Source organism: Pseudonocardia adelaidensis, from assembly GCF_039543345.1.
Taxonomy (GTDB): domain Bacteria; phylum Actinomycetota; class Actinomycetes; order Mycobacteriales; family Pseudonocardiaceae; genus Pseudonocardia; species Pseudonocardia adelaidensis.
This window is the reverse complement of record NZ_BAABJO010000006.1, coordinates 112,695-312,179: the sequence shown is the minus strand read 5'-3', so window position 1 is coordinate 312,179 and position 199,485 is coordinate 112,695. Positions and strand designations below refer to the sequence as shown.

The following is a 199,485-nucleotide window of genomic DNA, read 5'->3' as shown; positions in this document are numbered from 1 at the left end:
CGCCGAGTCGAGCAGCGCCGAGTCGAGCAGCGCCGAGTCGAGCAGCGCCGAGTCGAGCAGCGCCGAGTCGAGCAGCGCCGAGTCGAGCAGCGCCGAGTCGAGCAGCGCCGAGTCGAACAGCGCCGAGTCGAACAGCGCCGAGTCGAACAGCGCCGACACCGATGCGGGTTCCGGCGCGCGTAACGGCGGGCCCGGCCCCGGCGAGTCCGGTGAGGTCGACGCCTCCGAGACAACAGATCACCGGCCCGGGATCGACCCGGAGACCGGCCGCCCCCGCAAGTTCGCCTACCCGCCGAACCTGCTGGTGGTCGACGGTGGGCAGCCGCAGGTCGAGGCGGCAGCAGACGTGCTCGCCGGGCTGGGGGTCACCGACGTCGCGGTGTGCGGACTCGCCAAGCGGCTGGAGGAGGTCTGGTTGCCCGCCGAACCCGACCCGGTGATCCTCTCGCGCACCAGCGAAGGTCTCTACCTGCTGCAACGCGTCCGCGACGAGGCGCACCGGTTCGCCATCACCTACCACCGGCAGCGCCGTTCGCGCAGCATGGTCGCCTCGGAGCTGGACGCCGTGCCGGGGTTGGGCCCGGCCCGCCGCGCCGCGCTGCTGAAGCACTTCGGCTCGCTGCGCAAGATCAAGGCGGCCGGGGTGGACGAGATCGCCGCCCTGCCGGGCTTCGGCCCGCGCACCGCGGCGGCGGTGCTGTCCGCGCTGAACGGCCGCTCCGGCGCGGAGCCGGCATCGGCCGGGCAGGGGACGCAGTGACCGGAGGAGCGGTGACGGGGGGCGCGATGTCCGGGGGCGCGATGACCGGGGGCGCGGTGGATCAGACAGCAGAAGGCGACAGCACGGCGAGCAGGGGCGCACGCGGGGGAGTGATCGCGGGGTCCGAGCCGCCGGGCATCGAGGTCACGCTGGTCAGCGGGCTGTCCGGGGCGGGCCGCAGCACCGCGGCGAAGGTCCTCGAGGACCTCGGCTGGTTCGTCGTCGACAACCTCCCCCCGGAGCTGATCGCCACGATGGTCGACCTCGGCGCCCGGGCCCGTGGCGAGATCACGCGGATCGCCGTCGTCATGGACGTCCGCAGCCGGGCCTTCACCGCCGATCTCGGCGCGGTCATCAAGGACCTCGACGCCCGCGGCTACAAACCGCGGCTGCTGTTCCTCGAGGCGTCCGACGCCGTGCTGGTGCGCCGCTTCGAGCAGGTGCGCCGCAGCCACCCCCTGCAGGGGGACGGCAGGCTCGTCGACGGGATCGCGGCGGAGCGGGAGCTGCTCAGGCCATTGCGGGAGAACGCCGACCTCGTCGTCGACACATCCACGGTGCCCGTGCCGCAGCTGCGCGCCACCCTGGAGCGCGCGTTCGGCACCGAGACCGCGCAGGTCACCCGCATCACGCTGGTGTCGTTCGGCTACAAGTACGGGCTGCCGATGGACTCCGACCTGGTCGTGGACGTCCGGTTCCTGCCCAACCCGTACTGGATCCCGGAGCTGCGCGACTTCACCGGCCGCGACGAGACCGTGCGCGACTACGTCCTGTCCCAGGACGGCGCGGAGGAGTTCATCGGCCGCTACCTGGAGCTGCTGCGGCTGGTCGGCGCGGGCTACCGGCGCGAGGGCAAGCGCTACCTGACGGTGGCCGTCGGGTGCACCGGCGGCAAGCACCGCAGCGTCGCGATCAGCGAGGAGATGGCCCGCAGGCTCGCAGGCTCCGAGGGGGTCACCGTGAACGTCACCCACCGTGACCTGGGGCGCGAGTGATCGCGCAGCGACCTGGGGCGCGGATGAGATCGGCCGTCGCGCTCGGTGGCGGCCACGGTCTGCACGCCACGCTGTCGGCGCTGCGGCGGCTCACCCACGACGTCACGGCCGTCGTCACGGTCGCCGACGACGGCGGCTCGTCGGGGCGGCTGCGCCGGGAGCTCGGCCTGCTCCCGCCCGGCGACCTGCGGATGGCGCTCGCCGCGCTCGCCGCCGACGACGACTCGGGGCGGCGGTGGGGCGAGCTCGTGCAGCACCGCTTCGGCGGCACCGGGGCGCTCGCCGGGCACGCGGTGGGCAACCTGCTGCTCGCCGGGCTGATGGAGGTGCTCGGCGACCCGGTCGCCGCGCTCGACGAGGTCGCCGCGCTGCTCGGGCTGCGCGGGCGCGTGTTGCCGATGAGCTGCGACCCCCTCGACATCGAGGCCGAGGTCACCGGGCTCGGTTCCCCGGACGGCGCGCTCATCCGCGGGCAGGTCGCGGTGGCGTCCACTCCCGGGCGGGTGCAGCGCGTGTGGCTGCGCCCGGACCGCCCGCGGGCGTGCCCGGAGGCACTCGATGCGGTGAAAGCTGCCGACGTCCTGCTGCTCGGTCCGGGGTCGTGGTTCACGAGCGTGATCCCCCACGTGCTGGTGCCCGAACTGAGAGAAGCGCTGATCACGTCCCCTGCGCGCCGCGTCGTGGTGCTCAACCTGGCGCCCGAGCCGGGGGAGACCGCCGGGTTCTCACCCGAGCAGCACCTCGCCGTACTCTCGCAACACGCCCCGGAACTGCAGGTCGACGCGGTCATCGCCGACGTCGCCGCCGTCCCGGTGCCCGAGCGGCTGCACGGCACCGCGGCCGCGATGCTCGCCCCCGGAGGCCGGGTCCACCTGGCGCCGGTCGCCGCGGCCGACCCCGCGGCACCGCGCCACGACCCGGCCGCGCTCGCCGACGCCCTCGGCGTCGTGCTCGCGGAACTGGATATGCACACCGGGCCCGGCCCGCTCGCCGGGCCGGTTCAGACGAGGGCGGAGCCGCACGGGTCTGCACCCGGGGGGCAGGAAACGAGGAGGTCGAACGGATGGCGATGACCGCGGCGGTCAAGGACGAGCTCTCCAGGCTCGTCGTCACCAAGCCGTGCTGCCGCCGGGCCGAGGTCGCGGCGCTGCTGCGGTTCGCGGGCGGGCTGCACATCGTCGGCGGCCGCGTCGTGGTGGAGGCCGAGGTCGACACCGGGTCGGTGGCGCGGCGGCTGCGGCGCGAGATCCACGACCTGTACGGGCACACCTGCGAGGCCCACGTGATCAGCGCGGGCGGGCTGCGCCGCGGCGCGCGCTACGTGCTGCGGGTGGTGCGCGACGGCGAGGGCCTCGCCCGCCAGACCGGCCTGCTCGACGTTCGCGGTCGCCCGGTGCGCGGCCTGCCGCCGCCCGTCGTGTCCGGCGGGGTGTGCGACGCGGAGGCGGCGTGGCGGGGCGCGTTCCTCGCGCACGGCTCGCTCACCGAGCCCGGCCGCAGCTCCGCCCTCGAGGTCACCTGCCCCGGGCAGGAGGCGGCGATGGCGCTGGTGGGGGCCGCGCGCCGGCTCGGCGTCACCGCGAAGTGGCGGGAGGTGCGCGGCGCCGACCGGGTGGTCGTGCGCGACGGCGATGCGATCGGCGCGCTGCTCACGCGCATGGGCGGGCACGAGAGCGTGCTGGCGTGGGAGGAGCGGCGGATGCGGCGCGAGGTGCGCGCCACCGCCAACCGGCTCGCCAACTTCGACGACGCCAACCTGCGCCGCTCGGCCCGCGCGGCCGTCGCCGCCGCGGCCCGCGTGCAGCGGGCCCTGGAGATCCTCGGCGACGACGTCCCGGGCCACCTCCTCGCCGCGGGCAGGCTGCGCGTCGAGCACACCCAGGCCTCGCTGGAGGAGCTGGGCCAGCTCGCCGACCCGCCCATGACGAAGGACGCGGTCGCAGGCCGGATCCGCAGGCTGTTGCACATGGCGGACAAGCGCGCCGCCGACCTCGGCATCCCGGACACCGACTCCGCCGTCACCCCGGAGATGCTGGAAGAGGCCTGACGGGCTTGCTCGCGAGGAAGACGTAGCGGTTCAGGCTGAAGAAGGCGGCGTCACCCAGCGACGTGACGTCGTCGATCCAGTCCCGGACGTCGGCATCGTCGATGCCGGCCCGGCCCGTGACGAACGCGCCGATCGTCGACGCGTTCATGGCGCTGAAGGTGTTCGGGTCGTACCCGACGTTCAGCAGCGGGAGGACATGGGTCCGCACCTGCGTGAACCCCGCCGCGCGCAACGTGGGGGCGAGGGTCCGCGGCAGGTGCGGGTCCGCGAGGTGCTCGTCCCACGCGGCCAGGATGCGCGCGGTGCGGGCGGCGTCGCGGGAGTGCCAGACGATCGAGTCCCAGTCGGTGTCGAGCACGAGCAGCCGCCCGCCCGGCCGCAGCACGCGGCGGACCTCGGCCAGCGCGCCGGGCACATCGGCAACGTACTCGAGGACCTGCGTGGAGACGGCGGCGTCGACGCTCGCATCCGGCAGGGGGAGCGCGTCCGCCGACCCCGCCATGATCTCCACGGGGGCGATCTCCACGGGGGCGATCTCCACGGGGGCGGTCTCCGGGGTGGCGGCGGGCGCCCGTGTTCGCGCGGCCGCGAGGGCGCGCATGCTCTCGCTCGGCTCGACGGCGTGCACGCGGCCGGCCGGGCCCACCTCGGCGGCCATCTCGGCGGCCAGCAGGCCGGGGCCAGCGCCGACGTCCACGACGTGCTCCCCGGGCCGCAGGCCGAGGATCCGCCGCACCTCGCGGCGTTGCCCGACCACGTCCGGGGTGGTGTAGACGGCTTCGAGCCGGCGGGCGCCGGCCTCGTCGAACTGCAGCATCCCGGACACGATGACCCTCCTAGAACGCGACCCACTCGACGCGGTTGGGGTCCCAGGATGGCGGCGACGGGATCGCCTGTCGATCTCCCCTCCGAATGAGGTTAGGCTCACCTCATGCGCCGGAGACCGCCCCTTCCCCATTCGGTCGTCGAGGTGCTGCGGACCCGCCGGGTCACACCCCGCATGCAGCGCATCACCTTCGGAGGGCCCGACGTCGCCCGCTTCGCCCCGGTCGGCCCCGACCAGCACGTGAAGCTGTTCTTCCCGCGCCGTCCCGGCGGCCCGATCGACGTCCCGGCCATGCCCGACGACGGCGACGTGGGGCGTTGGTACGGCGCCTACCTGCGGATGCCCGACGAGGACCGGCCCTGGATGCGCAGCTACACGATCCGGGCGCACGACCCGGTGCGTGCCGAGATCGACGTGGACTTCGTGCTCCACGGCGGTGCCGATGCCGATGCCGACGGCGGGGACGGGCACGCCGGCCCGGCCGCCGCGTGGGCGGCGACCGCGGCTCCGGGTGAGCGCCTCGGCATGCTCGGCCCGCAGATCACCCGCCTGCGCGAGCCCGGCCCGCACGCCTGGAAGCTGATCGCGGGCGACGAGTCGGTGCTCCCGGCGATCGGCGCGCTCGTGGAGAGCCTCGGCGCGCACGAGCGCGCGGTGGTGTTCGTGGAGGTCCGGGACGCGGCGGAGGAGCAGGAGCTCACGAGCCCCGGCCGGGTGGACCTGCGCTGGCTGCACCGGGGCGACCTCGCCCCGGGCGCCTCCACCGCGCTCGTCGACGCCGTGCGCGCCGCCGAGCTCCCCGAGGGACCGGCGTTCGCCTGGCTCGCGGGCGAGGCGTCGGTCGTGCGTGCGCTCCGCCGGCACCTGGTCGCCGAGCGCGGGATCGCGCGCCGCGCGGTGTCGTTCACCGGGTACTGGCGACTCCACCGCACCCAGGACGACGCCCCGAGCGAGGAGGAGATCGCCGAGCAGGCCGAGGTGCTGGCCGACGCGGCCGACTCCCCAGCTACCGGCGCACGCGGTACCGCAGGTGCGTGACCCCGCGGCCCTGGAGCACCCGGACCGGTTCCAGCTCGACGTGGCCGATCGCGTCGAACAGCCGCCGTCCCCCGCCGAGCAGGACCGGCACGAGGTGGATCTCCATCTCGTCGAGCTCGCCCGCGCGCAGCAGGGCCTGCGCCGCGCCCGCCCCGTGCACGAGTACGGCACCGTCGCCCGCCGCCGCGCGGGCCCGCTCGGCGCACTCCCCGACGTCGGTGACGAACCGCGCGCTGCCCGGCGGGACGTCGCCGTCGTCGACGTGGTGGGTGAGGACGAAGATCGGGACGCCGTCGTGGTGGTCGCCCTGCCAGCGCCCGGCCAGCTCGAAGGTGTGACGGCCGGAGACGACGGCGCGGGTCGCCATGGCCTCCCGGTACACCTGCCCGTTCGGGCCGTCGCCCATCCGGTCGTCCAGCCAGTCGAACAGGCGGAAGCCGCCCTGGCCGAGCTCCTGACCCTTGCGGTCATCGGGTCCGGCGATGAACCCGTCGAGGGACATGGACATGTACAGGACGAGTCGGGACACCGGAGGAGGCTCTCAGGAGAAGTCGAACGAGGTCCAGCGCGTGGGCCGGAGGGTGAACACCACCAGTTGCGACCCCGGATGGGCGAGCTCGCCGTCGACCATCCCCGCCGCGGTGTCCGGCGGGAGGTAGCGCTCGACGATCCGCAGCATCTGATCGCGCTTCGGCGGCTGGTCGTCCCCGACCAGCTCGCACTCCACGGAGACGTACTTCCACGGCGGGTCGTGCTTCTGCACGGTCATGGTCACCACGCCGGCGTCCCGGATGAGCCCGACCTTGCGGGCGCGGACGCCCTTCGCGCCGGTGAAGATGCTCAGGTCGCCGCCGGGCGCGTAGTGGTACCAGGTGGGGACGGCGAGTGGCGGGCGGGCGCCGCGCGCGTCCGGGCCTGCGGCGACGCTCACCACCGCGATGTGCGGCTGCACGAGGAACTGCTCGCGCTCGTTGGGGGTCAGGGGGCCGGGCATGGTTCCTCCAGGGTCGGGGACAGGACGGTGTCCGGGTCGGCTGCGGCGCGGATCCGGCGCAGCCGCTCGTGGTTGTCGCCGTGGTATGCCGCGGCGGGCAGCGCGCGGTCGGGGTCGGGGAAGTTCGGGTAGACCCGGCCGGTGCCGAAGGGGGCGACCGCCGACCAGGAGCGTTCCAGCCGGGCGGGGGCCCCGGCCACCCCGTCGCTCGCGACGAGGCCGACCTCGAGCAGGAAGGCCTCTCCGCGGTGCGCGAACGCCGTGGCGTCGGGCGGCACGCGGTTGTAGGCGCCGCCCCACGCGTTGAGGTCGACCTCGTGGGCGTGGCCCGGCACCCGGTCGTCCACGACGGCGCGCGCGAGCGCCGCCGCCGCGCCGGCCGGCAACGGGCGGCGGAAGAACTCCGAGCGGCCGTACCGGGTGCCCGGCAGCTCCGCGCCGCTCCCGCCGAGCCCGGCCAGTGCGCGCTTCGCCTCCCGGAACGACCCGGGCGTCACCGTCCCGGTCGCGGGTTCCGCGCCCGCGAGCCGGACGAGATCGTCGAGCAGCGGTGCCGGGTCACCCTCGAGCACGGTCCCGACCAGCTGCACCGTGGCCGGCTCGGCGGGGTCGGCCGGGGCGGCCAGCCGCAGCGTGGAGGTGAGTTCGTCCGGGGCGCCGGGGGCCCAGCGGGGCCACGCCTCGACGAGCGCCGCGGCGTGGTCGGCGTGCCACGCCAGGCGGAACACCGAGGTGGGCGGCGCCGGGACGGGAACGAATCGCAGCGAGGTGACGACCCACCCGCCGCCGCCCCCGCCGCCTCGCAGCGCCCAGAACAGGTCCGCCTCGCGGTGCGCGTCGCAGTCGACGACCCGGCCGTCCCCGCGGACGACCCGGGCGCCGACGAGCCGGTCGCAGGTGAGCCCGTGCATGCGGCCGAGCGGCCCGAACCCGCCGCCGAGCGTGAGCCCGGCGACTCCGACGGTCGGGCCGCACCCCGCGGGCAGGGTGAGACCGTGCTCGTCGAGGGCGTCGTAGAGCGCCCCGAGCCGGGTGCCCGCCCCGACGACGGCGACCCCGTCCCGGAGCGCGACGGTGTCCATCGGGGAGACGTCGAGGACGATCCCGGTGGTCGAGGAGCGGCCCGCGAAGCAGTGTCCGCCGCTCCTGACCGCGACGGGCTCGCGCAGCAGGCGGGCGACGGCGAGGGTCTCGACGACGTCCTGCTCGCCCGCGCACCGCACGACCGCGCGCGGGCGGACGTGGTGGAAGCGGGCGATCGCGGGCCGGCGGGCGGTGTCGTAGCCGGGCGACCCGGGCAGCACGACCTCGCCCGCGATCGCGGCCCGCAGGGCGGTGAGCTCGCGGTCGGTCGGGGTCACGCGGGAGACGCTAGGACGCCTCCGCCCGGGCGTTCTTGAACGAACCGGCCGTGAACGAACCGGCCGTGAACGACCCGGCCAGGAACGGGCCGTAGGAGGCCGCGTGGTCGTGCCCGCAGGCGCACGCGTCCACGGTCTCGGCGAGGAACGCGCGCGGGGTGACCCCGGTCAGCCGGACGCACTCGCGGGTGAGGTGGGCCTGGTCGGCGTACCCGGCGCGGACGGCGAGGTCCGCGAGCGCGCCCGGCCGGCGGCCGGCACCGAGTGCCTCCTGCGCGCGGGCGAGGAACCCCTGGAAGCGCAGCGTGCGGTGCAGCGCCTTGGGTCCGAGGCCGACGGCGGCCTGGCAGCGCCGCCGGAGATGGCGTTCCGAGACGGCCAGCAGGGTGGGGAGCCCGGCGACGTCGGTGGCCCGCCCGGGCATCAGCCTCCGGACGGCCTCGGCCACGAGCGCGTCCGGCTCCGGGCCCGCGACCCGCCGGGCGAGCATGCCGCGCTGCAGGGCGGCGAGCGCTCCGGCGGCCGATCCGGCGGCGGCGACGCCCTCGCCGAGCGCGGCGGCGGCCCGGCCCCAGAGCGCGTCGGCCGGGACCGCCAGATCCACCAGCTCGGACGGTGGCAGCCCGAGGAGCGCGCCCGCGGCGCCCGGACGCAACCGCAAGCCGACCACGGTGGTGCCAGGGGTGAGCAACTCGACGTGCGGGCCGGTCCGCGGGCCCGCCACCTGCGGGGTCGCGCCGACCGTGCAGACGATCTCGGTGCCGCCGTGCGGCAGGTTGCGCTGCGGGTAGGCGGGCGCGTCCGCCGCGATCTGCTGGACCCACACCGTCGAGACGACGTCGGCGAGCGCTGCGACCGGCGGCCGCTCCACGTAGCTCTGGGCTGCGGGGCCGGCGGGAGGCATGAGCGCATCCTGCACCGGTGCCGCCGATCGGAGAAGTCCGGTGCCGGTCTCTGGCACGATCACCGCGTGGACGACGCGGTTCGGATGGTGATCGACCGGGTGGCCGACGCGGCGGCCCGGCACGACGTCGCGCAGGAGGACAGGCTCGACCGGTGGCGGGTCCTCGAGCCGGACGCAGGCCGGTTCCTCTGGTTCCTGGTGCAGGCCGTCGAGGCCCGGAACATCGTGGAGGTCGGCACGTCGCGCGGCGTCTCCACGCTCTGGCTGGCGGATGCGGCCCGGGCCACCGGCGGCCGCGTGACCAGCTTCGACACGGATCCGGCCGCGCAGCGCGACGCCGCGGCGAGCCTCGCCGACGCCGGTCTCGCCGGGCACGTCGACCTGCGGCCGGATGACGGCGGCCGGGGCCTCGCCGCTCTCGGTGCCGGCGAGGTCGACCTGCTCTTCCTCGACGCGGAGCGCACCGAGTACCCGTCGTGGTGGCCGCACCCGGTGCGCGTCCTGCGGCCGGGCGGGGTGCTCGTCGCCGACAACGCGCTGTCGCATCCCGACGAGATCGCGCCGTTGGAGGAACTGCTCCGGAGGGACCTCGCCGCCGTCACGACGATCCCGGTCGGCAAGGGGGAGCTGGTGGCCCGCCGCGCATAGGGCCGGAATCGATTAAGGGCCTCGTGGCACCGCGCCTGCCACCGGCGACTAGGGTTGATGCCGGTTCGAGACACGCAGACGGTGACAGGAGGCGCGCACATGACCGTACGGGTGGGCGTGAACGGGTTCGGCCGCATCGGCCGCAACTTCTGGCGGGCGGTCGACGCCCAGCGGGCGGCCGGCACCAGCGACATCGAGATCGTCGCGGTGAACGACATCACCGACAACGCCACGCTGGCGGGCCTGCTCAAGTACGACTCGATCCTGGGCAGGCTGCCGTACGAGGTGACCCACACCGACGACGAGATCGTCGTCGACGGCAAGGGTTTCAAGGGCCTCGCCGTGCGCGACCCCGCCGAGCTGCCGTGGAAGGACCTGGGCGTGGACGTCGTCGTGGAGTCCACCGGCATCTTCACCAAGCGCGAGGCGGCCGCCAAGCACCTGGACGCAGGCGCGAAGAAGGTGGTCATCTCCGCCCCCGCGACGGAGCCCGATCTCACCGTCGTCATGGGCGTGAACGACGACGCCTACGACGGCTCGCAGACCATCATCTCCAACGCGTCCTGCACCACCAACTGCCTCGCGCCGCTGGCGAAGGTGATCGACGACGCGTTCGGGATCGAGAAGGGTCTGATGACCACGATCCACGCCTACACGCAGGACCAGAACCTGCAGGACGGCCCGCACAAGGACAAGCGCCGCGCCCGCGCCGCCGCCCTGAACGTGGTGCCCACCTCCACCGGCGCCGCCAAGGCGATCGGCCTGGTGCTGCCCCACCTCAACGGCAAGCTCGACGGCTACTCGCTGCGCGTCCCGGTGCCCACCGGCTCGATCACCGACCTCACCGTCGACCTCCGCAAGGAGGTCTCGGTCGACGAGGTCAACGCGGCGTACAAGGCGGCGGCGGAGAGCGGGCCGCTGAAGGGCTACCTGCGCTACAGCGAGGACCCGATCGTGTCGTCCGACATCGTCACCGACCCGGCGTCCTGCATCTACGACGCGCCGCTCACCAAGGTGATCGGCAACCAGGTCAAGGTCTTCGGCTGGTACGACAACGAGTGGGGCTACTCGAACCGCCTCGTCGACATCACCGACCTGGTGGCGTCCAAGCTGTGAAGACGCTCGACGACCTGATCGCCGAGGGCGTGTCCGGGCGGACCGTGCTGGTCCGCTCGGACCTCAACGTCCCGCTCGAGAACTCCGACGGGGGCCCGACGATCACCGACGACGGCCGGATCCGCGCCTCCGTCCCCACGCTGCAGAAGCTGCGCGAGGCGGGGGCGCGGGTGGTCGTCACCGCGCACCTGGGCCGGCCCAAGGGCGGGCCCGACCCGGAACACTCCCTCGCCCCGGTCGCCGGGCGGCTCGGTGAGCTGCTCGGCGCCGAGGTCACCCTCGCCGACCACGGCGAGGAGGCGCGGGCCGCCGTCGGTGCGCTGGCCGACGGTGGGGTGGTACTGCTGGAGAACATCCGGTTCGACCCGCGGGAGACGTCTAAGAACGACGACGAGCGCGCGGCGCTCGCCCACGAGCTCGCGGCGCTCACCGGCGCGAACGGCGCGTTCGTCTCCGACGGGTTCGGCGTGGTGCACCGCAAGCAGGCCTCGGTCTACGACGTGGCGCAGGACCTGCCCGCCTACGCGGGCGGGCTGGTGCTCACCGAGGTGGAGGTGCTGCGCAGGCTCACGCGGTCGCCGCAGCGGCCCTACTCGGTGGTGCTCGGCGGCTCGAAGGTCTCCGACAAGCTGGCGGTGATCGAGGCCCTGCTGCCGAAGGTCGACGCGCTGCTCGTCGGCGGGGGGATGTGCTTCACGTTCCTCGCCGCGCAGGGGTACGGCGTCGGCGACTCGCTGCTGGAGCGCGACCAGGTCGACAACTGCCGGAAGCTGCTGGAGACCGGGAAGATCGTGCTGCCGTCCGATGTGGTGGTGGCGGACGACTTCTCGGCCGAGGCGAAGACGCAGACGGTCGGTGCCGACGCCATCCCGGACGGGTGGAAGGGGCTCGACATCGGTCCCGCCTCGGTGGCGGCGTTCGCCGAGGTGCTCGCCGGTGCGGCCACCGTGTTCTGGAACGGGCCGATGGGCGTGTTCGAGCTGGCCCCGTTCGCCGACGGCACCCGCGGGGTGGCGCAGGCGATCGTGGACAGCACCGCGTCCGGTGCCTACAGCGTGGTCGGCGGCGGTGACTCGGCTGCGGCGGTGCGGGCGCTCGGGCTTCCCGAGGACGGGTTCTCGCACATCTCGACCGGTGGCGGCGCGTCGCTGGAGTACCTGGAGGGCAAGTCCCTCCCCGGCCTCGCCGTCCTGGAGAAGAGCTGATGGCCGTACGGAAGCCGCTCATCGCCGGCAACTGGAAGATGAACTGCAACCACCTCGAGGCCATCGGGCTGGTGCAGAAGATCGCGTTCGCGCTGCCGGAGAAGTACTTCGACAAGGTCGAGGTGGCGGTCCTGCCGCCGTTCACCGACATCCGGTCGGTGCAGACCCTCATCGACGGCGACCAGCTGCGGCTCGTGCACGGCGCGCAGGACCTCTCGCCGTACGACTCCGGCGCCTACACCGGGGACGTCTCCGGCGCGATGCTGGCGAAGCTCGGCTGCCGCTACGTCGTCGTCGGGCACTCCGAGCGCCGCGAGATCCACGGCGAGGACGACGCACTGGTCAACCGCAAGGTGCACGCGGCGATCAAGCACGGGATCGTGCCGATCCTCTGCGTGGGCGAGAACCTCGCGGTGCGGGAGTCCGGCGAGCACGTCGCCCACACCACCCGCCAGGTCACCGCGGCGCTGGCGAAGGTGCAGAGCCAGCACGTGCAGACACTGGTGATCGCCTACGAACCGGTGTGGGCGATCGGCACCGGGCGCGTGGCGAGCGCGGCCGACGCGCAGGAGGTGTGCGCGGCGATCCGCGAGGCCGTATCGGCCGCGTACGGCGAGGCCGTCGCCACGACCGTCCGCGTGCTGTACGGCGGCTCGGTGAAGGCGAAGAACGTCGGGGAGATCGTGGCCGAGAAGGACGTCGACGGGGCGCTCGTCGGCGGCGCCAGCCTGGACGCCGACGAGTTCGCGCAGCTCTGCGCGATCGCCGCCGGCGGCCCCCTGCCGTAACCCTGCCGTGAGTGGATACGAGTGCCCAGACGCTCGTATCCGCTCACGACCCCCGGCGGGGGCGCAGCGCCGCCACGGTACCCTCGACATCCCGGCACAGCTGTCGGAGCGCGCGGGCAACACGGAAAGAGGATCGATGGAACTGGCCCTGCAGATCGTGCTGATCATCTCCAGCGTGCTGCTCGTGCTGCTGATCCTGCTCCACCGCGGTCGTGGTGGTGGCCTCTCCAGCCTCTTCGGCGGGGGGGTCCAGTCGAGCCTGTCGGGGTCGAGCGTGGTCGAGAAGAACCTCGACCGGCTCACGCTGTTCGTCGCCGCGATCTGGGTGATCGCGATCATCGGCACCGGACTGCTGGTCCGGGTCGGGTCCTGAGGGAGGCAAGGGGATGTCTGGCGGCAACGCGATCCGCGGCACCCGCGTGGGGGCCGGTCCGATGGGGGAGTCCGAGCGGGGCGAGACCGCGCCGCGCTCGCGCATCCCCTACTTCTGCGCGAACGGCCACGTCACCACCCCGTCGTTCGCCAACGAGGCCGACATCCCCGAGTCGTGGGACTGCCCGCGTTGCGGCCTTCCCGCCGGCCGGGACGGGGAGAACCCGCCCGCGCCGCCGCGCACGGAGCCGTACAAGACGCACCTCGCGTACGTGAAGGAGCGCCGCAGCGACTCCGACGGCGCGGCGATCCTCGAGGAGGCGCTCAACCGCCTCCGCGCCTCGCGCGAGCTGTAGGCGGTCCCGGCGCCCCGAATGCCAGCATGGTGGCTCTACTGGCGTAACGCGCCAGTATGGCCACCATGCTGACGTTGGGTCGGCACCCTAGCGGCTCAGCGCCGTCACCTGCTGGTCGAAGGCCACCACCAGCTGGGCGGCGGTGGTGCCCGTGGGCACGGCGGAGGCCGCGAGCGTCACCAGGTGACCGTCGTGAGTCACGGCGGCGAAGACGTTGCCGCCCTGGTAGCGGCACACGAAGCCGGTGGTGCCCACCGGTGCGCGCGAGCCGTCCTCGCAGAGCTCCGCCACGGTGTCGAGCGTGGGGGCCGGGTCCCGCGTGACGTCCACGGACAGGAACGCCGGGCCATCGGCCGGGCGCGGGGTGCCGGACGGGTCGTAGACGCACCGGGTGTCGCTCGCCGTGCTCGGGTCGGGTGCCCAGGTCAGGCCGGTGGTCGCCGTCAGGGCGCCCGTGTCGAGCAGGCACGCGGCGGGCGGCGCAGGCGGAGGCGGAGCGACCGGGGCCGGGGCTTCGGCCACCGAGCACCCGCCGAGGGCCGCCATCAGGACCACCGCGCCCACCAACCGCCTCACGGGTCCCACTCTCCCACGGGGCCGGGGCACACTGTGGAGCCGTACCGCTGGACCGTTCCTGGTGGGTGGAGGTCGTCGATGACCCGATGGACGTTGTCGCCGGAGAAGATCCCCAGCGCGTGGTTCAACGTCGTGCCGCACCTGGCCAAGCCGCTCGACCCGCCGCTGCACCCGGTCACGCGCGAGCCGGTCGGCCCGGACGACCTGGCCCCGCTCTTCCCGATGGCGCTGATCGGGCAGGAGGTCTCCACCAAGCCGTGGATCGACGTTCCGGGTGAGGTCCTCGACATCCTCCGGCTCTGGCGGCCCACCCCGCTGGTGCGGGCCGTGCGGCTGGAGCGCGCGCTGGGCACGCCTGCGCGCATCTACTTCAAGGACGAGTCGGTGTCGCCCGCCGGCAGCCACAAGCCCAACACGGCGGTTGCCCAGGCCTTCTTCAACGCCCAGGAGGGCATCAGCCGGCTCTCCACCGAGACCGGGGCCGGGCAGTGGGGCACCGCCCTCGCGTTCGCCTGCGCGCAGTTCGGCCTCGACCTGCAGGTCTACATGGTGCGCGCGTCGTACGAGCAGAAGCCGTACCGCCGGGTCGCCATGGAGACGTGGGGCGGCTCGGTGGTCCCCTCGCCGGTGGACGTCCCGCAGCACCCGGGGTCGCTGGGCGCCGCGATCTCGGATGCCGTGCGGGACTGCGTCTCCCGCGACGACACCCACTACGCGCTCGGCTCCGTGCTCAACCACGTGTTGCTGCACCAGACCGTGATCGGGCTGGAGGCGAGGGAGCAGCTGGAGCTCGCGGGCGAGCGGCTCCCGGACGTCGTGATCGCGCCGTGCGGCGGCGGCTCGAACCTCGGTGGCCTCGCCTTCCCGTTCGTGCCCGACGCCGGGGTGCGGCTGCTCGCCGTCGAGCCGGCCTCGTGCCCGACGCTGACGCGGGGCCGCTTCGACTACGACTTCGGCGACACCGCGGGCCTCACCCCGCTGCTGCCGATGTACACGCTCGGCCACGACTTCGTGCCCCCGCCGATCCACGCGGGCGGCCTGCGTTACCACGGCGACTCGCCGCTGGTCTCGGCGCTCGTGCGGGACGGCCGGATGGAGGCGGTCGCGTACCCGCAGGGCACGGTGTTCGAGGCGGCCGTGCAGTTCGCCCGCGTCGAGGGGAAGATCGCGGCGCCGGAGGCGGCCCACGCGATCCGGGCCACGATCGACGAGGCACTGGCCGCGAAGGAGACCGGAGAGGAACGGGTGATCCTCTTCAACTACTGCGGCCACGGCTTCCTCGACCTGTCGGCCTACGACGACCACCTCCACGGGCGGCTCCCGGACGAGCAGGGCTGAGCGAATCGGGGCGGGTCAGCAACCGCACGGCGTGGTGAGGGGGTCCGGGTCCGGGTGCGTGAGGCCCGCGTCGGTCTCCACCGGGAAGCCCTCGCGGGCCCAGTACTCGATGCCGCCCAGCATCTCGCGCACCACGTGACCGAGGCGCGCCAGGGCGAGTGCGGCGCGGGTGGCGCCGTTGCACCCCGGGCCCCAGCAGTAGGTGACGACCGGCAGGCCCTTCCCGAGCGCGCGGGCCGCGCGCTCGGGGATCTCGGCGGTCGGCAGGTGCACCGCGCCGGGGATGCGGCCCTGCTCCCACGCGGGGCGGCTGCGCGAGTCGACCAGCACGAAGTCCGGATCGCCGCTCGCGACGGCGGCGTGGACGTCGGCGACGTCGGTCTGGAAGGCCAGGCGCGAGGAGAAGAAGGCGACGGCGTCGGGGCTCACCGAAAGGGTCATGATCCGACGGTAGGAGCGCGTCCTCGGGCGAGGAAGGCGCAATCCACGGTAGTTTCGCGCTGTGGCCGTGGATTCCCTGGACGACCTGGACTGGCGCCTGCTGGAAGCACTGCAGCTCGACGGGCGAGCGAGCTACGCCGACCTCGGGCGGCTCGTGGGGCTGTCGCCCAGCGCCGTCACGGAGCGGGTGCGCAGGCTCGAGCAGGGCGGCGTGATCACGGGCTACCACTGCGAGGTCGACCCGGAGAAGCTGGGCCTGCCGATACTGGCGCTCGTCCGCCTGCGCTACCCGCACGGCAACTACAAGCCCTTCCGCGACCTGCTGGCCACCACGCCCGAGGTCACCGAGGCCCACCACGTCACGGGGGAGGACTGCTTCGTGCTCAGCGTGCGTGCCCGCGGCATGCGTCACCTGGAGGAGGTCACGGGCCGGATCGCGGGCCTGGGCGCGGTGACGACGAGCGTCGTCTACAGCACCCCGCTGCCGAGACGGTCAGCGGTGACGAGCGCGGTGGGAGCCAGCGGAAAGGCGGCGAGCGCGAGCACCCGCCGCGCGTGACCAACCCGATCAGGGTGGGGGGAGGGCGTTCAGCAACGTGCCCGGGCCCACCGTCGCCGACCCGCTCGCGCGCACCCGGTCCCTGAGGGCGCGGTCGGCCGTCACCACCAGGACCGGCTCGGCCGCCAGCTCGGCGGCCAGGGCCGCGATCGTCGAGTCGCCGTCGGCCGTCGCGTGGACGACGGCCAGCCGCGGGTGCCTGGGGAGGTCCTCCACCCGCGCGGCGGCGCCCTCCAGCACCAGGTGCACCTGCAGGTCGGCGTCGGGGTGCCCGAGGTGTTCGGCGAGCCGGGCCGGGTCGACCGTGAGGGCGGCCACGATCCGGCCGGCCAGCCGGCGGGCCGCACCGGGACGGTCGCGCCACCAGCCGTCGGGGCGCGCGCCCACCACGTTCGCGGCGTCGACGACCACGTGGAGCATCAGCCGATGCGGGGCACCAGGTGGCGGGGCAGCTTGGCCGCGGCGGCCCGGTCCAGCAGCCACCGGGTGCGCCTGCGGCCCTGCGCCCCCGCCACCGGGATCGCCACCTCGCCCGCCCCGCCCAGTGCCATCGCCACGGCCGCCGCCTTCTCGTCGCCGGTGGTCATGATCCAGACCTCGGCGGCGCGGCGGATCGCCGGGAGCGTGAGCGACACCCGGGTGGGCGGGGGCTTCGGGCAGCCGTGGACGGCCACGACCGTGCGTTCGGTCTCGTAGACCGCGGGGGAGTGCGGGAAGACCGACGCCGTGTGGCCCTCGCCGCCCATGCCGAGCATGAGCACGTCGAACGACGGGACCGGGCCGTGGTCCTCCGGGCGGGCGGACCGCCGGAGGACCTCCGCGTACGCCTCCGCGGCGGCCTCCGCGCCCGCCGGGCCGGTGCCGGTGTCGGCGCCCATCGGGAACACCTTCGCCTCGTCCACCGGGACGTGATCGAGCAGCGCCTCGCGGGCCTGCTTGTCGTTGCGCTCGGGGTCGTCGGGCGCGACGAACCGCTCGTCGCCCCAGTAGAACTCGACCTTGCCCCAGTCGACGGCGTCGCGGGCCACGGACGCGCGCAGCTGCTGCAGTACCGCGATGCCGGTGCCGCCGCCCGTGAGCACGATCTTCGGCGTCGTGCCGGCCGCCTGCAGGTCGACGAGCTTGGTGACCAGCCGGGCGGCCACCGCAGCGGCGAGCACGTCCGGGTTCGCGTGGACCGCGATGTCCGGGGTGGGCATCAGGCGCCGGCCAGCGCGGGGATCTTGACCGGCGTGCGGCCGCGGGCGACGCGGCCGACACCCGCGAGCGCGGCCCCGTAGATCTCGTCCGTGTCGAGCCTGCGCAGCTCCTCCGCGAGGCAGTCGCGCACCTCGCGGCGGGCGAGCGCGACCAGCCGGTCCGGTTGCCCTGGCTGGCGCAGCGTGCCCACCTTCCCGTCCGGGCGCACGAGCTCGACCGGCCCCGAGCGGCGCTCCATCCGCACCGACACCACACCCGGGCCCGACGCCGCGGGCGAGCGCTTGACCTTGCAGTCCAGCCGCACGGCGAGCCAGCCGGCGAGCAGCTCCGTGGACGGGGACACGGCCTCGCCCGCCACGACCGCGTTGGTGACCGGCTCGTACGGAGGGGCGTCGAGCGCCGTGGCGAGCAGCGCCCGCCACGGGGTGAGCCGGGTCCACGTGAGGTCGGTGTCGCCCTCGACGTAGTGCGCGCGGCGCTGCTCGAACGCCTTCATCGGGTTCTTCGCCGACAGCGCGTCGGTGATCCGGCGCGTCGCCAGCTTGCCCACCGGGTCCTCGGACGGGACGGCCGGGGCGTCGTTCGGCCACCAGGCCACGACGGGCGCGTCGGGCAGCAGCAGCGGCACCGCCATTCCGGCGCCGGCCTCGTCCCCGGCGAGCGCGCCGTAGCCGCGCAGCACGATCACCTCGCTCGCGCCGGCGTCGCCGCCGACGCGGATCTGGGCGTCCATCCGCGGCGCCGCCTTCCGCAGCCCCCGCGCCAGCACGATGATCCGGCACGGGTGCTCGTGGCTGGCCGCGTTCGCGGCGGCGATCGAGTCCTCGATCTCCCCGCCGTCCTCGGTGACGATCACGAGCGTGAGCACGCGGCTCGTCGTCAGCGCGCCGCCGCTGGCCCGCATCTCGACCAGCTTGCGGTTGACGGCCGACGCGGTGCTCGACGGAAGATCGACGATCATCGCAGGCTCCTCGGGTTCACGGCCGCCGCCACGTGCGGCCGGTGCGGGCGAGCATGGCGTTGGCCGAGCCCGGCCCCCAGCTGCCCGCCGGGTAGGGGTCCGGGCCGGTCGGCTGCCGCGCCCAGTGCTCGATCACCGGGTCGAGAATCTCCCAGGACCGCTCGACCTCCGCGTTCACCGGGAACAGCGACGGCTCCCCGAGCAGCACGTCCAGGATCAGCCGCTCGTACGCCTCGGGGGACGCCTCGGTGAACGCCGAGCCGTACCCGAAGTCCATGTTGACGTCCCGGACCTCCATCTGGCTGCCCGGCACCTTCGAGCCGAACCGCATGGTGACGCCCTCGTCCGGCTGGACGCGCACGACCAGGGCGTTCTGCCCGAGCTCCTCGGTCATCGTGGCGTCGAACGGCAGGTGCGGGGCCCGCTTGAAGATCACGGCGACCTCGGTGACGCGCCTGCCGAGCCGCTTGCCGGTGCGCAGGTAGAACGGCACGCCCGCCCAGCGCCGGGTGTCCACCTCGCAGGTGATGGCCGCGAACGTCTCGGTGCGCGAGTTGGGGTCGAAGCCCTCCTCCTCGGTGAGGCCCTTGACCAGCTCGCCGCCCTGCCAGCCGCCGGTGTACTGCCCGCGCGCCGTGGTCTCGTCGAGCGGCCCGACGAGCTTCGTCGCGTTGAGGATCTTGATCTTCTCGATGCGCAGCTCGTCGGACGAGAACGAGACCGGCTCCTCCATCGCGATGAACGCCAGCAGCTGCAGCAGGTGGTTCTGGATGACGTCGCGGGCGGCGCCTATCCCGTCGTAGTAACCCGCGCGCCCGCCCAGGCCGATGTCCTCGGCCATGGTGATCTGCACGCTGTCGACGTAGTGGCTGTTCCAGATCGGCTCGAACAGCTGGTTGGCGAAGCGCAGCGCCAGGATGTTCTGCACCGTCTCCTTGCCGAGGTAGTGGTCGATCCGGAAGACCGAGTCCTCGGGGAAGACGTCGTTGACGATCTCGTTGAGCTCGATGGCCGAGTGCAGGTCGTGCCCGAACGGCTTCTCGATGACCACCCGGCGCCAGCCGTCGCCGTCCTGGCGGGCCAGCCCGGACCGGGCGAGCTGCTTGAGCACCACCGGGAACGCCCCGGGCGGGATGGACAGGTAGAACGCGTGGTTGCCCGCTGTGCCGCGCTCCCGGTCGAGCGCCTGGACGGTCTGCTCGAGCCGGTCGAACGCGTCGTCGTCGTCGAAGGTGCCGGACACGAACCGGAACCCCTCGGCGAGCCGGTCCCACACGGTCTGGCGGAAGGGGGTGCGGGAGTGCTCCTTCACCGCGTTGTAGACGACCTGGCCGAAGTCCTGGTCGGCCCAGTCGCGGCGGGCGAACCCGGTGAGCGCGAAGCCCGGCGGGAGCAGGCCGCGGTTGGCGAGGTCGTAGATGGCCGGCATGAGCTTCTTGCGCGACAGGTCGCCGGTGACGCCGAAGATGACCAGGCTGCACGGCCCCGCGATCCGCGGGAGCCGCTTGTCCCGCGCATCGCGCAGCGGGTTGGTCCACCCCGCTGCCGCGGACGTTGCGGCGCTCATCTGTCTCCTCGCTGTTCGGCTTGCGGGGATCATTCCAGGTCTCCTACAGCTGTTGCACGGCGCGCGCCACGGTGACCAGGCCCGCCACCCGGTCGGTGAAGTGGAGGCGGAGCACCGGCCTGCCGCGCGCGGTGAGGGCGGCGGCGTCGGCGCCCGCGAGCTCCTCCTGCACGGCGGCGAGCGCGTCGGCCGCCTCGGGGCGCAGGCCGGGGTCGTCGGGGTCGGCGGTGAGCTGGCACACCCGCACGGCGGGCGGGCCGCCCTTGGCGTGCTGGCCGCTGCCGGGCAGGCAGCGCGGCGCCCACCCGAACGTCGTGGGCAGGCCGGTGCGGCGGGCCAGCTCGGCGCGCAGCACGGCGGCGGAGGCGTCCTCGATCCGGTCCAGGTAGGCGTGCACGGCCAGGTGGTGCACCACCCCGGCACCGTCGATGTCGCCGTCGTCCGGACCCACGAGCGCACGCAGCGCGTCGGCGACGGTGGCCGTCCCGTCCGGCAACCAGTCGCCCGCGTGGACCTCCACACCCCCCTCGGTGAAGGCGGGCCCACCGCGGGCGGCGGCTGCGGCGTCGTGCGCGTCCGGCCGGTCGGTGGGGTCGACACCGAGCACGTGCGCGGCCGCGGCGACGGCGTGCTGCCAGGTGGCCATCTGCTCGGCCACCGAACCGCGGGTGGTCAGCGCGGCGCCCGGCACGTCCCCGATCCCCACGGCGGGCAGGTCCACCCACTCGGGGGCGCCGGGTCCCTCCACCACCACGGGGAGGGGGCCGTGGCCGTCCTTGCCGAGGCCGCCCGCCACGAGCTGCGCGGCCCACTCGGCGAGCGCGGGCTCGTCCGGTGCCGCGAGCGCGAGAGCCGGTGCGGACGCGAGCAGCGCCCCGAGCGCGAGCGCCGCGTGGTCGCCCCCGGCGTCGCCCGTGCCGGCGCCCAGCTCGGCCCGGACCGCGGCCGCTTCTTCGAGCACGCCCCCGACGTCGACGCCGGCGAGCCCGGCCGGGACGAGCGCGTAGGCCGTGAACGCCGCCCACGGGCCGTCGACGTCGTCGGGCCCGAGCACCACGACGGGTCCGTCCGGGCTCGCACCGGCCGGCAGCAGCGGCCCGTCCGGCGGCGTGACCACGACGGTGTGCGCCTCCGGGGGCACGCCCTCGGCGCGGAAGGCGGCGTGGACGGTGTCGAGCAGCAGCCGCACCGGCTGCGGGTCCTCGCCGGGGGGCACCGACACGACGAGCACCGTCTCGGCGAGCTCGCCGGCCAGCGCGTCCGCCACCTGGGGTGGGTCGGTGGTGTCGAGGACGACGAGGCGGGGGTCGGACCCGGCGAGCGCCTCGGCGGCGACGCCGGCACCCCCGGCGGTGGCGAGCAGGACCCTGACCTGCCCGGCCACCCGGCGCTGCTCGGCCAGCGCCGCGATCTCGCCGACCAGCGGGCGCGCCGCGCGCACCGCGCCCGTCCATCCCGGCCGGGCGACGCGGGGCCACAGGGCGAGGTCGCCGCCTGCGACGCGTGCGGCGACGCCGCCTTCGACGAGGCGCGCGAGCACCTCGTCCTCGGACGGCACCGGTCGCGCGGTCACCGCGTGCGCTCCCCTCCGGCTCGCTGCGGCTAGCGGGCCTGCTCGAGCTGCTCGGTGACGGTGTCACCGAGCTCGGTCCAGGACTTCGAGAACTTGTCGACGCCCTCGTCCTCGAGCACGCGGAACACGTCGGGCAGGTCGACGCCGACCCGCTCCAGCGCGTCGAACACCTCCTGCGCTTCGGCGCCGGTGCCGGTGACGCGGTCGCCGTGCACCTCGCCGTGGTCGCCGAAGGCCAGCAGCGACTTCTCCGGCATCGTGTTCACGGTGTCGGCGACGACGAGCTCGGTGATGTAGAGGGTGTCGGGGTAGTCCGGGTTCTTGACCCCGGTGGACGCCCACAGCGGCCGCTGCGGCCGGGCACCCTTCGCCGCGAGCGCCTTCCACCGCTCGGAGGAGAAGACCTCCTGGAACGCGGCGTAGGCCAGGCGGGAGTTGGCGACGGCGGCCTTCCCGCGCAGGGAGAGTGCCTCGTCGGAGCCGATCGCCTCCAGCCGCTTGTCGATCTCGGTGTCGACGCGGGAGACGAAGAAGCTCGCCACCGATGCGATGCCCGCGAGCTGGTGCCCGTTGGCCGCGGCCTGCTCGAGGCCGTCCAGGAAGGCGCCCATCACGGCCCGGTAGCGCTCGACGGAGAAGATCAGCGTGACGTTGATGCTCACGCCCTCGGCGAGCGCGCGGGTGATCGCGGGCAGGCCCTGCTCGGTGGCCGGGATCTTGACCAGCAGGTTGGGCCGGTCGACGGCCTTCCACAGGTCGAGCGCCTGGGCCACCGTGGCCTCGGTGTCGCGCGCGAGGCCCGGGTCGACCTCGAGCGAGACCCGCCCGTCGACGCCGTTCGTGGTCTCCCACGTGCCGCTGAACACGTCGCAGGCCTGCTGGACGTCGGACACGGTGATCTCGCGGACCGCGTCCTCGACCGACGCCCCGCGCGCGGCGAGCTCGCGGACCTGCGCGTCGTAGGCCTCGCCCTTCGACAGTGCGGACGCGAAGATCGTGGGGTTGGTGGTGACGCCGACGACGTGCTTGTCGGTGATCAGCTCCTGCAGGCTGCCGCTGGTCAGCCGCTCGCGCGACAGGTCGTCCAGCCAGATGGACACCCCGGCCGCGGCGAGCTGCCCGAGTCGATCGTTGCTCATGGTTGTTCCTCCTCAGGAAGCCTTCTCGAGGCTGCGCTTCGCGGCGGCGACGACGTTCTCGGTGGTGAAGCCGAACTCGCGGAACAGCGTCTGGTAGTCGGCGCTCGCGCCGAAGTGCTCGATGGAGACGTTCTCGCCCGCGTCGCCGGTGAAGCGGATCCAGGGCTGGGCGATGCCGGCCTCGACGCTCACCCGCGCGCGGACGGCCGCGGGGAGCACCGACTCGCGGTAGGCATCGTCCTGCTCGTCGAACCACTCGACGCACGGCATGGACACCACCCTCGTGGCAACGCCCTCGGCCTCGAGGACCTTCCGGGCCTCGGCCGCGATCTGCAGCTCCGACCCGGTGGCGATGAGGATCACCTGCGGGGCGCCGGAGGACGCGTCCGCGAGCACGTACCCGCCGCGGGCGACGCCCTCGGCCGAGGTGCCCTCCAGCACCGGCAGGTTCTGCCGCGTGAGCGCCAGCCCCTTGGGGCCCTCCGGGCGCTCCAGCGTGGCGCGCCACGCGTGGGCGGTCTCGTTGGCGTCGCCGGGCCGTACGACGGCGAGGCCGGGGATGGCCCGCAGCGCGGCAAGGTGCTCGATCGGCTGGTGGGTCGGGCCGTCCTCGCCGAGCCCGATCGAGTCGTGCGTCCAGACGTAGACGACGCTCGACTGCATGAGCGCCGCGAGGCGCACCGCCGGGCGCATGTAGTCGCTGAACACCAGGAACGTGCCGCCGTACGGCCGGGTGGGCCCGTGCAGCGCGATGCCGTTGAGGATGGCGCCCATCGCGTGTTCGCGGACCCCGAAGTGCAGGGTGCGGCCGTAGGGGTGGGCGTCCCACATCTTCGTGGCCGTGGAGGTGGGGCCGAACGAGTCGGCGCCCTCCATCGTGGTGTTGTTGCTCTCGGCGAGGTCGGCCGAGCCGCCCCACAGCTCCGGCAGCACGTCGGCGACGGACTTGAGCACCTCGCCGGACGCCTTGCGGGTGGCCAGGCCCTTGGCGTCGGGCTCCCACACCGGAAGTGACTTCTCCCAGCCCACCGGCAGGTCCCGGCCGAGCACCCGCTCGAGGAGCTCCTTGCGCTCCGGCTCCCGGGCGGCCCAGTCCTCGTAGGTCTTCATCCAGGCCTGATGGGCCTCGCGGCCGCGGTCGACCACCTTGCGGGCGTGGGCGAGCACCTCGTCGGCGACCTCGAAGGACTGCTCCGGGTCGAACCCGAGGATCTTCTTGACCTCGGCCACCTCGTCTGCGCCCAGCGCCGACCCGTGGGCCTTGCCGGTGTTCATCTTGTTCGGCGCCGGGAAGCCGATCACCGTGCGCAGCTGGATGAACGACGGGCGCGTGGTCTCGGCCCGCGCGTTCTCCAGGGCATCGAGGATGGCGGTGACGTTCTCCCCGCCGTCGACGACCTGCACGTGCCAGCCGTAGGCCTCGTAGCGCTTCGCGGTGTCCTCCGACAGCGCGATCGTGGTGTCGTCCTCGATGGAGATCTTGTTGTCGTCGTAGATCACCGTGAGGTTGCCGAGCTGCTGGTGCCCGGCCAGCGACGACGCCTCGGAGGTGACGCCCTCCTCGATGTCGCCGTCGGAGGCGATCACGTAGATGTGGTGGTCGAACGGACTCTCGCCGGCCGGGGCGTCGGGGTCGAACAGTCCGCGCTCGCGGCGGGCGGCCATCGCCATGCCCACCGCGTTGGCGAGGCCCTGGCCGAGCGGGCCGGTGGTGGTCTCGACGCCGGGCGTGTGCCGGTGCTCCGGGTGGCCGGGGGTGCGCGAGCCCCAGGTGCGCAGCGCCTTCAGGTCGTCGAGCTCGAGCCCGTAGCCGGACAGGTACAGCTGGATGTAGAGCGTGAGGCTGGAGTGGCCGGCCGACAGCACGAACCGGTCGCGGCCGATCCAGTCGGGGTCGTTCGGGTCGTGACGCAGGACGCGCTGGAAGAGCGCGTAGGCGAGTGGCGCGAGGCTCATGGCGGTGCCGGGGTGGCCGTTGCCCACCTTCTGAACGGCGTCGGCGGCCAGCACCCGGATCGTGTCGACGGTCCGCCGGTCCAGGTCGGTCCAGTCGTCCGGGACGCTGGCGCGGGTGAGGGTCTCGATGTCGATATCGGCCACAGCTCTTCCCTTGATTCGAATGGGATATGCAGGCGGTACGCCTCGACGCGACCGCTCAACGCTGACTCGCTCCACGGCCAGCCTAGTCGCGTTGGGCGACCGTGTGTGATCACGTGCCGCCCGCTCGGGAAGGGTCTACCCGGCCGAGGGGGCCGGCATGCCCCGGGCTACCATCGACAAGCCGTAGAACTCGGGGTCGCCCGGGTTCCCCACCACGCGGATCGAGGTTGTGCCGGTGACTCTGCCCGTGTCCCGCTCGGGCCACCCTGCCCAGGGCGCCCCGGGCGCCTGGCGGGTCGGCTGGGGACGCCTGCGGGACACCGTGCGCGCCTACCTCGGGCTCACGAAGACCCGGATCATCGAGCAGCTGCTCGTGGTCACGGTCCCGGCCATGTTCCTCGCCGAGCGCGGCGTGCCGTCGGTGTGGCTGATCGTCGCCACCCTGCTGGGTGGCGCGATGGCCGCCGCCAGCGCGCACGCGCTGAACTGCGTCGTCGACGCCGACATCGACGCCGTCATGAAGCGCACCAGCCGCAGGCCGCTGGCCAAGGGGCAGGTGCCCACCCGGCACGCGCTGGTGTTCGGGCTGGTGCTGGGCGCGCTCTCCGCGGTGTGGCTGGGGCTCACCACCAACTGGCTCGCCGCCGGGCTCTCGGTGGCGGCCATCGCGTTCTACGTGCTCGTCTACACCCTCCTGCTGAAGCGGCGCACCTCGCAGAACATCGTGTGGGGCGGAGCGGCGGGCTGCATGCCGGTGGTGATCGGCTGGGCCGCGGTCACCGGGTCGGTCGACTGGCCCGCGTTCGTGATGTTCGGTGTGATCTTCTTCTGGACGCCGCCGCACTTCTGGGCGCTCGCCATGCGCTACCGGGACGACTACGCCGCCGCGAAGGTCCCGATGCTGCCGGTCGTGGTCCCGCCGGAGGAGGTGTCGCGGCGCATCGTCATCTACTCGTGGGTGATGGCGGCCTGGTCGCTGCTGCTGCTCCCGAGCACCTCGTGGATCTACGCCGCCGTCGCCGCGCTGGGCGGCACCTGGTTCGTCCTGCAGGCCCACCGCCTGCACCGCGGAGTGCTGGCCGGGGTCGAGACGCGCCCGATGCGGCTGTTCCACCTGTCGAACATCTACCTCTGCTGCCTCTTCGCGGCGATCGCGGTGGACGCGGCGATCGGCCTCCCGGTCCTGTCGCTCTAGGCCCCGCGTCGTGCCCCGAGGGCCGGGGCGAGCTCGGAACCGCGCGTATCAGGGAGCGGGCGGCGCGCTCTTGGGGGCATGTCGAACCCCCGCCACGTCCTCGTGATCGGGGCCGGGATGAGCGGCCTGTGCGCCGCGATGCTCCTGGCCAGGGACGGGCACCGCGTCACCGTCGTGGAGCGCGACCCCGCCGCGCCGCCGCCGCCCGAGGCCGCGTGGCAGCACTGGAACCGGCGCGGGTGCGCCCAGTTCCGGATGCCGCACTACATGCTCCCGAGGTTCCGGCAGCTGCTCGAGGCGGAGCTGCCCGACGTCGCCGCCGCGCTCGTCGCGGCGGGCGCCGCGCGCTACGACGTACTGGCGCAGCTCCCGGATGCAATGCTCGGCGGCCGGCGCGTGGACGACGACCGGTTCGAGGCGCTGACCGCCCGCCGCCCCGTGCTCGAGGCCGTGGTCGCCGGGATCGCGGCGGCCGAGCCGGGGGTGCGCGTCCGCCGGGGCACGGCGGTGCGGGGCCTCCTGACCGGGCAGGCCGATCGCGCGGGTGTGCCGCACGTCGCGGGCGTCGTCACTGGGGAGGGGGAAGAGCTCTCGGCTGACCTCGTCGTCGACGCGGGCGGCCGGCGATCCGCGCTGCCGGGCCTGCTCGCCACGGCCGGGATCAGTGGCGTCGTGGAGGAGCGCGAGGACAGCGGATTCGTGTACTTCGGACGGCACTTCCACAGCCCGGACGGGCTGCCACCCCTGCGCGGTCCGCTGAACCAGCAGTACGACTCGATCGGGCTGCTGACGCTTCCCGCCGACCGCAACACGTGGTCGGTGACGCTGATCGTGAGCTCCCACGACCGGGAACTGCGCGTGCTGCGCGACCCGGACGCCTGGTACGCGGCGGCGCGCAGCTACCCGCTCGGCGCGCACTGGGTCGACGCCGAGCCGATCGACGCCGGGGTCGCCGTCATGGCGGGCATCGAGGACCGCATCCGGTCCTACGTCGCGCCCGGTGGCGGGCCCGTCGTCACCGGGCTGGTGGCGGTCGGCGACGCATGGGCGTGCACGAATCCGACGCTCGGGCGCGGCACGTCGATGGGCCTGTGGCAGGCCGTGCTCCTGCGCGACCTGTTGCGCAGCAGTAGCGGCGGCGCCCCCGCCGACCTCGCCGCGCAGTGGTGGCGATGCACGGCCGACCTGCTCCGACCCTGGTACCGGGCCACCGTCGCGGCCGACCGCGCACGGCTCGCCGAGATCGAGCGCGACCGCGCCGGCCGCCCCGGCCCGCCCGACGACCGGGCCGGCACGCTGGGGAAGGCCCTCGCCGCGGGCGCCGGCCGCGACCCCGACGTGCTGCGCGACCTGCTCGAGATCGCCTCGATGCTCACGCTGCCGTCGGACGTGCTCGGGCGGCCGGGCGCGGTGCAGCGGGCGCTGGCAGCGGGCGCGGGTGCGTCGCAGTACCCGCTGCCCGGCCCCGACCGCGGCGCGCTCCTCGCGAGGGTGGAGCGCGCCGTCGCAGCCTGAGCCGCCTACGCCGCCGGGATCATCCCGTGCGGGTCGAGCACGTACTTGCGCGCGGCGCCCTGGTCGAACTCCTGGTAGCCGCGTGGGGCGTCGTCGAGCGGGATGACGGTGGCGTTGACCGCCTTCGCGATCCGGGCCTTGTCGTGCAGGATGCTCATCATCAGCCCGCGGTTGTACCTGAGCACCGGGCACTGGCCGGTGGTGAAGGCGTGGCTCTTCGCCCAGCCCAGCCCGAGGCGGACCTTGAGCGTGCCCTCCTTGGCATCGGCGTCGGGGGCACCCGGGTCGCCGGTCACGTAGAGGCCCGGGATGCCGAGGCGCCCACCGGCCCGCGTGAGCGACATGATCGAGTTGAGCACGGCGGCCGGCTGCTCGCCCGCCCCCGCCCCGTGCCCGGACGCCTCGAACCCCACGGCGTCGACCGCGCAGTCGACCTCGTTGATGCCGAGGATCTCCGCGATCTGGTCCTCCAGGGTGGCGTCCTGGGTGATGTCCACGGTCTCGCAGCCGAACGAGCGGGCCTGCTCGAGGCGTTGCGGGTTGCGGTCCCCGACGATGACGACGGCGGCGCCGAGCAGCTGCGCCGAGTGGGCCGCGGCGAGCCCGACCGGCCCCGCGCCGGCGACGTAGACGGTGGAGCCGGTGGTGACGCCCGCCGTGTGGGCGCCGTGGTAGCCGGTGGGGAAGATGTCCGACAGCATCGTCAGGTCGAGGATCTTCTCCAGCGCCTGGGCGCGGTCCGGGAACTTCAGGCAGTTGAAGTCGGCGAACGGGACCATCACGTACTCGGCCTGCCCGCCCTCCCAGCCGCCCATGTCGACGTACCCGTACGCCGAACCGGCCCGGCCCGGGTTGACGTTGAGGCAGACGCCCGTCTGCCCCTCCCGGCAGTTGCGACACCGCCCGCACGCGATGTTGAACGGCACCGAGACGATGTCGCCGACGTCGAGGAACTGGACGTCATCGCCCTTCTCGACGATCTCCCCCGTGATCTCGTGGCCGAGGGTCTGCCCGGCGGGCGCGGTGGTCCGGCCGCGCACCATGTGCTGGTCGGAGCCGCAGATGTTCGTGGCGACGTTGCGCAGGATCACCCCGTGCACCGCCTTCTGGGTGAGGCCCTTGGACTTCGAGACGTCGGCGGGCACCTCCAGCTTCGGTGGGTCGTGGTCCTCGACGACGACCCGGCCGGGCTCCTTGTAGACGACGATCTTGTTTCCACTCATGGTGATCCACCTCACTTGTGGTCCGTGTCGGTCCTACCCCCGGCCGGGCGTGTCCACAAGACGGCCATCAGGCCCATCGCGACGACCGGGCCGTGGATGCACGGCCGCCGAATACGCTGTCGAGGCGGTCGGTGGGAACCAGGAGGAGCGGAGGCCGTCGTGGCGGCTGGCAGACCTGTCCGCCGGCGCTCGCCGCGGGCCCGGTGGGTGCGGCGGGCGGCGGCCAGGCTCGTTGCTGCCCTGTCGCTCGCGGCGGCGGGCGGGGCCGTGGCACGCGAGCTCACGCGGCGGGAGCTGCGCGGCTACGCCGCGGAGCAGGCGGCGTTGCGCCGGGTGGCCACGGTGGTGGCGCGGGCGGCGGCGCCCGAGGAGGTGTTCGCGGCGGTGGTCGCGGAGGTCGGGCGGTTGCTCCCCGCCGAGCAGACGCTGCTGAACCGCTACGACACGAGCGGCACCGCAACGGGGGTCGTCGGTGCGTGGGCGCGGCCGGGCGTCATCCTGCCGTTCCCGGTCGGGACGCACTGGCACCTCGGCGGCCGCAACGTCAGCACGCTCGTGATGCAGACCGGGCTGGCCGCCCGGATCGACGACTACCGCGAGGCGGCGGGGGAGGCGGAGGGCGAGGCGGCCACGCTCGCGCGGCGGCGGGGCATCCGGTCGTCGGTCGGGGTCCCGGTCCTCGTCGAGGGCCGGATGTGGGGTCACCTGAGCGTGGTGTCGATGCGCGAGAAGTCGCTCCCGGCGGGTACCGAGGCGCGCCTCGCCGGCTTCAGCGCCCTCGTCGCCACCGCCATCGCCAACGCCCAGGCGCGGCTCGAGCTGCGCGGGTACGCCGCGGAACAGGCGGCGTTGCGCCGCGTGGCCACCCTGGTGGCCGGCGCGGCGGCGCCGCACGAGGTGTTCGCCGCGGTGACCGCGGAGGTCGGGCTCCTGCTCGACGCCGACTACACGGCCATGGAGCGCTACCACCCCGAGGGCGGGGTCACGGTGCTCGGTGCGTGGGCCCGCGAGGGCGAGGTGCCCACGCCGGTCGGGAGCCGGATCGAGATCGGGGACCGCAACGTGACCACCCTGGTGTTCGAGACCGGCAGGCCCGCGCACGTCGACCTGTACGGCGCCGATGCCGGCCGGCTGTCCGAGTCCGCGCTCGTCGCGGGCGTGCGGTCGGCGGTCGGCGCGCCGATCAGCGTGCAGGGCCGGTTGTGGGGGGCGATCGTCGTGGGGTCGCGCCGGCGTGAGCCGCTGCCCGCCGACGCGGAGGCGCGGCTGGCCGGCTTCACCGAGCTCGTCGCGAGCGCGATCGCCAACGCCGAGAGCCAGGAGCAGCTGACGGCCTCGCGGGCCCGGATCGTGGCCGCCGCGGACGAGACCCGGCGTCGCATCGAGCGCGACCTGCACGACGGAGCCCAGCAACGGCTCGTCACGATCGCCATGGAGCTGCGGGCCGCCCAGGCCGCGGTGGCGCCGGGGGCCGCCCCGTTGCGGGCGCAGCTCGACGAGCTGGCCGTCCAGGCGGCCTCCGCCGTGGACGAGCTGCGCGAGCTGGCCAGGGGGATCCACCCCGCCGTGCTCGCCGAAGGCGGCCTGCGGCCTGCGCTCGGTGCGCTCGCCCGTCGGTCGGCCGTGCCGGTCCGGCTCGACGTGCAGGGGGTCGACCGGCTCCCGGAGCAGATCGAGATCGCCGCCTACTACGTGGTCTCCGAGGCGTTGACGAACGCCGCGAAGCACGCCGGTGCGTCCGGCGTCGACGTGTCGGTCGAGCTCGTGGCCGGTGCGCCCGGCACCGCCGTCCGCGTGCGGGTCTGCGACGACGGGCGGGGCGGGGCCGACCTCGCGGGCGGGTCCGGGCTCGTGGGGCTCAAGGACCGCGTCGAGGCGCTGGCCGGGCGGTTCGCGGTGCGGACCGGCCGCGGTTCCGGCACCTGCGTGGAGGTCGAGCTCCCGCTGCAGGTGGCCTAAGGGATCAGGAGGAGCTTCCCGGTGGTGCGCCTGCCCTGCAGGTCCTCGTGGGCGGTGCGCGCCTGGTCGAGCGGGTAGCGGTGACCGATCCGCACGTCGAGCGTGCCGTCGGCCACGGCCGAGTAGACGGCCGCGGCACGGGCGGTGAGCTCCTCGCGGGTGGCGACGAAGTCGAACAGCTTGGGACGCGTGAGGTACACCGAGCCCGCCGCGTTGAGGCGCTGCGGGTCGAGCGGGGGCACGGGCCCGCTGCTGGCGCCGCAGAGCACCAGCAGCCCGCGCCTGCGCAACGCGGCGAGGCTCGCGTCGAAGGTGCTGGCCCCGACGCTGTCGTACGCGACGTGCACCCCGGCCCCGCCGGTGACCTCCCGCACCGCCGCCGCGACGTCGTCCACCTCGGTGTAGCGGATCACCTCGGCGGCCCCCGCACCGCGCGCGAGCTCCTCCTTCTCCGGGGTGGACACCGTGCCGATCACGCGCCCGCCGCGCGCGGTGGCGAGCTGGGTGAGCATCAGGCCGAGGCCGCCCGCGGCCGCGTGCACGAGCACGTCCTCGCCGGGCTGCACCGCGTGGCAGTCGGTGACCAGGCAGTGCGCCGTCATGCCCTGCAGCAGCGCAGCGGCCGCCACCTCGTCGGACAGGGCGTCGGGCACGGGCACGGCCTTGTCGGCGGAGACGGCCGCGAGCTGGGCGTAGCTGCCCAGGTTCTCCGACCACGCCACCCGGTCGCCCACCGCGAACCCGGTGACGGCCTCGCCCACGGCCCGCACCCGGCCCGCTCCCTCCAGCCCGGGGACGTAGGGGAGGGACATCGGGTAGATGCCTTCGCGCTGGTAGGTGTCGATGAAGTTGACGCCGGCCGCCGCCACCTCCACGAGCAGCGTGCCGGGCCCGGCCACCGGGTCGGCCAGCTCCGTCGGTGTCAGGACGTCGGGGCCACCTGCCGAGCTGATCTGGATCGCGCGCACGGCCCGATCATGCCCCCCGGTCGGCGAGCGCGGGCGCGCGGGCCGGGGTGGGCGCCGGGAGGCCCGGCCGCTCGGTGAGGGCGGCCCACAGCGCGGCCGCGGCGACCGTGACGAGCGCGGCGCCGAGCACGTGCAGCGAGACGAGCGCCTCGGGCACGCCGAGCGCGTACTGGACACCGCCCAGGAGCCCCTGCGCGACGACGACTCCCACCAGCACGGCGTAGCGCCGCAGCACCCGGGACGGCGCGGCCACGGCGCGCAGCGCGAAGCCGAGCCCGACGAGCAGCCCGAGGTAGCCGAACAGGAGCTCGGCGTGCAGCTGCGCCACGGTCTCGACGCTCACCTGCAGCCGGGGCGTCTTCGCGTCGCCCGCGTGCGGGCCCGCCGCGGTGACGAACGAGCCCGCGGCCAGCACCGCGGCGAGCACGGCCGTGCTCGTGGCCACCAGCCAGCGGACGGGGCGGGGCACCGGCCTGCGCGGCGGGCCTGCCCCGTCGGATGCGGCCGCCACCAGCTGGACGGCGAGCCAGACGAGGATCAGCGACACGAACAGGTGCACGCTGACGCTCCACCAGACGAGCCCGAGCAGCACCACCCCGCCGCCGATCACCGCCTGGGCGACCACGCCGAGTGGCTGGACGAGCGCGAGCCGGGTGAGCCGGGAGCGGCGCGGCCGGGTGGCGAGCGCCGCGAGCAGGCACGCGCCGGCGACCAGGACGACGACGCCGGTGAGCAGCCGGTTGCCGAACTCGATCCACTGGGTGATCGGCTCCACCTCGGGGTGCGGGGTGGGCACCAGGCTGCCCGGCACGCACTCCGGCCAGGTCGGGCAGCCCAGCCCGGAGCCGGTGACGCGCACGACCGACCCGGTGACCGCGATGCCCGCCTGCGCCACGACTGCAGCGATCGCGAGTGCTCGCATCACCGGCGGCGGGACGGCCGGGAGGCGGTCGAGCAGGGCGGAGCGGGTCATCGACACATCGTAGAAGACCGCGTCGCGGGAGGTTGGGGCGCTCCCGGGCCGGGCACCCGTCGATCGGGGGGCTGACAGGCCGCTCGCAGGGTCCTACCGTCGTTCATGCAGCCCAAGTCAGGGAGGCGCTGATGACCGCCGTCGAGCCGAAACCGATCGCGCCGCAATATCCAGCGCGCCGAACGCCGAAGGGCTCGACGTTCGTCAAGATGCTGCGGACGACGGACCCGAAGGACATCGCGATCCTCTACCTGGTCACGTCGTTCGTGTTCTTCATGGCCGGTGGCGCGATGGCGCTGCTCATGCGGGGCGAGCTGGCCGTGCCGGGACTGCAGTTCCTGTCCACCGAGCAGTACAACCAGCTGTTCACCATGCACGGCACGATCATGCTGCTGCTGTACGCCACGCCGATCCTGTTCGGCTTCGCGAACTACATCGTGCCGCTGCAGATCGGCTCGCCCGACGTCGCCTTCCCGCGGCTGAACGCCTTCTCGTACTGGCTCTTCCTGTTCGGCGGGCTCATTGTCATGTCCGGGTTCCTCACCCCGGGCGGCGCCGCCGACTTCGGCTGGTTCGCCTACGCGCCCCTGCACAGCGCCGAGTACTCGCCGGGGGCCGGCGGCGACCTGTGGATCACCGGCCTGATCCTCGCGGGTCTCGGCACGATCCTCGGCGGCGTCAACTTCACCACCACGATCGTCTGCCTGCGCGCCCCCGGCATGACGATGTTCCGGATGCCGATCTTCTGCTGGAACATCCTGGCGACGGTCATCCTCATTCTGATCGCCTTCCCGGTGCTCACGGCGGGCCTGTTCGGGATGCTGGCCGACCGGCACCTGGGCACCCACGTGTTCGACCCCGCGAACGGCGGCGCGATCCTCTGGCAGCACATCTTCTGGTACTTCGGCCACCCCGAGGTCTACATCGTGGCGCTGCCGTTCTTCGGGATCGTCACCGAGGTGATCCCGGTGTTCAGCCGCAAACCGCTGTTCGGCTACAACGGCATGGTCTTCGCGACGATCACGATCGCCGGGCTGTCCTCGGTGGTCTGGGCGCACCACATGTTCGCCACGGGTGCGGTGCTGCTGGCCTTCTTCTCGCTCACCACCTTCGCGATCGCCGTGCCGACGGGGATCAAGTTCGTGAACTGGATCGGCACGATGTGGCGCGGCCGGATCACCTTCGAGACGCCGATGCTGTTCAGCGTCGGCTTCCTCGCCACGTTCGTGTTCGGCGGCCTCACCGGCATCCTGCTGGCCTCGCCGCCGCTGGACTTCCACGTGTCCGACACGTACTTCGTGGTGGCGCACTTCCACTACGTGCTGTTCGGGACGATCGTGTTCGCCACCTACGCCGGCATCTACTTCTGGTTCCCGAAGATGACCGGCCGGATGATGGACGAGACCCTCGGCAAGGTCCACTTCTGGCTGACCTTCGTCGGGTTCCACCTGACGTTCCTGGTGCAGCACTGGCTGGGCAACGAGGGCATGCCCCGCCGCTACGCCGACTACCTGCCCACCGACGGGTTCACGGTGCTGAACTCGATCTCCTCGATCGGGGCGTTCGTGCTCGGCGCCTCGGTGCTGCCGTTCGTCTGGAACGTCTTCCGCAGCTACCGCTACGGCCGGGTGGTCACGGTGGACGACCCGTGGGGCTTCGGCAACTCCCTCGAATGGGCCACGTCCTGCCCGCCGCCGCGGCACAACTTCACCGAGCTGCCCCGGATCCGGTCGGAGCGCCCGGCGTTCGAGCTGCACTACCCGCACCTGGTGGAGCGCTTCCGGGGGGAGGCGCACATCGGCAGGCGGCATCCGGCGCCGTCCGAACAGCTCGCCCACGGCGTGGGCAGGGAGTCGCACCCCGACGACGACCCCGGGTCCCGCTGACGCCGACGCACTGACGCCGATGGGGCGGGGTCAGCCGCGCAGCGGGTCGAACGGGGCGAGCTCCGGCACCGGCTCCGCGGTCATCACCGCGCGGGCGAGGAGCTTGCCCGTCACCGGCCCGAGCGTGACGCCCCACATGCCGTGCCCGCCCGCCACGTGCACGCCCGGCATCCGGGTGGGCCCGATGAGCGGGAGTCCGTCGGGCGTGAGCGGGCGGGGGCCCACCCACGGGTCGCGGACGTCGGCCAGGTCGACCCCCCGCAGGTACGGCGCCACCGAACGGACGACCGCGGCAACGCGCCTGCCGTCGAACGGGGCGTCGCGGTCCGCGATCTCCATCGTCCCGGCGACGCGGACGCGGTCCGCGAGCGGGGTCAGCGCCACCCGCGCCGCCGGCAGGTAGACCGGCTGGGGCAACGGCCGGTCCAGGCCCGCGCTGAACGAGTAGCCGCGACCGGCCTGCACCGGTAGCCGCACGCCCGCCGTGCGGGCGAGCTCGGGCAGCCACGCCCCGACGGCGAGGACGACCGCGTCGGCGGACTCCGGCGGGTGCGCCCACGTCTCCACCTGCAGCCCGCCGGGGCCGAACCGCACCGCGCGCACCCGCGCGCCCGCCACGATCCGCCCGCCGCGGGCCCGGACGGAGCCGGCCAGCGCGGCGAGGAACCGGCCGGGGTCGACGTGGCGCTGGCCCTCGAGGCGCAGGACCGCCCGGATCCGGTCGGAGAACGGCGGGCCGACGTCGGCCAGTGCGGTCAGGCGGACGTCCTGGCCTGCCGCCCGCACGGCATCGAGCTCGTGGCGAACGCCCGCGTCGTCGCCCTGCTGCGAGAACCCGATGAGGACGGGCGCGTCGTGCGTCGACGCGGCCACGCCGCCGGCCGCGAGCTCGTCGAACGCGGCGAGCGCGCCGCGGTCGAGCGGAGTGAGCGCGGCGAGCCCGCGCCGCCACGCACGCGGCGTGGAGCGGGCCGCGAACCGGAGGAGGAACGCGACCGTCGCGGGGCGCAGCCGGGGGGACAGGTGCAGCGGCGAATCCGGGTCGAGCAGCCCGCGCAGCCCTTCGCGCAGCAGCGCGGGCTCGGGCAGCGGTACCGCCATGGCGGGCGCGAGGTAGCCGGCGTTGCCCCAGGAGGCGCCTGCTCCCACGTCCGAGCGGTCGAGCACCGTCACCTCGGCCCCGTGCTCCTGGAGGAACCACGCCGTCGCGAGGCCGACCATGCCGGCGCCTGCGACCACGACGCGGCGCGGTGGGCGGGGTGACGGGTGCATCTCACTCCTCGTGGGGGTCGTCGGGTGGGGGCTCCGCCGTGGTCGCCGTGAGGCGCAGCTGCAGCCCGACGGCGAGGCGGGCGTCGGGGTCGTCGAGGTCGAGGCCGGTGAGCTCGCGGATCCGGCGGAGCCGGTAGCGCAGGGTGTTCGGGTGGACGTGCAGCCGCGTCGCCGCGCCGACCACGTCGCCGAACGACTCGAGGTACGTGCGCAGGGACTCCAGCAGCGGCGTGTGGTGCTCGGCGTCGTAGCGGGCGACCTCGGCGAGCGGGCCGGTGCGGAAGTAGTCCCGCAGCCGCGCGGGGACCGGGACCTGCGCGAGGACCACCTGGGCCCACACGTCGGTCACGTCGGCGACGCGCCCGCGGTCGGGCGGGACGGCGAGCACGGCGTCGGCGTCGGCCCGGGCGACGGCGAGCCGAGCCGGCCGCCCCACCGGCCGGCTCACCCCGATCGCGATCGGTGGGTCGCGGCGGTCGGCGAGGCGGTGGAGCGTCCGCCGCACGGCTCCGGGGACCCGGAGCGTGCCCGGCGGCAGCGCCAGCACCGCGTAGGCGGTGTCGTCCAGGACGGTCGTCACGGCGCCTGGGCTCACCGTCGCCAGGTGCATCCCGAGCGCGTCCGCCGTGCGCTGCAGGCCCGCCTGCCGGTCGGCCGCGAGGTCCGGGCCGCCGTCGAGCCGGGCCGCCGCCACCACGAAGGGGCCCTCCGGCAGGCCGAGCCGGCGAGCCGTGTCCGCCGCCGTTTCCGCCGCCGGGTCACCCGGCTCCCCGTCGAGCAGGCGGGCGGTCAGCTCGGCCCGCCTCCGGCGGCCCGCGGACTCCACGGCGCGCTCCTCGAGGATGTGCAACGCGGCGGTGCGCGCGGCCGAGACGAGCGTGCGGCTCCGGTCGGCGTCGAGCGGGCCGTCCGTGGTGGCCCAGATGGACCCGAGGATCTCCTCGCCCGCGCGCACGGCCACGGCGGCGCGCGGGTGCAGGCCGGGCACGGGCAGCACGACGTCGATGGGCTCGCCGGAGGAGTAGAGCCGGTCGAACACGCCCGCCGCGGTGAGGCGGTCCCGCCACTCGGCGGGCACCTGGCGGCCCAGGACGGTGGCGACCCGCGCGGCGTCGGCCACGGCCTGGTTGCCGGAGAAGGCGAGCACGCGGGAGGCGCGGTCCTCGATGGTGACGGCCCCGCCGAGCGCGGCGGCGACGGTGTTGGAGAGCGCGAAGAGGTCACCGAGCGGGCGGCCGGGCGGCCGGGCCCCCGCCCGCGCCGGGTCGATCACCGCCCGCAGCAGCAGGACCAGCTGTGACCAGGGCACCGCGGCCGCGACGAGCACCGGCACCCCGGAGGCCGCCACGGCGTCGTCCAGCCCGGCCGGCACCTGGGCCCGCAGCACGAGCCCGGCGGCGCCCGCGCGGCCGAGCGCGGCGAGGAGGGCGGTCGCCTGCTCGGCGTCCGCGACGCCGACGCCGAGCACGAGGGCACCGGGTGGGTGGGCGGCGCTCCCGGGTTCGGCGGGGTCGTGGATGGCGATACCCGTGACGAGGGGGTCGTGTGCGCTGCTGCCCGCGAACGTCAGCAGCGTGCTCCCGACCTCGTCGAGCAGGTGGGAGAGCGGCACGCCGGGAAGTGCTGTCATCCGTCCCTCCTGGCTCGCCCGCCCCGATCGTGGCGGGTGCGGGCGCGCATCGTGGTTGCCGGATCCTCCAGATCCGGGTGCGGTGATTCTCACGGACGGACAAAGCGGTGGGGGGTGGCGCCGCCCGGACAATCGCCGGACACCCCGACCGACCGCGGGAGGAACCGCCGGTGAACCGAGAGATCGACGACGCTGCCGTTCTCCGCACCTCGACGATCACGATCGCGCTCCTCATGGGCGTGTACGTGATCGACTACATCGACCGCGTCATGATCGGGGTGGCGCTGCCGTTCCTCGGCGCGGATCTCGGCCTCGACAAGACCCAGCAGGGCCTGGTCGTATCGGCGTTCGCGATCGCCTACATGGTGTTCCAGGTGCCCGGCGGGCTGCTGGCGGACCGGTTCGGCGCGCGCCCGCTCCTCGTGACCTCGCTCGTGGCCTGGTCGGTGTTCACGGCCGCCACCGGCCTCGCCGGCGGGCTGGTCGCGCTCCTCGCCGTCCGCGCCCTCTTCGGCGTGGCGCAGGCGCTGTTCCCGGGCGCGTCGTTCAAGGCGCTGGCGGAACGGACGCCGCCGGGCATCCGCAACCGCAGCGCCGGGCTCATGCTGGCGTCCAACTCCCTCGGCGCGGGCATCGCGCCGCTGCTGGTGGCGCCGATCATCGTGGCGATCGGCTGGCGGCACGCGTTCTGGGTCGTCGCGCTCGGCGGGGTGGTGCTCGGCCTGCTGATGTGGCGGCTGCTGCCGCCGCCGCTGCCCCGGGAGGTCACCGAGCTCGACGCGGCCGCGGCGGGGGCGGCACCCCGCGTGGGGCCGGGGCAGGTGCTGCGCAGCGGCGCGGTGTGGCGGTACGCGGCGCTCTTCGCGTGCTTCAACATGCTCAACTACGGCATGATCACGTGGGTCCCGAGCTACCTGTACGAGGCGCGGGGCCTCTCGCTCGTGGCGGCCGGGCTGTCGTCCGCGGTGCCCCTGCTGATCACGGCGGTGAGCGCCGTCGTGGGCGGCTGGTTGATGAGCCGCTGGTTCGACGACCGGGCCCGCCTGCTCGTCGTCCCGGTGCTCGCCGTGTCGGCCGTGTTGCTGGTCCTCATGCTGCGGGCGGAGAGCACCACCGCGTTCACCGTCTTCCAGTCGCTCGCCATGGCGTTCAGCGGGCTCGCGACGATCGGCATCCTCGGCATGCCGATCCGGGCCCTTCCCCGGGAGCTGATCGGGTCGGGCATGGGGCTGGTGAACACCGGCGGACAGGTCGCCGGGGTGCTCGCGCCGCTGGTGATGGGCTGGCTCGCCGAGGAGTTCGACTTCGGCGCGGCGTTCGGGTTCCTCGTCGCCACCACGGTGGCGGCAGCCCTGATCGCGCTCGTGACCTCGTCGCGCCCCGCCGACCTGCGGCTGGGCACCCCTACCGCGGAGGTGGCCTCGTGATGACCCACGACCTGGTGCTGCGTGGCGGCCGGGTGATCGACCCGGAGTCGGGCACGGACGCCGTGCGCGACGTGGCGATCGACCGGACGGCCGACGGCGCCACCGTCGCCGCCGTGAGCGCCGACGAGCTGGACGGGCGGGAGGTCCTCGACGTCCGCGGGCTGGTCGTCGCGCCGGGGTTCATCGACCTGCACAGCCATTGCGACGACATCCCCGGCCAGCGCCTGCAGGTGCTCGACGGGGTGACCACCGCCTTCGAGCTGGAGGCGGGCGTGCACCCGGTCGGGGCCGCGTACGCCCGCGCAGCCGCCGAGGGCCGCCCGATCAACTACGGGTTCTCCACCTGCTGGGCCGCCGCCCGCCTGAACGTGCTCGCCGGCGTACCGACCACCGGCTCGGCGCACGACGTGATCGGGAACATGGGCGTGCCGGAGTGGCAGCGGGAGGCGAGCCGGGAGCAGGTCGAGCGGATGCTGGCGCTGCTGGAAGCGGACCTCGCCGAGGGCGCGCTCGGCATCGGGATCCTCGTCGGGTACGCGCCGCGGGTGGCGCCCGACGAGTACGTCGCCGTCGCGGGCCTCGCCGCCCGGCACGGGATGCCGACCTACACGCATGCCCGCGAGCTCGTGGAGCAGGACCCGGACACGCCGATCGACGGCGCCGAGGAGATCGTGCGCGCGGCGGGGGAGACCGGCGCCCACATGCACTACTGCCACGTCAACAGCACGTCGCTGCGGCACGTCGACCGCGTGCACGCGCTGGTGGAGCGCGCCAGGGCGAACGGGGCGACGATCACGACGGAGGCCTACCCGTACGGCACCGGCATGACGGGCATCGGCGCGGCGTTCCTCGCGCCCGAGCTGCTGCACCGGCGCGACATCGGCCCGTCGGCGATCCAGCACCTCGCCACCGGGCGGCGCATGGCCGACGAGGCCGAGCTGCGGCGCATGCGCAGCACGAACGAGGGCGACTGGGTGCTGGTGCACCTGCTCGACGAGTCCGACCCGTCGGCCCGTGCGGTGCTGCAGCGCGCACTCGTCTTCCCGGACACCGCCGTGGCCAGCGACGCCGCATCGCCGATCTGGCGCACCACCCCGTTCGACCCGATGCGCTGGCCGCTGCCCCCGGACGCCGTGACCCACCCCCGCACGGCCGGGACGTTCGCGCGCACGCTGCGCGTGCTCGTGCGGGAGACCGGTGCGCTGAGCCTGCCGGAGGCGGTGCGCCGCGCGAGCCTGGTGCCGGCGCAGATCGTGGCGGCCGTCGCGCCCGCGATGGCCCGCAAGGGCCGGCTCCGCCCCGGGGCCGACGCCGACGTCGTGGTGTTCGACCCGGACACGGTGGCCGACCAGGCCACCTACACCGACACCACCCGCCCGAGCACCGGGTTCCGGCACGTCCTGGTCAACGGGCGGACGGTCGTGCGGGACGGCGAGCTCGACGTGACGGCCCTACCGGGCCGCCCGGTGCGGGGTGGAGGTTCCTGAACCCACCGGTGCGCCCTCGGGCCGGCCTCGCCCGTGTTCGAGCCGAAGCAACGATCATGACGGCGACGACTCGTACCCCTCGACGTCCGGCCTCTGGTCGTTCTGCAATGCCGATCAAGGGCAGATGGTCGCTCCCGGAGATCGGCCAACCACCATTTCCCCTTGATCGGCGATCCGCTGCGCCTACGGCAGCCCGCACAGCGACCGGAGGCCCCACCGGGACCCCCACGATGCGCGCCGGGCCTACCGGAGGCGGACGAAGCGGATCGCCAGGGCGCTGCCCAGCGCCGTCCACGCCAGCAGCACGAGTACCACACCGGCGGACGGTGGCGCGCCGGTGGCGAGGGTGTCGCGGAGGCCCTCGGCCAGCGCGCCGGAGGGCAGGGCCGCGGCCACCGCGGCGAGCGGGCCGGGCAGCCGGCCCACCGGGATCACGATGCCGCCCGCGAACAGCAGCACGAACCACACGAGGTTGGCCACGGCGAGGGTGATCTCGGCGCGCAGCGACCCGCCGAGCAGCATGCCGAGCGCGGCGAACGCGGCGCAGCCCAGCAGCACGAGCGGCACCGCCCAGCCGACGCCTGCGGGTTCGGGCCGCCAGCCCAGCACGGCGGCGATGGCGCCGAGCACGACGACCTGCACGGCGACGACCCCCAGCACGGCGGCGAGCCGCCCGGCCACGAGCAGCCAGCGGGGCAGTGCGGTTGCCGCGAGCCTGCGGACCACGCCGTAGCGGCGGTCGAACCCGAGGGCGATCGCCTGCCCGGTGAACGCGGTGGACATCACGGCGAGCGCGAGCACCCCCGGCGCGACGGTGGCGACCCGCGGCTCCGGCAGCGGCACCACGGTGAGCAGGGTGAGACCCACCAGCAGCACGATCGGGACCAGCACCGTGAGCAGCACCTGCTCGCCGTGGCGCAGCGCGAGCCGCAGCTCGGTGGCCGACTGGGCGGCGAGCATCCGCAGGGGCGAGCCGGGGCCGGGCCGGGGTGTGAAGGTACCGGCGGGGAAGTCGGGCGAGGTCACGACCGCAGCTCCCGCCCGGTGAGCTCCAGGAACACGTCCTCGAGGCTGCGGCGGGCGACCTGGACGTCGTCGGCGAGGGCGCCGTTGGCGGCGCACCACGACGTGATCGTGGAGAGCACCGCGGGATCGATGCGGCCCTGCACCACGTAGCGTCCGGCGACCGGCTCGTCCGCGCAGTACCCGGCGGGGAGCGCCGCGGCGAGCCCGGCGACGTCCATGCCGGGCCGGGCGCGGAAGCGCAGCTCCTGCTGGCCGCCGGTGGCGGTGAGCGCGGTGGGGGAGCCCTGGGCCACGACCCGACCGCCGTCGACGATCACGACGTGGTCGGCCAGCGCCTCCGCCTCCTCCATCAGGTGCGTGGTGAGCAGCACGGAGACGCCGTCGCGGCGCAGCGCGCGGATCAGGTCCCAGACGAGCCTGCGGCCCTGCGGGTCCATCCCGGCGGTGGGCTCGTCGAGGAACACCAGCTCGGGCCGGCCGACGATGGCGCACGCGAGCGCGAGCCGCTGCTGCTGGCCGCCGGACAGCCGCTTGTAGGGGGTGCGCGCGCAGCCGTCGAGGCCGAGCACGGAGGCGAGCCAGCCGACGTCGAGCGGGTGGGCGGAGCAGGCGGCGACCAGCCGCAGCATCTCGGCGGCGTGCACGCCCGGGTACGCCCCGCCGCCCTGCGGCATGACCCCGACGCGGGCGCGGAGTGCGTCCGGGGCGCCGGTGGGGTCGACGCCGAGGACCCGCACCTCGCCCGCGTCGGCGCGCAGGAAGCCCTCACAGACCTCCACGGTGGTGGTCTTGCCTGCGCCGTTGGGTCCGAGCAGCGCGAGGACGGACCCGGTGCGCAGCTCGAGGTCGAGCCGGTCGACCGCGGTGGTGCGGCCGTAGCGCTTCACGAGGCCGCGAATCGAGACGGCGGGCGCCGGGGACGGCGCCTCGTCGGGCGGCCCGCTCCTCGACCGGGCGGTACTCACGGTGGTCGAGCTTAAGGCGACGGGTCTAGACACGGGTCTCGGGCACGGGGACGGGGGTGCGGCCGGGCAGCACATCGATGTCGAAGCCGCTCTGGCCGGCGAGGTGGCGGCGCAGCACGAGCAGGAAGACCAGCAGGATCCCGAGCCCCGCGATGATCGACAGTGGCAGCTGGAACGCGCGGAACTGGAAGTCGGCCCCGGTGGGGGGCACGAGGAGCGCGAGGACGGCCGATGCGGCGAGCGCGGCGCGGCGGTAGCGGGGCAGGCCGCGGGTCGCGGCGAGCGGGATGGCGGCCCACAGCAGGTACCAGGGGTGCACGACGGGGCCGAGCAGCACCACCGCGCCGAGTCCGGTGCCCATGCCGGTGATGGGTTCGACGCGGCCCCGCAGCACGGCGAGGAGCAGCATCACGACGAGCACGGCCGACGCGGCCAGCCCGATGTTGCGGGACACGGCCAGCACGGCGTCGGTGTGGTCGCCGAGCCTCGCGAGGATGCCGAGCTGGCCGCCGACCATGCCGAGGTCGGTGGTGACCGACATCCAGCTCCGGATGAGCTGCGGGATGTCGAGGGTCTTCAACCACCCGATCCCGACGCCGGTGCCCACGGACATCGGGACGTAGCAGGCCAGTGCGAGCAGGGTGAACAGCCCGGCGACCGGGGCGACGTTCGTGATCCGCCCGCCCCGGCGGCGGGCCCACTCCATGCCGAGGAAGCCAAGGGCGAGGATGGCGGGCAGCTTGATCGCCGAGGCGGCGATGATGAGCAGCGCGCCTGCCAGCAGGTTGCGGTCGAGCAGCCGCTCGCCGGTGCGCAGCCCGACCTCGAACCCGGCGAGCATGAGGCCGACCATGAGCGCCTCGTTGTGGATGCCGCTCACGAGGTGGAACAGGACGAGGGGGTTGGCGGCGCCGAGCCACATCGCGAGGCCGGTGTCGAGCCCGCACCGGCGGGCGAGCTTCGGCAGCGCCCACAGGATCAGGCCGAGGCCGGCGAGCGCGAGCAGCCGGTACTCGAAGATGCCGAGCACGACGTCGTTGCCGGACAGGGCCGTGATGCCGCGGCCCAGTATCAGGAAGAGCGGGCCGTAGGGGGCGGGCGTGTCGCGCCAGATCGTGGGGATGCTGCGGGTGAGCGGGTCGTCGACGCCGAGCGCCTCGGCGGGCCCGAGCACGTACGGGTCGAGCCCGCGGGCGAGGGTGGCGCTCTGCGCGAGGTAGCTGTAGACGTCGCGGGAGAAGAGCGGCGGGGCCAGCGCGAGCGGCACGGCCCACATCACGGCGGTGCGGGCGAGCTGCGCCGGGGTGGGCGCGGGGGCCACGGCGCCGCGGGAGCGCAGCATCTTGCCGACCCACAGCCACGCGAGCACGAGCAGGCAGATGCCGGTGTAGGTGACGGCGATGGCGATGGTGGTGTTGCGGCTCGGCAGGCCGAGCAGCCGCAGCCCGAACAGCGGGTTGGGCACCGGGAGGGCGCCTGCGCCGAGCCCGCCCACCGCCATGAGGAGGGTGCCGGTGAGCCCCACGAGCCGGGCCCTCCGGCTGGGGTCGCGCACGGGCCGCGGCACGGGTGTGGCCGCGGTCTCTGCGGCGTCGAGCTCCCGGGCGACCATGGGATGCAGCGTATCCAGTGCCGCACGCCGGGAGGTCACCCGTGTCCGGTCGGCCGGTCGCCCCCACCCGGACGTGAGCGTGCTCACCTCCGGCCGGGGCGGTTTTGCCCCCGCGCGGGATATACGCAAGACTGGTGTTGTGAAAAGCGCCCGGCCAGCCGTGCCGGTCGACGCCCGCCCGCAAGAGGGCGCGTCGACCGGTGAGGGCGGCACGCGCGAGGCGGTGGCCCGGCTGCTCATGGAGCAGGGCCCGATCACCGCGGCCGCGGTCGCCGCCGAGCTGGAGCTGTCCGCTGCGGCCGTCCGGCGCCACCTCGACGCGTTGCTGGCCGACGGGGAGGCCGAGGCGAGGGAGGCGCCCCGGCGGGGTCCCCGCGGGCGGGGCCGCCCGGCCAGGGAGTACCTGCTCACCGACGCGGGCCGGGCCCGCTTCGGGCACGGCTACGACGAGCTGGCGGTGGCCGCGCTGCAGTACCTCGCGGAGCACGGCGGCGAGTCGGCGGTGCGCGGGTTCGCCCGCAGCCGGGTGGACGCGCTGCTCGCCGCGGGGGCGCAGCAGGTCGCGGCGGCGCACCGGCCGGACGAGCGGGCCGAGGCGCTCGCCGCGCTCCTCACCGCCCACGGCTACGCGGCGCAGGCGCGCGAGTCGCGCAGCGGCGTGCAGCTGTGCCAGCACCACTGCCCGGTGGCGCACGTCGCGGCGGCGTTCCCCGAGCTGTGCGAGGCCGAGACCCAGGCGTTCGCGGCCCTGCTCGGCACGCACGTGCAGCGGCTCGCCACGATCGCGCGCGGCGACTCCGCGTGCACGACGCACGTCCCGTTGGACGCTCCCGACATCCAGCGGTCGCACGAACCCACCACCACCGTCCCCGCAGGGAGGCAGTCCGAATGACCACCACTCCTGAGGCACTCACCCAGGAGGAGACGCTCGCGACGCTCGGCCGCTACGACTTCGGCTGGGCCGATCCCGACGTCGCAGGCGCCTCCGCCCGCCGTGGGCTGTCGGCGGACGTCGTCGCCGACATCTCCCGGATGAAGGACGAGCCGAAGTGGATGCTCGACTTCCGGCTCAAGGCGCTCGACCTGTTCGAGCGCAAGCCGATGCCGCGCTGGGGCGCCGACCTGTCGGACATCGACTTCGACAACATCAAGTACTTCGTGCGGTCCACGGAGAAGCAGGCCACCTCGTGGGAGGAGCTGCCCGAGGACATCAAGAACACCTACGACAAGCTGGGCATCCCGGAGGCGGAGAAGGCCCGGCTGGTCGCGGGCGTCGCGGCGCAGTACGAGTCCGAGGTCGTCTACCACCAGATCCGCGAGGACCTGGAGGCCCAGGGCGTCATCTTCCTGGACACCGACACCGGTCTGCGTGAGCACCCGGAGCTGTTCAAGGAGTACTTCGGCTCGGTCATCCCGGCCGGTGACAACAAGTTCTCCGCGCTCAACTCGGCGGTGTGGTCGGGCGGGTCGTTCATCTACGTGCCGCCGGGCGTGCACGTCGACATCCCGCTGCAGGCCTACTTCCGGATCAACACCGAGAACATGGGCCAGTTCGAGCGCACGCTGATCATCGTCGACGAGGGTGCCTACGTGCACTACGTCGAGGGCTGCACCGCGCCGATCTACAAGACCGACTCGCTGCACTCTGCGGTCGTCGAGATCATCGTGAAGAAGGGCGGCCGCTGCCGCTACACGACCATCCAGAACTGGTCGAACAACGTCTACAACCTGGTGACCAAGCGGGCGAAGGCCGAAGAGGGCGCCACCATGGAGTGGGTCGACGGCAACCTGGGCTCCAAGGTCACCATGAAGTACCCGGCCGTGTGGCTGATGGGCGAGCACGCCAAGGGCGAGGTCCTGTCCATCGCGTTCGCCGGCGAGGGCCAGCACCAGGACGCAGGCGCGAAGATGGTGCACCTGGCGCCGTACACGTCCTCGACGATCATCTCGAAGTCGGTGGCGCGCGGCGGCGGCCGCACCTCCTACCGCGGCCTCGTGCAGGTCAACCCGCGCGCGCACCACTCGCGGTCCACGGTGAAGTGCGACGCGCTGCTGGTGGACACGATCAGCAGGTCGGACACCTACCCGTACAACGACATCCGCAACGACGACGTGTCGATGGGCCACGAGGCCACGGTCTCCAAGGTGAGCGACGACCAGCTCTTCTACCTGATGAGCCGCGGACTCACCGAGGACGAGGCCATGGCCATGGTCGTGCGCGGGTTCGTCGAGCCCATCGCGCGCGAGCTGCCCATGGAGTACGCGCTGGAGCTGAACCGGCTGATCGAGCTGCAGATGGAGGGCGCTGTCGGATGACCGCTCCGGAAGTTGCCGGCCTCGCCCCCGAGCTGAAGGGCGCGAAGAAGGGCCAGGGCGAGTCACCGATCGCGTCGGCGAGCGAGCGCTTCACGTCCTACGACGTCGAGGCGTTCGAGGTACCCGGCGGGCGCGAGGAGAACTGGCGGTTCACGCCGCTGCGGCGGCTGCGCGGCCTGCACGACGGCACGGCGTCGCTGGACACGGCCACCAAGGTCGACGTGTCGGGTGCGGACGGCGTCACCGTCGAGACCGTCGGCCGGGACGACCCGCGGCTCGGCGAGGGCGGTGTCCCCGCCGACCGCGTTGCCGCAGCCGCGTGGTCGGCGTTCGGCGAGGCCACGATCGTCACCGTCGACGGCACGCCGGGCCCGATCACGATCCGGGTCACCGGGCCGGGCGAGGGGCGCACCGCCACGGGGCACCTGCAGCTGCGCACGACCCGGCACGCCGAGGCCACGGTCGTGGTCGAGCACCGGGGGTCGGGCACGGTCGCCGACAACCTCGAGGTCGTGCTCGCCGACGGCTCGCGCCTGGAGCTCGTGGTCACGGAGGAGTGGGCCGACGACGCCGTGCACGTGGGCGCGCGCCACTACTCGGTGGGCCGCGACGCCACCCTGCGCTCCACCTCGGTGTCGCTCGGCGGCGACCTGATGCGCGTCAGCGAGACGGTCGGTTACGCCGGCCCCGGTGGTGACGCCGAGCTGCGCGGGCTGGGCTACGCCGACGCCGGGCAGCACCTGGAGCAGCGCCTGCTCGTCGACCACTCGGTGCCGCACTGCCGCTCCGACGTGATGTACAAGAACGCGCTGCAGGGCGACGGGGCGCACACCGTCTGGATCGGTGACGTCGTGATCCGGGCCGCGGCCGAGGCCACCGAGACGTTCGAGTTCAACCGCAACCTCGTGCTCACCGAGCGCGCCCGCGCCGACTCCGTGCCCAACCTGGAGATCGAGACCGGCGAGATCACCGGTGCCGGCCACGCCAGCGCCACCGGCCGGTTCGACGACGAGCAGCTGTTCTACCTGCAGAGCCGCGGCATCCCCGAGGACGTCGCGCGCCGCCTCGTCGTCCGCGGCTTCTTCGGCGAGATCCTGTCCAAGATCACCCTGCCCGAGCTGCGCGAGCGCCTCGAAGCGGCCGTCGAGGCCGAGCTCGCAGTGACCGGCGTCTGAACCCACCACACGGAGCATCCACAGAACATGTCCACCCTGGAGATCAAGGACCTGCGCGTCTCGGTCGCGACCGACGACGGCGCCAAGGAGATCCTGAAGGGCGTCGACCTCACGGTCCGCACCGGCGAGACGCACGCGATCATGGGCCCCAACGGGTCCGGCAAGTCCACCCTCGCCTACGCGGTCGCGGGCCACCCGAAGTACCAGATCACCGGCGGCAGCGTCACGCTCGACGGTGAGGACCTCCTTTCGCGCACCGTCGACGAGCGCGCCCGTGCGGGCCTCTTCCTCGCCATGCAGTACCCGGTCGAGGTGCCCGGCGTGTCGATGGCCAACTTCCTGCGGTCGGCGGCCACCGCGGTCCGCGGCGAGGCGCCGAAGCTGCGCACCTGGGTCAAGGAGGTCAAGGGCGCGATGAGCGACCTCGACATCGACCCGGACTTCGCCGAGCGCTCGGTCAACGAGGGCTTCTCCGGCGGCGAGAAGAAGCGCCACGAGGTGCTGCAGCTCGCGCTGCTCAAGCCGAAGTTCGCCATCCTCGACGAGACCGACTCCGGCCTCGACGTCGACGCGCTGCGCGTCGTGTCCGAGGGCGTCAACCGCTACCGCGAGGGCGCCGACACCGGGGTGCTGCTGATCACCCACTACACCCGGATCCTGCAGCACATCCGCCCCGACGCGGTGCACGTGTTCGCCGGCGGGCGGGTCGTCGAGTCCGGCGGCCCCGAGCTCGCCGACGAGCTGGAGCGCAGCGGGTACGTGCGGTTCACGGGCGGGAAGGCCGAGGCGGCGGTCTGATGACCGCGCTCGAGGTTCCCGAACTCACGGGCCTGGACATCGAGAAGATCCGCGCGGACTTCCCGATCCTCACCCGCACCGTGCGCAACGGGCTGCCCCTGGTCTACCTCGACTCGGGGGCCACCTCCCAGCGGCCGCGCCAGGTGCTCGACGCCGAACGGGAGTTCGTCGAGCAGCACAACGCGGCCGTGCACCGCGGCGCGCACCTGCTCGCCGAGGAGGCCACCGACGCCTACGAGTCGGCCAGGGCCCGGATCGCCACCTTCATCGGCGCCGACCCGGGCGAGGTGGTGTACACGAAGAACGCCACCGAGGCGATCAACCTCGTCGCCTACGCGATGGGCAACTCGTCGGTGCGCACCGGCCTCGGCCCGGAGTCGAAGCGGTTCGCGCTCGGCCCCGGTGACGAGATCGTGATCACCGAGCTCGAGCACCACGCCAACCTGGTGCCCTGGCAGGAGCTCGCCCGCCGCACCGGCGCCACGCTGCGCTGGTACGCGGTGGACGACGGGGGCAGGCTCGACCTCGACTCGATCGAGCTGTCCGAGCGCACGAAGCTGGTGGCGTTCGCCCACCAGTCCAACGTGCTCGGCACGGTGCTGCCGGTGGCGGAGCTGGTGAACAGGGCGCGTGCCGTCGGGGCGCTCACCCTGCTCGACGCGTGCCAGTCCGTGCCGCACATGCCCGTGCACCTGGCGCACCTCGGCGTCGACTTCGCGGCGTTCTCCGGGCACAAGATGCTCGGCCCGTCCGGCGTCGGCGTGCTGTACGGCCGTGCGGAGCTACTGGCCGCGATGCCGCCGTTCCTCACGGGCGGGTCGATGATCGAGCTGGTGCGGATGGAGGGATCCACCTACGCGCCGCCCCCGCAGCGGTTCGAGGCCGGCGTGCCGATGACCTCGCAGGCGATCGGCCTGGGCGCCGCGGTGGACTACCTGTCCGGCATCGGCATGGACCGCGTGCACGCCCACGAGCTGGAGCTCGCCCGCGCCGCGCTCGACGGCCTGGCCGAGGTGCCCGGCGTGCGGATCATCGGTCCGCGCACGCTGGAACAGCGGGGCGGCACCGTGGCGTTCGTGGTGGACGGGGTGCACGCCCACGACGTCGGGCAGGTGCTCGACGACCGCGGGGTCGCCGTTCGGGTGGGACACCACTGCGCATGGCCGTTGCACCGCCGGTTCGGCGTGGCGGCCACCGTCCGGGCATCGTTCGCGGTGTACAACACCCCGGAGGAGGTCGGCGCGTTGATCGAGGGCGTGCGCGCGGCCCGCGAGTTCTTCGGGGTGAGCTGAGCAGACATGCAGCTGGAGCAGATGTACCAGGAGATCATCCTGGACCACTACCGGTCGCCGCACGGCGCAGGCCTGCGCGAGCCGTTCGACGCCGAGTCGTTCCAGATCAACCCGACCTGCGGCGACGAGATCACGCTGCGGGTCAAGCTGGACGGCGAGAAGATCACCGACGTCTCGTACGAGACGCTCGGCTGCTCGATCAGCCAGGCCTCGGCCTCGGTGCTCACCGACCTCGTGGTCGGCCGGTCGGTCGAGGAGTCCCGCGAGGTGCTCACCGCGTTCCAGGAGATGGCGCAGGGCCGCGGTCAGGTCGAGCCCGACGAGGACGTGCTGGGTGACGGCGTCGCGTTCGCCGGGGTGGCCCGCTACCCGGCGCGCGTCAAGTGCGCACTGCTCGGGTGGATGGCGTTCAAGGACGCCGTCGCCCGTGCCGAGAACGGTGCCGGGAATGGCACGGCGGGTACCGTCGAGGCCGAGGAGGCAACCACATGACCGAGCACATGACCGAGCACAAGACCGACACCGAAGAGGTCGTGCGCGGTGCTGCCGGTATGCCCGAGCCGCCCGCGCCCGCCGGCGGGGTCTCGATCGACGACCTCGAGGAGGCCATGCGCGACGTGGTCGACCCCGAGCTCGGCATCAACGTCGTCGACCTCGGCCTCGTGTACGGCATCCAGGCCGAGAACGGCGTCGCCACCATCGACATGACGCTCACGTCGGCGGCCTGCCCGCTCACCGACGTCATCGAGGAGCAGGCCAGAGGGGCGCTGGTCGGGCCCGGCCTGGTGGACGACCTGAAGATCAACTGGGTCTGGATGCCCCCATGGGGCCCCGACAAGATCACCGACGAGGGCCGCGAACAGCTCCGAGCCCTGGGCTTCCGCGTCTGACGACCTCACGGCCCGGTGAGGGCCAGGTCGGCCGCGGCACGGGCGTGGGTGCGGGCCGTCGCGATCAGGGGCACCTCGGCCTCGGTGAGCGCCAGCTCCAGCTCGGTGCACGCCAGCGCCACCGCGTCGGCGCCGTTCGCGGCGAGCGAATCGGCGGTTGCCCGCAGGGTGGCCTGGGACTCCGGTCGCACCTCGCCCACGGTCAGCTCACCGAAGATGATCTCCTCGAGCCGGGCGCGGGCCGGTGCGCCGGGCACCACCACGTCGACGCCTTGGCGGGCGAGCCGCTCGGCGTAGAAGCCGTCCTCCAGCACCGGGCGGGTGCCGAGCAGGCCGATCCGCCGCGCGCCCAGCCGGGTCGCCTCGTGGCCGACCGCGTCCGCGATGTGCAGGAACGGAGCCGGGACCGCATCCTCGATGGCGCCCGCCGCCTTGTGCATGAGGTTCGTCGCGAGCACGACCAGCTCGGCGCCCGCGCCGACGAGCCCGGCGGCGCTCGCCGCCATGATCTTCCCCGCCCGCTCCCAGTCGCCGTCGATCTGGCACTGCCGGATCTCGTCGAAGTCGAGCGAGTGCACCAGCAGGTCGGCGCTGTGGTGCCCGCCCAGCCGCTCCTGCACCCGCTCGTTGATCACCCGGTAGTACTCGGCCGTCGAGTACCAGCTCATCCCGCCGATGACACCGATCCGCTTCATGCGACCCATCGTGCGGCCGGCCGGGAGCCATAGGAAGTCGTGTTCTCCTTGCAGGATCCATCGCGGATACTTATGGCCATGGATCCGAGGCGGCTGCTCACCTTCCGCGCGGTCGTGCGCGCGGGCTCGATCAGCGCAGGCGCCCGCGAGCTGGGCTGGACGCAGCCCGCGGTGAGCCAGCAGCTCGCCGGGCTGGAGCGCGAGGCGCGCACCCCGCTCCTGGTCCGCGGGCCGACCGGGGTCGTCCCGACGGAGGCGGGGGCGGCGCTGCTCCGGCACGCGGACGCCGTCGACGCGGCGCTGCGTTCCGCGCGGGAGGAGCTCGACGAGCTGGCGGGGCTGGGCCGGGGGACCGTCCGGATGGCGGCGTTCCCATCCGCCGGGGCCGTCGTCGTGCCGGCGGTCGCCGCGCGGCTGGCCGAACGCGCGCCCGGCGTGCAGCTGCGGATGGAGGAGGCCGAGCCGCCCGAGGCCGCCGCGCTCGTGCGATCCAACGCGGTGCACCTCGCGCTGGCCTTCCGCTACCCGGGGCAGGGGGCCGAACCCGATCTGACGTGGCGGCCGCTCGGCGCGGACCCGGTGCGGATCGTGCTCCCCGCCGCGCACCCGCGCGTCGACGGCCTCGCCGCGCTGCGCGACGAGTCATGGGTGGCCGGGTGCGAGCGCTGCCGCGCCAACCTCGTCTCCGCGTGCGAGACGGCCGGCTTCACCCCGGACGTCCGGCACGTCACCGACGACTACGTCGCGGTGCAGGCGCTCGTCGCCCGGGGCGTCGCGGTGTCGGTGCTGCCGGAGATGGCGCTGCGCGCCGCCGCCGTGGCAGGCGTGCGCGCCGACCCCGATCCCGCGCTCGCTCCGCGGACCGTGGGGGTGCTCCACCGCCCGGGGGTCGAGCGGGTGCCTGCGGTCGCTGCGGTGCTGGCCGTTCTCGGGTCTATGACCGACCTTCAGCGCTGATTCTCGCTCCGCAAGCGCCGCTCAGCCCTTGACCGCACCCCCGAACGCGAAGGCGCCGCCGAGGCGGCGCGAGAGCACGAGGTAGAGCAGCAGTGCCGGCAGCGAGTAGATCAACGAGTACGCGGCGAGCTGCCCGTAGATGACCGAGCCGTACTGGCTGAAGAACGTGAAGATGCTGACCGAGGCGGGCAGGTTCTCGTTCGAGAGCAGCAGCACGAAGGGGATGAAGAAGTTCCCCCACAGGTTGATGAAGGTGTAGATCGCCACCACCGACAGCCCCGGCCACATCAGCGGCATCACGATCGTGCGCAGCGCCTGCATCGGGGAGGCGCCGTCGGTCCATGCGGCCTCCTCCAGCTCGATCGGCACGGCGTCCATGAAGTTCTTCGTGAGCCAGATGGAGATCGGCAGCGCCGTCGTCGCCATGAACAGGATCGTGCCGGTGTAGGTGTCGATGAGGTTGAGCTGCACGAACAGGCCGTAGACCGGCACCATGATCGCGGTGATCGGCAGCCCGGTCGTGAAGAGCACGGTGAGCATGAAGGGCCGCTTGAACCGCGACTGGTACCGCGAGAGCGGGTAGGCGGCCAGCACCGAGGCCACCAGGGTGACGAGCGTGGCGCCCCCGCACAGGATGAACCCGTTGAGCATCGGCCGGTAGGTGGTGTCCTCGTCGAGGACGGCGCGGAAGTTCCCCAGCGACCAGGGTTGCGGCCAGGACACGGAGAGCCCTGCCGACTCGTTGAACGCTCCGAGCACCAGCCACAGCATCGGCACCACGAAGCAGGCCCCGATCAGCGCCAGCACGAGGTTGACGGCGGCCTTGCCGGCGAGCCGTGCCGGGCGCATGCCGCCGCGGCGCCGCCCGCCGTGCGGTGGCCCGGACGGGGAGGGGGCCGGGTGCGTGGGGACGGTTGTCTCGGTGGTCACGAGATGGCCTCCCCCAGTCGGAGCGCGCGCAGGTAGACGAGCGAGAAGATCCCGCCGATGAGCAGCAGCACCAGCGCCAGTGCCGTGCCGTAGCCGAGCTGGGAGAACTGGAAGGCCTGCTGGTAGGCGAAGATCGGCAGCGTCGTGCTCTGGTTGTTCGGCCCACCCCGGGTCATGGTCCAGATCAGGCCGAAGATCGACAGCGTCTGGAGCGTGATGAGCATGAGGTTGGTCGCGATCGAGCGGCGCACCATGGGCAGCGTGACGAGGAACAGCCGCCGCCACGTGCCCGCCCCGTCGACGGTGGCGGCCTCCTCGATCTCCCTCGGCACCTCGGACAGGGCCGCCGCGTAGACGAGCATCGAGAACGCCGTGCCGCGCCAGATGTTGGCGATCGACACCGCCAGGATCGGCGTGCTGAAGAGCCAGTTCTGCTCCGGCACGTGCAGCCAGCCGAGTATGGCGTTGAACGACCCCTCCTGGCCGAGGAAGGCGTACCAGAGGTAGCCGGCGACCACCTCGGGCAGGACCCACGCGCCGATCACGATCGCGCTGACGACCGTGCGCACCACCCGGTGCCCGGCGCGCATGAGCAGCGCGAGCGTCATCCCCAGCACGTTCTGGCCGATGATCGCCGACACCAGGGTGAAGACCACGGTGAGGAGCACGGCCAGGTGGAAGTCGGCGCTCCCGAAGGCCTGCCGGAAGTTGTCCAGGCCGACGAAGTCGGCGCCGGACGCGCCGGTCAGCGCCATGTCGGTGAACGCCGACCAGATGCAGTACGCCACCGGCCCGGCGAGGAACACCACGAGCAGGACGACCGCCGGTGCCAGCGGCATGCCGCGCAGGAGGGCCGCCGGCGCCGGGGCGCGGCGCTGCCCCGGGCCGGCCGTGGCCGTGCTCATGAGCCGGGCGCCGCGACCACCGCGTCGCCGGCGAGGGACCGCACCTGGTCGTCGTAGTTCCGGGCCGCGGCCGCGGCGTCCCCGCCGGTGATCACGGACTCCGTGGCGACCTGGATCTCGTTGGAGACCCGGGGGTAGAGCGAGTACGCCGGCCGGTAGCTCGTGGTCGGCACGAGCGAGGAGAAGAAGTCGTTCGACGGGTTGGCCCCGGTGTAGGACGGGTCGTCCGCGACGTCCTTGCGGACCGGGATCTGCACGTTCTCGATCGCCCACTCCAGCTGGTTCTCGCGGTTCGACACCAGCTTGATGAACTCCCACGCCATGTCGGGGTTGTCGGCGTTCTGCGGGATGGCCCACGTCCAGCCGCCGGACATGCTGACCTTGCCGGGGGCCTGGCCCTCCTGCGTCGGCATGGCGGTCCACCCCATCACCGAGCTCCACTGGGGCCACGGGTGCGGGCCGGTCTCCAGCCAGTCCTGCGAGATCCACGAGCCTTCCATGCTGATCGCGATCTGGCCCTCGGGGATCAGCTGCTCTGTGGTGGTGTTGGTCCAGTTCGGGTCCAGCGCCTGCTGCGGGGTCGGCCCGAGCCCCTCGGAGTAGACGGTCCGGAGGAACTGCAGCGCGTCGCCGAAGCCCTTGCTGCCCACCACCCACTTCTGCTGGGCCTGGTCGTAGAGCGTGTCGCCGGTGCCGTAGAGCAGCATCTCGAAGCCCTGCATCGACGCCGCCTCGCCCACGCCCTTGCCGGCGTAGACGTTGAACGGGATGACGCCGGGCACCGCGGCCTTGATCGTCCGGGCCGCGCTGAGCAGGTCGTCCCACGTCTTCGGCTGCCAGTCGGCGGGCAGGCCGGCCCGGGCGAAGATCTCCTTGTTGAACCAGACGCCCCGGGTGTCGGTGCCGTCTGGCACCCCGTAGGTCTTCCCGTCGAGGGCCCGGCCCGCGCCCTTGGCCGTGTCCTCGAACTGGCTCCACTCCGGCCACTGCGCCAGCCGGTCGTCCAGCGGGCGCAGGTAGCCGGCCTCGATGTCCGAGTTGATCAGGAAGGTGTCCTCGTAGACCGCGTCCGGCGAGGTGCGCGGCGTGCGCATCTGCAGCTGCAGCTTGGTGAAGTACTCGTTCTCCGACGCCTGGATGGGCTGCAGGTCGATCGTGACGCCGGGGTGGGCCTGCTCGAACTGGGCCTTGACCTCGGTGAGGTAGTTCTCCTGCACCCGGGTGCCGCCGAACTGCCGGTAGGAGACGGTCACCGTGGAGTCGCCGCCGCCGTCACCGCCCCCGCAGGCGGTGAGGGTCACGGCCATGAGGCCGGCCGCGGCGAACGCACCCGCCCTTCGCCATCTCTGCCCTGCACTCGTAGCCAGCACTGAAGCTACCTCCGTCTTCCCGCCATTGGTGACGTCCGGGCGTCATCGCCGTGCATCCGGGGACTGCTCGCCGAGCCGGCGCTTCCATCGGTTGGAGGAGGAACCTAGATTCAACGCTTTAATGCGTCAATACTGTCCGTCGCTGTTGGGGTCGTTATCGTCACCGGCGACGAGGAGGACGTGCGAGGGATGGCACCTGGGACGAGCGGTCCGCCTTCGGGCGTCGCGTTGTTCGCGTGGGTCAAGCAGGAGCTGCTGGACTCCATCGGACGCGGCGAGTTCTCCCCCGACGAGCCGTTCATCACCCAGCGGGAGATCGTCGAACGCTTCGGGGTGTCGACGACCACCGCCATCCGGGCGCTGAACGAGCTGGTCGCGGACGGGGTCGTCGTCCGCCGCCGCGGGCGGGGCACCTTCGTCGCGCAGCGACCCGCGGCGCGCGGGCCGGCGGCGCCGGGGCCGTCGCGGGTGGCCTACGTCAGCCCGGACCGGCGGGCCGGCATGCACGACTCCGAGCTGCTCGCGGCGCTCTCGGTCGAGGCCGCCGCCCTGGGGTACGAGCTGACGGTCGCGCACACGCGGAGCGCGTCGCACGAGGCGGAGGTCCTGCGCACGGTGTCGGCAGGCGGTGCGCGGGCGGTGGTGTTCTTCGCGCACGACCGGTCGGGCGCCGCCGGGGTGATCGAGGAGCTGCGGCGGGAGGGGCTGGTCGTGGTCCTCGTCGACCGGTACCTCCCCGGCCTCCCCACCGACGCGGTGCTCTTCGACGACTTCGCGGTGGGCCACGACGTCACCGTCGCGATGCTCGACCGGGGGCACCGCTCCACGGGCGTGCTGTGGAGCGAGATCGACGTGACGAGCGTGCGGGACCGGCTCGCGGGCCACCGCCGGGCGTTGCGCGAGCGCGGGCTGGCCGAGCTTCCGGAACGGTCGGCCCTGCGGCCGTTCGCGTACCTCGAGGCCCCGGCCCGGCAGCGCAGGCTGCGCGCACTGCTGGAGTCGGACGACCCGCCCACCGCGCTCCTGTTCGGCAACGCCCCCACGCTCGCGGTGGCCGTGTCGGACCTGCTGGCCATGGACGTCGACCTCCCGGGCTCGATGGAGCTGGCGAGCATGGACCAGTCCGTCCCGGAGGTCGTCTCCCCGCTGTCGGTCGTGTCGGCCCGGCTGCCGACCCGGGAGCTGGGCAGGCAGGCGGCCCGGCTGGTGGACGAGCGCCTGCGCGGCGCGGGCGGGCCGGCCCGGCACGTGGTGCTGTGCGCCGAGGTCCAGGTCGCCGCGCCCGGACGGAACACCCTCGTGGTCAGCGGGTCGGACGACGCGGGCCACCGGGTGCGCGCGTCATCCGGCACCGGCGGCGCGACCGAGGCGTCCGGCCAGCGCGCGTAGGTGCTCGCGCAGCTCCGGCGGCTCGTGCACCTCGAACTCGCAGCCGAGCCGCAGCAGCGCGAACGCCAGCCACTCGAGGGTGTCGGTGTGGCTGCGCAGGCGGCAGCTGCCCGCGTCGATCGGCTCCAGGTCGGCGGACCCGTCCCCGATGCGGCCGCGCACCTGCTCGACCGGGGCGTGCAGCGTGGCCACCGCGGTGTGGACGGCGACGCCCGAGTACAGCGCGTCGGTGACGTACGCGGCGGCGTCGGGCGCGGGCAGCTCCCGGACCGTCGCCCGCGCGCCGGTCGGCTGTGGGGCGTCGACGCGGTCGACCCGGAAGATCCGCCAGTCGTCGCGGTCGAGGTCGTAGGCGACGAGGTACCAGCGCCGGCCTGCGGGGACGAGGCGGTGCGGCTCCACGTGCCGCCCCGACCCGGTGCCGTCGGCCGCGGTGTAGCGCAGCCGCACCCGCTCGCGGTTCGTGATCGCGGCTGCGAGCGCGGTGAGGTGCGCGGGGTCGACGGGGGAGGCGTAGGCGTCCGGCGCGGGCAGGGTGGCGGCGCCGAGCGCGCTCACCCGGTAGCGCAGCCGCGACGGCAGCACCTGCTCCAGCTTGGCGAGCGCGCGGACGGCGGCCTCGTCGATGCCGGTGACGGCCTGCCCGGCCGCCGTCCGGAGCCCGACGGCGATGGCGACCGCCTCCTCGTCGTCGAGCAGCAGCGGCGGCATGGCGGTACCCGCGACGAGGCGGTAGCCGCCGAGCGCGCCCATCGTCGCCTCGACCGGGTATCCGAGGTCGCGCAGCCGGTCGACGTCGCGCCGCACCGTCCGCAGGCTCACCCCGAGCCTGCGGGCGAGCTCGCTGCCCGGCCACTCCCGGGGCGTCTGCAGCAGGGACAGCAGCGTGAGGAGGCGGGCCGGGGTGTCGGTCACGGGGAGAAGAATGCCAGCGAAGTGTGCCAGCAACTGGCCTACACGGCGCGCCGCAGTTCGTGGCGGCGATGGAGTACATGCAGAGCGGCGAGCTGGTCGTTCCCGATCGGTAGCCGCCGATCGGTGGTCGCCGTTCAGGCCGCGCGTTCCAGCAACCACGGGTGGAGATGGCGGTACCCGCGCACGGCGACCGACCGCAGTGGCCGCAGCGTGAAGCGGGGGTCGCCGGTCAGGGCGTCGGCCAGCCCGCGGTCGGCGAGCACGCTGCCGGGGCGGGCGTGGGAGGTCAGCCGCGCGGCGATGTTGACGACCTCGCCGTAGACGTCGCCGTAGCGCACCAGCACCGGGCCCGCGGCCAGTCCGATGCGCAGCTCGGGGAGGGCGGGCTCGGCCCGCACGCGGTCCTGCAGGGCGAGCGCGATGCCCGCGCCGTCGGCGGCGTCGTCGGCGACGAACATCACCTCGTCCCCGACCGTCTTGACGATCCGCCCGTGCCCGTCCGCGATCACCTCGGTGGTGGTGGAGCCGAAGCGTTCGATCATCTCGGAGAGCTCAGCGGTGGAGCGGCGGCGGGTGGTGCGCGTGAACCCGACCATGTCGGCGAACCCGACGACGAGCGGCCAGGTGCCGGGCCCCTGCCCGGCGCCACCGGCCGTCACGACCATCCGCCGGACGGCCGCCGCGAGGTGCCGCCGCCAGACGTAGGTCTGCAGCTCCTCCAGCACGGGCAGGACGGCGGCCGCGATCTCCCGGGACCCGCGCGGCGTGACGTCGCCGCCCTGCCCCTCGATCACCCGGATGAGCATCCCGACCTGCCACTCCGCGAGCCGCGACAGCGACTGCGCCATCGACCGCGCCACCGCCTCGCGCACGTCGGGGTCGAGCACGCCGGCCTCGGTGAGGTGGGTCATCAGGCGCACGGCCTCGAGGTCGCGCTCGGTGAAGAGCACCTCGTCGTCGCCCGCCTCCGCGAACCCGAGCGCCCGCCACAGGCGCCTCCCGGTCTCGAGGTCGAGCCCGGCGGCCTCGGTGACCTGCTGCCGCGTGTAGCGGCGCGGCGCGCCGAGGATGAGCTCCTCGAGGGCGTCCTCCGGTGCGGGATCGGTCACGTCACGTCGTGTGGACGATCAGCACGTCGATGCCGGCGCGGCGCGCCACGTCCGACGGCACCGAGCCGAGCAGCCGCCCGCTGAGCGTGTTGAGGCCCCGGTTGCCGACGACGAGCAGGTCGGCGCCCGTGTCGCGCACCGCCTTGCGCAGCACGTCCACGGGCGGGCCGTCGGCGGCGAGCGTCCGGATCGAGCGCGCGCCTGCCGCGGCGGCGCGCTCCTCGGCGGCGCGCAGGGTCTCCTCGGCAGGCGTCCAGCCGACCACGAGGTAGGCCTCGTCCTTCAGTGCGTCCTCCGCCTCGGCCGTGTCCTCCCGGGACGGGGGCGTGAAGGCGCAGACGATGACGAGCTGGGCGTCGCTGTCGGCGGCGACGGCGGCGGCGCGGTCGACGGCGTTGAACGACGTGGCGGAGCCGTCGGTACCGACGACGATCGTGCGGTAGGCGGGCATGGGGGAGCCTCCGGCATCGGGGAACGGGCCTCAGGTTACCGCCGGTAGTGAGGGACGCGTGCAGACCGCCATGCCCCGGTCGGGGGAAGCAGGGCGGGGCCGATCAGCCGGGCGCGCATGCGCCAGCCGGAACGGCCGTACAGGGCGCGCATGGTGGCGGCGGTGCCCCGCACGTCGGCGCGGCCCACCAGGTAGCACCAGCGGTGGCGCGGCGGCAGCGCGAAGAACGTCTCGAAGAAGGCAGGCACCTCGGCGGGCGGCATCCGCAGCAGCGCCTCGAGGCCGATCCGCCGGAACCGGTGCACGGCCCGCGCCCCGGGCGGCCAGACGACGGCGCGCGCGGCTGCGAGTGCAGCGGCGGGCCCGGCCGTCAGGCGCGTGGCGATCGCGTCGGCGACGGCCGGTGCGAGCCGCAGCGACGTGGCCACGGAGAACCCGCTCGCCGGGTGTACGAGCGGGGCCGCGGCGCCGAAGGCGAGCACGCCGGGGGCGCGGTGACGGGGGGTGTCGACCGGGAACCGGACGGACTCGGTGGCGGCGCCGGCGGGCACGACGACGCCGCGCCGGGCGAGCCGGGCGTGCAGCCGCCCGCGCAGCGCCGGGAGCGGCAGGCCGGGCCTGCGGGCGAGCGAGGTCTCCTCCAGCAGCACGGCGCCGCCGCCGAGCGGGACGCCGTACAGGAAGGTGGGCCAGCCGTCCTCACCGTGGTCCGGGCGCCAGTCCATGAACAGGGCCTCGCCGGGCGCCACCAATGGCGCGGCCGCGTCCTCGTCGACGACGACGCCCGCGGCCGTCTGCTCGGCGGCGGGCCTGCGCAGGCGCGGTCCGGCGTGCAGGGGCCTGCGGTGCCCGCCCGCGTCGACGACGACCTCGGCCCGCAGCTCCCCGCCGTCGGCCAGCCGGACGGCGCCGGACGCGAACCCGGCCGCGCGACCCCGGCGGACCTGCGCGTCGTGCCGGGCCAGCTCGCCGTCCAGGTGGGCGCGCAGGGCGGGGACGTCCAGCACCGCGTACTCCCAGCCCGTGCGGTGCTCGGAGAGCGCAACCGCTCGCCCCGCGGCCCGGGCCGCGATCACCGACGGCGGGAGTCCGGGCGGCAGCTCGTCGGCCCAGCAGCCGTAGGTGGCCCGCCACGGGGCTTCCGGTGCCGGGTCGACCAGCACCGTCCGCAGCCCGCGTCCGGCGGTGGCCGCGGCCAGCGCCCGGCCGGCCGGCCCGCCGCCGACGACGAGCACGTCCGGGTCGCGGTCCACCCCCGCATCCTGCCGGGTCCGGGGCCGCCCATCCGGCGCAGGTGGATAGCCTGCGGTCCGTGGCGGATCACTCGCGCGCGGCGCGGCGCTCGGGGGTGGGGGAGACCGGGGCAGGCCTGGCCGCCAGCCCGTTCCGGGTCGACCGGGACCGGATCGCGGCGTCGCCGTACTTCGCGCGCCTCGCCGGCGTGACGCAGGTGGTGAGCCCGACCGGTGGCGGGCTGCTGCTGCACAACCGGCTCACGCACAGCCTGCAGGTGGCGCAGGTGGCGCGGGCCATCGCGGAGCGGCTGACCACCGACACCGGACCGCTGCTCGACTCGCTCGGCGGCCTCGACCCGGACGTCGTCGAGGCCGCCGCACTGGCCCACGACCTGGGCCACCCGCCGTTCGGGCACCTCGGCGAGCAGGTACTGGACCGCGTGGGCCGTGAACGGCTGGGCCTGCCGGACGGCTTCGAGGGCAACGCGCAGAGCTTCCGGGTGGTCACGACGATCGACCTGCACGGCCCGGGCGGCGCCGGGCTCGACCTCACCGCGGCGGTGCGGGCGGCCGTGCTCAAGTACCCGTGGGCGCGCCGCGGCCACCCGGACCCGCACCCGAGCGCCGCCCCGACCCCGCCGCGCGGCGCAGGCCCGCTGCCGGGCGCCGCGGACGCGGGCTCGGCGAAGTTCTCCTGCTACCTCACCGAGCTCGACGACCTGGTCGACAGCCGGGATGCCGTCGCGGGGGCGGTCGGGCCCTGGCAGCAGACGGTCGAGGCCGCGGTGATGGACACCGCCGATGACGTCGCCTACGCGATCCACGACCTCGAGGACTTCCACCGGGTGGGCGTGCTCGCCCAGCCGGGCGTCGCCGCCGAGCTGGGCGGCTGGCTGCGCGACCGCGGAGGGCTGGCCGCCGCCGACCCGTCGGCGCTCGGGGCGCTGCGCCCGGGCGCCGACCTGGAGCGGCTGCGCAGGCGGCTGCACGCCAAGGACGCCTGGGCGTTCGACGACGACGCGTTCGCCGCCGCCGTCGCGGTGGTGCGCGAGGAGCTCGTGGACGGTCTGCTGGCCGTGCCGTTCGACGGGTCGATGGCCGCGGAGCGGGCCGTCGCGGAGTTCTCGGCGCGGTGGACGGCCCGCCTCGTCGCCGGTGTGCGGGTGCTGCCCGACCCGCCCGTGCGCGCCGCCCCCGTCACGCTCGCGACGGCGCCGTGGCACGAGGTGGCGGTGCTCAAGTTCGTGCACCACCGGTTCGTGCTGCAGCGGGCCGACCTCGCGTCCCACCAGCGGGGCCAGGCGACGGTGCTCACCGGCCTGGTCGGCGCACTGGCCGACTGGCTCACCGGTGACGACGAGGTCCGCCTCCCACCTCGCCTGCACGACCTCGTGGCGCTGGCCCACGACGAGTACCGCGGGCTAGCCGCGGACGGCCGGCTGGGTCCGGACCCGGATGTCGATGCGCTCGCGTGCGGGCGGGCGGTGGTCGACTACGTCGCCTCGCTCACCGACGGGCAGGCCGGCGCGCTGCTCGACGTGCTCACCGGCCGCTCGGCGAGGCTGTGGGTCGACGCCGTGGCCCTCTGACCCGATCAGGCCGAACCGAGGGAGCCGGTCGCGAGGATCCCGCCGTCCACCCGGACCGTCTCGCCCGTGATCCAGGACGCCGCGTCCGAGACGAGGAACCCGACCAGCCGGGCGACGTCCTCCGGCGTGCCGAGCCGTTTCATCGGATAGGCCGCGCTCACCTTCTCCTCGCCCTCGGCGTAGAGGGCGGTGGCGAACCTCGTCTTCACGATCGCGGGCGCGACGGCGTTGACGCGGATGGACGGGCCGAGCTGCCAGGCCAGCTCCTCGGTGAGCCGGATGAGCGCGGCCTTCGACGCCCCGTACGCGGCGATCACGCCCGAGGAGCGGAGGCCGGCCACCGAGGCGAGGTTCACGATCGCGCCGCCGTGCTCGCCCATCCACGCCTTGTAGGCGAGCTGCACGAACCCGAGCGCCGCGACGACGTTGGTGTCGAACGTCTTGCGGACGGCGTCGAGGTCGGCGTCCATCAGGAAGCCGTAGGTGGGGTTGATGCCGGTGTTGTTGACCAGGATCGCGAGGTTGCCGAACCGTTCCACGGTGCGGCCGACGGCCTCCTCCCGCGCCTCGGCGATCCCCGCGTTGCCGGCGATCGCGAGCACGCGGGACGGATCCGCGCCCGCAGCCAGCTGCTCGGCCGCCGCGGCCAGCTCGTCCGGTTTGCGGGCGGTGATCGTGACCGACGCGCCCCTGCCGAGCAGCTCGCGCGCGATGGCGAACCCGATGCCGCGGCTCGCCCCGGTGACGAGTGCGGCACGTCCGGCGAGGCCGTCGGGGCCACTGGCATCGGCACTGTCGGCGGTGACGTCGGTCATGCCCGCGACCCTACTGCCCGAATCCGCTCGACCCGGCCGGTACTCTGGAAGGCGTGATCATGGTGCGGATCGAGTAGCGGGGCTCCACGCCGCCCTTTTCCGCTCGTACTGGAGTCCTTCACGTGATCACTGCTTCCGACCTCGAACTGCGCGCCGGGTCCCGGATCCTGCTGTCCGGTGCCACGCTGCGCGTGCAACCCGGCGACCGCATCGGCCTCGTCGGCCGCAACGGCGCCGGCAAGACCACCTCGATGCGGGTGCTCGCGGGCGAGGGCGAGCCGTACGGCGGCGCCGTCACCTCCACCGGCCCCGTCGGCTACCTGCCGCAGGACCCGCGCGAGGGCGACCTGTCCGTCACGGCCAACGACCGCGTGCTCTCCGCCCGCGGGCTCGACGTGCTGCTGCGCAAGATGGAGAAGGCGCAGACAGCGATGGCCGAGCTCGTCGACGGCGCCGAGAACGCCAAGGCGGTGCGCGAGTACGGGCGTCTCGAGGAGCGGTTCTCGGCGCTGGGCGGGTACGCGGCCGAGAGCGACGCCGCGCGGATCTGCACCCACCTCGGGCTGCCCGAGCGCGTGCTCGGCCAGCCGATGGCCACCCTGTCGGGCGGTCAGCGCCGCCGGGTCGAGCTCGCCCGCATCCTCTTCGCCGCCTCCGACGGCGGCAGCCAGAGCGCCACCACGCTGCTGCTGGACGAGCCCACCAACCACCTCGACGCGGACTCGATCACGTGGCTGCGCTCGTTCCTGTCCTCCCACGAGGGTGGCCTCGTCGTGATCAGCCACGACACCGAGCTGCTTGCCGACGTCGTCAACAAGGTGTGGTTCCTCGACGCCACGCGCGGTGAGGTCGACGTCTACAACATGGACTGGCGCCGGTACCAGGAGGCGCGGGCCACCGATGAGAAGCGCCGCCGCCGCGAGCGCGCCAATGCCGAGAAGAAGGCCGCCGCGCTGCACATGCAGGCGGCGAAGATGGGCGCGAAGGCCACCAAGGCGGTGGCGGCGAAGAACATGGCCCGCCGCGCCGACCAGCTGCTCGCGGGGCTGGAGCCCGAGCGGCAGGCCGACCGCGTCGCGAAGATCCGCTTCCCCGACCCGGCGCCGTGCGGGCGCACCCCGCTCACCGCCGAGGGCCTGTCGAAGTCGTTCGGGTCGCTCGAGGTGTTCACCGGCGTCGACCTCGCCGTCGACCGGGGCACGAAGGTCGTGGTGCTGGGCCTCAACGGTGCCGGCAAGACCACGCTCCTGCGGCTGCTCGCCGGCACCGAGACCGCCGACTCGGGCAAGGTCGTGCCCGGCCACGGCCTGCGCACCGGCTACTTCGCGCAGGAACACGACACGCTCGACATGGAGGCCTCGGTCTGGGAGAACGTCCGGCACGCCTCGCCGGACACCCCGGAGCAGCAGCTGCGCACGCTGCTCGGGGCGTTCATGTTCTCCGGGGAGCAGCTGTCGCAGCCGGCCGGCACCCTGTCCGGCGGCGAGCGCACCCGGCTCGCACTCGCCGGGCTGGTCTCCAGCGCGGCCAACGTGCTGCTGCTCGACGAGCCGACCAACAACCTCGACCCGGCCAGCCGCGAGCAGGTGTTGGACGCGCTCCGTCGCTTCTCCGGGGCGGTCGTGCTCGTCACGCACGACCCCGGCGCGGTGGAGGCGCTGGCCCCGGACAAGGTCATCGTGCTGCCCGACGGCACGGAGGACCACTGGTCGGCGGACTACCTGGAGCTCGTGCAGTTGGCCTGATCGGGCGATTTATCCCGGCCTGCGCGGCCCCCGCCCCGCCACCCGATCGGGGTGCGGCCGGGCCGGGGTCTGCGGGGGCGGCGGGCTTCCGCGGACCCCGCGCTCCCCTTCCGGAGTGACGTTCAGGTGGCGACGGGGTGACATCCGGACGTTCGGCAGGCGACAATGATCACCCGTACGCGTGATCCATTCGGCCCAACCGTTCGCCGATCATTGAGTGGATCTCCTGGCACCGGGTACTTCCGTGGACGATCATTGCCGCACCGGGGGGAGCCGGAAACGATCTGCCTGCAGTCGCAGGTGGGTGAAGGAGATCAGGTGTCATGGCCGACCTGAAGAAGGGTGCTCGTATCACCGGCACCCAGCGCGACAAGCTCGCCACCGACCTGAAGAAGAAGTACGAGAAGGGCGCCAGCATCCGCGCGCTCGCCGAGCAGACCGGCAGGTCCTACGGCTTCGTCCACCGCGTGCTGTCGGAGACGGGCGTCACCCTGCGGGGCCGCGGTGGGGCCACGCGCACCAAGAAGAAGTAGGCGCGAGCCGCCTCCTACCCCGGGGTAACCTGCCGCCATGACTACGGCGGCGATCGACCCGGAGCTCCTTCAGCGCGGCGGGCTCACGCTCGACGTCGACGGTCCGCGGGCCACGATCACGCTCGCGCGCCCCGGCGTGTTGAACGCGCAGACCCCGTACACGTGGGAGGCGCTCCGGGCGATCGGGGAGTCGCTTCCCGACGATGTCCGTGCCGTGGTGGTGCGCGGCGAGGGCCGCGCGTTCTCCGCGGGCCTGGACCGGAAGTTCTTCACCGCCACCGAGGTCGACGGGCAGCCGGGCCTCGCGGGCATCGCCGGCCTGGCGGACGAGGAGGCCGACACCACGATCGCCGCCTTCCAGGCGGGCTTCTCGTGGCTGCGCGACCCCACCCGCGTCACCATCGCGGCGGTGCAGGGGCATGCCATCGGCGCGGGCTTCCAGCTGGCGCTCGCGTGCGACCTGCGCGTGGTCGCGGACGACGTGCAGTTCTGCATGGCCGAGACCACCCTGGGCATCGTCCCGGACCTCGGCGGCACCTACCCGCTCGTGCACGCCGTCGGTTACTCGCGCGCCGTCGAGATCTGCCTGTCGGGCCGTCGGGTCGGCGCCGACGAGGCGGTCGCCATCGGCCTCGCGCTGCGCGCCGTGCCCCGCGCGGAGCTCGACGCCGCCGTCGACGCGGGCGTCGCCTCCCTGCTCGGCGCGCCGCCGAAGGCCGCGGCGGAGACCCTCGCCCTGCTCTGCGGCGTGGCCGAGGGAGCCGACCCGGCCCGGGCCCTCGCCGCCGAGCGGGCGGCCCAGCTGCGCCGGGTCCGCTCGCTGGCGGCGGGCGAGGGCTAGTCACGCCCCTGTTCAGCGGAACGGCATTCCGCTCGGTCGGCCACGGGCTGATGTCGCCGTTGGAGATCGACTCGCGATCCGTGACCGGCGAGCCGCTGCGGCCCTCCCGTGCAGGTCGGCCTGCCCGGGTGGGTGCGCGGCGCAACCGGAGGCCGGTCTCGCGGCATGATCGATGGTTCGGTGCGAGAACGGGCGGATCCGACCCGTTGTCCGGGCTGCCGCACGCGCACCGAACCGGCGATCACGGGGACATGGTGGTCAAACGATCACCGGGAGCGACCGTGTGCCCTTGGTCGCCCCGCAGAACGACCATTCGCCCTTGATCACCGCCACGGCGGCGGGTCGGGCCGCCGTCCGCCGGGTCAGGAACTGGCCTCGGCCAGTCGCGGGGGCGCCGGGAATCCGCCGACCGCCTGCTCGAACGTGTGGGCGACGCGGAGCACCGTCGCGTCGGCGAAGTGCTTCCCGATGATCATCATCCCGACCGGCAGGCCACCCGCGACGCCTGCGGGCACCGAGCAGGCCGGGTGGCCCGTGACGTCGGTGACGCAGGTGTTGGCGATCATCTCCAGCCCCCGCGGGATCACCTCCTCACGCGGTGCGCCGGGCGCAGGCCGCACGGTGGCGCGCAGCGGGAGCGTGGGCATGACGAGCACGTCGTAGCGGTCGAGCGCCTCGTCGTAGGCGGCGCGGAGCCGGGGTGCGAGGTTGCGGGCCATGGCGTAGTACCGGCCGTGCCCGCGCTCGACGGCGTAGCCGCCGGTCAGCAGCACGAGCTGCACGGTCTCGGAGAACTCGCTGCCGTCGGCGCGCCACCGGCGGCCGTAGTGCTCGATCACCTCGGGGTCGTAGAGACCCTCCCAGTTCATGCCGTACCCGTTGCCGTCGACCATCTGGTTCATCGCGCCCTCGGTGGCGATGACGTCCCAGATGCGCGCGCCGTGCGCGTGCCACGGGATCGAGATCTCCTCCGCGGTGAGGCCCGCGCTGCGCAGGACGTCGACGCCCGCGCGCACCGCGTCGTCCACCTCGGGCTCGGAGTTCGGGTGGCCGAAGCCTTCGGCGACCACCCCGATCCGCAGGCCGTCGGCGCCGCGGGCGAGGGCGCCCACGTAGTCGTCGGGCACGACGTCGCGGGGCTGGCGGGGGTCGAGGCCGTCGGGGCCCGCGATGACCGACAGCACGAGCGCCGCGTCGGCCACGGTGCGGGTGATCGGCCCGACGTGGTCGATGGTCTGCTCGATCGGGAAGGCCCCGGTGTAGGGGACCAGGCCGTACGTGGGCTTGTGACCGACGGTGCCGCTGTAGGCGGACGGGATGCGCACCGAGCCGCCCTGGTCGCCGCCGGTGGCGAGGTCCACGACGCCGCCCGCGACCAGCGCGGCGCTGCCCGAGGACGAGCCGCCCGCCGAGCGGGCCTCGTCCCACGGGTTGCGCACCGGCCCGGGGCGGGAGGTGTGGGAGCCGCCGGAGAAGCAGAGGTCCTCGCAGACCGCCTTGCCGGCGATGGTGGCGCCCGCGGCGAGCAACCGCGTGACGACGGTGGCATCGCGCAGCGGGACGTAGCCCTCCAGGTACGGCGAGCCGTTCATCATCGGCACGCCCGCCACGGCGGTGTTGTCCTTGACCGCGACGGTGCGGCCCGCGAGCGGGCCCTGGCCGCCCTCGGTGATGTCGGTGGTGACGTACCAGGCGCCGTAGGGGTTCTCGGCGTCGGCCGGGCGCTGCCACGTGCGCTCGGGCGCCACCGGCGCCGATGCCGCGTACAGCTGCTCGACGACGTCCCACGACGACAGCAGCCCGTGGACGAACGGGCCGAACGAGGCGATGTCGTCGTCGGAGAGCCCGAGGCCGTAGCGCTTGGCTGCGGCGTGGAGTGCGGCGCGGTCGGGCGGGTCAAGGGGCATGGCCGGGCCTCCTCGGGAGCGGGGTGTGTCGTGACCGTAGTACGGGCGGGGAGTACTGGAGGGCCTCGTCGTGTTGGAACGGTGGTTGCAACGGTGTAAGTGAGGGGGGCCGCGATGGACCGGCCGATGGGGATGCTGCGCGGGGTCGTGCGCGCCGCGGACGCGCCCGCATCGATCAAGAAGGGCACGATCCCGCGGATCTGGGCGTTCGCGCGCCCCCACCGCGCCCGGTTGTTCGCGTACCTGCTGCTCACGGTCGTGTCGGCCACCGTGGGCGTGCTCACGCCCGTGCTCGCCGGGCGGGTGGTGGACGCGATCGTCGGGGGCGGCGCGGTGTCGGTCGCGGCGGCCACGGTGGTCGGGCTGGCCGCGGGGATCGCGGCGCTCGCGATCGTGGAGGCCGTCGTCGGGCTGGTCTCGCGCTGGTTCTCCTCCCGCATCGGGGAGAGCGTGATCGTGGACCTGCGCCGCGCCGTGTTCGAGCACGTGCAGCGGATGCCGGTGGCGTTCTTCACCCGCACCCGCACCGGTGCGCTGGTGAGCAGGCTGAACAACGACGTGATCGGTGCGCAGTCGGCGATCACCTCGACGCTGGCCTCCGTGCTGAGCAACGCCATCCAGCTCGCGCTCGCGCTCGGCGTGATGATCTCGCTCGCGTGGCAGGTCACGCTGCTCGCGCTCGTGCTGCTGCCGATCTTCGTGATCCCCGCGCGCCGCTTCGGGCGCCGCATCGCCGACCTGCGCCGGGAGGCCGCCGACCTGAACGCGGGCATGGGGAACCAGATGACCGAGCGGTTCTCCGCGCCCGGCGCCACGCTCGTGAAACTGTTCGGCCGGCCGGACGAGGAGGCGCGCGAGTTCGGCGAGCGGGCCGAACGCGTCCGCGACATCGGCGTGCGCACCGCGATGGTCTCGCGGGTGTTCGTCACGGCGCTGTCGCTGGTGTCGGCGCTCGCGCAGGCGCTCGTCTACGGGCTGGGCGGCTGGCTCGCCGTCACCGGCCGGATCGAAGCGGGCACCGTCGTCACGCTCGCGCTGCTGCTCACCCGCCTGTACACGCCGATGACCGCGCTCGCGAACGCGCGCGTGGACGTGATGACCGCGCTCGTGTCGTTCGAGCGCGTCTTCGAGGTCCTCGACCTGAAGCCGATGATCACCGAGCGGCCCGGCGCCGTCGCCCTGCCCGACGGCCCCGTCGACGTGCGCCTCTCCGGCGTGCGGTTCGCCTACCCGAGCGCCGAGCAGGTGTCGCTCGCGTCCCTCGAGGAGGTCGCCGTGCTCGACACCCGCGGCGGCGAGGAGGTGCTGCACGGCATCGACCTCGAGGTGGGCGCGGGGCAGCTGGTGGCGCTCGTGGGGTCCTCCGGTGCCGGCAAGTCGACGCTCGCCTCGCTCGTCCCCCGGCTCTACGACGTGGACGCCGGCTCGGTGCGGCTGTCCGGCATCGACGTGCGGGACCTGACGTTCGCGTCGCTGCGCGGGGCCGTCGGCGTCGTCACGCAGGACGGGCACCTGTTCCACGACACGATCCGCGCCAACCTGCGCTACGCCGCGCCGGGGGCGACCGACGCCGAGATCGCCGACGCGCTGCGCCGGGCCCGCCTCGGCGACCTCCTCGACACCCTGCCCGACGGCCTCGACACCGTGGTGGGGGAGCGCGGCTACCGGCTCTCCGGTGGGGAGCGCCAGCGCCTGACGATCGCCCGGCTGCTGCTCGCCAGACCCCGCGTGGTGATCCTCGACGAGGCCACCGCCCACCTCGACTCGGAGTCCGAGGCGGCCGTTCAGGAGGCCCTCGCCGAGGCCCTCGACGGCCGCACCGCGATCGTCATCGCGCACCGCCTCTCCACGGTGCGCGCCGCCGACCGGATCGCGGTGCTGGAACACGGCCGGATCGTCGAGAGCGGCACCCACGACGAGCTGCTGGCCCTCGACGGGCGTTACGCCGCGCTGCACCGCACGCAGTTCGCGCTCGAACCCGGGCCGGAGGGCGTCGAGTGCGGGATCCCCGGATGCACCGCCCGGCACCGGGAGGAGCACCTGGTGGGCTGACCCGGCGGAACACCCGCTCGCACACCAACTATGGCGCCCGCACACGAACTGCAGTTGCTGTGCCGGCACCAGGCTTGGTGTACGAGCGCCGGTTCACCTCCGCCGGACCGAGCCCTCCACCACGTCGAGGACCCGCTCCAGGTGGTCGGCGCGCAGGCCCATCGCCAGCTGCGACACCAGGCCCTCGAGCACCAGCTCCAGGTAGCGCGCCAGCACGGGGACGGGGACGTCGTCCCGCAGGATGCCGGCGGCGGCCTGGCGGGCGAGGCGCTGCTCGGTGGCCGCGGTGAGCGCCTCGGCGTGCGCGCGCCAGCGGGCGCGGAAGCCGGGGTCGGTGCGACCGCGGCGGGCGACCTCGAGGAAGGTGCCGGTCCAGCCGGTGTCGAGGGGTTGCGGCGACGACAGCAGCTCGCGCATCACCTGGACGAGGCCCTGCTCGGCCACGACGTCGGCCATCCGCTCGGCGTCCTGTTCGGCGAGGGCCAGGAACAGGGCTTCCTTGTCGCGGTAGTGGTGGAAGATGGCACCCCGCGACAGGCCCGTGGCCTGTTCCAGCCGCCGGACGGTGGCGCCTTCGTAGCCGTGGCGGGCGAAGCAGCTGCGGGCGCCGTCGAGGATCTGCTGCCGCCGTGCTGCGAGCTGGTCGGTGCTGACCCTGGGCACCCCGACCACGATACCGGCCTCCCCGACCGTACGTACGGCTTGGGAGGGACGTCGGCGCCGGAGGTCGCGTCCGAGGTCGCGTCGGACGTCATCGTCTCGTCACCCGAAAATGTCAGGGCCCGAGGGTAGCGTCGCGGGCATGTCGGAAAAGGCCGGGATGATCACCGGCACGGTGGCGGTGCCGCACCAGAGCCCGGGTCCGGAGGCGGGTCGCCCCGATCCGGGGCCATCGGTGCTGCGCGACTGCGCCGATGCCGAGACCCACGTCGGGTCGGTGTGCTTCAAGCACGGGCCACCGCGGCTGCTCGGTGTCGAGCTGGAGTGGCTCCTGCACCGCCCGCCCGAGCAGCGCTCGGTGCCGGAGGCCGCGGAGCTCGCCACCGCGCTCGGCCCGCACGCCCCGCCCAGCATCCACCCGTCGTCCCCCGCTCAGCCGCTTCCCTCCGGTTCCACCGTCACGGTCGAACCCGGCGGTCAGGTCGAACTGGCCAGCCCCCCGAGCCCCGACCTCACCGCCCTCCTGCAGACCGTCATCGCCGACGCGGCCGTCCTGCACGAGCGCCTCGCCGCCGCCGGGCTCCGCCCCTCGCCCCGCGCCACCGACGCGATCCGCCCGCCCCGCCGCATCCTGCAGCTGCCGCGCTACGCGGCCATGGAGGAGTCCTTCGACCGCCGCGGGCCGTTCGGCCGCAGCGCGATGTGCTCCACCGCGGCCGTGCAGGTCAGCCTCGACGCGGGAGAGGCGACCGATGTCGGTGCCCGGTGGGCCGCGCTGCACGCACTGGGCCCGGTGCTGCTCGCCGCGTTCGCGAACTCGCCCACGCTGCACGGCAGGCGCACCGGCTGGAAGTCCTCGCGCTGGGCGTGCTGGCAGAGTGCCGACCCGGCCCGCACCGCGCCGCCGCCCGCGGCCGCCGTGAGCGGTGCCGACCCGAGAGCGGCGTGGGCGCGCCGGGTGCTCGACACGCCCGTGCTGGCCGTGCGCAGGCCCGGCGCGTGGACGGTGCCGCGCGGCGTCACCTTCGCCGACTGGGTCCGCGGCGCCCTGCCGGAGCCCCCCACCACGGCCGATCTCGACTACCACGTCACCACCCTCTTCCCGCCGGTGCGCCCGCACGGTCACCTCGAGGTGCGCTACGTCGACGCCCAGCCGGGCCGGCGCTGGGCGTTGCCGGTCGCGGTGCTGGTGGGGCTGCTGTCCGACCCCGCCACGATCGACCAGGTGCGTGCGGAATGCGCCCCGGCGGTCGGCCGGTGGACCTCGGGCGCCCGCCACGGTCTGGCCGACCGCGTGCTCGCCCGCGCCGCGTCGAGGGTGTTCGAGCTGGCGATCCGCCGGCTGCCCGCCGTCGGCGCCCCCCGGTGGGTGGCCGACGAGCTCACCGCCATGCACGAGCACCAGGTACTCCGCGGGCGATGTCCCGCCGACGATCCGGATGTCCCGGAGGGAGCGATCCCATGACCACCAGCCCCGCCACCGCACTCACACCGGAGGACCTGCGCACCCGCGTCGCCGACCTGCTCGCCGAGTCGCGGGCGCGCAGCACCGCCCTCACCGACGCCGTCGACGAGTCCGACCTCGTGGCCCAGCACTCACCGCTGATGTCGCCGCTGGTCTGGGACCTCGCCCACGTCGGCAGCCAGGAGGAGCTGTGGCTGGTGCGCGACGTCGGCGGCCGCGAGCCGCTGCGCCCCGAGATCGACGGGCTCTACGACGCGTTCCAGCACAACCGCGCGAGCCGGGTCGACCTGCCGCTGCTCACGCCGGCCGAGACCCGCACCTACGTCGCGGAGGTCCGCGACAAGGCGCTCGACGCGCTGGAGCGCAGCCCGCTCACCGGGCGCAGGCTCGTCGAGCACGGGTTCGCGTTCGGCATGATCGTGCAGCACGAGCAGCAGCACGACGAGACGATGCTCGCCACCCACCAGCTACGCGCCGGGGCGCCGGTCCTGCACACGCCGCCGCCGCCCCCGGGGCGCCCGCCCGCGGTCCGTGAGGTGCTGGTGCCGGGCGGCCCGTTCACGATGGGCACGTCAACCGAGCCGTGGGCGCTGGACAACGAGCGGCCGGCCCACCCCGTCGACGTGCCGGCGTTCGTGATCGACACCGCGGCCGTCACGAACGGCGAGTACATGGCGTTCGTCGAGGCCGGCGGCTACGACGACCCGCGGTGGTGGACCGAGGAGGGCTGGGCCCACCGGGTGTCGGCAGGCCTGGTCGCGCCGCAGTTCTGGCAGCGCGACTCCGGATCGAAGGGGGCGGGCACCTGGTACCGGCGCCGGTTCGGGGTGGTGGAGCCGGTGCCGGCCGACGAGCCGGTCGTGCACGTCTGCTTCCACGAGGCGCAGGCGTACGCGCGCTGGCTGGGCAAGCGGCTGCCCACCGAGGCGGAGTGGGAGAAGGCCGCCCGGTACGACCCGGCCACCGGGCGTTCGCGGCGCTTCCCGTGGGGCGACGAGGACCCCACGCCCGCCCACGCCAACCTCGGGCAGCGCCACCTGCAGCCCGCCGCGGCGGGTGCCCACCCGCTCGGTGCCTCCGCGCTGGGTGTGCAGCAGCTGATCGGCGACGTCTGGGAGTGGACGAGCTCGGGCTGGCACCCGTACCCGGGCTTCGAGGTCTTCCCGTACCCGGAGTACTCGCAGGTGTTCTTCGGGGGCGACTACCGGGTGTTGCGGGGCGGCTCGTTCGGCACCGCGCCCGCCGCGATCCGCGGCACGTTCCGCAACTGGGACCACCCGATCCGCCGGCAGATCTTCTCCGGCTTCCGGTGCGCGCGCGACGCCCGGCCCGATGACGGGGTCGCCTAGTGTGCCGCCACCTGGCGTACGTCGGGCCGCCGGTGACGCCGGCGTCCCTGGTGCTCCAGGTGCCGCACTCGCTGCTGCACCAGAGCTACGCCCCCGCCGACATGCGCGGCGGGGGCACGATCAACGCCGACGGCTTCGGTGCGGGCTGGTACCCCGACCCCGGTGGCCCGGCGGCGCGTTACCGCAGCGCCCTGCCGATCTGGTCCGACGCCTCGTTCGCCTCGGTCGCCGCGGCCACCCGCTCCGGCGGGGTGCTGGCTGCGGTCCGGTCGGCCACGGTGGGCATGCCGGTCACCGAGGCCGCCGCTGCGCCGTTCGGGGAGGGGCGGTGGTTGTTCAGCCACAACGGCGTGGTCCAGGGATGGCCGCAGTCGATGGCGGGGCTCGCCGGCGTGCTGCCCGTCACCGACCTGCTCACCCTCGACGCCCCCACCGACGCCGCGCTGCTCTGGGCGCTGGTGCGCCACCGCCTGCGCGCGGGCACCGAGCCGGGTGACGCGCTGGCCGGCGTCGTCGCCGACGTCGTGGCCGTGGCGCCCGGGTCCCGGCTGAACCTGTTGCTCACCGACGGCACCGGGATCTGGGCCACGGCCTGGTACCACGCCCTCTCCGTCCGCACCGACGACGGGAGCGCCCTGGTCGCCTCCGAGCCGCTCGACGGCGATCCGGGCTGGTGCCCGGTTCCCGACCGCCACCTCGTCACGGCCGGGCCCGGCGGCCACTGCTGCGTTCCGCTGGTGGGCACACCCGCGCCGACGATCCAAGGAGTGCGATGACCGCCCCGCTCGACGTCCACCTCACGGGCGCCGACGCCGACACCGCCCTGCGCGCCGACGCGCGCGCAGGCCTCACGGCCCGGCCCAAACACCTGCCGCCGAAGTGGTTCTACGACGCGCGCGGCAGCGCGCTCTTCGAGAAGATCACGGAGCTGCCCGAGTACTTCCCCACGCGCACGGAGCGCGCGCTGCTGGAGCGCACCGCCGACGCCATCGCGGTCACGTCGGGCGCCGACACGATCGTCGAGCTCGGTTCCGGTTCCTCGGCCAAGACCCGCTTGCTGCTCGACGCGTTCCGCCGCACCGGGTCGCTGCGCCGGTACGTGCCGCAGGACGTGAGCGCGTCCGCGCTGCGTGATGCGATGTCGGAGCTGGCGGCCGACTACCCCGGCCTGGAGCTGCACGGCGTGGTCGGCGACTTCACCGCGCACCTGGACCGGCTGCCTCCGGAGGGCCACCGCATGGTCGCCTTCCTCGGCGGCACGATCGGCAACCTGCTGCCGCCGGAGCGGGCGGGGTTCCTGCGGGCGCTGCGGGCGGCGCTGCGGCCGGGGGAGCAGTTCCTGCTCGGCACCGGTCTCGTCGCCGACCCGGCAGTGCTCGTGCCCGCCTACGACGACGCGGCCGGCGTCACCGCCGAGTTCAACCGCAACGTGCTGCACGTGCTCAACCGGGAGCTGGGTGCCGACTTCGACGTCGACGCGTTCGACCACGAGGCCGTGTGGGACGCGGAGAACGAGTGGATCGAGATGCACCTCGTCGCACGGCGGGCGATGACGGTCACCGTGGCGGCGCTCGACCTCACGGTCGAGTTCGCCGCGGGGGAGGAGATGTGCACGGAGGTGTCGGCCAAGTTCCGGTTGCCGGGGCTGCGCGCGATGCTGGCCGACGCCGGGTTCACCGTCGTCGGCAGCTGGGCCGACCAGCAGGAGCGGATGGCCCTCACCCTCGCCGCCGCCGACTGAGCCGCCGGCGGGCCGCCGGTCTGCCAGGATCGGGCGGGTGAGTCCCGACTGGCGTTCCGAGGGGGTCCGCGTCGTCCCGGGCGACGCGCTCGACACGAACACCCCGCAGACACCCGGCATGCACCGCGCGGCGGCGATCACCGCCGCCCGCACGGGGGCGCAGAAGCTGTGGGCGGGCACGGTCACGATCCACCCGGGTGCGCGCACCGGGGCCCACCACCACGGTGAGCTGGAGAGCGTGATCTACGTGGTGCGCGGCCGGGCGCGGATGCGGTGGGGCGAGCGGTTGGAGTTCACCGCGGAGGCCGGGCCCGGCGGGTTCATCTTCGTACCGCCGTTCGTGCCGCACCAGGAGATCAACGCGCTCGACGACGAGCCGCTCGAGTGCGTGCTCACGCGCAGCGGGCAGGAGCCGGTCGTGGTGAACCTCGACATCGAGGGCGTGCCGGAGCCCGAGCACGTGCCGTGGGTCGATCCCGCCCACCCCGCGTGAGGGCGGGCGGATACCGGCATTCGGTTGTCGAATGATCCTCGTCGTGCCACTCCATTGACGCGCGGGACGTGGTCCGGCGAAGGTCGGACCACACGGAGATCGTCCCGCGGGTATCCGCCGCCGGGACGCCCACCGGGCCCCGTACCGGTGGTGGACGCGCCGCGGCAGGTCGCTGCGGCGCAGGAGGTGAGAAGACCCCATGGTGGAGACACCCGACATCGTCCGGCCCGACCCCGAGCTCGTGGCCGGGTTGGAGCGCATCGGGAGTGCGACGGCCAGCAGCGAGCTCTCCAAGCAGTTCGGCATCCGCAGCGCCCACATCGCCGGCCCGGTCTGCCGGACGCCCGGCACCCGCGTGGCCGGTCCGGCGCTCACCCTGCAGTGCCTGCCGAAGCGGGAGGACCTCTACCCGGTCGACGAGTACAGCCAGCCGGAGCGGCAGCTGCACCGGCACGTCCTCTACCACACCCAGCCGGGCGACATCGTGGTCGTCGACGCCCGCGGGGACATGACCAGCGGGATCTTCGGCGAGATGATGCTCACCTACTTCGCCGGCAAGGGCGGCAAGGGGATCGTCGTCGACGGCTGCATCCGCGACTTCGGTGACGCGTCCCGGCTCGGCATCGGGATGTGGCTGCGCGGCACCACGCCCAACTTCCACACCCAGACCGGCATCGTGCCGACCGCGGTGAACGTGCCGGTCGCGTGCGGCGGCACCGTCGTGGTGCCGGGCGACATCATCGTCGCCGACGACGACGGTGCCGTGGTCGTGCCGATCGCGCTGGCCCCGAAGCTGCTCGAGGTGGCGGGCGAGCACGCCGAGTGGGAGGAGTTCTCCCGGATCAAGCTCGCGGAGGGGGGCGACCTGCAGCGGTACTACCCGCTGTCGGACGCCGCACGCCCGGAGTACGAGGAGTGGCGGCGGGCCCAGGCAGAGCGCTGACCGGGGCGGACGGCCATCCGCCCGCGTGAACGGGTGGCCGTCGCCCGGACGTCGTGCATCGGCGCCACCGCCGTCAATGTTTCATTGACGCCGCCCGATCGGCAACCGATCGTTGACCCGGGGGTAGTGCGAACCCGCAATCACTGCGTCGAGCTGCTCATCGAACACGGGTGGCGCCGGGGTCAGGACCTGCCGCGCACGGCCTTGCGGATCTGCTCGATCGGCGCCTTCGGCTCCCGCTCGGCCGTCAGCAGGCCGTTGGTCTCCTGCATCGTGTCGGTGAGCTGGGTGTAGCAGGAGCCGGCGAGGTACGTGCTGGCCCGGATGCCGTCGTAGAGGGCGGTGATGCGGGCGATCCAGTTCTCCGCGTCGGTCGCGGCGGTGTATCCCCACCCGTCGGCACACCGCTCGCCCGGTTGGAAGGCGATGCCGCCGAACTCGGTGAGCATCACCGGCTGGCTGCGGTCCGCCGCCACGTCGAGGAGGATTCGGCGTCCGGCCGGGCCCATCCCGGAGAGCAGGCGGGCCCGCGCCGCCGCGTCGGCGTAGGTCCGGGCGAGCACCGCGCCGTCGCCCTCGTAGTCGTGCACGGTGAGGATGTCCGAGTTCTGCTGCTCCCACCCGTCGTTGGAGATCACGGGCCGGGTGGGGGCGAGACCGCGGGTGAGGTCGGTGAGCGCCCGCCAGGGCCGAGCCTCTGAGGAAGGATCGGCGGCCGATGGTGTGCGAGCTCACGCGCCGTCTCCTCCGACCGACATCCAGGTGCGCCGCAATTCACAGCGCTACAAGGTCGAGGGTCAAGGAGGGGTGGAGTCGCCGCCGGCGGCGGTTCCCGTGGTCCCCGCGGCCTCAGCCGAGGGCGACGTGTCCGAGCAGCGCCAGCGCGCCCACGCCCGCCATGGCGAGCACGGCGGGACGGGTCCAGCCGTGGTCCAGGAGGCGCCGCACCGGGCCGGACAGCAGGAAACCCGCGATCAGGAACGGCACCATGACGGCGGCCGCCCCCACTGCGTCGGCGCTGAACTGGCCGCCCACGAACAGCCCGGTGAGGGACAGCAATGACCCGGCCACGAAGTAGGCCGCGAGCGTGGCACGCACCCGGGCGCCGGGCGCGTGCTGGTAGAGCAGCGCGACGGGCGGCCCGCCGATCGCGGACGCGGTGCCTGCCGCGCCGGACACGACCCCGGCCAGCAGCAGCGCCGGCACGGTGGGGCGCGGGCGCCACCGCACCACCGACAGGGCCACGCAGGCCAGCACGACGACGGCCACCGCCAGGCCGAACCAGCGGGGTGGCAGCACCGCCACGGCGAGGACGCCGATCACGATTCCCGGGAGGCGGCCGAGCAGTGCCCATCCGACGCCGGTCCAGTCGGCGTCGCGGTACTCGCGGCGCAGCGTGAGCATCGCGTGCGTGGTGGCGAGCAGCAGCATCGGGACGGGCACGAGCCGCGGGTCGATGATCGCCAGCAGCGGCGCGGACACGAGCGCGATGCCGAACCCGACCGACCCCTGCACCAGCGCTCCGAGCGCGACGGCGAGCCCGGCGAGCGCGATGGTCACGGGCTCGACAATAGTCCGTACATTGTCAACGAATCATTGACGCCAGCGGATCGACAACGGATCGTTGACGCCGCGGAGCGGGGGAGACGGCGGCCGCGGCGGCCGCCGCCACGGCCCGGATTGCAGCAAAGCCACTTTCCTGCAACGTCGCTGCAGGAAAGTGGCTTTGCTGCAACAGGGGAGGCCGCGCGTCAGCCCCGTCGCAGCCGCACCTCCAGGCTCAGCCCCTCGGCCCCAACCTCGCAGCTGCCGAACGCGCTCGCCGCGGCGGCCGCGCGGAAGTGGTCGGCCGCGTAGGCGCGGCGGCGCAGGCCGGAGAGCGTCACGCGGGTGAACGCGGCGTTGACGAGGCCGAGCCCCATGCCGTCCACCTCGCGGCGGATGTCCGCGGCCGTGGCGTCGCGGTTCATGTCGCCGATCACGGCGGTGCCGCCCGGACGGAGCACGCGGTGCATCTCGTCGAGCGCGGCGACCGGGCGTCCGAAGTTCTTGAACGCGGCCTGGCAGACGACGAGGTCGACCGAGGTGTCGGGCAGCGGGAGGCCGGCGGCGTCGCCGTGCAGGAAGCGGGCGTCGACGCCTGCGCGGCGGGCCGCGTCGGTGGCGAGCCGGACGAACGTGGCGCTGAGGTCGACGCCGGTGACGTCGAACCCGAGGCGGGCCAGCTCCACGGCCAGGTAGCCGGGGCCGGGAGCGACCTCGAGGATGCGTGCGCCCTCGGGGAGGGCGGCCGTCAGCTGGGCGGCCTGCGTCCGCACGGCGGCGAGCTGCACGGCGGTGCCGCGGATGCGGGCGTACCAGCGGGCGATCGGGCCTTCCATGCTGAGCGCCTGCGGTCGGAAGGGGCGGATGTCGGGCATGACTGCTCCGTTTTCTCGGGACGGGTGAATGCCCGAACGGCGGAGAAGCCCGGATATCCTGCTGGTGCTGCCTCGTGGCCGGTGCCGTTCCGCGGTTCGGTGCGGGGTACTGGCCCCGGCGCGGTGTTGCCGCACCCGCCGGGGCCGCTCTCTCAGCTGCTCGTCTCCGGCGTCCCCCTCTCCATCGCGGCGTGCCGGTCGCGCCACTGCTGCAGGTCGGGGAAGGCGCCGCGATCGAGCTCGTCGAGCAGGCCGCGGGTGAACGCGGCGTCGGCCTCGCGGAGCGCGAGGTCGTACTCGGCCTCCACGAGGAACATCCGCGGGACCTCCTCCCGGTGCCGCTCGAGGGCCGCGCGCTGGGCGGCGTTCTCCTCCTCGAGCCGGGCCAGTCGCTCCCGCAGCAGCGCAGGGACCTCGTCGGGGCCCAGGACCGCCCAGACGGACAGGCCCGCCTCGAAGCGGGGCGGCTCGTGGACGGGCACGGCGATCAGCTCGCGCACCCAGTCCCGCAGCTCGCGGCGGCCGTCATCGGTGATCCGGTAGACCGTGCGCTCGGGGCGCGCGCCGTGGCGGGCGTTCTCGGCGACCTCGATGAAGCCGTGTCGGTGCAGGTTGCGCACGACCGTGTAGAGCGAGCCCCACTTGAGGCCCATGTCCCGGTCCTTGCCGCGCTCGCGGATCACCGTGGCGATCTCGTAGGGGTGCATCGGCCGCTCGACGACCGTGGCGAGCACGGCGAGGCCGAGCAGGTTGCGCACCTTCCGAGCCATCCGGCCTCCTTACTCGTGCACGAGTATACGCACACGAGTATTGCCGTGGCACGAAGGAACCCCCGCCCTCGGACGGGCGGGGGCTCCTCTCCGCCGTCAGCTGCGCAGCATGCCGCGCAGGACGTACTGCATGATCCCGCCGTTGCGGTAGTAGTCCGCCTCGCCGGGGGTGTCGATGCGCACCGTCGCGTCGAACTCGATCTTCTCGCCGGACTCCTTCGTGGCCGTGACGTGCACGGTGCGCGGCGTGGAGCCCTCGTTGAGGGCCGTGACGCCGCTGACGTCGAACGTCTCGGTGCCGTCGAGGCCCAGGGACGTGGCCGACTCGCCCTGCGGGAACTGCAGCGGCAACACGCCCATGCCGATCAGGTTGGAGCGGTGGATGCGCTCGTAGCTCTCCACGATCACGGCCTTGACGCCCAGCAGCGCCGTGCCCTTGGCCGCCCAGTCGCGGGACGAGCCCGAGCCGTACTCCTTGCCGCCGAGGACGACGAGCGGCGTGCCCTGCGCCGCGTAGTTCTGCGCGGCGTCGTAGATGAACGCCTGCGGCCCGCCCTCCTGGGTGAAGTCGCGCGTGTAGCCGCCGCTCACGCCGTCCAGCAGCAGGTTCCGCAGCCGGATGTTGGCGAACGTGCCGCGGATCATCACCTCGTGGTTGCCGCGGCGGGAGCCGTAGGAGTTGAAGTCCCGCTTCTCCACGCCGTGCTCGCGCAGGTACTGCCCGGCGGGGGTGTCCTCCTTGATCGAGCCGGCGGGGGAGATGTGGTCGGTCGTGACCGAGTCACCGAGCAGCGCGAGCACCCGCGCGCCGGCGATGTCCTGCACCGGCGACGGCTCCAGCTGCATGCCCTCGAAGTACGGGGGCTTGCGGACGTAGGTGGAGTCGGGGGCCCACTCGAAGGTGTCGCCCTCGGGCGTGGGCAGCGAGCGCCACCGCTCGTCGCCCGTGAAGACGTCGGCGTAGCGCCCGGTGTACATCTCCTGGCTGATCGCGCTGTCGATCGTGGCCTGCACGTCCTGCGGCGACGGCCAGATGTCGCGCAGGAACACGTCGTTCCCCTCCGGGTCCTGGCCGAGCGGCTGGGTCTCGAAGTCGAAGTCCATCGTGCCGGCCAGCCCGTACGCGATGACCAGGGGCGGCGAGGCCAGGTAGTTCATCTTGACGTCGGGGTTGATGCGGCCCTCGAAGTTGCGGTTGCCCGACAGCACGGACACGACCGCGAGGTCGGCATCGTTGACCGCCGCGGAGATCTCGTCGGGCAACGGGCCGGAGTTGCCGATGCAGGTGGTGCAGCCGTAGCCGACGAGGTGGTAGCCGAGCTTCTCGAGGTACGGCCACAGCCCCGAACGCTCGTAGTAGTCGGTGACGACCTTCGAGCCCGGTGCCATCGTCGTCTTCACCCACGGCTTGACCGCGAGCCCCTTGTCGACCGCGTTCTTCGCCAGCAGCGCGGCGCCCAGCATCACGGAAGGGTTCGACGTGTTGGTGCACGAGGTGATCGCGGAGATCACGACGGCGCCGTGGTCGAGCTCGAACGTCGTGCCGTCCGCCATGGTGACCTGCGTCGGCTTGCTCGCCCGCCCGCCCGCGCCTGCGGCCGCGGAGATGGGCGTGCGGGGCGCGCCGTTGCCGGTGGCGCTCCCGACGGCGGCCGGGTCGCTCGCGGGGAAGCTCTCCTCGACGGCCTCGTCGAGCGCCGAGTGCGGCGCCGGGGTGCCGTCGGCGTAGTCGACGAGCGCGGAGCGGAAGGAGTTTTTCGCCTCGGTCAGCGCGATGCGGTCCTGCGGCCGCTTCGGCCCGGCGATCGAGGGGACGACGGTGGACAGGTCCAGCTCGAGGGTCTCGGAGTAGACGGGCTCCCGCGACGGGTCGTGCCAGAGCCCCTGCTCCTTGGCGTACGCCTCGACGAGCTCGACCTGCGCGTCCGGCCGGCCCGTGAACTTCAGGTAGCGGATCGTCTCGTCGTCGATCGGGAAGATCGCGGCGGTGGAGCCGAACTCGGGGCTCATGTTGCCGATCGTCGCCCGGTTGGCCAGCGGCACGGCGCCGACGCCCTCGCCGTAGAACTCGACGAACTTGCCGACCACGCCGTGCTTGCGCAGCATCTCGGTGATCGTCAGCACGACGTCGGTGGCGGTGGCGCCCGCCGGGATCTCGCCGGTGAGCTTGAAGCCGACCACGCGCGGGATGAGCATCGAGACGGGCTGGCCGAGCATGGCCGCCTCGGCCTCGATGCCGCCGACGCCCCACCCGAGCACACCCAGGCCGTTGACCATGGTGGTGTGCGAGTCGGTGCCGACGAGGGTGTCGGGGTAGGCCTGGCCGCCCCGGGTCATCACGACCCGCGCGAGGTACTCGATGTTGACCTGGTGCACGATGCCGGTGCCCGGCGGCACCACCTTGAACTCGCTGAAGGCGCCCTGCCCCCAGCGCAGGAACTGGTAGCGCTCGCGGTTGCGCTGGTACTCGAGGTCGACGTTGCGCTCGAAGGCGTCCGGCCGGCCGAAGAGGTCCGCGATCACCGAGTGGTCGATCACGAGCTCTGCGGGCGCGAGCGGGTTGACCTTCGCCGGGTCGCCGCCCAGCTCCGTGACGGCCTCGCGCATGGTGGCGAGGTCGACCACGCACGGAACGCCGGTGAAGTCCTGCATGACGACGCGGCCCGGCGTGAACTGGATCTCTGTGTCCGGCTCTGCCTTCGGGTCCCAGCCGGCGAGCGCGCGGATGTGGTCGGCGGTGACGTTCGCCCCGTCCTCGGTGCGCAGGAGGTTCTCGAGCAGCACCTTGAGGCTGAACGGCAGGCGCTCGGCCCCCTCGACGGCCGACAGCCGGAAGATCTCGTGCTCCGACCCGCCGGCCTGGATGGTCCCTTTCGCTCCGAAGCTGTCGGTGCTCGTCACGTGCTGTCCTCCTGGCGTGGTGGGCGCTCTCGATCGGGTTGCCCGGAGTCTCGCGCACCGACACGTCCGCGGTACGACAGGCCCGGCACCCCAAACAGTACGCTTGTCCTGCTAGCGGGTCGAGCCCGCCCCCGCTCCACCGAAGTGGTGGAAGTTGCCCCCGTTACGGGTGTGGCGACGGGTACATGTGCGCTGGAAGTGGCACAGTGCGATCGCTCGCGGAGATCGTTCGCAACACGGTCATCGCAACCCGGTCATCCACGCGACGGGAGGTCGGTCTCGTGCGGCTCGTGGGGAGTCGACGCACGTTCGTGCTGGCACTGCTCGTGGCGTCGTTGGGCGGAGCGTTGCTGACCGGGACGGGCACCGCGCTCGCCCAGGAACCGGCGCCGCCGCCCAACCCGAGCGACGACGACCTGCGGCAGAGCCGCGAGACCGTCGACGCGCGCGCCGGGGACGTGGCGCGGTTGACCTCCACGCTCGCGGAGCTGGACAGCAGGACCGACGACCTGCAGGCGGCGCTGGCGGCGCAGCGCGAGACCGCGGAGGCGGCGCTCGTGGACCTGCAGTCCGCGCAGGACGCCGCCACGGCGGCGCGGAAGCGGGCCGAGGCGGCGCGGATCGAGACGCAGGCGGCCACCGTCGCGATCGACGAGGCGCGGGCCCGGCTCGACGAGATCGTGTCCACCACGTACCTGCAGGGCCTCGACACCGGCCCGCTCGGGCTGCTCACCGAGGCCACGAGCCCGGACGACCTGCTCGCGCGCGCCGAGTACACCGACCTGATCGCGCGCACCCAGCTCCAGGCCCAGGAGGGCCTGGAGCGCGCGCGGGTGGAGAAGGCCAACGCCGACTCCTCCGCCCGCGCGGCGCTCGAGGAGGCGAAGAAGGCCGAGGCCGAGGCCGCGACCGCCAAGGCGGCGGCCGACGACGCGGTCGCCGCCGCACAGGCGGCCGCCCGCGCCCAGGCCGCGAAGCTGGCCGAGGTGGCGGCCCAGCGGGCCGACGTGCAGCGGCAGCTCGACGCCGCGGAGTCGGCCGATGCCGGCCTGCGCGCGCAGCGCAGCCGCTTCGACGACTGGCAGCGCCGGATGGCCGAGGAGCGTGCGGCGCGGGAGCGTGCGGAGCGGGATGCGGCGGCCGCGCGGGTGGCCTCGGCCGGGTCCGCGGCCGTGCGCGGCGGCGCGGCGGTCCGGCGAGTGATCGACCGGGCGATGTCGCAGATCGGGGTGCAGTACGTGTGGGGTGGCGGGAACGGCCGCGGCCCGAGCACGGGCATCCCGGACGCCTTCGGGTCGTCGCTGAACCGCGTCGGCTTCGACTGCTCGGGGCTGATGCAGTACGCGTTCAGCGGGGCCGGGGTGTCGCTGCCCCGGGTGAGCCGCAATCAGTTCCACGCGGGCGAGCAGGTGCCGGTCTCCGCCATCCGCCCGGGGGACATGGTCTTCTACCAGAACCCGGGCGCCCCGATCCACCACGTGGCGATGTACGTCGGCGACGGCAAGATGATCGAGGCCCCGTACACGGGTGGGAACGTGCGTGTGGTGCCGATGCGCACGAAGGGCCTGCTGCCCGAGGCGACGCGGGTCCTCTGACCCCCCGCCACCCGTGAGTGGACAAGAGTGCTGGAGCACTCGTATCCACTCACGGCTCTTCTGTCAATGAATCATTGACGCCTTCCGATCGTCCACCTTTCGTTGACCGTCCGCCGCTGCCGCGGCGACGGTCGACGACGGCGCAAGCCCCGGTTCACCGGCGTCTCACGGGCCGCACGGTGGGATGGGGGACGTGAGCGTGCAGGAGTCCGTCCCGAGCCCGGCGAACGAAGGGGAGCGCCTGGAGCGCGTCGTCTTCGAGATCAAGCGCGTGATCGTCGGTCAGGACCGGCTGGTCGAGCGGATGCTCGTCGGCCTCCTGGCCCGCGGCCACCTGCTCCTCGAGGGTGTGCCCGGCGTGGCGAAGACCCTCGCGGTCGAGACGGTGGCGAAGGTGGTGGGCGGCAGCTTCGCGCGCCTGCAGTTCACGCCGGACCTGGTGCCCGCCGACATCCTCGGCACCCGCATCTACCGGCAGGGGCGCGAGGAGTTCGACGTCGAGCTCGGGCCCGTCGTCTCCAACTTCGTGCTCGCCGACGAGATCAACCGCGCGCCGGCGAAGGTGCAGTCGGCGATGCTCGAGGTGATGGCCGAGCGGCACCTGTCGATCGGCGGCCGCACCTACCCGATGCCCGATCCGTTCCTCGTGCTCGCCACGCAGAACCCGATCGAGAACGAGGGCGTGTACCCGCTGCCGGAGGCACAGCGCGACCGGTTCCTCTTCAAGATCATCGTCGAGTACCCGGGGGTGGAGGAGGAGCGGGAGATCGTCTACCGGATGGGCGCCGAGCCGCCCGTCGCGCAACAGGTGATCGACCCCACCGAGCTCATCCGCCTGCAGCAGGTGGCCACCCGGGTGTTCGTGCACCACGCACTGGTCGACTACGTGGTGCGCCTGGTGGTCGCCACCCGCACCCCCGCCGAGCACGGGCTCTCCGACATCGCGGGCTGGGTCTCCTACGGCGCCTCGCCGCGCGCCACGCTGGGCATCGTGTCGTCCGCCCGTGCGCTCGCGCTCATCCGCGGCCGCGACTACGTGCTGCCGCAGGACGTGCTCGACGTGGCCCCCGACGTGCTGCGCCACCGGCTCGTGCTGTCCTACGATGCGGTCGCCGACCAGGTGCCGATGGACCACATCATCTCCCGGGTGCTCGCCACGGTGCCGCTGCCGCAGGTGAGCGCGCGGCCGCAGGGCGGGCCGACCCCGTACCCGGCGGGCAGCTCGGCGTGAGCCGTCCCGACGTCCGCGAGAACGGCCCGCCCGGGGCCGACGGCACGGACGGCAGCGCCGCCGCTCCGCGACGCAGGCACACGCCGACCACGCCGCCCTCGTTCCGGGAGGCGGGGATGGAGGCCGCGCTGCGCACGCTGGAGCTCACCGTGCGCGGGCGGCTGGACGGGCTCCTGCAGGGCAACCACCTCGGGCTCGTGCCCGGGCCGGGCAGCGAGCCCGGCGAGTCGCGGCTCTACGTGCCGGGCGACGACGTGCGGCACATGGACTGGGCCGCCACCGCCCGCACCACCGCGCCCCACGTGCGCGAGACGATGGCCGACCGGGAGCTGGAGACCTGGGTCGTCATGGACCTGTCGGCCAGCCTCGACTTCGGCACCGCCGACTGCGAGAAGCGCGACCTCGCCATCGCCGCGCTCGCCGCCGTCACCCACCTCACCCGCGGCGGGGGCAACCGGATCGGCGTGCTGGTGGCCACGGGGGAGAAGCTCGTGCGGATCCCCGCACGCGGCGGGCTCGCCCACGCACAGGGGATGCTGCGCCGGGTCGCGAGCACCCCGCGCCCGGCCGAGGGCACCCGGGGCGACCTCGCCGCGGCGGTCGAGCAGCTGCGGCGCCCGCCGCGCAGGCGCGGCCTCGCGGTCGTGATCTCCGATTTCCTCGGCGAGCCGGAGTGGGAGCGCGCCCTGCGGGCGCTGTCGGCCCGCCACGAGCTGCTCGCCGTCGAGGTGCTCGACCCGCGCGAGCTCGAGCTCCCCGACGTCGGCACCGTCGTGCTGGCCGACCCGGAGAGCGGCCGGCAGCGCGAGGTGACGATCACCCCGCTCCTCGCCCGCGAGTTCTCCGCGGCCGCCGCCGAGCACCGCGAGCAGGTGGCCGCCGCGCTGCGCCGCTGCGGGGCGGCGCACCTCACGCTGCGCACGGACTCGGACTGGATCGCCGACGTCGTGCGGTTCGTCCTCGCCCGCAAGCGCGCCTGGTCCGGAGGGCGGTAGATGTTCGAGCACCCGTGGTGGCTGCTGCTGCTCGTCGTCGTGGCGGCGCTGGTGGCCGGCTACGTGCTGTTGCTGCGCAGGCGCCGGCGCGACACGATCCGTTTCACCAACCTGGAGCTGCTCGACCGCGTCGCCCCGAAGCGCCACGGCTGGTACCGGCACCTGCCTGCGGCGGCGCTCATCGTCGCGCTCACGGTGCTCACGATCGCGCTGGCCGGCCCGCAGGCGGAGGCGCGGGTGCCGCGCAACCGCGCCACCGTCGTGCTGGTGGTGGACGTGTCGCTGTCGATGCAGGCCACCGACGTCGAGCCGAACCGGCTGGCCGCGGCGCAGGTGGCGGCGAAGGCGTTCGCCGAGCAGCTCACCCCCGGCATCAACCTCGGTCTCGTGTCGTTCGCCGGCACGGCGGCGGTGCTCGTGTCGCCCACGGTCGACCGGGAGCCGATCAAGCGGGCGGTCGACGGGCTGAAGCTGTCCGAGTCCACCGCCACCGGTGAGGCGATCTTCGCGGCGATCCAGTCCGTGGAGACGTTCTCGCAGGCCATCGCGGGCGCGGGGGAGGGACCGCCGCCTGCCCGGATCGTGCTGATGAGCGACGGCAAGCAGACCGTGCCCGGCGGCGTGATGCCGGAGGAGGAGCCGCGCGGGGCGTTCACCGCGGCGCGGGCGGCCGCCGAGGCCGGGATCCCGGTCTCCACGATCTCGTTCGGCACCGACTACGGCACGATCGAGATCAACCCCGGTGAACGCACGCCCGTCGCGGTCGACGACGCGTCGATGCGCCAGATCGCCGACCTCTCCGGCGGCCAGTTCTTCACGGCCGCGAGCGAGAGCGAGCTGCGGCAGGTCTACGCCGATCTGTCCGACCAGATCGGCTACGAGGTCCGCCGGGTCGACGTCAGCAGACCGTGGCTGGCAGGCGGCGCGCTGCTACTGGTGGTGGGCCTCGGCGCGGGCATCGCACTGGGCCGCAGGCTGCCCTGAGGGCGGTGGGACACGCGCCGCGCGTCCATGGTTCACTGGTGACAGGTCGTTCGGTTTCGGTGTTCGTGTCCAGTGCACGCCGCAGGATCTGACTCGGGGCCACGGGGCCCGGCATCACAAGGATGTCGGCTCGTCGCCGCCGGGCCCGGCCGGGCTCCGCAAGCAGCGGAGCCCCACAACCTGCGAGGAGCAGAGCAATGGCACAGGGAACCGTGAAGTGGTTCAACGGCGAGAAGGGTTTCGGCTTCATCGCCACCGACGGCGGCGGGGCTGACGTCTTCGTGCACTACTCCGAGATCGACGCCGGCGGCTTCCGCAGCCTCGAGGAGGGGCAGCGCGTGGAGTTCCAGGTGGGCCAGGGTGCCAAGGGCCCGCAGGCCACCGGCGTGCGCGTCATCTGACGCGACCCCGCTCGCACCGGAGCCCGTCCCCTCGCCGGGGGCGGGCTCCGGTCGTTTCAGGTCCGGGAGTCCAGCTGGCGGCGCAGCCCGCCGATCACCACGTCGAGCCCCTCCTCGAGTTCCTCGAGCCCGTCGTAGGCGGCCAGCTCGGCGGCGAGCGAGCGGATCCGGGGGAACTCACGTGCGGGGAGCCGGTGCAGTCCGAGGCGGAGCAGGTCGTCGGTCTCGTCGGGGTCGTGCACGCGCTCCTGCAGCTCGTTGAGCACGTGTCCCTGGAGGAATCCCAGGTAGAGCCGGTAGGCGTGCAGCGCGCCGCGCGCGTCGAAGCCCGCGTCGATGAACAGCTCGAGCAGGCGCTCGAGCGGGCGCAGGGTGCCGAGCGGGCGCAGCGCCAGCGGCGTGGCGAGCGGCCGGGTCACCAGCAGCGGCACGACGTGGGGGTGGGTCAGTGCGATGTCCCGGAAGCTGTGCGCCGTGTGGCGCAGCACCTCCTCCCAGCTCGCGCCGGCGGCCGGGATGCGCAGCTCGGCGAGGACGAGCTCGACGACGCCGTCGAGCAGCTCCTCCTTGCCCGACGCGAACCGGTAGAGGCGCATCGGGTCGCGATCGAGCGCCTTGCCGATACGACGCATCGACAGCGCCTCCACCCCGTCCGCGTCGATGAGACGCAACGCGGTGGTGAGCACCTCGTGACGGGTCAGCGCGGGCCGGCGACGGACGCGCCCCTGCGTGTCGGCCGTCATCACACCTCCGGGACGTTGAGGAAGCGATCGCTACAGCGTAGCGTCAGCGGTGTAGCGCTACGGCGCCCGCACGTCCGCATGCCGACCGGTGCGCGCATCGGAGCCGCCAGCACTCCGCGTCGCGGGTGCCCGACCGCGACATCGCCACAGCAGGGAGACGCGCGTGGAGCTTCCCGAGGACGTCGTCGAGTCCTTCGCCTCGCTCGACCGCGCCCGGCTCAGCCGGATGAGCGACGATGCACGCGCGAAGCAGTTGGAGGCCAGGCAGGCGCTGCTGGAGTACGCCGAGGCGCTCTGGCAGGACGTGCGGCGGGCCGGTGAACAGCCCGATGTCGGCGAGAAGTACGAAGCCCTCGCGATCGTCCGGGAGGTGGCGCGCTCGTTGACCGCGGTCGCGTTCGACACGGTCTACAACCGGCAGGCGCCGTGACCACCGCCCTGCCCGGTAGGCCCACGGAGTCCCAGCGCGCCGTCGACCCGGTCCGCGCCTACCTGCAGCAGATCGGCAAGGTGGGCCTGCTGACCGCCGCGGAGGAGGTCGAGCTCGCGAAGCGCATCGAGGTCGGCGTCTTCGCCACCCGGCTGCTCGACGATCCGGACGGTGACCTCCCGAGCGCCGCGGCCTCGCGTCGGGACCTGCGGTGGCTCGCCCGCGACGGTGACGAGGCCAGGACGCGGCTGGTCGAGGCGAACCTGCGGCTGGTGGCGTCGGTGGCCAAGCGCTACTCCGGCCGCGGCATGGCCTTCCTCGACCTCGTCCAGGAGGGCAACATCGGTCTGATCCGCGCCGTCGAGAAGTTCGACTACGCCAAGGGCTACAAGTTCTCCACCTACGCCACGTGGTGGATCCGCCAGGCGATCAGCCGCGCCATGGCCGACAAGCGGCGCACCATCCGCCTCCCGGCGCACGTCGCCGAGTCCGTGTCCAAGCTCGAACGGCAACGCCGCGTGCTCGTCGTGCAGCTGGGGCGCGAGCCCACCGCGGCCGACCTGGCCGTGGAGCTGGGGATCACGGCGGAGCAGGTCGTGGAGACCCAGCGGCTCGCGCGGGAACCGGTCTCCCTCGACGACACCATCGGATCCGAGGGAAGCACCTCGGTCGGCGATCTGATCGAGGACACCGCGGCGGTCGTCGCCGCCGACGCCGCGATCGCGGTCCTGCTCCGGGCCGAGATCGGGGCCGTGCTCGCAACGCTGACCGAGCGGGAGGCCACGATCCTCCGCCTCCGCTTCGGGTTCACGGGCGGACGGCCCCACACCCTGGACGAGATCAGCCACGTCTACGGCGTCACGCGCGAGCGGATCCGGCAGATCGAGGCCAGGACGATGACGAAGCTGCGCCATCCGTCCCGGACGCGCAGCCTCCGCGACTACCTGACCTGACCGGCGAGCCGGGGTCGCTCGGGTGCAGGCGGGCCCCATAGGGTGGGCGCGTGGGACGCAGCGTGCTGGTGACCGGAGGCAACCGCGGGATCGGGCTGGCGATCGCGACGGCGTTCGCGGCGCAGGGGGACCAGGTTGCGGTCACCCACCGCAGCGGCGCCGAGGGGCTACCGGGGGAGCTGCTGCCGGTGCAGTGCGACGTCACCGACGCCGCCGCCATCGACGCGGCGTTCACGGAGGTGGAGGAGAAGCACGGGCCCGTGCAGGTCCTGGTCTCCAACGCGGGCATGAACGACGACACGCTGCTCATGCGCATGACCGAGGACTCCTTCACCCGCGTCATCGACGCCAACCTCACCGCCGCCTACCGCGTCGCCAAGCGCGCCTCGCGCGGAATGCTGAGGGCCAAGTCCGGGCGGATGATCTTCATCTCCAGCGTGGTCGGGCTCAGCGGCTCCGCGGGCCAGGTGAACTACGCGGCGTCGAAGTCCGGCCTGGTGGGGCTCGCCCGCTCGATCGCCCGGGAACTGGGCTCGCGCGGCATCACGGCGAACGTCGTGGCCCCCGGCTTCGTCGACACCGACATGACCCGCGCGCTGCCCGACGCCCGGCGCGCGGAGATCCTCACGCAGGTGCCGCTGGGCCGGTACGCGAGCACCGAGGAGATCGCCTCCGCGGTCACGTGGCTGGGTTCGGACGGCGCCGGGTACGTCACGGGGGCGGTCATCCCCGTCGACGGCGGACTCGGCATGGGCCACTGACCTCCACCACCCCCTTCACGAGAGGCTTCCATGGGACTGCTCGACGGCAAGCGCCTGCTCATCACCGGTGTGATCACCGATGCCTCGCTGGGCTTCCACGTCGCGAAGGTGGCGCAGGAGCAGGGCGCCCAGGTGGTGCTGACGGGGTTCGGCCGGCTGCGGCTGGTGGAGCGGATCGCGCAGCGCCTGCCGCAGCCCGCGCCCGTCGTCGAGCTGGACGTGGCCGACCAGGAGCAGCTGGACAGCCTCGTCGAGCGCGTCTCGCCGCACCTCGGCGAGAACCCCGGGCTGGACGGGGTGCTGCACTCGATCGGTTTCGCGCCGGCGTCGTGCCTCGGCGATGGCGCCTTCATGGGGGCGCCGTGGGAGGACGTGGCGCGGACGATCCAGGTGAGCGCCTACTCGTTCAAGTCGCTGTCCACCGCGCTGCTGCCGCTGCTCGGGCCGGGCAGCTCGATCGTCGGCATGGACTTCGACAACCGGCAGGCCTGGCCTGCGTACGACTGGATGGGCGTGGCGAAGTCGACCCTGGAGTCGGTCACCCGCTACCTGGCGCGTGACCTCGGGCCCAAGGGCATCCGCGTCAACCTCTGCGCCGCGGGACCGGTGCGGACGATGGCCGCGAAGTCGATCCCCGGCTTCTCCGCGTTCGAGGACGCATGGGACGGCCGCGCGCCGCTCGGCTGGGACGTCAACGACCCCGTGCCGGTGGCGAAGACGGTGTGCGCGCTGCTGTCGGACTGGATGCCGGCCACCACGGGCTCGATGGTGTGGGCCGACGGCGGCTTCCACGCCGTGGGTGTCTAATGCGTCCGTGAGTCAGTTCGACGCCCTGCTGGTGCTGTCGTTCGGCGGCCCGGAGGGTCCCGCCGACGTGCGGCCCTTCCTCGAGAACGTCGTCCGCGGACGCGGTGTGCCACCCGAGCGGCTGGACGCCGTCGAGGAGCACTACCGGCACTTCGGTGGCGTGAGCCCGCTGAACGCTCGGAACCGGGAGATCATCACGGCGGTCCGGGAGCGCATCGAGCTGCCGGTGTACTTCGGCAACCGCAACTGGCACCCGATGGTGGAGGACACCGTCGCGGAGATGACCCGCGACGGCGTGCGCCGCGGGCTGGTGTTCGCCACCAGCGCCTACGGCGGCTACTCGGCCTGCCGCCAGTACCAGGAGGACATCGCGCGCGCCCGCAAGGCCGTGGGCGAGAGCGCCCCGGAGCTGGTGAAGATCCGCCACTTCTTCGACCACCCGCTGTTCGTCGCGGCGAACGCCGACGCCGTGCGCGCGGCCCGTTCCACGTTGCCCGCGGGCCTGCGGGACGCGGCGCGGATCGTGTTCACCGCCCACTCGGTGCCCGTCGCCGCAGACGCCGCGGCCGGGCCACCCGGGGAGGGGGGCCACCGGTACTCCCGGCAGGTCGCCGAGGCGTCCCGGCTGGTGGCCGCGGCGCTGGGAGTGGCGGAGTACGACGTGGTGTGGCAGTCGCGCTCGGGTCCGCCGCAGGTCCCGTGGCTGGAGCCGGACATCGTCGACCACATCGACGCCCTGCACGGCCGCGGCGTGCCCGCCGTGGTGGTGGCGCCGATCGGGTTCGTGTCCGACCACGTCGAGGTGATCTGGGACCTCGACACCGAGGCCCGTGAACGCGCCGAGGAACTGGGCATGGGGTTCGCCCGGGCCGCGACGGCGGGGCCGGACCCGCGGTTCGCCGACATGGTCGCCGAACTCGTGGCCGAGCACCTGCACGACGCCGCGCCGCGCTCGCTCGGCGACGTCCCGGGCGGCGGCTCCACCGTGAACGGCGCCCCGTGCGCCGTCGACTGCTGCCTCTCCGCGCGGCGCCCGGTCCGTCCGGAGTAGTGCTCGGGACACCCGCACCGCACTATCCTCGCCGTTCTGCTGCGCGAGTCGGGCTGGGGGAGCGATGGGTGAGTACCTCGACATCGGTGGGCACCCCACCTGGGTCGACCAGCGCGGAAGCGGAGCGGAGACGGTTCTCCTCCTGCACGGCGGGATGTCGAACAGCGACCTGCTGCTCGACGCCGTCGGCGCTCCGCTGGCCGAGCGGCACCGCCTCGTCGCCTTCGACCGCCGCGGCCACGGCTACACGGCCGACACCCCGGCACCGTTCCACTACGAGGACATGGCGGCCGAGACGATCGGCGTGCTCGAGGCGGTCGTCGGCCAGCGGGCCCACCTCGTCGGCTGGAGCGACGGCGGCATCATCTGCCTGCTCGTCGCCCTGCGCCGGCCCGACCTCGTCGACCGCATGGTGTTGATCGGGGCGAACTTCCACTTCGACGGTGTCGTCGGCGGCTTCGATCTGCCGGAGGACTCACCGTTCGCCAGCGCGATCCTCGAGGCGTACGCCGAGCGCTCGCCGGACGGCGGGGAGCACTTCGGCGAGATCTTCGGGAAGTTCATGGCGATGGTGACCACCGAGCCGACATTGAGCACCGACGACCTCGGCCGGATCACCGCGCCCACGTTGGTGATGGCCGGCGATGACGACGCCGTCCTGCTCCCGCACACGTGCGAGATGTACGAGGCGCTGCCTGCCGGTCAGCTGTCGATCGTCCCCGGCGCGTCGCACGCGCTCCCGATCGAACGTCCCGACGTGACGGCGCGGACCGTGCTCGACTTCCTCGGGGCGGAGGTGCCGCCGGCGACGTTGATACCGGTGCGCCGCGCAGGGGCGATCGCCTGATCACGGACCGAGGTCACCGCGGCGCGAGGGCGGTGAGGGTGCGTTCCCCGCCCGGGTCGCCTGCCGTGGCGGGGACGAGCACCACCTCGTCCAGGCCGGCGGCGGCGTAGGCGTCGAGCCGGTCGCGCACGGCGGCGAGGTCGCCGACCAGCCCGATCCGGTCCGCGGCCTCCGCGGGTATCGCGGCGAGCAGCTCGTCGCGGCCGGCGCCGGCGTGCGCCATCTCCACCGCCGCGCCGAGACCGGCGTCGACGAACATCTCGCCGTACCCCGCGACCTCGAGGTAGCCGACCAGGCTCTGCAGCACCTGCGCGCGGGCCTCCGGCGTCGGGTCGACCGCGGCGGGGATCCACGCGGCGAGCCGCGGCGCCGGGCGGCCCAGCCGGCGCGCCGCCGCATCGAGCTTCTCGCGGTACCCCGTGGCCAGCTCGGGGGAGACGAGGTCGAGCACCATGCGGTCGGCGTGCTCCGCCGCAACGCCGATCGCCCGGTCCCCGAAGGCGGCGAGCGTGATCGGCCCGCCGGGCGGGTCGAGCCGCAGCCGGTACCCGTGGGTGGACACCATCTCGCCCGCGTGGTCGGCGACCTCACCGCGGAACAGCGCCCGCAGCGCCTGCGCGCTCTCGGCCATCGTGGTCACCGCGCGCCGGCGGGACCGCCCGTGCATGCGCTCGACCACCCGCACGCTCGACGTCCCCAGCGCCACCCCGACCGGCCGGCCGACGAGCGCGGCGGTCGACGCGGCCGCCCTGGCGATCGAGGCCGGGTCCCGGACGGACACCGGGATCGGGCCGACCGTGAGCGCGATCTGCTCCGTCGCGAGGCCGGCGGCGGTGGCCAGCGCGAACGCGTCCCACACGAACCCCTCACCCACCCAGAGATCCCGGTAGCCGAGCCGGTCGGCCACCACGGCCGTGCGCATCTCCTCCTCGGGCGGGACGTCGGGCCGGGACGCGATGACCACGGTGGTCTCCATGGCGACGCCCAACGTCACGCGGACGGCGTGTTGTTCCGCCCGCTCACTCCCGGAGGCCGAACTCGTTGCCCTCGGGGTCGAGGAACGACGCGAACCCGCCCCACGCCATCTCGGTGAGCGGCTGGGCGAACGAGACCCCCGCCTCGGCGAGGCGGGAGCAGGTCGCCTCGATGTCCTCGACCTCGAACACCACGCTGGGTCGCCGCGTCTCCCAGTCGGGCATCATCGCCTTCGGGTAGAGGACCAGCGCGGACGCGGCGCCGGGCGGGGCGACCTCGAGCCACCGGGCGTCGCCCATGGGGCGTTCGGCGCGCAGCTCGAAGCCGACCTTCTCCGTCCAGAACCGGAGACCTTCGTCCTGGTCGGCCACGTACACGGCCACGGTCGAGACGTGCCTGATCATCCGCCCGACGGTACGCACCTGGGGCTGATCAGGCTTGAACCGGCGCGACACCGGCCTCCGCGATCTCCCGGAGCAGCTCCCGGAACTCGCGCGGGCTGAGGCCGAAGCGATCCCGGAACGTGCGCGTGAGGTGCGCGTGGTCGGCGTAGCCGGTCGCGGCGGCGAGCTCGGCGAGGCCGGCCCGGCTGTCGCGGACGAGCAGTTCGCGGGCCCGGTCGAACCGGATGATCCGGGCGAGGGTGCCCGGGGACATCCCGGCCGACCGGTCGAAGCGCCGCTGCAGCGTCCGGACCGTCGTACCGGCCGCGCGTGCGAGTCCGGCGACCGACGCCCGGCCGCCCCGCTCTTCGAGGATTCGGGTCGCGGTCGCCACCACCGGGTCGGGCGTCGCTCCGCGGAGGGCGCGGGCGAGCCGGTCGCCCAGCTCGCCGAGGGAGGCCGCCGCGGTGGCGACGCCGACGTCCGCCGCGTCCGCCACCACGTCGACGACGTCGCCCGCCGGGCACGCCAGGAGGCCTACGGCACCGCCCACCTCGAATCGCGCCGCCACCAGGTCGACCGGCCCGTCGGCGACCAGGGTGAGCGGCCGGGTGCGCGGACCCATGAACACGACACCCCGCAGCGTGCGACCGCACTCGTAGTGCCCCTCCCGCAGGACGAGCAGCTCGGCGTACGGCGTGGCCCACAGCCGCTCCCGGGAGTAGGTCGAGCCGCCGTAGTCGTGTTCGAGCTCCCACAGGCAGCGGACGAACGGCCGCAGTGCCGGTGGTGGCGGGTGCTCCCGGTAGCGCACGGTCGAACTGTGGCATCGCGCCGCCCCGCTCACACACCAAGTGGGGTGCTCACACAATGTGGTGTGACGAGCCGCGGACCGTCGCAGACGGACGTCGGCGTTCGCACACCAACTGCAGTTGGTGTGCGACGCACGATGTTGGTGTGTGAGCGTCCGCGGCTCAGGGTTGGTCGAACTCGCCGGCCCGGACTGCGGCCAGGAACTCCGACCAGCTCGCCGCCGCGTAGCGGTGCGGGGCGAGTGCGCGGTCCTTCGTGTCGCGTACCGCGATCCCGTCGGGCAGGAACGCCACTTCGACGCAGCTGGCTCCGTTGCCCCCGCTGAAGCTGCTGGTGAACCAGCGGAGCTCGTCGTCGCGCACGGCCTTCTCCTTCGGACGGGCTCACGACCTGGCCAGGCGTCGGACGAGCGCCAGGGATTCGGCCGGGTCGAGCGCGTCGGACAGCACGCGCTCGAACGTCAGCCTAGCCCGCGCGACGTCGCCGTCCTTGTCCAAACTCAGGGCGCCGAGGGTGTGCTCGACGTAGGCCATGTCCGGCTCGCCGAGGTCTCCGAAGCTGAGGATCAAGAACCCTGAAGGCGGTGCGGCGTGCGCGCCCACGGAGATCGGCAGAACGTGCAGTGTCACCGCGTCCAGTTCCGCGAGGGCGGCGATGTGCCCGAGTTGGCCCCGCCGCACATCGGGGCCACCCACCAGGCGGTGCAGGGCCGACTCGTCGATCACTGTCACGAACTCGAGCGGGTTCTCGGTGGAGGTCAACCGCTGCTGGCGGTACATCCGCGCCGCGACCTCGCCCTCCATCTGCTCGGCGGTTCGCCGCAGCGGGACCGGCCGCATCAGTGCCCGGGCGTAGTCGGCGGTCTGCAGCAGACCGGGAACGTAGGTGACACTCAGCTCGTGGACCCGGCTCGCCTCGGTCTCGAAGGCGATGTAGCTGTTGTTGCCCAGCCCGTACGCCCGCCACCACCCCGGCTGGTTGGCTTCCCGAGCGAGATCGACCAGCTCGGTCCACCGCGCCCCGCCCACGTCGTAGACGTCGAGCATGCTCTTCACCCAGTGCACGTCGATGAGGACCTGGGCGTTCTCGATCCGGGACAGCTTGCTCACCGAGAAGTCCAGCTTCGGTGCCGCCTGCTCCAGGGTGAGGCCGGACTGCTCGCGCAGCAGTTTCAGCTGGCGGGCCAGCACCCGCCGCCGGATCATCGACCCCTCGTGCCGCGTCACGTGACCCCCCGCTCCGACTCGATCACGGATCGTGGCACACGAGAACCCGGGAGCGGGAATCCCGCATCCGCCGTTCCCGCGCCGGCGATCTCGATCTCGCGGCGGGGTCCGGACCCTCGTCGCCATGGCTGCCGCGGCGCGACGACGCCCCGAGACCCCTGCCCAGCGCAACTTCCGCCTCATCGGCGAGGCGGCCGAGATCATCACCGGCTGGACGCTGGTGCGCGAGCGGTTGCGCGCCGCGCACGTTCCCGACGGGGAGGGCCGCTGCCGGGGGTGCACGAGCCAGATGCGGTCGGCGCCGCTCTGGCCGTGCGCGCTGGCCCTGGTCGCCCACGCGGAGGCCCCCGACTCCGCACATCGGGTACGGACTTCGCACAAGGCCGGCCCTGTGTGAAGCCGGCACGGGGTGTGCGAAGTGGCCCTACTGTGGGTCGGGAGCTGCGGCGATCGCTGCGGCCACCAGGTCGGCGGCCGTGCTCTCGCGCGTGCGGCGGCCCCGGTCGTAGTGCTGGGTCGTGGCGATCGTGGCGTGGCCGACGTCGGCCTGGACGTGCTGGATGCGGGCGTCCTGCTCCAGCGCGATGGTGACGTAGGCGTGGCGCAGGGCGTGCGGGTGCACGCGGTCGGCGACGCCGTCGAGGGCCGGGCCGGCGTGGGTGGCGATGCGCCGCAGCAACGTGTAGAGGTCCACGCGGGAACAGCGGCCGCCGTCCCGGGTGGCGATCATCGGGCTGGTGCCCGCGGTGGTGCGGCCCCGGCGGGCGGGGACGGCGGCGCCGGCGAGGCGATCGCGTTCCGCGAGGTAGGCCGTGAGGGCCTCCCGGACGAGGTCGGTGACGTACACCTCGCGGTGCAGCCCGCCCTTGCCGAGCACGCGCAGGACGTCGTCGCCGCCGGTGCGGTAGAGGTCGTCGCGGTCGAGGCCGACGAGCTCGGAGATGCGCAGGCCCGAGGTCAGGAGTGAGACGACGGCCACCGCGCGCAGGGCGTAGAGCCGCGCCAGCCGGGGACTGCGCGAGTACGGCAGCCGGGCCGCGGCCATGAGGAGCGCCTTGAGCTGCTCGGCGGTGAGGCGCACGGTCGGGGAGGCGTCCCGGGCGCCGGACGAGAGCCCCAGGCGGGCCCGGTTGAGCGCCGCCGGGTTCGCCGCGACGACGCCGGTCTCGGCGAGGTGGCCGTAGAGCGCGGAGAGCGTCGAGAGCATCCGCTGCCGGGTGCGGCGCTGCGCGCCGGCCGCGTCGAGCGCGTGCAGCCAGGCCTTGACGTGCCCGGCCGTCGCGTCCCGCGGGTCCAGGGCGCGGCGGGCGCACCAGCGGAACCACGCCAGGTCGTGCAGCGGCCCCGGTGCGGCGGCGGGCGGGCCGGGGCGGCGCGGGGTGTCCACCGGGTCGACCCATGCGATCGGGAGGCCCAGCGCGTAGGCGTAGGTGCGGCGGGTGCCGGCGTTCGCGTACTGGGAGAGCCAGTCGAGCAGCTGGGCCTGCAACACCTCGGGGTCGGGGACGCCGGGCCAGGCCGACCCGCCGGGGCCGGCGTCCATGGCGACGGTGCGGAGGGCGGGGGAGCGGTCGCGAACGGCTTCGAGCACGACGAGCGGGTCCAGCTCCATCCGCAGGACCGTACGGCACCACCGGCCCGCGGCCGATCATGACTCGGGGTCGAGGTTGATCCGGATGGTGAGCATCCGGTTGCCGTCGGCCAGCGCGCGCAGGAGCACGCCGTCGAGCCGGTACGCGGGCCGGCCGCGCCCGAGGGCGCGGTGGCGGGCGTCGGCGTCGTCGCCGGGCAGCGGGTGCGCGGTGCCGGTCCGCCAACGGCTGCGCCACCCGTCGCGCAGCCGGGGCGGGCGCGCCTTGATCCGCACCCGCGGATCGGCCCGCAGGTTGCGCACGTACGCGCTCCGCTCGCCGAGCGCCGCGAACAGCCAGAAGGTGTCGCCGTCGAGGCCGTTGGCCACCGGGACCCGCCGGACCCGGCCGGTGCGCCGTCCGACGGTCTCGAGCACGGCGTACGTCGGCGGCTCGAGCCCGCGTGCGATCAGGCCCGCGACGAGCGGGTTGATCAGCTTGTTCTGCAGCGGGAGGATGCTGCCCTTCAGGCCGTGGTGGGACACGGTTGCTCCTCGGGTTCGTCGGCGGGGTGCCGCCCCGAGGACGGAACGGGGCCCGGCGGCGTGACAGCACCGCACGGCTCCGCGGCGGCGAGCCAGCGTCTCGCCGTGCGGATGGGGTGCTCGGGCTCGTGGGCGATCGCGGTGGCGAGCAGCAGCCTGGCCTGCCAGGGGCTGAGACCGCTCGCCATCAGGGCACCCGCGTCGGCGAGGCTGGCGCCGGCGCCGCGGTAGTGGCCGTGGACGGGGCCGGCGGCGACCCGGCTGGCCACGGCGACGGGCATGCCGCGGCGAAGCAGGGCGACCGTGCGCCGGGTCAGCTCGGGCGTGGTGTTGCCGTCGCCGAACGCGGCGATGACGAGGCCGTCGGCGCGGGCCCGGAGCGCCGCGTCGAGGGCGGTCGTGTCGGCACCGAGGTACTGGGCGATGACGTCGACCCGGGGCAGGTGGCCGGGCAGGGGCAACGGGGGAATGGCCGGGGCCGGGCGGTGCTCGACGAGGCCGTCGGGTCCGGTGGTCGCGACGGGGCCCGTTCCCGGCACGGCGAAGGCACGCCGGGCGGTCGTGTGCAGCTTGCGGACCCCGATCGCGGGCCAGATCTGCCCGTCGAAGGCCACCGTGACCCCGGGCCGACGGCGGCCGGCCCATTCCAGTGCGGTGGCGAGGTTCGCCGGCCCGTCCGTCTCGGGGTGGTCGAGGGGGAGCTGGGCGCCGGTGACGACCACCGGGGCGTCGTGGTGGTGGACCAGTGCGAGCAGGAAGGCGGTCTCCTCGAGGGTGTCCGTGCCGTGGGTGACCACGACGGCGTCATGGCCCGCCGCGTGGGCGGCGACGGCTCGGGCCAGGTCGAGCAGGTCGTCGGTGCTGGTGGCCGACGAGAGCCGGGCGGCGAGGTCGATGGGCGTGACGACCGTGCCCGTGGGGGACCGGCTCGCCTCCAGCAGGTCGGTCGCGGTGGCGGCGACCGCGCGCCCCGCGCGGTGCGTGCGGGAGGCGATCGTGCCACCGGTGGCGAGCAGGGCGATCCGCGCACTCATCCCGGGACGTCGGCGGTCGCGGTGAGGTCCTGGGGCCGGATCGGCACCCGGTGGATGGCGGCGCCGGTGGCCCGCCGGACGGCGGCGGCGACGGCGGCGGGGACCGACAGCATGGGTGGTTCACCGACCCCGGTCAGGCCGTAGGGGGAGTCGGGCCGCAGGTGTTCGAGGATGTCGAGGTGGTGGGCGCCGACGTCGGCGGCGGTGGGGATGAGGTAGTCGGTGAAGCCGGGGTTGAGGATGCGGCCGTCGCGGACCTGGATCTCCTCCATGATCGCGAGGCCGAGGCCCTGCACGATGCCGCCGTGCATCTGTCCGGCCACCCCGAGGGGGTTGATGGCCTTTCCGACGTCCTGGGCGCACGCGACCTCGACGACCTCTACGGTGCCGAGCTCGGCGTCGACGTCCACCGTGACGCGGTGGGCCGCGAAGGCGTAGGCGACGTGGGCGTCGCCCTGCCCCTCCTCGTCGAGCGGTGACGTGGTGCGGTGGCGGAAGACGGCGGTCTCGTCGACGGCGTCGTCGATGAGCTCGGCCAGTGGGATCGCCCCGGTCGGCGTGTGCACGGCACCGTCCTGCAGGCGCAGGTCGTCGCGGGGGTGCCCGGTGCGGGTGGCGGCGCGGGTGAGCAGTTCGTCGCGCACCCGGTGGCAGGCCTGCTGGACGGCGCCGCCCGACATCCAGGTCTGACGGGACGCCGACGCGGTCCCGGCGTCGCCGACGGTCGTGTCGGTCGGGAGGAAGCCGACGTCGGCGACGCCGAGCTCGGTCCGGACGATCTGCTGTTGAACGGTGACCAGACCCTGGCCGACCTCGCTGGCGGCGGTCTGGACCTGCACGGCGGGCCGGCCGTCGGGGCGCAGGAACAGGCGCACGCGGGCGGTGCCGTAGTCGTCGACCCCGGCGGACTTGCAGATGTTCTTGATCGAGAGGCCGTAGCCGACGCCGCGGACGGTCGGGGCGCCGTCGGTGCGCGGTGGGGCCGGGGGACGGGCGGCGACGCGCTCGAGCAGTTCGGCGACCGGAGCGGGCCCGTCGACGGTCTGCCCGGTGGCTATCGTGGAGCCGGTGGTGACGGCGTTGCGCAGGCGCAGCTCGACCGGGTCCATGCCGAGGACGCGGGCGAGCTCGTCCATCTGCGACTCGTAGGCGAAGCACACCTGGATGGCGCCGAAGCCGCGCATCGCCCCGCACGGGGGGTTGTTGGTGTAGACCACGCGGGCGTCGACGTGGACGGACGGCACCGCGTAGGGACCGGCGGCGAAGCACCCGGCGTTGCCGACCACCGCGGGCGAGGTCGAGGCGTAGGCGCCGCCGTCGAGCAGGATGTCGGCCTCGACGGCGAGCAGGCGCCCGTCGCGGGTGGCGGTGTGGGTGTAGCGCATGCGTGCGGGGTGGCGGTGCACGTGCCCGACGAAGGACTCCCGCCGCGGATAGCTCATGGCAACCGGCCGCCCGGTGCGCAGGGCCAGCAGGGCGGCGTGGGCCTGGACGCTGAGGTCTTCGCGGCCGCCGAAGGCGCCCCCGACCCCGGCGAGGGTGAGGTGCAGCTGCTCGGGCGGCAGCCCCAGCGCGGCGGCGAGCTGGTCGCGGTCGATGTGCAGCCACTGGGTGGAACACCGCAGGTGGATGCCGCCGCCGGCGGTGGGCTCGGCCAGGCAGGACTCCGGCCCCAGGAAGGCCTGGTCCTGCATGCCCACGTGGTACTCGCCGCTGACCCGGACCAGGCCCGGGTCGTCGGGGACGGGGTCGCCGTGGCGCAGCCGGAGGTGGCGCACGAGGTTGCCGCCGGGGTGCAGCTCGGCGGTCCCCGGTGCGGTGGCGGTCTCGGCATCGGTGATCGCGTCGAGGACCTCGAAGTCGACGACGACCGCCTCGGCGGCGCGGCGGGCGGTCGCGGGGCTCGTCGCGGCGACCACGGCGACCGGTTCCCCGACGTAGCGGACGAGCCCGTCGGCCAGGACGGGCTGGTCGCGGCGTTCGAGCCCGAAGCGGTTCGTGCCGGCGACGTCGTCCGCGGTCACCACGGTGAGGACCCCGCGGATCGCCAGCGCGCGGGAGGTGTCGATGCCGCGGATGCGCGCGTGCGGGTGCGGGCTGCGCACGGTGGCGCCGTGCAGCATGCCGGGCACGTGCAGGTCGGAGGAGAACTCGAACTCGCCGCGGACCTTCGCGGGCCCGTCGGGGCGGGCCGCGGCACCACCGACGCCGACGCCGGGATCGGCTGCGGTGCGCGGACGTTCGGGCGCAATGCTCATCGTGGGACGTCCTTCCGCCGCTGCGCGGCCAGTGCCACGGCGTCGAAGATGCCGTGGTAGCCGGTGCACCGGCACAGGTTGCCGGCGAGGGCCTCGCGGGTCTGCTCGGTGGTGGGGTCGGGGTGGTGGGCGAGCAGGTCGTGCACCGCGACCACCAGTCCCGGCGTGCAGAACCCGCACTGCACGGCGCCGCAGTCCAGGAAGGCCTGCTGGACGGTGTCGAGCTCCCCGTTGTCCGGGCTGAGACCCTCGATGGTGGTGACCTCGTGCCCGTGGACCTGGTGGGCGGGCACCAGGCAGGAACACGCGGTGCGGCCGTCGAGGGCCACCAGGCAGGAGCCGCACTCGCCCTGCTCGCAGGCGTTCTTGGTGCCGCGCAGCCCGCAGCGTTCCCGCAGCGCGGTCAGCAGGCTCTCCCCGGGGGGCACGTCGTGCAGGGCGACCTCGGTGCCGTTGACGGTGAACCTCAGCATGTGCGGCTCCAGGCCTGCCGGGCGCAGCGGGCCACCAGGACGGCGGTGACCCGCCGCCGGTGATCGGCGGTGCCGCGCAGGTCGTCGATGGGTGCGGTGTCCGATGCGGCGCGGCGCCCCAGCTCCGCCCACCACCCCTCGTCGGGGGCGGTGCGAGCGGACCAGTCGAGCTCACGGGCGCCGAAGGCTTCCGCCGTGCGGGCGCGGCGCGGCGTGGGCGCGACCGAGCCGAGCGCCACCCCGAGGTGGCGCCTCTCCGGGTCGATCCGCACGGCGGCAGCGGCGACGGAGATGACCATCGCCCGGCGGGTGCCGGTCTTGGCGAACGCCTCACCCCTCGCCGTCGTCGCGCGCACCGCCGTGATCAGCTCGTCGGGGGCGAGCACGGTGCGGCCGGGCCCGAGGAAGAACTCGTCGCTGCGGACCTCCCGGATCCCGCGCACCGAGGCGACCTCGATGGACGAGTCGCCCGCGAGCATCGGGAGCAGGGTGTCCCCGGCGGGGGACGCCGTGGCGATGTTGCCCCCGAGGGTCGCGCGGTGGCGGATCGGCGGGGACCCGACCAGGCGCGCCGCGGCCGCGAGGGCGGGCAGGTGCGCGGCGAGCTCGTCGGTCACGCGGGTCAGCGGGAGCGTCGCCCCGACGCGCACCCGGTCCCCGTCGAGGTCCCAGCCGCCCAGCTCGGCGACGTCGCCGAGGTCGATCACCTCGTCGAGCCTGCGACGGCCCTCGTTGACCGCGACCATCACGTCGGTGCCGCCGGCCACGACGGTCGCGGACGGCCGCTCGGACCGCAGGGCCAGCGCGTCGGACAGCGACGTGGGCCGGAAGTAGTGCTGATCCACGGTCCTCCTCACTCCGTCGTCGCGGCCGGCGTCTTGGCGGCCGGGGCGAATCCGGCGGGCGCCCGCTCATCGGCCGCGGCAGCCGGGGCGGGCAGTTCGTGCATCCACACGGCGGCGACCGCGGACACGAGCGCCGCGACGCACATGTAGACCGCGATCGCCGTCCAGGTCCCGGTCGCCGAGAGCAGGCTGGTCGCGATCAGCGGGGCGATCGCGCTGCTGATGACGGTGCCGAGCGTGTAGCCGAGGGACAGGCCGCTGTAGCGCACCGGCGCGGGGAACACCTGCGCGAAGAACGTGGGCATCACCCCGTAGTTGGCGGCGTAGGGGACGAACAGGAGCACGAACCCGACCAGCATCCAGGCGAACGAGCGGGTCTCGAGCAACAGGAACCACACGGGGGAGAACACCGCCATCGCGACGGCGCCGGTGATGAAGATGCCCTTGCGGGACACCCGGTCCGACAGCGCGCCGAAGGCGGGGATGGCCACGATCGTCACCACGTTGATCAGCAGCACCAGGGTGAGCATCGTGGCGCGCGACATCCCGAGGGTGCTGGTGCCGTACGTCAGCACGTACACCGTGCCGACGTAGAAGACCACCCCGGCTCCCGCGTAGGACAGCATCATCAGGATCGTCAGGAGCCAGTGGCGGGTGACGACCTCGCGCAGCGGGGCCCGTGTGGTCTGCCCCCGGGCCGCGGCGCGGGCGAACTCGGGGCTCTCGCTGATCCGGATCCGCACCACGAAGCACGCCACGAGCAGGACCACGCTCAGCCAGAACGGGACCCGCCACCCCCAGGCCAGGAACGCCTCCTCGGACATGCCGGAGACGGCCAGGAACGCGAGGTTGGCCAGCAACAGCCCCCAGCCGGCACCGGTGTTGACCAGCGCCCCGAACAGGCCCCGGCGGGCGGGGTGGGCGTGCTCGACGCTCATCAGCACGGCGCCGCCGTACTCCCCGCCCAGTGACAGGCCCTGGAGCACCCGGAGCAGCACCAGCAGCAACGGGGCGGCGATCCCGATCGAGCCGTGGGAGGGCAGCAGCCCGATCGCCAGCGTCGAGCAGCCCATCAGCGCGAGCGTGGCGATCAGGACGGGCTTGCGCCCGAAGCGGTCCCCGAGGAGCCCGAAGATCGCCCCGCCGATCGGGCGGGCCATGAAGGCCACGGCGAAGGTCGACAGGGACAGCAGGGTGGCGATCCGCGGGTCGTTGTCGGGGAAGAACACCTTCGGGAACACCAGCGCGGCCGCGGTGCCGTAGATGAAGAACTCGTACCACTCGATGGCGGTGCCCAGCAGGCTCGCCGAGACCACCCGGACGGGACGGCCGGGGGCGGGTGACGGGTCGGGTTGCGTCATTGCGGTGACCTCTCGCTGGTGCCCAGGTAGCGCACGACCGCGTCGTGCACGATGTCGGCCTCGTCCTGCAGCGCGGCGAGGGCGAGGTAGTCGTCGTCGAGCAGCCCGCCGGCGTCGGGCACCCCGAACATGACGGTGGGCACGCCGTGCCCGGACGGCCCGCCGGCGTCGAACGTGCCGCCGTAGACGCGGTGGCGGACCTCGCCGAGGCGCGCCCGGATCGCGTCCTCCAGCGGGGCCAGCACGTCACGTCGGTCGGCGTCGAGCTGGTGCGGCAGCATCGCCACCCCTTCGGTGACGGTCATCGCGCAGCCGTGCGGCGCGTCGCCGAGCCGCTCGCGCAGGCCTGCGGCCAGCTCGGCGGTGGCCTGGGTGGGAGACGTCCCGGGCAGCAGCCGGCGATCCACGGTGATCCGGGCCCGCGACGGCAGCGTGTGCGGGGCGAGGGGGTCGTAGCTCACCAGGTACGGCACGACCTGCTCGGCGCCCAGCTCGGGGTGCGTGTGCGCCGCGGCCCGGCGGTCGAGCTCGCGCAGTGCGACGACGACGTCCGCGGCTGCGTCGATCACGCGGCCCGCGGCGGGCGGCGTCGAGGAGTGCGTGGCCCGGCCCTGCAGGTCCACGTGGATGTCGACCCGCCCCCGGTTCCCGACCGTGACGGCGAAGTCGGTGCAGAAGAGCTCGACCACGAGGTCGGGCGCCGCAGGCAGGGCCTCGAGGATCGCGATGGAGCAGCCGTGGCTGGAGCGCCCCTCGTTGTTCACGCACAGCCAGAGCGACCCGCGGGCGATGCCGCCGGTGGCCGCCAGGCGGCGCAGCAGTTCGAGCAGCACCGCCTGGTGGGCCTTGTTCTGGGTGACCCCCTGCCCGTACACCGCGAGGTCGTCCCCGTCGGGGGTCGGCCGGAGGTCTCCCGACCACGGGTCGGCCATCTGGTTGTGGTGCTGGGTCGGTGTGTAGGCCATGAGCATCAGCGCCGGGCCGGGCGCCTCGGCCCGCACGTGCACCGCGAACTGCTCGAGGGGAAGGTCGACCACCCGGGCACCCGGAACCCGCTCGGCCAGCGCTGCGAAGCGCGGGCGCAGTGCGCGGTGGTAGGCCAGCAGGACCGGGTCGTCGGGCGCGATGAGCGTCTGCGCCCCCATCGGCACGGCCGAGGGCACCCGGGCCAGCGCCCGCAGGTCCTCGACCAGCTCCTGCCCCGCGAGCTCCCGCCCCTTCGGCTCCGCCGCGGCGCTCACGCCGCCACCCGCGGGGCCAGCGCGTGCAGACCGGGGAGGACCTGTTCACCGAACCCGGTGATCAGCTCCGAGGGCAGGGTGTAGTTGCCGACGTGGCGCAGGTAGAACCCGGTGGCACCCGCATCGACCGCCTGCTGGGCCCGGTGGAGGATCTCCTCGGCGGTGCCGAACAGGCAGAACGTGCGCGCGAATCGGACCGCCATCTCGTCGGTGACGTAGCGCGAGGAGTGGCTGATCGCCTCCTCCCAGTCCTCGGCGTGGACCATGTCGGGGTACACGTCGGGCACCGGTGGCGGTGGAGGCAGCTCGATACCGGCCAGCCGCAGGAAGTCCTGGGCGCCGATCGTCGCCATGTGCAGGCAGATCGGCTTGAGCACCCGGGCGTCGCGCTCGATGTCGTCGGACAGGGCGCAGAACGCGCCGACGGTCACCTCCGGCATCGCGCGCCCGGCCGCCCGGGCGCCCTCGGCCACCGCGCCCACCGTGCGGGTCAGGGTCTCCGGGGACACGCCGGCCAGGGTCAGCACCCCGTCGGCGATCTCGCCGGCCAACCGCAACGTCCGTGGCCCGGACGCGGCGAGGTGCACCGGGACCGCACCGGTCGGGCGCTGCAGGTGCACCTCGCGGCCGTTGACCGCGACCGTCTCGCCGTCGAGCAGGCCCCGGATCTCGGCGATGCCCGCACGCAGCTGCGCCCGCGTGCTCGGCGGGAGCCCGAGCGGTTTCACCGAGCTGTCGCCGGTGCCCAGCCCCAGCCAGACCCGTCCCGGGGCGATGTCGGCGACGGTGTTGACCGCCGAGGCGACCACGCTGGGGAAGCGGGTCGCCACGTTGGTCACCGCGGAGGCCAGCGTGATCCGCTCGGTGCGGTCCGCCGCGAGCCCCATCGCCACCCAGACGTCGCGCCAGAGCAGCTGGGAGTCCGCGATCCACGCGGTGTCGAACCCGAACCGCTCGCTACGAGCGACCTCGTCGGCGACGTCGGCGACGGACATCGCCGGTGGGAAGCGGACGCCCACACGCACACGGGAAGTCATGACCGGGCACGGTAGTAAGATGTCCGACATCCCACAAGTACGATGTCCGACATCGAACAAGAGTGCTACTGTTTCGCCGTGAGCAGCACTGAGCAGGCCTCCCCAGCGCGCCCACGCGAGGACCCGGGGGCCTACACGGCGCTGTCCCGACGGCCCGTGACCGAGGTGATCGCCGAGGTGATCACCGAGCGGATCCGGTCGGGGAGCCTGCAGCCGGGGGACAAGCTGCCGGCCGAGCCCGAACTCGCCCGGCAGCTGCAGGTGGGGCGCGGCAGCGTGCGGGAGGCCATCCGCACCCTGCACACCCTGGGGGTGCTGCAGGTGGTGCGCGGCCGCGGCACCTTCGTCGCCGAGCCCATGCGCCAGTCGCACTCGGAGCAGTTCGTCGGCCTGAGCTCGGTGGGGGGTGCCGAACTCGCCCAGGTTCTCGAGCTCAGGATCGCGCTGGAGACGGCGGCGGTCTCGCTGGCGTGCGTGCGCGCCACCGAGGACGACCTGGCAGAGATGCGGCGGCGGGCCGCCGACCACGAAGCGGCCGCCGAGCGAGGCGACGTCCACGCCGAACACCGCACCGACGAGGCCTTCCACGACTCCCTGCTGCAGGCGGCGCACAACCAGAACCTGCACTCGATGTACCGCATGATCGTGCCCCAGATGTCGGACTTCCGGCTGGAGACGCTCAAGCTCGAACGGTCGAGCCAACGGTTCGTGCCCGGGCACCGCGACATCCTCAACGGGATCATCGCCCGGTCACCCCGCGAGAGCGGCAACGCGGTCGCCCGGCACATCGCGGGTCTCTACAAGGAGCTGCGCGCCGCGATCGAGGAGTCCGGCTCCGCGGCGCCGTCCATGCTCGAGTTCTCCGAGCTGATCTCCTGCTTCACCTCCGACCCGGAAGCGGCCGGGTAGGGCCCACCGGACGACGTCCGCACCCACTGCTGCGAACCGGGCTCAGCGCGGGACAGTCCCGGGGCCGGCCACGGCGATCTGGATGCCGCTGGGCATGCGCGGCGTGTAGGGCGCCTCGAGCCGCTGCGCCTCCTCGTCGGTGAGCCGGAGGCTGAGCGCGGCGGCCGCGTCGGCGAGGTGCCCGGTCCTGGTGGGCCCGACGATCGGCGAGCAGACCACCGGGTTGCGCAGCACCCAGGCGAGGGCGACCTGCGCCATCGGGACGCCGCGCCCGGCGGCGACGGCCTGCACCGCGTCGGCGATCGGCTTGTCGTCGTGTGGCATCAACTGGCGGGCGACGGCGTCGGTCTCGCTGCGGGCGGTCTGCTCGCCCCACGGCCTGGCCAGGCGCCCCTTGGCGAGGGGGCTCCACGGGATGGAGCCGACGCCCTGGTCGGCGAGCAGGCCGAACATCTCCCGCTCCTCCTCGCGCTGCATCAGGCTGTACTGGTTCTGCATCGAGGTGAACTCCGTCCAGCCCTGCAGCCGCGCGGTGTACTGCATCTTGGAGAACTGCCACGCCCACATGCTCGACGCGCCGATGTAGCGGGCCTTGCCCGCCTTGACCACGTCGTGCAGCGCCTCCATCGTCTCCTCGACGGGGGTCTCCGGGTCGAGGCGGTGGATCTGGTACAGGTCGATGTAGTCCGTGCCGAGGCGGGCCAGGGACGCGTCGACCTGCTCCATGATCGCCCGGCGGGAGAGCCCGGCGCCGCCGGGGCCGTCGCCCACCCTGAAGAACACCTTGGTCGCCAGCACGACGTCCTCGCGCCGTGTGTACTTGCGGATGGCCCGGCCCACGGTCTCCTCGGACGCCCCCTGGCCGTAGGCGTTGGCGGTGTCCCAGAACGTGATCCCGAGCTCGACGGCCTCCCGGAAGATGGGCTCGGCCTGCTCGTCGTCGAGCGTCCACCGGTTGTTGCCGCGCGAGGGGTCGCCGAAGCTCATGCAGCCGAGCGTGATCCGGCTGACCTTCAATCCTGACGTGCCGAGACGCGTGTATTCCATGTCCCTCTCCGGGTCGGTGCCAGTTGACGTGCGCGCCCTTGGGCGCGGGGGAGGTACTGCCGTTCCAGGTAACGGCAGTACCTCGCCTACGCGGTTGTGGCGATGCCGCCGTCGACGGGGATCACGGCGCCCGTCAGGTATGCGCCTGCCCGGCTGGCGAGGAACACGGCGACACCCGCCATGTCGTCGTCGCGGCCGATCCGGCGTAGTGGGGCCGACGCCGCGATCGCCTCGCCGAGTTCATCGAGGGTTGCAGCCATCATCGTCGACGGGAACGGTCCCGGCGCCACGGCGTTCACGGTGACGTGCTGCGGTCCGAGTTCCTTGGCGAGCACCCTGGTGAGTTGATGCAGTGCGGCCTTGCTGCTGGAGTACGAGTAGTTGGGCCGCTGGGGGATGTGGATGGCGGCGATGCTGCCGATGTTGATGATCCGCGCCGGATCGTCGGCGGTGCCCGCCCGGCGAAGTGCGGGCAACAGCGCCTGGACCAGCCAGAACGGCGACTTGAGGTTGAGGTCGACGACCGTGTCCCAGGCCGTGTCCGGGAACGTCGCCAGCGGCTCGTCCCACATGGCGCCCGCGTTGTTGACGAGGATGTCGAGACGCTCCGAGTCGGCGGTGACGAGGTCGGACAGTCGCCGACACTGGTCGTGGCGGGACAGGTCCGCGGGGACGGCCCGCACCTCTCCGAATGTGGACAGCTGTTCCTGCGCCCGGGCGCACGCTTCTGCGTCGCGTGAGCTGATGACCACGCGGACGCCCGCCTGGAGAAGGCCACGCGCGATCATCATCCCGATGCCTCTGGTGCCACCGGTGACGAGCGCGCGCTTTCCACTCAGATCGAAAAGTTCTGCATGCGTTGTGAACTGGTTGTCTACCACTTGCCGTCTTTCTCGTTGGTCGTGCGGGATGACACGTCGACGCTGTTCCTGCCATGGAACCCGTACTCGTGCGCGGGTGGGAGTGACCGCTCTTCCGGGTAACGGCAGTACCTCCCAGCACACCGCCGCACGACCTACGGTGGTGGAGTGACCGGCAGCCGGAGGCATGGGCAGGCCGACGAGGTGCGGGAGTTTCTCAGCACCCGCCGCGCCCGCATTACGCCCGAGCGGGCAGGGCTGCCCGTCTTCGGCGGCAATCGACGTGTGACCGGGTTGCGCCGGGAGGAGGTGGCGCTGCTGGCCGGGATGAGCGTTGACTACTACATCCGCCTCGAGCGCGGGAACTTGAGCGGCGTGTCGAACTCGGTGCTGGACTCCTTGTCCCACGCACTTCAGCTCGACGATGCCGAGCGGGCCTACCTCTACGACCTGGCCCGCGCGGCCACTGCGTCCGAGCGTCGGCCGCCCGCTGCGACGGGGCGGATCCGACCGGTGGTTCTGCGGATGCTCGACGCGATGACCGACCTGCCGGCCTACATTCGCAACGGGCGGTTCGACATCCTCGCCGCCAACTCTCTCGGCCAGGCTCTGTACGCCCCGGTCTACGGTTCCCCGTTGTTCGCGCAGCGTGGTCCGGTCAACACCGCGCGGTTCCTGTTCCTCGATCCCGGTTCTGCTGATTTCTGGCCCGAGTGGGAGAAGGCCGCCAACGACTCGGTCGCCTTCCTGCGCACCGAGATCGGCCGGTCGCCGCAAGACAAGGGCCTGACGGACCTGATCGGCGAGCTATCCGCGAAGAGCGACGAGTTCGTCCAGCGTTGGGCTAGGCACGACGTGAAGTTCCACCGCTCGGGCGTGAAGCAACTCCACCACCCGCTCGTCGGGGACCTGGCCCTGCCCTACGAAGCCCTCGATCTGCCCGCTGATCCCGGGCTCCGCATCACCATCTACTCGCCCGAGCCCGACGCGCCCGAACGCCAGGCACTCGATCTTCTGGCCAGCTGGACCGGCTCGACCGCACTCGAGCGCTGACAGTCGTCTCCCCGCCGGCAACCGAAAGCGGCACGACCATGCCGCTCCTGCCGGCCCGGCCCACGACCAACGAACCGTCTCGGCTGCGCGCCAACCTCGTGCGTTTCGCGCCGTGCGCGCACCCCCTGGCCCGCCACGGCCTCGGCCGGACCCTGCACGGCCTTGACCGCCAGCCGGTGGGACCACTGCTCTGGTCAACGCGATCCAGGCCGTCATCGTCGCTGACACCAAGTGGACAGGCTCCCTGAGACGGGGCCAGCTACTCGAGACGCGGGATCGCTTGTCGCGAGCCGGGTCCCTCTCCAGGAGACCGCCCGGGCCCGATCATGCCAACGAAACAAGCGTTTCGTTGGCGGAAGGTTCGCACGAGGAAACGCGAACCGAGTTCCGAGGTTTCGCAACAGCGAACCGGTAGGCTGCGAAACCATGATCGACGAGGCCGCACGCTGCGGTTACAGCAAGTGCCGGGCCGAGCTGCCCCTGCCCGGCCCCCAGGGCGGCAGGCGCCGTTCCTTCTGCCGCGACACCCGCTGGCCGGGCGGACGTACCTGTGCCCAGATGGCGCGGGCGGAACGCGACGCGCTCGACGCGCTCGGCCTCGACGCGGGGCGCGCGACGTTCCAGCTGGACGCCGACCGGCTCCGTGAGCACGTCGACGCGCTGCGGGGGCCGGTGACGGAGCTGGCGGAGGCGCTCGACGCGGTCCGCTCCCGGCTCGACGAGGTGGAGACGGGAGCGCTCGCCGCCGTGGAGGCGGCCAACCGGGGTGCTGCGGAGGCCGAGGCGGCGCGGGTCGAGGCGCAGCAGGCGCGGGAGCGGGCGGAGCGGGACGCGCGGGTGGCGCGGGAGCAGGCCGCCCAGGCGGGGGAGGAGAAGGCAGCCGCCGTGGAGCGGGCCGCGGCGGCGGCGCGGCAGGCGCTGGAGGCCACCGAGGCGCTCGGCGCGGCCCGTCAGCAGGCGCAGGAGGCGGTCGCGGCGCGCGAGCAGGCCGAGGAGCGGGCCCGCGCCGCGGACGGCCGGGCCGATGCGGCCGACACCGCGGCCGGGGAGGCGGGCGTGCGGGCGGAGCGGGCCGTCACCGAGCGGGACGCCACGCGGGCCCGCAACGAGGAGCTGCGCGCGGAGCTGGAGTCGCTACGCGCCGCCCTGGGCGACGCGCGCGGCGACCTGGCGGCCGCTCGGGCCGAGCGTGAGCGGATCGACGCCGACCTGGCGGACCTGCGGGCCCAGCTGGCGGCCGCCGGGACCGCCCGCGACGAGGCGGTCCCGGCGATCGCAGCCGAACGCGAGGCCCGGCAGCGCGCCGATCAGGAATTGGCCAGGGCGCGCGAACGCGCCGACGCGGAGGCGGCGCTGCGCGCCCGTGCGGAGGCGGATCTGGAGCGCGCCGCCGCCACCCGGCGGGCCCGGGAGCAGGACGCGGCGGAGCTGCGGGCGCTGGTGACGGCGGCGGTGCGCGAGGCCACGGCGACAGCGGTGCCGACGACCGACGGGTGACCGGCGGCGGGGTGACGCCGGCTCCGTGCGGGTCACCACGGGACCGGGCGGCCGTCGCGGGTGAACGTGCTGGTCGGGCCGCCGTCGGGGAGGTCCACCGCGTACATGATGCTCGCCGCGCCCTCGGCGACCGGGCGGCCGCCGGGGCCGCCCATGTCGGTGGCGACCCAGCCGGGGCAGACCGCGTTGACGAGGATGCCGTCGCGGCGGAGGTCGCCGGCCAGCGTGCGGGTGAGCGCGTTCAGGGCGGCCTTGCTGACGCTGTAGGCGGGGGTGCCGCCGCCCATGGAGGCGAGCGAGCCGCCCTCGCTGCTCACCATCACGATCCGCGGGTGCGCGCTGCGCCGCAGCAGCGGGAGGAGGGCGAGGGTGGTCTGCCACGGGCCGAGCACGTTGGTCTCGAGCGCCTCGCGCACGACGGCCAGGTCGGCGTTCGCGCTCGTCTGCGAGGTGTCGTAGTGGACGGCCGCGTTGTTGACGAGCACGTCCACCCGCCCCTCGGTGCGGGCCACGTCCTCGGCGAGCGCGGCCAGCCCGGCGGCGTCGGTGACGTCGAGCCGGACCGCGCGCACCCGACCCGGCAGCTCGCGGGCCACCCGCCTGCCCCCGGTGAGGTCCCGGGCTCCGAGGAGGACGGTGTCCCCGCGCACGGCGCACTGGCGGGCCACCTCGCGGCCCAGCCCCCGGTTGCCGCCCGTCACCACGACGACGCGATCGCTGTTCATGGGTGGGCATCCTCGCCGGGATCGACGCGCCCGGGGAGGTCGGTTCGTGCGGTCCAGCCCGCGAGGAACGCCCGGCACGCCTCGGCGGCGGCACCGAGCGCGGTGTCGGCGCGGTGCAGCAGCCCGACCGGCCGCAGCTGCGGTCCCGGGTCCACGGTGTGCACGGCCGCAGGCGGCCGCCCGGGTGCCTCGGCCACCGACCGCGCGACGAGCGCGACGCCGAGCCCGTGGGCGGCGAGGTCGCGTAGCCGCGGCAGGTGGGTGGTCTCGAACGGCACGCGCGGGGTGAAGCCGGCCGCGGCGGCGAGCCGGTCGAGGATCGCGCGCAGGCCGCTGTCGGCGGGCAGGCAGACGAACGGCTCGTCGCGGAGGGCGGCCAGCGGCAGGGGATCGGTACCGGCCGTGGGGTGGTCCGGCGCCGTGACGAGCACCAGCTCGTCGGTGAAGAGCGGGGTGCGGACGTACCGGGCGGGGAGGCCGGGCGGCGTGGGCCCGATCGCGAGGTCGAGCTCGCCCTGGTCGAGGCCGTCGAGCAGGCGGCGCAGCGCGCCGGAGCCGAGCGCGAGCTCGACCGCGGGGTGCTGCCGGTGGAACGCGGCGAGCGCGGCCGGCAGGTCGAACGAGTCGAGCGCCTGGATCGCTCCGATCCGCACCCGCCCGAGCAGGCCCCCGGCCAGCCCGGCGATGTCGTCGCGGACGGCGTTCAGCTCGGCGATGGCCCGCCGCGCCCGGCCGAGGACGAGCTCACCGGCGTGGGTGAGGGCGACGGTGCGGGTGGTGCGGTGCAGCAGCCGCGCCCCGACCTCGGCCTCCAGCCTGCGGATCTGCACCGAGACGGCGGGCTGGGCCACCCGCAGGTGCTCCGCCGCCCGGGTGAACCCGCCGTGTCGGACGACCGCGTCGAGGTAGGCGAGTTGGCGCAGCTCCACTCATTCATAGTGCAGCACCATGAGTGCGAGCACGAACATGTCTTGGACTTATGAGTAGCGCCGCCCCCACGATGGCTGCATGCGCTGGTTCATCACCGGTTCCTCGGCCGGGTTCGGACGACTCCTCGCCGAGACCCTGCTCGCCCGCGGTGAGACGGTCGTCGCGACGGCCCGCGATCCGCACGCCCTCTCCGATCTCGTCGACGAGTACCCGGACGCCGTGCTCGCGCTCCCGCTGGACGTCACCGACGCCGGCCAGGTGCGGGCGGCGGTCGACGCCGCCGTGGCCGCGGGCCCGGTGGACGTCCTGGTCAACAACGCCGGCCACGGGCTGCTCGGCGCGCTGGAGGAGCTCTCGGACGAGCAGATCCACCAGGTCCTGGGCGTCAACCTGCTGGGCGCGCTGGCCGTCACCCGCGCCGTGCTCCCGCACATGCGGGCCCGGCGGCGGGGCCACATCGTGTTGATGTCGTCGGTCGGCGGCGTGGTCGCGAACCCGGGCCACACGATCTACTCCACGAGCAAGTTCGCGCTGGAAGGGGCGTCGGAGGCCCTCGCGGGGGAGGTGGCGCCGTTCGGGATCCGGGTGACGATCGTCGAGCCGGGCCCCTTCCGCACCGAGTTCCTCGGCCGCTCCCTGCGCCACGCCACGCCGATCCCGGATTACGAGGACGGTCCGGCCGGTGCGTTGCGGGTCCGCAACGCGACCGCGCACGGGCAGCAGCCGGGTGACCCGGCCCGCGCGGTCGAAGCGATCATCGACGTCGTGCACGCGCCGTCGGCGCCGCTGCGGTTGCCGCTGGGCCGCTCCGCCGTGGAGCGGATCCGCGCGAAGCTCACGGGACAGCTCGCCGACCTGGAGGCCTGCGCCGAGGTGGCGATCGCGGCGGACCGATGAGCCCGCGCGGGATCGCCGATCGCGCCGAGCCGCCGGACATGACCAACTGGGAGACGAAGCTCGCGTACCGCCTCGAAGACTGAGCGCTGACGGGTGACGGCGGCCGCCAGGTGGCCTAATGTCGCCTCACCGTCCGTCACCAGCCCCGGGAGTGAGCCGTGTCCGACCCATCGACGCCGTCCATCGCCAAGGATGCGCCGCCACACCGGCTGCCCGTTCGGACACTCGTCGCGGCGTCGATCGGGAACGCCATCGAGTGGTACGACTGGACGATCTACGCCACGTTCAGCATCTTCTTCGCCACGCAGATCTTCCCGAAGGAGAACGCGGCGCTCGCCCTGATCAGCACGCTCGCCACGTACGCGCTCGCGTTCTTCTTCCGTCCGCTCGGCGGCTGGCTGCTGGGCCGGTTCGCCGACCTGCGGGGGCGGCGCACGGCGATGCTGCTGACGATCCTGCTGATGGCAGGCGGGTCGTTCATCATCGGGATCCTGCCGACGTTCGGCATGGTGGGCTGGCTCGCGCCGATCCTGCTGCTGCTCGCGCGCATCGGGCAGGGCATGTCGCTGGGCGGGGAGGTCTCCAACGCCTCGGCCTACCTCGGCGAGATCGCCCCGCCGGACAGGCGCGGCCGCTACTCGTCGTTCTTCTACATCTCCACCGGCGGGTCGGTGCTGATCGCGTCGCTGCTCGGCGCGCTGCTCACGGGGGTGCTGACCAAGGAGGAGCTGGCAGCGTACGGCTGGCGCATCCCGTTCATCATCGGCGGCGTGCTGGGCATCGTCGGCCTGTGGCTGCGGCGGGCGATGCCCGAGACCGAGCAGTTCGAGGAGAACAAGGCCAAGGCCCAGCAGCTGAAGCACCCGCTGCTGACGACGCTGCGCGAGCACCCCAAGGCCGTGGGCCAGCTCGTCGCGTTCACGCTGCTGTCCACGCTCTGCTACTACACGTTCTTCTCCGCGCTCACCCCGTACGCGGTGAGCTCGCGCGGCGCCGACGCAGGCCAGGTGTTCTGGGCGCTCTCGATCGCGACGGCGCTGTTCGTGGCGCTGCAGTACCCGATGGGCGTGCTGTCGGACCGGTTCGGCCGCAAGCCGCAGCTCCTGGCCTGGTCCGCCGCAACGGCCGTGCTGATCGTGCCGCTGTCGGCGCTGATCGGGCCCGGGTTCTGGAACATGCTCGTCGTCTTCGCCGTCGGGCTCGGGCTCTACACGGCGATGACCTCGATCGCGCCCGCGATCATGAGCGAGCTCTTCCCCACCGAGCTGCGCGGCCTGGGCATCGGCGCCTGGTACAACCTCACCGTCGCGACGTTCGGCGGCACCGCGCCGCTCGTGATCCAGGCGCTTGCCGGGGCCGGCCTGTCGCAGGTCTTCTTCTGGTACGTCGCGGTGGGCGCCGTGATCGCCTTCGCCGTGATCCTCACCCTGCCCGAGACCCGGGGCGAGGTACTGCGGTGACGGGGGCCCTCGGCCTGCTGGCGGAGCTGATCCGGTTCCGGACGGTCGGCGGCGGCGAGGGGGCCGCGGCCCGGCACTGCGCGGCCCTGGTCGAGGAGGCCGGGCTCGGCACCCGGCTGCTCGCGTGGGAGCCGGGGCGGGAGCAGCTCGTCGCGCGCACGGCGGGCGGCGACGGGCCCCCGCTCACGTTCACCGGCCACCTCGACACCGTTCCCGTCCGGCCCGACGACTGGTCGGTGGACCCGTGGGCGGCCGAACGCGACGGCGACAAGGTGGTGGGCCGCGGCGCGAGCGACATGAAGTCCGGGGTGGCCGCTGCGGTGGTCGCGACGGTCGAGCACGCGTCGCGGCCCCACTCGTGCCGCGGCGTGCAGCTGGTCCTCACCGCCGGTGAGGAGACCGGCTGCACCGGCCTGGTCGGCCTGGACGCGGCCGGCCGCGACGCCATGGCGCGCGGCGGCCCGCTCGTGGTCGCGGAGCCGACGGCCAATGCGCTGGTGATCGGCCACAAGGGCGCGCACTGGATGCGGCTGCGCGCGACCGGGCGCGCCGCCCACGGGTCCGCGCCCGAGCTCGGTGACAACGCCGTGGTCCGGCTCGCGCGGGCGGCGGTGGCGCTGCACGACCACGTCGGGTGGCCCCGGGACGACCGGTTCGGGCCGGTCACCGCGAACGTCGGCGTCCTGCGCGGCGGCGTGGCCCCGAACGTGGTGCCGGACGCCGCGGAGCTGATGCTGGACATCCGCACCGTGCCGGGCGTCGACGCCGCGCAGCTGCGCGCCCAGGTGGGCCTGCTCGCGGGGGAGCGGGTGGAGGTGGCCGACCACGTCGTGCTGCCACCGCTGGACACCGACGCCGACGAGCCGTTCGTCGGCATGGTCCGCTCGGCGCTGCAGGCCGCGGGCGCGCCGGACGCCGTGGCGCCGCCCGCGCGGTTCTTCACCGACGCGTCCGTCCTGGCCGGCGTGCTCGGCGCCGACGCGGGGCCCGCGCCGACCGTCGTGCTCGGGCCGGGCGAGCCCGCGCAGTGCCACGTGGTGGACGAGTACTGCCTCGCCAGCCGGGTGGAGCAGGCGGTGGTCGTGTACCGGGAGCTGCTCGAGCGCTGGTGTGCCCCGGCCTGACCATGTGAGACACCTGCGACGTCGGAGGCCGCCGATCCGGCGGCGCGTCAGACCAGCGGGCTGCTCGCCAGCACGCGGACGGCCTCGGCCACCGCGGCGCGGCGGGCCACGCGCACCGCCGTCTCGATCGGTCGCAGCGCATCGTGCCGCGCGGTCGCCGCGGACGCGGAGATGGCGCCTCCCGGCTCGTCGATCCTGGCCGCGGCGAGGATCGCCTCCACCTCGTCCGCGTGCTGCAGGACGCGCAGGGCCTGCGGCGGCATGCCCGCGGGCCACAGCGACGCCGGGCGGGCCCGCAGGGCGGCCGCGATCTCCTCCCGGACCCCGGGACGGTGCCGGGCGACGCCGAGCGAGGTGAGGACCGAGGCCGACTGCCGCACCTGGTCGCGCAGGTCGCGCTCCGCGTGGCTCAGGCCGACGAACTCCGCGGGCGGGCCCGGCTCCGGCACCGGGTAGACCGTCCACCGCAGCACGCCGTCGGCCACGGTGGTGGGCACGATGCCCAGACCCGACACGCCCGCACTCGACACGGTCGGCCCGGTGTCCGGGAAGAGCACTCCCTCGCCCGCGGCGGTGGCGGCGGTGCTGAACACGCCGGGGCCGGGCAGCCCCCGCACGTCGCCGGGCGCGGGAAGCACCAGGCGCGCGGGCCCGGCGGCGTCCCGCCCGGCCGTGGCCCGCCGCAGCGTCGCGAGCAGGAACGTCAGCGAGCTCACCGGCTCGCCCGGAGCGGGCAGGCCGCTGAGCTCTGCCGTGTCCGAATCGGCCGCTTGGACGTCGTGCGCGTCCGCCCACGGCGCGAGCGCGTCGAGGACGTCGTCGGGCGCGGCGGCGCCCACCAGCCAGGCCGAGGCCCACACGGTGAAGGTGGCGGAGGGGCAGGGCACCGCGTCAGGCTATCCACGTCCGAGTGGGAGAGCACTGCCGCCTCGGGGTGAACGTGGGTACGCTCCGTTGCCGCAGCTCACGCGCGGTGACCCGGCGTGTCGCGCCCGGGCCGGGGTTCCCGGGCCCGGTAGAACGGGGCCGTGAGCCGTGCGCACGACTACCGAGGGGCGTTCAGCGCCGACGGAACCAGGATCCGGACGCGCAAGCAGATCCCGGAGGTCCCCGCCGAGCACGGGCTCGTCGTGGAGGACCCGGCGAGCGGGTTCTGCGGTGCCGTGGTCGCCGTGGACGCGCGCGGCGTCACGCTGGAGGACCGCCGCGGTGCCCGGCGCGTGTTCCCGCTGCGGCCTGCGGCGTTCCTGTTCGAGGGGGCACCGGCCACGCTCGTGGCGCCCGCGCGCGCCCCGGCGGCGCCGGCTCGTTCGGCGTCCGGGTCGGTGCGCGTGCAGGGCCACACCGCCCGCACCGCACGGGCGGCCCGGATCTGGGTGGAGGGCCTGCACGACGCCGAGCTCGTCGAGCGCGTGTGGGGCCATGACCTGCGCGTCGAGGGCGTGGTCGTGGAGCCGATGCACGGCATGGACGACCTCGCCGCCGCCGTGGCCGAGTTCGAACCGGGGCCCCAGCGGCGCCTCGGCGTGCTCGTCGACCACCTCGTGGAGGGCTCCAAGGAGACCCGCGCGGCCGCCGCGGTCGCCGGCCCGCACGTGCTCGTCACCGGCCATCCGTACGTCGACGTGTGGGAGGCGGTGAAGCCGTCGGTCGTCGGGATCCGGGAGTGGCCGCGGGTGCCGCGGGGCACCGACTGGAAGACCGGGGTCTGCCGCGCCCTGCGCTGGGGCGAGCCCGCCGACGGCGCGCGCCGCGTGCTCGGGGCCGTGCGCAGCTACCGGGACCTGGAGACCCCGCTGATCGGCGCCGTCGAGCGGCTCATCGACTTTGTGACGACCTGATCTCGGCCGATCACGCGCCGGAGCCGATCTGGCAGGATCTGCGGGCATGACGGCCGCGGTGGTCTGGCTCATCGTCGGCGTGCTGCTGGTGGTGGCGGAGCTGCTGTCCGGCGAGTTCGTGCTGCTGATGCTCGGTGGGGGTGCGCTCGCCGCCGGCGGGGTGTCGCTGCTCGTGGCGGGCCCGGTCGTCGGCGGCGTGGTGTTCGCCGTCGTGTCGGTGCTGCTGTTGTTCGCGGTGCGCCCGGCGCTGCGCAGGCGCCTCGACCGCGGCATCGACCCCGCCGTGATGCACCACCGGGCGCTGCTGGGGAGCACCGCGATCGTGGTGTCGAGGGTCGACGAGCACGGCGGCCGCGTGAAGATCGGCGGCGAGCTGTGGTCGGCGCGCACGAGCGACGGGCACCACGCGATCGAGCCCGGCGCCCGGGTCACCGTCCTCACCATCTCCGGTGCCACCGCGATCGTCGTCGCACAGGACTGAGAATCTGACCTGCTCCGAGAGGGGGTTGCCGTGACCGAAGGCACCGTACTGCTGGTCGTCGTGGTGCTGTTGGTGTTGCTCGTGGTCGTGTCGCTGGTCAAGGCGGTGCAGATCATCCCGCAGGCCACGGCCGCCGTGATCGAACGGCTCGGCCGGTACAAGGGCACCGCGGAGCCGGGCCTGGCGTTCCTGGTGCCGTTCATCGACAAGGTGCGCGAGCGGATCGACCTGCGCGAGCAGGTGGTCTCGTTCCCGCCGCAGCCGGTGATCACCCAGGACAACCTGACCGTCAACATCGACACCGTCGTCTACTTCCAGGTGACCGACCCGAAGGCCGCCGTCTACGAGATCTCCGACTACATCACCGGCGTCGAGCAGATCACCACCACCACGCTGCGCAACGTCGTCGGCGGGATGACGCTCGAGGGCACGCTCACCTCCCGCGACCAGATCAACACCGTGCTGCGCGGCGAGCTGGACGAGGCCACCGGCCGCTGGGGCATCCGCGTCGGGCGCGTGGAGATCAAGGCCATCGACCCGCCTGCGTCGATCCAGGAGTCGATGGAGCGGCAGATGAAGGCCGACCGCGAGAAGCGGGCGATGATCCTCACGGCCGAGGGCCAGCGGGAGTCGGCCATCCGCAGCGCGGAGGGCCAGAAGCAGAGCCAGATCCTCACCGCGGAGGGCGCCAAGCAGGCCGCGATCCTGGGCGCCGAGGCCGAGCGGCAGTCCCAGATCCTGCGCGCGCAGGGCGAGCGGGCGGCCCGCTACCTGGAGGCCCAGGGCGAGGCCAAGGCCATCGAGAAGGTGTTCTCGGCGATCAAGGCGGGGCGTCCCACGCCGGAGCTGCTCGCCTACCAGTACCTGCAGACCCTGCCGCAGATGGCGCAGGGCGAGGCCAACAAGGTCTGGCTCGTGCCGTCCGACTTCGGCAAGGCCCTCGAGGGCTTCACGCGCATGCTCGGCGCGCCCGGCGAGGACGGCGTGTTCCGCTTCGAGCCCTCGCCGGTGGACGAGCCGGGCCCGACCGCAAAGCCCGAGCACGACGACGAGTCGATCAAGGGCTGGTTCGACACGGCGAGCGATCCCGAGATCGCGAAGGTGGTCGCCGACGCCGAGGCCGAGGCCCGCAGGGAGGTGCCGCCGATCGGCGCGCCCGTCACCGAGACGCCGATGCCCGACTCGTTCCCGGCGCCGCAGCCGCCCGCGCCCGCTCCCGGGACCGAGGCCGTCGCCCACACCCCGGCGCCGGTCCGGGAGGGACGCCCGCACCCGGTGGCCCCGCCGCCGTCGCCCGCACCGGCCCGCAGGCCCGACAGCGCCGTGCCCACCCCGCCGCGCGGGATCCCGCCGGTCCCGCCCGAGCGGGGCAACGGCGGCAGCCCACGCCCGGGCTACCCGGCCCCGCCGCCCCAGCAATAGGTCACCGGCTCGGCAGCGATCGTGGCAGCCCGAACGACGGGAGCACGCCGTTGTCGAAGCGGGTCATGCACCGGATCCGGTCGCCGGTGAGGGCGAGGACGTACACGCCGGCCCCGTGGCTGATGCCGTCGGAGCCGCGCAGGTAGGCGCCGAACGCGGGCTGCCCGTTCGCCCGCGTCGGCACGAGGTCGAACCTGCGGCCCGCGCGGAAGATGGCGGCGCAGAGGCGGGCGACGACGTCCCGGCCCTCGTACTCGAAGGGCAGCGGCGGCATCGAGACGAAGACGTCGTCGGTCAGCAGGGCCACCAGGGCGTCGAGGTCGGCGGACTCCCAGGCGCGGACGAACCTCGCCACGATCGCGTCCTCGGTGGGTGAGCCGGGGGAGGGGGGCGGTTCGGCGGCCGGTGGGAGCCTCTGCTGCAGGCCGGCGCGGGCCCGTTTGAGTGCGCTGTTGACCGAGTCGAGGCTGGAGTCCAGCATGTCGGCCACCTCGTCGGCCCGGAACCCGAGGACGTCGCGCAGGACGAGCACGGCGACCTGTCGGGGCGGCAGGAGCTGCAGGGCGGTCACGAAGGCCAGGGAGATGGACTCGCTCTGCTCGTAGCGGGCCTCCGGGCCGAGCGGAATGTCGATCACCGCGTCGTGCCGGGGGTCGGGATACGGCTCGAGCCAGGCGACCTCGCCGAGTCGCGTCGGTTCGGGCGGTTCGAGGTTCGGCACATCCCACTCCACGACCGGGCGCCGGCCCGCGGCCCGACGCGCGTTGAGACAGCGGTTGGTGGCGATCCGGTAGAGCCAGGTGCGGATCGAGGCGCGTCCCTGGAACCCGTCGAGGCCCTGCCAGGCGGCCACGAGCGTGTCCTGGAGCGCGTCCTCCGCGTCCTGGAACGACCCCAGCATCCGGTAGCAGTGCACCAGCAGCTCCCTGCGGTGCGGTTGGGTCAGCTCCCGGAACGCGTCGCCGTCCCCGGCCCGCGCCCGCGCCGTCAGGTCTCCGGTCGTCATCTTCACGTCACCTCTCCCCGCTGTTCCATGGTGTACGGACACCGCGCGACTGCCGAACTGGGCGGCCGGAGAGCGCCCACTTTCCCCGCGTCGCGGGTTCTCCATCGGTGGCACCGCGATCGAAGGAGAAGTGACATGGGAAAGATCGTTGTCAGCGAGAACGTCTCGCTCGACGGAGTCGTCCAGGACCCGAGGGGCGACGAGGGCGTCGGCCGTGGCGACTGGTTCACCTGGATCGGAGGCCGGGACCGCGCCGAGTGGGCCGACGTGCTGCTGGCCGAGGTTCGGGGCGCCGAGGCCGTGCTGCTGGGTCGGCGGAGCTACGAGTTCTTCGCCGCGCGGTACCCGTCCCGCACCGGGGAGCTGGCGGACCGGTTCAACGGGCTCCCCAAGTACGTGGTGTCCACGACCCTCGGCGACGTGGGCGCCTGGAACAACTGCAAGGTCCTGAAGGGCGACGCGGTGAGCGAGGTCTCCGCGCTGCGCGGGAGCGTGAACGGGGAGATCGTCGTCTACGCCAGCGGCGGTCTCGTGCAGACGCTGATCGAGCACGACCTCGTCGACGAGGTGCGGTTGATGACCTACCCGTTCGTGGTCGGGGCCGGCGCTCGCCTGTTCGCCGGGACCAGCGAGGTGAAGCCCCTGCGTCTCACCGGCACGCGGGTCGTCGGCGAGAACCTCGCCCTGCTGACCTACCGGCCCGTCCGGGATGGCTGAACCATAGGCTCCGTCCGGTGGACATCGAGATCACCCGGGGCCGCCTCGCCGACGTCGACGCGCTGGCCCCGCTCTGGACGGCGATGGTCGAGCACCACCGCACCGTCGTCGCCGGGCGGGTGCCGGTGCGGCCGGCCGCCGAGTCCTGGGACATGCGGCGGCGCGAGTACGCGTCGTGGCTGGACGACGGCAGCGGCCTGCTGTTCCTGGCCCGGCGGGAGGCCGCCGACGAGGTGATCGGTTACGCCGTGTGCCGGCTGCTGGCGTCGGGGCCGACGTTCGACCTCGGGCCGGTCCGCGGTGACGTCGAGTCGCTCGCCGTCTCGCCGCGGGCCCGCGGAGCGGGTGTCGGGACGGCGCTGCTGGGCGCGGTGCGGGCGGAGCTGGAGCGCCGCGGCTGCCGCCACTGGTCGATCAGCGTGGCGGCGGACAACGCCGCCGCCGTGCGGCTCTACGAGCGCGTGGGCTTCCGCCCGCTGGTCCACCTGATGCACGCGCCGCTCACGGGCTGAAGCCGTACGGGAGCTCGAGGCGGTGGCGGCGCAGCAGCTCGGTGTCGGCGAGGAGCTCGCGCGTGGGCCCGTCGGCCACCACGACGCCGTCGTCCAGCACGACGCTGCGCGGGCACAGCTGCAGGGCGTAGGGCAGGTCGTGGGTGACCATGAGCATCGTCGGCTCCAGCCCGAGCAGCATCTCGGCCAGCTCGCGGCGCGCCACCGGGTCGAGGTGGGTGGACGGCTCGTCCAGCACGAGGATCTCCGGCTCGCAGGACAGCACGGTGGCCAGGGCCACCCGCCTGCGCTGCCCGCCGGACAGGTGCAGCGGCGAGCGGTCGCGGTGCTCGCGCATCCCGACGGCGTCGAGCGCGGCCTCCACGCGCGCGTCGAGGTCGGCGCCGCTCACGCCGAAGTTCGCCGGGCCGAACGCGACGTCCTCGCCGACGGTCGGCAGGAACAGCTGGTCGTCCGGATCCTGGAAGACGATGCCGACCCGCCGCCGGATCTCGCGCAGGTGCTGCCGCTCCACCGGGAGCCCGCCCACGGCCACCGACCCGCGGCCCGGGGTGAGGATGCCGTTGAGGTGCAGCACGAGCGTGGTCTTGCCGGCACCGTTCGGGCCGAGCAGGGCCACCCGCTCGCCCCGGCGGACGGTCAGGTCGATGCCGTACAGGGCCTGGTGCCCGTCCGGGTAGGCGAACGCGAGGCCGCGCACCTGCAGGGACGGCGGCGGGGTGGGCGCCACGGGGGAAGCGGTCCGATCGGGCGCGGTGTTCATGTCAGCGCTGTTCATGCCAGCACCCAGCCCGTGGCCGCCAGTGCGAGCGCCACGGCGACGGGGGAGAGCCCGGCGAGCCACTGCCGCCTGCTCGTGCGCTGCTGCGACAGCTGCGGCATCCGCCCGGTCCAGCCGCGCGACAGCATCGCGAGGTGCACCCGCTCCCCCCGCTCGTACGAGCGGATGAACAGCGACCCGACACCGCGGGCCGTGGCGCCGGCCTGCCAGAGGAACCGGGGGTCGTGCCCGCGGGAGATGCGGGCCATCCGCATCCGGCGGGCCTCCCCGGCGATCACGTCGACGTAGCGCAGCATCAGCGTGGCGATCGTGACGACGAGGGCGGGCGCGTGCAGGCGTTGCAGCCCGAGGAGCAGGTCGCGCAGGGGGGTCGTCGCGGCGAGCGTGAGCGAGGTGAGCACGCCGAGCGTGCCCTTCACCAGGATGTTCCAGGCGCCCAGCAGCCCTGGTTCGGACAATGTGAGGCCGAGCTGCCCGACGTGGGGCCACTCGACGTACGGCGCCCCGCCGGTGATCGGCAGCAACACGGCGAGCACGACGAACGGCGCCTCGATCAGCGCCCGCCGCGCGATCCAGCCGGGCGGGATCCGCGCCACCGCCCAGACGGCCGCGAGCAGCAGCAGGAAGCCGCCGAACACCGCGAACGCCTCGCGCGGTGTCGCCACCACGCACAGCACGACCGCGACGGCGGCGACGATCTTCACCTCGGCCGGGAGCCGGTGGACCGGTGAGCTCCCGGGCAGGTGCAGCGGGTGCGCGTGCCCCGTGCCCACTCAGCGTTCCCCGGGGCCGGACCGGCGGCGCAGCAGCCAGAACAGGCCGCCCGCGAGCACCAGCGTGACCAGCACGCCGATCACGCCGGCCAGCCCGACCGAACCCTCGGCGCCGCCGACCGCGTAGTCGGCCAGCGGGCTGCCGGACACGGCGCTGTCGGTGGCGTGCTGCGCGATGCAGGTGCCCTGGAGCTGCTCGCCCGCATCGGTCTCCACGACGTCGCAACCCGAGAGCGTGACGGAGTCGAGGCCGTCGGGATCGGAGCTCGCGAGGTAGGACAGCCCACCCGCGACGAGCAGCGCGACCACGAGGAAACCGAGGAAGAACCCCGCCGCCCTGCGGTTCCCGGCCGGAGCGTTCATGCCGGCTCCCCGGCGCCGCGGACCTCGAGCGGGACCGGCCGGCCGCGCAGCAGGTATATGAGGTCGGGGCGCACGGCGGCCACCGCGCCCACCGTGGCGGCCGTGATGACCCCCTCGCCGACGCCGATCAGCGTGTGCAGTCCGACCATGAGCGCGGCCACCGTGCCGAGCGACGCCCCGCCCGCCCCGCCGATCGCGTACTCGAGCACGAAGGCGAGGGAGGCGACGACCGTGTTGACCAGCGCGGCGACGAACGCGGTGCTGGCCAGGCCCGCGCGGCCGCGGCGGGCGATGGGGCGCATCGCGGTGGCCACCACGTGGCCGACGAGCACGCCGACCAGCGCCATGTTGACGATGTTGGTGCCGAGGGTCGTGAGCCCGCCGTCGGCGAAGAGCAGGGCCTGCACGACGAGCACGATGGCGATGCAGAGCGATCCGACCCACGGGCCGACCAGGATCGCGACCAGCGCCCCGCCCAGCAGGTGGCCGCTGGCGCCGGGCAGGATCGGGAAGTTGATCATCTGGACCGCGAAGACGAAGGCGGTGACCAGGCCTGCCATCGGGGCCGTGCGGTCGTCGAGGTCGGCGCGCGCCCGCTGCACCGCGATCGCCAGGCCCACGATCGCGACCAGCCCGAACCCCACCGCGGTGGGGGCGTTGACGAGCCCGTCGCTCATGTGCATGGCCAGGGTTGCCTCGGAGGTGGAGACCATGCGTGCTCCTTCGCGCAGCGATGGCAGCCGGTTCGGGTGACCGACCCAGGCTAGACGCAGACGCGGAAAAGCGGCAGTCGCAAATGATGTGCGACAGGCGACTCCCTCGTTCAGGCGGCCTTGCGGGAGGCGACCTTCGAGAGCGTGTAGAGCGCGCGGCGCCGGGCGCGGCCGGCCGGGGCCAGCATCCGCCCGACGGCGAGGTCGACGCTTCGCACCTGGAAGTACGGCGAGTCGCCGATCTCCTCGATCAACATGCGCTGCTGCGCGTAGAGCGTCTCGTCGCTGTGCGAGGAGATGCTGTCGCTCGCGATGCGGAACGCCGCCAGGGTCTCGGGGAGGCCGAGGAAGTCGCCGAGCTGCAGCAGCCGCAGCCACAGGTCGATGTCCATGACGTTGGAGCGGTCGGTCTTCCAGCCGCCAACCGTGAAGAAGTCGTCGCGCCGGAACAGCACGTTGTTGGACTCGCCGATCGGGTTGGCGCCGCTGCGCACCACCCGCCGGGCGACCTCCACGCCGGTGTGGACGCCGACGAGGCCCTTCAGGCCACGCCGCGGCACGATCACGCGGCTCTGCTCGTCGATCATGTGCCGGCGCGCGGCGACCACGGCGAGGCCCGGGTCGGAGTCCATCGGGCCGACCTGCAGCTCCAGGCAGCGCGGGTGGAGCAGGTCGTCGGCGCAGACGACCTTCACCAGCGGCCCTCGGGCCAGCTCGACGATCCGGTTCCAGTTCTCGGCCTGCGGCAGCGTCTCGCGGTTGTGCTCGAGCCGGATGCGCGGGTCGCCGAAGGAGGCGGCGATCTGGCCGCTCTGGTCGGTGCTGCCGTTGTCGAGCACGACCAGCTCGAAGTCGCGGTAGGTCTGGTCGAGGACGCTGCGGACCGTCTCGGCGAGGAAGCGCTCGCCGTTGTAGACCGGCAGGCAGACGGAGACGCTGGGGATCGACAGCACGGGGGGGAAGGTACCGTTCCCGCCCACCGAGCCGCGGCGGACACCCACACCGGGTTCCCGCGGACGAGGTACCCCAGGAGGCATCAGGGCGTTCTCCTCCGTAGAGTGCGCCCGAAGCACCAGAACCGCCCCGGCCGAATGCAGTAGCGGAGAGTCGCCGAAAGCAGGGCTCCTCGTCGCAGGAGTTGACGTAACGCGACGGGCGCCCGAGGAGATAAGGCCAGTGATGACGAACGTCTCCGGCGGTGGCTACGGGCAGCGATCCGAACGGCGCGAGCACGCCGCTGACGCGGTGGGGGGGAGAAAGGCGATGGCGCGGAACGGCAACCCGCGGGTCTCCGTGGTGGTGCCGACCCGGAACGAGGCGAGGAACCTGGAGGTCGTGCTGCCGGCGATCGCGGCGGTGCGGCCGGCGGTGCACGAGATCATCGTCGTCGACGGGAACTCCGTCGACGGGACGATCGAGACCGCCCAGCGCGTCCTGCCGTGGGTCAAGGTCATCTCGCAGACGCGCAAGGGCAAGGGCAATGCGATGGCGTGCGGCTTCGCGGCCGCAACAGGGGACGTCATCGTGATGTTCGACGCCGACGGGTCGGCCGACCCCGCCGAGATCCCGGCGTTCGTCCGGGCACTGATCAACGGGGCGGACTTCGCGAAGGGGAGCCGGTTCGTCCGCGGCGGGGGCAGCGACGACATCACCCTCCTGCGCAAGTCGGGCAACGCGGGGCTCAACGGCGTGGCCAACGCGCTGTTCGGCACCTCGTACACCGACCTCTGCTACGGCTACAACGCCTTCTGGGCCGACATCCTCCCGGTGCTCGACCTGCCGCCGATCGACACGCCCGCACCGGCCGACGGCACGATGCTCTGGGGCGACGGGTTCGAGATCGAGACCGTGCTCAACTGCCGGGTCGCCGCCGCCGGCCTGAAGATCACCGAAGTGCCGTCGATGGAGCGTGAGCGGATCTTCGGACAGACGAACCTCCGCACGTTCGCCGACGGCACCCGGGTGCTGCGCACCCTCGCCGCCGAGCGGCGGCGGGCGTCGCGCCGGAGCGCCGAGCGGGTGCAGGTCGAGGAGCAGTCCCGCGCGCTCACGCCCGTCGGGGGCATCCCCGTGGTGCCGCCCGCGCCGCAGCCGATGGCCCCCGCGCAGCCCACGGGCCCCACCCCGCCGGTCAACGGTGCACGCGGCGTCCAGGCCCCCGGTGCGGAGGTCAACGGGCAGGCCGAGACCGTGGAGCGGCGCCCGTTGCCGCAGGCGCGGGTCGAGAGCCAGCCGCGGGTCGAAGGCCCCGTCCGCGAGACGCGCGACGGGGTGAGCCTGCGCCTCGCCCTCGAGGAGGAGGCCTCCTGACCGGGGGCCGCCCGCCGGGCCTTCTCTCAGAGTCACCCGACTAGACTCGCCGGTCGGTCGGGTGTACCCGCGCCTCCGGTGGATCACGTGGTCGGACCGTGCCGGGAGGGGGCGTGGTGAGGTGACGAACGGAGCAAGACGGTGACCATGCCACCCTCGAACGCCGTGCTGACACGTGCGCGTGTCGCACGGCGCTACGTGGCGCTGGTCCTCGTCGTCTTCGGCGTCGCCGCCTGTGCGTTCAACGCACTCGGCACCACGGGCGGCATCCTCGGAGACATCAGGTTCGTCGTCACCATCGGATTCCTGGTGCTGGGCCCCGGCTGGGCCGCCGCGGGCTTCCTGCGGCGGGCCCCCGCCGCGCACGTGTGGCTGCTCACCGTCGGCGTCGGCGTGGCCGTCACGCTGCTGATCGCCCAGATCATGGTCAGCGCGGCCTTCTGGCGGCCCGACCTCTCGCTGTACGCGATCACGGCGGTCAGCGTTCCGTTCCTGCTCCGACATGCGGTGGTGGCTCAGTGACCACGAGAACGGCCGTGAGCGGGCCGCTGCGGGTCGCGGTGTCGTGAGCCGTCGGCACCCGACACAGAGCGCCCCGAGACCGAGCGGGACGGGAAACGTGGTCCTGGAGGCGGCGACCGTCCGGCCCGACCACTTCGGCCGCACCCACCCCGACCCCCGGGCGGACCCGCCCACGGTGGTCCTCGATCCGTCCCGCGCGCGCACCGAAGAGCTCCAGCAGGTCGGCCCGGAAACCCCCGAGACCAGCCGCATCCCCGTGGCTCCGGAAGCCGCTGAGCCCGACCCCTCCAGCGACCCCTTCAGCGAGGCCGACACCGCCGACATCCCGATCGTCGGGCCCGGGGGCGGGCGTCCCGACGGCAGCGCACTGGCCCTGAGCGCCCTGCTCGGGTCGGCCGGGGGCCTGGTCGGGTGGCTCGTGGCGGCGCACGTGGTGCCGGTGACGGCCCTCGGCGACGCGCAGCTCGTGGTGTCGGTGGTCCTGCTCCTCGCCGCGCTCGCCCCCGCGGTGATCCGGCCGATGCGCGGGCAGCGGCCCGCGCGCGTCGCCTGGATGGCGCCGCTGCTGGTCGTACCGCCGGCCGCGGTCGCCGGCCTGGCGTGCGGCCTGCTGGTGCCGCGGCTCGCAGGCGTGGTGACGATCCCGGGGGCCCCCGCGGTCACCGGCCCGCTGATCGTGGCGGCCGGATGCGCCGCCGGCGGGCTCCTCGCCGCACACGACGTCGTGCTCGCCGGGGCCGGGAAGCCGGGATGGGTGGTCTGGCGCAGCGCGCTCTTCGCACCGGTGCAGATCGGTGCGGTCGTCGCACTCTGCGCGGTGGCCGGGCTCGGCGCCGACGGGGTGGTGCTGTCCTGGCTCGGCCCGGCCGCCGCCTGGGCGGTGCCGGCCGTCGCCGCCGTCCCGCTGCTCCTCAGCAGGGCGAGCGGCGACGGGTCCTCCGGCGTACCCGCCGTGATCTCGCTGGTCGGTACCGCGCTGCTCTACCACCTGGTGCCGATCGTGGTCACCGTGCGGTTCGGGTCCGCGACCGGCGCGGTGTTCTTCGTCGCGTGGCAGGTCTTCGTGCTCGTCGACCTCGGCGCGGCGTACACCGTGCACGCACTCGCCGGCGCCGTGGCCCGCGAACCGGGCCGCACGGGTGAGCTGGTCGCGCGGGCCCGCCGCCGGTTGCTCATCGTGTTCCTCCCGCTGATCGCCCTCGGTGCCGCGCTCGCAGGCCCGCTCCTGACCGCCTTCGGCCCGGCGTACGCCGACGCCGGGGACCTGCTGCGGCTCATGCTGCTCGGGCTGGCGTTCCGGCTCGTCGTCACGCACGAGCTCGGCGTGCGGCAGGCACTCGGTCACGGGGTGGGCTTCGACCGGCTCCAGCTGTTCAGCGCCGTGCTCGTGCTCGTCGTCGCGATCGCCCTGCCCGGCACGGCCGGGGACGTCACCGAGCTGCGGCTCGTGGCGATCGGCTACATCATCGTCCAGGTGGCCTGCGCGGCCGCCGTGCTCGTCATCCCGGCGGCGCGCCGGACCGACGTGGAGGTGCGTGCACCGTGACATCGACCGACCGTGGCGGGACTCCGGGCCGCGGCCGCACGCCTCCGGCACCGCCGGGCAGGCGCCCCCCGCCACCGGGGCCCCGGCCCGACACCCCACCCGCCGCCCGGCCACAGGCGCACCCCGAGCCCCGCCCGGACGGGCAGCGTCCGGCACCGCCGGCCCCGCCCGGCCGCCCCGCGCCGGGTCCCCAGGAGGGACGCCGCCCGGCGCCGTCACCCGGTGCGGATCCCGGTCCCGCGGCCGCCCGCCCGCCGGGTCCGCCGCCACGGCCTGCGCCGGGACCGGCGGCCGCCCGCCCGACGCGGCCCGGGAGCACCTCGGCCGCCCGGGCGGCCGGCCTCGACCCGATCACCACCGCACTGCCCGTGCAGCGGCAGCGGCCGCCCGTCCCGCCACCCGCGCCGCCGTCGATCGGCATCTACCGGTGGCTCTCGCCCGCGCTCGCGCTCGCCGCCGTGGCACTGCTGCCGATCGCCGCAGCCACCACCGACCTCTCCTCGCTCGACGGCTGGGGGCTGGCCAAGGTCCTCGGCCCGGCGGCGTGGGCGTCGATGTTGTGCGCCGTCGCGGCGTGCGCCGCCGAGCTGTGGTCGCCGCGGCCGCGGATCCCGATGCTCGGCACGGCCACCGCCACGCTGATCCTCTGCTCGTACGGCCTCCCGTCGGTCGTCGAGCCCGCCGCCCGGTTCTCCACGGCGTGGCTGATCTCCGGGTTCGTCGACGCGATGGCCGGCGACGGGCGGGTCGTCGAGGGCTACGACGCCCGCTTCTACTGGCCCGCGTTCTTCGCCCAGTGGGCGTGGTTCCGCGACGCCGCGGGCGCCACGCAGCTGGACGAGGTGCTGCGCTGGTTCCCGCCCGTCATCGTCGGCGTCTGGGCGATCGGGATCTACGCGCTCGCCCGCTCGATGCTCGGGGGCCACCGCGCCCCGTGGGCCGCTGCGTGGCTGTTCCTCGGCCTGAACTGGATCGAGCAGGACTACTTCTCCCCGCAGGCCACCGCCATCGTGCTGATGCTGACGCCGCTGGTGTTCGCGCTCGGCCCGCTGGCCACCCGGCGCACCGACGCGGCGGGCGTGCCGGGTTGGCCCAAACCACACGCCGAGGCGAAGCGGTTGGCGCTGCCCCGCCGCTGGCTCGTGGCCGCCCTGACACCGCCGAACCGGCCGACGCTGCCGCCGCGGCAGCTGCTGCTGATCTACTTCTGCGCCGCGCTGTGCATCATGGCGGTGGCCCCGGAACACCAGCTCACCCCGTTCGCGATCATCGGCCAGCTGGTGGTGCTGGCGATCGTCGGCCGGTTCCGCGGCCGCGGCCTCGTGCTGGTCGGGATCGTCGCGGTGGTCGTCTACATTCTCATCGCGGGTCGCGACTTCTGGCTCAACCAGCTGGACATGATCATCGGATCGGGCAACGCGGAGGACGCGCTCCAGGCCGGGGTGTCGGACCGGCTCGCCGGCGACGCGGGTCAGAAGTTCGTCAAGGTCCTGCGCATCGCCGTACCCGGGCTCACCTGGCTGCTCGCGATCGTCGGCGCATGGGTGTACTGGCGGCGCAGGCGCGACCTCACCCCGATCGCGCTGGCCGCGGTGCCCATGGCGTTCGCCGCGCAGGGCTACGGCAGCGAGGTGTTCCTGCGGATCGTGCTGTTCGGCCTGCCGATCCTGTCGATCCTCGGCACCGACGCGCTGCGCTGGATGGCGCGCCGCAGGCGCGGCATGGAGAAGGTGCTCGCCGCCGGCATGGCGGTGCTGTTCGGCTCGCTGATCCTGATCCGGGGCGGGAACGAGTCGTACATGATCGTGTACCCGGAGGAGGTGGCGATGGCCCGCGAGGTGTACGCCACCACACCGCCGGGGCTCGAGGTGGTGCCGCTCGTGAGCGGCGTCGGGCCCTACGCGGTCGACGGCATCGACACCCACAGCCGCGGCAACTCGATCGAGGGCTGCTCGGACCTGGCCGACGACCCGGTCCGCTGCGTCGACCTGCAGGACCCCGACGTGATCCTCTCGTTCGAGTCCACGGAGGCGTACGGCCGCGACCTGAAGCTCAAGCCGCCGGGGTGGTCCCTCGACGCCGTGCAGCAGATCGTCGCCACCGGCGAGTACGTGATCACCTACCAGAACGGGTTCGACGTCGTGCTCCGCAAGGTCGAACCGGGAGGTGCGCCGTGATCGATCCCCGACTCGACATCGTCGTGTGGGCCGCCGTCCTGATCCTCTTCCTCCTGATGGGGATGCGAGCGTGGGCGGTGGAGACCACGGCGGCGCGGCACTACCGCAAGTCGGCGCGGGTACGGGCGCTGAACGGGGCCACGGCGGTCGCACTCGTCGGGCTCGTCGGGCTCATGGCGATGCAGGGCGGGGTCCTGCTGGTCCAGGCCATCGTCACCCGGACCGATCCCGAGACCTTCGTGACCGTGATCGGCGGCGACAACAACACCGACCAGGCGGTGGCCGACCCGGACGACAAACCGGACCAGCCCGCGGCCCCCGCCGACCCGAACGCCCCGCCCGCCGGTGCGCCGGGTGCGGCCGACCCGAACGCACCGGCGGCACCGCGTGGGGCCGCGCCGGCCAACCCCGGGCCGGGCGGGGCTCCCGCCGGACAGCAGCCACCGGGGAGGACCGGGCCGTAGCGGTGTGGGCCCTCCGGTGGCGCCACCAGGAGGCGGTCTCACGGGCATGATCACCACATGCGGTTCTCAAGCCGCACCGGTGCGGGTGCCGGTGCGGGCTCTGTGACCGCATCCGCCGATCATGGCCGCCCCGCGGGCGCCGGACCTAGGCCGCCACCTCAGCCTCCGAAGCCGATGGCCACGTACTTGGTCTCCAGGAACTCGTCGATCCCGACGGACCCGCCCTCGCGGCCCAGGCCGGACTCCTTGATGCCCCCGAACGGGGCCGCCGGGTTGGAGACCAGCCCGGTGTTGAGCCCCACCATCCCGGCCTCGAGCCGCTCCGACACCCGCAGCGCCCGGTTGATGTTCTCCGTGTACAGGTAGCTGACCAGCCCGTACTCGGTGTCGTTGGCCGCCTGGACGGCCTCGTCCTCGTCGTCGAAGACGCTGATCGCGGCCACCGGCCCGAAGATCTCCTCGGACGTCAGGCGCGCCTCGAGGGGCACGTCCGACAGCACGGTGGGGCGGTAGAAGTAGCCTGCGCCGTCACCCGGCTCACCGCCGACGTGCACGCGGGCGCCGCGGCCCACCGCGTCGCGCACGAGCTCCACCACCTTGTCGCGGCCCTTCGCGTCGACGAGCGGGCCCACCTGGACGCCGTCCTCGGTGCCGCGGCCGACGACGAGCGCCCCCATCCGCTCGGTGAGGCGCCCGGCGAACTCCTCCGCCACACCACGCTGCACGAGGAACCGGTTGGCCGCCGTGCACGCCTCGCCCATGTTGCGCATCTTGGCGAGCATCGCGCCCTCGACGGCCTTGTCGAGGTCGGCGTCGTCGAAGACGAGGAACGGCGCGTTGCCGCCCAGCTCCATCGACGTGCGCAGCACCTTCTCCGCGCACTGCTCCAAGAGCTTCTTCCCGACCGCCGTGGACCCGGTGAACGACAGCTTGCGCGCGCGGCCGTCGCGGATCAGCGGCTCCATCACACCACCCGCGTCGGACGTGGTGACGAGGTTCAGCACGCCGTCGGGCAGGCCGACCTCGGCGAGGATCGCGGCGAGCGCGTGCATCGAGAGCGGGGTCTGCTGCGCGGGCTTCATGACCATCGTGCAGCCGGCCGCGATCGCCGGCCCGATCTTGCGCGTGCCCATCGCCATCGGGAAGTTCCACGGCGTGATGAGCAGCGACACCCCGACCGGCTGCTTCTGCACGAGGAACCGGCTGGCACCGTTGGGGGCCACCGCGTAACCGCCGTCGATGCGCACGGCCTCCTCGGCGAACCAGCGGAAGAACTCGGCGGCGTAGGCGATCTCGCCGCGGCTCTCGGCGAGTGGCTTGCCCATCTCGAGGGTCATGAGCAGCGCGAGGTCATCGATCCGCTCCGTGATCACCTCGTAGGCGCGGCGCAGGATCTCACCGCGGTCCCGGGGCGGCATCGCGGCGAACGACTGCTGCGCCGCGGCGGCCGCGGCGAGCGCCTCCATCCCGTCCTCGGGCCCGGCGTCGGCCACCTCGCACAGCGTCTTGCCCGTGGCCGGGTCGTCGACGGGGAAGGTGCGCCCGGACCCGGCCGGGCGCCACGCCCCGCCGATGAACAGACCGGTGGGAACGGCGTCGACCACGCGGGCCTCGTCGCTGGAGCTGCTCGTGGCGGCAGGATTCGTCCCGGCGTTCGTCATGGCCGCGATGCTGCCACCACCGACGGGACGGCGCAGCGGGCGTCGTCCTGTGGGGCGTGCCACTCGGTGCCGGTCCGCGCGATGGCAGAGGATGGGCCGGTGACCGCGACGCTGCACCGCCTCCCGGACCTCGTGCCACCACCCACCGAGCTGCCGTCGAGCACGGCGGCATTGCGTGCCGAGGTGCGGGAGTTCCTCGCGGAGGAACGGGCGGCCGGGAGGTGGTCGCCGCGCCCGGACGTGTGGCTCTCGGGCTGGGACGAGCGCTTCTCGCGGGAGCTCGGGCGCCGGGGCTGGCTCGGCATGACCATCCCGCAGGAGTACGGCGGGCAGGGCGCCTCGGCGCTGGACCGCTACGTCGTCACCGAGGAGCTGCTCGCGGCGGGCGCGCCGGTGGCCGCGCACTGGATCGCCGACCGGCAGATCGGGCCCACGCTCCTGAGGTTCGGCACCGAGGAGCAGCGGCAGCGGTTCCTGCCGGGGATCGCCAAGGGTGAGGTGTACTTCGGCATCGGGATGAGCGAGCCCGACGCCGGGTCGGACCTGGCCGCGGTGCGCACCCGCGCCGAGCGCGTGGACGGCGGGTGGGAGCTCACCGGCACGAAGGTGTGGACGTCCGGCGCGCACCACGCGCACGCGTTCTTCGCACTCGCGCGCTCGGCGCCGCGCGACGAGCAGAACCGACATGCCGGGCTGTCGCAGTTCATCGTGCTGCTCGACGCGCCCGGCGTGCAGATCCGCCCGATCCCGCTGCTCACCGGGGCGCACCACTTCAACGAGGTCGTCTTCGACCGGGTCTTCATCCCGGACGACATGGTGCTCGGCGAGATCGGCGCCGGGTGGAAGCAGGTCACCAGCGAGCTGGCGTTCGAGCGCAGCGGGCCGGAGCGGTTCCTGTCGACGTTCCCGCTGCTGGCGGCGCTCGTCGGCGAGCTGGCGGGTACGACCGGCGCGGAGCGCGAGGTCGGCGGGCTGGTGGCGCGGCTGTGGACGTTGCGGCGGATGTCGCTCGCCGTGGCCGGCTCGCTGGAGTCGGGGCAGGCGCCCGAGCTGGCCGCCGCGGTGGTCAAGGAACTCGGCACCCGGTACGAGAACGAGGTGATCGACGTGGCGCGGCTCCTGGTCGCCACCCCGCCGGACCCGGGTGCGGAGTCCGGGTTCGCGCGCCTGCTCGCCGATGCGGTGCTGCACGCGCCCGGGTTCACCCTGCGCGGCGGCACGAACGAGGTGCTGCGCGGGATCGTCGCGAGGGGGCTGGGGCTGCGATGACGACATCGGTGAACGCGGAGCTGCAGGAGCTGGCGGCGTCGGTCTTCGGGGATGCCGCCTCCAGCGACACCGGGTTCGACGCGGGCCTGTGGCGCACGCTGGAGGAGACCGGGCTGGCCCGGTTGACGCTGCCCGCCGAGGCCGGGGGCAGCGAGGGCACCCTCGAGGACGCCGCCGTGGTGCTCGCGGAGGCGGGGGCGCACGCCGCCCGCGTTCCGCTGGTGGAGACCGACCTGCTCGCCGGGTGGCTGCTGCACGCCGCGGGCGTGCCGCTGCCCGACGGGCCGCTCACCGCGGTCGCGGGAACCCTCGACGTGGACGGCACGACGGTGCGTGGCGAGCTGCCGCGGGTGCCGTGGGCGCGGGCCGCGGCAGGCGTGGTCGTGCTGACCGGCTCCCACGTGGTGCTTCTCGACGCGGGTGCGGCGAAGATCGCCGAGAAGGCCAACCTGGCCGAGGAACCCCGCGACACGGTGACGGTCGCCGGGACGGCCACCACCGTCGTCGCGGCCCCGGACGGGGCGGCCGCCGAGCTGCGTCTGCGCGCCGCGCTGGGGCGCGCCCAGCTGCTCGCCGGTGCCGCGCGCGGCGCGCTGGCCGCCACCGTCCGCTACGCGGGGCAGCGCGAGCAGTTCGGCCGCCCGATCGGCCGGTTCCAGGCCGTGCAGCAGCAGCTGGCGCTCGCGGCGGGTGAGGTGGCCGCGGCGTCGGCGGCCGCCTCCGCGGCGGCACGGGCGGCCGGCGCCGGTTTCTCGGCACCGTCCACCCGCTTCGCCGTGGCGGCGGCGAAGTCCCGAACCGGGGAGGCCGCGGGCGTCGTCGCCCGGATCGCGCACCAGGTGCACGGCGCCATCGGCTTCACACGCGAGCACGACCTGCGCCTGTGGACCACCCGGCTCTGGGCCTGGCGGGACGAGGACGGCTCCGACGCGGAGTGGAACGCCGACCTCGGCGCCACCGTCCTCGCGGCAGGCCAGGACGGGCTCTGGCCGTTGATCACGGGCTGACGCCCGCGGAGCGACCGGCACGCCCGCGCTAGGAGTTCTCCTCCTCGCCGCGGGCGTGCCTTCCGTGGCGCACGCCGCGCTGGAAGGTGGACAGGCGCCCGCGGATGGCCTCCGGGTCGCGCCCGGAGATCGACGGCGGCGGCTCGCCCGGCATCGCGCTGCCGGGCATGAGCCGCCCGCGGGGCACCCGCTTCGGCAGGCCCGCCTGGGTGTAGCCGCTCGGCTGGCTCTCGGTGGCCGCGCGGGCGGCCTGCCACACGGCGTCGGCCGACGTGACGAACGCGGTGGGGTCCGGGCCCCCTGCGGCACGGCCACGGGCCCCGACTCCCGCGGGCACGGGACCGCCGTCGTCGGGGTGGGCGGCCGGCACGTGGAACCACCCGGAGGTGACCTCCGCGAAGATCGGGGTGGCCTCGATGTCCTCGGCCTCGGAGGCCAGCGGGTCGGGCGGCCGGGGAGCCGTGGGGTCGGGGAGCGTGGGCGGCGGGACGGCCGGCTCGAACAGCCCGATCGGTTCCGGGCGCACGTCCGCGGCGGGCGGCTCCACCGGGGGTGGCGTGTGGGTGGGCTCCGGGACCGGTGGCGGCTCCGGCTTGGCGGGCACCACGGGCAGCCGCATGGTGGTCTCGCCGTTGGTGGGGTCGTAGCGCGGGCGGGGTGCCGGGCGGTTCCACGGCAGCGCGGCGCCGTCGGAGCCGGTGGCGCCCGCGGTGAGCGGTTCACCCTCCTCGTCCGGCACGCGCGGGGCCGGGCCCGCCGGGAGCGCCATGCGGGAGGGGGCCGCCGGGGCGGAGGTGGCGTCGAGGCGCGACCACACGACCTGGTCGGGCTCGCTGGTGCGCTCGCCGACCAGCACGGCCGGGATCGTGACCCGGGCCGTGACCCCCCGCTTCGACGGCGCGCTGTTGGCCGCGCCCATCGAGTCGGTGAAGAGCCCGACCAGGACGCCGTGGCGGTTGGCGAGCCTGCCGACGACGAACAGGCCCATGCGCCGGGACGCCGCCACCGATGCGGTGGACTCGACGGGGTTGCGCAGCCGGTCGTTGAGCGTGCTGAGCTCGCCGGGGGAGAGGCCGATGCCCTCGTCGAAGATCTCCACCAGGATGGAGCCGTCGCGGGCCTGGCTGCAGCTCATCACCACCTGGCTCTCGCTGGGCGAGAAGTTCGTGGCGTTGTCGAGCAGCTCCGCGAGCAGGTGCTGGATGTCGTTGGCCGCGCTGCCGGCGAAGGTGGCGTCGGGCGGGTTCTGCACCACCACCCGCTGGTAGTGCTCGATCTCCGAGACCGCGGCCCGCAGCACGTCGAGCACCGGAGTGGGCTCGGCGGCGGGGCGCGGGATGTCGGCGCCCGCGAGGACGAGCAGGTTCTCGCAGTTGCGCCGCATGCGCGTGGCGAGGTGGTCGAGCCGGAAGAGATCCGACAGCTGCTCGGGATCGACCTCACCCTCCTCCAGCTGCTCGATGAGCACGAGCTGCCGGTCGACCAGCGCCTGGCTGCGGCGGGAGAGGTTGACGTACATGGCGTTGATGTTGTTCTGCAGGGTGGCCTGCTCGGCGGCGAGCCGGATGGCCTGCTCGTGCACCGCGTCGAAGGCGCGGGCGACCTCGCCCACCTCCTCGCGGGTGGTGACCGGCACCGTCGTGATGTTGACGCTCGGCGGCGTGCCCTCGCGCATCCGCCGCACGGCCTCCGGCAGCCGGTTCTGGGCCACGGTGATGGCGCTGCGGCGCAACGTGCGCAGCGAGGCGATCATCCCGCGCGCCACGAGGCCGACGATCACAGCGGCGAGGATGAGCGCCAACAGCAGGACGACGGCGTTCACCCACGCCTCGACGAGCGCGCTCTGCCGCCGCTCCGCCACCGCGGTGCGCAGCTCCGAACGCAGGCCTTCGGCCGCCGCGTCGAGCTCGCCGAGGAAGCGGCTGTACACGTCGGCCACGGTGGCGACGCCCGCCCCGGCCGGTGGCGCACCCGACTGCACGGCCTGGACGAGGCCGTTGCGGGCGGTGTTGCCGGGGCCGGGGATGAGCCCCGCGTACCGCACGCGCTGCGCCGCGTTCAGCGACACCCGGAAGTCGGCGAGGCCGCTCTCCAGCCGCGCATTGCTGAACTGCAGGTCGGAGGCCAGCGTGGGGGAGAGGCCGGTGCGCACGGAGATCGCCATCTGCGCCTCCTGCAGAGTGGCCTCGTTGCGTGCGGCGCCGAGCCCGGCGAGTGCGTTGGCGAGGCCGGTGACCTCGGAGGTGTTGATGTTGCGCAGCAGCGCCGTGTCGAGCTGCACGAGCTGCTCGATGAGCTCCGAGTAGCGCGCGACCACGGCCTCGGGCGGGGCGTTGGACCGCGTGACCACCTCGCGGAGCGGGGGGAGCCGGGAGATGGCCTGGTCGGCCTGCTGCTGGACGAGCACGATCGCCGGGACGTCGTCGGCGAGCCGCGCCACCGCGTCGCGGCTCCGGGCGGCGCGCTGGTCGACCGCGTCGATCACGCCCTGCAGCGCACGCTCGTCGGCCCGGCCGTTCGCGACGAACTCCGTGGCGCGGTAGCGCTCCCGCTCCACGTCGACGACGAGGGACGTGACCATGCCCTGGGTGGCGACGAACCGCGATACCAGGTCGCGGTCGGCCGCTTCCTTGACCTGGTCGAGGATCCGGATGGTGCCGAGTGCGACCGCGAGCACGAGCGGTACGACGAGCACGACGGAGAACTTGACCCGCACGCTCCAGTGCCGTGGCGACGGCCATGCGGACCGCCGGCGGGCGGCCGGCCGGTCGTCCGTTGTCACGTCGGTCTCTCTCCAGTCGGACGCTCGGGAGCGAGGCGGCCCGCCCAGGCCGCCGGGCACCATGATCACCTGTTGTCGCAGTGTAACCAGAGTCACCCGGGGTTGTCGGTAGTGCTGACCCAAGGATGCGCTGAACGGGTGGCCACCTGCTGCGCTGCGTCATGATATGGGCACCCGCGGTGGTCCGTCGCGCGGCCACCGCGCACCGCGTGTCGCAGTCTCCGGTTTGACACGTCAGATGTCTGCCGATGATGCTGCGCATCGATTCAGGCCCGCACGCGAGCACGAGGACGGTATGCAGGACGGCACAGCCACCGGCTCGCGGCCGAACCGTCGGCAGTTCCTCCGGGCCGTCCGCGCCGCGGGGGTCGCCGCGTTCGCCGGCGGCGCCGCCACGGCCTGCGCGCCCGGGCCGCGGACCGCCGACGCCGCGGCCGGTCGCGACGACGTGATCCGGATCGGTTACGTCAGCCCCGAGACCGGGCCGCTCGCGCCCTACGGCGAAGCCGACCGGTTCGTCGTCGACGTGATGGCGGAGTTCTTCGCCGCGAACCCCGTCCACGTCGGCGGCAGGCCGCACCGGGTGGAGATCCTCCGACGCGACAGCCAGTCCGACTCCAACCGGGCGGGCGACGTCGCCGCGGGCCTCGTCCTCGACGACGGCATCCACCTGATGCTGGTCTCGGCCACCTCCGACACCGCGAACGCGGTCAGCGACCAGTGCGAGGCCGCGGGCCTGCCGTGCGTGGCCACGGCGACCCCGTGGCAGTCGTGGTTCTACGGGCGCGGCGGACGGCCGCAGGCCCCGTTCGCGTGGACCTACCTGTTCTCGTGGGGCCTGGAGGACACCCAGGCCGTGTACGCCGACATGTGGGACCAGGTGGCCACCAACCGGACCGCGGGTGCGCTGTGGCCCAACGACACCGACGGGCTGGCCTGGGGTAACCCAGGCGCGGGTTTCCCGCCCGCCGTCGCCCAGCGCGGTTACACGATCGTCGACCCGGGCAACTACGTCGGCGGCACGCAGGACTTCTCGGCGCAGATCGCCGCGTTCCGCGCCGGGGCCGCCGAGGTCCTGCTCGGTGTGCCGAGCCCGGCGGACTTCGCGACGTTCTGGCGGCAGGCGGGCCAGCAGGGCTACCGCCCGCGGCTGGCGACGATCGGCAGGGGCATCCACTTCCCGGCCACCGTGGAGGGGATCGGCGCGGCGGCCGTGAACCTCGCCACCGAGGTGGGGTGGTCGCCGAACCACCCGTTCACATCCTCCCTCACCGGGCAGAGCGCGGCCGACCTCGCCACGGAGTACCGGGACACGAGCGGGCGGCAGTGGTCCCAGCCGATCGGCTTCGCGCACGCGCTGTTCGAGGTGGCCGCGGCGGCGTTCGGTGCCGTCGGGTCCGCCGATGACCGCAGGGGGATCGCGGACGCGATCGCCGGCATGCGGCTCGACACCGTCGTCGGACCGCTGGACTTCACGGCCGGTCCGGTGCGGGGCGTCGCCAAGACCCCGCTGGTCGGGGGCCAGTGGAGGCCGGGCACCACCAGCCCCTACGAGCTGGTGGTCGTCAGCAACGCCCGGCACCCGGAGATCCCGGCGGCGGGGGCGGTCGAAGCGCTGTCCGCGGCGTGACCCCGGTCAGACCAGCTTGCGGAAGTCCCAGCTGGTGATCCTGTCCGGGACGAGGCGCAGCCAGGCGTGCCGGCCGTCGTGCACGACCGTCCCGCCCGTGTAGCGATCCGCGAAGAGCCGCTCGGGCCCGTCCAGCTCGGGCACCGGCTCGCCGGTCCGCGGCACCTCGCCGACCACCTCCACCCGCCCGCGCAGCTCGACACCGCGCAGCTCGCCGTAGGCGGTGCCGGCGTCGACGACCACGGCGATCCGCGGGTCGTGCCGCAGATCCGCCCAGCGCAGGCTGCGCACCACGGACGTGAGCCACAGCGCGCCGCCGTGCCAGGCGTACCAGAGCGGCGTGGCGTGCGGGCCGTCCCGGCCGACCGTGGCGACGCGGCAGGTGTGCTGCTCGGCGAGGAACGCATCGACCTCCTCGGAGGTCATCGCGATCCGCCGGCCCCGGCGCTGCTCCGGCACGCCTACGGAGCGTAGTCGACCCGGCCCGCTCCACGCCGGTGCGGGCGAGTAGAACCAGTGGCGTGGACGATGTGGTCGACGTGGCGGTGGTGGGCGCCGGCCCGGCCGGGAGCGCCGCGGCGCTGCGCGCGCTGCAGCTGCGCCCCGACGCCCGCGTGCTGCTCGTCGACGCCGCGGAGTTCCCGCGCGACAAGACGTGCGGCGACGGGATCGCCGCCCACGCGCTCGACCTGGTCGAGGCGCTGGGGGTGCCGGGCGTGTCCCGGCTCGGGCCGCCGGTGCCGCGGATGCGGCTGCGCAGCCCCGGTGGACGGGTGGTCGAGCGCACCTGCGCCCGCCCGAACCGCGTGGTGCCGCGCACCGTCTTCGGCGCCGTGCTGGTGGCCGCCGCCGTCGCCCGCGGCGCCCGGCTGCTGCGGCACCGCGTCCGGCGCCTCGAGGTGCGCCCGGACCACGTCGTCATCGACGGCGCCGTCGCGGCGCGCGTCGTGATCGGCGCCGACGGCGCGAACTCCGTCGTCCGCCGGCTGCTCGGCGCCCCGGCCGCGCCGCCGTCGGCCACCGCGGTCGCCGTGCGCGGGTACGCCCGCACGGCGGTGGATCCGGAAGCACTCGTGATCGAGTTCGCCCGCGGGCCGTACCCGGCGTACGCGTGGTCGTTCCCCCTGCCCGGTGGCGGTGCCAACGTCGGGTTCGGGGTCTTCGACAAGCGCGGAGGCGGCTCCAGGGCCGAGCTCGAGGCGGCCATGCGGGCGCTCCTGCCCGGCCACGAGCCCGAGCCGGCCTCCGTCCGCGGCCACCACCTGCCGCTCTCCACCGGTCCGCGCCACCACCCCGACGGCCGGGTGCTGCTCGCGGGCGACGCGGCGGCGCTGGTCAACCCGCTGACCGGGGAGGGGATCTTCGACGCGCTGGCCTCCGGCGTTCTCGCCGGCCGGGCCGCCCTGCTCGGCCCCGCGGCGGGGGCGGCGCACCGGGCCGCGATGAGCCGGACGTTCGAGCGGCACCACGCGCACGGCGCCCTGCTGTCCCGCCTGCTGCGCAGGCCCCGCTTCCTCGACGCCGCGGTCGCGGCGGCAGCGCGCCACCAGTCGGTCTTCGACGCCGCCGTCGACCTGGGACTCGGCCGCGGCACCGCGTCGCTCACCGCGCTCGCCCACGTCGCGACGAGCTACGCCACCGCGCCCCGGACCACGGCTCCCGCCCACTGAACCGAGGCGACGAACAGCATCAGGAGCGCGAGCGCGGCGACCACCACGACCGTGCGGAAGTGCGCGTGCGAACCCGCCCGCTGCCCGGCCGCGAACACGAGCGCGGCGAGGACCGGCGTCCCCCACTCGAGCACGGCAGGCAGGGGCGCGGCGAGCGCGAGGAGCACCGCGGCGGCGAGCGGCAGGAGCCCGGCCGCCGCCCGGCTCGCCCGCGCACCGAGCCGGTGCGGGAGCCCGCGCACGCCGGTGGCGGCGTCGTCGGCGAGGTCGGGGAGCACGTTCGCGACGTGGCCACCCGCCCCCATCAGCGCCGCGGCGGCGGGTAGCCACCACGGCGGGAGGGGCGCGCCGGGAAGCCCGAGCACGACGAACGCCGGGAGCAGCCCGAAGCCGACGAGGTAGGGCACCACGGACCACCGGGTGGCCTTCACCCCGAGGTCGTAGGCCCATCCCGCGGCCACCGCCACCACGTGCACGGCCCCGGCGGCCCACCCCGAGGCGAACGAGAGCAGCACGCAGGCCGCCGCGGCGGCCCCGCCCGCCACGGCGACCGTCCGCACGGGCACGGCACCGGCGGCCACCGGCTTGCCGCGCCGCCCGACGGCGGCGTCGCGGCCCGCGTCGAGCGCATCGTTCAGCCAGCCGATCGACGGCTGCCCCGCGAGCACCGCGGCGGCGACGAGGACCACGCCCGGCGCGGCGCGGCCCACCGCCACGGCGAGGGCGGTGGTGACGGCGGTGACGGCGGCCGTCGGTTCCGGGTGGCAGGCACGCAGCAGCGCCAGCGGACCCGCTGCACGTGACACGTCGCGGAGTCTGGCCCACCGTAAGCTCGTGCCGGTGGTGGGGACGGCGCTCGAGGACGTGCTGCGACCGCTCGCCCCGCAGGTCCTCGGCGTGCTCGTGCGCCGGCACGGCCAGTTCGAGGCATGCGAGGACGCGGTGCAGGAGGCGCTGCTCGCGGCCGCCGTCCAGTGGCCGGCAGACGGCGTGCCGGACAACCCGCGCGCGTGGCTGCTCACGGTCGCCACCCGACGCCTGACCGACCAGTGGCGCAGCGAGCACGCCCGGCGTCGGCGCGAGACCACCTCCGCGCTGCTCGACGGATTCGACGAGGCCGCCCCCGAACCACCCGGTGCCGAGGACGACACGCTGACGTTGCTCTTCCTCTGCTGCCACCCGGAGCTGTCGCCGCCGTCGCAGGTGGCGCTCACGCTGCGCGCCGTCGGCGGGCTGACCACCGCCGAGATCGCCCGCGCCTTCCTCGTGCCGGAGTCGACGGTCGGCCAGCGGATCAGCCGGGCGAAGCGGACGGTGGCGGGCGCCGCCTTCGAGGTGCCGGCCGCCGCCGACCGCGCGTCCCGGCTCGGCGCCGTGCTCCACGTGCTCTACCTGGTGTTCAACGAGGGGTACACCGCGACGTCCGGGCCCGACCTGCACCGGCCCGAGCTCACGCGGGAGGCGCTGCGGCTGGTCCGGCAGGTCCGCCGCCTGCTGCCCGACGACGGCGAGGTGGCCGGCCTGCTCGCGCTGATGCTGATCACCGAGGCGCGCCGGCCGGCCCGCACCCGGCCCGACGGCGGGCTGGTGCCGCTCGCGGAACAGGACCGCACGCTGTGGGACCGGGCGATGCTCGGCGAGGGGGTCGAGCTCGTCGAGGCGACCATGGCGCGTGCACCGGTGGGGCCCTACCAGCTGCAGGCGGCGATCGCCGCCGTGCACGCCGAGGCGGAGTGCGCCGAGAAGACCGACTGGCCGCAGATCGCGCAGCTGTACCGGGTGCTGGCCACGGTGGCGCCCGGCCCGATGGTCACGCTGAACCGGGCCGTGGCCGTCGGCATGGTCGAGGGCCCGCGGGCAGGCCTCGCCCTCCTCGCCACCGTCGACGGACCGCTCGCCGGGCACCACCGGCTGCCCGCCGTGCGCGGGCACCTCCTGGAGATGGCGGGCGACGCGGCCGCCGCCCGCGCGGCGTACCGGGAGGCGGCGAGCAAGACGACCAGCGAGCCCGAGCGGCGCTACCTGGAGGAGCGGGCCGGCCGCCTGGGCTGACACCCGGACGGGTGCGTGGCCGGGAGTATCGAGACGATCACTTCGTCGTTGAGTCCATGTGCGCCGCTCCCCGGCTCGATGGGTCGCCCCGGTCCTGATCGCCATCGCCGTCCCGTTCGCGACGGCCGGACCCGCCGCGGCGGATCCGGATCAGGGGCCGGTGCAGCGCTACGTCGCGCTCGGCGACTCCTACGCGGCCGGCCCGCTCGTGCCGATCCCCACGGGCGAGCCGGCCGGGTGCCTGCGCTCCGACCACAACTACCCGTCGGTCGTGGCGCAGGAGCTCGGCGTCGCCGACTTCCACGACGTCAGCTGCAGCGGGGCGACCACCGAGAACATCACCGGGCCCCAGGGTGTGCCGCTGGGGAAGAACCCGCCGCAGCTCGAGGCGCTGACGCCCGACACCCAGCTGGTGACGATCTCGATCGGCGGCAACGACATCGGCTTCGGCGACATCGTCCAGGAGTGCGCCACCCGCTCGCCGCTGCAGCCCACCGGCAGCGCGTGCAAGGACCACTACACGGCGGGCGGCACCGACCAGCTCACCCAGCGCGTCGACGACGCCGCGCCGAAGGTGGCGGACGTGCTCGCGGCGATCGACCGGCGTTCCCCGGACGCGCGCGTGCTGCTGGTCGGCTACCCGGCGATCCTGCCCGACGAGGGGCCGGGCTGCTTCCCGGTGGTGCCGTTCAGCCCCGGCGACGTCGAGTACCTGCGCGGCGTCGAGAAGGACCTCAACGCGATGCTGGCGAAGCAGGCGGCCGCGGCGGGCACCGAGTTCGTGGACACCTACACCCCGTCGATCGGGCACGACGCCTGCCAGCCGCCGGGCACGAAGTGGGTCGAGGGCCTGGTGCCGACCGCGCCCGCGGCTCCGGTGCACCCGAACGCGCTGGGCATGCGGGAGATCGGTCGGGTCGTCGCCGGCGCCGTCGGCGGGTCGTCCTCCCCCGCCGCCTAGATCGCCTTCTCGAGGCGGTCGACCCAGTCCTCCCATCCGCCCCGCAGCCCGTCGTAGTAGGACGGCTCGAACTCCGGGCCCACCCAGCTGTTCACGAGCGTCAGCTCGGTGCACCCCGGCCCGATCTCGCGGAAGGTGACCTCCACCCTCTCGTCGCTGATCCGGTCCTCGGGGGTCTCGGCGTGGTGGGTGAAGGTGAACGCGATCCGGGTCGGCGGCGTGAGCTCCAGGTACTCGCCGGTGAAGCCGTTGACGGTGCCGTCGGCCTCGTGCAGCTCGATGCGGTACCGGCCGCCGACGCGCACGTCGGCGTCGACGACCGTCGCGTACCACTGGCGCATCCGGTCCGGCTCCGTCCAGGCCGCGTAGAGGGCCTCGGGCGTCGCCGAGATCGTGCGGACCAGGGTCACGCGGTGGGGGACGGTACGAGGTTCGGGCTCACGGTGTCTCCTCGGGTCGGGTGACGAACTCCTCGAGCGCGTCGAGGCGCTCGGTCCAGAACCGCTCGTAGAGGCGCAGGTGCCGGCTCGCCGCGGCGAGGGGCTGGGCCTCGAGGCGGCACATGTGCCGCCTGCCGAGCACGGTGCGCCGCACGAGGCCGGCCCGTTCCAGCACCTTCACGTGCTTGGACGCGGCGGCCAGCGAGATCGGGTGCGGGGCGGCGAGCTCGCCGACCGTGCGCTCACCCGTCGCGAGGGTGCGCACCATCGCGCGGCGCGTGGGGTCCGCCATCGCGTGGAAGACCGCGTCGAGTTGCTCAACCACTTGGTTGAACATAGTCCGGGGTGGCCGGCACGGTCAACCGATCGGTTGAAGGTTGACAGCCCGCTTATCCTGAACCGTGAAGTTAATTAACCGGAAGGTTTGATACGTGGTGGACGATCAGCTGGACGGCGTGTTCGGGGCACTGGCCGACCCCACGCGGCGGGCGATCCTCGCGCGGCTGGCCCGCGGAGAGGCCACCGTCACCGAGCTGGCCGCACCGTTCGCGATGAGCATGCCGGCGGTCTCCAAGCACCTGAAGGTCCTCGAACGCGCCGGGCTGATCAGCCGGGGCCGCAACGCGCAGCAGCGGCCGTGCCGCCTGGAGGCGGCCCCGCTCGCGGACGTCGCCGAGTGGGTGCAGACCTACCGCCGGTTCTGGGAGGGCAGCTTCGACCGCCTGGACGAGCACCTGCAGGAGCTGCAGAAGGGCGGGCCGGCATGACCGCCACCCGGGAGTTCACGATCACCCGGGAGCTCGCCGCGCCGCGCGAGCTCGTGTTCCGGGCGTGGACCGACCCGGAGCACCTCACCCGCTGGTACGGCCCGCGCGGCTGCACCACACCGCTCGGCTCCATCAGCGCCGACGTCCGCCCCGGCGGCACCTGGCAGGCGACGATGGTCGTCGACGCCACCGGGCAGGAGTTCCCGACGGGTGGCTTCTACCTGGAGGTCAGCGCGCCGGAGCGGCTCGTCTTCACCTGGCGCGAGCCCGGCGGGGACGCGGAGTCGGTGATCACCATCGACCTCGCCGACCTCGGCGGCGGGCGCACCGCGATGACCTTCCACCAGGTGGGCTTCACCACCGAGGAGGCCCGCGAGAACGTTCACGACGGCTGGTCGAGCGCGTTCGACCGCCTCACCGAGCACCTGACCGACCCGGAGGAGGAGATCCGATCATGAGTACACCCACCCGCACGTCGCTCCCACCCGTCGTCACGGCCGACGAGTGGGCCACCGCGGCGGCCGAGCTGCGGGCCGCGGAGAAGGAGCACATGCGTGCAGGCGACGCGCTGGCGGCGCGCAGGCGGCGGATGCCGATGGTCGAGTTCGGCTCCTACACCTTCGAGGGCGCCGACGGACCGGCGAGCCTGCTGGAGCTGTTCGAGGGCCGCCGCCAGCTCGTCGTCTACCAGTTCATGCGCGGACCGGCGTGGTGCGAGGGCTGCTGCATGTTCACCGACCAGATCAGCGAGCTCGCCCACCTGCACGCCCGCGACACGACGATGGCGATCGTCTCCCTGTCCGCCTACAACGACCTGCGCGCACTGCGGGAGCGCATGGGCTGGCAGCTGCCGTTCTACTCCAGCGCCGCCAACGACTTCGCCGCCGACTGCGGCACCGCCGAGGGCTTCGGCCTCAGCGTGTTCCTGCGCGACGACGACCGCGTCTTCCGCACCTACTTCACCTCGGACCGCGGTGTGGAGGCGGTGGGCACCGTGTGGTCGCTCCTCGACCGCACCCCGTTCGGGCGCCAGGAGACCTGGGAGGACACCCCCGCCGGCCGGCCGCAGACCGCCCCCTACGAGTGGTGGCGCCTCCACGACGAGTACTGATGGGCGCCGGCCGTCGCGGCCGGGGAGCCGCTGGCCGATGTCCGCCCGCTGGGAGCTCGTCCGCGACGGCTCGTGGGAGCACTGGATGGACATGCAGTTCCGCCGGACCGGGCGCTGACGGCGGGCGGAGCGATCAGGACGGCGGCAGGCAGGTCGGATGATCACCGGGCCCTAGCGCTCGTCGTAGCCCTCGACCACGCGGGTCTGCATCGGAAAGCGCACCGGCGTGGCACCGAAGAGGCGCCTCCCAGCCAGGGCGGCGGCCGCCTCGACGGCGGCGGCCGTCTCCCCAGCCACCTCCGCGGGCGCGTGCAGGAGCACCTCGTCGTGCTGGAAGAACACGAGCTCGGCCGGGCTGCCCGTGGCCCGCAGCCACCCGCGCAGCTCGGCGAGCAGCACCAGCGCCCACTCGGCCGCGGTGGCCTGCACCACGAAGTTGCGGGTGAACCGCCCCCGGGCCCGCGCCGCGGCCGGCTGCTCGTGGCCGGGCTGCGCGGGCGGGCAGGTGCGCCCCAGGTGCGAGCGCACGAGGCGACCCTCCTCGCCCGCCCGGGCCGCGTCCTCCACGAACGCCATCGCGGCCGGGAACCGGCGGCGCAGCGTGGCGAGCAGCACGGCGGCCCCGCCGGACGTCTGCCCGTACATCGCCGAGAGCAGTGCGAGCTTGGCCTTCCCCCGGTCGTCGCCGAACTCGCGCGCGGCGAGCGCGGTGTAGAGGTCGTCGTCGCCGGGCGCGAGCGCGTGGTCGCCGGAGAGCGCGGCGAGCACCCGCGGCTCCAGCTGCGCCGCGTCGGCCACCACCAGCCGCCAGCCGGGATCCGCCCGCACTGCCGCCCGCACCGCCTTGGGGATCTGCAGCGCACCGCCACCGCGGGTGGCCCACCGGCCGGAGACGACCCCGCCCACCACGTACTCCGGCCGGAAGCGGCCGTCGCGCACCCAGGTGCGCAGCCACGCCCACCCGTGCGCGGAGTGCAGGCGGGCGAGCTCCTTGTAGGCGAGCAGCGGCGCGACCGCGGGGTGGTCGACCCGCTCGAGCTCCCACGACCGCGTGCTGGTGAGCTCGTGGCCCGCGCGGGCGAACGCGCGCAGCACCTCGGCGGGCGAGTCGGGGTTGACCGGGCGTCCGAACGCCGCGTCGACGGCGGCGGCGAGCGCCGCGAGCTTCGGCGGGCGGCCGCCGAGCACCGGGCGCGGGCCCAGCAGCTCGACGAGGAGCCGGTCGTGCACGTCGGCGCGCCACGGCAGGCCGGCGGCCGTCATCTCCTCGGCCACGAGCCTGCCCGCCGACTCGGCCGCCGCGAGCAGCCGCATGCGCGGTCCGGCCGCGCCCAGCACCCGCTGCTGCGCCGCGTGCACCGCCACCACGTCGGCCAGCTCGTCGCCGGGTGCGGCGGTGTCGAACAGCGCGGGCGGGCCGTCGTCCGCGGTGGGCGGGTCGGGGTCGGGGGTGCGGCCGTGCAGGCGGGCCACGGCGGCGGCGAGCCCGTGGGGCTGGCCGAAGTGCCCGTCGGCGGCGACGAGCAGACCCTCGACCAGCTCGACGTCGTGCGCGCGGCCCACCCCGACGCCCGCGGCGAGCAGCCGCCGGTAGCTGCGGGCCCTGGCGAACACCCACCGCGGCGCCTCGGCCTTCTCGAGCTCGGCGACGGCGGCGAGGTCCGGCAGCGGCTCCGGCGACCCGGCCGCGGTGCCGTCCTCGCGCAAGCGCTGGATCCGTGGCGCGCCGTCGCGCGGACCCGGGTCGAAGGCGACCCTCACCGGCGGCGGGGCAGGAGCCCGGCCAGCAGACCGCGCTGCGGGCCACCGCGGATCTCCTCCGGGCCGCTGCCCACCTCGGCGAGCACGTCGTTGGCCGCCAGCACGCCGGATGCGGCGGCCCGTTCCATGAGTCCGGTGAGGAACCCGGTGTCGACATGGTCGCCCGCGACCCGCACGCCGCGGCCCTCACCGGTGACGGTGAGCCGTGACGCGGCGCCGCCGGGCGGGAACGACGGTGCCGTGGCCTCCATCCGCTGCTGCCGGTGCAGCACGCCCGCGGCGGCCGTCTCGGGCCACAGCTCGGCGAGCTCGGCCCGCATCCGCGCGGTCGCGGCGGCGGCGTCCGGGGCGGAGCAGGCGTAGGAGTGCAGCTCGACGACGGCGCCGCCGGTGCGGGCCGCCCACTCCGCCGAGGGCGCCTCCAGCCGGGAGTACACCGTGACCGAGTCGAGCGTGCGCTCGCGGCTCACGGCGCTGAAGGTGGCGCGGTGGGCGGCGACGTCGCGGTCGAGCCACAGGCGGGTGACGGCGAACGGCGGCGCGACCGGGATCGCGGCGGCCTTACCGGCCAGGCGCGGCGCCACCGCCGCCACCTGCGGGGACGCCGCCAGCAGTGCGCGCAGGGCGGGCGGTTCGGTGGCGAGCACGAGGTGCCGGGTGAGCAGCGCGCCGTCGTCGAGCTCCACCCGCCAGCGGTGGCCCTCGGCGGGCGTGATCGTGCGGGCAGGCGTGGCGGTGCGCACCTGCGCACCCAGCTTCTCCAGGTACGCCGCGAACGGCTCCCAGATCGCGGTGCGGTGGTCGGTGGACGGCGCGTCGAAGCCGATGCCGTGCGGGTTGCCCAGGAAGTAGTAGTGGAACATCGCGATCAGCTCGGCCGCCGACAGCGCGCCCGGGTGGGCGAAGAACGAGCGTGCGAAGGCCTCGAACAGCATCGCCTGCGCGCGGTCGGACATGCCGAGGGAGGCGAGGAACTGCGCGGCAGGCACGTGGTCGAAGCGCGCGGTGGTGCGCACGCGGTCGTAGGCCAGCAGCTCGGCGGCGAGCGACCGGCGGGACCGGAGCAGGTCGTGCAGCCCGAGGCTGGGGGAGCGGGCGAACAGCGCGATCAGGTTGAACGGTGGGGCGCCCGGCAGGCCGGTGAGATCCTCGTCCGGCCAGTCGCGGGAGATCACCGGGTAGCCGCCGACGGGGCGCAGGAAGCCGAGCTCCGGGTCGATGCGGCGCAGCAGGGCGCGCCAGGTGTGGTAGTGGCGGAAGAACGCGTGGAACCCGTGCTCGACCACCTGCTCGGTGCCGTCGGGGAGGGCGTGCGGCCACCCGCCGAGCCGGCCGCCGAGGGTGGGCGCCGCTTCCAGCACCGTGACGGCGACGCCGCGCTCGGCGAGCACGACCGCCGCCGCGACCCCGGCGATCCCGCCGCCGACCACGACGGCCTCGGTGCCGGTCGGGACCGAACGGGGCAGGGTGGGATCGGCCGGCACGAGTACCCGCGCCCGCGGTTCGCGACTCACCCGCCGACCCTATGCGCGGGCCCCGACAGGAATGCCCGCGCATCCCGCCCGCGTTGGCCGGGACATGACGATCGATGTGGGCCGGTACGGGATCTGGCGGGGGCAGTGGGACCTCAGCCCCGAGTTCGCGGTGGAGGCCGAGTCACTGGGATACGGCGCGATCTGGATCGGCGGGTCACCCGACGGCGACCTCGCGCTCGCCGAGTCGATGCTCGATGCCACCGAACGCATCGTGATCGCCACCGGCATCGTGAACATGTGGAAGACCCCCGCCGAGGAGGTCGCGCCGTCCTACCACCGGATCGCGGCGAAGCACCCGGACCGGTTCCTGCTCGGCCTCGGGATCGGTCACCCGGAGGCCGTCAAGGAGTACCGCAGCCCGTACGCCACCATGGTCGACTACCTGGACCGGCTGGACGCGGCCGACGTCCCGGTGGCGGGCCGGGCGCTCGCCGCGCTCGGTCCGAAGGCGCTGCGGCTCGCCGCCGACCGCACGGCCGGCACGCACCCCTACCTCACCACCCCGGAGCACACCCGGGAGGCGCGGCGGATCGTCGGGGAGGGCGTGCTGGTCGCCCCCGAGCAGAAGGTGGTGCTCGACACCGACCCCGAGCGTGCCCGGGCGCTCGGGCGTCCGCGCGTCGACCGGCCCTACCTGCACCTGGTCAACTACCGGTCCAACCTGCTGCGGCTCGGCTGGAGCGAGGCCGACCTGGACGACGGCGGCAGCGACGCGCTCGTCGACGCCCTCGTTGCCCATGGCGAGGCGGAGACGGTGGCCGCGCGGCTGACCGCGCACCTCGACGCGGGCGCCGACCACGTCTGCGCGCAGGTGCTGACGCCCGAGGGCGTCGACCCGCTGCCCGCCCTGCGCGAGCTCGCGGCGGCGCTGAAACTGAGCTGATCCCCGGAGCGGGCGGCACGTTCGCGCGCACCGTGCGAGCGAACGTGCCGCCGGCGTCGCTACCGCCGGGTTCCGGAGGGGTGCAGCGGCGGGCCGCTCACCGGGCACTGGAAGCACTCCTCCACCCGGATGCACTCGCGATCCGGGGCCTCCGCGGCCGGCCGCGGCCTGCGGACCAGCGCGAACGCAGTGATCGCCGCCGCCACGAGCAGCCCCGCACCGATCACCATCGCCACCCGGAAGCCGCTGTCGAACGCGACGGGGTCGGAGTAGTCCTCACCCGCGATGCCGGCCAGGCCGGGCACCACGGCGACGGCGAGTAGGCCCGCGGCCCTGGCCACCGCGTTGTTCACCCCGGAGGCGGCGCCGGCGTACCGGTCCGGGGCGGCGTCGAGCACGGTGGCGGTGAGCGGGGCCACGGTGAGCGTGAGCCCGGCACCGAACACGAGCATCGCGGGCAGCACGTCGGTGAACCACGACGTCGTGGCGTCTACGCGCAGGAGCAGGAGCAGCCCGCCCGCGCTGACCAGCGGCCCCACGGTCATCGGCAGCCGGGGGCCGATCCGCCCGGTGAGCGCACCCACCCGCGCGGAGAAGAGCAGCATCAGCACCGTGACCGGCAGCAGGGCCGTGCCGGCCGCGAGCGGCGTGAAGCCGGCCACGACCTGCAGCTGCAGCACCAGCAGCAGGAACACCGCCCCCATCGCGCCGTAGATGAGGACGGTGGCGAGGTTGGCGGCGGTGAACGTCGGGTTCCGGAAGAGGGCGGGCGGCACCAGCGGGTGCGGCGAGCGCCGCTCCACCAGTACGAACGCCGCCAGCGCCAGCACCCCGACGGCCACCGCGACCAGCGAGACCGGGTCCGCGCCGCCCGCGCCGAGCCCGGTGAGGCCGTAGGTCAGCCCGGCGAGCCCGATCACGGCGAGCACGGTGCCGGTGAGGTCGAGCCCCGGCGCCGACTCGGTGTCGCTGCTCTCCGGGACGTGTCGCAGCGCGATCACGATGATCAGCGCGGCGAGCGGGATGTTGATCAGGAAGACCGCACGCCAGCTCCACTCGACCAGCCAGCCGCCCAGGAACGGGCCGACCGCACCCGCGATGCCGCCGAGCCCGGACCACGCGCCCACGGCCGCGGCCCGGTCCGGGCCGTGGAACGAGGCGGAGATCAGCGCGAGGCTGCCCGGCGTGAGCAGGGCGCCGCCAACGCCCTGCAACGCGCGCGCCGCGATCAGGGTGCCGATGTCCGGGGCGAGCCCACAGGCCAGCGACGCCAGCGCGAACCACGCGACGCCGACGAGGAACACCCGCCTGCGGCCGAAGTGATCGCCGAGCGAGCCGCCGAGCAGGATCAGCGACGCGAGCGCGAGGGTGTAGGCGTTGACGGTCCACTGCAGGCCGGCGAACCCCGCGTCGAGGTCGGTGCCGATGCGCTCGAGCGCCACGTTCACGACCGTGCCGTCGATCATCGCGAGCCCGGATCCGAGCACCGTCGTGACGAGCACCCACCGCCCCGCCGCGGTGCCCATCCGCAGTTCCCCGGCCACCATGCGACGCAGCTTACGGCCTGCCGTGCCGCGATCGTGACCGTGATCACGCCGACTTGGGCAACTCCCCGTGCACGACGGATGACAGCCCGTCACCTCTGTGGGTTCTGATCGTTGACGGTGCAGGAATCCGGGAGGCGACATGGGAAGAAGCGCGCGGCGGCTACCGGCCGCCCGTGTGGCGGTGGGCGCGGTGGTGGCTGCGGTGGCGACCGGGCTGCTGGGATTCGGGTACGCGCAGGCGGACCCCCAGCTCACCGCCCCCGGCCTCCCGGCGGCCCCGGCGCCCGCCGTGACCGGCCCCGCGCGGCCTGCGGAGCGCCCGCCCGCTGCCGAGCCCGACGACGCCCACGACGCCGGCGCCGACCGGGAGGCGCCGGGACGACTGCGCGCGGCCGCGCCGGACGCCACGCAGTCGACGCCGCGCCGCGCCGCGCCGCCCACCGACCCCGACACGCCGGCCGACGCCCGCGCCCCGCAGGGGTCGAAGCCGACCGGGCAGCCGGCCCCGGGCGCCCCGTCCGGTGGCGGCGGGCCGGGACTGGTGGCCGGCACGCCCTGCACGGCGACCGCGCGGGCGTGCGTCGCGCTGGACGACCGGCAGGCCTGGCTGATCGACAGCGGCAACGTGGTCAGGGGGCCGGTCCGGATCCAGCACGGCGACGAGGAGGACCCCACCCCGCGGGGCACCTTCAAGGTGCAGTGGAAGGCCGAGCAGTACACCAGCCGCGAGTACCTCACGCAGATGCCGTACTCGGTGTTCTTCGCCGACGGCGGCATCGCGTTCCACCAGGGCACGCAGGACACCCCGTCCGCGGGGTGCGTGAAGCTCACCCGCGAGGACGCCGAGGCCTTCTTCGCCTTCCTGCAGGTGGGCGACGAGGTCCAGATCCACTGAGATTCCCCGAGATCCACTGGGGTGGTACCAGTAGGCTTCTACCTCCGGTAGAATGGGTGTCGTGCCGACACTGGGTGAGCTCGAACGCGCCGTGATGGAGACCCTCTGGTCGGCGACGGCACCCGTCACCGCCCGCGACGTGCAGGACGCGCTCGCGGGCCGTGACCTCGCCACCACCACCGTGCTCACCGTTCTCGGGCGGTTGGAGCGCAAGGGCCTCGTCACCCGGGAGCGGGATGGCCGCGCCCACCGCTACCGCTCCGTCGCGAGCCGGGAGGACCACGTCGCCGAGCTGATGCGCGACGCGCTCGACGCCGCGCCCGACCGCGGTGCGGCGCTCGCCCGGTTCCTCGGTTCGATCCCCGAGGACGAACGCGCCGCGCTGCGCGACCTGCTCGACTGACGTCCCGGTGTCCCGGACCGCGGGTCCGCCACCTCGGTCGGCGGCCCAGCTCCCCGATGACCGCACCGGCCGGATCCACCGGTGCACGTCCCGGCCCCCCGGTCCGGGACACTAGTGCTCATGGAAGGCGCCGCACTGGGGCTGCTCGTGCTCGGTGTGCTGCTCGCCGAGCCGGTGAGCCGCTCGCTGGCGCGGGCGCACTGGCCCGTGCGCGACCCGGTCGGTGCCCTGCTCGTCTGGCAGGCCATCGGTCTCGCGGGTGGGCTCGCCCTGCTGGGGTCCGGGCTGGTCTACGGCCTCGCCCCGCTCGGCCCCGGGCTCCCCGAGGCGGTGGACGAGGCCATCGACACGCTCGCGGCGGGCAGGCTCCCCGAGCTCGGGATCACCCACGTCCTGGCCCTGCTCGCCGCGCTGGTGCTGGCCCTGCGGCTGGTCGGGGTGCTCGTCGTGGTCACGGCCCGCACGCTGAAGGCCCGCCGGCGGCACCGCGACCTGCTCGACCTGCTCGCCACGCCGTGGCCGTCCGTGCCGCACGCCCAGGTGCTCGACCACCCGGTGCCCGTGGCGTACTGCCTGCCCGGGCTGCGTTCGCGGCTCGTGGTCTCGGCGGGGGTGCTCGACGCGCTGGACCCGCCCGCCGTGAAGGCCGTGCTCGCCCACGAGCAGGCGCACCTGCGGGAACGGCACGACCTGGTCGTGCTGCCGTTCGTGGCCTGGGGCGCCACCGCCCCGTTCGTGCGCGGGATGGTGTGCGCCCAGGTGGCGGTGGCCGCGCTCGTGGAGATGCGCGCCGACGACGTCGCCTCGGGGGCCGTCACCCCCAAGCAGCTCACCGGCGCGCTGCGCCGGGTGGGCGGCGCCGCCCCCGCGGCCGCGCTGAGCTCTTTCACCGACGCCCTCGACCGGCGACTGCTGCGGATCAGCAGGCCGCCGGCCCCGTTGCCGACGACGGTGCGGGTGCTGGTGCGGCTCGCCGCCGTCTGCCTCGTCGCGATCCCCACCGGCCTGCTCCTGCTCTCCTGAGCCCCGATCAGGCGCGCAGCGGGGCGCTCGCCCTCCGCAGCTGGCCCAGCGACTCCGCCCACGAGCGCACGAGCCCGGTCTCGTGGTAGGGCACCCCGATCTCGGCGCAGAACTCCCGCACCAGCCGCCGGGACCGGCGCAGGTTCGGCGTCGGCATGCTGGGGAAGAGGTGGTGCTCGATCTGGTGGTTCAGCCCGCCCATCGCGACGTGCAGGAGCCCGTCGGTGAGCCGCCCGCCTGCCACGTTGCGCGAGGTGAGCACCTGCTTGCGCAGGAAGTCGAGGCGCTCGGTCGGCATCGGCATCCCCTTGTGGTTCGGAGCGAAGATCGAGCCGAGGTAGACGCCGAAGAGGCCCTGGTGCACCGCGAAGAACGCCAGCGCGAGCCCGGGTGGCAGCACCGCGAGCAGCGCGGCGAGGTAGCCGAGCGCGTGCGCGCCCAGCAGCGCGAGCTCCAGGCCCCGGCTGCGCACCTTCGTACCGTTCGCGCCGAGCAGCCCCTGCAGGCTCGCGCGGCGCAGGTCGAGGCCGGCGAGCGTGAGCAGCGGGAAGAACAAGGCGGCCTGGTGGCGGTTGATCAGCCGGTTGAGGCCGCGGCTCGCCCGCGCCTGCGCGCCGGTCCACACCAGCGCGCCGGCCTCGACGTCCGGGTCGAGGCCCTCGTGGTTCGGGTTGGCGTGGTGTCGCGTGTGCTTGTCCTGCCACCAGCCGTACGACATGCCGATGCCGAGGTTGCCCAGCAGGCGACCCGTGATCGCGGACGGGCGCCGGGTGCGGAAGACCTGGCGGTGCGCCACGTCGTGGGCGAGCAGCGCGATCTGGCCGTACAGCACGGCGGCCGCCGCCGCCACGGCGAGCTGCCACGGCGAGTCGCCGAGCAGGACGAACGCCGTGGCCGTGGCCGCGGCGAAGGCGCCGACGAGGAGGAAGCGGGCCAGGTAGTAGCCGGGGCGGCGGCGCGTCAGGCCTGCCGCCGCCACCCGCGCGGAGAGGCGGGCGAAGTCGCTCCCGGCGGTGTCCGCCGGCGCGTCGGTGGTCGTGCTGCTGGTCATGCCACGACCCTGCGCGAACGGCGCGCCGGTGATGAGCCTGCGAACCCCCCGACCGATGGTGGGGATCACCCCCGACCGGGTGATCATCCACGGTCAGCTCACAGCGTCGTCACAGCGACCGTCTGCGAACGTGTGGTTCCCCCTGCACGACCCCCGGAGGCGCACGATGACGATCTCGCTGCACACCGGCATCCGCACCGCGACCGTCAGCTCGGCGTGGACGGCATGGGACGCCCCGTTCCGGCTGGTGGTCACCGACCCGTGGGCCATGCACCACGCCCGCCTGCACGTCACGGACCTCGTCGGCGCGCTCGTGGCGAGCGTCGGTCGTCGCCTCCCCCCGGCACGGCGCGACGCGCGGCTCGCGGAACTGCTCGGCGGCACCTGCCCCGCCCCCCGCCCGTTCCCCTACGGGATCGCGTCGGCAGCGGCCGATGCCGACGTCCACCGCCCGGCTCCGGTGCCGTGGCAGCAGGAGTTCACCGCCGCCGCCCGGGCGCGCGACGGGTGGACGGTGGCGCCCGGCCCCTCCGCCGCCGCCCTGCTCGCCCAGCGGTGTGCCGAGCTCGTGGCGGAGTCGTGCTCGTGCGGGGTGCTCGTGGCGTTCGGCGACCACGTCGCGACGTCCGGGCTGGCGCCGGTCGGCGGCTGGCGGGTGCAGCTGCGGGACGCGCCGGGTGCGCCCACCACCATCGTCGCGATCGACGGCGGCGCGATCTCCTCGGTGGGCTGCGGGCGGCCCGGGCAGCCCGACCGGCTGCAGCCGTTCGTGGTGCCGGCCACCGGGCGCGCCGTCGTGCCCGCGTGGCGGTCGGTCGCGGTGGCGGCGGCCGACGCGCCTGCGGCGAGCGCGGCCTGCACGGGGGCGTTGCTGCGCGGCGCCGCGGCCCCCGCATGGCTGGCCGAGCTGGGGCTCCCCGCCCGCCTGGTGGACGTCCACGGCGTCTCGCACAGGGTGGGGCACTGGCCGGCCTAGCCGATCGGCGGGCTGAGGATGGCCAGGTCGACGCCCGCGTCACGGTAGGCGGCCAGCCGCTCGCGGCACCGCTCCACGGGCGCGATCAGGCAGAACGAGTCGAGCAGCGCGTCCGAGAGCGCCGCGGCGCCTTCGCCGCGGGCCATGCGGTCGGTCTCGTCGGCGAAGCCGGCCTCCCGCCACGTCGGAGCCCTCTCGGCCGCACTACGCGGGCGCGGGCTCGGCCGCCACCCGGTCCGGGCCGCCCGCCAGCAGCACCGTCAGCCCGGCGAGCGGCAGCGCGACGAGCACGCAGAGCGCGCCCGGTACCCCGATCGTCCCGGCCAGCCCGCCGACGAGCGCGGCCCCGACGCTGGCGCCGGTCAGGAACAGCAGGGTCGCGATGCCCAGCGCCACGCCGCGCTGGCCCGCGGCGACCGCGGAGCCCACCGAGGAGATCATCGCGGGCTGCCCCACCCCGAAGGCGGCACTCACCAGCATCACGGCGACCACGAGCAGCGCCGGCGCCTGCGCGAGTGCTCCAGCGGCCGCCACCAGCAGCGCGACGATCGCGGTGGGACAGGCGAGCGCGATCGAGCGGCGCGCCCCGATCCGGTCGAGCAACGTGCGGGCGATCGCGGGGGAGACGAACCCGATCACCGCCGACGGGACGAGCAGGGTGCCGGTGGCGAACGGCGTCCAGCCCCACGACGCCGCGGCGAGCGGAACGCCCAGCAGCAGCGCGAACCAGCTGGCCGGCACCGCGGCCGCTGCGAACGCGTTGCGCAGCACGGTGGTGTTGGTGACGATCTCGCGCGGCAGGAAGCCGTGCGGGCGCGTCCGCACGCGCAGTGCGAGGAGCGGGGCGCCGATCACGAGCAGCGTCGCGCCGACGGCGGCGGTCACCACGCCCGAGGACGGCGACTGGATCAGCAGCACCATCCCGGACGCCGCGAGCGCGACGAGCGCCGCCCCGAGACCGTCGATGCGCTCGCCGGTGCCACCCGCGGGGGAGACCCGCCACAGCGGGGGGATCGCGAGCGCGCCGAGTACGGGCAGGGCGACGGCCCACCGCCACCCGCCGAGCGCCTCGAGGCCACCGCCGACCAGCGGGCCGAGGGAACCGAGCGTGGCGGCGACCCCTGCGATGCGCCCCAGCGCGGTGCCCTGGTCGGTGCCGCTCCAGCGCGCGCTGACCAGCGCCGTGGCGAGCACCGGGACCGCGGCCGCGCCGAGGCCCTGCACCACGCGCGCCACCAGCAGCACCGGGAACGACGGCGCGAGCGCCGCCACCAGCGCGCCCAGCGCCATCGCGCCGATGCCGACCGTGAGCGGCAGCCGGATGCCGATCATGTCGGCGATCCGGCCGTGGGCCGGCGTGGCGACGGCGAGCGCCACCGTGTAACCGCTGATCATCCAGGCGGCCGTGGACGCGGTGATGTGGAGATCGCCCGCGAGTTCCGGGAGCGTGACCGTGACCGCCGACGTGGACATGCCGGCGAGTCCGAACAGGAGACCGAGCAGGGCGGCGGAGCGCCCGGGAGACTGCACGTGGTTGGGGAACGGCGCGCGGGCGCCCGGAATTCCCGGCGAGGCCCGCTCAGGGCGCCAGCACGACCTTGCCCGTCGTCCTCCTGGCCTCCAGCGCCCGGTGCGCCCCGGCGGCGTCGGCGAGCGGGAACGGCGGGTGCACCAGCGGGACCAGCCTGCCCGCGGCGGCCTCCGCGAGCGAGCGGGTCTCCAGGCCGCGCAGGCCGCCGCAGCGCTTCATCATCCGCGGCCCGGTGACCCACACCGCCGACAGCGAGCCGGCGGCGATGTCGGCGCTCGTGAACGGCGTGACCGCGCCGGAGGTCCAGCCGAACATCACGATCCGCCCGCCGGCGTCGAGCATCTCGAACCCGGCGCGCCCGACCTCGCCGCCCACGCCGTCGAGCAGGACCGTGGGCTTGCGGCCGTCCAGCGCCGCGAGCACCCGTTCGGGCCAGCCGGGCTCGCGGTAGTCGACGGCGACGTGGGCGCCCAGTTCCCGCACCCGCCGCACCTTGTCCGGCCCGCCGGCCAGCCCCACGGCCACGGCGCCCGCCCCGCGCGCCGCCTGGACGAACAGGCTCCCGAGCCCGCCGGCCGCGGCCGGCACGAGCACCACGTCCCCGGCCTCGATCTCGGCGGCGTCGAGGATCCCGACGGCGGTCCGCCCCGTCCCGATCATCGCGACCGCCGCCTCGGCAGTGAGCGCGTCGGGGATCTCGTGCAGCGACGCTTCCGCGGCGACCGCGAGGGCGGCGTAGCCGCCGCTCGCCATGCCGAGGTGGGCCACCACGCGCGTGCCCACCCGGCCCGGATCGACACCGGGCCCGACGGTGGCGACGGTGCCGGCCACCTCCCGGCCCGGGGTCATCGGCAGCTGCGGCAGCGGGAACGGCCCGCCCGTCCCCCCGGACCGGATCATGGTGTCCACCAGGTGCACGCCGGCGGCGGCGACCTCGACCAGTACCTGCCCCTCGCCGGGGACGGGGTCGGGGACCTCCTCGTAGCGCAACGTCTCGGCCGGCCCGAACTCGTACTGCCGGATCGCCTTCACGGTCATCTCCTCGCACGTGTGGATCTCGTCGCCTGGACGTTAAGAGTTCAAGTCAGGTTGAAGTCAACGGATCTCCCCGGCCGGACGGAGGGGTGACGGGCGTAACGTTGATTACGTGCCTTCTGGATTCCCCCGCACCCTGGGCGCGCTCCGCGCGTCCGGCCACGAGCTCCGTGGCGTCAAGGACGAGATCCGCACCAACCTGCTCACCGCACTCCGGGAGGGGCGCGACCCGTGGCCCGGCATCGTCGGGTTCGAGTCCACCGTGCTCCCGCAGCTGGAGCGCGCGCTGATCGCCGCGCACGACGTCGTGCTGCTCGGCGAGCGCGGGCAGGGCAAGACGCGCCTGCTGCGCACCCTGGCCACCCTGCTCGACGAGTGGACGCCCGTCATCGAGGGCTCCGAGCTCGGCGAGCACCCCTTCGACCCGATCACCCCCGCCTCCCGGCGGCGCGCCGCGGAGCTGGGTGACGACCTGCCGGTGGCGTGGCGCCACCGCGACGAGCGCTACACCGAGAAGCTCGCCACCCCCGACACCGCCGTCGCCGACCTGATCGGCGACGTCGACCCCGTCAAGGTCGCCGAGGGTCGCTCCCTGGGCGACCCGGAGACGATCCACTACGGCCTGGTGCCGCGCGCCCACCGCGGCATCGTCACGATCAACGAGCTGCCCGACCTGGCCGAACGCATCCAGGTGGCGCTGCTCAACGTCATGGAGGAGCGCGACATCCAGGTGCGCGGCTACACGCTGCGGCTCCCGCTCGACGTGCTGCTCGTCGCGAGCGCCAACCCCGAGGACTACACGAACCGCGGCCGGATCATCACCCCGCTCAAGGACCGGTTCGGCGCCGAGGTGCGCACCCACTACCCCCTCGAGCTCTCCGACGAGATCGCGCTCGTGCAGCAGGAGGCCCACCTCGTCGCCGACGTGCCGCGCCACCTCGTCGAGGTGGTCGCCCGGTTCACGCGCTCGCTGCGCGAGTCGAGCGCGGTGGACCAGGGCTCGGGGGTGTCGGCCCGGTTCGCCGTGGCCGCCACCGAGACCGTCGCGGCGGCGGCCCTGCGCCGCGCCGCCATCACCGGCGAGGAGCGGCCGGTCGCCCGGCCGATCGACCTCGAGTCGGTGCCGTCGGTACTGCGGGGCAAGCTCGAGTTCGCCTCCGGCGAGGAGGGGCGCGAGATGGAGCACCTCGAGCACCTGCTGCGCCGCGCCACCGCCGACACCGCCCGCGCCCGGCTGCGCGGGATCGACCTGAACCCCCTCGCGGCGGCCGTGGCGGAGACACCGGTGCGCACCGGCGAGCGGGTGCCCGCGGTCGAGGTCGTGGCCGCGTTGCCGGCCGTCGAGGCGCTCACCGAGGTGGCCAGGCGCCTGGACGCCGCCGGCACCGAGGATCCCGGTCCGATGGCCAGCGCCGCGGAGCTCGCTCTGGAGCTGCTGTACCTGACGAGGCGCCTGACGAAGTCGGAGTCCGACGACGACAAGGTGATCTACGAGTGAGAGGGGTGCGCCATGGCACGACGTAGCCGGCGCTACGCCTACGGGCCCTACGTCGACGGGCCCGACCCGCTCGCCCCGCCCGTCGACATCCGGGCCGCGCTCGACGAGATCGGCCGCGACGTGATGGATGGCTCCTCGCCGCGCACTGCGCTGCAGGAGCTGCTCCGGCGGGGCACCCGCGAGCGCCGCGGCCTCGACGAGCTCACCCGCGAGGTCTGGCAGCGGCGCAGCAGGCTGCAGCGCGAGAACCGGCTCGACGGCACCTTGCAGCAGGTCCGCGAGCTGCTGCAGCGCGCCCTGGACGCGGAGCGCGACCAGCTGGGGCGGCAGGACACCGACGACGCCCGGTTCCGGGAGATGCAGCTCGACGCGTTGCCGTCCGACACGGGCGGGGCGGTCCGGGAGCTGAACGACTACGACTGGCAGTCCTCGGACGCCCGCGAGGCCTACGAGGAGATCCGCGACCTGCTCGGCCGGGAGATGCTGGACCAGCGCTTCCAGGGCATGAAGCAGGCGATGGAGAACGCCACGCCGGAGGACGTCGAGCGGATCCGGGAGATGCTCGACGACCTGAACGACCTGCTGGCCAACCACGCGCAGGGGCAGGACACGCAGCAGCAGTTCGAGCAGTTCATGCAGAAGCACGGCGAGTTCTTCCCGGAGAACCCGCAGAACACCGAGGAGCTGGTCGACCTGCTCGCCCAGCGGGCCGCCGCGGCGCAGCGGATGCTCAACTCGATGTCGGCCGAGCAGCGGGCCGAGCTGATGGAGCTCTCGCAGCAGGCATTCGGCGACCCCCGGCTCGCGCAGGCGCTCGCCCAGCTCGACGCCCAGCTGCAGGGCCTGCGTCCCGGCGAGGACTGGGAGGGTCGCGGTCGCTTCCGCGGCGACAACCCGCTCGGCATGGGCGAGGCCACCCGCGCGATGGAGCAGCTCGGGCAGCTCGACGCGCTGGCCGAGCAGCTGTCGCAGAGCTACCCGGGCGCGCGGATGGAGGACATCGACATCGACGCGCTCGGCGAGCACCTGGGCGACCAGGCCCGCGTCGACGCGCGCGCGCTCGCCGAGTTGCAGCGCGAGCTGGAGCGCCAGGGCCTGTTCGAGCGGGCCCCGGACGGGTCGCTGCAGCTGTCGCCGAAGGCGCTGCGCCGCCTGGGCGAGTCGGCGCTGCGCGACGTCGTCGACAAGATCGGTGCGCGCCGCGGCGAGCGGGAGGACCGCAGGTCCGGGCCGGCGGGCGAGGCGACCGGGGCCACCCGGCCGTGGGCGTTCGGCGACACCGAGGCGTGGAGCGTGCCGCGCACGCTGCTCAACGCGCAGCTGCGCAGAGCGGGCGGCGACGACCGGGCGCTCGACGTCACCGACGTGGAGATCGTGGAGACCGAGCAGCGTTCGCGCGCGGCGGTGGCGCTGCTGGTCGACACCTCGTGGTCGATGGTGCAGGACGGGCGCTGGGTGCCGATGAAGCGCACGGCGCTCGCGCTGCACCAGCTGATCTCCACGCGCTTCCGCGGCGACGACCTGAAGCTGATCACGTTCGGGCGGCACGCGCGGTCGGTGGAGCTGGGGGAGCTGGTCGGCCTGGAGGGGGTGTGGGAGCAGGGCACCAACCTGCACCACGCGCTCCTGCTGGCGGGCGAGCACCTGCGCCACAACCCGGACGCGCAGCCCGTCGTGCTGGTCGTCACCGACGGCGAGCCCACGGCCCACCTGGAACCCGACGGCGAGGCGGTGTTCGACTGGCCGCCGAGCCCGGAGACGCTGCGGGCCACGATCGGCGCGCTGGACAAGATCACGACCCTGCGGCCGTCGATCACGTTCTTCATGCTCGGCGACGACCCGCGCCTGGCGATGTTCGTCGACGACGTGGCGCGCCGCTGCAGTGGCCGGGTGGTGGCGCCCACGCTGGACGGCCTGGGCGCCGAGGTGGTGTCGGACTACATCCGTGCCCGCAAGCGCTGAGGAGCGGCCACCGGAATCGACAGCATGGTGGCCATACTGGCGTAGCACGGCAGCATGGCCACCATGCCGGCCCTCCCCGGGCAGGGCTCAGCGCGGCACCCGCGTTCCGGAGCGGTAGACCTCGCGGACCCGCAGCTCGGGGTCGAGCGCGACCAGGTCGGCGCGCTTGCCCGGCGCGAGCGCGCCCACGTCCGCGAGGCCGAGCGCGCGGGCCGGGCTGGTCGCCGTCAGCGCGACGGCCCGGCGCAGCGCCTCCTCACGCGGCACCGCGGCGTGCCGCACGACCTTCGCGAACAGGGTGTCCGTGGTGGCCGTGCTCCCGGCGATGGCGCCCGCCCGGCCGTCGCTGCTCGCCGCGAGCCGGGCCACCCCGTCGGCCACGGTGACGCGCATCGCCCCGAGGTGGTACTCGCCGTCGGGCATGCCGGCCGCGGCCATCGCATCGGTCACCGCGGCCACCCGCTCCGCGCCTGCGCTGCGCACGACGTGCTCCCACAGCGCGGGGTGCACGTGCAGGCCGTCGGTCACGAGCTCGACCGTGACCCGCCCGTCCTCGAGCAGCGCCACGGCCGGGCCGGGCTCGCGGTGGTGGACGGGGGCCATCGCGTTGAACAGGTGCGTGCCCACCCGAGCGCCGGCATCGATCGCCTTGCGGGTGAGCGCGTAGCTGGCGTCGGTGTGCCCGATCGCGGCGACCGCCCCGGCGCCGACGATCCGGCGCACGGCGTCCAGGCCACCGGCCCGCTCGGGCGCGAGCGTGACCATCCGGACGGCGCCGCCGCCGGCCCGCAGCAGCCGGTCCAGCTCGGCGGGATCGGGGTCGCGCAGCTGCCGCGGGTCGTGCGCTCCGCAGCGCCCCTCGGCCAGCCACGGGCCCTCGAGGTGCACACCGGCGAGCTCGCCGTCGACCACCAGCTCGCCCAGCGCGTCGACGGTCTTCAGCAGGTCGTCCGGGCCTGCGGCCACGAGGCTCGCCACCATGGTGGTGGTCCCGTGCGCCCGGTGGAACTCCACGGCCCGCAGCGCGGTCTCCGCGTCGCCGTCCGGGAAGGCCGCACCGGCGCCGCCGTGCACGTGCATGTCGACGAAGCCAGGCACGAGCACGGCGCCCCCGAGGTCGATGTCGGGTGCCGCCGGCACGCCCGCCCCCGTGGCGGCGATCCGGTCGCCGCGGACCTCCACCCACCCGGGGCCGACCGGGAGGTCGTCGGCGACGAGCGTGCCGGCCGAGACGATCACAGTGCCCATCTACAGGGTCTCCGTGACCTTGGACAGGCCGCGCGGGGCGTCCGGGTCGCCGCCGCGCCCGACCGCGACGTCCAGGGCCAGCAGCTGGAACGGCAGGATCTCCAGCAGCGGGGACAGCTCCTCGGGTGCCCCGTCGGGCAGGGTGAACCCGCACGCGGCGCCGGCCACCGCGGCGGGATGGCCCACGCAGCACACGTCCGCGCTGCGCTCGGCGAGCCGCGGCAGCACGTCACGCATCGCCGCGCCGCCCACGCCCGACGCCACGACGGCCAGCACCGGCACCTGCGGGTCGACCAGGGCGAGCGGGCCGTGGAGCAGGTCGGCACCGGAGAACGCCTGCGCCGACACGTAGGAGGTCTCCATCAGCTTCAGCGCGGCCTCGCGGGCGGTGGGGTAGGAGTAGCCGCGGGCCGTGGTGAGCATCCGCTGCGCGAACCGGTAGCGCTGCGCGAGCGCGGTGATCTCGCCCCGCCGCGCGAGCAGCGCGTCGCCCAGGTCCGGCAGCGGGGCCGCCGCGGCGCGGCCGTCGACGCCGCGGACCTCCTCGAGCAGCAGGTACAGCGCGAGCAGCTGCGCCGTGTACGACTTGGTGGCCGCCACCGAGCGCTCCGGGCCCGCGAGCACGTCGACGTGGGCGTGCGCGGTCTGCGCCAGCGCCGAGGAGACGTCGTTGGTGACGGCCACTGTGAGCGCACCCTGCTCCCCGGCCACCGCGAGCGAGCGGACGAGGTCGGGCGAGCCGCCCGACTGGCTCACCCCGATCATCAGCACGTCGCGCAGGTCCGGCCGCGCGCCGTAGGCCGTCATCGTCGAGGGGGAGACGAGCCCGGCAGGCAGGCCGTGGCGGATCTCCACGAGGTACTTCGCGTAGAGCGCGGCGTGGTCGCTCGTGCCGCGGGCGACGAACAGCACCGCGCGGGGGCGCCGGGCGCGGATCATCTCCGCGGCCGCGTCGATACCGGCGTCGCCGCCGTGGGCGAGCAGGCTGCGCCAGATGGCGGGCTGCTCGCCGATCTCGGCCGCCATCAGGTGGCCGGGCCGGGACGTGAGTGCGGGGGTCACAGCTTCTCCATCTCGGGACGGGGGAGTGCGGCGGCCAGGCGCACCGCGCCGACGGCCGGGGCGTGGGTGAGGACGCGCACCTCGACGCCGGCGAGCCGCTGGCGCACGGACCGTTGGAGCGGCGGCTGGTGCACGGCGAACCCGCCGCCCAGCACCACGGGACCGGGCAGGTCCAGCCGCCCGAGCACCCGCGTGGCCAGCGCCGCGAGGGCGTCGGCCGCGGTGTCGACGATCAGCGACGCTGCCGCGTCGCCCCGCGCGGCGAGCCCGGTGACGACCGCGGCTCGCTCGGCCCAGTACCGCTTGTCCTGCCGCGCGTAGACGAAGTCGATCAGCTCGGTCCGGTCGGCGAGGCCACAGCTCGCGACCAGCGCGTCGGTGAGCGGGTCGGGGGGCGCGCCGGCGTCCATCCGGTCCAGCGCGTGACGGACGGCGTCGAGCGCCACGCGGTAGCCGCTGCCCTCGTCGCCGAGCAGGTGACCCCATCCGCCCGCGCGCGCCTGTTCGCCGTCGGCGCGCCGGCCCCACGCCACCGATCCGGTGCCTGCGATCAGGGAGACGCCCGCGTCGAGGCCCTCGGCCGCGAGCACGAGCCGTGCGTCGTGCACCACGCTCACCCGCGCCCCCGGCACGCGCTCGGCGAGCAGGCGCGTCATGGCGCCGATCGACTCGGTGCCGTCGGCACCCGCCGCCCCGGCGCAGACCGCGTCGACCCCGCTGACGTCCAGGTGGGCGAACAGGGTGTCGAGCTGACGCCCGGCCTCCGGGACACCCACCGCCGCGACGTTGGCGCTGCCCGCGACCGCCTCGGCCACCGGCTCGCCGTCGACGGCGCGGATCCCGTGCGTCTTCGAGCCGCCGATGTCGACCCCGATGACGGTCCGCACTAGAACCTCTCAAGACGGGTCTCGCTGGGAATAGACGTTTGGTCTAGATGACTTGCCTCAGGTTGGCACGCGGCAGGGCCACGGGCAAGTGGGCATGCTGTGCGCGTGGACACCTGCCGGCACTGCGGTGCCACCCGCGACCAGGATGCCGCGAGTGCCGTCACCTGGGTGCGCGAACGCGACCCCGACGGCCGCGAGCACTGGCTGTGCCCGGACTGCGTCCGCCGCCACGTGCGCGACATCGAGGCGAAGCTGTCGCACGAGTGGTGGTGACCAGGCCGTGTCTAGCGCGCCGCCGGCTCCGCCACCACCGGCGCCCGGTTGCCCGCGATCGCTGCGGCGATCAGGCGATCCATCCCGGGGAGCCCGCCGAGCCTGAGGAAGGCCCTGCGCAGCAGGACCTGGCGCCGCGAGGCCGGCAGGAACCAGCGCGCCGCCCGCCTGCCGACCTCCTGGCGGTCGGTGGCGACCGGGCGCCACGTGCGCTCGTACCGTTCCAGCCCCGCCTCGACCGTCTGCGCGCAGGCGATGGCTTCGGCGAGGACGTACGCGCCGCCGAGTCCGAGCGACGCACCCTGGCCCGCGAGCAGCGACACCGCGGCGCACGCGTCGCCCAGCAGCGTGACCCGCCCGCGGCTCCACCGCGGCATCTCGATCTGCGCGACCTGGTCGTAGAACACCTCGGACGAGGGCGGGCAAGCGGCGAGCACGCGGGGGACGAGCCAGCCGAGGGAGCGGTACTCCTCCTGCACGGCGGTCCGGGCGTCGGCCGGCAGCGTGGGATCGGGTGTGCGGTGCACGGTGAACGCGGCGACCCGGCCACGGCCCAGCCCGTAGACGCCCATCTGGCGCTGCGGGGTGTCGGTCAGGCAGACCCGGTGGCGGGTGGCCTCCTCCACCACCGGGTCGTCGAACTGGAAGGCCGCCGTGTGGAAGCCGAGGTAGCGCAGGTAGCGGTGCTCCTCGCCGAAGACCAGCCTGCGCACGGTGGAGTGGATCCCGTCGGCGCCGACGAGGAGGTCGGCGCCCAGGCGGGTGCCGTCGGCGAGCCCGACGTCCACCCCACCGGTCCGCTCGCGCACGTCCGCCACGCCCGCGCCGAACCGCAGGTCGACCGCGGCGGGCAGCTGGGCGCGCAGCACCGCCTCCAGCTCGGAGCGCAGCAGGCTCAGCAGCCGGTCGTCCTCGGCGGCGGCGAACCGGGCGAAGGTGAGGTGGCCCGTCGTGCGACCGGCTGCGTCCACGTAGGTCGCCTCGTCGATCGGATGGGCCCGTTCGTGCAGCGCCGGCAGCAGCCCCATCGCCTCGGCGGCGTCGAACCCCGGCCCGAAGAAGTCGATCATGTAGCCCTGCTCGCGCGGCCCCCGCGCCCGCTCCAGCACCACGACGTCCCACCCGTGGGCGTGCATCCGGTGCGCCAGCGCGAGCCCGGAGATCCCCGCCCCGCAGATCGCGACCTTCATCCTCATCAGTGCTCTCCCTCCGCGACGATCCGGTGCAGCACCTGCGCGACGGCCGGTACCGGGCCGAGTGCCCGGTGCAGCAGGACGCCGTCGACCACGGCGGCCAGCACGGCGGCGGTGGCGACCGGGTCCGGCACGCCCTGCTCCCGCAGCTGCCGGGCGACGCCGTCCCGGAACTCGTCGAGGACGGCACCGAGCTGCTCACGCAGGCCCGGGTCCCGGGTGGCGGCCAGGTAGGTCTCGACGGCCAGTAGCGAGGCCGGGTCGGTGCCGGTGTACCGGTCCACCGCGGCCGCGATCAGGTCGACGAGCTCGGTGGGGGTGCGCGCCTGCTGCAGCAGTTCGCCGACGCCGTCGATCATCTCGCGCAGCGCGCCGACGGCCGCCTCGGCGAGCAGCGCCTGCAGCGAGGCGAAGTGGTAGTGCACGAGCCCGGGCGCGACGCCGGCCCGCTCGGCCACCGTGCGGGTGCTCACGGCCGTCCAGCCGCGCTCGGGCACGAGCTCCCGCGCCGCCTGCACCAGCCGTCGCCGCACCTCGCGGCCGCGATCCGCCGCGGTCCGGGTCATCCGCACTCCTTGGGCGATCGCCTTGGGCATTTGCCCAAAGGATAGCATCACGTACGTTGTCCCTATGCAGACCTGGGCATCCGTCGACGTCCCGCGGCTCGAGGGCGGGGGACCGCCGCTCCGGTTGCACGACACCGCGTCCGCCCGGATCCGCCCCACGGCGCCGGGCCCCACGGCCACCATGTACGTCTGCGGCATCACCCCCTACGACGCCACCCACCTCGGCCACGCGGCCACCTACCTGGCGTTCGACCTGGTCAACCGGGTGTGGCGCGACCTCGGCCACGACGTGCACTACGTGCAGAACATCACCGACATCGACGACCCGCTGCTCGAGCGCGCAGCCCGCGACCAGGACGACTGGGTCGTGCTCGGCATGCGCGAGACCGCCCTGTTCCGCGAGGACATGCAGGCGCTGCGGGTGCTGCCGCCGCGGCAGTACGTCGGCGCGGTGGAGGCGATGGGGGAGATCGCCGAGCTGGTGGGCAAGCTGCTCGCGGCCGGTGCGGCGTACCGGGTGCCCGACCCGGAGTATCCCGACCTCTACTTCGACTCGACCGCCAGCGGCCACTTCGGCTACGAGTCGAACTACGACGAGGCCACGATGATCGCGCTCTCGCGCGAGCGCGGCGGCGACCCGGACCGCCCGGGCAAGCGCCACCCCGCCGACGCGCTGCTGTGGCGCATGGCGCGGCCGGGCGAGCCGCACTGGGAGTCCGACCTCGGCGCGGGCCGCCCGGGCTGGCACGTCGAGTGCACGGCGATCGCGCTCAACCGGCTCGGCACCCAGATCGACCTGAACGGCGGCGGGTCGGACCTGGTCTTCCCGCACCACGAGTTCGGGGCGGCCCACGCCGAGGCGTTCACCGGGGTGCACCCGTTCGCCCGGCACTACGTGCACGCCGGCATGATCGGGCTCGACGGCGAGAAGATGTCGAAGTCGCGCGGCAACCTCGTGTTCGTCTCCAAGCTCCGCTCCCAGGACGTCGACCCGAACGCGATCCGGCTCGCGCTGCTCGCGGGGCACTACCGCACCGACCGCGCCTGGACCGCCGACCTGCTGGCCACCGCCGAGGCCCGGCTGGCCCGCTGGCGCGCCGCCGTGGCGTTGTCCTCCGCCCCGCCTGCCGACGACCTGGTGGCCCGGCTGCGCACCCACCTCGCCGACGACCTCGACACGCCGGCCGCGCTCGCCGCGGTGGACGCGTGGGCCGGGGAGGCGCTGGAGCGCCGTGGTCGCGACGCGGCGGCGCCTGCGCTCGCCCGGAAGGCGATCGACGCGCTCCTCGGTGTGGCGCTCCCACCCCGCTGACCCGCTCGCACACCAACTTCGGTGCCCGCACACGAACTGCAGTTGGTGTGCCAGCGCACGAGTTGGTGTGTGAGCGGCACGCCGGCGCCTCGCTTGGTGCGAGGGCCGGGTCAGTCCGGCGGCTCCATCCTGCCGGCGTCCGGATCGACGTCCTCGCCGGGCATGTTGCCCGGCTGGTCGTCGGCGTCCTCGTCGGCGGGCAGGTCGACGTCGAGGTCGGGCATGCCGGGCAGGCGCGGCTCCGGGTCGGGTTCCGGGGCTGCATGCGGCTCGGTCATGCGCCGGGGCTACCCGTTCTGGTTGGGTGAGGCACATGGCGCGCAACGTGCTGGGTGGGGAGCTGCAGACCTGCGGCACTGACCCGATCACCGGCTTCTACCGCACGGGCTGCTGCGACACCGGGGCCGAGGACGCGGGGGTGCACACGGTCTGCGCCCAGGTCACCGCCGAGTTCCTGGACTTCAGCAGCGCGCACGGCAACGACCTGTCCACCCCACGGCCCGAGTACGGCTTCGCAGGCCTGCGGCCGGGCGACCGCTGGTGCCTGTGCGCCGACCGCTGGGCCGAGGCGCTCGAGGCCGGCGTCGCCCCTCCGGTGGTGCTGGAGGCCACGCACGCCCGCACCCTGGACTGGGTGGACCTCGCCGACCTGCGCCGGCACGGCGTCACGCCCGGCGCGTGATCGGCGCGAAATGATCGATGCGGAATGATCGGCGCGAAATGATCTCGGTGGAGCTCGCGCTGCGGCTGCGGGCCGCGGGCCTGGCGTGGACACCCGCGTCCGGCGACCGGTTCGTGATCCCGGGGCGGGAGATGGACGCCGACGTGTTCGTGGTCAGCGAGCTGACCATCGACGTCCACCAGGCGCCCACCGGCCCGCTGATCCGGTTCAACGGCACCACGGAGTGGGCGCTGGACAGCGTGCCGCAGGAGGCGGTCGTCTGGCTGCCCCGCGAGGGCCAGCTGCGCGAGGCGCTCGGGCCCCGGTTCCGGCGCCTGGAACCGATCGGTGACGGCTTCGCCGTGGTGATCGAGGGCCCCGACGGGTCAGCGGAACGCCACGTGGACGTGGATGCAGAACGCGCCTACGCGCGAGCCCTCCTGGCAATCCTCACCCCCTGACCCGATGTCAGCAAAGCCACTTTGCTGACGCTCAGTGGGGCTTTCGGGGGAGGAGCGCCGGGATCGCCGTGACCAGCAGCGCCGCCGGCACCAGGAAGCCGGCGAGCGGGTCGGCGTGGTACAGCGGCGTGAACGCCACCGGGCTCAGGGCGCCGCCGCCGAAGCGCAGCGACTGCACGACCGAGACCGCCCCTCCGCTGCCCAGCTCGGAGCCCAGCACCATCGCGTTGACGCCGACGAGCAGGAGCTGGGTGGCGATCCCGCCGAGCGCCCACGCGACGGCGACCATCCACACGGCGGGCAGCGCGCCCACGCCGACGACGACGAGTGCGCCGATTCCGACGCCGACGAGCACGCTGCGGCGCCGCCCGATCCGGTCGACGCTGCCGCCGACGAGCCGGGCGGTGAGCAGCCCGGCCACCCCGGCCACGGTGAGCACCAGCCCGCGCGGTCCGGAGCCGACGCCGAACCCCTCCTCGAGCCGCAGCGCGACCATGAAGCTCAGGCCGGTGAGACAGCCCCATCCCAGGGCGGAGGCCAGTCCGATGCGCAGGACCGCCGGGCGCAGTGCCGCGCGCAACGCGGTGGCCAGCCGTTCCCGCCGCGCGCCGTCGGCCGCGGGGTCCGCGGGGATGCCGATCAGCGCGAGTCCGCCCGCGACGACCGCGACCCCGGCGAACGCGAACCGCCAGTCGGCCTCGGCGGCGAGGCCACCGAACAGCGGCGCCGACGTCTGCCCCGCCGCCTGCAACGATCCGAACCAGCCGAGAGCGCGGCCCAGCCGGTTCGGCGGCGCCGCCGCCCCGAGCGCGGAGAGCAGCAGCGGCGTGGTGAACGCGTTGGCGACGCCCTGCAGCGCCCTCGCCGCGAGGAACAGCGTGAACGTCGTGGCGAGGATGCACGCCACCGACGCGAGCACGTAGCCGGCGTAACCGACGACGACCGTGCGGCGCCGCCCCCAGCGCTCGCCGAGGGCACCGGAGAAGAGCATGACGGCCGCGAACGGCAGGAAGTAGGCCGTGACCGACAGCGACGCCGTGCCGGGCGTGACGCCGTACGACGTCCCGAGCTCGGGCAGCATCGCGACGGTGATGCCGGCCCCGAACGGCCCGAGGAACGCCCCGGCGTAGAGCCCCGCCCGGGCGAGCGCGGCACCGGCGCGGGATTGCAGGAACGCCACTTTCATGCCACCTGGTTGCGTGCCATGTGTGTCTGGCGGCTGAGCGCCGTCGCGTAGCAGGCGGACCGGCGCCAGTGGCTCGACAGCGGCTTGGCTGCAATCTCCGCGGGGATCAGTTGCCCGAGCCCCCCGTGCCACGGCGGCGCAGGTACCGCTCGAAGTCGGCGGCGATCGCGTCCCCGTCGGCCTCGGGCAGCGCGTCGCCCTCGGCCTCGGCCTGCTCCTCGAGCTGTCGCACGTACTCACGCACCTCGTCGTCGGCCTCGGCCATCTCCGAGACGGTGCGCTCCCACTCCTCGGCCTGCTCGGGCAGCGCGCCGAGCGGCACCTCGACGTCGAGGATCTCCTCCACGCGGTGCAGCAGGGCGACGGCGGCCTTGGGCACGCGGGCCTGCGAGACGTAGTGCGGTACGGAGGCCCAGAACGACACGGCCGGGATGCCTGCCTCGACGCACGCGTTCTGGAACACGCCGACGATCCCGGTGGGGCCCTGGTAGCTCGACGGCTCCACCCGGAGCTCGCCTGCGGAGGACTTGTCGTAGGAGATGCCGCTGACGGGGGTGGGCCGGGTGTGCGGGGTGTCGGTGAGCAGCGCACCCAGGGTGATGACCTTCGTCACGCCCAGCCCCTCCACGTAACCGAGGAGCTCGCGGCAGAATCCGCGCCAGCGCAGGTTCGGCTCGATGCCGTTGACGAGCACGACGTGCCGCTCGGTGCCGGGTAGCTTGGCCACCGACAGCCGGGTGGTCTGCCACTCGATCTTCCGGGTGACCCCGTCGGCCAGCCGGACGTGCGGGCGAGTGACCTGGAAGTCGTAGTACTCCTCGGGGTCGATCGAGGCCAGCGGGGTGGCGTCCCAGCTGAGCTCGAGGTGCTCCAGCGCGGTGCTGGCGGCCTCTCCTGCGTCGTTCCACCCCTCGAAGGCGGCGATCATCACCGGCTCGACCAGACGCGGCAGGTCGCCCGACGCTCCGGTTCGCGGATCGCGGTCGGTCATCCGTCCAGCCTACGGCTAGCCGCGCTCCCCGACCGGTCCATCCCCCGCGGCGGCTACCGTGGGCGGGTGCGCTCCGATCTCGATTCGACGTTCCTCGACGCGCTCGGAGAGCGCGTCGTGCTCGCCGACGGCGCCATGGGCACGATGTTGCAGGCAGCCGACCTGGTGCTGGACGACTTCGCCGGGCTCGAGGGCTGCAACGAGATCCTGAACGACACCCGGCCCGACGTTGTCCGCCACATCCACCGCGCGTACCTGGAGGCGGGCGCCGACGCGGTCGAGACCAACACGTTCGGGGCCAACCTGCCCAACCTCGCCGAGTACGGCATCGCCGACCGGATCCGCGAGCTGGCGGAGAAGGGGGCGGCGCTGGCCCGGGAGGTCGCCGACGAGCTGTCCACGCCGGAGCGGCCGCGGTTCGTGCTCGGCTCGGTCGGGCCGGGCACCAAGCTGCCCACGCTCGGGCACGAGACCTTCGCCCGGCTCCGCGACGCCTACACCGAGTGCGGTCGCGGGCTGCTGGCCGGCGGGGCCGACGCGTTCATCGTGGAGACCTGCCAGGACCTGCTGCAGGTGAAGGCCGCCGTGCACGGGATGCAGCGCGCGATGGCCGCGGAGGGCCGGCGCATCCCGCTGATCACCCAGGTCACGGTGGAGACCACCGGCACGATGCTGCTCGGCAGCGAGATCGGTGCGGCACTGGCGGCGATCGAGCCGCTGGGCGTCGACGTCATCGGGCTGAACTGCGCCACCGGCCCGGCCGAGATGAGCGAGCACCTGCGCACGCTCTCCAAGCACGCGCGGATCCCGCTCTCGGTGATGCCCAACGCGGGCCTGCCGCAGCTCGGCCCGAACGGCGCGGAGTACCCGCTCACGCCGGACGAGCTCGCCGAGGCGCTCGCCACCTTCGTGCGCGACTACGGGCTGCGGCTGGTGGGCGGGTGCTGCGGCACCACACCCGAGCACGTCAGCACCGTCGCCGCGGCCGTGCGGGACGTCCGGCCCGCACCGCGCACCCCACGCCCGGAGCCGGGCGTCGCCTCCCTCTACGCCGCGGTGCCGTTCCGGCAGGACACGTCCGTGCTCATGGTCGGCGAGCGCACCAACGCCAACGGCTCCAAGAAGTTCCGCGAGGCGATGCTCGCCGAGGCATGGGAGGACTGCGTCGCCATCGCCCGCGAGCAGACCCGCGACGGCGCGCACCTGATCGACCTGTGCGTCGACTACGTCGGCCGCGACGGCGTGGCCGACATGGCCGAGCTCGCAGGCCGGCTGGCCACGGCCTCCACGCTGCCGATCATGCTCGACTCCACCGAGCCCGCCGTGCTGCGCGCAGGTCTGGAGCGCCTCGGCGGCCGCTGCATCATCAACTCGGTCAACTACGAGGACGGCGACGGTCCCGGGTCGCGGTTCCAGCGCGCGATGGAACTGGTCCGCGAGCACGGCTGCGCGGTGGTCGCGCTGTGCATCGACGAGCAGGGGCAGGCCCGCACCGCGGACTGGAAGGTGCGGGTGGCCGAGCGGCTGATCCGCGACCTCACCGAGAACCACGGGATGCACGTCGAGGACATCGTGGTCGACACGCTCACCTTCCCGATCACCACCGGGCAGGAGGAGGTGCGCCGCGACGGCCTGGAGACGATCGAGGCCATCCGGGAGCTCAAGCGCCGCTACCCGGACGTGCAGACCACGCTGGGCGTCTCCAACATCTCCTTCGGGCTGAACGCCGCGGCCCGCCAGGTGCTGAACTCGGTGTTCCTGCACGAGGCCGTGAACGCCGGCCTCGACACCGCGATCGTCTCGGCGGCCAAGATCCTGCCGATGTCGAAGATCCCCGACGAGCAGCGGTCGGTGGCCCTCGACCTGGTCTACGACCGCCGCCGCCCCGGCTACGACCCGCTGAACAGGTTCATGGAGCTGTTCGAAGGGGTCACCGCGAGCTCGGCCAGGGCCGGGCGCGCCGAGGAGCTGGCCGCGCTCCCGCTGTTCGAACGCCTGGAGCGGCGGATCGTCGACGGGGAGCGCAACGGCCTGGAGGCCGACCTCGACGCGGCGCTGGAGGAACGGCCCGCGCTGGAGATCATCAACGACACGCTGCTCTCCGGGATGAAGACCGTCGGCGAGCTGTTCGGCTCCGGGCAGATGCAGCTGCCGTTCGTGCTCGCCTCGGCCGAGGTGATGAAGGCCGCGGTGGCCCATCTCGAGCCCCACATGGAGAAGACCGACTCCGACGGCAAGGGCACGATCGTGCTCGCCACCGTGAAGGGCGATGTCCACGACATCGGCAAGAACCTCGTGGACATCATCCTCACCAACAACGGCTACACGGTCGTGAACCTGGGCATCAAGCAACCGATCTCCACGATCCTATCCGCCGCCGAGGAGCACCGGGCCCATGCCGTCGGCATGTCCGGGCTCCTGGTCAAGTCCACGGTGGTGATGAAGGAGAACCTGCAGGAGATGAACGCCCGCGGGCTGGCGAAGACGCTCCCGGTGCTGCTCGGGGGCGCCGCGCTGACCCGCTCCTACGTGGAGAACGACCTCACCGAGGTCTACGAGGGCCGGGTCTCCTACGCCCGCGACGCCTTCGAGGGCCTGCGGCTGATGGACGCCACGATGGCCCGCGCCCGCGGTGAGGCGCCGGCCGTCGACCCGGAGGAGGAGGCGAAGCGCGCCGAGCGCAAGGCCCGCCACGAGCGTTCACAGCGGATCGCCGCCAAGCGCAGGGCGGCGGAGGCGGAGGCGGCGGGCCCGCTGCCCGCCCGCTCGGACGTCGCGCTGGACAACCCGATCCCCACCCCGCCGTTCTGGGGCACCCGCGTGGTGAAGGGCGTCGCCGTGGCCGACTACGCCGGTATGGTCGACGAGCGCGCCCTGTTCCTGGGGCAGTGGGGGCTGCGCGGCGCGAAGGCCGGGGCCGGCCCCAGCTACGAGGACCTCGTCGAGACCGAGGGGCGCCCGCGGCTGCGGTACTGGCTGGAGCGGCTGTCCACCGAGGGGGTCCTCGCGCACGCGGCCGTCGTCTACGGGTACTTTCCCGCGGTCGCCGAGGGCGACTCGCTGGTGGTTCTGGCGGAGCCGAAGCCCGATGCCGACGAGCGGTTCCGGTTCACGTTCCCGCGCCAGCGCCGGGATCGGTACCTGTGCCTCGCCGACTTCTGGCGCCCCCGCGACCGGGCGATCGCCGAGGGCGAGGTCGACGTGCTCCCGCTGCACCTGGTGACGATGGGCCAGCCGATCGCCGACTACGCGAACGAGCTCTTCGCCAAGGACGCCTACCGCGACTACCTGGAAGTGCACGGCCTCGGCGTGCAGCTCACCGAGGCGCTCGCGGAGTACTGGCACCGGCGCGTCCGGGAGGAGCTGGTGTTCCCGGCGGGCGGCGCGGTGGCCGCGGAGGACCCGGACGACGTCGAGGAGTTCTTCAAGCTCGGCTACCGGGGTGCCCGGTACTCGCTCGGCTACGGCGCCTGCCCCAACCTCGAGGACCGCACGAAGATCGTGGAGCTGCTCGAACCCGACCGGATCGGCGTGCAGCTCTCCGAGGAGCTGCAGCTGCATCCCGAGCAGTCGACCGACGCGCTCGTGGCCCACCACCCGGAGGCGAAGTACTTCAATGCTGGCTAACCCGTCCGGTCCGGCTGCGGTCCTGTGGGACATGGACGGCACCCTCGTCGACTCCGAGAAGGTCTGGACGGTCTCCCTCGCCGACACCGCGCGGTGGCTCGGCGGCGCGCTGTCGGCAGCGGCCCGCGAGGCGATGGTCGGCTCGAACATGGCGCGTTCGCTCGCGCTGATGTTCGACGACCTCGGCCTGGAGGCCGACCCGGAGCGGATGGCGCAGGCGGCGCAGTACCTGACCGACCGGACCGGCGAGCTGTTCGCGGCCGGTCTCGAATGGCGGCCGGGCGCCCTCGACGCCCTGCGGATGGTCCGCGAAGCGGGCTGGCCCACGGCGCTCGTCACCAACACCCTGCGCTCGCTCACCGAGAAGGCCCTCGACGGCATCGGGCGCGAGCACTTCACCGTGACCGTGTGCGGCGACGAGGTCCCGCGCGGCAAGCCGGACCCCGACCCGTACCTGCGGGCGGCCGAGCTGCTCGGCGTCGCTCCCGGGAGCTGTCTCGCGGTGGAGGACTCGCCGACCGGTGCCACGGCGGCGGAACGGGCCGGCTGCGCCGTGCTCGTCGTGCCCTGCGACGTGCAGGTGCCGGCCGGGCCGCGGCGCGTCCACCGGGGCTCGCTGCTCGGGCTCGCGCCCGCCGACGTCGAGATCAGTTACGCACAGGCACGGAGCGAGCGCGTGGCGTGACCGCTCGTCCGCCGGCGGGGTCCGCTCGCCGCGGCCACACCGGTGATGCGAGGCTTGAGACCGTCCGGCGCATCGCGCTGACCGGGCGCAGCACCGGATGGGGTCCGATTCGCGTCGCTCTCGACGAGATATGACACTGACCAGGAGAGGAGATGCCGACGTGAAGACCTTCGACGGGCTGTACGCCGAGCTCACCGAGCGCGCCGCCAACCGGCCCGCGGGCTCGGGCACCGTGGCCGCGCTCGATGCCGGGGTGCACGAGCAGGGCAAGAAGGTGCTCGAAGAGGCCGGGGAAGTCTGGCTGGCGGCCGAGCACGAGGCCGACGACGCGCTGGCCGAGGAGATCTCCCAGCTGCTGTACCGGGTCCAGGTCCTCATGATCGGACGCAAGATCACGCTCGAGGACGTCTACAAGTACCTTTGAACCACTGTGACTGTTGAACGGCACTGCACGTAGCTTTTGAGGAGAGTCCCATGCTCCGCGTCGCACTCCCGAACAAGGGAACGCTGGCCGAGCCCGCCGCGACCATGATGCGGGAAGCGGGGTACCGGCAGCGCTCGGACTCCCGCGACCTGAGCATGCTGGACGAGGAGAACGAGGTCGAGTTCTTCTACCTGCGCCCCAAGGACATCGCCACCTACGTCGGATCCGGCGACCTGCACCTGGGCATCACCGGCGCCGACCTCATGGAGGAGTCCGGCAGCCAGGTCAAGACCGTCATCCAGCTCGGTTTCGGGGCCTCCAAGTTCCGCTTCGCCGCGCCCCCGCTCACCGACACCGGCGAGCAGTGGACGATCAAGCACCTCGAGGGCAAGAAGATCGCCACCTCGTACCCGCGGCTCGTGCGCGCCCACCTCGCGCGCAACCGGGTCCGCGCCGACATCATCAAGCTCGACGGTGCCGTCGAGATCTCCGTGCAGCTGGGGCTGGCCGACGCGATCGCCGACGTCGTGTCGTCCGGGCGCACGCTGCGCCAGCACGGTCTGATGCCCTTCGACGACGCGATCGCGGTGTCGCAGGCCACCCTCATCGAGCGGGAGCCGCGCCCGGACCGCCCGGAGACGGCGGAGATCAAGGCGGCCAAGGTCGTGTTCACCGGCCGGCTGCAGGGCGTGGTCTACGCGCGGCAGTACCTGATGCTCGACTACGACTGCCCCGACCACGTGCTCGAGGACGCCAAGCGGATCACACCGGGCATGCAGGCGCCCACCGTCTCCCCGCTCACCGAGCCCGGCTGGTCGGCGGTGCGGTCGATGGTGCGCCGCACGGTGGCGAACAAGGTGATGGACGACCTCGCCGAGCTGGGAGTGCGCGCCATCCTCACCTCGGAGATCCGCTCCTGCCGCGCCGTCGACGGCACGAAGATCCAGCCCTACGCGAGCTGAGCCCGCCGCGGCCGCACGATCAGCGCCTGCGCGCTCCGGCCGGTGTGCCCCTGCTCGTCGTAGAGGAGCGCGGACACCGTGCCGGCCCCGGACGGACCGAGCACCGTCGTGGCGCCCACGCCGATCCACTCACCCAGAGGGGGCCGGTGCAGGTGGACGGTGAGCTCGGTGTTGACGAAGAGCCATTCGCGCAGGTCCAGCGGGGCGCCGACGCCGTTTGCGCAGTCGGCGGCCACCATGAGCCGTTGCACCGGGGTGGGCTTCTCGCCCTCCACCAGCGGCACCCGCTGGCGCAGCCATGCCGTGCCCGGGCCCGTTCCGGGCGGGCCGCCCGCCACCCAGCGCCACTCGACGGCGTCGATGAACCCGGGGAGCCACCCCTCCGCCCAGGCCGTCTGCAGGGTGGCCGCCGCGGGCGGTGGCAATGGGTCGGCGGCGCCCGCGGCGACCGCCTCGGTGTCGCCCGCCGTGACGCGCCAGGCGCGGGCCCGCAGCACCGTGCGGCCGCCCGCGCTCATCTCCGCGGCCACCAGCTCGACGGACCGTCCTGGCCGCTCCACCGCCGCCGCCACCTGCACCTCACCGGTGGGTACCGGCCCGAGCACCTCCACCGTGATGCGCGCGAGCTGGACGCCCGGACCGTCGGGCAGGCGTTCGAGGGCCCGCGTCAGCAGCGCCGACGGCGGGCCCACGTGCTGAGCGTCGGGGAACCACGGCCCCGCGGTCGATGTGGTGGCGTGGAACCGTGCGCCGTCCGGCCCGTCGAGCGGCCGGTAGAACGGTTCGAGCTCGCTCACGTTCCCCTGCCGGGGTTGGTCGGGGCGGCCGCCCCCGTGCCGGACAGCAGCCACCGGCCGTCGACGCGGCGCAGGTGCGTGGTGCCCGGGCCGGTCTTGCCGTCCACCTTCGAGGTCCAGTCGAGGGTGGCCTCGTCGCCGTTCACGGTGACCTTCTTGATCGTGGCGTTCTTGCCGGCCTGCTCGACGATCCGCGCGTTCTCCGGGATGGCGTACACCGCGGTCATGCCCTCCTCGCACGTCGCGGCCTCGACCCCGCGGGCGTGCAGGTCGGCGAGCAGCCTGCTGGTGGTCTCCGGGGCGTTGTAGCCGCATGCCGCGGTGAAGTCGCGGGCACGCAGTGCGCGGTAGTAGTCGTGGAACACGGTCTCGATCGCCTGCCGGTCGGCGGCCGGGTCGGGAGGCGGTGTCGTCGGGGCCGGCGGCGGTGGCGGGGCGGGCTGTGCTGCGGGCGTCCCGGCCACCGGACTGCCGCACCCGGCGAGGGCGGCGGTGAGCGCGGCAGCGGCCACGGCGGTGCGGATCGTCTTCACCGGCATGAACCTAGAGCAGCCCCGGAAGCACCGACCGCACCGCCCGGGAGTGTCAGAGCTGTCGCCTACGCTGCGGAGCGTGACGGATACGGCGGGCACAGAGACTGCGGGCGCGGAGCTCGCGGGCACGGCGGTGGAGGCTGCTCCGCGCCGTCGGCCGGCCCTGTCGCCGTCGCGGGCGGGCGACTTCAAGCAGTGCCCGCTGCTGTACCGCTTCCGCGCCATCGACCGCCTGCCCGAGCGTCCGTCCCGCGCCCAGATCCGGGGCACCCTGGTGCACGCGGTGCTGGAGCGGCTGTTCGACGTCCCGGCGTCCGGGCGATCCGCCGAGGCGGCCCGTGCGCTCGTCGGCCCGGCCTGGGCGGAGCTGTGCGCCGCGCTGCCCGAGCTGGTCGGGCAGCTGTTCGAGGGCGCGGAGGACCCCGAGCTGCCGGTGTGGCTGGAGTCCGCGGCCGACCTGGTGGAGGCGTACTTCCGGCTCGAGGACCCACGCCGGCTCGAACCCGCCGCCCGCGAGCTGCTCGTCGAGACGGAGCTGGCCTCGGGCCTGCTGCTGCGCGGCTACATCGACCGCCTCGACGTCGCCCCCACCGGCGAGATGCGGGTGGTCGACTACAAGACCGGTGCGGCGCCCCGGGAGGCAGGCGAGGTCGCGGCGCTGTTCCAGATGAAGTTCTACGCGCTCGCGCTCCTGCAGGAGCGCGGGGTGGTGCCCAGCCAGCTGCGCCTGCTCTACCTCGCCGACTCCGAGCACCTCACCTACGAGCCCGACGAGCCCGAGCTGCGCCGCTTCGAACGCACCCTCGAGGCCATCTGGCTGGCCATCCGCACGGCGGGGGAGACGGGCGACTTCCGCCCCAACCGCACCCGCATGTGCGACTGGTGCAGCCACAAGGCGCTCTGCCCCGCCTGGGACGGCACGCCGCCCGAATACCCCGGCTGGCCGGAGGCGGCCGAGGAGACGGTCGAAGAAGCAGTACTCGATCGGATGGACTAGCGCGTGACCCGGCCGACCCGATCGGCCCAACGCGCGGTGATCGTTGCACCATCCGTGTCGGGGCCGTCGCCGGGGGCCGCGGGGCCGATCTCGGACGGTCCGGCAGCCTCGATCGTTGCGACATCACCGTGAGCTCCGTGGCGGGGCGCCCGGGACGCGATTCGCATCGATTCGTGGATGCGGCGGCGCCGCGGCCGACCGCGCGTGACGGCTCCGCGGGGGAGACCGTTAGCGTTACGCCTCGTGTCCGAATCTCGACCGGCCGAGACAGTCGACCACAGCGAGCCGGCCGAGCTGCCCGCCCGCGGCGGCCCGTTCCGCGCGGGGGACCGGGTGCAGCTCACCGACCCGAAGGGGCGGCACTACTCGATCACCCTGCAGGCCGGCGCCGAGTACCACACGCACCGCGGCGGGCTGGCCCACGACGACCTGATCGGCAAGCCGGAGGGCAGCCTGATCGTCTCCCCGGTGGGCACGCCGTACCTGGCCCTGCGGCCCCGCCTGGCCGACTACGTGCTGTCGATGCCCCGCGGCGCCCAGGTGATCTACCCGAAGGACGCGGCGCAGATCCTGATGTGGGGCGATGTGTTCCCCGGCGCGCGCGTGCTGGAGGCGGGCGCCGGGTCCGGTGCGCTCGCCTGCTCGCTGCTGCAGGCCGTCGGGCCCGAGGGCCGGGTCGTGTCCTACGAGGTGCGCGCCGACCACGCCGAGCACGCCGAACGCAACGTCCGCCAGTTCTTCGGCGAGCTGCCGCCGCACTGGTGCCTCCGGGTGGCCGACCTCGCCGCGCTGGCCGAGCAGGAGCCGCCCGGGTGCTTCGACCGGGTGGTGCTGGACATGCTCGCACCGTGGGAGCACCTCGACACCGTGGCGAAGGCACTCGTTCCGGGCGGGGTGCTGGTCGGCTACGTCGCGACGACCACCCAGCTGTCCAGGCTCGTGGAGGATCTGCGCTCGCAGCAGTGCTGGACCGAGCCGCAGGCGTGGGAAACGCTCATGCGCCCGTGGCACGTCGTGGGCCTCGCCGTGCGCCCGGAGCACCGCATGCAGGGCCACACCGCGTTCCTCGTGACGGCACGCCGGCTCGCGGAGGGTGTCGTTCCACCCCGGCCGCAGCGCAGACCGACCAGCCGGTGAATCCGACTGGCTCAACGGCACGCGTCCCGCCGGTGACCGGACCAGGACGATCGCCCGGCGTCAAGGTGCCGTCCGGTTGAGTGGTGGATCACCGGTTTGCCACAAGGTGGAGACCGCCCATTGGCAGGTACCGTATGGAAACGGAACACGGAGGGAGGATGCCGTGAACCCCTACGACGGTCCCGGCAGGCGGGAACCAGGTGATCGCGGCGAGCTGAGCCCCGCCGAGGCCGCCGCGCAGATCCGCTTCCTCGAAGAGGAAGTCGCCCTGCTCCGCCGCAAGCTCACCGAGTCCCCGCGGCACGCGCGCGTCCTCGAGCAGCGCCTGGCCGAGTCGGCGAGCCGGCTCGCGCAGCTCTCGGCCCGCAACGAGAAGCTCACCGAGACCCTCAAGGAGGCCCGCGGCCAGCTCGTGGCCCTCCGCGAGGAGGTCGACCGGCTGGCGCAGCCACCGAGCGGCTATGGCGTCTTCCTCGCTCGGTACCCCGACGAGACGGTCGACGTCTTCACCTCAGGGCGGCGCATGCGCGTCGCCGTCTCACCGGCGGTCGACACGTCGGACCTGCGCAGCGGGCAGACCGTGCGGCTCAACGAGGCGCTCACCGTCGTCGAGGCCGGCGACTACGAGCGCATCGGTGAGGTCTGCGGGCTGCGCGAGGTGCTCTCCGAGCCCACCGAGGACGGCCTCGCGGGCCGCGCGCTCGTGGTCGGGCACGCCGACGAGGAGCGGGTGGTGTGGCTCGCCGCTCCGCTGTTCCCCGGCCCGGACGACCCCGACGGCGTCGCGCTCAAGCCCGGCGACTCCCTCCTGGTCGACACCAAGGCCGGCTACGCCTACGAGCGGGTGCCCAAGGCCGAGGTCGAGGACCTCGTGCTGGAGGAGGTGCCCGACGTCGAGTACGAGGACATCGGTGGTCTGTTCCGGCAGATCGAGCAGATCCGCGACGCCGTGGAGCTGCCGTTCCTGCACGCGGAGCTGTTCAAGGAGTACGAGCTGCGCCCGCCCAAGGGCGTGCTCCTGTACGGCCCGCCCGGCTGCGGCAAGACGCTCATCGCGAAGGCCGTGGCCAACTCGCTGGCCAAGAAGGTCGCGGCCGTCCGCGGCGACAACCCCGACGAGGGCCGGGCGTTCTTCCTCAACATCAAGGGCCCTGAGCTGCTCAACAAGTTCGTCGGCGAGACCGAGCGGCACATCCGGCTGATCTTCCAGCGGGCCAGGGAGAAGGCGTCGGCCGGCACCCCGGTGATCGTGTTCTTCGACGAGATGGACTCGATCTTCCGCACCCGCGGGTCGGGCGTGTCCTCCGACGTCGAGACCACGATCGTGCCTCAGCTGCTGGCGGAGATCGACGGTGTCGAGGGCCTGGAGAACGTCATCGTCATCGGCGCGTCCAACCGCGAGGACATGATCGACCCCGCGATCCTGCGGCCGGGCCGGCTGGACGTGAAGATCAAGATCGAGCGGCCGGACGCCGAGGCGGCGCAGGACATCTTCTCCAAGTACATCACCGAGACCCTGCCGATCCACGCCGACGACCTGGCCGAGTTCGGGGGCAGCCGCAAGGCCTGCATCGATGCGATGATCCAGCGGATCGTCGAGCGGATGTACGACGAGACGGAGGAGAACCGGTTCCTCGAGGTCACCTACGCCAACGGCGACAAGGAGACGCTCTACTTCAAGGACTTCAACTCCGGCGCGATGATCCAGAACATCGTCGACCGGTCGAAGAAGGCCGCGATCAAGTCGGTGCTCGAGACCGGCCAGCCGGGGCTGCGCGTGCAGCACCTGCTGGACGCGATCGTCGACGAGTTCGCCGAGAACGAGGACCTGCCCAACACCACCAACCCCGACGACTGGGCGCGCATCTCCGGGAAGAAGGGGGAGCGGATCGTCTACATCCGCACCCTGGTCACCGGGAAGAACGCGGAGACGGGCCGGGCGATCGACACGGCGTCGAACACCGGTCAGTACCTGTAGCACCCGCACGAACGGCACCCTCGTCCGGCAGGTCCGGACGAGGGTGCCGTTCGTTCAGAGGGGTGCCGGCTCCCGCAGCGCGCGCAGCAGCAGCCAGCTCACGGCGGGCAGCGCGATCAGCGGGGTGAGCGCCACCTGCAGGGAGGTGTGGTCGGCGACGGCGCCGATGAGCGGGCTGGCGATGCCGCCGACGCTGACCGTGAGGCCGAGGGTCACCCCGCTGGCGGTGCCGACGCGCCGGGGCAGGTAGTCCTGGCCCAGGGTGATGCTGAGCGAGAACGGCACGTAGAGGCAGGCCGAGGTGAGGGCCACGCAGATGAGCATGAGCGGGCCCGGGACGAACACCACCCCCGCCACCGCGAGCACGGCGAGGGCGTTGGACCAGCGCACGACCGCGACGCGGCCGAAGCGGCTGGCGAGCGTCCCACCGAGCACGGTGCCGACGGCGCCGCCGAGGTACAGCACGAACAACGCGGCGGTGCCCGCGACGTCACCGCCGCCGCTGCGATCCGCCGCGTAGAGGGAGACGAACGCGGAGAGCCCCACGAAGACGATCGAACGGCACACGATCGAGCCGGACAGCCTGCCGAACGACGGCCAGTCGTCCGTGCCGGCGGCGGCAGCGGTGCGGCCGCCGGCGCGCCGCGGTTCCGCGATGGCGCGCACGGCGGCGAGGCAGAGCGCGCTGCCCAGTACGGCGGGCACGAGCAGCACCGGCGAGGCGCGCAGGCCGCCGAGGGTGACCACCGTGGCGACCATGACCGGTGCGGTGGCGAAGCCGAGGTTGCCGCCGAGGGAGAACCAGCTCATCGCGGTGTGGCTCCCGGCGCTCGCGGCCCGCGCGGCGCGGGCGGACTCGGGGTGGAAGGCCGCGACCCCGATGCCGGAGAGGGCGACGAACGCGAGGGTCAGGGGGTAGGAGTCGGCGACCCCGCAGAGCGCGACGCCGACGCCGCCGACGAGCGTGCTCACCGGCAGCAGCCAGGGCATCGGCCACCGGTCGGTGAGCGCGCCGAAGACGGGCTGCACCACGGACGACAGCAGCGACGCGGCGAGGACGAGACCGGCCGCCGCGGCGTAGGTGTAGGCGCGTTCGGCCACGAAGAACGGCACGAGCGCGGCGATGGCGCCCTGGTACACGTCGACACAGGCGTGTCCGGCGGCCAGGAGGGTGATCGGTCCTCCGGCGCGGGTGGCGAGCTGGCGGGTCACATCGTGATCGTCGTCGCGGCGCAGCTTGTCCCGCTTCCGATAAGATGCCAACGTATGCCGAACATCCGCCACACCCCGGTGGCGCCCACCCGGCGGCGGGCACTGGCCAGCGGCGAGACCATCGACCCGCACCGGCACGACGACCACCAGATCCTCTACGCGGGTTCCGGCGTGCTGGCCATCACCACCGACGCCGGCACCTGGTTCGCCCCCGGCACCCGCGCGATCTGGGTCCCGGCGGGCACCGTGCACGCCCACCGCGCGTACGGCGATCTCGACCTCCACATGCTGGGCGTGCCGGCATCGGTCAACCCGCTCGGCCTCGACCGCCCCACCGTGCTGGAAGTGAGCCCGCTCCTGCGCGAGCTGATACGCGCCTGGACGCGCGGCCCGCACGACGACACGCCCGAACGGCGCCGGCTGAACGCCGTGCTGCTCGACGAGCTGCGCGCGTCCCCCCAACGGCCGGTGCACCTTCCCGAGCCCACCGACCCCCGGCTGGCCGCCGTGTGCGCCACGCTGCGCCGCGACCCCGCCGACCCGCGTACCCTCGCCGCGCTCGGCGCCGCGGTCGGGGTGGGCGAGCGCACGCTCACGCGCCTGTTCCGCAGCGACCTCGGCATGACCTTCCCGCAGTGGCGCACCCAGCTGCGGCTCTACCACGCGCTGCGGATGCTGGCCGAGGGCTCCCCGGTCACCACCGTGGCCCACGCCTGCGGATGGTCGTCCACCAGCGCGTTCATCGACGTCTTCCGCCGCGCGTACGGCCACACCCCGGGCGTGCACGCGCGCGTCCGATCCGTTCACGACCCGGACGAGGGGCCGCGCCTACGTTCTCGCCCATGACGATCGAAGCGAAGCTGGACGCCATCGGGATCGTGGCCGCCGACCTGGCGAAGTCACTGGCCTTCTACCGCGCCCTCGGCCTCGCCGTGCCCGACGGCGCCGAGAACGCGCCGCACGTCGAGGTGCCGCTCGGGGGCGGGATGCGGCTGATGTTCGACACCGAGGAGACCGTGCGCTCGTTCCACCCCTCGTGGAGCCCGGCGGTCGGTGCCGGCCGGATCGGGCTCGCCGTCTCGCTCCCGGACGCCGCCGCGGTGGACGCCCTGTACGCGAAGCTGACCGCTGCCGGTCACCACGGCGAGCTGGAGCCGTTCGACGCGCCGTGGGGCCAGCGCTACGCCAGCATGAACGACCCGGACGGCAACGGGGTGGACCTCTACGCGCCCCTCTGACCGGCGTAGATCTTGCTCGGCGCGACCCCGGCCAACGCCCGCACCTCCCGGGACAGGTGCGGCTGGTCGGCGTAGCCCGCCTCGGCGGCGGCCTCGGCGATCGGCACGCCGTCGTAGAGCAGCAGGGCGGCGCGGCGGAACCGCAACACCCGCCGCAGCACCGCCGGCCCGTAGCCGAACGCCGCGAGGCAGCGGCGGTGCAGGGAACGCTCCGTCCACCCGAGCCGGACCGCGGTCGCGGCCGCCGACGCACCCGCCGCGAGCTCGGCGGCCACCGCGCGGACCGCCCGCTCGGCCGGCTCGCCGGGCAACGCGAGCGTGAGACCGAGGAGCACCGGGAGCGGCGGCTCGCCCTGCTCGAGGCGCGCCTGCGCCCGCCGGGCGAGGGCCGGGTGCAACTCGGCCAGCGGCGCCCGCCGGTCGCGCACCTCGGCCGCGGGGAGCCGGAGCAGGGCGGGAAGTCTGCCCGGTGCGAAGCGCAGGCCCGCGCTCAGGACGCCGGGCTCCCTGCGCGCCGGGTGCGGCCCGGTGTCGGGCCCGGCGACGAGCAGCTGTTGCCCCGTCCAGATCAGGTCCATGCAACCGTCGGGCAGCACGTCGAGCGACTCGGCGGGTGACCCGGCGGCGACCCCGGCCGTCCAGGCGCACTCGATCTCGCCGCGCAGCGGACGCGGCGGCGGGAGCTCCCGGTAACCCACACCGGAAACGTTAGCCCGCCTGCCCGACATCGGCGCCCGCGGCCGCTAATGAGATCATCGCGACGACCGGACGGAAACGGAGCCGCGATGGCGGAGCCCGGCGAAGAGCTGGACCTGCACCCCGACCAGGCCCACGCTCTCGCCTTCATGATCAGCAATCGGGTGCATCCCTGGATGGCCTTCGTCCGGACTGTGGAACCGCCTCGTCGTCGTGGTGGGCGGAGAACTCCGCCGACCGGATCCGGGTGGCGTGCTCGGTGCGCCGGATCCGGTCGGTCCACCGGGCGCGGGCGTGTGCGGCGATCTCCACGTTGCCGACGACCGTGGCCGTGGGCGCCACGTGGGCGTCGGGGTGCACCTTCGGTTCCCGTCCGCGATGCCGGATGCGCATCTTTCGACGCTAGGGGCGGCTCAACCGGGGAGCTGGCGCCTTTCGGACGGCAGCCGCAGGGCGAGCAGCCGGGAGCTCAGCGACTTCCCGTGCGTGTCGAGGGCGAGCGAGGTCGTCACCCCGCCGTCGAGGACGCCGGTGCAGACGAACTGCAGCGCGGGCAGCAGCGGCAGCTCGTAGCGGAGCACCTCGCCGCCGACGTGGCCGGCCAGCTGGGCGCGCACCCGTTCGGCGGTGAGCTCGCGGACGAGCAGCGGGTAGTCCGCGTCCGAGTAGGGGATCACCGACAGCGTGGCGAGGTTGCCCTTGTCGCCCGCCCGGCAGTGGGCGAGCTCATGCAGCCGGATGGGCATCCCCGGCCTCCCCGTCATCCGGGCCCAGGATCGTGACGGCGGGCGCCACGGCGGAGCGGGGGACGAGCGTGGACACCACGCCGATGATCTCGCCGGTGAACACGCGCACGCCGCCGCCGCCTGCGGGCCCGTTCGTGTAGAGGGCCTCGACCTCGTGCCCGACGGTGTCGAGCATGGCCGGGTCGGTGGCGAGCGCGGCCACCCGGACCCGGCACTCGGCGTGCTCGTCGGCGTCCGGCGGCGCGACGCCGAGCACGTCGATCCGCGGGCGGACCGCGAGACCTGCGAGCCGCTCGGCCAGGACCTCGGCGGCGAGCGCGGCGCGCCGGTCGGCCCGCGGCCCGGAGTAGGAGATCTCCGCCTCCACCTTGTGCCCGGCCCGGTAGCCCACGCTCACCTTGAGCCGGTCCGGGCGCGGGCGCCCGCGCGCGCCCGCGACCCGCACCCGGTCCGGGCCCACCTGCTCGACCGTGACCCGGCGCAGGTCGAGCACCACGTCCGGGGTCTGGTACGCGGTCGGGTCGGTGATCTCGTAGAGCAGCTGCTCGCGCACCGTGGCCCGGTCGAGCACCCCGCCGGTGCCGGGCAGCTTCCCGTACTCCGCCGTGCCGTCGGCGGCGACGTCCGCGTAGGGGAAGCCCAGGTCGGCGAGCCCCGGCACGTCCTTGACGCCCGGGTCGGCGAAGTAGCCGCCGGTGAGCTGGCCCGCGCATTCGAGCAGGTGCCCGACGAGCGTGCCGGCGGCGGCGACGCGCGGGTCGGCGAGGTCGAACCCGAGCCGGTGGGCGAGCGGCGCCAGGAAGAGCGACGAGTCGGCGACCCGCCCCGTGACCACGACGTCGGACCCCGCGTCGAGGGCGGGCAGCACGGCGTCGGCGCCGAGGTAGGCGTTGGCGGAGACCACCTCGCCGTGGGCGCGCAGCGGCCTGCCGTCCTCGGCGGGCGCGTCGAGGTCGAGCCGGTCGAGGACGTCGTCGCCGGTGACGACGCCGACCCTCGCGGTCGAGCTGAGCCGGGCCAGCAGGTCGCGCGTGACGCGACCGGCCTGGAGCGGGTTGGCCGCGCCCATGTTCGTGATCACCCGCACGCCGTGGGCGAGCGCGACCGGCAGCAGCCGCTCGAACCGGGCCGGTAGCCGCGGGTCGTGGCCGGTGGCCGGATCGGCGAGCCGCCGCCCCTGCCCCAGCGCGATCGTGCGCTCGGCCAGGCACTCGAGCACGATGTCGGCGAGCCCGGCCCGCTCGGCCAGCTCGACGGCGGGTTCGAGCCGGTCGCCCGCGAACCCGGCGCCTGCGCCGATCCGGACGCTCCTCATGCGATCGCCCCGGTGGCGAGCGCGACCGCCGTCATGACGAGCGTCGTGCCGAACGCCCACCCGAACACGAACCGCTGGTGCGCGCCCAGCTGCACCCCCGCCATCCCGACGAGGATGAACGTGGAGGCCGTGAGCGGGCTGAGCGGGAACCCGGTGGTCATCTGGCCCAGGACGGCGGCGCGCGCCACCTCGGCGGGGTCGCCGCCCAGCGCGGCCGTCGTCTCCGCGAGCACCGGGAGCACGCCGAAGTAGTAGGCGTCGGGCGTGAACACGAGGCTGAGCGGCATGCTGGTCACGGCCACGAGCGTGGGGAGGGCGCCGCCCGCGCCTGCGGGCACGAGGCCGACGATCGCCCGGGCCATCGCCTCGATCATCCCGGTGCCGCCCAGCACCCCCGTGAACACGCCCGCCGCGAAGATCATCGTGGTGACGAGCACGACGCTGTGGCCGTGCCGGGTGAACAGGTCCTTCTGCGCCTCCCAGCCGGGCCGGTTCACCAGCAGCGCCAGCACGAACGCCACCACGAAGACGACCGGCAGCTCCGCGAGCTGGGCCAGCAGGACCACCACGAGCGCGACGGTGAGCACGACGTTGAGCCAGAACCGCACGCGGTCCGCCGTCGGGCGGGGCGCGGCGGGCGCCTGTGCGGCCCCCGGCGCGTCGGCCGGCACCGGGACACCGGGCTCGGTCACCGTGCCGATCCGCCTGCGCTCCGCGCGCCCGATCAGCACCGCTGCCACCAGCACCCACAGGATGCCGGCTCCCATCGCCGGCAGCACCGGCACGAAGACGTCGCCGCTGTCCAGGCCGAGCGCGGCCATCGCCCGTGCGGTGGGGCCACCCCACGGGACCATGTTCATCACGCCGGCGCCGAGGCAGATCACCGCGGTGAGGACGAGGGGCCGCATGCCGAGCCGCCGGTAGATCGGCAGCATCGCGGACACCATGATCAGGAACGTGGACGCGCCGTCGCCGTCGAGCGCCACGAGGAGCGTGAGCACCGCCGTGCCGACGGTGATCTTCAGCGGGTCGCCGCCCGCCCACCGGACGACCCGGCGCACCGCGGGGTCGAAGAGGCCCGCATCGATCATGAGGCAGAAGTAGAGCACCGCGAACGTGATCATGATCGCGACCGGGGCCACGGTCTCGAAGCCGTCGAGCACGAGCTCGCCGAGCCGGCCACCCGCGCCCACCACGACCGCCGCGAGCAGCGGCAGCACGGTGAGCGCGATGAACACCGACACGCGCTGGGACAGCACCGCCACCAGGAAGGCGGCGATCGTGAGGAAACCGGTCGCGGCGAGCATCGTTGACCTCCGGCGTCGACTGCGGCCACCCTCCGGGACGCCGGCCATGCACGTCAAACACCGGTTCTCGATAGATTCATGCCCTAGAGTCATGAGTGTGCGCACGGATCTGACGTTGCAGCAGCTCCGCGTGATCGCGGCGGTGCACGAGGCAGGCGGCTTCACCGCGGCGGCCAGGGACCTGCTCGTGGCGCAGTCCTCCCTCAGTCGCACGGTGGCCGAGGTGGAGCGGCGGCTGGGCACGCCGCTCTTCGAACGGACCACGCGGCGGCTCGAGCCGACGCCCGCCGGGCGGGAGGTCGTGGCCGCGGCCCGGCGCGCCGTCGACGCGGTGGAGGCCGAGCTGCGGCACGTCGAGGGCTACCTCGCGGGCCGCACGGGCAGGGTGCGCATCGCCACGCTGCCCTCCCTCGCGGCGATCCTGCTGCCCGGGGTGGTCTCGGCGTTCCGCGCCGAACACCCGCAGGTCGAGCTCGTCATCGAGGACGCGCTGTCCGGCGAGGTCCTCGAACGGGTCCGCGGTGGCGTGGTCGACCTCGCCGTCACGGTGGTCTCGGCCGCACCGGACCCGCTCGCCGATCTCGCGGTCACACCGGTCGCCACCGACCGGTTCTGCTGCGTCGTACCGCCGGCCCACCGGTTCGCCGGCAGGCGGGTCCTGGGGTGGAACGAGCTCGCGGGGGAGGCGTTCATCGCCTTCGACCGCACCACGAGCATCCGCCAGCACGTCGACGCGTCCCTCTCCGCGGCGGGCGTGGTTCCGCGCCAGGTGGTGGCGGCGCGCAACATCGCCGCCGTGGCGGGCCTGGTGGCCGCCGACCTGGGTGTGTCGGTGGTGCCGGGGCTGGTGCTCCCGCTGATGGGGTTCGCCGGGGTGCGCCACGTCGTGCTCGACGAGCCGGCCGCGCACCGCACCATGGCCGTGGTGCGGGCCGCGGCGCGCCCGCTCTCGCCCATCGCCGCGGCGTTCGTCTCCGCGCTCACGGATCCGGCGCTGGCGAGGCCCGCACTGCCGGAACAGGCGCGGTGGCTCGACGTCTCCTGAGCGCGGAACGGCCCGGCCCCCACGGGAGGTGGGCCGGGCCGTTGTTCACGCGTGGCTCACGCCTGGCGCAGCACGGCCTCGATCTCGAGGTGGATCTGGACCTTGTCGCTGACGACCACGCCGCCGCCGTCGAGCGGCATCTTGATGTCGACGCCGAAGTCGTTGCGGTCGATGGTGGTGGACGCGGAGAAGCCGGCGCGGGTGCCGCCCCACGCGTCCGGGCCGAAGCCGTTCACCTCGAGCGCGAGCGTCACCGGCCGGGTCACGCCCTTGATCGTGAGCTCGCCGTCGACCGCGAGGTCCTCGCCGTCGGCCCGCACCGCGGTGGAGCGGAAGGACCACTGCGGGTGGTTCTCGACGTCGAAGAAGTCGGCCGAGCGGATGTGCCCGTCGCGCTGCTCGTTGTTCGTGTCGATCGACGTGGCGTCGATCGTCGCGGTGACCGAGGAGTCGGCGAGGTTCTCGCCGGTGACGATCTCGCCGGAGAACGCGCCGAAGCGACCGCGTACCTTGCTGACCATCATGTGACGGACCGTGAAGGAAACGTCGGAGTGGCTGGTGTCGATGTCCCAGGTTCCCGCGATGTAGCCGGGGATCGAGGTCGTGGCTGCGCTGGTCATCCGGATCTCCCGAGTTAGTTGAACTCTCAGTTGTTGAGAGTGATACTAGCCAAAGGCACCTGAGCGCTCAACTATTCCGGAGGTGTGGTGTCCGACACACGATGGCTCGACGACCACGAGCAGAAGACGTGGCGCAGCTTCCTGACCGCCACCCGGCTGTTCTTCGACGGGATCGAGCGGCAGCTGCAGCAGGACTCCGGCCTGCCGCACGCCTACTACGAGATCCTCGTGCGCCTGTCCGAGGCCCCCGGACGCACCCTGCGGATGAGCGACCTCGCCAGCACCTCGCTGTCGTCGCGCAGCCGCATCTCGCACGCGGTGGCGCGGCTCGAGGAGAACGGCTGGGTGCGCCGCAGGCCCTGTGAGCACGACAAGCGCGGCGCGCTCGCCGAGCTCACCGACGCCGGCATGGCCGGCCTGCGGGAGGCCGCCCCCCGGCACGTCGAGTCGGTGCGGCGCGGGCTGTTCGACGCGCTCTCCCCGGAGCAGGTGGCCGCGCTGCGGGACATCAGCGACACCCTCGTCGGACACCTGTCGAACGAGCCCGTGTGGCCGGTGGCGGACGATCAAGCGCGGACCCGCACTGGCCGCGAGGCCGCTGGTTGACGCGGCCTAGAGTCGGAGCCATGGCAACTCACGTCGATGTCGTGGTCCTCGGGGCGGGTCCGGGTGGGTATGTGGCGGCGATCCGGGCGGCGCAGCTCGGCCGCAGCGTCGCCGTGGTGGAGGAGAAGTACTGGGGCGGGGTGTGCCTGAACGTCGGCTGCATCCCGTCGAAGGCGCTCCTGCGCAATGCCGAGCTGGCCCACATCCTCACCTCCGAGGCGAAGACGTTCGGCATCTCCGGTGACATCTCGCTCGACTTCGGCGTGGCCTTCGACCGCAGCCGGACGGTGGCCGATGGCCGGGTCAAGGGCGTGCACTACCTCATGAAGAAGAACAAGATCACCGAGGTGAACGGCTGGGGCTCGTTCGTCGACGCCTCGACGATCGAGGTGCGGCTCTCCGACGGCGGCACCGAGCTGATCACGTTCGACGACGCCATCATCGCCGCGGGTGCGGAGACCAAGCTGCTGCCCGGCACGTCGCTGTCCGAGCGCGTCGTCACCTACGAGGAGCAGATCCTCACCCGGGAACTCCCCCGGAGCGTGATCATCGCGGGCGCGGGCGCGATCGGCGTCGAGTTCGCCTACATCCTGCGCAACTACGGTGTCGAGGTCACGATCGTCGAGTTCCTGGACCGGCTGCTCCCGCTCGAGGACGCGGACGTGTCCAAGGAGCTGGCCAAGCACTACCGGAAGCTGGGCGTGCAGGTCCTCACGTCCACGCGCGTCGACTCGATCGACGACTCCGGCGACCAGGTCACCGTCACGGTCACCGGCAAGGACGGGCAGACCCGTGAGCTGCACGCCGACAAGGTGCTGCAGGCCATCGGGTTCAGCCCCCGGGTGAAGGGCTACGGCCTGGAGAACATCGGGGTGCAGCTCACCGAGCGCGGCGCGATCGCCATCGACGACCACATGCGCACCAACGTGCCGCACATCTACGCGATCGGCGACGTCACGGCCAAGCTGATGCTCGCGCACGTCGGCGAGGCGCAGGGCGTGGTGGCGGCCGAGACGATCGCGGGTGCCGAGACCGTGCCGCTGGACTACGTGATGATGCCGCGCGCCACCTTCTGCACCCCGCAGGTCGCGAGCTTCGGCTACACCGAGGCGCAGGCCCGCGAGCTGGCGGACGAGAAGGGCTGGAAGGTCGCCGTCGCCCAGTTCCCGTTCACCGCCAACGGCAAGGCGCAGGGCCTCGGCGAGCCGGGCGGGTTCGTCAAGCTCGTGGCCGACGAGACCTACGGTGAGCTCCTGGGCGGGCACCTCATCGGCCCGGAGGTCACCGAGCTGCTGCCCGAGCTGACCCTGGCCCAGAAGTGGGACCTCACCGCCCACGAGCTCGCCCGCAACGTGCACGCCCACCCGACCCTGTCCGAGGGCCTGCAGGAGGCCTTCCACGGGTTGACCGGCCACATGATCAACCTCTAGCGGGCGGGCTGCCGCTCGCCTCAGTAGCCCGGGGGTGGTCTGAAGCCGCCGAGCTCGCGCTCGACCAGCTCGGCGAACCGGATGGTGGTGCGGTCGCCGAACATCGGGCCGATGGCCTGCACCCCGATCGGCAGCCCCTCATCGGACGTGCCGATGGGCAACGACGTGGCCGGGAGGCCGGGGAGCGTCGCCACACCGGCGAGCGCGATCTGGTCGAAGTAGTCGTGGTCGGCGCCGTCGACGTCGATCCGGCGGGTCCCCATCGGGCTGTGGTCGTGCGGGAACGCCGGTGTCGGCATGACCGGGTACAGCACCACGTCGAACTCGGCGAACAGGTCCCTCCACTGCTGGCGCAGCACCGCGCGCTGTGCGTCGGCAGCGAGCCAGTCGCGGTGGCTCGCGACCGCGCCGCGGACGCGCTCGGCGGTGAGGCTCCGATCGTCGTCGGCCAACTGCCCCGCCTCTGCCCGCACGTGTTCGTAGACCTCCACCGGGAACCGGGCACCGAGCGTCGACATCAGGAGCCGCGCATACACGCGGGCGGTCTCCGCCTGGTCCGGCAGCAGCGGGCTCTCCCGCTCCACCTTGGCGCCGGCCGCGGCCAGCCCGGCGGCGACGGCGTCGATCGCGGCGCGCACGCTCGACGCGGACGGGATCAACGGATGGGAGTCGACGACGAGGACCCGGTAGCCGCCGAGCTCGTCGTGGCGGGCCTCCGGGAGCGCGAGACGGTACGCGACGCCGGCGCCCAGGGGGTCGGGGCCGGCGAGGACGTCCAGCAGGAGCTTCAGGTCAGCCGCGGTGCGCGCCATCGGGCCGATCACCGCCAGGTCACTCTCGGCCGGGACCACCGGAACGTCCGGAGGCGTGTGCCCGCGCAGCGGGAGCAGCCCGAGGGACGGCTTGTGGGCGTAGACCCCGCAGTAGTGCGCCGGGTTGCGCAGGGAACCGCCGATGTCCGAGCCGATCGACAGCGCCCCGTACCCGGCAGCGAGCGCCGCGGCCGACCCGCCCGACGACCCGCCGGGGGTGCGCTGCGCGTCCCACGGGTTGCCGGTCGTCCCGTAGATCGCGTTGTAGCTCTGCATGTCCCCGAGCGCGAACGGCACGTTCGTCTTGCCCAGCACGACGGCGCCCGCCGCCTTCACCCGCTGCACGGCGACCGCGTCGGAGTCCGGGACGAAGCCCGCGAACTCCGGTATGCCCCACGTGGTGGGCAGGCCTGCGACGTGGAAGGACTCCTTGACGGTCATCGGGACCCCGAGCAGCGGCCGGGCCTCTCCTCGCGTGCGGGCGGCGTCGGCGGCCCGCGCGGCCTCCAGAGCCCGCTCGAAGTCCGGCACGCACACCGCGTTCAGCGTCCCGTCGTGCCGCTCGATCCGCGCGATGGCCTGCTCGGCGAGCTCCACCGCCGACACCGCGCCCGCTTCCATCGCCTCGACGAGCTCCACCGCGCTCCGGAACGCGGGCCCAGCCCCCTGCACGCCCATACCCACCCCTCCCAGTCGTCGCGATCCATACTGCCTTCGGGACGGCGAGCCACGGCGCGGCCGGCGCGAGATCCACCTCTGATCCGGCTCAGCGCCCGGCCTGGACCTGCCCGACCTGGATGCCGTGCGCATCGCTGAGGGCCACGGCGTCCCCACATGCGTGTGGCTTCACGCCCATGTGCGAGTCCGGGTGGGGCAACCTGCTCGGCGTCGCCCAGGCGTGGGCGGAGCTCATGGGTCGCCGAAGCGGGCGACGAGCAGCGCCAGCCTGCGCTCGTGGTCGTCCCGCCGCAGCCGCCCGCTCCGCTGCAGGCCGACCAGTCCGTGCAGGGCGCTCCAGAAGGTCTCGGTGAGCAGCTCCGGCTCGTCGGCGCCCGCCAGCGGCTGCAGCGCCGCCCGCAGCTCGGCGAACCCGTCCCGGAGGGCCGCGGGCGCGTCGGGGGTGGCGAACGGGAGGTCGACGGCCTGGGTGAACATCGCGTCGTACAGGGCGGGCCTGCCGTCGGCGAACGCGGCGTAGGCCTGCGCGACGCCTGCCAGCGCCGCGCGGGGCCCGGCGGCCGCCGTGCGCGCCGCGCGGAGCGCGGTGGCGAGCTCGGCGAAGCCCTCGACCGCCACGGCAGCCATGATCGCGTCCTTGCCCGCGAAGTGGCTGTAGAGCACCGGTTGGCTGTACTCGATCTCCGCCGCGAGCCGGCGGGTGGTCACCGCGTCCCAGCCCTCGGCCTCGGCGAGCCGCCGCGCGGCGCTGACGATCATCCGTTCGCGGGCGGACCGCTCGCGCTCCCGGCGCGTCCGTGTCGACATGCTCCGATTCTAGCAGTGCTAGACAATCTGTCGCTGCTTCGCTAGCGTGGACCGCGTTCCTAGCACTGCTAGCAGAGGAGACCCCGTGCTCACCCCCGTCGCCTACGGCCTCGCCTTCGTGCTCGACGCGTTCGTGATCTTCATCGGGATGCGGTTCTTCCTGGCCCCCCGGGCCGCCGCCGTCGGCTACGGCATCCCCGCAGGCGACGGCGCGGACGCCTACCTCGCCATCAAGGGCCTGCGGGACACCGCCTTCGGCGTGCTCGGGCTCGCCCTGCTCGCCTTCGTCAGCGCGCAGGCCGCAGCGTGGTTCATGCTCGTCGTCGCGCTCGTCCCGCTGGGCGACACCGTCATAGTCCTGCGCCACGGCGGCACGAAGGCGGTGGCCTTCGGCATCCACTTCGCCACCGCGGTCGTCGTGCTGGTGAGCGCCGCCCTGCTGTTCGCCGTCTGAGAGCGGTGGCGCCGTGCGGGCGGGATACCGACCGCTACCGCGCTGCGAACCAGCGCTCGATCCCCATCCGCCCGTCGGGCGTGAACGGGCGCCCCGGGTCGGCGAGGACGGTGCGCAGCTCGTCGAGCGTGACCCAGCCGCCCCACACGACCTCCTCCGGCTGGTGGCGCAGCGGCCCGTCCCAGCGCACCTCGTAGAGGAAGACGTGGTAGCGCACGGTGCCGTCGTCGTAGGCGAAGCGGTCGATCGGCTGCAGCGGGACGCCGCGCACGCCCAGCTCCTCGGCGAGCTCGCGGGCCGCGGCGGCGTCGGGTGACTCGCCGGGTCCGAGCACCCCGCCCGCCCAGCAGTCGTAGCAGCCGGGGAAGATCAGCTTCTCGGGCGAACGCCGGTGCAGGTAGACGCGTTCGCCGTCACCGCTGCGGACCAGCACGCCGGTGGCGGCGTGCCACAGCCCGTCCCGGTAGACGACGCCGCGCGGCGCCACCCCGACCTCGTGCCCGGCGGCGTCGTAGCGGGCCACCGGTTCGTCCGCGTCCTGCACGCGGTCATCCTCGCCCGTGCTCGTGGTCGGCGGGCGGCGCGGACGGGTTGGCGAGCAGCCGTTCGACACGGTCGCGGTTCGCGTCGTCGACCGGCGAGTACACGGTCATCCGCAGCCCCGGTGCGTCGGTGACCGCGAAGGCGGTGACCGACATCGCGATCTGCACGGCGTACGGCGCGTTCCAGGCGCGGACGTCGAAGCG

Annotated in this window: 195 protein-coding genes and 3 pseudogenes (1 of these 198 cut by a window edge); 100 read left to right on the top strand and 98 right to left on the bottom strand. The window is 74.0% G+C overall.

Features of this window, described 5'->3' with window-relative positions; translation table 11 throughout:
* Positions 1-241 precede the first annotated feature (241 nt).
* The 4 genes and pseudogenes from ABEA81_RS10620 to whiA form a co-directional block, all read left to right on the top strand.
* Positions 242-760, top strand: a pseudogene (locus ABEA81_RS10620) (helix-hairpin-helix domain-containing protein); the annotation flags it as partial.
* 41 nt (positions 761-801) lie between these two features.
* Positions 802-1,755: an RNase adapter RapZ gene (rapZ, locus tag ABEA81_RS10615; protein ID WP_425570500.1), complete on the top strand. Its 954-nt coding sequence runs from the start codon at positions 802-804 to the stop codon at positions 1,753-1,755.
* Positions 1,756-1,778: 23 nt separating this feature from the next.
* A complete protein-coding gene (locus ABEA81_RS10610) occupies positions 1,779-2,828 on the top strand; it encodes a gluconeogenesis factor YvcK family protein (RefSeq protein ID WP_345604752.1) in 1,050 nt (349 codons plus the stop codon).
* Positions 2,819-3,802, top strand: a complete 984-nt coding sequence (gene whiA, locus ABEA81_RS10605) for a DNA-binding protein WhiA (protein WP_345604751.1) — start codon at positions 2,819-2,821, stop codon at positions 3,800-3,802. Before ABEA81_RS10610 ends, whiA begins: the two co-directional genes overlap by 10 nt.
* Here whiA and ABEA81_RS10600 read toward each other — a convergent pair.
* Complete coding sequence (locus ABEA81_RS10600; protein WP_345604770.1) at positions 3,774-4,619, bottom strand: methyltransferase domain-containing protein; 846 nt, start codon at positions 4,617-4,619, stop codon at positions 3,774-3,776. The two genes, whiA and ABEA81_RS10600, sit on opposite strands and share 29 nt — an antisense overlap.
* Positions 4,620-4,733: 114 nt before the next feature.
* On the opposite strand from ABEA81_RS10600, the gene ABEA81_RS10595 reads away from it, so the two are divergent.
* Positions 4,734-5,666 carry a siderophore-interacting protein gene (locus ABEA81_RS10595; protein WP_345604750.1) on the top strand — a complete coding sequence of 311 codons (933 nt, stop codon included), beginning with the start codon at positions 4,734-4,736 and terminating at the stop codon, positions 5,664-5,666.
* Here ABEA81_RS10595 and ABEA81_RS10590 read toward each other — a convergent pair.
* Genes ABEA81_RS10590 through ABEA81_RS10575 form a run of 4 tightly spaced genes read right to left on the bottom strand, consistent with a single transcriptional unit; the run spans position 5,635 to position 8,925 of the window.
* Positions 5,635-6,195, bottom strand: a complete 561-nt coding sequence (locus tag ABEA81_RS10590) for a dihydrofolate reductase family protein (protein WP_345604749.1) — start codon at positions 6,193-6,195, stop codon at positions 5,635-5,637. The genes ABEA81_RS10595 and ABEA81_RS10590 overlap by 32 nt on opposite strands.
* 12 nt (positions 6,196-6,207) lie before the next feature.
* Positions 6,208-6,660 (bottom strand): pyridoxamine 5'-phosphate oxidase family protein, encoded by a 453-nt coding sequence (locus tag ABEA81_RS10585; protein WP_345604748.1) that lies wholly within the window; start codon positions 6,658-6,660, stop codon positions 6,208-6,210.
* Positions 6,645-8,021, bottom strand: a complete 1,377-nt coding sequence (locus ABEA81_RS10580; protein WP_345604747.1) for an FAD-binding oxidoreductase — start codon at positions 8,019-8,021, stop codon at positions 6,645-6,647. Before ABEA81_RS10580 ends, ABEA81_RS10585 begins: the two co-directional genes overlap by 16 nt.
* A gap of 10 nt (positions 8,022-8,031) precedes the next feature.
* Positions 8,032-8,925 (bottom strand): helix-turn-helix transcriptional regulator, encoded by an 894-nt coding sequence (locus ABEA81_RS10575; protein ID WP_345604746.1) that lies wholly within the window; start codon positions 8,923-8,925, stop codon positions 8,032-8,034.
* A 66-nt stretch (positions 8,926-8,991) separates the two neighbouring features.
* On the opposite strand from ABEA81_RS10575, the gene ABEA81_RS10570 reads away from it, so the two are divergent.
* The 6 genes from ABEA81_RS10570 (at position 8,992) to ABEA81_RS10545 (ending at position 13,410) form a co-directional block, all read left to right on the top strand.
* Positions 8,992-9,573, top strand: coding sequence for an O-methyltransferase (locus ABEA81_RS10570; protein ID WP_345604745.1), 582 nt, complete (start codon positions 8,992-8,994; stop codon positions 9,571-9,573).
* A gap of 99 nt (positions 9,574-9,672) precedes the next feature.
* Positions 9,673-10,689: a type I glyceraldehyde-3-phosphate dehydrogenase gene (gene gap / locus ABEA81_RS10565; protein WP_345604744.1), complete on the top strand. Its 1,017-nt coding sequence runs from the start codon at positions 9,673-9,675 to the stop codon at positions 10,687-10,689.
* On the top strand, positions 10,686-11,894 hold the full coding sequence (locus ABEA81_RS10560; protein ID WP_345604743.1) for a phosphoglycerate kinase: 1,209 nt from the start codon (positions 10,686-10,688) through the stop codon (positions 11,892-11,894). Before gap ends, ABEA81_RS10560 begins: the two co-directional genes overlap by 4 nt.
* Positions 11,894-12,682: a triose-phosphate isomerase gene (gene tpiA, locus ABEA81_RS10555; RefSeq protein ID WP_345604742.1), complete on the top strand. Its 789-nt coding sequence runs from the start codon at positions 11,894-11,896 to the stop codon at positions 12,680-12,682. Before ABEA81_RS10560 ends, tpiA begins: the two co-directional genes overlap by 1 nt.
* A gap of 136 nt (positions 12,683-12,818) precedes the next feature.
* Positions 12,819-13,055, top strand: coding sequence for a preprotein translocase subunit SecG (gene secG / locus ABEA81_RS10550; RefSeq protein WP_345604741.1), 237 nt, complete (start codon positions 12,819-12,821; stop codon positions 13,053-13,055).
* Between the two features lie 13 nt (positions 13,056-13,068).
* Entirely contained in the window at positions 13,069-13,410 is a 342-nt protein-coding gene (locus ABEA81_RS10545; protein ID WP_075952857.1) for an RNA polymerase-binding protein RbpA, read from the top strand.
* A gap of 87 nt (positions 13,411-13,497) precedes the next feature.
* On the opposite strand, the gene ABEA81_RS10540 is transcribed toward ABEA81_RS10545, so the two are convergent.
* A complete protein-coding gene (locus ABEA81_RS10540; protein WP_345604740.1) occupies positions 13,498-13,986 on the bottom strand; it encodes a hypothetical protein in 489 nt (162 codons plus the stop codon).
* A gap of 78 nt (positions 13,987-14,064) precedes the next feature.
* On the opposite strand from ABEA81_RS10540, the gene ABEA81_RS10535 reads away from it, so the two are divergent.
* Positions 14,065-15,324, top strand: a complete 1,260-nt coding sequence (locus tag ABEA81_RS10535; RefSeq protein WP_345604739.1) for a TrpB-like pyridoxal phosphate-dependent enzyme — start codon at positions 14,065-14,067, stop codon at positions 15,322-15,324.
* Positions 15,325-15,339: 15 nt separating this feature from the next.
* Here ABEA81_RS10535 and ABEA81_RS10530 read toward each other — a convergent pair whose 3' ends face one another.
* Positions 15,340-15,765: a rhodanese-like domain-containing protein gene (locus tag ABEA81_RS10530; RefSeq protein ID WP_345604738.1), complete on the bottom strand. Its 426-nt coding sequence runs from the start codon at positions 15,763-15,765 to the stop codon at positions 15,340-15,342.
* Positions 15,766-15,826: 61 nt separating this feature from the next.
* Here ABEA81_RS10530 and ABEA81_RS10525 point away from each other — a divergent pair, with 61 nt between their 5' ends.
* Positions 15,827-16,324, top strand: a complete 498-nt coding sequence (locus ABEA81_RS10525) for an Lrp/AsnC family transcriptional regulator (RefSeq protein ID WP_345604737.1) — start codon at positions 15,827-15,829, stop codon at positions 16,322-16,324.
* Positions 16,325-16,333: 9 nt separating this feature from the next.
* Here the strand turns inward: ABEA81_RS10525 and ABEA81_RS10520 are convergent, their stop codons facing one another.
* Genes ABEA81_RS10520 through tkt form a run of 7 tightly spaced genes read right to left on the bottom strand, consistent with a single transcriptional unit; the run spans position 16,334 to position 24,864 of the window.
* Entirely contained in the window at positions 16,334-16,744 is a 411-nt protein-coding gene (locus tag ABEA81_RS10520) for a hypothetical protein (RefSeq protein ID WP_345604736.1), read from the bottom strand.
* A complete protein-coding gene (pgl, locus tag ABEA81_RS10515) occupies positions 16,744-17,523 on the bottom strand; it encodes a 6-phosphogluconolactonase (RefSeq protein WP_345604735.1) in 780 nt (259 codons plus the stop codon). The genes ABEA81_RS10520 and pgl overlap by 1 nt, the downstream gene beginning before the upstream one ends.
* Positions 17,523-18,485, bottom strand: coding sequence for a glucose-6-phosphate dehydrogenase assembly protein OpcA (gene opcA, locus ABEA81_RS10510; protein WP_345604734.1), 963 nt, complete (start codon positions 18,483-18,485; stop codon positions 17,523-17,525). Before opcA ends, pgl begins: the two co-directional genes overlap by 1 nt.
* A 16-nt stretch (positions 18,486-18,501) precedes the next feature.
* Positions 18,502-20,052, bottom strand: a complete 1,551-nt coding sequence (gene zwf, locus ABEA81_RS10505) for a glucose-6-phosphate dehydrogenase (RefSeq protein WP_345604733.1) — start codon at positions 20,050-20,052, stop codon at positions 18,502-18,504.
* 43 nt (positions 20,053-20,095) lie between these two features.
* On the bottom strand, positions 20,096-21,625 hold the full coding sequence (locus tag ABEA81_RS10500) for a glucose-6-phosphate isomerase (RefSeq protein ID WP_345604732.1): 1,530 nt from the start codon (positions 21,623-21,625) through the stop codon (positions 20,096-20,098).
* A gap of 29 nt (positions 21,626-21,654) precedes the next feature.
* Positions 21,655-22,764 (bottom strand): transaldolase, encoded by a 1,110-nt coding sequence (gene tal / locus ABEA81_RS10495; protein ID WP_345604731.1) that lies wholly within the window; start codon positions 22,762-22,764, stop codon positions 21,655-21,657.
* A gap of 12 nt (positions 22,765-22,776) precedes the next feature.
* Entirely contained in the window at positions 22,777-24,864 is a 2,088-nt protein-coding gene (gene tkt / locus ABEA81_RS10490; protein WP_345604730.1) for a transketolase, read from the bottom strand.
* A gap of 310 nt (positions 24,865-25,174) precedes the next feature.
* On the opposite strand from tkt, the gene ABEA81_RS10485 reads away from it, so the two are divergent.
* Together ABEA81_RS10485 and ABEA81_RS10480 are read left to right on the top strand one after the other, a co-directional pair.
* Positions 25,175-26,059: a heme o synthase gene (locus ABEA81_RS10485; RefSeq protein WP_345604769.1), complete on the top strand. Its 885-nt coding sequence runs from the start codon at positions 25,175-25,177 to the stop codon at positions 26,057-26,059.
* A 78-nt stretch (positions 26,060-26,137) separates the two neighbouring features.
* Complete coding sequence (locus tag ABEA81_RS10480) at positions 26,138-27,574, top strand: NAD(P)/FAD-dependent oxidoreductase (protein WP_345604729.1); 1,437 nt, start codon at positions 26,138-26,140, stop codon at positions 27,572-27,574.
* Positions 27,575-27,579: 5 nt separating this feature from the next.
* Here ABEA81_RS10480 and fdhA read toward each other — a convergent pair whose 3' ends face one another.
* A complete protein-coding gene (gene fdhA, locus ABEA81_RS10475) occupies positions 27,580-28,797 on the bottom strand; it encodes a formaldehyde dehydrogenase, glutathione-independent (RefSeq protein WP_345604728.1) in 1,218 nt (405 codons plus the stop codon).
* A gap of 159 nt (positions 28,798-28,956) precedes the next feature.
* Here fdhA and ABEA81_RS10470 point away from each other — a divergent pair, with 159 nt between their 5' ends.
* Positions 28,957-30,756: a GAF domain-containing sensor histidine kinase gene (locus tag ABEA81_RS10470; RefSeq protein WP_345604727.1), complete on the top strand. Its 1,800-nt coding sequence runs from the start codon at positions 28,957-28,959 to the stop codon at positions 30,754-30,756.
* Here the strand turns inward: ABEA81_RS10470 and ABEA81_RS10465 are convergent.
* Both ABEA81_RS10465 and ABEA81_RS10460 read right to left on the bottom strand, forming a co-directional pair.
* On the bottom strand, positions 30,753-31,724 hold the full coding sequence (locus tag ABEA81_RS10465) for a quinone oxidoreductase family protein (RefSeq protein ID WP_345604726.1): 972 nt from the start codon (positions 31,722-31,724) through the stop codon (positions 30,753-30,755). The genes ABEA81_RS10470 and ABEA81_RS10465 overlap by 4 nt on opposite strands.
* Positions 31,725-31,731: 7 nt before the next feature.
* Positions 31,732-32,697, bottom strand: coding sequence for a COX15/CtaA family protein (locus tag ABEA81_RS10460; RefSeq protein ID WP_345604725.1), 966 nt, complete (start codon positions 32,695-32,697; stop codon positions 31,732-31,734).
* 131 nt (positions 32,698-32,828) lie between these two features.
* On the opposite strand from ABEA81_RS10460, the gene ctaD reads away from it, so the two are divergent.
* The gene (ctaD, locus tag ABEA81_RS10455; RefSeq protein WP_345604724.1) at positions 32,829-34,583 is read left to right on the top strand and encodes an aa3-type cytochrome oxidase subunit I; all 1,755 of its coding nucleotides are present in this window, start codon (positions 32,829-32,831) and stop codon (positions 34,581-34,583) included.
* 30 nt (positions 34,584-34,613) lie between these two features.
* Here ctaD and ABEA81_RS10450 read toward each other — a convergent pair whose 3' ends face one another.
* Positions 34,614-35,855 carry an NAD(P)/FAD-dependent oxidoreductase gene (locus ABEA81_RS10450; protein ID WP_345604723.1) on the bottom strand — a complete coding sequence of 414 codons (1,242 nt, stop codon included), beginning with the start codon at positions 35,853-35,855 and terminating at the stop codon, positions 34,614-34,616.
* Between the two features lies 1 nt (position 35,856).
* On the bottom strand, positions 35,857-37,485 hold the full coding sequence (locus ABEA81_RS10445) for a PucR family transcriptional regulator (protein WP_345604722.1): 1,629 nt from the start codon (positions 37,483-37,485) through the stop codon (positions 35,857-35,859).
* A 170-nt stretch (positions 37,486-37,655) separates the two neighbouring features.
* On the opposite strand from ABEA81_RS10445, the gene ABEA81_RS10440 reads away from it, so the two are divergent.
* Positions 37,656-38,912, top strand: coding sequence for an MFS transporter (locus tag ABEA81_RS10440; protein WP_345604721.1), 1,257 nt, complete (start codon positions 37,656-37,658; stop codon positions 38,910-38,912).
* Positions 38,912-40,399: an amidohydrolase family protein gene (locus ABEA81_RS10435; protein ID WP_345604720.1), complete on the top strand. Its 1,488-nt coding sequence runs from the start codon at positions 38,912-38,914 to the stop codon at positions 40,397-40,399. The genes ABEA81_RS10440 and ABEA81_RS10435 overlap by 1 nt, the downstream gene beginning before the upstream one ends.
* 243 nt (positions 40,400-40,642) lie before the next feature.
* Here the strand turns inward: ABEA81_RS10435 and ABEA81_RS10430 are convergent, their stop codons facing one another.
* The 3 genes from ABEA81_RS10430 to mptB form a co-directional block, all read right to left on the bottom strand.
* Positions 40,643-41,359, bottom strand: coding sequence for an ABC transporter permease (locus ABEA81_RS10430; protein ID WP_345604768.1), 717 nt, complete (start codon positions 41,357-41,359; stop codon positions 40,643-40,645).
* A gap of 62 nt (positions 41,360-41,421) precedes the next feature.
* Positions 41,422-42,390, bottom strand: coding sequence for an ABC transporter ATP-binding protein (locus ABEA81_RS10425; RefSeq protein ID WP_345604718.1), 969 nt, complete (start codon positions 42,388-42,390; stop codon positions 41,422-41,424).
* A gap of 25 nt (positions 42,391-42,415) precedes the next feature.
* Positions 42,416-44,002, bottom strand: coding sequence for a polyprenol phosphomannose-dependent alpha 1,6 mannosyltransferase MptB (gene mptB, locus ABEA81_RS10420; protein ID WP_345604717.1), 1,587 nt, complete (start codon positions 44,000-44,002; stop codon positions 42,416-42,418).
* 139 nt (positions 44,003-44,141) lie between these two features.
* Here mptB and ABEA81_RS10415 point away from each other — a divergent pair, with 139 nt between their 5' ends.
* From ABEA81_RS10415 to ABEA81_RS10385, 7 genes are read left to right on the top strand one after another with little or no spacing between them, the layout of a single operon-like run.
* A complete protein-coding gene (locus ABEA81_RS10415; protein ID WP_425570496.1) occupies positions 44,142-44,894 on the top strand; it encodes a helix-turn-helix transcriptional regulator in 753 nt (250 codons plus the stop codon).
* On the top strand, positions 44,891-46,318 hold the full coding sequence (sufB, locus tag ABEA81_RS10410) for a Fe-S cluster assembly protein SufB (RefSeq protein WP_345604716.1): 1,428 nt from the start codon (positions 44,891-44,893) through the stop codon (positions 46,316-46,318). Before ABEA81_RS10415 ends, sufB begins: the two co-directional genes overlap by 4 nt.
* On the top strand, positions 46,315-47,493 hold the full coding sequence (sufD, locus tag ABEA81_RS10405) for a Fe-S cluster assembly protein SufD (protein WP_345604715.1): 1,179 nt from the start codon (positions 46,315-46,317) through the stop codon (positions 47,491-47,493). The genes sufB and sufD overlap by 4 nt, the downstream gene beginning before the upstream one ends.
* Positions 47,494-47,520: 27 nt before the next feature.
* Complete coding sequence (gene sufC / locus ABEA81_RS10400; RefSeq protein WP_345604713.1) at positions 47,521-48,291, top strand: Fe-S cluster assembly ATPase SufC; 771 nt, start codon at positions 47,521-47,523, stop codon at positions 48,289-48,291.
* The gene (locus tag ABEA81_RS10395) at positions 48,291-49,583 is read left to right on the top strand and encodes a cysteine desulfurase (RefSeq protein ID WP_345604712.1); all 1,293 of its coding nucleotides are present in this window, start codon (positions 48,291-48,293) and stop codon (positions 49,581-49,583) included. Before sufC ends, ABEA81_RS10395 begins: the two co-directional genes overlap by 1 nt.
* A gap of 6 nt (positions 49,584-49,589) precedes the next feature.
* Positions 49,590-50,075 (top strand): Fe-S cluster assembly sulfur transfer protein SufU, encoded by a 486-nt coding sequence (gene sufU, locus ABEA81_RS10390; RefSeq protein ID WP_345604710.1) that lies wholly within the window; start codon positions 49,590-49,592, stop codon positions 50,073-50,075.
* The gene (locus ABEA81_RS10385) at positions 50,072-50,473 is read left to right on the top strand and encodes a metal-sulfur cluster assembly factor (RefSeq protein WP_345604708.1); all 402 of its coding nucleotides are present in this window, start codon (positions 50,072-50,074) and stop codon (positions 50,471-50,473) included. Before sufU ends, ABEA81_RS10385 begins: the two co-directional genes overlap by 4 nt.
* A gap of 5 nt (positions 50,474-50,478) precedes the next feature.
* On the opposite strand, the gene ABEA81_RS10380 is transcribed toward ABEA81_RS10385, so the two are convergent.
* Complete coding sequence (locus ABEA81_RS10380; protein WP_345604706.1) at positions 50,479-51,168, bottom strand: aspartate/glutamate racemase family protein; 690 nt, start codon at positions 51,166-51,168, stop codon at positions 50,479-50,481.
* 78 nt (positions 51,169-51,246) lie between these two features.
* On the opposite strand from ABEA81_RS10380, the gene ABEA81_RS10375 reads away from it, so the two are divergent.
* On the top strand, positions 51,247-52,125 hold the full coding sequence (locus ABEA81_RS10375) for a LysR family transcriptional regulator (protein WP_345604704.1): 879 nt from the start codon (positions 51,247-51,249) through the stop codon (positions 52,123-52,125).
* Positions 52,126-52,146: 21 nt separating this feature from the next.
* Here ABEA81_RS10375 and ABEA81_RS10370 read toward each other — a convergent pair whose 3' ends face one another.
* From ABEA81_RS10370 to ABEA81_RS10360, 3 genes are read right to left on the bottom strand one after another with little or no spacing between them, the layout of a single operon-like run.
* Positions 52,147-53,055: a carbohydrate ABC transporter permease gene (locus ABEA81_RS10370; protein ID WP_345604702.1), complete on the bottom strand. Its 909-nt coding sequence runs from the start codon at positions 53,053-53,055 to the stop codon at positions 52,147-52,149.
* A complete protein-coding gene (locus tag ABEA81_RS10365) occupies positions 53,052-53,960 on the bottom strand; it encodes a carbohydrate ABC transporter permease (RefSeq protein WP_345604700.1) in 909 nt (302 codons plus the stop codon). Before ABEA81_RS10365 ends, ABEA81_RS10370 begins: the two co-directional genes overlap by 4 nt.
* The gene (locus tag ABEA81_RS10360; RefSeq protein WP_345604698.1) at positions 53,957-55,261 is read right to left on the bottom strand and encodes an extracellular solute-binding protein; all 1,305 of its coding nucleotides are present in this window, start codon (positions 55,259-55,261) and stop codon (positions 53,957-53,959) included. The genes ABEA81_RS10365 and ABEA81_RS10360 overlap by 4 nt, the downstream gene beginning before the upstream one ends.
* Before the next feature lie 258 nt (positions 55,262-55,519).
* On the opposite strand from ABEA81_RS10360, the gene ABEA81_RS10355 reads away from it, so the two are divergent.
* A complete protein-coding gene (locus ABEA81_RS10355; protein ID WP_345604696.1) occupies positions 55,520-56,719 on the top strand; it encodes a substrate-binding domain-containing protein in 1,200 nt (399 codons plus the stop codon).
* Here ABEA81_RS10355 and ABEA81_RS10350 read toward each other — a convergent pair.
* From ABEA81_RS10350 to ABEA81_RS10335, 4 genes are all read right to left on the bottom strand, one after another.
* Positions 56,672-57,634 carry a helix-turn-helix transcriptional regulator gene (locus ABEA81_RS10350; protein WP_345604694.1) on the bottom strand — a complete coding sequence of 321 codons (963 nt, stop codon included), beginning with the start codon at positions 57,632-57,634 and terminating at the stop codon, positions 56,672-56,674. The two genes, ABEA81_RS10355 and ABEA81_RS10350, sit on opposite strands and share 48 nt — an antisense overlap.
* Before the next feature lie 134 nt (positions 57,635-57,768).
* Complete coding sequence (locus tag ABEA81_RS10345) at positions 57,769-58,743, bottom strand: adenylate/guanylate cyclase domain-containing protein (protein ID WP_345604692.1); 975 nt, start codon at positions 58,741-58,743, stop codon at positions 57,769-57,771.
* A gap of 1 nt (position 58,744) precedes the next feature.
* A complete protein-coding gene (locus tag ABEA81_RS10340) occupies positions 58,745-59,194 on the bottom strand; it encodes a universal stress protein (protein WP_345604690.1) in 450 nt (149 codons plus the stop codon).
* Between the two features lie 35 nt (positions 59,195-59,229).
* Positions 59,230-60,447 (bottom strand): lycopene cyclase family protein, encoded by a 1,218-nt coding sequence (locus tag ABEA81_RS10335; protein WP_345604689.1) that lies wholly within the window; start codon positions 60,445-60,447, stop codon positions 59,230-59,232.
* 59 nt (positions 60,448-60,506) lie between these two features.
* On the opposite strand from ABEA81_RS10335, the gene ABEA81_RS10330 reads away from it, so the two are divergent.
* The gene (locus tag ABEA81_RS10330; RefSeq protein WP_345604688.1) at positions 60,507-62,018 is read left to right on the top strand and encodes a deoxyguanosinetriphosphate triphosphohydrolase family protein; all 1,512 of its coding nucleotides are present in this window, start codon (positions 60,507-60,509) and stop codon (positions 62,016-62,018) included.
* A 5-nt stretch (positions 62,019-62,023) separates the two neighbouring features.
* On the opposite strand, the gene ABEA81_RS10325 is transcribed toward ABEA81_RS10330, so the two are convergent.
* Complete coding sequence (locus tag ABEA81_RS10325; protein WP_345604687.1) at positions 62,024-62,833, bottom strand: SDR family oxidoreductase; 810 nt, start codon at positions 62,831-62,833, stop codon at positions 62,024-62,026.
* Positions 62,834-62,955: 122 nt separating this feature from the next.
* On the opposite strand from ABEA81_RS10325, the gene ABEA81_RS10320 reads away from it, so the two are divergent.
* The 3 genes from ABEA81_RS10320 (at position 62,956) to ABEA81_RS10310 (ending at position 65,952) form a co-directional block, all read left to right on the top strand.
* Positions 62,956-64,578, top strand: coding sequence for an ABC-F family ATP-binding cassette domain-containing protein (locus ABEA81_RS10320; RefSeq protein ID WP_345604685.1), 1,623 nt, complete (start codon positions 62,956-62,958; stop codon positions 64,576-64,578).
* 323 nt (positions 64,579-64,901) lie between these two features.
* Complete coding sequence (locus tag ABEA81_RS10315) at positions 64,902-65,111, top strand: helix-turn-helix domain-containing protein (RefSeq protein WP_028932228.1); 210 nt, start codon at positions 64,902-64,904, stop codon at positions 65,109-65,111.
* Between the two features lie 37 nt (positions 65,112-65,148).
* Positions 65,149-65,952, top strand: coding sequence for an enoyl-CoA hydratase/isomerase family protein (locus ABEA81_RS10310; protein ID WP_345604683.1), 804 nt, complete (start codon positions 65,149-65,151; stop codon positions 65,950-65,952).
* 362 nt (positions 65,953-66,314) lie between these two features.
* Here ABEA81_RS10310 and ABEA81_RS10305 read toward each other — a convergent pair whose 3' ends face one another.
* Complete coding sequence (locus ABEA81_RS10305; RefSeq protein WP_345604681.1) at positions 66,315-67,859, bottom strand: amidase; 1,545 nt, start codon at positions 67,857-67,859, stop codon at positions 66,315-66,317.
* A 114-nt stretch (positions 67,860-67,973) separates the two neighbouring features.
* On the opposite strand from ABEA81_RS10305, the gene ABEA81_RS10300 reads away from it, so the two are divergent.
* On the top strand, positions 67,974-69,911 hold the full coding sequence (locus tag ABEA81_RS10300; protein ID WP_345604679.1) for an ABC transporter ATP-binding protein: 1,938 nt from the start codon (positions 67,974-67,976) through the stop codon (positions 69,909-69,911).
* Between the two features lie 93 nt (positions 69,912-70,004).
* On the opposite strand, the gene ABEA81_RS10295 is transcribed toward ABEA81_RS10300, so the two are convergent.
* On the bottom strand, positions 70,005-70,574 hold the full coding sequence (locus ABEA81_RS10295; protein WP_345604677.1) for a TetR/AcrR family transcriptional regulator: 570 nt from the start codon (positions 70,572-70,574) through the stop codon (positions 70,005-70,007).
* 139 nt (positions 70,575-70,713) lie between these two features.
* On the opposite strand from ABEA81_RS10295, the gene egtA reads away from it, so the two are divergent.
* The 6 genes from egtA (at position 70,714) to ABEA81_RS10265 (ending at position 76,562) form a co-directional block, all read left to right on the top strand.
* A complete protein-coding gene (gene egtA / locus ABEA81_RS10290) occupies positions 70,714-72,036 on the top strand; it encodes an ergothioneine biosynthesis glutamate--cysteine ligase EgtA (protein ID WP_345604675.1) in 1,323 nt (440 codons plus the stop codon).
* Positions 72,033-73,385: an ergothioneine biosynthesis protein EgtB gene (gene egtB, locus ABEA81_RS10285; RefSeq protein WP_345604674.1), complete on the top strand. Its 1,353-nt coding sequence runs from the start codon at positions 72,033-72,035 to the stop codon at positions 73,383-73,385. Before egtA ends, egtB begins: the two co-directional genes overlap by 4 nt.
* Complete coding sequence (gene egtC / locus ABEA81_RS10280) at positions 73,385-74,161, top strand: ergothioneine biosynthesis protein EgtC (RefSeq protein WP_345604673.1); 777 nt, start codon at positions 73,385-73,387, stop codon at positions 74,159-74,161. The genes egtB and egtC overlap by 1 nt, the downstream gene beginning before the upstream one ends.
* Positions 74,158-75,126 (top strand): L-histidine N(alpha)-methyltransferase, encoded by a 969-nt coding sequence (gene egtD / locus ABEA81_RS10275; protein ID WP_345604671.1) that lies wholly within the window; start codon positions 74,158-74,160, stop codon positions 75,124-75,126. The genes egtC and egtD overlap by 4 nt, the downstream gene beginning before the upstream one ends.
* A 37-nt stretch (positions 75,127-75,163) precedes the next feature.
* The gene (locus ABEA81_RS10270) at positions 75,164-75,619 is read left to right on the top strand and encodes a cupin domain-containing protein (RefSeq protein ID WP_345604669.1); all 456 of its coding nucleotides are present in this window, start codon (positions 75,164-75,166) and stop codon (positions 75,617-75,619) included.
* A gap of 199 nt (positions 75,620-75,818) precedes the next feature.
* Positions 75,819-76,562 (top strand): ribonuclease activity regulator RraA, encoded by a 744-nt coding sequence (locus ABEA81_RS10265; protein WP_345604668.1) that lies wholly within the window; start codon positions 75,819-75,821, stop codon positions 76,560-76,562.
* 182 nt (positions 76,563-76,744) lie between these two features.
* On the opposite strand, the gene ABEA81_RS10260 is transcribed toward ABEA81_RS10265, so the two are convergent.
* The 5 genes from ABEA81_RS10260 to ABEA81_RS10240 all read right to left on the bottom strand — a co-directional run bounded on the left by ABEA81_RS10260 (position 76,745) and on the right by ABEA81_RS10240 (position 82,653).
* Positions 76,745-77,200 (bottom strand): hypothetical protein, encoded by a 456-nt coding sequence (locus ABEA81_RS10260; protein WP_345604667.1) that lies wholly within the window; start codon positions 77,198-77,200, stop codon positions 76,745-76,747.
* Between the two features lie 211 nt (positions 77,201-77,411).
* Positions 77,412-78,122, bottom strand: coding sequence for a sulfite exporter TauE/SafE family protein (locus ABEA81_RS10255; protein ID WP_345604666.1), 711 nt, complete (start codon positions 78,120-78,122; stop codon positions 77,412-77,414).
* A 191-nt stretch (positions 78,123-78,313) separates the two neighbouring features.
* On the bottom strand, positions 78,314-78,982 hold the full coding sequence (locus ABEA81_RS10250; protein WP_345604665.1) for a class I SAM-dependent methyltransferase: 669 nt from the start codon (positions 78,980-78,982) through the stop codon (positions 78,314-78,316).
* A 152-nt stretch (positions 78,983-79,134) separates the two neighbouring features.
* Positions 79,135-79,752, bottom strand: coding sequence for a PadR family transcriptional regulator (locus ABEA81_RS10245; protein WP_345604664.1), 618 nt, complete (start codon positions 79,750-79,752; stop codon positions 79,135-79,137).
* A gap of 96 nt (positions 79,753-79,848) precedes the next feature.
* A complete protein-coding gene (locus ABEA81_RS10240) occupies positions 79,849-82,653 on the bottom strand; it encodes an aconitate hydratase (protein ID WP_345604663.1) in 2,805 nt (934 codons plus the stop codon).
* Positions 82,654-82,943: 290 nt separating this feature from the next.
* Between ABEA81_RS10240 and ABEA81_RS10235 the strand changes: the two genes are divergently transcribed.
* The 5 genes from ABEA81_RS10235 to ABEA81_RS10215 all read left to right on the top strand — a co-directional run bounded on the left by ABEA81_RS10235 (position 82,944) and on the right by ABEA81_RS10215 (position 87,859).
* Positions 82,944-84,248 carry a C40 family peptidase gene (locus tag ABEA81_RS10235; RefSeq protein WP_345604662.1) on the top strand — a complete coding sequence of 435 codons (1,305 nt, stop codon included), beginning with the start codon at positions 82,944-82,946 and terminating at the stop codon, positions 84,246-84,248.
* 184 nt (positions 84,249-84,432) lie between these two features.
* Positions 84,433-85,479, top strand: coding sequence for an AAA family ATPase (locus tag ABEA81_RS10230; protein ID WP_425570495.1), 1,047 nt, complete (start codon positions 84,433-84,435; stop codon positions 85,477-85,479).
* 116 nt (positions 85,480-85,595) lie between these two features.
* Positions 85,596-86,474 (top strand): DUF58 domain-containing protein, encoded by an 879-nt coding sequence (locus ABEA81_RS10225; RefSeq protein WP_345604766.1) that lies wholly within the window; start codon positions 85,596-85,598, stop codon positions 86,472-86,474.
* Positions 86,475-87,458, top strand: coding sequence for a VWA domain-containing protein (locus ABEA81_RS10220; protein ID WP_345604660.1), 984 nt, complete (start codon positions 86,475-86,477; stop codon positions 87,456-87,458).
* A 197-nt stretch (positions 87,459-87,655) separates the two neighbouring features.
* Complete coding sequence (locus tag ABEA81_RS10215) at positions 87,656-87,859, top strand: cold-shock protein (protein WP_345604659.1); 204 nt, start codon at positions 87,656-87,658, stop codon at positions 87,857-87,859.
* A 56-nt stretch (positions 87,860-87,915) separates the two neighbouring features.
* Here ABEA81_RS10215 and ABEA81_RS10210 read toward each other — a convergent pair whose 3' ends face one another.
* Positions 87,916-88,602, bottom strand: coding sequence for a TetR/AcrR family transcriptional regulator C-terminal domain-containing protein (locus ABEA81_RS10210; protein ID WP_345604658.1), 687 nt, complete (start codon positions 88,600-88,602; stop codon positions 87,916-87,918).
* A 163-nt stretch (positions 88,603-88,765) separates the two neighbouring features.
* Between ABEA81_RS10210 and ABEA81_RS10205 the strand changes: the two genes are divergently transcribed.
* The 6 genes and pseudogenes from ABEA81_RS10205 (at position 88,766) to ABEA81_RS10180 (ending at position 93,451) form a co-directional block, all read left to right on the top strand.
* Positions 88,766-89,032 (top strand): hypothetical protein, encoded by a 267-nt coding sequence (locus ABEA81_RS10205; protein ID WP_345604657.1) that lies wholly within the window; start codon positions 88,766-88,768, stop codon positions 89,030-89,032.
* 17 nt (positions 89,033-89,049) lie between these two features.
* Positions 89,050-89,985: pseudogene (locus ABEA81_RS10200) on the top strand (RNA polymerase sigma factor); the annotation flags it as partial.
* Between the two features lie 50 nt (positions 89,986-90,035).
* Positions 90,036-90,746: a 3-oxoacyl-ACP reductase FabG gene (gene fabG, locus ABEA81_RS10195; RefSeq protein WP_345604656.1), complete on the top strand. Its 711-nt coding sequence runs from the start codon at positions 90,036-90,038 to the stop codon at positions 90,744-90,746.
* A gap of 30 nt (positions 90,747-90,776) precedes the next feature.
* Positions 90,777-91,553 carry an enoyl-ACP reductase FabI gene (gene fabI, locus ABEA81_RS10190; RefSeq protein WP_345604655.1) on the top strand — a complete coding sequence of 259 codons (777 nt, stop codon included), beginning with the start codon at positions 90,777-90,779 and terminating at the stop codon, positions 91,551-91,553.
* 7 nt (positions 91,554-91,560) lie between these two features.
* Positions 91,561-92,604: a ferrochelatase gene (locus ABEA81_RS10185; protein ID WP_345604654.1), complete on the top strand. Its 1,044-nt coding sequence runs from the start codon at positions 91,561-91,563 to the stop codon at positions 92,602-92,604.
* A 64-nt stretch (positions 92,605-92,668) separates the two neighbouring features.
* Complete coding sequence (locus ABEA81_RS10180) at positions 92,669-93,451, top strand: alpha/beta fold hydrolase (RefSeq protein ID WP_345604653.1); 783 nt, start codon at positions 92,669-92,671, stop codon at positions 93,449-93,451.
* Positions 93,452-93,464: 13 nt separating this feature from the next.
* Here the strand turns inward: ABEA81_RS10180 and ABEA81_RS10175 are convergent, their stop codons facing one another.
* The 5 genes from ABEA81_RS10175 to ABEA81_RS10155 form a co-directional block, all read right to left on the bottom strand.
* Positions 93,465-94,445, bottom strand: a complete 981-nt coding sequence (locus ABEA81_RS10175; RefSeq protein WP_345604652.1) for an LLM class F420-dependent oxidoreductase — start codon at positions 94,443-94,445, stop codon at positions 93,465-93,467.
* Positions 94,446-94,470: 25 nt separating this feature from the next.
* Complete coding sequence (locus ABEA81_RS10170; protein ID WP_345604651.1) at positions 94,471-94,830, bottom strand: VOC family protein; 360 nt, start codon at positions 94,828-94,830, stop codon at positions 94,471-94,473.
* Positions 94,831-94,858: 28 nt separating this feature from the next.
* The gene (locus ABEA81_RS10165) at positions 94,859-95,623 is read right to left on the bottom strand and encodes an AraC family transcriptional regulator (RefSeq protein ID WP_345604650.1); all 765 of its coding nucleotides are present in this window, start codon (positions 95,621-95,623) and stop codon (positions 94,859-94,861) included.
* A 160-nt stretch (positions 95,624-95,783) separates the two neighbouring features.
* Positions 95,784-95,984: a DUF397 domain-containing protein gene (locus ABEA81_RS10160; protein WP_345604649.1), complete on the bottom strand. Its 201-nt coding sequence runs from the start codon at positions 95,982-95,984 to the stop codon at positions 95,784-95,786.
* A 21-nt stretch (positions 95,985-96,005) separates the two neighbouring features.
* Entirely contained in the window at positions 96,006-96,848 is an 843-nt protein-coding gene (locus tag ABEA81_RS10155) for a helix-turn-helix domain-containing protein (RefSeq protein WP_345604648.1), read from the bottom strand.
* 124 nt (positions 96,849-96,972) lie between these two features.
* On the opposite strand from ABEA81_RS10155, the gene ABEA81_RS10150 reads away from it, so the two are divergent.
* Positions 96,973-97,245, top strand: coding sequence for a hypothetical protein (locus ABEA81_RS10150; RefSeq protein WP_345604647.1), 273 nt, complete (start codon positions 96,973-96,975; stop codon positions 97,243-97,245).
* A gap of 27 nt (positions 97,246-97,272) precedes the next feature.
* Here the strand turns inward: ABEA81_RS10150 and ABEA81_RS10145 are convergent, their stop codons facing one another.
* From ABEA81_RS10145 to ABEA81_RS10105, 9 genes are read right to left on the bottom strand one after another with little or no spacing between them, the layout of a single operon-like run.
* A complete protein-coding gene (locus ABEA81_RS10145; RefSeq protein WP_345604646.1) occupies positions 97,273-98,460 on the bottom strand; it encodes a tyrosine-type recombinase/integrase in 1,188 nt (395 codons plus the stop codon).
* A gap of 36 nt (positions 98,461-98,496) precedes the next feature.
* A complete protein-coding gene (locus ABEA81_RS10140; RefSeq protein WP_345604645.1) occupies positions 98,497-98,964 on the bottom strand; it encodes a nitroreductase/quinone reductase family protein in 468 nt (155 codons plus the stop codon).
* Positions 98,946-99,998, bottom strand: coding sequence for an asparaginase (locus ABEA81_RS10135; protein ID WP_345604644.1), 1,053 nt, complete (start codon positions 99,996-99,998; stop codon positions 98,946-98,948). Before ABEA81_RS10135 ends, ABEA81_RS10140 begins: the two co-directional genes overlap by 19 nt.
* Positions 99,995-102,256: a xanthine dehydrogenase subunit D gene (gene pucD / locus ABEA81_RS10130; protein ID WP_345604643.1), complete on the bottom strand. Its 2,262-nt coding sequence runs from the start codon at positions 102,254-102,256 to the stop codon at positions 99,995-99,997. The genes ABEA81_RS10135 and pucD overlap by 4 nt, the downstream gene beginning before the upstream one ends.
* A complete protein-coding gene (locus tag ABEA81_RS10125; RefSeq protein ID WP_345604642.1) occupies positions 102,253-102,729 on the bottom strand; it encodes a (2Fe-2S)-binding protein in 477 nt (158 codons plus the stop codon). Before ABEA81_RS10125 ends, pucD begins: the two co-directional genes overlap by 4 nt.
* Positions 102,723-103,574: an FAD binding domain-containing protein gene (locus tag ABEA81_RS10120; RefSeq protein ID WP_345604641.1), complete on the bottom strand. Its 852-nt coding sequence runs from the start codon at positions 103,572-103,574 to the stop codon at positions 102,723-102,725. The genes ABEA81_RS10125 and ABEA81_RS10120 overlap by 7 nt, the downstream gene beginning before the upstream one ends.
* An 8-nt stretch (positions 103,575-103,582) precedes the next feature.
* Complete coding sequence (locus ABEA81_RS10115) at positions 103,583-104,935, bottom strand: MFS transporter (RefSeq protein WP_345604640.1); 1,353 nt, start codon at positions 104,933-104,935, stop codon at positions 103,583-103,585.
* A complete protein-coding gene (locus ABEA81_RS10110; protein ID WP_345604639.1) occupies positions 104,932-106,176 on the bottom strand; it encodes a peptidase dimerization domain-containing protein in 1,245 nt (414 codons plus the stop codon). The genes ABEA81_RS10115 and ABEA81_RS10110 overlap by 4 nt, the downstream gene beginning before the upstream one ends.
* Positions 106,173-107,213 (bottom strand): LLM class flavin-dependent oxidoreductase, encoded by a 1,041-nt coding sequence (locus ABEA81_RS10105; RefSeq protein ID WP_345604638.1) that lies wholly within the window; start codon positions 107,211-107,213, stop codon positions 106,173-106,175. Before ABEA81_RS10105 ends, ABEA81_RS10110 begins: the two co-directional genes overlap by 4 nt.
* 78 nt (positions 107,214-107,291) lie before the next feature.
* Between ABEA81_RS10105 and ABEA81_RS10100 the strand changes: the two genes are divergently transcribed.
* Positions 107,292-108,122: a FadR/GntR family transcriptional regulator gene (locus ABEA81_RS10100; RefSeq protein ID WP_345604637.1), complete on the top strand. Its 831-nt coding sequence runs from the start codon at positions 107,292-107,294 to the stop codon at positions 108,120-108,122.
* Between the two features lie 42 nt (positions 108,123-108,164).
* Here ABEA81_RS10100 and ABEA81_RS10095 read toward each other — a convergent pair whose 3' ends face one another.
* Positions 108,165-109,169 carry an aldo/keto reductase gene (locus ABEA81_RS10095; RefSeq protein WP_345604636.1) on the bottom strand — a complete coding sequence of 335 codons (1,005 nt, stop codon included), beginning with the start codon at positions 109,167-109,169 and terminating at the stop codon, positions 108,165-108,167.
* Positions 109,170-109,255: 86 nt separating this feature from the next.
* Positions 109,256-110,050: an SDR family oxidoreductase gene (locus ABEA81_RS10090; protein WP_345604765.1), complete on the bottom strand. Its 795-nt coding sequence runs from the start codon at positions 110,048-110,050 to the stop codon at positions 109,256-109,258.
* A gap of 147 nt (positions 110,051-110,197) precedes the next feature.
* Here ABEA81_RS10090 and ABEA81_RS10085 point away from each other — a divergent pair, with 147 nt between their 5' ends.
* Entirely contained in the window at positions 110,198-111,082 is an 885-nt protein-coding gene (locus ABEA81_RS10085) for a helix-turn-helix transcriptional regulator (protein WP_345604635.1), read from the top strand.
* Between the two features lie 426 nt (positions 111,083-111,508).
* The gene (locus ABEA81_RS10080) at positions 111,509-112,579 is read left to right on the top strand and encodes a coiled-coil domain-containing protein (protein WP_345604634.1); all 1,071 of its coding nucleotides are present in this window, start codon (positions 111,509-111,511) and stop codon (positions 112,577-112,579) included.
* A 32-nt stretch (positions 112,580-112,611) separates the two neighbouring features.
* Here the strand turns inward: ABEA81_RS10080 and ABEA81_RS10075 are convergent, their stop codons facing one another.
* A complete protein-coding gene (locus ABEA81_RS10075) occupies positions 112,612-113,304 on the bottom strand; it encodes an SDR family NAD(P)-dependent oxidoreductase (RefSeq protein WP_345604633.1) in 693 nt (230 codons plus the stop codon).
* A complete protein-coding gene (locus ABEA81_RS10070; protein WP_345604632.1) occupies positions 113,301-114,233 on the bottom strand; it encodes a LysR family transcriptional regulator in 933 nt (310 codons plus the stop codon). The genes ABEA81_RS10075 and ABEA81_RS10070 overlap by 4 nt, the downstream gene beginning before the upstream one ends.
* Positions 114,234-114,312: 79 nt before the next feature.
* On the opposite strand from ABEA81_RS10070, the gene ABEA81_RS10065 reads away from it, so the two are divergent.
* The 3 genes from ABEA81_RS10065 (at position 114,313) to ABEA81_RS10055 (ending at position 117,715) form a co-directional block, all read left to right on the top strand.
* Positions 114,313-115,131 (top strand): SDR family oxidoreductase, encoded by an 819-nt coding sequence (locus ABEA81_RS10065; protein ID WP_345604631.1) that lies wholly within the window; start codon positions 114,313-114,315, stop codon positions 115,129-115,131.
* 158 nt (positions 115,132-115,289) lie between these two features.
* Positions 115,290-116,591: an MFS transporter gene (locus tag ABEA81_RS10060; RefSeq protein WP_345604630.1), complete on the top strand. Its 1,302-nt coding sequence runs from the start codon at positions 115,290-115,292 to the stop codon at positions 116,589-116,591.
* Positions 116,588-117,715, top strand: a complete 1,128-nt coding sequence (locus ABEA81_RS10055; RefSeq protein ID WP_345604629.1) for a M20 family metallopeptidase — start codon at positions 116,588-116,590, stop codon at positions 117,713-117,715. The genes ABEA81_RS10060 and ABEA81_RS10055 overlap by 4 nt, the downstream gene beginning before the upstream one ends.
* Positions 117,716-117,762: 47 nt before the next feature.
* Here ABEA81_RS10055 and ABEA81_RS10050 read toward each other — a convergent pair whose 3' ends face one another.
* Complete coding sequence (locus ABEA81_RS10050) at positions 117,763-118,602, bottom strand: hypothetical protein (RefSeq protein ID WP_345604628.1); 840 nt, start codon at positions 118,600-118,602, stop codon at positions 117,763-117,765.
* Between the two features lie 141 nt (positions 118,603-118,743).
* On the opposite strand from ABEA81_RS10050, the gene ABEA81_RS10045 reads away from it, so the two are divergent.
* From ABEA81_RS10045 to ABEA81_RS10035, 3 genes are read left to right on the top strand one after another with little or no spacing between them, the layout of a single operon-like run.
* On the top strand, positions 118,744-119,556 hold the full coding sequence (locus tag ABEA81_RS10045) for a DUF3097 domain-containing protein (protein WP_345604627.1): 813 nt from the start codon (positions 118,744-118,746) through the stop codon (positions 119,554-119,556).
* A 46-nt stretch (positions 119,557-119,602) separates the two neighbouring features.
* The gene (locus ABEA81_RS10040) at positions 119,603-120,037 is read left to right on the top strand and encodes an NfeD family protein (protein ID WP_345604626.1); all 435 of its coding nucleotides are present in this window, start codon (positions 119,603-119,605) and stop codon (positions 120,035-120,037) included.
* Positions 120,038-120,067: 30 nt separating this feature from the next.
* Positions 120,068-121,459: an SPFH domain-containing protein gene (locus ABEA81_RS10035; RefSeq protein ID WP_345604625.1), complete on the top strand. Its 1,392-nt coding sequence runs from the start codon at positions 120,068-120,070 to the stop codon at positions 121,457-121,459.
* 1 nt (position 121,460) lies between these two features.
* Here ABEA81_RS10035 and ABEA81_RS10030 read toward each other — a convergent pair whose 3' ends face one another.
* Positions 121,461-122,465, bottom strand: coding sequence for a sigma-70 family RNA polymerase sigma factor (locus ABEA81_RS10030; protein WP_345604624.1), 1,005 nt, complete (start codon positions 122,463-122,465; stop codon positions 121,461-121,463).
* 135 nt (positions 122,466-122,600) lie between these two features.
* Here ABEA81_RS10030 and ABEA81_RS10025 point away from each other — a divergent pair, with 135 nt between their 5' ends.
* On the top strand, positions 122,601-123,182 hold the full coding sequence (locus tag ABEA81_RS10025; protein WP_345604623.1) for a dihydrofolate reductase family protein: 582 nt from the start codon (positions 122,601-122,603) through the stop codon (positions 123,180-123,182).
* Positions 123,183-123,199: 17 nt separating this feature from the next.
* On the top strand, positions 123,200-123,694 hold the full coding sequence (locus tag ABEA81_RS10020; RefSeq protein WP_345604622.1) for a GNAT family N-acetyltransferase: 495 nt from the start codon (positions 123,200-123,202) through the stop codon (positions 123,692-123,694).
* On the opposite strand, the gene ABEA81_RS10015 is transcribed toward ABEA81_RS10020, so the two are convergent.
* The 5 genes from ABEA81_RS10015 to ABEA81_RS09995 all read right to left on the bottom strand — a co-directional run bounded on the left by ABEA81_RS10015 (position 123,684) and on the right by ABEA81_RS09995 (position 127,277).
* Positions 123,684-124,457 (bottom strand): energy-coupling factor ABC transporter ATP-binding protein, encoded by a 774-nt coding sequence (locus ABEA81_RS10015; protein ID WP_345604764.1) that lies wholly within the window; start codon positions 124,455-124,457, stop codon positions 123,684-123,686. The two genes, ABEA81_RS10020 and ABEA81_RS10015, sit on opposite strands and share 11 nt — an antisense overlap.
* A gap of 11 nt (positions 124,458-124,468) precedes the next feature.
* Positions 124,469-125,248: a cobalt ECF transporter T component CbiQ gene (gene cbiQ / locus ABEA81_RS10010; protein WP_345604621.1), complete on the bottom strand. Its 780-nt coding sequence runs from the start codon at positions 125,246-125,248 to the stop codon at positions 124,469-124,471.
* Positions 125,249-125,611 (bottom strand): PDGLE domain-containing protein, encoded by a 363-nt coding sequence (locus ABEA81_RS10005; protein WP_345604620.1) that lies wholly within the window; start codon positions 125,609-125,611, stop codon positions 125,249-125,251. It abuts the gene before it with no gap.
* Positions 125,608-126,324, bottom strand: coding sequence for an energy-coupling factor ABC transporter permease (locus ABEA81_RS10000; RefSeq protein WP_345604619.1), 717 nt, complete (start codon positions 126,322-126,324; stop codon positions 125,608-125,610). The genes ABEA81_RS10005 and ABEA81_RS10000 overlap by 4 nt, the downstream gene beginning before the upstream one ends.
* A 110-nt stretch (positions 126,325-126,434) precedes the next feature.
* Complete coding sequence (locus ABEA81_RS09995) at positions 126,435-127,277, bottom strand: glycosyltransferase family 2 protein (protein WP_345604618.1); 843 nt, start codon at positions 127,275-127,277, stop codon at positions 126,435-126,437.
* A gap of 226 nt (positions 127,278-127,503) precedes the next feature.
* Between ABEA81_RS09995 and ABEA81_RS09990 the strand changes: the two genes are divergently transcribed.
* From ABEA81_RS09990 to ABEA81_RS09970, 5 genes are all read left to right on the top strand, one after another.
* Positions 127,504-128,634 carry a glycosyltransferase family 2 protein gene (locus ABEA81_RS09990; RefSeq protein ID WP_345604617.1) on the top strand — a complete coding sequence of 377 codons (1,131 nt, stop codon included), beginning with the start codon at positions 127,504-127,506 and terminating at the stop codon, positions 128,632-128,634.
* Between the two features lie 141 nt (positions 128,635-128,775).
* Positions 128,776-129,156: a hypothetical protein gene (locus ABEA81_RS09985; RefSeq protein ID WP_345604616.1), complete on the top strand. Its 381-nt coding sequence runs from the start codon at positions 128,776-128,778 to the stop codon at positions 129,154-129,156.
* Positions 129,157-129,253: 97 nt separating this feature from the next.
* Complete coding sequence (locus tag ABEA81_RS09980) at positions 129,254-130,702, top strand: lipopolysaccharide biosynthesis protein (protein ID WP_345604615.1); 1,449 nt, start codon at positions 129,254-129,256, stop codon at positions 130,700-130,702.
* Positions 130,703-131,070: 368 nt separating this feature from the next.
* Entirely contained in the window at positions 131,071-132,879 is a 1,809-nt protein-coding gene (locus ABEA81_RS09975; protein ID WP_345604614.1) for a hypothetical protein, read from the top strand.
* The gene (locus ABEA81_RS09970) at positions 132,876-133,343 is read left to right on the top strand and encodes a hypothetical protein (RefSeq protein WP_345604613.1); all 468 of its coding nucleotides are present in this window, start codon (positions 132,876-132,878) and stop codon (positions 133,341-133,343) included. Before ABEA81_RS09975 ends, ABEA81_RS09970 begins: the two co-directional genes overlap by 4 nt.
* A 158-nt stretch (positions 133,344-133,501) precedes the next feature.
* Here ABEA81_RS09970 and ABEA81_RS09965 read toward each other — a convergent pair whose 3' ends face one another.
* Positions 133,502-135,004, bottom strand: a complete 1,503-nt coding sequence (locus ABEA81_RS09965; RefSeq protein WP_345604611.1) for an NAD-dependent succinate-semialdehyde dehydrogenase — start codon at positions 135,002-135,004, stop codon at positions 133,502-133,504.
* Between the two features lie 99 nt (positions 135,005-135,103).
* Between ABEA81_RS09965 and ABEA81_RS09960 the strand changes: the two genes are divergently transcribed.
* Both ABEA81_RS09960 and ABEA81_RS09955 read left to right on the top strand, forming a co-directional pair.
* The gene (locus ABEA81_RS09960) at positions 135,104-136,273 is read left to right on the top strand and encodes an acyl-CoA dehydrogenase family protein (RefSeq protein ID WP_345604610.1); all 1,170 of its coding nucleotides are present in this window, start codon (positions 135,104-135,106) and stop codon (positions 136,271-136,273) included.
* Positions 136,270-137,280 (top strand): acyl-CoA dehydrogenase family protein, encoded by a 1,011-nt coding sequence (locus tag ABEA81_RS09955; RefSeq protein WP_345604609.1) that lies wholly within the window; start codon positions 136,270-136,272, stop codon positions 137,278-137,280. Before ABEA81_RS09960 ends, ABEA81_RS09955 begins: the two co-directional genes overlap by 4 nt.
* Before the next feature lie 28 nt (positions 137,281-137,308).
* Here the strand turns inward: ABEA81_RS09955 and ABEA81_RS09950 are convergent, their stop codons facing one another.
* Entirely contained in the window at positions 137,309-140,062 is a 2,754-nt protein-coding gene (locus ABEA81_RS09950) for a sensor histidine kinase (RefSeq protein ID WP_345604608.1), read from the bottom strand.
* Positions 140,063-140,357: 295 nt separating this feature from the next.
* On the opposite strand from ABEA81_RS09950, the gene ABEA81_RS09945 reads away from it, so the two are divergent.
* A complete protein-coding gene (locus ABEA81_RS09945) occupies positions 140,358-141,692 on the top strand; it encodes an ABC transporter substrate-binding protein (protein WP_345604607.1) in 1,335 nt (444 codons plus the stop codon).
* Between the two features lie 6 nt (positions 141,693-141,698).
* Here ABEA81_RS09945 and ABEA81_RS09940 read toward each other — a convergent pair whose 3' ends face one another.
* Positions 141,699-142,151 carry a pyridoxamine 5'-phosphate oxidase family protein gene (locus ABEA81_RS09940; protein ID WP_345604606.1) on the bottom strand — a complete coding sequence of 151 codons (453 nt, stop codon included), beginning with the start codon at positions 142,149-142,151 and terminating at the stop codon, positions 141,699-141,701.
* Between the two features lie 62 nt (positions 142,152-142,213).
* On the opposite strand from ABEA81_RS09940, the gene ABEA81_RS09935 reads away from it, so the two are divergent.
* Positions 142,214-143,362, top strand: coding sequence for a geranylgeranyl reductase family protein (locus ABEA81_RS09935; RefSeq protein WP_345604605.1), 1,149 nt, complete (start codon positions 142,214-142,216; stop codon positions 143,360-143,362).
* Here ABEA81_RS09935 and ABEA81_RS09930 read toward each other — a convergent pair.
* Positions 143,323-144,168: a UbiA family prenyltransferase gene (locus tag ABEA81_RS09930; RefSeq protein ID WP_345604604.1), complete on the bottom strand. Its 846-nt coding sequence runs from the start codon at positions 144,166-144,168 to the stop codon at positions 143,323-143,325. The two genes, ABEA81_RS09935 and ABEA81_RS09930, sit on opposite strands and share 40 nt — an antisense overlap.
* A 37-nt stretch (positions 144,169-144,205) precedes the next feature.
* Here ABEA81_RS09930 and ABEA81_RS09925 point away from each other — a divergent pair, with 37 nt between their 5' ends.
* Positions 144,206-145,414, top strand: a complete 1,209-nt coding sequence (locus ABEA81_RS09925; protein WP_345604763.1) for an RNA polymerase sigma factor — start codon at positions 144,206-144,208, stop codon at positions 145,412-145,414.
* Positions 145,415-145,472: 58 nt separating this feature from the next.
* Entirely contained in the window at positions 145,473-146,375 is a 903-nt protein-coding gene (locus ABEA81_RS09920; protein ID WP_345604603.1) for an SGNH/GDSL hydrolase family protein, read from the top strand.
* Here ABEA81_RS09920 and ABEA81_RS09915 read toward each other — a convergent pair.
* Complete coding sequence (locus tag ABEA81_RS09915; protein WP_345604602.1) at positions 146,372-146,785, bottom strand: SRPBCC family protein; 414 nt, start codon at positions 146,783-146,785, stop codon at positions 146,372-146,374. The genes ABEA81_RS09920 and ABEA81_RS09915 overlap by 4 nt on opposite strands.
* 28 nt (positions 146,786-146,813) lie before the next feature.
* On the bottom strand, positions 146,814-147,140 hold the full coding sequence (locus ABEA81_RS09910) for an ArsR/SmtB family transcription factor (RefSeq protein ID WP_345604601.1): 327 nt from the start codon (positions 147,138-147,140) through the stop codon (positions 146,814-146,816).
* Between the two features lie 106 nt (positions 147,141-147,246).
* Here ABEA81_RS09910 and ABEA81_RS09905 point away from each other — a divergent pair, with 106 nt between their 5' ends.
* Genes ABEA81_RS09905 through ABEA81_RS09895 form a run of 3 tightly spaced genes read left to right on the top strand, consistent with a single transcriptional unit; the run spans position 147,247 to position 148,693 of the window.
* Positions 147,247-147,582: an ArsR/SmtB family transcription factor gene (locus tag ABEA81_RS09905; protein WP_345604600.1), complete on the top strand. Its 336-nt coding sequence runs from the start codon at positions 147,247-147,249 to the stop codon at positions 147,580-147,582.
* Positions 147,579-148,040 (top strand): SRPBCC family protein, encoded by a 462-nt coding sequence (locus ABEA81_RS09900; protein WP_345604599.1) that lies wholly within the window; start codon positions 147,579-147,581, stop codon positions 148,038-148,040. Before ABEA81_RS09905 ends, ABEA81_RS09900 begins: the two co-directional genes overlap by 4 nt.
* The gene (locus tag ABEA81_RS09895; protein WP_345604598.1) at positions 148,037-148,693 is read left to right on the top strand and encodes a DUF899 family protein; all 657 of its coding nucleotides are present in this window, start codon (positions 148,037-148,039) and stop codon (positions 148,691-148,693) included. Before ABEA81_RS09900 ends, ABEA81_RS09895 begins: the two co-directional genes overlap by 4 nt.
* A gap of 171 nt (positions 148,694-148,864) precedes the next feature.
* On the opposite strand, the gene ABEA81_RS09890 is transcribed toward ABEA81_RS09895, so the two are convergent.
* Complete coding sequence (locus ABEA81_RS09890) at positions 148,865-150,454, bottom strand: bifunctional 3'-5' exonuclease/DNA polymerase (protein WP_345604597.1); 1,590 nt, start codon at positions 150,452-150,454, stop codon at positions 148,865-148,867.
* The gene (locus tag ABEA81_RS09885) at positions 150,451-151,968 is read right to left on the bottom strand and encodes an FAD-dependent oxidoreductase (RefSeq protein ID WP_345604596.1); all 1,518 of its coding nucleotides are present in this window, start codon (positions 151,966-151,968) and stop codon (positions 150,451-150,453) included. The genes ABEA81_RS09890 and ABEA81_RS09885 overlap by 4 nt, the downstream gene beginning before the upstream one ends.
* Before the next feature lie 64 nt (positions 151,969-152,032).
* Here ABEA81_RS09885 and ABEA81_RS09880 point away from each other — a divergent pair, with 64 nt between their 5' ends.
* The gene (locus ABEA81_RS09880) at positions 152,033-152,872 is read left to right on the top strand and encodes an LLM class F420-dependent oxidoreductase (RefSeq protein WP_345604595.1); all 840 of its coding nucleotides are present in this window, start codon (positions 152,033-152,035) and stop codon (positions 152,870-152,872) included.
* 59 nt (positions 152,873-152,931) lie between these two features.
* On the opposite strand, the gene ABEA81_RS09875 is transcribed toward ABEA81_RS09880, so the two are convergent.
* A complete protein-coding gene (locus tag ABEA81_RS09875) occupies positions 152,932-154,419 on the bottom strand; it encodes an MFS transporter (protein ID WP_345604594.1) in 1,488 nt (495 codons plus the stop codon).
* 139 nt (positions 154,420-154,558) lie between these two features.
* On the opposite strand from ABEA81_RS09875, the gene ABEA81_RS09870 reads away from it, so the two are divergent.
* From ABEA81_RS09870 to ABEA81_RS09860, 3 genes are all read left to right on the top strand, one after another.
* Positions 154,559-155,314: a L,D-transpeptidase gene (locus tag ABEA81_RS09870; protein WP_345604593.1), complete on the top strand. Its 756-nt coding sequence runs from the start codon at positions 154,559-154,561 to the stop codon at positions 155,312-155,314.
* Positions 155,315-155,366: 52 nt separating this feature from the next.
* The gene (locus ABEA81_RS09865) at positions 155,367-155,717 is read left to right on the top strand and encodes a BlaI/MecI/CopY family transcriptional regulator (RefSeq protein ID WP_425570492.1); all 351 of its coding nucleotides are present in this window, start codon (positions 155,367-155,369) and stop codon (positions 155,715-155,717) included.
* Positions 155,718-155,837: 120 nt separating this feature from the next.
* Positions 155,838-156,740: a M56 family metallopeptidase gene (locus ABEA81_RS09860; RefSeq protein WP_345604591.1), complete on the top strand. Its 903-nt coding sequence runs from the start codon at positions 155,838-155,840 to the stop codon at positions 156,738-156,740.
* A gap of 7 nt (positions 156,741-156,747) precedes the next feature.
* On the opposite strand, the gene ABEA81_RS09855 is transcribed toward ABEA81_RS09860, so the two are convergent.
* Positions 156,748-157,791 carry a fatty acid desaturase family protein gene (locus ABEA81_RS09855; protein ID WP_345604590.1) on the bottom strand — a complete coding sequence of 348 codons (1,044 nt, stop codon included), beginning with the start codon at positions 157,789-157,791 and terminating at the stop codon, positions 156,748-156,750.
* Positions 157,792-157,957: 166 nt separating this feature from the next.
* Between ABEA81_RS09855 and ABEA81_RS09850 the strand changes: the two genes are divergently transcribed.
* Positions 157,958-158,767, top strand: a complete 810-nt coding sequence (locus ABEA81_RS09850) for an FAD:protein FMN transferase (protein WP_345604589.1) — start codon at positions 157,958-157,960, stop codon at positions 158,765-158,767.
* Here ABEA81_RS09850 and ABEA81_RS09845 read toward each other — a convergent pair.
* The 3 genes and pseudogenes from ABEA81_RS09845 to ABEA81_RS09835 all read right to left on the bottom strand — a co-directional run.
* A pseudogene (locus ABEA81_RS09845) lies at positions 158,764-158,958 on the bottom strand (hypothetical protein); the annotation flags it as partial. The gene ABEA81_RS09850 and the pseudogene ABEA81_RS09845 overlap by 4 nt on opposite strands.
* A 13-nt stretch (positions 158,959-158,971) precedes the next feature.
* A complete protein-coding gene (locus ABEA81_RS09840; RefSeq protein ID WP_345604588.1) occupies positions 158,972-160,297 on the bottom strand; it encodes an MFS transporter in 1,326 nt (441 codons plus the stop codon).
* 49 nt (positions 160,298-160,346) lie between these two features.
* The gene (locus ABEA81_RS09835; protein WP_345604587.1) at positions 160,347-161,336 is read right to left on the bottom strand and encodes a zinc-binding dehydrogenase; all 990 of its coding nucleotides are present in this window, start codon (positions 161,334-161,336) and stop codon (positions 160,347-160,349) included.
* A gap of 109 nt (positions 161,337-161,445) precedes the next feature.
* Here ABEA81_RS09835 and ABEA81_RS09830 point away from each other — a divergent pair, with 109 nt between their 5' ends.
* Positions 161,446-162,831, top strand: a complete 1,386-nt coding sequence (locus ABEA81_RS09830; RefSeq protein WP_345604586.1) for an ATP-binding protein — start codon at positions 161,446-161,448, stop codon at positions 162,829-162,831.
* Between the two features lie 12 nt (positions 162,832-162,843).
* A complete protein-coding gene (locus ABEA81_RS09825; RefSeq protein ID WP_345604584.1) occupies positions 162,844-164,793 on the top strand; it encodes a VWA domain-containing protein in 1,950 nt (649 codons plus the stop codon).
* 87 nt (positions 164,794-164,880) lie between these two features.
* Here ABEA81_RS09825 and nagA read toward each other — a convergent pair whose 3' ends face one another.
* Genes nagA through ABEA81_RS09810 form a run of 3 tightly spaced genes read right to left on the bottom strand, consistent with a single transcriptional unit; the run spans position 164,881 to position 167,990 of the window.
* Positions 164,881-166,041, bottom strand: coding sequence for an N-acetylglucosamine-6-phosphate deacetylase (gene nagA, locus ABEA81_RS09820; RefSeq protein ID WP_345604583.1), 1,161 nt, complete (start codon positions 166,039-166,041; stop codon positions 164,881-164,883).
* Positions 166,042-167,067, bottom strand: coding sequence for an SIS domain-containing protein (locus ABEA81_RS09815; protein ID WP_345604762.1), 1,026 nt, complete (start codon positions 167,065-167,067; stop codon positions 166,042-166,044).
* A gap of 32 nt (positions 167,068-167,099) precedes the next feature.
* On the bottom strand, positions 167,100-167,990 hold the full coding sequence (locus ABEA81_RS09810; protein WP_345604581.1) for an N-acetylglucosamine kinase: 891 nt from the start codon (positions 167,988-167,990) through the stop codon (positions 167,100-167,102).
* Between the two features lie 105 nt (positions 167,991-168,095).
* Between ABEA81_RS09810 and ABEA81_RS09805 the strand changes: the two genes are divergently transcribed.
* On the top strand, positions 168,096-168,263 hold the full coding sequence (locus ABEA81_RS09805; protein ID WP_345604580.1) for a hypothetical protein: 168 nt from the start codon (positions 168,096-168,098) through the stop codon (positions 168,261-168,263).
* Between the two features lie 11 nt (positions 168,264-168,274).
* Here ABEA81_RS09805 and ABEA81_RS09800 read toward each other — a convergent pair whose 3' ends face one another.
* Positions 168,275-169,453, bottom strand: a complete 1,179-nt coding sequence (locus ABEA81_RS09800; protein ID WP_345604761.1) for an FAD-dependent oxidoreductase — start codon at positions 169,451-169,453, stop codon at positions 168,275-168,277.
* 5 nt (positions 169,454-169,458) lie between these two features.
* Entirely contained in the window at positions 169,459-170,022 is a 564-nt protein-coding gene (locus ABEA81_RS09795; protein ID WP_345604579.1) for a TetR/AcrR family transcriptional regulator, read from the bottom strand.
* 64 nt (positions 170,023-170,086) lie between these two features.
* Here ABEA81_RS09795 and mshC point away from each other — a divergent pair, with 64 nt between their 5' ends.
* A complete protein-coding gene (gene mshC / locus ABEA81_RS09790; RefSeq protein WP_345604578.1) occupies positions 170,087-171,334 on the top strand; it encodes a cysteine--1-D-myo-inosityl 2-amino-2-deoxy-alpha-D-glucopyranoside ligase in 1,248 nt (415 codons plus the stop codon).
* A gap of 110 nt (positions 171,335-171,444) precedes the next feature.
* Here the strand turns inward: mshC and ABEA81_RS09785 are convergent, their stop codons facing one another.
* A complete protein-coding gene (locus tag ABEA81_RS09785) occupies positions 171,445-171,612 on the bottom strand; it encodes a hypothetical protein (RefSeq protein ID WP_345604577.1) in 168 nt (55 codons plus the stop codon).
* Between the two features lie 35 nt (positions 171,613-171,647).
* On the opposite strand from ABEA81_RS09785, the gene ABEA81_RS09780 reads away from it, so the two are divergent.
* The gene (locus tag ABEA81_RS09780) at positions 171,648-172,016 is read left to right on the top strand and encodes a DUF2237 family protein (RefSeq protein WP_345604575.1); all 369 of its coding nucleotides are present in this window, start codon (positions 171,648-171,650) and stop codon (positions 172,014-172,016) included.
* A gap of 38 nt (positions 172,017-172,054) precedes the next feature.
* On the top strand, positions 172,055-172,456 hold the full coding sequence (locus ABEA81_RS09775; protein WP_345604574.1) for a hypothetical protein: 402 nt from the start codon (positions 172,055-172,057) through the stop codon (positions 172,454-172,456).
* 31 nt (positions 172,457-172,487) lie between these two features.
* Here ABEA81_RS09775 and ABEA81_RS09770 read toward each other — a convergent pair whose 3' ends face one another.
* Both ABEA81_RS09770 and ABEA81_RS09765 read right to left on the bottom strand, forming a co-directional pair.
* Positions 172,488-173,636, bottom strand: a complete 1,149-nt coding sequence (locus tag ABEA81_RS09770; protein ID WP_345604573.1) for an MFS transporter — start codon at positions 173,634-173,636, stop codon at positions 172,488-172,490.
* Between the two features lie 112 nt (positions 173,637-173,748).
* Positions 173,749-174,633, bottom strand: a complete 885-nt coding sequence (locus ABEA81_RS09765; RefSeq protein WP_345604572.1) for a PAC2 family protein — start codon at positions 174,631-174,633, stop codon at positions 173,749-173,751.
* 66 nt (positions 174,634-174,699) lie between these two features.
* Between ABEA81_RS09765 and metH the strand changes: the two genes are divergently transcribed.
* From metH to hisG, 4 genes are all read left to right on the top strand, one after another.
* Entirely contained in the window at positions 174,700-178,260 is a 3,561-nt protein-coding gene (gene metH, locus ABEA81_RS09760; protein ID WP_345604571.1) for a methionine synthase, read from the top strand.
* On the top strand, positions 178,250-178,945 hold the full coding sequence (locus tag ABEA81_RS09755) for an HAD family hydrolase (RefSeq protein ID WP_345604570.1): 696 nt from the start codon (positions 178,250-178,252) through the stop codon (positions 178,943-178,945). The genes metH and ABEA81_RS09755 overlap by 11 nt, the downstream gene beginning before the upstream one ends.
* A 160-nt stretch (positions 178,946-179,105) precedes the next feature.
* Entirely contained in the window at positions 179,106-179,369 is a 264-nt protein-coding gene (locus tag ABEA81_RS09750; protein ID WP_345604569.1) for a phosphoribosyl-ATP diphosphatase, read from the top strand.
* A gap of 50 nt (positions 179,370-179,419) precedes the next feature.
* Positions 179,420-180,331, top strand: a complete 912-nt coding sequence (gene hisG / locus ABEA81_RS09745; protein WP_345604568.1) for an ATP phosphoribosyltransferase — start codon at positions 179,420-179,422, stop codon at positions 180,329-180,331.
* Here the strand turns inward: hisG and ABEA81_RS09740 are convergent.
* Together ABEA81_RS09740 and ABEA81_RS09735 are read right to left on the bottom strand one after the other, a co-directional pair.
* The gene (locus tag ABEA81_RS09740; RefSeq protein WP_345604567.1) at positions 180,319-181,128 is read right to left on the bottom strand and encodes a thioesterase family protein; all 810 of its coding nucleotides are present in this window, start codon (positions 181,126-181,128) and stop codon (positions 180,319-180,321) included. The two genes, hisG and ABEA81_RS09740, sit on opposite strands and share 13 nt — an antisense overlap.
* Positions 181,125-181,661, bottom strand: coding sequence for a nuclear transport factor 2 family protein (locus tag ABEA81_RS09735; RefSeq protein WP_345604566.1), 537 nt, complete (start codon positions 181,659-181,661; stop codon positions 181,125-181,127). Before ABEA81_RS09735 ends, ABEA81_RS09740 begins: the two co-directional genes overlap by 4 nt.
* Before the next feature lie 79 nt (positions 181,662-181,740).
* Between ABEA81_RS09735 and ABEA81_RS09730 the strand changes: the two genes are divergently transcribed.
* From ABEA81_RS09730 to arc, 3 genes are all read left to right on the top strand, one after another.
* Complete coding sequence (locus ABEA81_RS09730; protein ID WP_425570491.1) at positions 181,741-182,658, top strand: RecB family exonuclease; 918 nt, start codon at positions 181,741-181,743, stop codon at positions 182,656-182,658.
* Between the two features lie 294 nt (positions 182,659-182,952).
* Positions 182,953-183,795 (top strand): tRNA (adenine-N1)-methyltransferase, encoded by an 843-nt coding sequence (locus tag ABEA81_RS09725; protein ID WP_345604759.1) that lies wholly within the window; start codon positions 182,953-182,955, stop codon positions 183,793-183,795.
* Positions 183,796-184,009: 214 nt separating this feature from the next.
* Positions 184,010-185,773 (top strand): proteasome ATPase, encoded by a 1,764-nt coding sequence (gene arc, locus ABEA81_RS09720; RefSeq protein ID WP_345604758.1) that lies wholly within the window; start codon positions 184,010-184,012, stop codon positions 185,771-185,773.
* Between the two features lie 54 nt (positions 185,774-185,827).
* Here the strand turns inward: arc and ABEA81_RS09715 are convergent, their stop codons facing one another.
* Positions 185,828-186,985, bottom strand: a complete 1,158-nt coding sequence (locus ABEA81_RS09715) for an MFS transporter (protein ID WP_345604565.1) — start codon at positions 186,983-186,985, stop codon at positions 185,828-185,830.
* A 54-nt stretch (positions 186,986-187,039) separates the two neighbouring features.
* On the opposite strand from ABEA81_RS09715, the gene ABEA81_RS09710 reads away from it, so the two are divergent.
* Both ABEA81_RS09710 and ABEA81_RS09705 read left to right on the top strand, forming a co-directional pair.
* The gene (locus tag ABEA81_RS09710) at positions 187,040-187,831 is read left to right on the top strand and encodes an AraC family transcriptional regulator (protein WP_345604564.1); all 792 of its coding nucleotides are present in this window, start codon (positions 187,040-187,042) and stop codon (positions 187,829-187,831) included.
* Positions 187,828-188,223: a VOC family protein gene (locus ABEA81_RS09705; RefSeq protein ID WP_345604563.1), complete on the top strand. Its 396-nt coding sequence runs from the start codon at positions 187,828-187,830 to the stop codon at positions 188,221-188,223. Before ABEA81_RS09710 ends, ABEA81_RS09705 begins: the two co-directional genes overlap by 4 nt.
* Here the strand turns inward: ABEA81_RS09705 and ABEA81_RS09700 are convergent.
* From ABEA81_RS09700 to ABEA81_RS09680, 5 genes are all read right to left on the bottom strand, one after another.
* Complete coding sequence (locus tag ABEA81_RS09700) at positions 188,208-188,921, bottom strand: helix-turn-helix domain-containing protein (protein ID WP_345604562.1); 714 nt, start codon at positions 188,919-188,921, stop codon at positions 188,208-188,210. The two genes, ABEA81_RS09705 and ABEA81_RS09700, sit on opposite strands and share 16 nt — an antisense overlap.
* A gap of 151 nt (positions 188,922-189,072) precedes the next feature.
* Positions 189,073-189,312 (bottom strand): hypothetical protein, encoded by a 240-nt coding sequence (locus ABEA81_RS09695; protein WP_345604561.1) that lies wholly within the window; start codon positions 189,310-189,312, stop codon positions 189,073-189,075.
* Positions 189,313-189,332: 20 nt separating this feature from the next.
* Entirely contained in the window at positions 189,333-189,665 is a 333-nt protein-coding gene (locus tag ABEA81_RS09690) for an AtuA-related protein (RefSeq protein ID WP_345604560.1), read from the bottom strand.
* Entirely contained in the window at positions 189,646-190,980 is a 1,335-nt protein-coding gene (locus tag ABEA81_RS09685) for an acyclic terpene utilization AtuA family protein (protein WP_345604559.1), read from the bottom strand. The genes ABEA81_RS09690 and ABEA81_RS09685 overlap by 20 nt, the downstream gene beginning before the upstream one ends.
* Positions 190,977-192,287 (bottom strand): CitMHS family transporter, encoded by a 1,311-nt coding sequence (locus ABEA81_RS09680; protein ID WP_345604558.1) that lies wholly within the window; start codon positions 192,285-192,287, stop codon positions 190,977-190,979. The genes ABEA81_RS09685 and ABEA81_RS09680 overlap by 4 nt, the downstream gene beginning before the upstream one ends.
* 91 nt (positions 192,288-192,378) lie before the next feature.
* On the opposite strand from ABEA81_RS09680, the gene ABEA81_RS09675 reads away from it, so the two are divergent.
* A complete protein-coding gene (locus tag ABEA81_RS09675) occupies positions 192,379-193,332 on the top strand; it encodes a LysR family transcriptional regulator (protein WP_345604557.1) in 954 nt (317 codons plus the stop codon).
* A 56-nt stretch (positions 193,333-193,388) separates the two neighbouring features.
* Here the strand turns inward: ABEA81_RS09675 and ABEA81_RS09670 are convergent, their stop codons facing one another.
* A complete protein-coding gene (locus ABEA81_RS09670) occupies positions 193,389-193,952 on the bottom strand; it encodes a YceI family protein (RefSeq protein WP_345604555.1) in 564 nt (187 codons plus the stop codon).
* An 87-nt stretch (positions 193,953-194,039) separates the two neighbouring features.
* Here ABEA81_RS09670 and ABEA81_RS09665 point away from each other — a divergent pair, with 87 nt between their 5' ends.
* Positions 194,040-194,558, top strand: a complete 519-nt coding sequence (locus ABEA81_RS09665) for a MarR family winged helix-turn-helix transcriptional regulator (protein WP_345604554.1) — start codon at positions 194,040-194,042, stop codon at positions 194,556-194,558.
* A 20-nt stretch (positions 194,559-194,578) separates the two neighbouring features.
* On the top strand, positions 194,579-195,988 hold the full coding sequence (gene lpdA / locus ABEA81_RS09660; RefSeq protein ID WP_345604553.1) for a dihydrolipoyl dehydrogenase: 1,410 nt from the start codon (positions 194,579-194,581) through the stop codon (positions 195,986-195,988).
* A gap of 20 nt (positions 195,989-196,008) precedes the next feature.
* Here lpdA and ABEA81_RS09655 read toward each other — a convergent pair whose 3' ends face one another.
* Positions 196,009-197,478 (bottom strand): amidase, encoded by a 1,470-nt coding sequence (locus tag ABEA81_RS09655; RefSeq protein WP_345604552.1) that lies wholly within the window; start codon positions 197,476-197,478, stop codon positions 196,009-196,011.
* A 231-nt stretch (positions 197,479-197,709) separates the two neighbouring features.
* A complete protein-coding gene (locus tag ABEA81_RS09650; protein WP_345604551.1) occupies positions 197,710-198,285 on the bottom strand; it encodes a TetR/AcrR family transcriptional regulator in 576 nt (191 codons plus the stop codon).
* 85 nt (positions 198,286-198,370) lie between these two features.
* Between ABEA81_RS09650 and ABEA81_RS09645 the strand changes: the two genes are divergently transcribed.
* A complete protein-coding gene (locus ABEA81_RS09645) occupies positions 198,371-198,739 on the top strand; it encodes a DUF4267 domain-containing protein (protein ID WP_345604550.1) in 369 nt (122 codons plus the stop codon).
* Positions 198,740-198,773: 34 nt separating this feature from the next.
* Here ABEA81_RS09645 and ABEA81_RS09640 read toward each other — a convergent pair whose 3' ends face one another.
* Positions 198,774-199,283: an NUDIX domain-containing protein gene (locus ABEA81_RS09640; RefSeq protein ID WP_345604549.1), complete on the bottom strand. Its 510-nt coding sequence runs from the start codon at positions 199,281-199,283 to the stop codon at positions 198,774-198,776.
* A gap of 4 nt (positions 199,284-199,287) precedes the next feature.
* Positions 199,288-199,485: the end of an MmyB family transcriptional regulator gene (locus ABEA81_RS09635; RefSeq protein WP_345604548.1), read on the bottom strand. The gene runs 381 nt beyond the window's last position; the window shows 198 of its 579 coding nt (coding positions 382-579); its start codon lies off the right edge, out of view; it ends in the stop codon at positions 199,288-199,290.

Coding starts and splice junctions, on each gene's coding strand:
- ABEA81_RS09795 (WP_345604579.1), bottom strand. CDS start 170,022: ATGACCCGGACCGCGGCGGATCGCGGCCGCGAGGTGCGGCGACGGCTG.
- ABEA81_RS10170 (WP_345604651.1), bottom strand. CDS start 94,830: ATGATCAGGCACGTCTCGACCGTGGCCGTGTACGTGGCCGACCAGGAC.
- ABEA81_RS10365 (WP_345604700.1), bottom strand. CDS start 53,960: ATGAGCACGGCCACGGCCGGCCCGGGGCAGCGCCGCGCCCCGGCGCCG.
- ABEA81_RS10220 (WP_345604660.1), top strand. CDS start 86,475: ATGTTCGAGCACCCGTGGTGGCTGCTGCTGCTCGTCGTCGTGGCGGCG.
- ABEA81_RS09685 (WP_345604559.1), bottom strand. CDS start 190,980: ATGAGGAGCGTCCGGATCGGCGCAGGCGCCGGGTTCGCGGGCGACCGG.
- ABEA81_RS09900 (WP_345604599.1), top strand. CDS start 147,579: ATGACCGCCACCCGGGAGTTCACGATCACCCGGGAGCTCGCCGCGCCG.
- ABEA81_RS10375 (WP_345604704.1), top strand. CDS start 51,247: ATGGATCCGAGGCGGCTGCTCACCTTCCGCGCGGTCGTGCGCGCGGGC.
- ABEA81_RS09855 (WP_345604590.1), bottom strand. CDS start 157,791: ATGACCAGCAGCACGACCACCGACGCGCCGGCGGACACCGCCGGGAGC.
- ABEA81_RS09690 (WP_345604560.1), bottom strand. CDS start 189,665: ATGCCCATCCGGCTGCATGAGCTCGCCCACTGCCGGGCGGGCGACAAG.
- ABEA81_RS10105 (WP_345604638.1), bottom strand. CDS start 107,213: ATGACTTCCCGTGTGCGTGTGGGCGTCCGCTTCCCACCGGCGATGTCC.
- ABEA81_RS09990 (WP_345604617.1), top strand. CDS start 127,504: ATGACGAACGTCTCCGGCGGTGGCTACGGGCAGCGATCCGAACGGCGC.
- ABEA81_RS09870 (WP_345604593.1), top strand. CDS start 154,559: ATGGGAAGAAGCGCGCGGCGGCTACCGGCCGCCCGTGTGGCGGTGGGC.
- ABEA81_RS10245 (WP_345604664.1), bottom strand. CDS start 79,752: ATGGCTCGGAAGGTGCGCAACCTGCTCGGCCTCGCCGTGCTCGCCACG.
- fdhA (WP_345604728.1), bottom strand. CDS start 28,797: ATGAGTGGAAACAAGATCGTCGTCTACAAGGAGCCCGGCCGGGTCGTC.
- ABEA81_RS10135 (WP_345604644.1), bottom strand. CDS start 99,998: ATGAGTGCGCGGATCGCCCTGCTCGCCACCGGTGGCACGATCGCCTCC.
- ABEA81_RS10380 (WP_345604706.1), bottom strand. CDS start 51,168: ATGAAGCGGATCGGTGTCATCGGCGGGATGAGCTGGTACTCGACGGCC.
- ABEA81_RS10145 (WP_345604646.1), bottom strand. CDS start 98,460: ATGGAGCTGGACCCGCTCGTCGTGCTCGAAGCCGTTCGCGACCGCTCC.
- ABEA81_RS09875 (WP_345604594.1), bottom strand. CDS start 154,419: ATGGTGGCCGGGGAACTGCGGATGGGCACCGCGGCGGGGCGGTGGGTG.
- ABEA81_RS10480 (WP_345604729.1), top strand. CDS start 26,138: ATGTCGAACCCCCGCCACGTCCTCGTGATCGGGGCCGGGATGAGCGGC.
- ABEA81_RS10520 (WP_345604736.1), bottom strand. CDS start 16,744: ATGCTCCACGTGGTCGTCGACGCCGCGAACGTGGTGGGCGCGCGCCCC.
- ABEA81_RS09655 (WP_345604552.1), bottom strand. CDS start 197,478: ATGGGCGTGCAGGGGGCTGGGCCCGCGTTCCGGAGCGCGGTGGAGCTC.
- ABEA81_RS10215 (WP_345604659.1), top strand. CDS start 87,656: ATGGCACAGGGAACCGTGAAGTGGTTCAACGGCGAGAAGGGTTTCGGC.
- ABEA81_RS09670 (WP_345604555.1), bottom strand. CDS start 193,952: ATGACCAGCGCAGCCACGACCTCGATCCCCGGCTACATCGCGGGAACC.
- gap (WP_345604744.1), top strand. CDS start 9,673: ATGACCGTACGGGTGGGCGTGAACGGGTTCGGCCGCATCGGCCGCAAC.
- ABEA81_RS10000 (WP_345604619.1), bottom strand. CDS start 126,324: ATGGTCTCCACCTCCGAGGCAACCCTGGCCATGCACATGAGCGACGGG.
- ABEA81_RS10595 (WP_345604750.1), top strand. CDS start 4,734: ATGCGCCGGAGACCGCCCCTTCCCCATTCGGTCGTCGAGGTGCTGCGG.
- ABEA81_RS10180 (WP_345604653.1), top strand. CDS start 92,669: ATGGGTGAGTACCTCGACATCGGTGGGCACCCCACCTGGGTCGACCAG.
- ABEA81_RS09835 (WP_345604587.1), bottom strand. CDS start 161,336: ATGACCGTGAAGGCGATCCGGCAGTACGAGTTCGGGCCGGCCGAGACG.
- ABEA81_RS10535 (WP_345604739.1), top strand. CDS start 14,065: ATGACCCGATGGACGTTGTCGCCGGAGAAGATCCCCAGCGCGTGGTTC.
- ABEA81_RS10150 (WP_345604647.1), top strand. CDS start 96,973: ATGGCTGCCGCGGCGCGACGACGCCCCGAGACCCCTGCCCAGCGCAAC.
- ABEA81_RS10080 (WP_345604634.1), top strand. CDS start 111,509: ATGATCGACGAGGCCGCACGCTGCGGTTACAGCAAGTGCCGGGCCGAG.
- ABEA81_RS10095 (WP_345604636.1), bottom strand. CDS start 109,169: ATGGAATACACGCGTCTCGGCACGTCAGGATTGAAGGTCAGCCGGATC.
- ABEA81_RS10610 (WP_345604752.1), top strand. CDS start 1,779: ATGAGATCGGCCGTCGCGCTCGGTGGCGGCCACGGTCTGCACGCCACG.
- ABEA81_RS10430 (WP_345604768.1), bottom strand. CDS start 41,359: ATGCTCGCCGCCCAGTCGGCCACCGAGCTGCGGCTCGCGCTGCGCCAC.
- pgl (WP_345604735.1), bottom strand. CDS start 17,523: ATGCCCACCCCGGACATCGCGGTCCACGCGAACCCGGACGTGCTCGCC.
- pucD (WP_345604643.1), bottom strand. CDS start 102,256: ATGAGCATTGCGCCCGAACGTCCGCGCACCGCAGCCGATCCCGGCGTC.
- ABEA81_RS10545 (WP_075952857.1), top strand. CDS start 13,069: ATGTCTGGCGGCAACGCGATCCGCGGCACCCGCGTGGGGGCCGGTCCG.
- tal (WP_345604731.1), bottom strand. CDS start 22,764: ATGAGCAACGATCGACTCGGGCAGCTCGCCGCGGCCGGGGTGTCCATC.
- ABEA81_RS09650 (WP_345604551.1), bottom strand. CDS start 198,285: ATGTCGACACGGACGCGCCGGGAGCGCGAGCGGTCCGCCCGCGAACGG.
- ABEA81_RS09705 (WP_345604563.1), top strand. CDS start 187,828: ATGACGATCGAAGCGAAGCTGGACGCCATCGGGATCGTGGCCGCCGAC.
- whiA (WP_345604751.1), top strand. CDS start 2,819: ATGGCGATGACCGCGGCGGTCAAGGACGAGCTCTCCAGGCTCGTCGTC.
- ABEA81_RS09695 (WP_345604561.1), bottom strand. CDS start 189,312: ATGCGCATCCGGCATCGCGGACGGGAACCGAAGGTGCACCCCGACGCC.
- ABEA81_RS10075 (WP_345604633.1), bottom strand. CDS start 113,304: ATGAACAGCGATCGCGTCGTCGTGGTGACGGGCGGCAACCGGGGGCTG.
- ABEA81_RS10230 (WP_425570495.1), top strand. CDS start 84,433: ATGGGGGACGTGAGCGTGCAGGAGTCCGTCCCGAGCCCGGCGAACGAA.
- ABEA81_RS09895 (WP_345604598.1), top strand. CDS start 148,037: ATGAGTACACCCACCCGCACGTCGCTCCCACCCGTCGTCACGGCCGAC.
- sufD (WP_345604715.1), top strand. CDS start 46,315: ATGACCGCTCCGGAAGTTGCCGGCCTCGCCCCCGAGCTGAAGGGCGCG.
- ABEA81_RS10065 (WP_345604631.1), top strand. CDS start 114,313: ATGCGCTGGTTCATCACCGGTTCCTCGGCCGGGTTCGGACGACTCCTC.
- ABEA81_RS10025 (WP_345604623.1), top strand. CDS start 122,601: ATGGGAAAGATCGTTGTCAGCGAGAACGTCTCGCTCGACGGAGTCGTC.
- ABEA81_RS10445 (WP_345604722.1), bottom strand. CDS start 37,485: ATGACAGCACTTCCCGGCGTGCCGCTCTCCCACCTGCTCGACGAGGTC.
- ABEA81_RS10310 (WP_345604683.1), top strand. CDS start 65,149: ATGACTACGGCGGCGATCGACCCGGAGCTCCTTCAGCGCGGCGGGCTC.
- ABEA81_RS10395 (WP_345604712.1), top strand. CDS start 48,291: ATGACCGCGCTCGAGGTTCCCGAACTCACGGGCCTGGACATCGAGAAG.
- ABEA81_RS09800 (WP_345604761.1), bottom strand. CDS start 169,453: ATGAAGGTCGCGATCTGCGGGGCGGGGATCTCCGGGCTCGCGCTGGCG.
- ABEA81_RS10340 (WP_345604690.1), bottom strand. CDS start 59,194: ATGCCCGCCTACCGCACGATCGTCGTCGGTACCGACGGCTCCGCCACG.
- ABEA81_RS10210 (WP_345604658.1), bottom strand. CDS start 88,602: ATGACGGCCGACACGCAGGGGCGCGTCCGTCGCCGGCCCGCGCTGACC.
- sufU (WP_345604710.1), top strand. CDS start 49,590: ATGCAGCTGGAGCAGATGTACCAGGAGATCATCCTGGACCACTACCGG.
- ABEA81_RS10115 (WP_345604640.1), bottom strand. CDS start 104,935: ATGACGCAACCCGACCCGTCACCCGCCCCCGGCCGTCCCGTCCGGGTG.
- ABEA81_RS10315 (WP_028932228.1), top strand. CDS start 64,902: ATGGCCGACCTGAAGAAGGGTGCTCGTATCACCGGCACCCAGCGCGAC.
- ABEA81_RS09880 (WP_345604595.1), top strand. CDS start 152,033: ATGACGATCGATGTGGGCCGGTACGGGATCTGGCGGGGGCAGTGGGAC.
- sufB (WP_345604716.1), top strand. CDS start 44,891: ATGACCACCACTCCTGAGGCACTCACCCAGGAGGAGACGCTCGCGACG.
- nagA (WP_345604583.1), bottom strand. CDS start 166,041: ATGGGCACTGTGATCGTCTCGGCCGGCACGCTCGTCGCCGACGACCTC.
- secG (WP_345604741.1), top strand. CDS start 12,819: ATGGAACTGGCCCTGCAGATCGTGCTGATCATCTCCAGCGTGCTGCTC.
- ABEA81_RS10585 (WP_345604748.1), bottom strand. CDS start 6,660: ATGCCCGGCCCCCTGACCCCCAACGAGCGCGAGCAGTTCCTCGTGCAG.
- ABEA81_RS09755 (WP_345604570.1), top strand. CDS start 178,250: ATGCTGGCTAACCCGTCCGGTCCGGCTGCGGTCCTGTGGGACATGGAC.
- ABEA81_RS09785 (WP_345604577.1), bottom strand. CDS start 171,612: ATGACCGAGCCGCATGCAGCCCCGGAACCCGACCCGGAGCCGCGCCTG.
- ABEA81_RS09815 (WP_345604762.1), bottom strand. CDS start 167,067: ATGGCGGCCGAGATCGGCGAGCAGCCCGCCATCTGGCGCAGCCTGCTC.
- ABEA81_RS10250 (WP_345604665.1), bottom strand. CDS start 78,982: ATGCCCGACATCCGCCCCTTCCGACCGCAGGCGCTCAGCATGGAAGGC.
- ABEA81_RS09675 (WP_345604557.1), top strand. CDS start 192,379: ATGAGTGTGCGCACGGATCTGACGTTGCAGCAGCTCCGCGTGATCGCG.
- ctaD (WP_345604724.1), top strand. CDS start 32,829: ATGACCGCCGTCGAGCCGAAACCGATCGCGCCGCAATATCCAGCGCGC.
- ABEA81_RS10460 (WP_345604725.1), bottom strand. CDS start 32,697: ATGACCCGCTCCGCCCTGCTCGACCGCCTCCCGGCCGTCCCGCCGCCG.
- mshC (WP_345604578.1), top strand. CDS start 170,087: ATGCAGACCTGGGCATCCGTCGACGTCCCGCGGCTCGAGGGCGGGGGA.
- ABEA81_RS09825 (WP_345604584.1), top strand. CDS start 162,844: ATGGCACGACGTAGCCGGCGCTACGCCTACGGGCCCTACGTCGACGGG.
- opcA (WP_345604734.1), bottom strand. CDS start 18,485: ATGATCGTCGATCTTCCGTCGAGCACCGCGTCGGCCGTCAACCGCAAG.
- ABEA81_RS10040 (WP_345604626.1), top strand. CDS start 119,603: ATGACGGCCGCGGTGGTCTGGCTCATCGTCGGCGTGCTGCTGGTGGTG.
- sufC (WP_345604713.1), top strand. CDS start 47,521: ATGTCCACCCTGGAGATCAAGGACCTGCGCGTCTCGGTCGCGACCGAC.
- ABEA81_RS09850 (WP_345604589.1), top strand. CDS start 157,958: ATGACGATCTCGCTGCACACCGGCATCCGCACCGCGACCGTCAGCTCG.
- ABEA81_RS09945 (WP_345604607.1), top strand. CDS start 140,358: ATGCAGGACGGCACAGCCACCGGCTCGCGGCCGAACCGTCGGCAGTTC.
- ABEA81_RS10385 (WP_345604708.1), top strand. CDS start 50,072: ATGACCGAGCACATGACCGAGCACAAGACCGACACCGAAGAGGTCGTG.
- ABEA81_RS09860 (WP_345604591.1), top strand. CDS start 155,838: ATGGAAGGCGCCGCACTGGGGCTGCTCGTGCTCGGTGTGCTGCTCGCC.
- ABEA81_RS10600 (WP_345604770.1), bottom strand. CDS start 4,619: ATGCTGCAGTTCGACGAGGCCGGCGCCCGCCGGCTCGAAGCCGTCTAC.
- lpdA (WP_345604553.1), top strand. CDS start 194,579: ATGGCAACTCACGTCGATGTCGTGGTCCTCGGGGCGGGTCCGGGTGGG.
- mptB (WP_345604717.1), bottom strand. CDS start 44,002: ATGGTCGCCCGGGAGCTCGACGCCGCAGAGACCGCGGCCACACCCGTG.
- ABEA81_RS10225 (WP_345604766.1), top strand. CDS start 85,596: ATGGAGGCCGCGCTGCGCACGCTGGAGCTCACCGTGCGCGGGCGGCTG.
- ABEA81_RS10435 (WP_345604720.1), top strand. CDS start 38,912: ATGACCCACGACCTGGTGCTGCGTGGCGGCCGGGTGATCGACCCGGAG.
- ABEA81_RS10450 (WP_345604723.1), bottom strand. CDS start 35,855: ATGCACCCGTCACCCCGCCCACCGCGCCGCGTCGTGGTCGCAGGCGCC.
- ABEA81_RS09955 (WP_345604609.1), top strand. CDS start 136,270: ATGACGACATCGGTGAACGCGGAGCTGCAGGAGCTGGCGGCGTCGGTC.
- ABEA81_RS09780 (WP_345604575.1), top strand. CDS start 171,648: ATGGCGCGCAACGTGCTGGGTGGGGAGCTGCAGACCTGCGGCACTGAC.
- ABEA81_RS09865 (WP_425570492.1), top strand. CDS start 155,367: ATGGGTGTCGTGCCGACACTGGGTGAGCTCGAACGCGCCGTGATGGAG.
- ABEA81_RS10305 (WP_345604681.1), bottom strand. CDS start 67,859: ATGCCCCTTGACCCGCCCGACCGCGCCGCACTCCACGCCGCAGCCAAG.
- ABEA81_RS10030 (WP_345604624.1), bottom strand. CDS start 122,465: ATGACGACCGGAGACCTGACGGCGCGGGCGCGGGCCGGGGACGGCGAC.
- ABEA81_RS10005 (WP_345604620.1), bottom strand. CDS start 125,611: ATGAACGCTCCGGCCGGGAACCGCAGGGCGGCGGGGTTCTTCCTCGGT.
- ABEA81_RS10300 (WP_345604679.1), top strand. CDS start 67,974: ATGGACCGGCCGATGGGGATGCTGCGCGGGGTCGTGCGCGCCGCGGAC.
- ABEA81_RS10530 (WP_345604738.1), bottom strand. CDS start 15,765: ATGACCCTTTCGGTGAGCCCCGACGCCGTCGCCTTCTTCTCCTCGCGC.
- ABEA81_RS09680 (WP_345604558.1), bottom strand. CDS start 192,287: ATGCTCGCCGCGACCGGTTTCCTCACGATCGCCGCCTTCCTGGTGGCG.
- zwf (WP_345604733.1), bottom strand. CDS start 20,052: ATGAGCGCCGCAACGTCCGCGGCAGCGGGGTGGACCAACCCGCTGCGC.
- ABEA81_RS10265 (WP_345604668.1), top strand. CDS start 75,819: ATGGTGGAGACACCCGACATCGTCCGGCCCGACCCCGAGCTCGTGGCC.
- fabI (WP_345604655.1), top strand. CDS start 90,777: ATGGGACTGCTCGACGGCAAGCGCCTGCTCATCACCGGTGTGATCACC.
- egtA (WP_345604675.1), top strand. CDS start 70,714: ATGTCGGAAAAGGCCGGGATGATCACCGGCACGGTGGCGGTGCCGCAC.
- hisG (WP_345604568.1), top strand. CDS start 179,420: ATGCTCCGCGTCGCACTCCCGAACAAGGGAACGCTGGCCGAGCCCGCC.
- ABEA81_RS10015 (WP_345604764.1), bottom strand. CDS start 124,457: ATGAACACCGCGCCCGATCGGACCGCTTCCCCCGTGGCGCCCACCCCG.
- ABEA81_RS10355 (WP_345604696.1), top strand. CDS start 55,520: ATGGCACCTGGGACGAGCGGTCCGCCTTCGGGCGTCGCGTTGTTCGCG.
- ABEA81_RS09765 (WP_345604572.1), bottom strand. CDS start 174,633: ATGACCGACCGCGATCCGCGAACCGGAGCGTCGGGCGACCTGCCGCGT.
- tpiA (WP_345604742.1), top strand. CDS start 11,894: ATGGCCGTACGGAAGCCGCTCATCGCCGGCAACTGGAAGATGAACTGC.
- ABEA81_RS09965 (WP_345604611.1), bottom strand. CDS start 135,004: ATGACGAACGCCGGGACGAATCCTGCCGCCACGAGCAGCTCCAGCGAC.
- rapZ (WP_425570500.1), top strand. CDS start 802: ATGACCGGGGGCGCGGTGGATCAGACAGCAGAAGGCGACAGCACGGCG.
- ABEA81_RS10325 (WP_345604687.1), bottom strand. CDS start 62,833: ATGACCGACGTCACCGCCGACAGTGCCGATGCCAGTGGCCCCGACGGC.
- egtB (WP_345604674.1), top strand. CDS start 72,033: ATGACCACCAGCCCCGCCACCGCACTCACACCGGAGGACCTGCGCACC.
- ABEA81_RS09775 (WP_345604574.1), top strand. CDS start 172,055: ATGATCTCGGTGGAGCTCGCGCTGCGGCTGCGGGCCGCGGGCCTGGCG.
- egtD (WP_345604671.1), top strand. CDS start 74,158: ATGACCGCCCCGCTCGACGTCCACCTCACGGGCGCCGACGCCGACACC.
- ABEA81_RS10575 (WP_345604746.1), bottom strand. CDS start 8,925: ATGCCTCCCGCCGGCCCCGCAGCCCAGAGCTACGTGGAGCGGCCGCCG.
- ABEA81_RS10125 (WP_345604642.1), bottom strand. CDS start 102,729: ATGCTGAGGTTCACCGTCAACGGCACCGAGGTCGCCCTGCACGACGTG.
- ABEA81_RS09710 (WP_345604564.1), top strand. CDS start 187,040: ATGCCGAACATCCGCCACACCCCGGTGGCGCCCACCCGGCGGCGGGCA.